This is a genomic window from Planococcus halocryophilus, from assembly GCF_022489025.1.
In the GTDB taxonomy this organism is placed as follows: domain Bacteria; phylum Bacillota; class Bacilli; order Bacillales_A; family Planococcaceae; genus Planococcus; species Planococcus halocryophilus_A.
The window spans coordinates 115,343-346,028 of the sequence record NZ_JAKVTG010000001.1 but is presented as its reverse complement, the minus strand read 5'-3'; the positions used below and the strand labels follow the sequence as shown (position 1 = coordinate 346,028).

The window sequence follows — 230,686 nt, the reverse complement described above, 5'->3', positions numbered from 1 at the left end:
CTGCAACTGCAATACGTTCTTTACGTGGGTCAACTACGAACATTACGTCCGGTAGTGAACTCATGTCACGGATACCGCCTAGGAATTTAACAAGACGTTCGTGTTGTTTTTTCAACTGAACAACTTCTTTTTTCGGTAGAACTTCGAAAGTTCCATCTTCTTCCATGCGTTCGATTTGTTTCAAACGGTTCACACGTTTTTGGATTGTACCGAAGTTAGTAAGTGTTCCACCCAACCAACGTTGGTTGATGTAGTAGTTACCAGAGCGTTCTGCTTCTTCTTTAATAGCGTCTTGAGCTTGTTTTTTCGTACCAACGAAAAGAACTTTTCCGCCTTCTTCGCCAACTTGTTTCATGAAGCTATAAGCTTCTTCCAGTTTGCGAACTGTTTTTTGAAGATCGATGATGTAGATACCGTTACGCTCCACGAAAATATATTTTTTCATTTTCGGGTTCCAACGACGAGTCTGGTGACCGAAGTGTACACCAGCTTCTAACAATTGTTTCATTGAGATTACTGCCATGATATGTTTCCTCCTGATAGGTTATTTTTTCCCTCCGCATTTTTCTTCTCTGAACCGTTACCCGATTGGGCACCTACGACTCAAATCGAAATGCGTGTGTATTTAACACCATTTGAAATTATATCACGCTACCGTTCAAGAACGCAACAAGTTTCTATCATTTAGTCGAGATAGATAAAAAAAAGATGCCGGAAATTTCCCGACATCTTTTCAAAACAAAATTAGTTCATTTTTAATTGTTCAAGTTCTGCAAGGAATTTCGTGTTCAATACTTTAATGTATGTCCCTTTCATTCCTAGAGAACGTGATTCGATAACGCCAGCACTTTCAAGTTTACGAAGTGCATTTACGATTACTGAACGTGTAATACCAACGCGGTCAGCAATTTTAGAAGCAACTAGTAATCCTTCGTTGCCATCTAATTCTTCAAAGATGTGTTCAATTGCTTCAAGTTCACTGTATGAAAGTGAAGAAATCGCCATTTGAACAACAGCTTTGCTACGAGCTTCCTCTTCAATGCGGTCGCCTTTTTCGCGAAGGATTTCCATCCCTACTACTGTTGCGCCGTATTCTCCAAGAATTAAATCATCGTCATGGAATTCTGCTTCTACACGTCCAAGAAGCAATGTTCCAAGACGTTCGCCGCCACCGTTAATTGGGACGATTGTTGTAAGACCGTCTTTAAACAACTCACGTTCTTCAACTGGGAAGATTGTGTGTTCGCTGTTTACGTCTAAGTTTTCAGTTGTTTCTGTGATGTTTGAAAGTTTTTGAGTATACTCAGCTGGGAATTGACGATCTTCAAGCATACCTTTCATACGATCGTTTTCGATTTGTTGGTTGATTGCATAGCCTAACACTTTACCTTTACGGCTTACTACGAACGCGTTACATTCAATAACTTCGCTCAATGTTTCAGCCATATCTTTAAAGTTTACTTTTTTTCCGCCTGCTGCTTCCAGCATAGAGTTAATTCGTCTTGTTTTTCCTAATAAATTCATTTAAATGAACCTCCTACAGTATTCGTACCTTGTTTATTCAATATTCTAAAGGTTTTTACACCCCAATGGAACTATTACGCCTTGTTTTACAGAATAAATTGTGACAAGTCTTTGTTTTTTGCCACATTTTCGAGTTTTTCATTCACATATTGAACGGTAATGTCAATTTGTGCTGGAGAAATCTCGGAAGCTTCAAAAGACAAATCTTCCAAAAGGCGCTCCAGGATGGTATGCAGCCTGCGCGCACCGATGTTATCTGTATCTTGATTTACTTCATATGCAATTTCTGCAAGTCTGATTATTGAGGCATCACTGAAGTGTACCACAATTCCCTCTGTTTCGAGAAGGGCTTTATACTGATTTATTAAAGAATGTTTTGGTTCTGTTAATATTTTTACAAAATCTTCTACTTCTAGCTTCTGCAATTCTACTCGAATTGGAAAGCGCCCTTGTAATTCAGGGATCAAATCAGATGGTTTCGACATATGAAATGCTCCGGCAGCAACGAACAGCATATAATCTGTTTTGACTGCTCCGTATTTAGTCGAAACAGTAGATCCTTCCACAATTGGTAAGATATCGCGCTGTACACCTTCTCGTGACACATCAGCTGAAGACGAATTGCTTTTACTCGCTATTTTGTCCATCTCATCGATAAAGATAATGCCATGCTGCTCAGCTCGTTCAATGGCTTCCATACCTACTTCTTCATCGTCTACTAACTTAGCCGCTTCTTCTGTCGTTAACACACGACGAGCTTCTTTTACTCGTAAACGCCGCTTTTTCTTTTTCTTTGGCATAAGAGAAGAAAATGCATCCTGCATATTAGCTCCCATTTGTTCCATTCCCGAACCTTGTAGAGCGTCAAACATAGAAAGTGAATTTTCAGCCACTTCAACCGTAACCCACTCTTCTTCTAATTTACCTGCTTTTAAGTCAGCAGCGATTTCTCTTCTCTTCACTCGAACCTCAACTTCTGCAGTTGGTTCTTCTTCATCCTGCTCGAGTTTTTGTCCGAAAAACATTTCTAGTGGGTTTTGGTTTGTTTGTTTTTTACGTAGAGAAGGCGCCAATAATTTAACGATTCGTTCATTCGCTGCCGTCTCTGCTTGAAATTTAACCGCTTCGTATTTTTCTTCTTTAACGATCCGCACAGCTGATTCGACTAAATCGCGGACCATCGATTCAACATCACGACCCACATATCCGACTTCTGTGAACTTTGTCGCTTCTACTTTAATGAATGGCGCACCTGTCAATTTAGCAATACGACGAGCGATTTCTGTTTTACCTACTCCAGTCGGACCAATCATTAAAATGTTTTTCGGAATTACTTCTCCGCGCATTTCTTCGTCCAACCGACTTCTACGGTAGCGATTTCGCAAAGCGATAGCAATCGAACGTTTTGCATCTTTTTGTCCGACAATGTAACGATCTAAATGATTAGTAATTTGTCTTGGCGTTAAATCCGTTTGATTTTTCATTAGGATAATTCCTCCACAACAATTTGGTGATTTGTATAAACACAAATATCTGCTGCAGTTTCTAAAGCTGATTTCGCAATCTCTGCGGCTGTAAAATGATCTCCTGCGAATTTCTTTAATGCACGGCCAGCTGCTAACGCATAGTTCCCACCAGATCCAATGGCTAAAATGCCATCATCCGGTTCAATAACTTCGCCAGTTCCCGATACAAGCAATAGTTCATCTTTGTTCATGATAATAAGCATGGCTTCTAATTGGCGGAGCATTTTGTCTCCACGCCATTGCTTAGCCAGTTCCACAGCGGCTCTTTGAAGGTTGCCGTTGTACTCAGTTAACTTTCCTTCGAACATTTCAAACAATGTAAAAGCATCCGCAACTGATCCTGCAAACCCAGTTAACACTTGCCCATTGTATAATTTACGCACTTTTCTTGCTGTATGCTTCATCACTACAGCATTGCCAAATGTGACTTGGCCATCGCCTGACATCGCACATTGACCATTATGTCGAACCGCAAATATTGTGGTTGCATGAAATTCTTGCATTGTAAAATGCCCCCTTCTAAGCTCTTGGATGTGAGTTCAAATACGTATTCCGTAAATGTTCTTTCGTAACGTGCGTATATACCTGAGTAGAACTTAAATGAGAATGTCCCAATAATTCCTGGACAGTCCGAATATCAGCTCCATTATTGATCAGGTGAGTCGCAAAAGTATGACGAATCATATGCGGATAAATAGAAGAATTAACAGAAGCCTTTTTCATGCACTCGCTTAAAATATGACGAACGCCTCGATCGGTAACGGCTTCTCCTCGACTATTTACAAATAAATAATCATGTTCTTGCTTCTTCATCAATTTAGGACGTGCATCTTCGAGGTAATGTTCCAATGCATCTTGTGCAAACTGGCCATAAGGAATATAACGTTCTTTTCTTCCTTTCCCCATCACTTTTACAATTTGCATCGTTTGGTCTAAATCATTCAATCGAATAGAAACACATTCGCTGACTCGCATACCAGTTGCATACAGTAATTCAAGCAATGCTGTATTACGAACCGACAATTTATCTTCCCCTAGTACTGATTTAAACAGCTGTGCTAATTCCTCTTCATAAAAAAATTGAGGTAGCCGCTCTTCTTTTTTAGGATGATACAACGATCTAAACGCAGCTTCGTCCAACCCATACTCCCGATTACCATAACGAAAAAAAGACCGTATTGCAGAAATTTTTCTAGAAACCGTTGTTCTCGATAGTTTAGCATCATATAATTTCGTGACATAATTTCTAGCATGTATATATTCGACTTCTCTAATGTCTGGTACACCTTCAGCATTCAGAAACAGAAAAAAATCCGCCAAATCATGTTCATAATGGTGGACGGTATGTTCAGAATAATTCTTTTCCAATTGGATATAACTCATAAAAGATTCCAGCATCTTTTCTTTTTCCATACGCGCTCCACCTTTCAACAAATAGAAAAGCCTCTAAATTATAACAACATTTAGAGGCTTTTATCAATTAAACAGTTATTGTATTCATATAATTTTGAATTGATTCAAGTGCGCGGTTTGCGTGTCTTTCCGCACGCTCTTGTTTTGAACGGATACGTTCTCCTAGATCAGGGAACAATCCGAAGTTAACGTTCATTGGTTGGAAATTTTTGCTATCTGCTTCGGTAATGTATCGAGCCATACTACCTAATGCTGTTTCAGCTGGGAATATCAATAATTCTTCACCCAATGCTAATTTCGCAGCGTTAATGCCCGCTAATAACCCGCTTCCTGCAGATTCAACATAACCTTCGACCCCTGTCATTTGACCAGCAAAGAAAATGTTTTCATCTGCTTTTAATTGATAAGTCGGTTTCAGTACACGCGGCGAGTTGATAAACGTGTTGCGGTGCATCACACCATAACGCACAATTTCAACATTTTCCAAGCCTGGGATCAATTTCAACACTTCTTTTTGAGGTCCCCATTTAAGATGCGTTTGGAAACCAACGATATTGTAAAGTGTTCCAGCTGCATCATCTTGACGAAGTTGGACAACCGCATACGGACGTTCTCCTGTTTTCGGATCTTCCAATCCAACTGGCTTCATCGGTCCGAATGTTAACGTTTTCTCGCCTCTAGCCGCCATAACTTCAACAGGCATACAACCCTCAAAGTAAATTTCTTTTTCGAATTCTTTCAAAGGTACTACTTCAGCTTCAACAAGCGCTGTATGGAATCGCTTAAACTCTTCTTCTGTCATTGGACAGTTTAAATAAGCAGCTTCCCCTTTGTCGTAACGGGATTTCAAATATACTTTATCCATATCAATGCTGTCTTTTTCAACGATTGGTGCTGCTGCATCATAGAAATACAAATATTCTTCACCCGTCAATTTACGAATTTTCTCAGCAAGTGCTGGAGAAGTTAATGGACCGGTCGCAATAATCGTGATGCCTTCTGGGATTTCAGTTACTTCTTCGTTGATCACTTCTACTAATGGATGGTTTTTCACTTTATCAGTAACTGCCGCCGCAAATTCGTGACGGTCAACTGCTAGTGCACCACCCGCTGGTACTGATGCACCATCTGCTGATTCGATAATGACAGAATCCAATTTGCGCATTTCTTCTTTGATCACACCAACAGCATTGGTTAATGAATTTGCGCGCAAGGAATTACTGCAAACCAGTTCGGCAAATTTATCTGTGTGATGTGCAGCAGTTTGTTGAACTGGGCGCATTTCAAATAAGCGGACATTTACTCCGCGTTTTGCGATTTGCCAAGCCGCTTCACTACCAGCTAATCCTGCTCCAATTACGTTTACATATTTCGTCATTTCTAAACACCTCTATATTATTATTGAACTTCTTCTTTATAATCACAGCTCGTACAACTAATTTGTACGCCTTTTTTCACTTTTTTCTCTACTAATAGCTCGCTACATTTTGGACACGGTCGCTCAATTGGTTTATCCCATGAGACGAATTCGCATTCTGGATAACGTTCGCAACCATAAAATATGCGACGTTTTTTACTTTTTCTTTCAACAATTTCACCTTGCTTACACGTTGGGCATGTAACACCTATATGCTTCACAATCGCTTTCGTATTTCGGCATTCAGGGAAGTTACTGCATGCCATGAATTTTCCGTAGCGACCTAATTTGTAAACCATAGGTGACCCACATAATTCACAATCTTCGCCAGCCGGCTCATCTTTGATCTGCACTTTTTCCATTTCATTTTCTGCTACTTCGACATTTTTTTCGAATTCCCGATAAAATGCGTCGATAATAGAGCGCCATTCGATTTCGCCTTCTTCGACAGTATCCAAATCATGCTCCATTTTAGCTGTAAATTCAATGTTTAAAATATCCGGGAAAAATTCAAGCACTAACTGATGAACAATTTCACCCAACTCTGTTGGGATAAAGCGTTTTGCATCTAGTGTGACATACCCACGTTTTTGAATTGTATCCAATGTTGGTGCGTAGGTTGACGGACGTCCAATTCCAAGCTCTTCAAGAGCTCGTACTAACCGGGCCTCTGTAAAACGTGGAGGTGGCTGCGTAAAATGCTGATTTGGTGTAATATCAACTGCTTTTACTACGTCTCCTTCAGTCATCTCCGGTAAGATATTATCTTTTTCTTCTTTTTGATCATCTGTACCTTCAATATAAAGCTTCATGAAGCCCGGGAATTTAACTTGAGAACCATTTGCACGAAATACTGCTTCACCATTTTGCAATTCGGCCATAACGGTATCCAATACCGCCGAAGACATTTGACTTGCAACAAAACGGTCCCAAATGAGTTTGTACAGACGGTAAAGATCACGCGATAGGATACTCTTCATCGATTCCGGTGTCCGCATAACACTTGTTGGACGCACAGCTTCGTGGGCATCTTGTGATTTTGCCGACTGCTTGGCAGCGACTTTTTGTGTAACGTACTGCTCACCGTAGTTTTCAACGATAAAATCGATTGTATCTTTTTTCGCCGTATCTGAAATCCGCGTTGAATCTGTACGCATATAGGTGATTAATCCTGTGATGCCTTCTTTCCCTACTGCAATACCTTCATACAATTGTTGCGCTAGCATCATTGTCTTTTTAGCTCGGAAGTTTAACTTGCGGGCAGCTTCTTGTTGGAGTGAAGAAGTTGTAAAAGAAGGGGATGGATTTCTTTTTCTCTCTTTTTTTACCACACGATTTACTTTGAAATCTTTTCCTGACATTGAAGACATTACTTCTTTGACATCAGCTTCATTACTCAACTTCATTTTCTCTTTTGTGTTGCCATAAAATTGCGCTTCAAATTTCTTCTTCGATTTTTCGAACTCGCCAGTAATGGACCAGTATTCTTCCGGCTCAAAAACTTTGATTTCGTTTTCACGATCAATGACTAAACGCAAAGCCACTGATTGGACGCGTCCAGCTGACAATCCTTTTTTCACTTTTTTCCAAAGTAATGGACTAATGCTATACCCAACAAGACGATCTAGAATTCGGCGTGCTTGTTGTGCATCAACTAAGTCCATATCAATTTTGCGTGGATGCTTAAATGATTCTTTAATCGCATCTTTCGTAATTTCGTTAAAAACGACACGACAATCTGAAGTTTGATCAATGCCGAGTGCCGTAGCTAAATGCCACGCAATTGCTTCTCCTTCTCTGTCGGGGTCAGCCGCGAGAAAGACTTTCTTTGCTTTTTTCGCTTCTTTTTTAAGATCTTGTAAGATTGGTCCTTTACCTCTGATCGTAATATAACGAGGTTCGTAATTGTTTTCCACGTCTACACCCATTTGACTCCGGGGCAAATCGCGTAAATGTCCAAGTGAAGCACGGACTTTATATTTCTTACCCAAATACCGTTCGATTGTTTTAGCCTTTGCAGGCGACTCCACAATCACTAAAAAATCCGCCATAATTTTTCCTCCTCATAGAGGTTTCTCAAAACTGCTTAAAAGAATTACCTGTTGCAAAATGTATAACAGTTTTTAGCTTAATGCAAGGGTTTTCGTTTTTTTCATTCTTTTCAAACTGGTATATGTTGGTATTCCTCTAGCACTTGCCAACCGTTCCATACCGGTTTTGCGCCTTCTAATATCAATTTATGGGGTCCTTCAGATAACAAAGAGTCTATACTTCCTGGCACGGCGAAAATATCTTTCCCATGATCCAATGCATGTTCAATTGTGCTTAATGTGCCACTTTTCACTTGCGCTTCTGTCACAATAATTCCTTTAGACAATCCACTGATAATGCGATTTCTCATCGGGAAATTCCATTTTTCAGGCTTTACATACGGTGGATATTCGGTTAAAACAAGATGTCTTTCTTCTATTATATGGTTTAAGTTTGCGTTTTCTTTTGGGTAAGGATGCAAAAACCCACTGCCTGTAACAGCTATCGTCCGACCACCTAAATCAATCGTTTTTTGATGAGCCATGGCATCCGCACCTTTTGCTAGGCCACTGACAATCACATAGTCTTTTTCAACAAGTGGGGGAACGATTTTTTGCAGAGCTTTTTGAGAGTAGGATGTAGCTTTACGTGATCCAATTATGGCTATTTTTCGAGAATTAGCTAACAATGTGAGATCTCCTTTGGCATAAAGAACAGCTGGTGGATCAAATAATTCGAGTAAACTTTCGGGATATAGTGGGTGTTGATAAGATATGGGGAGTATCTTATATTTGGCGTAGGTTTCGGCTAAGGGGAATGTCAGTGATTGTCGGTAAGAAGCTTTCAGTTGGACTGCTTGTTCTAATTTAATATTCAGTAGCCACATTAGTTCATTTGGAGATTTTCGTTCGAGCTTTGTCAGGTCTGGATCATCAGCTAATAGCGGTAATAGCTTTTGCAAACTTTTCGGATAAACATAATGCAATGCCAATAAACGTTCAGTAAATTCTTTGTTCATGTTGTTCCTCCTGTTCTTTTTTGAAATCTAATAAGATGGTTCGACTCAGATCCACCTTCACTTCATTTTAATCGTTTTTTCTATTGGCGTAAACGTTCAAAATGCGCCTTTATTCGTCCTTTTTCATCAATTGAATAGGAATGTCTATCACCTCAATTTTCTTTGTTGTTTACTTGCTATCAATGGTAAGCTTAAAGAGTCATGACAATGTTTTTAATGCAACCACTTATACTTTGCTATTTAGTTTCTTACTATTACCAAAGGGGAGTTCTCAAATGAGTGTTAGAAAAACAATTCACTTTACCGCTGTTGTTTTGTGGTTAATCTCCGCCAGTTATTTACTTTATCAATATTCGTTAAATGCTGGCTACTGGGATCTTCCACTTTATATTAGCTTAGTCTTATTCCTTATTATCATTATTAGCCAAAAACCATTTACTAAACTAAACTTATGGATTTTCTTTTTTTATATTGCTTTTGGTATTTGGATTTCAGTCGATATTTTTTTGATGATGACAGATGTTTTTTCAGTAGAATAACGCGTTTATTATTTACATACGAACACAAAAAAAGACTCAAGACCTTGGTCAACCAAGATTTTGAGTCTTTTATTTATTAATGAGTTTTACACTTGTCGTATAAACCTTTTTCTTTAATCACTTTGATCAAAGTTTCTCCGATTACTGATGGAGTGTCTGCAACTTCGATTCCAGCTTCGTTCATAGCTTTGATCTTATCAGCAGCTGTTCCTTTACCGCCAGAAATAATCGCACCGGCATGGCCCATACGTTTTCCTTCAGGTGCAGTTTGTCCACCGATAAATCCTACAACAGGTTTTGTCATGTTCGCTTTAACCCACTCAGCAGCTTCTTCTTCAGCTGTTCCGCCGATTTCACCGATCATTACAACTGCGTAAGTATCTTCATCTTCGTTGAATTCTTTCAACACATCGATAAAGTTTGTACCGTTTACTGGGTCTCCACCGATACCGACAGCTGTCGATTGGCCAATTCCCTCTTCAGACAATTGGTGAGTCGCTTCATACGTCAGTGTACCTGAACGTGAAACAACGCCAACATGTCCTTTTTTGTGAATGTATCCAGGCATGATGCCGATTTTACATTCGTCCGGAGTAATAACGCCCGGGCAGTTAGGTCCAACAAGACGTGTTTTCTTGCCTTCCATGTAACGGTTCACTTTCACCATATCCAAAACTGGAATGTGTTCTGTGATACAAATTGCCATGTCAAGCTCAGCTTCAACAGCTTCAAGAATTGCGTCTGCAGCGAAAGGTGCCGGTACGTAAATTACAGATACGTTAGCTCCTGTAGCTTTTACTGCTTCTTCAACAGTATTGAAGACAGGTACGCCTTCAGCTTCAGTTCCGCCTTTACCTGGTGTTACACCCGCAACGATTTTCGTTCCGTATTCAAGCATTTGCTTTGTATGGAAAAGGGCAGTTGACCCTGTAATTCCTTGTACAAGCACTTTTGTGTCTTTATTAATGTATACACTCATTTTTGTCCCTGCCCTTCTTTAGCCTACAAGTTCTACGATCTGTTTAGCGCCGTCTGCCATTGTTCCAGCAGCTACGATATTAAGACCTGATTCATTAAGCAGTTTTTTACCAAGTTCTACGTTTGTTCCTTCAAGACGGACTACTAATGGCACTTCAAGGCTTACTTCTTTAGCAGCTTGAATAACGCCTTCCGCAATGATGTCACACTTCATAATACCGCCGAAAATGTTAACGAAAATTCCTTTTACATTCTTATCAGAAAGAATGATTTTGAAAGCTTCCGTTACTTTCTCAGCAGTGGCACCGCCCCCAACGTCAAGGAAGTTAGCGGGTGTTCCGCCGTAATAGTTGATCGTGTCCATTGTTGCCATAGCAAGTCCGGCGCCGTTAACCATACAGCCGATGTTCCCATCTAAAGAAATGTAGCTTAAGTCATACTTAGAAGCTTCAATTTCTTTTGGATCTTCTTCGTCGAAATCGCGAAGTTCCACAATGTCTTTGTGGCGGTAAAGAGCGTTTTCATCGAAATCGAACTTCGCATCAAGCGCTAAAATATTGCCGTCGCCAGTTTCAACTAACGGATTAATCTCAACGATAGAAGCATCTTTTTCGATAAATACAGTGTATAGTCCAAGCATAAATTTCGCCGCTTTGTTAACAAGCTTTGGCGGAATGTTCATGTTGAAAGCCATACGGCGTGCCTGGAAACCAGTCAAACCGATTACTGGATCGATTACTTCTTTAAAGATTTTTTCAGGAGTGTTTTCAGAAACTTCTTCGATATCTACTCCGCCCTCCTCAGAGCCCATAAGAGTAACACGAGCAGTTTGGCGGTCAAGCACCAATCCGATGTAGTACTCCTTCTTAATGTCAGATCCTTCTTCGATCAAAAGGCGTTTGATTTCTTTACCTTCTGGACCTGTCTGGTGAGTCACAAGAACTTTACCTAAAAGTTCTTTCGCATATGTACGGACTTCATCCAGATTTTTCGCGATTTTAACACCGCCAGCTTTGCCTCGTCCACCTGCGTGGATTTGTGCTTTTACCACGACAACATCCGTACTCAGTTCTTTAGCTGCCTTAACTGCTTCTTCTGGAGAAAAAGCAACGGTGCCGTATGAAACTGCTACGCCATATTGTCTGAGGAGTTCTTTACCTTGATATTCATGGATATTCATCTGTCATCCTCCAATCAAACATCTCTATCGTAATTTTATTGCCTATACCATTGTATTAAAGTTGTCTTAGAATGTCCACCGTTGTTCGTTATTCTGACAAAACTTCGTGTGCTTAAAACAGTGAATTTTGCGTCAAAAGAGTTTTTACTGGTTCGAAGGTCTTGCGGTGAATTTCACAAGGTCCATATTTTTCAAGTGCTGCAACATGTTCTTTCGTGCCATAACCAGCATGTTTTTCAAACCCATACTGAGGATACTGAACAGCATATTCAGCCATTAATGCGTCTCTGCCTGTTTTCGCTAAAATAGAAGCAGCGGCTATACTTAAGCTTTGAGCATCACCTTTAATAATAGACTCACAAGCCATCGGGAGTTCGAGCATCATCGCATCAGCCAACACAATGGTAGGTGCAGGAGTTAAGGCTAGCGCAGCTTTTGTCATCGAACTTCTTGTCGCTTGATAAATATTCAGTCGATCAATTGCTTCAGGGGATTGAATATGAACAGCGTAACTTACAGCAATTTTTTTTATCGTTTCAGCTAATTCCTCGCGTTTTGCTTTACTTAACTGTTTGGAATCGTCTAAGCCAACCAAACTCGAACAGTCTTCTGGCAAAATAACAGCAGCCGTTACGACAGGACCAGCAAGAGGGCCTCTACCTGCTTCATCAATTCCTGCCACCAAATCGAAGCTTTCTTTTCTGAACATATCATCAAATGCTAATTTGGCATTATGATCCTCTAATAATTTTTTCCGCAGCACTTGTTTCCGCCGCCATGATGTCAATAAAGTCTGAACACTTTTTCGAGAATCGTTCTCGATTTCATCCATCCAGGATTGCCATTCTGTTGTTGTTTTCAGCTTTTCTTTTATCTCAGCGCTAGTTTGCATCAGTTCAACTTCTTTCATTTTTTCTATCAACACGTAAAAAGCTGCCCCTCATAATCGAGGAGCAGCTCTTGTTAAAAAGAGCGAATGCTCACTCTTCTTCTTCAATCATTTCATCTCTATAATCGAACGTTACTTTACCTAAATGCTGATTGCGGATATCTCGCACAATCACTTCAGCTGTCATTTCATAATCGACTTCACCGTGCTGATCTAAACAACGTCGCTTGTTGCCGATATGATCAAATGTATTAACGAGTTCCTCTTCAACGTGATCAATGCCATAACGTTCCTTCATACGATCTGGATAACGCTCTTCTAAGAATTTCAGAGCATAAATAGCCAGTTCTTGCATCTGAATCACTGAATCTTTAATGGCACCTGTAACTGCTAATTTCAAACCTGTTTCTGGATCTTCAAACTTCGGCCATAGAATACCCGGTGTATCCAATAATTCAATTTCTTTGCCTACTTTAATCCATTGTTGCGCTTTCGTGACACCAGGCATATTCCCTGTTTTTGCCAAGCTTTTTTTCGATAAACGGTTGATGAGTGTCGATTTTCCGACGTTCGGGATTCCTACAATCATCGCACGAATGGCGCGAGGTTTTATGCCTTTCGCAATCATTCGATTCCATTTTTCTTCTAGTATTTCTTTTGATGCTTTTGTTACTAGTTGCAACCCTCTACCTTCAAGTGAGTTGATTGCAACAGCACGCGTACCTTGATCCTCGAAATAACGAATCCATTTTTTCGTTTCAACTTCATCAGCCATGTCCATTTTGTTTAAAATAATAAGACGCGGTTTTTGTTGAATCACTTGATCGATCATCGGATTTCGTGAAGATAAAGGTAACCTGGCGTCAACAAGTTCAAAAATAATATCCACTAACTTTAGTTTTTCAGTAACTTGTCTTCGCGCTTTTGCCATATGTCCAGGAAACCATTGTATCGTCATAAAACCACTCCTTATTTTACAATTCCCGCTTCAGCCAATGGCCAAAATACGAAATTTGTGTCGCCTATCACTTCGTCGGTTGATACCAATCCAATGTGTCGGCTGTCCTTGCTCGCTCGACGATTATCGCCCATAACAAAGATAGATCCATCAGGGATTGTACTCTCCCCCGTAACATCTTCCAAATCAAAATCTTCTGTTAGCGTACCTGTAATGCCTTGTTTATAAACATCTAAATAAGGTTCTTCTATTGCTTCTCCATTTATATACAGCTGGTCATCTTCGTAAGCGATATGATCGCCTGGTAACCCGATTATACGTTTAATATAATCCTTCTTTTCTGGGGCATGAAAAACAATGATATCGAAGCGGTCAGGCTCCCCGACTGAATAACCAATCTTGTTGACAATCATGCGATCCCCATGCTCTAGGGTCGGCATCATCGACTCTCCATCTACTACAATCGGCGTGAATAAAAAGAAACGAATAATTGCTGCCAAGCCGAAGGCAATCAATAAAGCTTTGGACCATTCCCACATTTCATTTTTCTTCTTCACTTCAGTCTCCATGCGTGTTCCTCCCCAAACTTACTATTTTAATTGTACAAGGAAATACACTTTTTAGCAAAAAAGAAAGAGGGCGCAAGCGCCCTCTTTCATCCATGCAATCTTATCGAATTTCTTTAATACGAGCTGCTTTACCGCGTAGATCACGCAAGTAGTACAATTTCGCACGACGTACTTTACCACGACGTAGAACTTCAAGCTGTGCGATTTTTGGTGTGTGTACAGGGAATGTACGCTCAACACCAACACCGTAAGAGATTTTGCGAACAGTGAATGATTCACTGATTCCGCCTCCGCGACGGCTAATTACGACTCCTTCGTATACCTGAACACGTTCGCGTGTACCCTCGACAACTTTAACGTGGACACGAACAGTGTCTCCAGGACGGAACTTAGGTAGGTCCGTACGAAGCTGTTCTTTAGTGATTTCTGTAATAATGTTTTGCATTATTTTTCTCTCCTTCTACAGACGCTCTTACACCATATCAACTGTTGCAGCGGAACATCGTGATCCTGTACTTCACATAAAAGTACATTGTCCATGATACCACTGATCATTAACTCGTGCAAGAGCTACTTAAATTCTATTTTTATTTCTTTAGCTTCTCAATTATTTTCTGTTGTTTATCGCTTAACTCGATTTTTTCGAGCAAATCCGGACGTCTTTCGAGCGTCCGTTTTAATGTTTGTTCTTCGCGCCATTGATCGACTTTCCCGTGGTTGCCGGAAGTTAGAACTTCCGGTACTTTCCACCCTCTAAAATCAGCTGGACGCGTGTATTGTGGGTGTTCTAGAAGTCCTGTAGAGAATGAGTCGCGTATTGGCGAGTCAGCGTTACCTAGCACCCCTGGGAGCAGTCTGACGACACTATCAATGACCGTCATGGCGGCTAACTCTCCACCTGTCAGCACAAAATCACCAATCGAGATTTCATCGGTCACCAAATGCTCTCGAATGCGCTCGTCATATCCCTCGTAATGGCCACATATAAATACCAAGTCTTCTTCAGCAGCTAATTCTTCAGCTTTTTGCTGTGTAAAGCGTTCGCCTTGTGGACATAATAAAATGACACGTCGTTTACTGTTAGGCGTAAGACTTCCAACCGCATTAAAAATTGGTTCTGGTTTTAAAACCATTCCGGCCCCTCCACCAAATGGATAGTCATCAACTTGCCTTTTGTTATCAGCAAATTCACGAATATCGACAACGTTCAAACTCACGGCATTTTTATCTTGCGCTTTTCTCATAATCGAATGTTGAAAAACACCTTCAAACATTGGCGGAAACAACGATAGCACATGGATGTTCATCAAGACAACAAACCTTCAATCACTTCGATGATTACTTTCTTTTCATCGATATCAACTTCTTTGACGATTTCTTCGGTATAAGGAATGTAATGTTTTTTGCCTTTTTCTGGCGTTACTTCCCATACATCATTGGCACCAGTCTCTAAAATCTCCGTAATCTTTCCAAGTTCTTGACCTTCAGTTGAATAAACCGCACACCCAAGAATTTCATGATGATAAAATGCATTATCTTCTAGTTCCGTCAAATCATGTTCAGCAATTCTCAAGTACGATTCTTTGAACGGCTCAACATCGTTGATGTTAGGATAGCCTTCAAAAGTTAGCAACTCAAAGTTTTTATGTTGACGATGACTGGCGATTTTCACCGTAATCGGTTTTTTTGCGTCTGGAGTGAAAAGCCCAAGCTTTGTCCCTACTGCAAATCGTTCTTCCGGAAAATCGGTTCGTGATAAAACACGTACTTCTCCACGGATCCCGTGTGTGTTAACAATTTTCCCTACGTTAAACCATTGCACAAGCAAACATCCTTTCTTGGTTATTTTACTGAAAAAAAAAGAAGGAACCGGGGCTCCTTCTTTTTCTTAATCCACAATATCGAGATAAGTTTTTTTCTTATGATAACCACCTGCTGCTGAGTACACAATTGAACGAACAGCTTTCGCTACACGCCCCTGCTTCCCGATGACTTTCCCTGTATCCTCTGGATGCACGGAAAGCTTGTAGACAATACGGCTTGCGTTTTCGTCGATATCGACACGAACTTCTTCCGGATAATCAACTAACGGTTTCACAATGGTCTCAATCAGCTGCTTCATAAGAAACTCTCCCTTACTTGTTTAGTTTTTCGTTATGGAATTTCTCCATAATGCCTTTTTGAGAAAACAAGTTGCGTACTGTGTCAGATGGTTTAGCGCCATCATGAAGCCATTTCAACACTTGCTCTTCGTCGATTTTAACTTCAGCTGGAACTGTCAGTGGGTTGTAAGTACCTACTGTTTGAATTTGACGGCCGTCACGTGGAGCACGTGAGTCAGCTACTACAATACGGTAAAAAGGAGATTTTTTAGCTCCCATACGTTTCAAGCGAATTTTTACTGCCATTTCTTAAAGCACCTCCGAATAGTTTCACACAAGATATTATATTAGCAAGCTTTAAATAGTTTGTAAAGTATTTTTTCTTAACACCTTAAAATTTTACTTAAAAAGTGAGTCTAGACCTGGCATTCCCATTTTTTTTCTACCTTTTTTCGTGTTCATACCAGACATTTGTTTCATCATTTTCTTCATATCTTCAAACTGTTTCAAGAGTCTGTTGACATCTTGAATATTTGTTCCTGAACCTTTAGCAATTCGTTTTTTACGATTGGCATTAATAATTTCAGGGGTTGTTTTTTCTTTTTTCGTCATTGAATAAATAATCGCTTCTACACGATCCATTTGGCCCTCATCCACTTTTGCGTTTTCAAGCCCTTTGATTTTATTTGCGCCTGGGAGCATTTTCAAGATTTCATCCAACGGTCCCATTTGTTTTACTTGTGACATTTGTTCAAGGAAATCATCAAAAGTAAATGTCGAAGTTCTGAATTTCTCTTCTAATTCTTTTGCTTTTACCTCATCGACATTCGACTGTGCTTTTTCAATCAAGGACAACATGTCGCCCATGCCAAGTATTCGTGACGCCATTCGTTCTGGGTGGAACGCCTCTAGCGCATCCATTTTTTCACCCATCCCGACAAATTTAATCGGTTTTTGAGTGACAGCACGAATGGATAATGCCGCACCGCCTCGCGTATCACCATCAAGCTTCGTTAAAACGACTCCAGTGATGCCAATTGCTTCATCAAAATTTTGAGCAACATTGACAGCATCTTGACCTGTCATCGAATCGACAACTAGGAAAATTTCATCCGGCTCTTTAAGCGCACGAATATCCTTCAATTCCTGCATTAACGCTTCATCTACATGTAAACGTCCTGCTGTATCAATGATGACCGTATCTAAATGCTCGGCTTTCGCATGTTCGATCGCTTGACGAGCAATCTCTACAGGAGACATGTCTGTCCCTTTAGAGAAAACTGGAAGAGATAATTGCTTACCAATCGTCTCTAACTGCTGAATTGCAGCTGGACGATACACATCAGCCGCTACTAATAGCGGTTTGCGATTGTGTTTTCTACGCAATAAATTAGCGAGTTTTCCTGTAGTTGTCGTTTTACCGGCACCTTGTAAACCAACCATCATAATAACTGTCGGTTGTTTTGTTGAAAACTCAATTTTCCGTTCTTCGCCGCCCATCAATTCAGTCAGCTCATCTTTAACGATTTTAACGACTTGCTGTCCTGGCGTTAAACTGTCCATGACATCTTGTCCAATCGCTCGTTCACTGATTTTCTTGACGAATTCTTTCACGACTTTTAAATTGACATCCGCTTCGATCAAGGCGAAACGAACTTCACGCATCATTTCCTTAACGTCTGCTTCGTTGACTTTACCTTTGCCTTTAATCTTAGTCATCGTGCCTTGCAGGCGTTCGGATAAACCTTCAAATGCCATTCTTTCCGCCTCCTAATCCCATTCCTTTAGTTCGCCCAAAAACTGCTGGATACGCTCTTCTGTGAATGGCTGTTTTTCAAATGACGAAACCAATTGCTGCCGTTTCTGGAATTTCTCGAAAAGCTGCAATTTGCGTTCATATTCTTCTAGCATTGCTTCCGTCCGGCGAATATTATCGTATACTGCTTGACGGGTAATGTCATATTCTTCGGCAATTTCACCCAGTGAATGGTCATCTAAATAATACAGCATCATATAGCTGCGCTGTTTAGGTGTCAGTAGTTCCTGATAGAAATCAAACAAATAATTCATACGTGTTGTTTTTTCTAGTCCCATCATTGACACTCACCCCACTCATTCTCTTGCTTAGAATACTGAATAACGATAGTGCTGTCAAGTAATTTTACTTGTCTGCTTCTTCATCTTCTAATTGTTGCTCTTTATCCAATCCTTCAGCAAATAAGCCATAAACGTATTTTTGTGCATCAAATGGTTGCAAATCATCCAATTTTTCGCCAAGGCCTACAAATTTAACAGGAATCTTCAACTTATTACGGATTGCTAAAACAATTCCGCCTTTTGCCGTTCCATCAAGTTTTGTTAGAACAATACCTGTTACATCTGTAACTTCTTTAAATGTTTGCGCCTGCAACATGGCATTTTGCCCTGTTGTCGCATCAAGTGCTAATAGCACTTCATGTGGAGCACCTGGAATTTCACGCGAAATGACGCGATGAACTTTTTGAAGTTCATTCATCAAATTGACTTTGTTTTGCAGACGTCCTGCTGTATCACAAATTAACACATCTACTCCACGAGACTTAGCTGAACGTACAGCATCGTACATAACGGCTGCAGGATCTGACCCTTCACTTTGTTTAATGACGTCAACACCGACACGTTTGCCCCAAACATCCAATTGTTCAATTGCTCCTGCACGGAAAGTATCACCAGCAGCAAGCATAACGGTTTTGCCTTCATTTTTAAAGCGGTGAGCAAGTTTACCAATCGTTGTCGTTTTCCCAACGCCGTTGACACCTACCATTAAAATAACGGTTAATCCTTCAACAAAATTAATTTCGTTGATTTCTGCTTCGCCAGCTTCATAAATTTCTACCAGTTTTTCTGAAATAACGGATTGAACATTTGAAGTATCTTTGACATTTTTTCGTTGAACTTCAAAACGCAAATCATCCATTAGTTCAATAACGGTTTCAAATCCAACATCAGCTTGCAGTAAAATTTCTTCTAATTCTTCAAAGAAATCTTCATCAACTTTACGGTATTTCGCTACCAAATCATTGATCTTAGATGTAAAACCAATTCGTGTTTTGGCTAGGCCTTCTTTGTATTTTTCAGTTGATTCTTCTGCTTCGGCATTGCCGGCAAATTTATCTTTTAATTTTTTGAAGAAACTCACAGGTAAACACTCCTTTTTCAGGTTTTTTCTTCGAGCTTGACTGATACTAATTTAGAAATTCCGGATTCTTGCATGGTAATGCCATATAAAACATCGGCACCTTCCATCGTTCCTTTACGGTGTGTAATGACGATGAATTGCGTATCTTCACTGAATTTCTTCAAGTATTGACTGTACCTCACGACATTTGATTCATCAAGCGCCGCTTCGACTTCATCTAGCACACAAAACGGTACAGGGCGTACGTTCAAAATCGCGAACAATAAAGCGATAGCTGTGAGTGCGCGTTCTCCTCCTGATAGCAAGCTCAAATTCTGCAGTTTTTTACCAGGTGGTTGCGCAATAATTTCCACACCTGTCATCAACATATCTTTAGGGTCTGTTAACACTAAATCTGCTGACCCACCGCCGAATAATTCTTTGAAGACGCGCTGGAACTGTATACGAATCGCATGGAAAGTATCATCAAAACGACTTGTCATTTCTCCATCCATTTCGCGAATCAGCGTACGTAACGTTTCTTTTGCTTCGTTTAAATCGTCGCGTTGCTCTGTTAAAAAGGCATGGCGATCCGAAACGTGTTCAAATTCCTCGATCGCGCCTACATGTACAGGACCTAATTCTTCAATAGACTGCTTGAGTAGCTTTACTTTTCTGCGGACCGCTGTTTCTTCGTCCATCATTTCAAACTGTTTTGCTTGTTCAAGTGTCAGTTGGTAATTGGTTTCAAGTTGAGTGATAAAGCTTTGGATTTGAACTTCTAGACGTGTCGATTTGACTTCATAGATTCGAATCGCTTCTACATAGCCTTTATAAATGCGTTGCTGTTCTTTTAACTTTTCTTCTAAATTATTCAAGCTGCTTTGCTCTTTTACGCGTTGTTCTTTTGTTTCATTGACCGTTTCTTGAATTTGAAGTTTTTTCGCAGACCACGTTTTTATTTCGAGCAAAATTTCTTCATCAGAATACACTTTTGCCGCTTCCTCTGATTGAATCCATTCCAACTCTTTCTGGTGATCTTGCAATTTTCGATTGCTTTTTTCGAGTCGTTCAAAAAGCTCCGCTTCGCTAGCAGTCAATTGTGCCACGCGTTCTTTTGTTACAGCATAAAGTGATTTCTGTTCCGCCAACTTCGCTAGAACTTGATCACGTGCCGATTCGTTTTGCTGCTTAAATAAAGTTAATTCGTCGATTTTCACTGTAATGTCGTTAAGTTCTCCGACAATGCTATCAAGACGCGTAGACGCTGTTTCTTTGCGTTTGGTTATCGCTGTTAAATCGTATTCTTTGTTTTTCTGCTCGGCTTCAAAAATATCAAATCGTTCTAGAGTGGTTTTGAATACAGCTTCTATTTCTCGTAAAAGAATAGAACTTTCCGCTTCTAGATCACGATATTTTTCGCCTTCAGTTTGCAAAATCCGAATCGCTTCTTCAGCAGTTTTAACTGTTTCTTGTTCTTTGCGAACTGTTTTTTCAGCAGTTAAGATGATTTCTTCTAATTCTGTTGCCTGAACTAGCAATTGCTCAAGTTCGGCTTTTCGTGTAAAGAAAGAAGCTTGTGTTTTGTTAGCACCCCCGGTCATTGATCCACCTGCATTGACGATATCGCCTTCAAGTGTCACTACACGGAAACGGTTACCCGTTGCTTTGGCAATCGCTGTTGCACCTTTTAGATCCTCAGCAATAATAACGTTACCTAGTAAGTTTTCAATAATCATGCCATATTGCGGATCATAGCTAACCAATTCAAATGCCATATTAATATAAGACGGATGCTTACTAACCATTGCTAAAGTGTGTTCAGGAATCACTCTTGGCTTCATCACTGTCATTGGGAGGAATGTAGAACGGCCGGCTCTTTTCTTTCGAAGGAAATCAATTGCTTCACGAGCGTGTTGTTCATTTTCAGTTACAATGTGCTGGCTCGAAGCGCCTAAAGCCGTTTCAATCGCTTTGGCATAGTTTTTCTCTACTTGTGCGATTTCAGCAACCGCTCCTCTAATCCCTTGCAATTGACCTTTTTCACGAGCTACTAATACTTCTCGTACTCCTTGGAAAAAGCCAGAAAAATCAGCTTCTAATTCTTGAAGTGTTTCGATACGGGCTGCCAATTGCTTTTGCGACTGGTACGCCTGGAATAGCATCGATTGTTTTTGCTCGAAAGCTTGTTTTTGCTGCTGATAAGCTGCTTCACTTTCTTTATATTGCTTACGCTTATTGTCTAATGAGGACCTGACTTCTTGAACATCTTTTTCTGCTCGAACTTTTTCAGCTTTCAGCTTTGAAAGTTCGGCGGTAAAATCGGTTCGCTGCGTGCTAATGCGTCCGGTAGACTCTGTTAATTGTTGTTCTTGTAAGCCAATATTTTTTAATTCATTTTTCACTGTTGCTTGTTCGTTCATCAAGTCAATATAGATTGACTTGCAATTTTCGATTTCATTGTCGATATCCGCTGGTGTTCGATTTAGCTGTTCTTCAAGCTGCTGAATCGCAGTCCGAATTGAGTGTCGCTCAGTTTTACGTTCTTCTAACAAAGCCAGCTGCTCACTATGTTTTTTCTTTAATAGTTCATTTTCTTGTTTTTCTGCCTCTAAATTTTCTTGTAATTGCAATGCCTGACGATCAGCATTGCTCTTTTTCTCAGACATTAATAATTTGCGTCCTTGCCATTTTTCCGTCTCAGCACTAGCCTCGACTAAAGCATTTTGCGCTCCATCTATTTTGCTGTCCATGACAAAGAGCGTCTTCCGTATTTTAGCGACAAGACGCTCTTTGTCATTAATTTCTGTTGATAATTGCTGCTCTTTTTTTGAATGAGATGCAGCTTCATGTGCCAATTGACTTAGCTCTTTTTCAAGGTTTCCTGCGTCATATGCCAGTAAAGCAATATCCGCATCTTTTAGCTGCTCGTTCATATCTAGAAAGTCCCTTGCAGTTGAAGCTTGAATTTGAAGCGGTTCCATTCGGCCGTCTAATTCATGCAAAATATCAAGCACACGATTCAAGTTTTCATCGGTTTCATTTAATTTGATCTCCGCTTTTTTCTTGCGTTGCTTGTATTTTAAAACGCCTGCTGCTTCTTCAAAAATTGATCGGCGCTCTTCTGCTTTTGAATTCAGAATTTCATCTACTCGTCCTTGAGATATTATCGAAAAGGCTTCTTTCCCAAGACCAGAATCCATGAACAAGTCAGTAATATCTTTTAATCGGCAATTTTGCTTATTTAATAAATAAGCACTTTCACCACTACGAAAAACCCTTCTCGTTACGCTCACTTCGCTGTAATCAAGAGGGACTCGACCATCTGTATTATCTAAAATTAATGTTACTTCCGCAAAGTTTAACGGCTTTCTCGAATCACTTCCGGCAAAAATGACATCTTCCATTTTAGCCCCGCGCAGTGATTTTGCTGATTGTTCTCCAAGCACCCAACGGATGGCATCGGTAACGTTACTTTTCCCGCTACCATTTGGACCAACAACCGCTGTTACTCCAGGAACAAAGTCGATGCCAATACGATCAGCAAACGACTTGAACCCCATGATTTCCAATCTTTTCAAAAACATTATTACTCCTCCGCCGCTTCCTGCAATTTACGGATTGCCAGCTGAGCTGCTTGCTGTTCCGCTTCTTTTTTCGATCGGCCATTACCAACGCCAAGTTCTCTATCTGCTAGAGACACACGGGTCACAAATACACGGCTATGCGCCGGTCCGATTTCGTCTATAATTTCATAACTCAATGTGCCTGTATTCTTTTGCTGAACCAATTCTTGCAATTGGCTCTTATAATCCATCACATGCGAAAAAGCACCGATATCTACTTTCGGAAATAACACCATTTCCAAAAATGCAACCACAGGTTCTAACCCTTGGTCTAGATAAAGCGCACCGATATACGATTCGAAAACATCAGCTAGTAGCGCAGGACGCGTTCGGCCACCAGTCAACTCTTCTCCTTTGCCCAAAAGGATGTATTTACCAAATCCGAGCTCATTAGCAAATAAAACCAGTGAAGGTTCACATACGATAGCTGCACGCAACTTCGTCAATTCGCCTTCGCTCATTTCAGGATATTTCATGTATAGGTAATGCGAAACGGATAATTCCAGTACTGCATCTCCTAGAAATTCCAGGCGTTCGTTATCGGTAAATTGTTTTCTTCGATGCTCATTCACATAAGATGAATGGGTGAAAGCTTGATACAGCAATGTAGGCTTATTGAATGTGATATTCAGCTCTTTTTGCAATTGTTCAAATGCTGCTTTAGCGCTTTCTTTTAAGACGCCAGGCTTTTGATGATTTGTTTTTCTATTTATCGCCATTTTTATCTGCCTTCCTTTGTGTACTTCTTTCAATTTTACCTTTTTTTCAACTAATGTGCAAAAAAGAATTGACGCACAATCGCTTAGTATAACAGCAATCGTGCGTCAATAGTTGTTACGTATTATTGTTTCTTTTCGATATACGTTACTGCGTCGCCTACTGTATTCATGTTTTCAGCGTCTTCGTCAGAAATTTCCATATCGAACTCATCTTCAAGTTCCATAACAAGTTCTACTACGTCCAATGAATCTGCACCTAGGTCACCTGTGAAAGAAGCTTCAAGTTTCACTTCGCTTTCTTCTACACCTAGACGATCCACGATTACTTTAGTTACTCTATCTAATACTGTTGACAATGTCGTCACCTCCCCTCAAATCAGTATACAAAAAAATTACCTACATGACCATGCCGCCGTCAAGATGAAGCGTTTGGCCCGTCATATATGATGCATCATCCGAAGCTAAGAATAGCGCAGCTTTTGCAACGTCTTCTGGTGCACCAAAACGACCTAATGGAATTTGTCCCATCATCGCTTTTTGAACGTCTTCACTCAATTTTTCGGTCATATCGGTCGTGATAAAGCCAGGAGCCACAGCATTCGCTGTAATTCCACGACTCGCTAGTTCACGCGCTGTCGTTTTTGTTAAGCCGATAACGCCCGCTTTTGCTGCAACATAGTTTGCTTGTCCAGCATTGCCCATCACGCCTACGATTGATGCGATATTGACAATTCGTCCAGAACGCTGTTTCATCATTTGGCGCGTTACTGCTTTTGTGCAAATAAACACACCTTTTAAGTTGATGTTGATGACATCGTCCCATTCATCATCTTTCATGCGCATCATCAAATTATCCCGCGTGATGCCCGCATTATTCACTAAAATATCAACAGAGCCAAACGTTTTCATCGTTTCATCAACCATTGCTTTAACCGATTCAGCATCTGCTACATTGGCTTTCACTGCAATCGCTGTGCCGCCATTTGCCTCGATATCCGTAACTACTGCTTCTGCTTTTTCTTGACTACCACTATAATTGACAACTACCTTTGCACCGTCTGCCGCAAATTTCCGAGCTATTTCTGCTCCAATTCCACGAGATCCACCAGTAATAATCGCTGTTTTTCCTGCAAGTTTACTCATTTTGCCAACTCCTCTACCGCTTTTTCAAATGACTCCAAGTCATAGACAGGCAAAGTTTTAACTGAACGGTCAATTTTTTTCACTAATCCACTCAATACTTTTCCTGGACCAATTTCAATAAATACTGTAACACCAAGATCGATCATTTCGCGTACTGATTGTTCCCATAGGACCGGCGAATACAATTGACGAACAAGGAGATCTTGAATTTGTGTCGCATTTTTTTCCGCTTTTGCTGTCACATTTGAAATTACTGGCACTTTCGCATCTAACAAGAACGACATGCTAAGTTCTTTTGCTAAATCTTGTGACGCTGAACGCATTAATTCCGAATGGAAGGGCCCACTCACATCAAGTGGAATGGCACGCTTAGCTCCGCGTTCTTTAGCAACGATAGACGCTTGCTCCACTCCGGCTTTCGTACCTGAAATAACAATTTGTCCAGGACAATTTAAATTCGCTAGCTGAACAACACCTGTCGTATCTGTTACTTCATTTGTTACTTTTTCTAGTTCATCACTTTCCATACCAAGAATAGCGGCCATAGTTCCTTCTCCTGCTGGGAATGCCGTATTCATAAATAATCCACGCTTATGTACAATGTTAACCGCTGTTGGAAATTCTAACACATTCGAAGTTACGAGTGCGCTGTATTCGCCAAGACTATGACCTGCTGTATAATCCGGTCTTATCCCTGCACGAATCAACCGTTCTGTAATCATCGAACTAACTGTTAGAAGAGCTGGTTGCGCATGATACGTTAACGTCAACTCTTCTTGTGGGCCTTCTAGCATTAACTTAGATAAATCTAAATCAAGCGCTTGGTTGGCACTTTCAAAGAAATTACGGCTCGTGTCGTCTGTTAAAAAGCTTTCGCCCATACCAACAGTTTGCGAACCTTGACCTGGATAGATAAATGCAATCTTAGTCTTCATGTAATGTCTCCTTTTTCAGCGTACTATAAATTGTGCCTGTTACATCAAATTCAACCATTGTACGCGTTTGGCGTATCGCATTGAATAAGGCATTCGCATTTGACGAGCCGTGTGCTTTTATCACAGGTGCTTTTAAGCCGAATAGTCCAGCGCCGCCATATTCACTGTAATCCAACATTCCTTTTAACCCTTTCAAGTCATCTTTAACAAGAAAAGCTGCAACTTTTGTTTTAGCCGAGCTCATAAAAACATCTTTCATCATCGCAAAGACGTTCATTGCGGTGCCTTCAATGGTTTTTAACACCATATTTCCAGTAAAGCCATCGGTTACAACTACGTCCGCCACGCCATTTAATAAATCGCGTGACTCCACGTTACCAATAAAATTAACTGGGGCTTCTTTTAATAATGGAAAAGCAGCTTTTGTTAAATCATTGCCTTTTTTCTCTTCAGTTCCGATATTCAACAAGCCAACTGTCGGATTCTTAATGCCACGAACTTTTTCAGCATAAATGCTTCCCATGATCGCATATTGCACAAGATGTTCTGGCTTAGCTTCAGCATTGGCACCCATATCAAGCATGACAAACCCTTTGCTATCAATTGTTGGCAATGTCGGAGCTAACGCTGGACGGTCTACACCGTCGATACGACCGACAATAAACAATCCTGCTGACATAAGAGCTCCTGTATTACCTGCAGATACACAACCATCCGCATTCCCGTCTTTTACTGCTTGCGCCATTCGAACCATTGAGGCATCTTTTTTCCGCTTAACCGATCGGACAGGATCATCTTCTGATGTAATCACTTCTTCACAATGGACGATTGTTAGACGATCATGTTCCTTCAGAAATTCTTTCATCTTATCTTCATGACCATATAACTGAATTTCGATATCTGTAAATTCTTCTAACGCTTTATACACACCCGCGATAATTTCTTTTGGGGCATTGTCTCCACCCATTGCATCTACTGCTATTCTCACTTTACGTCACCTTCACTTTGTTCTGTCATACGATACATTTCAAATGTGCCGATAAAAACTGTCTGTTGTTCGACAGAAGAAGTAACTTTTACAAACGCCCTGTTTTTTTCAGGATGACTTTCAATTACTTCCGCTTTTGCCACAATCCGTTGTCCAGCAGTTACCGGTCGCAAAAATTGCAGTTCCGACTTTACCGTCAATGCTAACTCTTCGTTCATTACTGCTACCGCTAACGAGTTAGCTTGAGCAAATAAATGATGGCCTCTGGCAATTTGGTTGCGCTGAAAAACATGCTCTGGTTTAACATCGAAAATTGAAATTGCTTTTTTATCTAATTCAATATCAATAATCTCACCAATCACTTCATCGATTGGCAACGATTTCACTTCGTCTTCAAACGTTTTTACAGCAACATGTTTAATGCGCTCTCTCAATTCCGGAATGGCAAGCTCCATTCGGTCTAGTCGAATTGTTTGCACACTCACGTCAAATGTCACCGATAGTTCTTCATCAGTCACAAAAGGATTTTCTTTAATTGAGTCTTTTAACGCTTGTTGTCGCTGTTTTTTTGGTCTTTTCACTATGTCACCGCCCGCTATTAGCACTTGGTACTAATATGAGTATATAAATAACAAAAAAAGAATGCAAGGAAAATTAATACCTTGCATTCTTAATCGAGTCTTCCGCCTGACAATACACCTGATTGTTCGATTTGCAATCGCAAACAAGCCATGTCTTCTGCGTGCCAGAATTCTTCGCTACTAATTAGTTTCTCAGCATCTTTTCTTGCTGCTTCAAGCGCACGATAATCATGGATTAAATCCGCCATTTTAAATTCGGGTATCCCACTTTGCTTGCGACCGAAAAAGTCACCCGGACCTCTTAACTGCAAATCTTTTTCGGCTAACACAAAACCATCGTTCGTTTCTGTCATGGTCGTCATACGTTCTTTACCAATTTCTGTTTTCGGATCTGCCAGAAGCACACAATAAGACTGCTCACTGCCGCGCCCCACACGTCCACGCAATTGGTGCAGCTGAGACAAACCAAAACGCTCGGCATCATAGATAAGCATAAACGATGCATTTGGTACGTTCACGCCAACTTCTACAACGGTTGTGGATACCAATACATCTACTTGACCTTCTGAAAACTCACGCATCGTTTGTTCTTTTTCATCAGGATGCAAACGACCATGCATCAAGCCAACCGAGAAACGATCTTTGAAATACATTGTTAGTTGCTGAAACAAATCTACCGCGTTTTGATAATCGAGTTTATCTGACTCCTCAATCAGCGGACATATGACATATGCTTGTCGGCCTGCCGCTAACTCTTTTTCCATGCGCCCAACAATTTTTCCAAACATCTCTTTTTTCATCCAATACGTTTCAATTTCTTTTCGCCCAACAGGCATTTCATCGATAATCGAAACGTCCATTTCACCAAAAGCAGAAATCGCTAATGTACGTGGAATTGGCGTTGCCGTCATAAACAAGACATCTGGATTATAGCCTTTGTCTTTTAACACGCGTCGCTGATCTACTCCAAAGCGGTGCTGCTCGTCTGTAATAACAAGCCCTAATTTATCAAATCGTACTTCCGGTTGGATTAAGGCATGGGTCCCAATTAACAAGTCAATTTCGCCTGCCGCTAATTGCTCCAATATTAACTGACGTTTCTTGCCTTTAACCGATCCTGTTAAAAGCGCGATATTCATTGAAAACGGTCGAAACCACTGCTCTAACGTATTGGCATGTTGTTCCGCTAGTATTTCAGTCGGTGCCATTAACGCACCTTGTAATCCAGCAGTGTAAGCAGCATATAAGGCAATTGCCGCTACTACCGTTTTTCCGGATCCTACATCCCCTTGTAAAAGTCGGTTCATTCGGAACGGCTCTTTTATATCTTTGCAAATTTCATTAACCACGCGTTTTTGAGCGGCTGTTAAATCAAACGGCAAAGACTCGATAAACTTCTTAAGCTGCTCTAAGTCATAGTCGATAAAAGAACCGCCTTCTTCTTCACGATTTTTCTTACGCAAGGCTTGCATTTTTAACTGAAATACCAATAATTCTTCATAAACAAAACGTCTCCGTGCTTGTTTCACTTTTTCACCATCTGGTGGAAAATGAACCCATTCTAAGGCATCTTGAATTGGCGCTAATTGATAAGTATCAACTAACGACTTTGGTAAACAATCTTCAATATCTTCTTTCACTAAATCTAACGCTTGGCGCATTAGTTTGCGGAAAGTTTTTTGATGAATGCTGCCTTTTAAGCTATAAACCGGTTCAAAATCCGCACCATTTGTACGCGGTCCGATAGTATGACTAGAGACGGTAATCACTTGTCTTCCACGATCCCATTTACCGGTCACTGTAATGATTTCTCCTAAATGCAATTTAGCTTTTACATACGGCTGATTAAAGAATATCGCTTTTATTAAATGACGTCCTACCAACACACGGACTTGCGTTCGAGATTTGTTCTTACCTAAAAAAAGGACGGAAGGTTCACTTTCGACCCTTCCCTCCACTGTAACGCGCTCATTATGAGGTGTATCTGCCAAATCTTTTAATTGAAAATCTTCATGGCGATACGGAAATGTCATGATTAAATCATGGAGCGTTTCAATTTTCATTTCCTGCAAAGTTTCAGCAGCTTGTTTGCCTACTCCTTTTAATGTGGCGACGGAATCGTTACTGCCCACTACCGACGACTGCTCCTCCGAAAATTTTAGACTCGAGCCATTTTCCAGTAGGAGTTGCGGCAAGTCCACCTTTAGCGGTTTCTCTTAGCGCACTCGGCATTGATTGGCCGATTTCAAACATCGCACCAATTACTTCATCACATGGAATACGGCTCGTTACACCCGCTAATGCCATGTCAGCAGCTACGACTGCATTTGCTGCTCCCATTGCATTGCGTTTTACACAAGGCACTTCTACTAATCCCGCCACTGGATCGCAAACGAGGCCAAGCATATTTTTCATCGTGATTGCGAAAGCTTCCGAACATTGTTGCGGAGTGCCTCCTGCCATTTCAATAATCGCTGCTGAAGCCATACCTGCTGCCGATCCAACTTCTGCTTGGCATCCGCCAGCTGCACCTGAAATCGAAGCATTGTTAGCCACAACAAACCCAAAAGCTCCTGCTGTAAATAAATAACGAATCATTTGCTCACGCGTCGGATTCAACTTGTTTTGCACAGCAAATAACGTACCCGGTACAACTCCTGCAGAGCCAGCTGTTGGCGTTGCACAAATCGTGCCCATTGCTGCGTTAACTTCATTTGTCGCAACAGCTTTACTTACTGCATCAAGCAATAAATCTCCTGAAAGCGTATTCCCTGTTTCGCGGTATTTTTGCAATAATACTGCATCTCCACCCGTTAATCCAGATACGGAATGAACACCTTTTAACCCTTTTTCTACTGCTTCTTCCATGACCGTTAAATTACGGTCCATTTGAATCATTATATCTTCACGTAAACGGTCGGTCATAAGCATTTCCTGCTCAATCATGATTTCTGAAATCAGTTTTTCTTCTTTTTCAGCTCGTTCAACCAATTCTCTCACATTACGGAATAAAGCTTCCATAGGTTATACCCTCCAATTTAATCGGCGATTCTTGTCACTTGCGTGATATTCGGAAGTTTTCGTAAATCTTCCATCACTTCTTTGTCCACATTCTGATCGACTTCAATAACCATCAATGCCATATGTCCTCGTTCTTTTCGAGAAACTTCCATATGACCGATGTTGATATCGTATTTATACAGGCAGTTAGCGACATTTGCGATACACCCTGAACGATCTTCATGGACGACCAGAATCGCCGGATGATTCCCCGACAACCGAAGAGGAAATCCGTTAAGCTCTGTTATTTCAATTTTACCGCCACCAATTGAAATGCCCATCATCGACATTTCAGAATCTTTATCTCCAATGACGATACGTGCGGTATTTGGGTGATCTACATGACCTGTCTCCGGAATAAACTCAAACGTCATTCCTGCATTTTTGGCTTCTTCAAAAGAAGTTTTAATGCGTTCATCAAAGGTATCGTAATCCAATAATCCACCGATAATCGCAACATCTGTACTATGACCTTTATAGGTTTCTGCAAAAGAACCATATAGGTGCACTTTTGCCCAATCCGGCTGTCTACCAAACAAATCCCTCGCTACTCTTCCGATACGGGCTGCTCCCGCAGTATGCGAAGAAGATGGCCCAATCATGACCGGGCCGATTATATCAAAAACAGATTTGAACTTCATGGCTCAAACCCCTCTCTTTCAGTTACGTATACTGTTAGTGTACATGATTTTTACATATTTCACAAAAATAAAAAAGCGCATACATTCGTATGCGCCTTAGCTTTTGACGATATTCTAATAACGAAAAGAAATTTATTCTACTGCTAGTATAAATGGATACAAAGGTTGCTTGCCGTTATGAATTTCAACTTCAACATCGCTATTTAAAGACTCGATGAATTCGCCTAATTTTTGAGCATCGGCTTCTGTCGTGTCTTCTCCGTAAAGGATCGTCACGATTTCCGCTTCACTATCCACTAATTTTTTAGCTAGTTCTTCCGTTACGTATTCAAGTTTGCTGTCAGAAACAATAATCTTCCCTTCAGAAATACCCATGAAATCATCTTTTTTAATCTCAATACCATCGATTGATGTATCACGTACTGCAAATGTGACAGAACCTGATTTTACATGTTTCGAAGCACTTGCCATTGCAGCTTGATTGTCTTCTAATGATGCCTCTGGATTAAAAGCAAGTAATGCTGACATCCCTTGAGGTACATCTGTTGTCGGAACAACAGCCGCTTCAATTTCTAGAAGTTCGGCTGCCTGCTCTGCAGCCATAATGATGTTCTTATTATTAGGTAAAATAAGCACACGTTCTGCACCAATCGACTTAACAGCGTTCACAATATCTTCCGTTGAAGGATTCATTGTTTGTCCGCCTTCAATTACATACGAAGCTCCGATACTGCGCAGCAGTTCAGCAATACCTTCGCCCATCGCAACTGTTACGACTGCATAAGGGTGTGTGGATTGTTGTTTTGGTGCGTTTTTTTGGAAGTCTTCTCCTACAATATCGATATGCTGTTGACGCATATTTTCAATTTTCATGCTGATCAAGCTTCCGTAATCTTGTCCATATGTAAGCACTTTTCCGGGCTCTTCTGAATGGATGTGGATTTTAGCAACTTCATCATCAGCAATGACTAGTAGCGAATCTCCATAACCACTCAAGTCTGAACGGAACATAGCTTCGTTAAACTCTTTTTTTCCGTCTTCAAACTTCACCATGAATTCTGTGCAATAGCCAAATTCGATATCAGCAGTATCCATGAAACCAGCGATATTTTTATGGTGCTCAGCACTCACTAAATCCGTCATTGAATGATGCGCATGCTTTTCTGGAAGTTCTTCGCCTTTTAATGATGCGAGGAATCCTTCATACACATAAACAAGACCTTGTCCGCCACTATCGACTACGCCTACTTCTTTTAATACTGGCAATAGATCAGGCGTCCGTTCTAAAGAAGCTTGTGCTTCAAGTACAACAGCTTCAAAAAAAGCAATAATGTCTTCTTCAGTTTTAGCTACTTCCATGCCTTTAGCAGCCGCATCTTTTGCAACTGTCAAAATTGTACCTTCAACTGGTTTCATAACGGCTTTATAAGCTGTTTCCACACCATGTTGAAGAGCTTCTGCAAATTTAAGGGCAGTCAATTCCGATTCTGAAGCGATGTATTTACCGAAACCTCTAAAAAGCTGCGACAAAATAACGCCTGAGTTTCCGCGCGCGCCCATTAATAGTCCTTTAGATAAAGCACTTGCTGTTTTGCCAATATGAGCGTCTGCTTGAGCAGTTGTTTCTTTCGCTCCAGAAGTCATCGACAAATTCATATTGGTCCCTGTATCGCCATCAGGTACCGGAAAAACATTTAATGCATCTACATAATCTGCATTTTGAAAAAGATGGTGAGATCCCATCTGAACCATTTCTGCGAACTTCTCGCCATTTAATGACTTCATATCCGTTTCTTCCTCCTCCTACGGGTTCGTTACACGAACTCCCTGGACAAAAATATTTACTGCTTTTACTGACATACCCAATGTTTGTGTAATCGTATATTTCACTTTGGACTGGACTTGATAAGCTACTTCAGAAATTTTCGTTCCGTAGCTGATAATGACATACATATCAATAACCAAATTTTCATCTTCCTGACGCACAATAACTCCTTTTGCAAAATTTTCTTTGCGGAGTATATCAGTCAGGCCATCACGTATTTGGTGTTTCGTCGCCATGCCTACAATACCGTAACATTCAATCGCTGCGCCGCCTGCTATTTGAGCAACTACATCATTGGAAATATCGATTTGACCATATTCGTTCTTTAATTCAATCGACATGGAAATTCCTCCTTGAGTCCTATTTCACTCTTACCATTCTACCTTAAAGACTTATAGATGAAAAGCCACCGTTTTAAGGTGTAAAGGTTTTTTTCTTTAAAGACCCTCAAATATAGTTGCAAACCCGATATGTCTGTGGTAAATTATTAAAGTATGTGAAACGAAAAACGAACTGAAATTCTATTATAATTTTCAGCTTCACTTGTGAGGAGGGACTTACATGCCTAAAGTATGTGCAGTTAGTGGACGTAAAGCTCGCGCCGGAAATGCCCGTTCGCACGCTATGAATTCGACAAAACGTACATGGGGAGCAAACCTTCAAAAAGTTCGCATCCTTGTAGACGGTAAACCGAAACGTGTATGGGTTTCTGCAAGAGCCATGAAATCAGGAAAAGTTGAACGCGTATAATCGTTCATGGATAATGCCAGTGCTGATTAAATCAGCACTGGCATTTTTTCGTAGCTTACAAAGATGAGGCTGTAACATAAACGCCTCTATAAAAAGAGCACAGAAAAACAAATTGTTTTTCTGTACTCTTTTTATTTTAAATACTGTTTAAGCCATCTCTATGCATCTGAGCTTTCAACCATTAAACAATAGCCACAATTTATCTCAACACTTCCACGACCTACAAGCTCATTGCTAACAAAGCGCGTCGTGCCAAAAGGAAGGTTCTCATTTGTTACAGGGTATTTAAAACCTGATAACGTTAAACCTTGAACTTCTTCTGCAAAAGGATAAAAAGACACGTACCGGTAACGTGTATCTTTTTCAAGCTCATGAATGCCTGGGCTTAAAAACCGGATTTGGTTCTGGTTGTTTATTATGAGAAAACGGGTTTTAGGAAATTTTTGTTGATAATGATACATGATGTGCAATACGCTCATATAATGATCCAGACGACCACCCGTTACACCCGCAAGTATCACTTGTTCCGGATGATATGTCATCGCTCTTTCAAGTCCTAACTCTGTATCCGATTGATCTTTTTCCGAAGGCGAGCGTGCCAAATCAGGAAAAGCTGATCGAATTTTATCATAATCTTCAGTTGTTACCGAATCGAAATCTCCAACAGCAGCATCCGGTTGAATGCCTTTTTCAAGCAACGCGAGCGTTCCAGAATCGACCCCTATATAAAGAGCGTTTGGAAATAAAGAGAAATCCGGCAGTTCAACTGCCGGACCTCCTGCGATTAAAATGACATTCACGAAATCGCCTCTTCTCCTGCTTTCCTAATTGCTTGAAGAGCTTCTGCACGGTCTTTTTTACTGTAGATAGCTGAACCTGCTACAAAAACTGTTGCACCGGCTTCTGCACACGCCACGATGGTTTCCTCGTTAATGCCGCCATCAATTTCAATCTCGATTGATAACTCTTTTTCTTTAATGATGTCAGACAGTTGTTTTACTTTCGGAACAACCGAATGGATAAATTTCTGTCCTCCAAATCCAGGGTTGACTGTCATGAATAATACGAGATCGATATCTTCAAGAATATGCTGAATCGTCTCGATTGGCGTATGTGGATTCAACACAACTCCTGGTTTAACTCCAAATGAACGAATCAATTGAATTGTGCGGTGCAAGTGAGGACATGCTTCTACGTGTACCGTAATATAGTCAGCCCCCGCTTTTGCAAATTCCTCAATATAAAGATCTGGATTTTCAATCATTAAGTGAACATCCATTGGTAATTTAGTTAAAGGACGAATTGCATTTAACACGACAGCTCCAAATGAAATATTTGGAACAAAATGGCCGTCCATGACATCTACATGAATCCAATCTGCTCCTGCTTTTTCTACTTCTAACACTTCTTCTCCAAGTTTCGCGAAATCTGCTGCTAAAATAGACGGTGCAATTTTAATCATTTGAATACCTCGGCTTTCGACTCATAATTTCTTCTAAAAACTTCAAGTAATGTTTATAACGATATGCTGGAATTTCTTTTGCTTCTACTGCTGCTTTAATGGCACATTTCGGTTCGTTCATGTGCAAACATTCTCGGAATTTGCATGCGTTTGATCGTGCTGCAAATTCAGGGAAACAAGCAGACAACTCTTCTCGTTCCATCGTTTCAAAGTCAAACGAACTAAAGCCAGGCGTATCAGCTAGTAAGCCATTATTAACGGCGATTAACTCCACGTGTCGAGTCGTATGTTTGCCTCGATTTAACGCTTTTGAAATGTCGTCCGTCTTTAATTTTAACGATGGCAAAATGGTGTTGAGCATCGTTGATTTTCCAACTCCCGATTGGCCAGCTAGCACACTTATTTTCCCTTCGAGTACTGGCATTAACCGATCTTTTAACGCAGGGTCATCGATAAATGTCGGAATTACTTCATAGCCAATTTTTTCGTAATCTGCGATATAGTGTTGAATTTTTTCTTTTTCTTCTTCTTTTAACAAATCCATTTTCGTCAAACAAATGATAGGTTGGATTGAATGCGATTCAATCGCTGTTAAAAAGCGGTCTAAAAGCAAAGGGTGAAAATCCGGTTGCTTCGCTGAAAACACCAAAATTGCTTGGTCAACGTTCGCAATTGGCGGACGCACCAATTCGTTTTTTCGTTCGTATACGTGCAAAATTGTGCCTTCGAGTTCATTATCCGCTTTATAGTCGACGTAATCTCCAACTAATGGTGTGATTTGGCGGTTGCGAAAAACACCACGACCACGACATTGCGTATACCGCTCCCCGTCTTCATCTAATACATAATAAAATCCGCTTAATGCTTTTCTGATTTGACCTTTCGGCATCGTTTCACTCCTTTCATCACTTATTCCACACTTGCGTACTCAAAAGTTTCTTCTAGTATAATCGTTGAATCTCGAACAATTCGGTAAGAAGCACTATCACCTTCTGCAATTTGCAATTCAATCTGGTGAGACTTGTTTTCAGTAATTTTAAATTCCTCTACAGGCTCTACCATGGTATTGGTATTGTCTTGGATATACACTTGAATGGTCTGTTCAACTGGATCTTCGCCTTCTTCAGCCGGCTCATCTGGTTCATAAGGGATATTGACTGTATGAATATAAGTTTTCATCGGTTGAGCAGCTACCCCTGAAGACAAGGTTACTTCAATTGTACTCCCTGCTTCTAATTGCTCTCCTGCAGCAGGTGTTTGGGACATTACCTTCCCAGCTTCTACCTCACTTGATGCTTGTTCAGACACAATTCGAATATTAAAGCCTGAAGAACGGGCATAGTCGTTGAGATTTTCCTCAGTAAATCCGGCTAAATCCTCGACATTGCGCAAGTCTTTTCCTTTGCTAACAATAAACTCAACATCGGTTTCACTAATAATTACTTCTGATCCAGCTGCTGGTCGCTGATTTAAAATCGTCCCGGCAGGTTCTTCTGAGAACTCTTCTGTAGATTTAGCAGCCGCAAAGTTTTTGGCTTCTAACTCGCTTGTTGCGTCTTCAAGCATGGTGCCGACAAAATCATTCATTTCAACTTTTTCTTTTCCTTTGCTGACGAAGAGCTGAATCGCTGATTCGCGATCTCTCATTTTTCCTGCTTCTGGAATGGTTCGGATAATGTGATTGTCTGTGATTTCTTCAGAAAACTCTTCTGTTTCTTCACCTACAATAAAACCACTGGCTTGTAGCTCTTCCACCGCTTCTATATGCTCCATTCCAGAAACATCTGGTACAGCTACTTGCCGTGGTTCAAAAAGTCCAGGAAATGCGATTGCTTGCACTAGTCCGGCTATTAATAAGAACGATAACACGCCAATAATCCATGGCCACTTCTTTCGCTTCTTTTTCATAGGAACTTTTTGTTCATTTTCTGTTTCATGTAACGGCAAGGGCCTTGTTTTGGAATCTTCAACATTTGCATAGGCCGCCGAGTCTTTAATAGCCGGCATAGCACGCGTTTCATCTTGATCGACAGGCACCATAAACTTTGGTTCATTTAGTCGTTCTGGTAATAATGCCGTACTAAGATCTTCTTCCATTTCATCAGCCGACTGATAACGATGTTCTAAGTTTTTCGCAGTAGCTTTTAAAACGATATTCTCCAAACTTTGCGGCAGTGAAGGAACTGTATCTCGTAAAGATGGTGTTTCGGTCTGTAGATGCTTTAACGCAATCGAAACAGCCGATTCACCTGAAAATGGCAGCTTTCCTGTGATTAATTCGTACATTACGATACCGAGCGAATAAATATCGGATTTTTTATTGGCTGTCCCGCCTCGAGCCTGCTCAGGAGATAAATAATGAACCGTCCCTAATACGGAATTTGTTTGTGTATAGGACGTCGCACTTAATGCCATGGCAATCCCGAAATCAGATATTTTCACATTGCCGTGGTCATCCATCAAAATATTTTGAGGTTTAATATCTCGGTGGACAATTTGGTTATGATGGGCATGTGCTAAAGCCGATGCTAACTGCTTCATAATCTCAACTGCTCGCTCAGGCGAGACGGGTGAATGTTCGATTATGTAATCTTTCAACGTTTTTCCCGGAACATACTCCATCACTAAATAATGGATAGGACCGTCTTCACCCACATCAAAAATGTTCACGATATTTGGATGCGCCAAACTAGTAGTGGATAATGCTTCTCTTTGGAAACGCCTGCGTAATTCTTCTTCATTTGAAAAATCATATCGCAAAATCTTAATCGCGATGTCTCGATCCAAAATCATATCATGCGCCAAATAGACATTAGACATTCCACCACCACCGATCAAATCCTTGATCTTATAGCGGCCGTTGATGCTTTTTCCTATCAACATTGTTATACCTCCTCATCCATAGAGGATAGAAGAATTAACGAAATATTATCTTCTCCACCAAGGTCGTTAGCCAAACTTACTAACTCCTGACCCTTTTGAGATAAAGGAGCCGCAGAGCGAACAATAGAAGCAAGTTCTTCTTTCGGAATTTTATTGCTTAATCCATCTGAACAAATTAACAAATACGGCACATCTGCAAATGAAAAATCAATCATTTCTCTTTCAATGCGTGATTCAGTTCCAAGTGCACGAACAATCCAATTTTTCTTTGGATGTTCTTCTGCTTCTTCTTGACTGATTTCCCCACTATCAACGAGAACATTTACATAAGAATGGTCACGCGTTAGTTGTTTGATCGACTCACCAATGAGATAAGCTCGGCTATCGCCAATATGACATAAAACCCCTTCGCCATCTTTGATCAACGCTGCAATCAACGTAGTTCCCATGCCTTTGCATTCTGGGTTTGCTGATGCATGATCAAATACTAGGCGGTTTATGGTTTTGACACGTTCAGAAAGCCATTGTCGCCTATTGTCAATTGTTAAAAATGCTGCGTCTTCATCTTCCAGGAAATATTGACTCAATCGTTCTACAGTCATTTTACTTGCAACGTCTCCAGCTTTATGACCACCCATTCCATCTGCTACTATCGCTAACATTAAACCATCTGGTCGTTTAAGTACCGCTACACTATCTTCATTTACTACACGAATTTTACCTGTATCACTTTCTATCACATACTGAAACAAATCACGACACCCCGATTCTCTTTAAGCTGATGCAGTCTTTTGGGACTTTTTAAAAGCAGCGATGAAAAAGCCGTCGCTTCCATAATCTTGCGGAAATACTTGGACAAAACCTGTGTATTTGATGCCCATCGAGGCTGGCAAAGCTACCTGGATTTTTTCCATTTCAGGATGCTCTTTTAAAAATCGTTCTGCGGTCCCTCTATTTTCAACAGCATCTACGGTACAAGTGCTGTAAACGAGTATGCCATCTTCTTTTAATAGGTGAGCTGCCTGGTCCAATAATTCAATTTGAATCTCCTGCAAACGAGCAAAATCTTGTTCTTTTTTCGTGTATTTAATATCTGGCTTGCGTTTAATGACGCCTAAACCACTACAAGGGGCATCTACTAAAATGCGGTCGAATTTTTCTTCACCAAAACGCTCTACACTTTGTTTGCCGTCACCAACAGTAGTTTCGATCACAGTGTGCCCAAGTCGCTCAGCATTTTCATCTATTAGTTTCACTTTGTGTTGGTGTAAATCCAGTGCGTATAATGTTCCACTATTATTCATTTTCTCAGCAATATGAGTGGTTTTCCCACCGGGTGCCGCACACATATCAAGAACCGTCATTCCTGGTTCGACTTGCAATGCATAAGCTGGAAGCATTGAGCTTTCATCTTGAATTGTTATAAAACCTTTTTCGAAAGTTGTTGTACGAGCAGGTTGACCATTTGTGACAACTAAACATTCTGGAATTATTTTACTTGGCACAGCTTCTAATTCTTCAGACTCCAGCATTTCAATAGCTTCTTCAACAGTCGCTCGAACCGTATTTACACGGACCGTTTGCAATGGTGTTTTATTGTTTTCCAACGCCATTTCCCGCGTTTTCTCCAAACCAAATTGCTCTGCCCAACGTCGGATCATCCACTCTGGATGACTCGTCTCGATGGAAATTTTTTCGTATGGATCACTAATCGTATTAAACGAACGCACACCGTTACGTTGTACTGAACGCAACACACCATTAACAACAGAAGCTACGCCTCCGTGTCCACGACGCTTGGCGATTTCAACTGCTTCATGGACGACTGCGTGTGCTGGAATTCGATCTAAATAAACAATTTGATAAAGAGATAGCCTTAACAGGATTTTGACCCATGACTCGATTTTCCCTTTTAAATAAGGTTCTAAATAATAATCCAACGTCATTTGATGTTGCAAAGTACCATACGTAATTTCCGTTAGCAACCCTCTGTTTTTAGCTGCAATCCCATAACTTTCAATAGTTTGGTGAAGTAATAGGTTACTGTAAGCTTGTTTGTTTTCAACAGCCCACAGGATCGAAAATGCTGCATCGCGAACATTGCCTTGTAATTTTTTGTTTTTCATTCGAATAAATCTCCCACCTGGATTTTAGGTCCTTTTAAATAATCTTTCGCTGCCATGCGTTTTTTTCCAGCTGGTTGCAATTCGGTAATTGCTAAAACCCCATCGCCAGTTTGAACTAAAATAGCATCCTCTGTCAGCTCGACAACTTCTCCAGCTTGACCTTTTGCACTAGAGGACGTTTTTTCCGTCCACCAAATTTTCATAGTGGCATCGTTAAAACTTGTATACGCAACTGGCCACGGATGCAATCCACGAACTTGGTTGTAAATCGCTGTCACTGATTGTGACCAATCAATCCGTTCTTGCTCCCGCGAAATATTGCGTGCATACGTCACCAATTGCTCATCTTGTGGAATGCGTTTGTTGGTGCCTTCAATGATTGATGGCAATGTGGATTTTAACAAATCGCGACCTGCAATGCTCAATTTTTCGAACATACTACCGGTGTGGTCCTGTTCTTCGATCGGCACCGTTACTTGTGAGATAATATCGCCTGCATCTAAGCGGTCTACCATATACATAATCGTGACACCTGTTTCATCTTGTCCATCAATAATCGATTGATGGATCGGTGCACCTCCGCGATATGCTGGAAGAAGTGACGCATGAACGTTGATAGCCCCTAGATTCGGTGCTTCTAACAATTCACTTGGTAAAATTTGACCAAATGCTGCAGTTACGATTAAATCCGCACCCATATCAAGTACATGTTGAAGTTCATCTTTGTTTTTTAATTTTTCTGGTTGATAAACAGGCAAACCAAGACGCAATGCTTCTTCTTTAACAGGAGTTGCCGTCATGACTTTTTTACGTCCTACAGGTCGGTCTGGCTGTGTTACGACAGAAATCACTTCATAGCCTTCTTCGACTAACATACGTAAAATTGGTGCGGAAAAGGCAGGTGTGCCCATAAATATAATTTTGGTCAAGCCTGCTCCTCCTCTTCTTCTTCCTGCTCGCGAATCATTTCATCTAATTCTTCCTGCGTTACGTATTTCGTGATTTTACTCGTAAATAACACACCGTCCAAATGGTCCATTTCATGTTGAATCGCACGAGCTTCATAGCCTTCTGCCTCTAACTCGTACCATGAACCGTCACGTTCTTGTGCTTTAATCTTAATGTGATCATAACGTTCTACTTCCCCGAAAATCCCTGGGAAACTTAAGCACCCTTCAATATCCGTTTCTGCACCTTCAAATAACACCAATTCAGGATTAATCATTTCGATTGGCTCTTGACCTTCTCGAAAGTCAACAATAGCTACACGAACCGCTTCTCCTACTTGAGGCGCAGCAATTCCGACACCGTCTGATTCCACCATTGTTTCGTGCATATCATCTAAAAGAACCGATAAATTTTTATCAAAAATCGTTACCGGTTCACAATTTGTTTCTAATACTTTATTGGGATGTTTTACAACTGTTCGAATTGCCATAATTATGTCCTCTTTTCTTTTACATGACCGATGTAGGATTCATATCAATCGACAGAGTTGCCCCTTTTTTCAACCACTCTGTACGATGAATTTTGATCAATTGTTGCATTGTATCGATCAGTTTTGATTCTTTTTTGTATTTTATCAAACATTGATAGCGATATCTATTATTGACCCGAGAAATTAGCGACGCTGAAGGCCCGATAATTAAGGTATTTGATGACAATTGACCTTTTAAATAACGCACGGTTTGATCTGCGTATTCTGCCACTGTCATTAAATCTTCATGTGTAAATTGGATATTGACGACAAAATAATAAGGTGGATAACCACTTGCTCTCCGCATCGCCATTTCTTGATCGTAAAAAGGTTCGTATAATTGGTCTTTGGCGAGCGTAATCGCATAATGTTCTGGTGTATACGATTGAACAAACACTGTGCCAGGTAAGACATCGCGTCCTGCTCGACCACTTACTTGTGTTAGCAATTGATACGTCTTTTCTGCTGCTCGGAAATCCGGTAAGTGAAGTGTCGTATCCGCTGACAACACACCTACCAAGGTGATATTTGGAAAATCCAATCCTTTAGCAATCATTTGTGTTCCAAGCAAAATATCTGCTTTGCCTTCACCAAAAGCAGATAGGATTTTTTCATGTGCTCCTTTGGTACGCGTCGTGTCCACATCCATCCGCAAAACACGAGCTTCTGGTACTACTTTTGCTAGTTCTTCTTCGACTTTTTGAGTGCCCGTTCCGAAAAAACGAATATGTTCACTTTCGCACTCTGGACATGACGTTGGTACTCGCTCGTCATAACCGCAATAATGACATTTCATCATTTCGCTCGAACGATGATAAGTCAAAGAAATATCGCAATTTGGACATTGCATCACTGTTCCGCAATCTCGGCATAGCACAAAAGATGAATATCCGCGTTTATTTAAAAACAATACCGTTTGTTGTTTTTTCTCCAGCCGATCGCGAATCGCATCAGCTAATTGCACTGAAAACATAGAGCGGTTGCCGTTTCGCAGTTCTTCTCGCATATCGACAATATGAACATCTGGCAACGGCTGATTTTTCGCGCGTTTTTCTAGTACTAATAACTCATAAACCCCTTTTTGCGCACGGGCATACGATTCTAGAGAAGGTGTCGCACTCCCTAAAATAACCGGACACTTATGATATTCACTACGCCAAATGGCCATATCACGCGCATGGTAACGAGGAGAATCATCTTGCTTATAACTCGATTCGTGTTCTTCATCGAGAATAATAAGTCCTAAATTTTGGAAAGGTGCAAAAATAGCGGAGCGTGCTCCAACGACCACTTTAACTTCTGCTCGTTGAATTTTACGCCATTCGTCATATTTTTCACCTGCCGATAAGCCACTGTGTAAAACGGCGACTTGATCCCCGAAGCGTTCTTTAAAACGAATTGTCATTTGAGGGGTTAAAGATATTTCGGGTACTAACATGATGGCTTCTTTGCCTTGTTTTAACACTTGATCGATTGTTTGCAGGTAAATCTCCGTTTTTCCACTACCTGTAATGCCGTGCAATAAGAACGTTTTCGGAGTATTTAATGCCGCTTCAATCCGATCGAAAGCAATTTGTTGCGCCCCTGTTAGCTTTAAAAATGCTTTATGCTCAATGTTAGATAATAATTTAGGGTCTCGGTAAGACTCCATATTCGAAATTTGAGCTGCGCCTTTCTCAACTAAGCTATAAATCGTTGGCAATGAAACCCCTGCTAATTTTTGCAGTTGAGACGATTCAATCGATTGTCCGGTATTTTTTAAAAAATACTCCATTAGCTTTAATTGCTGTTTGGCGTTTGCACGGATTTCTAACGCTTCAAGTACTTCTATTGTGTCAGCAATGTGAATCATTCTGACCTTTTTAACAGCTGTTTGTTGCTGAATGTCCGTATCGGCAATAATCGTCCCTTTATCCATCTCTTTTTTCAATAACGCATAGACGTCGACTGCATCTTGCAACCGAATAAAAGAACGATTCTCAAAATAAGGACGCAAAGGCGGCGAGATTTCTTCTAATTCTGCATTTAGCACGAAACGTTTTTCGTATTTCGCACGTAAAGCAGCAGGTACCATCACTTGTAAGGCATCAATTTCAAAGCAAACGGTTTGTTTTTTCATCCACTGTGCCATTTGTAGCAACTCTTTATTTAAAACTGGCGTTACGTCCATCAGTTCATGAATCGGTTTTAAGCGTTTCGGATCAAAATCAGAAGTTTGTTTAATGTTCGTTATAAATCCAAGCACTTTGCGATTGCCAAACGGCACTTTCACACGCATTCCCGGCTCTGCCAAAACTTCCACTTCTTTTGGAATGGCGTAATCAAATGGCCGATCTATTGGATGTGCAGCAACGTCCACAATAACTTCAGCTATCATAGGACTCTTCCTTATCTGTAATTATTTCGAACAATTGACGCGCCAATTGTTGTTTGGGCATCATATCAAAAGCTTGCTCAAAATCGTTTTTACCAAATACCGTCACGCGGTTGGTATCTGATTCAAACCCTGCTTGTGCTTCGCTAACATCATTGGCAATAATATAATCGGCATTTTTGCGCGTTAATTTTTCTTTTGCGTACTTACTCACATCGTTGGTTTCAGCTGCAAAACCAATCAATACTTGATTTTTCTTCTGTTGACCCAATTGTTTAAGAATATCGACAGTCCGCTCCAATTCAATGGTTGAATCGCCTTCTTGTTTCTTCACTTTTTGATCCGCGATTGCTTTTGGTCGATAATCAGCCACTGCCGCTGTTTTAACAACATAATTTGCCGTATCAAAATGCGCTTCGACCGCCTTTAGCATGTCTTCTGCACTTTCTACTTGAATACGAGTGACACCGCTCGGTACCGGTAATGAAACAGGTCCACTAATTAAAATCGTTTCAGCGCCCATTTCAGCCGCCGCACCCGCCATCGCATACCCCATTTTCCCGCTTGAGAAATTGGTTAAAAATCGAACAGGGTCAATCCGTTCACGTGTTGGTCCCGCTGTGACAACTACCTTTTTACCACTTAGTTTAAGTTCGCGCGTAAAATAGTCTTTAACAAGTTCTGTAATTTTTTCCGGTTCCTCTAAACGTCCTTTTCCGACATATCCACAGGCCAGAAACCCTTCAGATGGTTCGATAAAACGGATGCCATCTTCATGAAGTTGTTGAAGGTTACGTTTTACTGCAGGGTGGTCGTACATATGAACATTCATTGCTGGTGCAATCCAAATCGGTGCGGTTGCAGCAAGCAAGGTGGTTGTCACCATATCATCACCAATGCCATTTGCTAGCTTCCCAATAACATTAGCTGTTCCTGGTGCGACAATAATCAGGTCTGCCCAATCCGCAAGGTCAATATGCGCAATGACAGAAGAATCCTTTTCATCAAATGTATCCGTATAGACATCGTTTCTAGACATCACTTGAAACGTCAGCGGTTGCACAAATTGCTGCGCTGATTCAGTCATAATTACCTTTACGGACGCACCGGCTTGTGCCAGTTTGCTTACGAGAGCAACAGCTTTATAGACAGCAATTCCCCCACTGACACATAGTAGAATTTTACGATTCTCCAACAACTCAAACACCCTTTCTAAACAACAAACTCCCAAAGAACAAATTTGCTCTGGGAGTCGTCTGTTGCGATTAATGGTTAAATTTCGTCTTCGTAGATTGCAAATTCATCTTGTTTTTCTGGTACTAATACGCCAGCTGCTACTTCTTCAAGTGCTTTACCGACCGATTTAACAGAAGTGTATGAATCTAATTTTTCATCACCATGTTCATGTAATTGGCGAGCACGTTTTGAAGCAAGTGCCACCAACGAGTATTTTGAATCAATTCGGCTTTTTAGTTTATCAACGGATGGGTATAACATTAGACATTCTCCTTTAGCATATCGAAATATCGTTTTTCAACACGTTCACGCTTGCAATGTTCTGCAATAATGATGGCATTGATTCGGTCACAAGCATTTTCTACTTCATCGTTTTCTACAACGTAATCGTACAAGTTCATCATTTCTAACTCTTGGCGAGCGGCCCGCAATCGGGATGCAATGACATCATCCGACTCAGTACCTCGACCGACAAGTCGTTCTTCTAATTCCGATAAGCTTGGCGGTGCTAAGAAAATGAACAAGCCATCTGGAACTTTCGAACGCACTTGCGCTGCACCTTGTACTTCTATTTCTAGGAACACATCACGACCCGCATCGCGCATTTTGTTGACATACTCAAGCGGCGTACCGTAATAATTTCCTACAAATTCGGCGTATTCAAGCAATTGATCTTGCTCGATCAACGTTTCAAACTCGCTGCGTGTTTTAAAGAAATAGTCGACTTCATCGACTTCTCCTTCTCGTGGTGAACGAGTCGTCATCGATATAGAGTATTCATAATTTGTATTTGGCTGTGAGAACAGCTCTTTTCGTACCGTGCCTTTGCCAACACCCGAAGGCCCTGATAGGACTATCAGCAGTCCACGTTGGTTTCTCATTTTATCCCTCATTTGCCTTATCATCTTTTCTTCTAACCGCAAAAGCGTAACCGCTATAAATACCAAAGAATAAATAGAACTGTTCGCTTTTTTAAAAGCGATCTCATCTATTACTGGTATTACCCAACAGCCTATCGCTGCGAATTTTCTTGATCAGCTTACACACCATATAAAATTCAGTATAACTTCTATAATTCGGCTGACCCAATTATAACGTAGCTACTACCAGGAGAATATACGACATTCTCTACTAAATTTTAAATCGTCATTTGTCGCTAACCATTATTCCTCGTTTTCTAACTAACTGTCTTATTATATCATAATACACCGAGAAAATGATAAGATGGAACAAAACGATTTGAAAGAGGGATATTTAATGGCATTTGATGGATTATTCACAAAATCGATGACGGGCGAATTGCAACAGCTGGTCACCGGTAGGATTTCAAAAGTTCATCAGCCCAACCAGCTTGAACTGCTTTTACACATACGTGCTCAAGGAAAAAACCATAAACTACTTATTTCCATTCATCCATCGTACTCACGAATTCATTTGACAGCTATGGCAAACGTCAACCCTTCTGAGCCACCGATGTTTTGTATGTTACTGCGTAAGCATATTGAAGGCGGGGTCATTACAGAGATCTCCCAGTACGGAATGGACCGCCTTATTATGTTGAAGATCAAAGCAAAAAATGAAATTGGCGATGATATTGAACGTGAATTGCACGTGGAGATGATGGGACGGCATTCGAACGTTATTTTAATCGATGCCGAACGAACTATGATTCTTGACAGCTTGAAGCATTTGCCACCAAGCGTCAATTCTTACCGAACAATTTTACCGGGACAACCTTATATTTTCCCACCTGCACAAGAGAAAAAAGATCCGTACGCATCGATTGAAGAGTTAGCTCAAACAGAGCCAAGCGAAATCGTTAGCCAATTTTCCGGCTTTTCTCCATTAAATGCGCGTGAACTGGCACATCGTTTAGCAACTGCTGAAAGTAAAAAAGAAACGACAAAAGCATTTTTAGCTGACTTTTCAATTGCGGAACCTACAGGCTACTATATAGAGCACGAAGGAAAAAGCTTTTTCTCCGCTTCCTCACTAACACATATTGGCGAAAACAGTTTGCAATTTCCAACGCTCGGTGAATTGCTTGATAGAATGTATTATGCCAAAGCTGAACGAGACCGCGTTAAACAACAAGCGGGTGATTTGGAAAGATGGCTACAAAACGAAATTTCCAAATTAAAACTCAAGTTGAAGAAATTGAAGAAAGAACAAGATCAAGCTGAGAAACGCGATGTTCTCCAATTACATGGTGAATTGATCATGGCAAACCTTCACCGCATGAAAAAAGGCATGAAGGAAATCGAAGTCGACAATTATTACAATGATGAAAAAGTGACCATTACATTGGATCCACGTAAAACGCCGATTGACAATTCGCAGCGTTATTATTCGCGTTACCAAAAAGCAAAAATTGCTGTAGTTAAAACGCAAGAACAAATCAATAAAACTGTCGAGGACATTGACTACTTTGAAACCTTAATGTCTCAAGTTCAACAAGCAGGCATTTCTGACATTGAAGAAATTCGAGAAGAATTAGCTGAACAAGGTTTTATGAAAGCACAGAAATCAAAGAAAAAGAAAAAACCAACAAAGCCTACTGTAGAGTCATATGTTTCATCTAATGGAACGTCAATTTCAGTTGGTAAAAACAATAAGCAAAATGATTATGTGACATTCAAAGTTGCAGCCAAATCTGATACTTGGTTGCATACGAAAGATATTCCTGGATCCCATGTCATTATTCACGATAATGACCCCAATGAAGCGACGATTTTAGAAGCGGCAACGATTGCTGCTTATTTCAGTAAGGCACGGGAGTCATCTTCTGTTCCTGTTGATTATACAGAAACTAGACATGTGAAAAAGCCAAATGGTTCTAAGCCTGGCTTTGTTATTTATTTCGAACAAAAAACCGTGTTTGTGACTCCCGATGAAGAACTGGTTATTAAGTTAAAAAAATAGAGGTGGGCCGAAAAGCTATTGCTTTTCGGCTTTTCTATTGTCGTAAGAAATAAGAGTATTATTTACACAATCACTCCGGACGCTTTCGGCATGGCTCCCAAAACCGCCGTCTTATTGCTTCGCCTAGCCCGCGGACGCGCCGGCGCTAAATAATGTGTAAAAGCGAATATCGCTATTAAATAGTAATAAACTGTTTTAGTTTACATAATTAAAATATTGTTAATAACAGATTTTATGGTAAATAAAGGTCAAAGCATTGCCCTAGTTTAGAGTAAATGCTATGTTCTTAAAGGATTTAATTTTAAGGAGGATTTATAAATGAAAAGCAGCTTTATCAAGAACAAAACACTCGTAACTACTGGTGCGATTTCAGCGTTGTTATTAGCAGGATGCAGTAGTGAAGAAAGTAATAAGGAAGAAACAAAAACGGCATGGGATGAAATACAAGAAGAAGGATCGTTAACAGTTGCTACTTCTGGAACGCTTTTGGCTACTTCTTTCCGTGATGAAGAATCTGATGAATTAACAGGATTTGAAGTAGAAGTAGTTCGTGAACTAGGCGAACGTTTAGAACTTGATATTGAGTTTAAAGAGCTTGGCTTTGATGAAATGCTGACAAGTGTTAATACAGGGCAAATTGATCTTGCCGCGAATGATATTGAAATTACGGAAGATCGCGCTGAAGAGTTTATTTTTTCAACACCGATTAAGTATTCTTATGGTACAGCAGTTGTTCGAAAAGATGATTTATCGGGCATTTCGAGTTTAGAAGATTTACCGGGTAAAAAAGCAGCAGGTGCATGTACTTCCATCTATATGGAAATTGCACGTGAATATGGTGCAGAAGAAGTTACTTATGATAACGCTTCGAACGAAGTGTATTTGCGTGATGTTTCGATTGGGCGGACAGATGTTATTTTAAATGATTATTATTTATCGACGTTTGGTGTTGCCGCATTCCCAGAATTGAATATTACAATTCACCCGGACATTAAATATGCTCCGTCAGAAGTGGGTCTTGTAATGAACAAAGACAATAAAGAACTTGCTGAAAATGTTAACAAAACCTTAGAAGCAATGCTTGAAGATGGCACAATTACTGAAATCTCGGAAGAGTTTTTTGGGGGTGCAGATGTTTCTGTGAAACCGGATATTGAAGAAAACTAAGCAGGAGGTTGGCCCATGAACGACATTGAATGGGGATTATTATTTGACCCGGCCTTAGCGATTAAATCGTTACCTTATGTACTTGAAGGGATTGGCTATACCTTGCTGATTTCAATAGTCAGTATGATTGTAGGGGTAATCATTGGTTTTTTCCTATCGCTTGCTAGAACGTCCCCACTAAAAATTTTACAATTCCCCGCACGCCTTTATATCTCTTTTATGAGAGGTGTGCCAATTCTTGTTATTTTGTTTTTACTTTATTTCGCAATGCCTGTTGTCGGAATTGAATTTACAGCAGTCCAAGCAGCGTTGATTGGTTTCTCGATCAATAGCGCAGCTTATATTGCGGAAGTTTTCCGTTCTTCATTGGCATCGGTAGATAAAGGACAATGGGAGTCATCTAGGGCACTCGGGTTAACGTATTGGCAATCCATGCGTCGGATTATTTTGCCGCAATCCATTCGAATTGCGCTACCACCATTATCAAACGTCTATTTAGATTTAATCAAAGCTTCTTCGTTAGCTGCTATGATTACGGTTCCAGAAATTTTCCAAAAGGCGCGAATTGTTGGTGCACGTGAATATGATTTGTTAACTATGTTAATCTTAGTAGCTCTTATTTACTGGGCGATTTGTTCGATCATGACGATTTTGCAAAATTATCTTGAAAAAAAATACGCTGATTATATTTAAAAAGCATCCGGAAAATCTCCGGATGCTTTTTATTATCCCATTAGTGCTACACTCCTAAATTTTTATTGCCACGTTGATAAAAACCGTCCATTTCTTCTTTTGGAACTAACGCGCCTCCAGTTGCCCAAACAATATGTGTAGCTGTGTTCATAGGAACTTTATTTACTTGTGCATAATCACTTGCTTGAATTTTCAAAGGTCCAAGAAGTCCTGCCGTAGCGGAAGGTTCTACAAAAATACCTTCACTTGAGGCTAACAGTGTTAATAACGAAAACAACTGTTGATCTTCGATGGTATAGATCCCACTCACCGTTTTTTCGCTAATACCTGAAGCAAAACTAGATGGTCGTCCAACTGCTAGCCCATCACCTTCTGTCACATTATCGATGCCAAAGTCTTGAACACATACTTTGTTTTTTTCACCGGTCATTAGCCCAATAAGGACAGCTGGCGAATGTGTAGGTTCCACAAAAAAGCAATGAACTGCATCGCCAAAAACTTGCTTGAGGCCGAACGCAATGCCCCCCGGTGCACCGCCTACTCCACAAGGTAAATAAACAAATAGTGGATGTTCGGCATCAACTTGTACACCCGCATCATTCAATTGTTGCTTGAGTCGAAAAGCAGCCACACTATATCCTAAAAACAATTGCTGTGATTTTTCATCATCGACAAAATAGGCATTTGGCTTGGCCACTGTTTCATTTCGCCCAGCTAAAATGGCTTCACTAAAATCGCCTTCAAATTCGACGACCGTAGCCCCTTTTTCACGCAGCAACTCTTTTTTCCATTGTTTTGCGTCTGCAGACATATAAACAAAAACTTGGAACCCCAGTTTCGCGCTAATAATGCCAATGCTTAGCCCAAGATTCCCTGTAGATCCTACCCCTATGGAATATTGGCTAAAAAAACCCTTGAATTTTTCGGATGAAAACTGCTCGTACGATTGCTCAGTTGAAATGATACCGGCATCTATTGCTAATTTTTCTGCATGATGCAATACTTCGTAAACACCACCACGCGCTTTAATAGACCCCGCAATTGGTAATTCATTATCGCATTTCAAAAACAGCAATCCCTCAATATTATCTGTAAATCGATCGTTTAATTGAGTTTTCATATTAGGGATTTCACGCAAAGGTGATTCGACAATACCATTTGCTTCTGCCGTGTCAGGAAATTCTGCTGCTAAAAATGGAGCAAAGCGTTGCCAAAGCTGCTCTGCTTTTTCCATATCTGCTAAAGAAACTGGCAAGTTGTTCATATCAGCCATTTTTTTAAGTTTCGGGTTTAGCCAAACAACTGGCTTTAAGTTCATGATTGTTTGTAACAAAGGATAGGTTGAAATCCATTCTTTTAATTGCCTTTGTTCTACGTTCATACAAATCCCCTTCCATTCAAATTGTCTATTAATTACAGCACACAGAAGCAAATTACAAGATACACCTTATTACTGGTTTAAAGTTTGTCGACTCAAGCCTTTACTAAGACCTAATAAAGTAAGCCCAATCATAAGGAGTACCCACCACTGTACTTGCACAACGGGGCCAATTCCATCAAAGAAAAAACCAACTCCTAGTACAAAAGCAAATGCGACCATCGCATACAAAGCCGATTGCACATATAGTTTCCATTCTTGATATTTTGGTTTGAAAACAGATGAGCGGATCATGCGGAAAATAAACAAAATACCAAAGACACCAACTACAAGTAAGGTTAACAAAATCAAGGAGACACTTCCTAAAGCGAATTTATTGTCAACCGGTGTGAAAATCGTAATCACCCCATTTAAAATTCCATAGGAAAGTGCAAACCAGCCAACTAAACCAAGAATACCTGTAGAAAAAAGCAATATTATGTTTCGTTTGTTTTCTGTTGGCATATTGGCAATCAGTTCATCAGCGTAAGATTTTAGAGAATCACCAAAAAGATCCTGAGCATCTTTGCCATTTTCTTGCGCTTCGATTAAATGATCAAGCAAATCCATTAATAATTCTTCTGCTGCATGTTCATCAACACGCAAATCCGTTCGAATATACAGCAATACATCTGTGTAAATTTTTTCGTTTTCTACGTTTAACAACTCTCTTTTTTGGTTATTTTCTTTAATTAGTTCTGCTGCGTTTCTCATCTTTTTCACTCCTTTTTAGTAATTGACTAACGGGTTGGGCAATTTGCAACCATTCAGAAGAGATTTGTTCGAGTTCACCTTTTCCTTTATCGGTTAAAAAATAATATTTACGATTGGGACCAGTTGCAGAAGGTCTCATTTCTCCCTGTATAAATCCGTTTTTTTGAAGCCTTAACAACACGGGATAAATTGTGCCGTCGCTAATATCAGGTAATCCTATTTTTTGAAGTTTTTGCGACAGCTCGTAGCCATAGACGGGTTGTTCTTCTACAACAGCCATTACGCATGCATCCAAAACTCCTTTCAATAACTGACTTCTAAGAGCCATTGTGGTTCCTCCTCAAGGTATTCGGTATTACAAGATAGCTATCTAAAAAAATAACTACCTTGCATAACCAACTAGTTAATTTTATTATATTCAGTCATTTTACACTTGTCAACGATTTCTATTCTAAAATTTAAAAAAACCGACCAAATGGCCGGCTCTACAAAGTTCCTGCTTTTAATTTTTCGTGCCAATCTGCAAGCATAGGCATATCCGCTTCGTTGATTGCTTGCGTGCTCAATGCTTGTTCGACAAGTGCTGGGAAATTCGTTAGTGTATGGAACGTATAGCCTGCTCCTGTGATAGCTTCGATTGACTGAGGCAAATCGTAAGTGAAAATAGCTACGATTCCTAGAACTTCAAACCCTGCTGCTTCAAGTGCTTGCGCTGCTTGCAAGACGGATCCACCTTTAGAGATTAAATCTTCAACAACAACCACTTTTTTACCGGTTTCGATTTTACCTTCAATCATATTCGTTTGACCATGTTCTTTTGCTTTCGAACGCACATAAACCATTGGCAATTCCAGCAAATCACTAACCCATGCAGCATGTGGAATACCGGCTGTCGCTGTTCCTGCTACCACTTCACAATCAGGATAATATTCGTTAATTGTCTCTGCTAATCCTTTGGCAATGTCTTTCCGAACCGCCGGGTATGACATTGTTAATCGATTGTCGCAATAAATCGGAGATTTGACACCTGATGCCCATGTAAATGGATCTTGAGGGCGCAATTCAACTGCACCAATCGATAATAAATGATTTGCTATTTCGTACTTCAAGATTTCCCACTCCATTCTGCTTGGATTTGTGCGTAACTTTCTGCTGGATTTTCAGCTTTGGTAATCGCTCGGCCAACTACGATATGAGTCGATCCTTTTGTTCGTGCCTGTGCTGGAGTTGCGACGCGTTTTTGATCATCAGCCGACACCGAAGCCGGACGAATGCCTGGTGTTACACGTAGAAAGTCTTGTCCGCATGCTTCGCCAATAGCCTCTGCCTCAAGCACTGAGCATACAACACCATCTAACCCTGCTTGCATCGCTCGCTTTGCGTAATGTAAGACAGACTCTTCTAAACTGACATAAACCAATTGATCCTCATGCATATCTTCTTCACTTGTCGAAGTTAATTGTGTCACTGCAATCAATTTCGTCTCACTACCTGCCAACCCACGTTTTGCTGCTTGCATCATTTCAAGCCCACCAGCAGCATGGACATTGACTAAATCTACTCCCAATTTGGCCAAGCCTCGCATAGCGGACTCTACTGTATTGGGAATGTCATGCAGTTTTAAATCCAAGAAAATGTCATGACCTTGTGATTTTATAAAACGAACCAATTCAGGTCCTTCTTGAAAATAAAGCTCCATGCCTACTTTAACAAAAAGCGGCTCAGAAAATTGTGCTAAAAATTCTTCTACTTGTTGTTTAGATGCAAAATCTAAAGCGATAATGGGTTTATTCACAGACGGTGGCTCCTTCCGACAAGCTGTTCTACCGAATCAAATCCAAGTTCATGCAATCGTTCAGGAAGTTGTCCGATGATTTCTGGACACACAAATGGATTAACAAAATTTGCTGTTCCGACAGCTACAGCACTTGCTCCGGCTGACAAAAAGTCGATGACATCATCTACATTTGTTATACCACCCATTCCGATGATTGGCAGTTTCGTGTGTTGACTTACTTCATAAACCATACGCAAAGCAACAGGCTTAATAGCAGGTCCAGACAAGCCACCCGTAATATTAGCGATAATCGGTCTCCCTGTTTTCGTATCCATGCGCATGCCGAGTAATGTATTGATCATCGTGATGCCATCAGCACCACCTTCTTCAACAGCTTTTGCGATAGAGACAATGTTCGTCACATTTGGAGACAACTTAATATAAACCGGTACAGCAGACACTTCTTTTACAGCACGCGTTAATTCACGTGCGACATCAGGATCCGTACCGAATGTGATGCCACCTTGTTTAACGTTTGGGCACGAAATATTAATTTCGAGTGCATGAACATTTGGTGCTTGCGAAATCATTTTTGCAACTTCTACATAATCTTCAGTTGTTGTACCGGCAACGTTTGCGATAATCGGTACATCGTATTTTTCCAACCAAGGCAATTCTTGCTCTGTAACTTTTTCAAGTCCTGGGTTTTGTAAGCCGATTGCGTTTAACATCCCAGATGCGGTTTCTGCTACTCGTGGTGTTGGATTGCCAAGGCGTGTTTCTACTGTTGTTGCTTTAATCATAATGGCACCGAGTTGCGATAAATCATATAGTTGCGCATATTCTTTACCAAATCCAAAACATCCTGAAGCAGGAATGATTGGATTTTTTAAGTTGAGTCCTGGTAGTTTTACTGTCAAATCGCTCATGAAATCACCACTCCTGCTGGAAATACCGGACCATCTGAACACACTTTGATGTAATCCGTTTCACTTTTCGTTGTCCGGCATACACAAGCAAAACATGCACCGATACCGCAGCCCATTCGCTGCTCATAAGATAAAAACCCTTTTTTCTGTGGATATGCCCATTGAACCGCTTCAAGCATTGGTGTTGGACCACAGCTATAATACGTATCAAAATCCGTTGGCAATTCATTTAAGATATGCGTGACAAACCCTTGCGTACCATGAGATCCATCCACTGTCGCAATATGCGTTTCGCCAAGTTTACGGAATTTATCTTCATAGAATACGGCTTGTTTGCTTTCAAATCCTAAAATATGGACTGTTTCAATGCCACGTGCGTTTAATTGTTTCGCCAGTTCATACAAAGGCGGTACACCAATTCCTCCGCCAATTAAATACGCTTTTTTCTCGGCTTCTTCGACAGGAAAACCATGCCCAAGTGGACCTAGCACATCTATTGTGTCACCTGGTTTTTTTTCAGCTAATAGTCCAGTACCGCGTCCTTCAGCTCGGTAAATCATCGTAAATTGCGAAGCTTCCAAATCAATGGATGCGACAGATATTGGTCGACGCAACAATGGTTCAAAGCTGTCTGCGACTCGTATGTGAACAAATTGTCCGGGCTCTGCCATTTCATTGGCAAGAGCTCCTTGAACAGTTAGTTCAAAAATACAATGGGCAATTTCTTGTTGGTTAATGACTTGCATGCGCTCTTGTTTGATCATATATTTGCCCCCATTGCTTCAGCTGAAAAGGTCATGGATTCGATAACGCGAAGCATCGCTTCTGCTGTATCAAGTGAAGTTAAGCAAGGAATGCCGTTTTCAACCGATTCACGGCGAATGCGGAATCCGTCACGTTGTGGCTGTTTGCCCTTTGTTAAGGTGTTGATGACAATTTGCGTATCGCCATTTTGAATAACATCTAGTAAAGTTTTGCCTTCTGAACCAATTTTACCGATTGGTGCTACTACTATGCCAGCTTCTTCAAATGCTTTGGCAGTTCCACCTGTAGCCATGATTTGATAACCGATCGCTTTAAAACGTTTTGCTAAACCAACCGCTTCTTCTTTGTCTTTATCTGCGACGGTTAGTAGCACTGTGCCATGATCTTTTACTTCCATGCCAGCTGCTGCTAAACCTTTATACAAAGCTTTTTCGAGTGTTGTGTCTTTGCCCATTACTTCTCCAGTTGATTTCATTTCTGGTCCAAGCGTAATGTCTACGCGGCGTAACTTCGCGAAAGAGAATACCGGTACTTTGACAAAGACCCCTTTTGAAATCGGTGCAAGACCTGGTGTAAAGCCTTGGTCGACTATGCTTTGACCAAGAATTGCTTTTGTGGCAATGTTCGCCATTGGAATCGATGTGATTTTACTCATAAATGGCACTGTTCGACTTGAGCGCGGGTTTACTTCGATAACAAACACTTCGCCTTTTGAGATGACATACTGGATATTGAGCAAGCCGATAATGTTTAATCCTTTTGCTAGTCGCGTCGTATAGTCGACTAAAGTTTCTAGTAACTCATCCGAAATGTTTTGTGTTGGATAAACCGCAATCGAGTCGCCCGAATGGACGCCTGCGCGTTCAATATGCTCCATAATTCCAGGGATCAAGACGTTTTCACCATCTGATATCGCATCAACTTCTATTTCAATTCCCGTCAAGTAACGATCGACTAAGACCGGATGCTCTGGACTCGCTTCTACTGCGTGCTCCATATAATGTTTTAAATCTTCTTCGTTATAAACAATTTCCATCGCGCGCCCACCGAGTACATAAGAAGGACGAACTAGTACCGGATAGCCGATGTCTGTCGCGATGATAATGGCTTCTTCTGTGTTCACCGCTGTTTTGCCCAGTGGCTGTGGAATACCGATTTCGTGTAGCGCAGCTTCGAACTTATTGCGGTTTTCTGCACGGTCTGTATCTTCTAACGATGTGCCGAGAATCTTCACGCCATTTTGCTCGAGTTTTTCAGCTAAGTTGATCGCCGTTTGCCCACCAAATTGAACGACGACACCTTTTGGTTGCTCCAGATCAACGATGTGCATAACATCTTCAATCGTCAGTGGCTCAAAATACAATTTATCCGAGATCGAAAAGTCTGTTGAAACCGTTTCTGGGTTGTTGTTGACGATAATTGCTTCATAGCCTGCTTCTTTAATAGCCCATACTGAATGCACCGTAGCGTAATCAAATTCGACACCTTGACCGATGCGAATCGGACCTGACCCAAGAACAATGACGGATTCTTTATCCGTTTTCACTGATTCATTTTCATCTTCATACGTTCCGTAGAAATAAGGTGTTTCGGATTCAAACTCAGCCGCACATGTATCCACCATTTTGTATACTGGCATTAGCTTTTTTTCTTTACGCCAGTTGTACACTTGCTGCTCTGTTGTATTCCAAAGTTTGGCGATTGTCCGGTCTGCAAAGCCTAAACGTTTTGCACGTTTTGCTACGTCGTAGTCAAACGCTGCGTTTTTCAAATCTTCTTCGTATTTTACGATGTTTTCGAATTTCTTCAAGAAGAATAAATCGATTTGGCTCCATTCGTTAATGGTTTCGATTGTTACACCGCGACGAAGTGCTTCGCCGATAAAGAACAAACGCTCATCTCCCGCTCGACAAATACGTTTTTGAATCCATTCATCACTCATGCTATCCGCATTTTTTAGCTCTAAGTGGAATTGCCCTGTTTCTAATGAACGAACAGCTTTCAGGATAGATTCTTCGAATGTACGTCCCATTGCCATTACTTCGCCGGTTGCTTTCATTTGCGTTCCTAAATTACGTTTTGCTGCTTCGAATTTATCAAAAGGCCAGCGTGGAATTTTCGTTACGACATAGTCTAGTGCTGGCTCGAAAGCAGCATATGTGCGCCCTGTCACTGGATTCATCATTTCATCTAACGTTAAACCGACTGCAATTTTTGCAGCTAGTTTCGCAATAGGATAACCTGTCGCTTTAGATGCTAGTGCAGAAGATCGACTAACCCGCGGATTTACTTCAATGATGTAGTAGTTAAAGCTAAATGGATCTAATGCAAGCTGTACGTTACAGCCTCCTTCAATTTTCAAAGCGCGAATAATTTTCAGCGACACATTTCGTAGCATTTGGTATTCACGGTCTGACAAAGTTTGGCTAGGTGCGACCACAATTGAGTCTCCAGTATGAATGCCGACTGGATCAATGTTTTCCATGTTACAAACTACGATTGCAGTATCGTTCTTATCGCGCATTACTTCGTATTCAATTTCTTTAAAACCTGCGATTGATTTTTCTAGTAAACATTGTGTAACGGGGCTGTATTTTAAGCCACTCGCCACTATTTCTTTTAACTGTTCGTAGTCGTGGCAAATTCCGCCGCCTGTTCCACCTAATGTAAAGGCTGGACGAACAATAACTGGGTAACCCACACGGTCTACAAAGTTTTCAGCTTCGGTCATGTTGTGAATAATATCTGAATCCGGAACCGGTTCGCCTAATTCGTTCATTAAGGTTCTAAACAAATCACGGTCTTCTGCTTTATGAATGGCTTCGAGTTTTGTGCCTAAAATTTCGATATTCAATTCGTCTAAAATTCCCGATTCGTCCAGTTCAATCGCCATATTCAAGCCTGTTTGGCCACCTAATGTCGGTAGAAGTGCATCCGGACGCTCTTTACGCAAAATTCGGCTAACAAATTCAAGTGTGATCGGTTCGATATACACTTTATCAGCGATTTCTGTATCCGTCATGATGGTTGCAGGGTTTGAGTTGATCAAGATTACGCGGTAACCTTCTTCTTTTAATGCAAGACATGCTTGTGTTCCTGCATAGTCAAACTCGGCTGCTTGTCCGATTACGATTGGTCCTGATCCGATTACGAGTATACTTTGAATATCTTGTCTTTTAGGCATGTTGTTGCTCCTTTCGAGTTGCGTTCATTACATCAATAAAGCGATCAAATAAGTAGTTTGAGTCTTCTGGTCCCGGTGATGATTCTGGATGGTATTGAACCGTGAAGGCTGGATAATCCAAATGAGCCAATCCTTCGTTTGTCCCGTCGTTTAATGCGCTATGCGTAACTTTTAAACGCGTCCCTTGTAACGTATCTTCATCTACTGCGTAGCCATGGTTTTGTGATGTGATTTCGATTTTGCCTGTTTCTAAGTCGCGTACTGGATGATTTCCTCCGCGATGACCGAATTTCAATTTGAAGGTGTCAGCTCCGCAAGCTCTTGCGAACAATTGGTGGCCGAGGCAGATACCGAAAATCGGAACTTGTCCAAGCAATTCGCGTACTACTTCTACGCACTCTTCTACATCTTTCGGATCTCCTGGTCCGTTTGATAGCATGACACCATCTGGTCCCCAAGCCAATATTTCTGTTGATGAAGTGTTATAAGGTACAACAATTACATCACAGTCTCGATTATTAAGTTCACGCAAAATGCCGTGTTTCATGCCATAGTCGATTAATACGACACGTTTTCCACGCCCTGGACTCGGGTAAGGGCGACCTGTTGAAACTTGTGCCACTTGGTCGTTAGGCAACACGGTTTCTTGAAGAGTTTTAATAACTTGGTCAACTTGAACTTCTTCTCCCGCTGCTGTTAATACGCCTTTGATGGCACCTTTTGCGCGAATTAAGCGCGTTAATTTACGTGTATCAATTCCTGTAATCCCTGGAATATTTTTAGTTTTAAACAATTCATCTACTGTTGATTTATTTCTAAAGTTTGATGGAAACTCCGCAATTTCACGAACGACCATGCCTTTTACTGCTGGTTCAATCGATTCAAAATCGTCGCTATTAATGCCATAGTTGCCGATTAACGGGTAAGTCATGGTAACAATTTGTCCACAATAAGATGGATCTGATAAAATTTCTTGATAGCCGGTCATGCTGGTATTAAATACGATTTCCCCGACTGAGGCATCATCGCCACCGAATGCTGTTCCTTCAAATACCGTACCGTCTTCTAAGATTAAATAACGTTTCATCAATTTGTCTCCTCCTGCCATACAATTTCGCCACCAAAGATGGTTGTTACTGGCCACCCTGTACAATTCCAACCATTAAATGGTGTGTTTTTACCTTTTGATAAAAATTCTTCTACTTGAATTGGTTGTTCTTTTTCAAGATCTAATAATACGAGATCCGCTGTTTGTCCAATTTCTAAAGTGCCATATGGCAAGTTGAATGTTTGGCTTGGTTTGATGGTTAACCAGTCGATTAATTGTTGTAACGTCCATGTGCCGGTTTTGACAAACTTGCTATAAAGCAGTGGAAACGCCGTTTCAAATCCGACAATCCCGAACATCGAGCCATTCATGCCATTTGTTTTTTCTGCTTCTGTGTGTGGTGCATGGTCTGTCGCGATAAAGTCTAGCGTACCGTCAAGCAATCCTGCGTGTAACGCTTCCCAATCTTCTTTCGCACGAAGCGGTGGGTTCATTTTATAGTTTGCATCGTCTGAAGGAATATCATCTTCCGTCAACAACAAGTGGTGAGGTGTAACTTCAGCTGTTACGCGAACTCCTGCACGTTTTGCGTCTCGAATGACGCGAACCGATTCTTTCGTGCTGACGTGGCATACGTGGTAATGTGCGCCTGCTGCTTCAGCCAGTAAAATGTCACGTGCGATATGCACGGATTCTGCAATCGCCGGGATGCCTTTTAATCCTAGTTCTTTGCTACGCTTGCCTTCGTGCATCACTCCATCGTAAATCAAGCTATTATCTTCACAATGCGCGACAACTGCCATATCAATTTTCGCTGCGTCTTGCATTGTTTCGTACATCATGCCCGCTTCTTGAATGCCTACACCGTCATCAGTGAAAGCAAATGCACCATTTTCTTTTAGTTCTTGCAAATTCGTGCGTTCTTTCCCTGCTTCTCTTATTGTGATCGAAGCATACGGCAAAACTCGGATAAGCGCATTTTTTTCGATCAATCCGTTAACCAGCTGCAGATTTTCTTTCGTATCAGGTACTGGGCGTGTATTCGGCATTGCACATATTGTTGTGTAGCCGCCTTTTGCCGCAGATTTTGTCCCGCTTTCGATCGTTTCTTTCTGTTCGCCACCTGGTTCACGCAAATGAACATGGACATCAACAAATCCTGGTGCAATCATCCGGCCTTTGCCGTCAATTTGGTGTTCGTTATCCGCTACTAACTCTTTACTGATTTCTTCAATTTTTCCTTCTTTGATGCGGATGTTGGTAGGTGTTAGTTCTCCATTTTGCAGCATGTTTACGTTTTTAATGAATAAATTCAAGTCAATCTCTCCCTTTCAATGCGTATTCAAGTACTGCCATTCGGATATAAACTCCGTTAGCCATTTGTTTAAAAATTCTTGAGCGTTCACACTCAACGAGACAATCTGCTATTTCCACACCACGGTTGATTGGAGCTGGGTGCATAATAATTGCTCCGTCTTTCATTTTCTTTTCTCGCTCTACAGTCAATCCGTATTGCTCATGGTAGTTTTCTTTTGAAAAAAGCGCAGAGACAGCATGGCGCTCATGCTGGACGCGGAGCATCATGACCACATCCGTCGTTTCAATAAAGTCATCTAGATGCTCTGAAGATTCATAGTCTCCGCTCCATTCTTCTGGACAAATAAAGCTCACTTTAGCTCCTAATTGCTTGAGCGCCGCTGCGTTTGATTTTGCCACACGGCTATGAGCGATGTCTCCGACGATGGTGACGTGAATGCCTTCGATCCGTCCGAACTCTTGATATATGGTCATTAAGTCTAAAAGAGATTGCGTTGGATGTTGACCTGAGCCATCTCCACCATTTATGACAGCAACGTTGCATCCTTCTAGTTGTTGGTAATACTCTTCTTCTTCATGACGTATAATGACTGCACCTACACCAATTGCTTCCATCGTTTTTACTGTATCGTAAAGTGTTTCACCTTTTAAGATGCTAGAAAAAGCTGTTTCAAAAGGTAGTACAGCGAGTCCCATATGATGCTCTGCCATTTCAAAACTCATTTTTGTTCTTGTGCTTGGTTCGAAAAACAAGTTGACGACCGTGCCATCAATTGGCGCTCTCTCGCCTTGCTGAAATTCTCCAGCACGCTTAAGCAAACTCATAATCGTGTCATTTTCTAAGTTGTTCATAGATAGTAAGTTTGGCAAAATTGACTCATCCTCTCATTCTTCAGACAAAAAAACACCTTCCCAGGGGCAGGAAGGTGTGAGGAAAAAAGGGTAGACTTTACCCATTCTTCAACCCTTTCCATGCCTCTCTGGACATTCATTAAAAGGTAATTATTTAGTTCCGTCGTCTACTTCTTTTTTATTCATTCCGGGAAGCACTAAGTTCAAGATGACACCGACAATCGCAGCAAGTGCCATTCCCTCGATCGAGAAGGATTCGTTAAATTCAAGCTTCGCTCCACCAATCCCGATCACCAAGATAACTGATGAGATGACCAAGTTGCGGTTGTTGCCAAAGTCGATGTTGTTGTCCACTAGCATCCGTAACCCAGAAGAAGCGATTATTCCGAAAAGCAGGATAGAAATTCCGCCAAGAACAGCTGTTGGGATTGTTTCAATAACTGCCATCAATTTACCGAAGAAAGAAAAAGCGATGGCGAACACTGCAGCACCCAGGATGACATACACGGAGAACACTTTTGTTATGGCGAGTACTCCGATATTTTCACCGTATGTGGTCTTTGGTGGACCACCGACTAGCGAAGAAATGAAAGTCCCAATCCCGTCTGCTAAAATCGAGCGGTGTAAACCAGGGTCTTTTATGTAATTTCTATCAACAATTTTCCCTAACACAAGCTGGTGTCCGATGTGTTCAGAAATTGTGACGATAGCGATTGGTACCATGACAAACAATAAGGTTGGCGTAACTTGAAACGAATAATCCACTCCAGGAATCAGAAATTCTGGTACTGCGAACCAACTTGCATCGCCAATTGCCGTAAAGTCGATAATTCCGATGGCTGCCGAGTAGCCATAGCCTACAATAATTCCGATCAAAATCGGCATTAATGAAATGATGTTTTTAAAATAAATGTTACAGATGATTGCAGTTAGTAACGTCACAATCGCAGCTGAGAAATGCAGTAGGCTGTACTCCGATCCGCCTTCAGCTGGAATAGTCATTGCCATATTTACCGCCGTGCCTGATAATGCAAGTCCGATGACGATGATAACAGGTCCTACCACAATCGGTGGTAGTAGTTTCATTAGCCAATGATAACCGGTTTTCCAAATGATCAATGCGACAATGGCATAAACCAGTGATACAAACATGGCACCGATCATCGCTGAGCCAATCCCACCTGTTTCTGTCGCAATTGTAATTGGCACGATAAAGGCGAATGATGAGCCTAAGTAAGCTGGTACTTTAAATTGTGTAATGAGGATAAAAATGATTGTTGCAATTCCACTTGTTAACAATGCGATGGCTGGGCTTAACCCGACCAGTTGCGGTACTAATATCGTTGCACCAAACATAGCAAACATATGCTGTAAGCTTAGCGAGATCCATTGACCTGCTTTTGGTTTGTCTTGTACGTCTAAAATAGCTTCACTCAATTTCCATTCTCCCCTGTCTCTATCTCTCTATTCGTGAATGGCTACTCGATCCACTTGATCGCTTTCGACCATTTGGACGATAATGCGTTCATCGCTTGAAGTCGGAATGTTCTTTCCAACAAAGTCAGCTCGGATGGGCAATTCGCGATGACCTCTGTCAATCAGCACAGCCAGTTGAATTTGTGCTGGCCGTCCAAGGTCCATTACGGCATCCATTGCAGCACGTACTGTTCTTCCTGTGTAAAGCACATCGTCTACAAGAATCACTTTTTTATCGAGTATGCTGTGTTCAATATCAACTTGCTGAACTAATGGTTCTTGATTTTTTGTTTTGACGCTCAAGTCATCTCTGTAAAGCGTGATATCGAGTTCACCTTTTAAAATAGGACGTCCTTCAATTTTTTCGATTTTTTCTGCTAAGCGCTTTGCGATAAAAGCACCACGTGTTTTAATGCCGACTAGTATGCAATCATCTATGCCTTTATTACGTTCGATAATTTCGTGTGCAATGCGAGTAATCGCTCGGCTTATCGCCTGTTCATCCAAAATATCTGCTTTTTCTACCATGAGACCCGCTCCTTTTTTGCAAATAAAAAACCTCTTGCCATAGAGGCAAGAGGATAGATGCGCAGAAAAACTCAGCACGGAAGACAAACTTCCGGCTTGCGTAAATACCTTCTCAGCCTCTCTGGACTGTAGTTAAAGGTGTTATTATTCGATTTGTTTTTTTAAGTATAAAGAAAGAGAAACGGGTTTGTCAATCCTTATCGCGAAGAGATTCTAGAAGTTCTGCAAATTCAGCTGGTGGCTCTGCAGAAAACTCCATGTATTCGTTCGTTCTCGGATGAATAAAACCAATCACTTCAGCGTGAAGAGCTTGACCGCCAACATCCATTGTTTTTTTCGGTCCGTATTTCGGATCCCCTACAAGCGGAAAACCAATGTATTTCATGTGAACACGGATTTGATGCGTTCTTCCTGTTTCTAAACGGCATTCAACAAGCGTAAAGTTTCCGAAACGTTCAAGTACACGGAAATGCGTTACGGCATGCTTTCCTTTATCAACAATCGCCATATTTTGACGTTCTTTAGGATCACGTGCAATTGGTGCTTGGATTGTTCCTTTATCATGAGGAATATGACCGTGAACCAAAGCCACATATTTGCGCGTAACTGTCTTTTTCACTAATTGATCAACAAGTGATGTATGAGCAGCGTCATTTTTCGCTACCATCAACAAGCCCGAAGTATCTTTATCAATGCGATGAACAATTCCAGGACGCACAACACCATTAATACCTGAAAGGTCTGTGCAATGATGCATTAACCCATTCACTAAAGTTCCTTTAGCATGACCAGGAGCCGGGTGAACAACCATGCCTTTAGGTTTGTTAACCACTAAAACATCTTCATCTTCATAAACAATCTCCAAATCTAAATCTTCAGGAACTACATCTAATTCTTCCAACTCAGGTGGAGTGACAATGATAATGTCTTGCAGACGTACTTTGTAATTCGGTTTTACGGTTTCTCCGTTAACTTTTACTGCACCTTCTTTGACCCAATTGCTGATCTGTGAACGCGACCAGTCTCCATCTATCGATGACACAGCTTTATCTACTCGTTCGCCGGCCATTTCTTTTGTGATTTCAATCGTTAAATCTTCCATTAAGACACCTTTTTCTTTTGTTGTTTTTCGTCATAAATAATATAAATAATCATCAACACGACACCAATCGTCAATGCGGCATCTGCCACATTAAATATCGGAAAATCATAACCAATCACAGGAATTAGTACGTCAACAAAATCAACGACTTCTCCGCGAAACATTCGATCGATAAAATTACCAACTGCGCCTCCTAAGAGAACCATTAAACTTAGCTGAAATAAAGGTTGCCCTTGTGCATGTTTATGAAAATAGTAAAGTATTCCGATAATAACCGCTACTGTAATAATAGCGAACAGCCACATCTGTCCTTCTAGCATACCCCAAGCAGCGCCACGATTCCGGTGCGACAACCATCCAAGGTAAGGGTCAATGACCGAAATCCGTTCACCCAATTCCATATTTTTCAGTACTAGCCATTTTGTCCATTGATCTAATGCGATTATGAATATTGCAAGTCCATAATAAATAAACATCTGTATCCTCCGTCAATTCAGCAGTCAATCTATTTTACCACACTGACAGCAAAAAAAGTAAAGGGCCTGGAGCTACCGAATTTCGGCTCTCCAAACCCTTTTTAAATTTGTTTTTATTGATTAAGCAAACTGTGTTTCGATAACACTTGCACAGCGAGGGCATAATGTTGGATGCGCTTCGCTTTGACCGATTTCTTCAGAAATTGTCCAGCAGCGTTCACATTTTTCACCCGTCGCTTTTTCTACAGTGACTGAAACTTCATTTATTTTTACAGCATGTTCTGGTGCTTGATCTTGTGTACCACCATACTCGTATTTCGATACGATGAACAATTGAGCAAGATTTTCATCAGTAGAAGCTAATAATGTAGCAAGTTCTTCGTCGCCAAAGACCGTTACTTTTGCTTCTAGCGATTTACCAATTGTTTTAGCTGCACGCGCTTCTTCTAATGCTTTTAACACATCATCGCGAACATCCATAAATCGGCTCCATTTGTCATTTAATCCTTCAAACGCTGGGTTTGAAACAACTTCCGGGAAATCTGTCAATTGAACACTATCTTCTTCAACAAAGCTCAAGTAAGACCATAATTCATCCGCCGTATGAGGAATGATTGGTGCTGCTAGCTTCAGAATAGCCATTAACGAATCAAACATTACGGTTTGCATCGCACGACGATGTGGGTGATTTACATTTTCAATATAAACAACGTCTTTCGCTACATCCAAGTAGAATGAGCTTAAATCGTTAGCACAATAATTGTTTAATGCATGATAGATTGTTGAAAACTCATACGTTTCATAGCCTTTACGTACAGTTTCTACCATCTTCTGTAATTTCATTGCCATGTATTGATCCATTTCACGCATATCTTCAAATGCGATACGGTGCTCTTTTTCGTTGAAATCAGCTAAGTTCCCGTGAAGGAATTTCAGCGTGTTGCGGATTTTACGGTAAACTTCTGATACTTGTTTAAAGTTTTCATCAGAAACACGAACGTCAGCTGTATAGTCTACAGAAGCAACCCATAGACGAAGGATATCTGCGCCCATTTGGTTCATGACTTTTGAAGGAACAATAACGTTACCAAGTGATTTACTCATTTTACGCCCATTGCCATCAAGAGTAAAGCCATGGCTCAAAATGCCTTTATACGGTGCGTGGCCATTGATTGCAACACTTGTCGTTAGCGACGAGTTGAACCAACCACGGTATTGGTCAGATCCTTCTAAGTAAAGATCTGCTGGGTATTGAAGATCTTCCCGTTCAACAAGAACACCTTGGTGAGATGATCCTGAGTCAAACCAAACATCCATAATATCCATTTCTTTTGTAAATTCACCGTTCGGGCTACTTGGGTGAGTAAATCCTGGCGGTAATAATTCTGCTGTTGAACGCTCAAACCAAACGTTTGAACCGTTTTCGCGGAACAATTTTGCAATGTGTGCAATTGTTTCCTCCGTGATAACCGGATCACCATTTTCAGCATAAAACACAGGAATTGGAACGCCCCAAACGCGCTGACGTGAAATATTCCAATCTCCACGATCACGTAGCATATTAAATAAACGTGTTTCGCCCCAAGCTGGAGTAAACGAAGTTTCTTTAATCGCTTTTAAGATTTGATCACGGAATGCTTCAATCGATACAAACCATTGAGCTGTTGCACGGTAAATTACCGGTTTTTTCGTCCGCCAGTCATGAGGATATGAGTGCGTGATAAATGTTAGCTTTTCAAGTGCACCTACTTTATCTAATGCTTCTGTTATCGATTTATTGGCTTTGTCGTAAAACTCGCCTTCAAATCCAGGTGCTTCAGCTGTCATAACTCCGCGCTCATCTACTGGGCATAAAACGTCCAATCCGTATTTTTTACCGATTAAGAAGTCATCTTCACCATGGCCCGGTGCTGTGTGAACACAACCCGTACCTGAATCTGTTGTGACGTGTTCGCCAAGCATCACTAATGAAGTACGATCATAAAGAGGATGTTTTGTAAGAATATGTTCTAGTTCTTCACCTTTGATAAGACGAACAACTTCTGCATCTGTCCAACCTAATTCTTCAGATACTTCTTTTAATAGCTCTTGTGCAACGATGTAAAGAGAACCATTGACAGAGACTTCTGCATAATCCAATTTAGCATGCACGGAAATTCCTAGGTTCGCCGGAATTGTCCAAGGTGTAGTAGTCCAGATAACAAAATTTGTTCCTTCTACTAAAACGCCTTTGCCATCCGTTACAGGGAAAGAAACGTAAATAGAAGGAGATTTTTTGTCGTGATACTCAATTTCAGCTTCAGCAAGTGATGATTCACTTGATGGCGACCAATAAACAGGTTTCAATCCTTTATAGATATAACCTTTGTTGGCCATTTTACCAAACACTTCAATTTGACGGGCTTCATATGCCGGTTTTAATGTCACATAAGGATTTTCCCAATCGCCACGAACACCAATACGCTTGAATTGAGAGCGTTGATTGTCGATTTGTTGGAAAGCATATTCTTCACAAAGCTTGCGGAATTCCGCTAAAGACATTTCTTTGCGGTTTACGCCTTTGTTTGTTAAAGCTTGTTCAATTGGCAAACCGTGCGTGTCCCAACCTGGAACGTATGGTGCATGGAAGCCCATCATCGAGCGCGAACGAACGATCATATCTTTTAGTACTTTGTTAAGTGCATGGCCCATATGCAAATCACCGTTCGCATATGGAGGTCCATCATGAAGAACGAAAAACGGACGACCCGCAGTACGATCTTGCACTTGTTTGTAAATGTTCATGTCTTCCCATTTTTGTTGCATTTCTGGTTCGCGATTTGGCAAATTTCCACGCATTGGAAAATCGGTTTTTGGCATTAATAACGTATCTTTGTATTCCATTTCTATTCCTCCTGTAGACATAATAAAAAGCCCCCCATCCCTGGTAAAGGGACGAGAAGCTTAAACTCGCGGTACCACCCTTGTTGCAGCTAGATAGCTGCCACTCGATCGCCGTAACGTGGCGTAGACGGAATTGGATACTAGCTATTCACCAATTCTGCTCAAGAGTGATTTTCATCTATATGTCCGCATCAGGCTTCCACTGTCCCTGATTCGCTTTAGCGTTCTACATAAACTACTGTCTCTATCAGCGCGTTTTATTGTATGTCGTAATTATAGATTCAGAAAGTCTCAGAGTCAAGAGTTCGTCTCTTCTTTGTCCTTCTCAATCTTCTCTAAATTTTGTGTGTCGATATCGTATTCTAATAATGTTTCCCAATCATCTGTTTCGATCAAGTCTAATTGAGCTTCAACAAGCATTTTGAAACGATTTTTGAAAATACGAGATTGTTTTTTCAGTTCTTCAATTTCGGTTGCAATACGACGTGCTTTCGTCAATGATTCATTGACAATGCGATCTGCATTTTTCTCTGCTTCTTTAATAATCAATTCTGCTTCTTTTTGTGAGTTACGACGAACTTCTTCTGAAGCTTCTTGAGCCACAAAAATCGATTTTTGTAATGTCGACTCAATTGTATTGAAATGGCCAACTCGTTCGTCGGTTGTACGTAACCGTTCTTCAAGAGCTGCCTTGTCTTTTAGCAAAATTTCATAATCTCTCATAATTTGTTCCAGGAATTCATTTACTTCATCTTCCTGATATCCACGGAATGCACGGCTGAATTCTTTGTTATGTATATCTAACGGGGATAATGGCATTGAGTAAACCTCTCCTTAACTTGTAATCTTATCTTTCTATTATACCGTTCATAACTTTAAATTTCAGTACTATTTCGTAATTTTCCCAAGACGGCTAGTTTTTTGTTTCTAGACGACCGATTTGCAAGCGAACTTTGTCTTTTTTCGTACGCCCTTCGATCATAATCAAACGAACTCGACCAAATCCTCTTGAAGAAATCATGTCCGATTCATGTAGCTCAAATGAAGGTTGCTCTTGCAAAGTCCAGTTAACTTTCACTTTTCCACCATGAATTAAGGCAGAAGCTTTTTGTCTTGATATGTTATAGACAGAACTCATGACCGTATCCAGTCGCATCGAACTAACAGTATAGGGTTCTTCTGTCCACTCTTCACTTGTCTCAATCATTTCTGTTAGGTCTGTAATTTCATTCAATTGAACTTTCACTTTTGCAGCACTCACAAAATTACTTTGCAAATAAGGGCTGATTTCATTCATAACAGCAAGTTGAACACGATCATTATCAATACGAATATCGCCAAATTTACTTCGGTCAAGCCCAAGCGACATGATTGACCCCAATATATCGGGGTGACGTAAATTAACAAACTTCGATGGGTATTTCAATTCGAAAACTGTAATATTAAAGTCTTCTTTTTGTGGCTCGAAATAAGAGGGATACAGCAATACGCGTTGTCTTTCTGCATCTTTAAAAATTCCCGAAGTCATCATTTTTACATCAGTCGACCCCATCACTGCTTCTACGATAAATCGCTGTCGAGGATCAAGAAAGTCCGTTAATTTTGGTGAATAGCGGTCTTCCACTTCACGTAGCCAGCCCGAAACTTGCTCGATAAATTGTTGTTCTTCTTTTCTGAAATGCTGAAATATCTCTTCCATATCAATGCTCCTTCAGACCAGTTTTTCAAGAAAAAAACCTCACATCACGTGAGGTTTTAGATTAAACGAAGAAATTATATAATACAATAATCCCTTGGCTTGCTAAATTCAAAGTGAAAATTGCAACGATCGGTGAGATATCAATCATGCCGATTGGTGGGATAAAGCGTCTGAAAATGTCCAAATAAGGATCTGTGATTTTGGAAATCATTTGTCCAAAACTAGATTCTTTAATGCTCGGTACCCAACTCATGAATACACTAACAATTAGAATATAAAAATAGATGTTAATTGCTGAAAGTATCAAATTTAATATAACTGACATACTTTTTTATGGCACCCCTCTTATTGTTGCTCGTCGTAATAATAATCTGAAATGGCGCCATCCACTTCTACAGTGTCTGGTACGCATAAGAAAATATCCGTTCCAATGCGTTGAATGTCTCCACCAAGAGCATAAACAGTTCCACTTAAAAAGTCGATGATCCGTAGACCTTGATCTTTTTCAATGCGTTGAAGGTTCACAACTACTGCTTGCTTGTTCTTTAGGCTTTCTGCGATATCTTGTGCTTCGGCATAAACTCTTGGTTCTGCCAAGCTAACTTTTGAAGCTTTTGAAGCTCCTTGCATACTGACTAAATTAGACACATTGGTCTCCTCCACTTTCTGGCGCCGTTCTTTCGGTGCTTTTTTCGGCTCTTGCATAACAGCAGGTTTTTCGTACCGCGGAGCTGTTTTTTGTTGTTTAACGGGTTGTTCACGAACTTGTACTTGTTCCTCAAACTCATCTAAGTAAAAGAAATTTTTAAATTTGTCTTTCACGCCCATCATTTTTCCTCACTTTCTGCCCCAACCAATGCTGTGCCAATTCGGACAAAACTAGCTCCTTCTTGAGCAGCAATTAAGTAGTCGTTAGACATGCCCATCGAACATTCCGTGCATGGTGCATGTGCCCAGTTTTTCTCAGACACTTGAAGTTGGAGTGATTTTAACCCTTTAAATGCTTCACGGATTACACTTTCATCGGACGTATTTGGTGCCATTGTCATCAATCCGACCACTTTTATGTTGTCATAAGCTTCGAGTGATTCGATAAAGTTTATTGTATCTTCAGGTTCAATACCACTTTTCGACTCTTCTGCCGACACATTTACTTGAACAAAACAGTTTACAGGCCGAGTAGCACGTTTTTGAATTTCTTTGGCCAAACTTAATCGATCTAATGAATGTAAATAATCGATTTCATTAATAACATCTTTTACTTTTCTCGTTTGTAGATTGCCTATATAGTGCCAAGACACATTTTCGTCAATTGCTTCAAGTTTTTGGGATAATCCTTCTGGACGGTTTTCACCCAGATGATGAACTCCTGCTTGAATCGCTTCTTTCGTGCGTTCTATGCCAACTTGTTTTGTTACAGCAATAATCTGTATCGTGTTATTTACAGCAGATAATTGTTCAGTAATCTCTTCAAATATAGGTTTAATCGGTTTCATTTAGTCACAACTTTTCTTATAGAAGTCCAATATATTGTACCAAGTTTTAATTGATTTATCAATTAAGCTCTTTCTCTATAAAAAAACAGCTGCCCAACCGGCAGCTGTTTGGATTAACGTCTCTTTTGACGATTGCGTAAGAAAGTCGGAATGTCTAGTGCATCGTCGCTATGTTTTTCTTGTCTTTGTGGTTCTTGGTTGTAATAAGGTGGCTGTTCTTCACGGCGTTGCTCGTCGCGACGTTGATCTTCACGGCGTGCATCACGGATTGACGGCGCTGGAGTTTGTTGTTGAATCGACTGGACGCGACTTGAATTCAATCCAGATCCTCTTGGCGTTCTTGGCTGAAGTTGTTCTTCATTAAAGCCAGTCGCGATAACTGTCACGATAATTTCATCTTTCAAGTTATCGTTAATAACAGAACCGAAAATCATGTTAACTTCTTCATCAGAAGCCGATGCTACAATATCAGCTGCTTCTTGAACTTCATAAAGGCTAAGGTTAGATCCGCCTGTAATGTTCATTAAGACACCTTTTGCACCGTCAACTGAAACTTCAAGCAATGGACTTGAAACAGCTTTTTTAGCCGCTTCAGAAGCGCGATTTTCTCCTGAAGATACACCGATTCCCATTAATGCAGAACCTTTGTTAGACATAATAGTTTTAACGTCGGCGAAATCCAAGTTGATCAATCCAGGAACGGCGATCAAGTCAGAGATACCAGATACACCTTGGCGTAAAACATTATCCGCTTCGCGGAAAGCTTCAAGCATTGGTGTGTTTTTATCAACGATTTCAAGTAAACGATCGTTTGGAATAACAATCAATGTGTCAACTGATTCTTTCATCGTTGCAATACCACCGATTGCTTGTGTTGAGCGTTTACGGCCTTCGAAAGTAAATGGACGCGTAACGACACCAACAGTTAATGCGCCAAGTTCTTTAGCGATTCCAGCAATAACTGGTGCTGCACCCGTACCTGTTCCGCCGCCCATTCCTGCAGTTACGAATACCATATCTGCTCCGCGTAAAGCTTCTTCGATTTGTTCTTTGCTTTCTTCTGCTGCTTTTTTACCAACATCAGGGTTCGCACCGGCACCAAGACCGCGTGTTAATTTACCACCAATTTGAAGGCGCACTTCTGCCTTAGATAAGTTTAAAGCTTGTGCATCTGTGTTTACTGCTATAAATTCTACACCTTGTACTCCGTGTTCGATCATACGGTTTACGGCATTGTTACCACCGCCACCTACTCCAATAACTTTAATTACGGCCAGTGCATCAATATTTGTATCAAATTCCAACATTCTTTTTCCTCCTAAGATTGCTTAGCTTTTATAGTTGCAAGCTAGATGCAACATTGATTTTATTCAAAGAATCGATCAAACATCTTTTTGGCTTTCGTTACGACACCTTCAGAGTTTTGTTTTGGCTGCTTTTGCTTTTTAGGTTGTTGCACTTCTTGCTGTTCAACTTTCGCAGCTCCGGCAACAGCTCCACCATTTCCAATACGACCATAAAAGACATCTTCCATGTATGCATATTGTATTAAGCCAACTGCTGTCGTGTACTGTGGTTCTCGAACGCCAATAAATTCTGGTGTGAATAAACGAACGCGAGTTTGCAGGATATTACGTGCAAGTTCTGGCAGTCCATCCAATTTAGCCATGCCGCCTGTTAAAACGACTCCTCCTGGCAAGTCTTGAACGCCCAAGCGATAAAACTCATCTAAAATCAGTTCGAAAAGTTCTTCCAGGCGAACTCCGATTATTTCAGATATGTATTTTTGATTATACTGTTCTGTTGAATCAGATCCAATAACTGGGACTTCAAAAACTTCATCTTCTGAAGCATCTTCGAAAAACGCATGACCATATTCAAGTTTAATTTTTTCAGCTTGATCTGTCGGTGTCTTTAAAATAATGGACAAATCTTTTGTAACGTGGTCTCCTCCAACCGGAATTACGGAAGAAGCAGTCAAGTGGCCTTCTTGGAAGATGGAAATAGAAGTCGATCCTCCACCGATATCGATACACGCTGTGCCATGATTTTTCTCATCTTCAGTTAATGCATAACTTCCTGCTGCAAGCGGTTGGACATAAATATCACGAATTTCAAGTCCTGCTCTTTCTACACAGCGAAGTACGTTGTGTAAAATAGTTTTTGAAGTTGTCACCATTGTACCATCCATTTCAAGGCGGATACCAATCATGCCCCGTGGATCTTTAATTTCACCTAAATGGTCCACAATGTATTGTTCAGGAATGATGTTGACTAACTCCCGTTCTGGGGGAATCGACATAACTTGTGCCGCTTCTAATACACGATCCAAGTCTTCATCGGTAATTTCACGATTTTCACTGTTTACTGCAACAATCCCTTTAACGGGCTGTAATACTGCCTTATTTGCTGGAATTCCTAATACCACTTCGTGAATCGATTTGCCGATCATGCGCTCTGCCTGATCGACAGCTTTTTTAATGGACTGCACCGTTGCATCTATGTCAACAATCGCACCTTTTTTAATCCCATTAGATTTTACATTTCCGACACCGATTACGTTCAATGACTTGTTGGCCATTTCTCCGATTAAAACTTTAACGGATGACGAACCGATATCTAGACTTACATATAATTCTGATTGACTCAATTCGTGGCACCTCCTTATTAAACTGCTGTACTTATATTCTATTGCATATCGTGCACCTTGTCTAAGAAAATCGCAAAACTTAAATAAATTTCCTCTAATTATTCAAATTGTTTCTCTAACTTCTTTTTTTTCAGCCCATTTTGCTAAAATAATGCGTCGAATGACTGCAATATTTTGAAATAGCCGAACACCAAATGCGAAAATTGCAGCTAAATACAAATCGACTCCTAAGTGAACACCGAGAAAAGCAAGACCTGCTGCTAATGCAATGTTGAAAAAGAACCCAGAAACAAATACTTTATCATCATACACTTGCTGTAAATGAGCACGTATTCCGCCAAATAGTGTATCAAGAGACGCTAATACGGCTATGGATAAATAATTGGCATATTCTGGAGGTATTTGCATATCCGTCAGAAGACCAAGCGAAATACCGAGTAATAAACCTAAAATGGATAGCCACATCGCTATTCCCCCTCTATTGCCTGTAAATATTTGGTGTCTATAGTACCATCATATGCTTCGATCACCATATCGCTTTGTGGTACTGAAACTGTTAGTGACATATTATCGATATAAAAATCATCTAGAATACGTGATGCCAATAAATGATTATACAGCTTTTCTGAGTCATCTATCGACTGAGAAATAATTTTTATTGAAAACGGGGGTGTTTCAACCGGTTTTGCATTTACTGATGTCTGACCGTTTATGTCTCGTATCGAAGTCGTGTTAATGATTCGTTTTCCATCTATCGATACGTAGAGAGCATCATACCGATTGATTTCATTAACGAGTCGAATTAGTAAGTCTGGTGAAATTCCTTCTATTTCCAATCCTAACGCAACCGCTTCCATCGATGGCTCAACTAAAACCTCAAAGCCAGGTCCAGTCGTTTCTGTTAAACCAACAGCATTTCTTAATTCACCAGCGGTTTCACGTAATGCTTGTTCAGGGCTTTCATCTGCTGCTGTATTGTATTTGTCTAATGTTTCATCAAGAGTACCTATTTCTGAAAGCAGTTGCGAATGCAACTTTTTTTCTCTCGATAACTCTTGCCTTACTTCCCATACATCTCGCGTATCGCGTCTGTCAGGTTCATTGATTGTATTATATTGTATGGCAGTCATTAAGCCGATTAAAAACAGTATCGCCGTAAATCTAGTGAAAATCTTTTTCTTCACAAAACTTCCTCCTTACTCATGATTCCGTAAGTAAAGCAGGCATTTTAATGATTAATCCCTCATCCAATGTAACGACAATATTATCATTTACTAATTGATCCATAATTCCTCCGGTTAATTTTATCGAAGAAGACAATACTTTAGGTTCGCCGATTGCTTCTATCACAAAAGGAGCCGGGTATTGAACGCCGTCTACCGTAATAACCGGTCCGGTACATACAATATAGGAATTGCTATGAATACGCTGACCGTTAATTGAAATCGCTTCTGCACCCGAAATATACAATTCATTAATCACCTGAAAAACATGACTTTCATGAACAATATAATCATTAGGATTCACTGAGTTAGGGTTGTAATCACCGTCTTGCAACGTTACTTTTAAGCCGCTTCCTTGAATCGGCACTAGACCAAGATATCTTCGGAGTTCTTCTGCTTCTTTCGCATATTCCGTATAGCGGTTTTCTCCATCCGCAAAAGATTTTTCAAACTCCTGAACTTCGCTTTGCTTTTCTTGCAATTCATCTCGTAAGGCTTTATTGCGCTCTTGCTGATTGATTAGCTCTTTACGATACCGTTCTTCTTGTTCAAAAAAGGCCCCACCCGTATAGCCTTCCGTCTCTTTGTTAGCATTGGAAAGACTATAGGAATAGGCCATGATAAATCCAAGAACTAAGAATACCAATGAAAAAACAATTGATTTGCTAAAGTTTTTGCGGTTATTCCTCTTCGGCGTCTTCATCTTCTGGATCCTCCTCTGCAAAACCATAAGCATCTGCATAAGAGCGGAAATATATTCCGACTTCCATATCAATTACGCCTTTTTGATCTTCTTCTAATTGCGAGATGACAGATGGGTAATAATTTATCTTCTCAGCCAATGTACTTAATATCCCATGAATTTCGTTTCCGTCATTCATATACAAAGTAACAAAATCTGCATCTTTTTCTTTCGAATCTAAAATGATTTGAGAAATCAATTGTAGTACTTCCGGATTGATCTCCGCTAATTGGTCAATCAATTTCCCTCTTTTTTTCTCGTCATCAAAATTCGAATAAATTGGACCATCAATATTCGTTACTGGTTGTTTGAGTGCTAGATTGTTTGATAAAACAATCTGGTAACTATTGCCACGGTCTAAATAGCCCATTTGAACATACTCTTTCAGATCAATTTCAACACCGGTCAACCAATTTTTATTAACCGAAGCTTTTTCCACCCATTCCAACTTTTCTAGTTGTTGCGCAACAGCTCGCGTATCGAATGACCACATTGAATCTCCGATTGCTAATCCACTTGCTGCCTGATAGCTTTTCTGATTAAAAAGAACAGCGCCTTCTATAGTGATGGTCTGGATTTCACTGTACTTCGACTGGCTGTATAAAAGTACGGCAAGCAAAGTGAGAAAAATGAGCAACAGCGCCACGAACTTGCGATTGGTTCTTTTTTTCCGTCGATCGCGGAGCGATGGGATGCGTTCTTCGATGTCAATCACTTTGTCCATAATTGCTGCCCCTTATCTTTTATTCGTTCGCTTCCGTCATTTGATGGACTGCGGAAATGAAAGCATCTCCTCGAATTTCAAAACTATCGTACTGATCCCAGCTAGCACACGCGGGTGACAATAAGATGGTATCACCATCTGCTGACGCTTGGATAGCTTTTTTGACTGCATCATCCATTTTACCTGCTTGAATAATGGTCTGGACACCGCTTTCTTCTGCAAATGTAGTAAATCGTTGTGCTGTCTCTCCAAAAGTCACCAATGCCTTGACGCGGTCCATAAATGGACGAATTTCGTCCAACGAATGGTTACGCTCTAAGCCACCAGCCAATAAAATGATATTCTCTGGAAAAGCTTCTAATGCACTTTTTGTTGCCAAAGCATTGGTGGCTTTTGAATCGTTGTAAAATTTACGACCTTGCCATTCTTTAATAAACTGCGATCGATGTTTTACGCCTGTAAATGACGTAAGAACACGTATGATTGTTTCTTTTGTTCCACCTTGAATCAAGGTTGCTGCTGTCGCCGCTAAAATATTTTCTAAATTATGCTGGCCCGCTAACATGATTTTCGAACGTTCAATCAGCTCTTCACCTTGCCAATATACATAGTTATCATCTGCACTGACACTTTCTTCGGTTCGTCCTTTAAGTGTAAAAGGCACCAATTTCGCTTTGCAGTTTTTTGCATGCTCTACTAGCAGCGGTTGGTCGGCGTTGTAAATAAAATAATCATCCGCTGTCTGATTTGATGTAAGTTTCATTTTAGAAGCCCGGTAATCTTCGATTGATCCGTGGTAATCCAAATGCGCTTCATAAATATTCGTAACAATTGCGATTGTCGGGCGGAAAGCTACCGTTCCTTTTAACTGGAAAGAAGACAATTCCGTCACAATGACATTTTCTGCTTTTGCTTTTTCTGCAACGCCACTTGCTACTGTTCCGATATTCCCAGCAATTAATGGATTTTTATTGTCTTGGTTTAACATATGGAACAATAACGTAGTTGTCGTTGTTTTCCCGTTCGATCCTGTAATCCCAATAAATGGTGCTTCACTAATCAAATAAGCCAATTCAATTTCCGTCCATACTGGAATTTTCTTTTGCATAGCGGATTGAATTAAAATATTTGTATACGGAATACCTGGGTTTTTAACAACCAATTCAAAACCTTCTTCTAGAAGATCTTCTGGGTGTCTCCCGCAAATAACGGTAACGCCCATATTTAATAATTCTTGCGCTTCCGGATTCTCTTCAAAAGGCTTGGAATCATTAACAGTTACAAATGCACCTAACTTATTTAAAATTCGGGCTGCTGTAAATCCGCTTTTCGCTAATCCTAGAACCAGAACTTTCTTTTGATATAATTGTGGAGCTTCTTTCATTTACATTACCTCCAAAAAGACGGCAATTGCCGCACTGATAAGACCGACTGACCAGAATACAATAACTACTTTCCATTCCGACCATCCGCTCAATTCAAAATGATGATGAATAGGACTCATTTTAAAAATACGTTTTTGACGCAATTTAAAACTACCAACTTGTAAAATAACCGAAGCTGTTTCTACAACAAATACAAGTCCGATTAATAGCAATAACAATTCTTGTTTTAGCAAGATTGATACCATTGCTAATGCGCCACCTAGCGCTAATGAGCCTGTATCTCCCATGAAAACTTTTGCTGGGTATTTATTGAAGATCAAGAAACCTAGCAAGCCTCCTGTTACGGAAAAAGTGAAAATTGCGATAGCCATTTCATCTTGATAAATTGCTAATACACCAAATGCTGCAAAAGCAATTGAAGCAGTTCCTGCTACTAAACCATCAAGTCCATCAGTTAAGTTAACTGCATTGGAAAATCCAACTAACCAAAAGATGATAAAGAACACATATAGCCATGATAACTCAATGGAAATGTTTGTAAAGGGGATATTGACCCCTGTCTCAAAGTCACTACCACTTAACACAAAGAATGAAATAACAGCGATAATGATTTGTGCGATTAGTTTTTGTAAAGACGTTAAGCCAAGATTTCTTTTTAATACTACTTTGATAAAGTCATCCAAAAAGCCGATTAATCCATAACCGAAAAGTACCAAAAGTAAAATCCATACTTTAGCGGTTAATAATCCAGCCATAAAAGTAACGACTAACACAGTAATAATAATAGCGATTAAGAAAACAAGTCCTCCCATAGTGGGAGTGCCTGTTTTCTTCATATGTGATTCGGGTCCTTCTTCTCGGATGCTTTGTCCAAATTTCATTCTTTTTAATAGCGGGATAAATACCGGCATTAGGATAACCGTTAGTAACAAAGTGATTCCGAGGCTCATTAGTGTAAAAGTACTCATTTGTATAACTCCTTTAAACACAAGACTACTCAGTAGATTCGTCTGTTTGTGATTCTATATTTGCTTGTGCTTCTGTATTTGGTTGTGTTTCTATTTCTGTTTGTATATCAACTTCCGTTTCTTCTACTATGGTTTCGGAACCGGTGTCCTCTAAAACTTCTTGTTCAGACTGAATTTGATTTTCTTCCTGTGCTTTTGCTTGTGCAGGATAAAAAATCTCAGGTGGATAAAGTTCAATAATTACAGGGGCATTCCCTATTACAAGCTGCCCTGATTCAACGCTTTGTGTCATTGCATAACCTTGTCCAGCAATTTCTAGCGCCAAACCACTTAAAGATTGATAAGCAAGCAATTCTCTCTTAGACCATCCAGTAAAATCAGGTAGCGTTGTGTCTCCAGCTGTTTTTAGAATCACTCGGCCACCCTTTAAAACAGCATTTTTGGCTTCTGGATACTGAGAGATAATCTCTTCTGTATTTCCTATCACTTCAACTTCAATACCCAATTCTTGCAAAGCTTCAGTCGCTTGTGTCACTGTTTTACCTGTATATTCTTCCATAGGAACCGTCGCTGCTTCAGCCATATTTTCTGGTTCAATATTTAAATACTTTAGACTATTCTCCATTACGGAAGTAAAGATTTTCGCTACTGGCACAGAACCATACTCGTTAGCTGGCACGTTAGGTTGTTGAACACCTATATAGATAAGCAATTCCGGATCATCTGCAGGAGCCATACCTAAGAAGGAGAACAAGTAATTATTTCTACCCGTTAGATAACCGCCGCCTTCTTTTGGTACTTGTGCTGTCCCAGTTTTTCCAGCGACTGTATAATCTTTTAATGCAAAACCTCGCGCTGAACCTACATCAGAAGTGACAGTTGATGCTAATACTTCTTTTACTTTATTTGCAGTTCCAGCAGAAATCGGTTGCCCTGCTTCTTGGGGTTCGCTTTTAACTGTAACTTTCCCTGTATCGGAATTTTTGATTTGATCGATCACATACGGTTTCATCATGACACCGTCATTGGCAATGGCAGACGCTGCTTGAATCATTTGAATGGGCGTAACGGTTGACCCTTGTCCGTATGCGGTCGTTAATTTGTTTATTGGCCATTGGTTAAGGATTTTACCTGATGCTTCTTTTGGCAAGTCAATGCCTGTTTGTTCTCCGAAACCAAAAGCATCAACGTAATTCATGAAGGTGTCTGCACCAAGGCGTTCTAGCAAATAAGCCATCGAAACGTTAGAAGAGCGTTGGAAACCTTCCAAAAATGAAATCGTCCCCCAACCTCGACCACTGTTATGATCTCCGATTTTACTATCTAGTAAAGTGTAAGTACCCGATTTATAAGTAGCATTTGGATCCCATTTACCTTCTTCAATAGCTGCGGCTAATGTGAACATCTTCATCGGTGAACCGGGTTCAATAGTTAGTTCGATACTTTCATTTAGCCAGTTATCTGATAATCCTTCTCGCGTATTCGGATCAAATGTTGGGCGTTGAGACATCGCCAAAATTTCACCTGTTTTAGGATCAGCAATTACTGCAATCATTCGTGTAGGATCGTACTCTTCTTGAACGCCCGTCATGGCATCCTCTAAGAAATTTTGCAAAGTTTTGTCCAATGTGAGCTGAACGTCCGCCCCGTTTACTGCAGGAGTGATCGCAGATTCATTATTTGGCAGTAAAAAGCCCCATTTATCGGTATCAAACTCCATTTTGCCATTTTTTCCTGTTAACACATCATTATGAATCGATTCAAGACCCATTCTGCCCGTAGTTTTTGTTTCTCCATTTTCTAGCTCTTCTTTCATCGCATAGCCAATCAAATGAGAAGCAAAAACGCCGTTAGGATATAATCTTTTTAAATCTCGAACAAATAATAAGCCTGGAATGTCTTCTTCTTTCATTTCGAGCATCTGCGTGTGACTAATTTCACGACCAGCGGAACCAAATTCTACTTGATACCGGTCTTTTTCAACACCGCTCTTTAATATTTCTAGAATTTTTTCTTCAGAAGCATTCAAATATCCCGCTAATTTCTTAGCGGTTTCTTCAACATCTACCACATGTTGCGGATCACTAGCTTTCTGCGTAACCGATTCATCAAGTACTGCGACTAGTTTATAAGTCAGTGTATCTTCAGCTATCACTTCACCATTGCGATCGATAATGCGACCACGTTCAGCAGTCAACACTTCTTCTTGACTGTATTTCGCTGCAGCTTTAGCAGCCAGTTCTTGTCCTTCCACTTTCCCCGTGGCTTGTATCGTTACAATTCTCGCCAATAAAAGGAAAAAGAGCCCTGCGAATAACAAAAATAGCAGAAAGGCTCCTCCTTGAAACCGAAACTTTTTTTTCATTGTCCAGGCACTACCTTTACATTTTGCTCATTTAATTTAAGGCCAAGTTCTTTTGCTTTAGACCAAATGCGCGAATATGAAGACAGTTCACTTACCTGTACGGACAAATCTGTATTTTGCTTCGTTGTTTCATTGACTGATTGTTCAATTTTTTGAATTTCCTGAGTTGATGCTTGAATCGTTGCCTGATTCTGCAAAACCAGCAATGCACACATAATACAGACTGCTACAAAAGTTGTATACAGAATTTTTTCGCCTTTCGTGATTAAGCCTTTTTTTCTAATCGATTGTTGCTGGCTCGGTTTTCGAGGTACGGCCGGCTGTTGGATGTAATCTTCTGTTCTTGCATTCAGTGCCATCTGAACACGTCCTTACTCGTTTATTTTTTCTGCAATCCGCAGCTTAGCGGACCTTGATCGATTATTATGTTCTAACTCTTCTTCAGAAGGTAATATTGGTTTTCTCGTAATTAGTTTTAAGATTGGTTCCATTCCATCAGGAATTACCGGTAAATTAGGTGGCAATTCAGGTAGTGAAGAGGCTTCTTTGAAAATCGCTTTACAAAGTCGATCTTCTAACGAATGGAAAGTAATAACGCTAATTCTTCCGCCAATTGCTAATAGGCTAACTGCGTCTTGCAAAGATGTTTCGGCAGCACCTAATTCATCATTTACTGCGATGCGAATGGCTTGGAATACTCTTTTAGCAGGATGACCACCTTTTCGACGGGCGAAAGCAGGAATTCCATCTTTAATGCATTCGACCAACTGGCCAGTGGTTTCAATCGGCTGTTTTTCTCTTGCCGCTTCGATTTTACGTGCAATTTGCTTAGAAAATTTCTCTTCGCCGTAACGATGAAAAATTCTTACTAAATCTTCAAAAGACCATTCATTTACTACATGATAAGCGCTAAGCTCTGCACTTTGGTCCATTCGCATATCTAAAGGTGCATCGTTGTGGTAACTAAACCCTCGTTCCGGTGTATCCAATTGTGGAGAAGAAACACCTAAGTCATAAAGTATGCCATCAACTTTTTCTACTCCATACATTTCCAATTCTTCTTTTAAAAATTTAAAGTTGGCATGGATAAATGTAATTCTATGTAAGTGCTCTTGTAGTTTTTCTTTTGCATGAGCTATCGCCGTTGCGTCTTGATCGAAACAATATAAATGACCTTGGTCAGATAATTGCTGAACCAAATATTCGCTGTGTCCTGCTCCGCCCAGCGTACAATCAACATATATGCCATCAGGACGAACGTTCAGACCATCGACAGTTTCATGCAGTAAAACCGTGGTGTGATTGAACAATCCATTCCCCCCGTTCACTTTTAAAAGTCAAAATCAGTTAAATTTTCCGCGATTTCACTAAAGGAATCCTCGGATGCTGCAAAATAGCTTTCCCATGAATCTTTTGCCCATATTTCAAAACGGTTGGACACACCTAAGATAATGCATTCTTTTTCAAGTTTCGCGTAAGAAATTAATGTCGTCGGTATATTGACGCGCCCCTGCTTATCAAGTTCCACTTCTGAGGCACCTGAGAAAAAAAAGCGTGTAAAAGCACGTGCGTCTTTTTTAGTGACCGGCAGTTCTTTAAGCTTTTCTTCAATTTTCTGCCATTCGTCCATAGTGTAGCCAAATAAGCACTGATCCAGACCTCGAGTGATCACAAAATGATCTCCCAAGAGTTCACGGAATTTAGCCGGTATGATTAACCGTCCTTTTGCATCAACGCTATGTTGATATTCGCCCATGAACATATCCTTCACCCCACTTATTGTAATAAATGTACCACAATCCCCCACTTGTCACCACTTGTTTTTGAAATATTTCATGTTTGTTACAGCAAAATATCTCAACAAGTTATTTTGACATAAAAAAAGCCTGCATATGCAGGCTTTTCAGCTTAAAAATAAATAACTTTATGATTTTTGTCATAACAGAGTGGAAGTGCTAAAAGATCTTTTACAAGCTCTATTCCATACTGATTCATATAAGTAAACGGACTATAAATTCTTTCTTGGTAACCGCCATTGGGTAATAGTTCATTTTCAATGGCAGCGTAATGTTCCAACTCTATGCTGTTTTGAAGTACCACTTCATCTTGCAGTTTATTTTTCAAGAACTTTAGTTGTTGTTTATGCAATTGTAAATTTTTCTCAACAATGGGTGTTAACCCTTTACTGATAGAGGAAAGTTGTTGATTAATTTGCTCATAGGATTTTTCTAATTCAAGTTCTAAATTCGTAAGTAAGGTTTCCGCTTCTTTCTCGCGAATCGTCTCCATCAATTGATTTCTCATCACCGATACTTGACGGTCGTTGACAACAGAAGAAAAATCCAATTCGTATTTATTCAGCAAACGCTGCGTTCGGCGGTTTACCAATGTCAAGCTTAGACGAGGCATAACGACCGGTAATTCCATATCGAATAACTCAAAAGCTCCTTTTAAAGCTGCCCAATAAGCAATTTCACCAGGACCTCCAACAAAAGCTAGTACAGGAAAAACCATTTCCTGCATTAATGGACGCGTCACTACATTATTACTCAATAACTCCGGTGTTTCTTCTGCAATAGTTAGAAGTTGCTGTTTTGTAAAGCGAATTGAGCCGTTGTTCGCTACAAACTCTTGACCTTCACGTTCTAGTAATAGCCGTTCACCTTTTACCGTAATAAATAGATTTGCAGCAGTTTCTTCTGCTCCAATTACCGCGCTATAACCATCTTCTACAAGGGAATTCTCAGTAGCAGCGACTGTTTTTGCTATGTTAGCCGAACGTTCAATCATTTCTACAAAGTAAGGTGATTCATACTTTCGAAACGCTTCGTCAGCAGCATCCATATACAGAAGTCCTTCTTCCTGAAAGAAATAATGGATAAGTGCTGCGAAAAAGTCTGTGAACGATTGAGACTTTTCCAACAAACCAAATGCCAGTTCTTGAATTTCTTTAGAGTGTTCCGTTTCTGGAAGACTGCGGAAGTATTCTTCTAAAAAAGAAGCTGTTTTTGGTTTATTGAGATTTGCAGTAGAAGCTGAGTTTTTGCCGTATTCAGCGTAAGGGATATTCAATTTGTCCATCCGTCCATTTATTTCTCGGTACAGGTGGCTAACTTCAGCTAAATCATGATCTTCTCCGGCAATCCAAAAAACTGGCACCACGGGTGTCTGCAGTTGCTCAGAAGCTTGTCTCGCAAGGATGATGACAGATATTGCTTTATGTACCGTATATAATGGCCCTGTTAAAATACCCGCTTGTTGACCTGTGACAACCACCGGTGCACCCGCTTCAAAATCAGCTAAATTCTGCTGTGCCGCTTCGGACAATTTTTCAGGTTTCATATAATCACGAACAATCCCTGCTAGCCTTGACCGATCAACAGGATGATTTTGAAGACTTTTCAACCGCTTTTCAAATGACTCTAGTTGCGGATCATATGAAAAATACTGGCGGAGTACCGGTTTGCCATTTATATAATCACTCATCAATTTACTGGCTGGTTCTACGTACTGTTCCTCTACTTTCATAAAAAAAGTCCCCTTTTCCGTTTACATTCAAAATCTACTATAGCAAACGCATCTCTCAAAGAAAAAAAATACGCCTACTGAATTGATTTAACAATGATGGAAACAAGACCAACTATCCATACAAGAGCGTAAAGAGAAGCCAATAGTAAAAAGTAAGTTCTCCATAACTTTCGGAAAAACGGAATGATTTCGAGTTCTTTTGTGTTTCTCCATTCAATGACTAACAAGATAATCGCCAACACAAGCGCGACGAAGTAAATATACGCTGAAATGGAAAGACCCCATAAAAATTCCACACTAGCCGGGACAGAAAAGAATAACAAAAATGTCGTAACATCTGACGCTAAAACCAATGCTTTTTGTTTTTTTCTTTTTAGTGAAAACAGATAAACAATAACAAAGAGAAGAAAAGGAATATACAGGAATACTGTTGCAATTGTATACAATATTGTCATTTCGCTACCTCAATCGTTTTCAAAAGATGATAAAATGCCTTGAACAAAGGCAACTCCAACTTAGATTGATTTAATACGTATACCATAAGACCATCAACCTCCATTGGATCATTAGCTAAACGGTCAGCAAACATCCTCGATACTCTTTCGGGTTCTGCGGCACACATTGTCGCCACATTTTCAATCGGTTGCAGCCATTCAATTTCTGGAAATGCCAAATACAGTTCACTATATAGATTTCGGAACAATTCATAAGCATGGGGGTTCGTAATTAGCTCGCCATTACGTATTTTCATCATTGCAGTTAAAGGATCGATTAAACTGCTAAGCAATACGTTTTCAAAAAGCGCTTTTTCAATATCCTCTACCCATTCACTTTGCCACGCAGCGGTGTTAAGAAGTGGTTGAAATTCTACCGCCTGCCCTTTGACCAATCCGAATATAAGTTGAGGGGTTTTGCTAAAGCTAATTTCCGTATCTCTCAACTTGATGCAATCTGTATCTAATATACCTGCAGCAATATGGCGATGGGATAATGCATTGGCTTTTTCTAAAAAAAGCATCCCCTGCTGCAAAAAAATGATTTTATTGCTTGGGCGACGAATTTTCAACAACCTTAATATAGGTTGCAGTTCTTTTTGGTTCACCGTCACAATAACAAAAGCATCTGAATCGATTTGTTCAAAGTCTGTATAGGCATCTACTTGTTGACGATTTTCACCATTTATAATTCCTTGCTTGTTAATCAACGCGGCTTGCTCTTCATGCTGTGTAATTACTTGCACTTCATGGCCCGCTTTTTTCAGTAGATAAGCTGGTAACAATCCACTGACTCCAGCTCCGATAATTGCATATTTCACGGAATCACTCCTTACAGTGCCACAATTTTTTCTTAAAAAAGAAGCCTGCCCATATTAGGCAGACTTCTAATAATAATCTATTATACAGGATAAATCGGATGTTTTCGATATGGCAATGGTAAATCTTTTGTTTCATAAAATGATAAGCGCTGAGACAGTACTGAACGCAATTGATGTGGTGCTACAATTTCGTCAACAATTAGTTCAGATGCCAAGCGATAAATATCGATTTCTTCTTTATACTCTTGATGTTTTTGTTGCACATATTGAAGACGCTCTTTCGGATCTTCAATCGCTTCAATCTTATTAGAGTAAACAGCATTTACAGCCGCCTCAGGGCCCATTACCGCAATTTGTGCTGTAGGCAATGCAATACAGACATCCGGCTCAAATGCAGGGCCTGCCATCGCGTATAATCCAGCACCATACGCTTTACGAACTATCACCGAAATTTTCGGCACAGTCGCAGAACTCATCGCAGCGATAAACTTAGCTCCGTGACGAATAATTCCAGCACGTTCAACTTTCGTTCCAATCATAAATCCTGGAACATCTGCAAGGAATAGCAACGGAATTGAGAACGCGTCACAAAGATTGATGAATTTCGCACCTTTATCAGCCGAGTCGCCAAACAATACGCCGCCTTTAACTTTTGGCTGATTCGCAAGAATACCAACAACTTGACCATCAATGCGCGCAATTCCAGTGATTAATTCACCAGCAAATAGTTTTTTAATATCAAAAAAGCTTCCTTCGTCAACCAATTGATCGATCAACTCATACATATCAAAAGGTGCATTTTGGTTTTCTGGAATGATGGCTTCAAGTGAACGCCCCGCCTTTGCCGCTTTTGCCTCAATCTTTTCAGGCTTCATCGCAAAGTTAGCAGGGAAGTTCGTTAAGTATCGACGAGCTTCTGAAATGGCTTCCTCTTCTGTAGCTACTAACACGTCACCGACACCACTCACAGTACAATGCATGCGAGCTCCACCCATTTCTTCTAATGTCACTTTCTCGCCAATAACTTTTTCAGCCATACGTGGGGAACCAAGGTACATCGAAGCATTGCCATCTACCATGATGACGATGTCACAGAAAGCAGGGATATACGCACCACCTGCAGCAGATGGACCGAATAGCAGACAGACTTGTGGTACCATTCCAGACATTCTTACTTGATTGTGGAATATTTTACCTGCGCCCCGTCGATTCGGGAACATATCTAATTGATCTGTAATGCGCGCCCCCGCAGAATCTACTAAGTACAACATGGGTACTTGCATTTTTTCTGCAGTTTCTTGAATACGAATGATTTTTTCGACTGTACGCGAGCCCCACGAACCTGCTTTTACAGTAGAATCGTTCGCCATCACACAAACCGTTTCACCATTCACTTTACCGATAGCTGTAACAACACCATCTGCTGGAAGGTCATCTGCTTCTACATTGGCAAAACGTCCGTCTTCTGCGTAGTTTTCATCATCAAATAATAATTTCAAACGATCACGAACAAATAATTTATTGCTTTCCTTCATTTTATCGTGGTATTTTTGCTGCCCCCCAGCAAAAATCTTTGCAAGCTTTTGTTCTAAACGGTCATTATACCCTGTTGTTTCAGTCGTTTTTGTCATTTCACTGTCCCCTTTGCTTAAAACGATTACTCGCCTACTGTGATTAACAAATCGCCTTCGTTAACGAAACCGCCAATTTCAACGTGAATTTTCTCTACAGTTCCGCCAAATTCAGCTTCTACTGGAATTTCCATTTTCATTGATTCGATTGTTAAAACAGCTTGCCCTGGAGTGATTGCTTGTCCTTCAGCTGCTAATACGTTTAATACCGTTCCTGCCATTGACGCTTTTAGTTCTTTCATAATGTATGTTCCTCCTTAGTTTTTTCCATCCATTGCGGCAATACCGCTGTAGCATAGTCGCCCGAAACAAATTGTTCCGACCCAACAAATTCTTTAAATAAAGAAATATTGGTTTTTACACCATTAATTGTAACATTATTGAAAAACGCTTGTGACTTCGATAAGGCTTCGTCACGATCCGCTCCGTGAATAATAACTTTGGAAATCATCGGATCATAAAAAGGTGTGACTAAATTGCCTTCTTCATAACCCGTTTCAATACGCGCCCCTTCACCCCATTGAAGCTTTTCAAGCTTGCCTGGTGACGGGAAAAAGGTTTTAGGATCTTCCGCATACACGCGGTACTCTATCGCATGGCCATGAGTTTGTATCGTGTCTTGAGCTGGGAGTTCTCCTCCGTCAGCAACATTAAATTGCCATTCAACCAAATCGAGCCCTGTTACTTCTTCTGTAACTGGATGTTCAACTTGCAAACGTGTATTCATTTCTAAAAAATAAAATTCGTTATTCGAATCGACGATAAACTCGACAGTCCCTGCATTTGTATAATTCACTGCTTTTCCGGCCTGTAATGCTGCTTCACAAAGTCGCTCACGCACTTCTTGTGGCAAATTCGGTGAAGGTGATTCTTCAATCACTTTCTGATTACGACGCTGAACAGAACAATTTCGTTCATATAGATGAACAAGGTTGCCATGGTGATCTCCAAAAATTTGTACTTCGATATGACGTGCATCAGCAATAAATTTTTCAAGATAAACGACATCATCACCAAAATAAGCTTTGGCACGGTTTTTAACTGATTCAAATTGTTGAGTGAGCGCTTGCTCACTTTCACAACGAACCATACCGATTCCACCGCCACCTGCACTTGCTTTTAACATGAGTGGATAACCGATTACCTCAGCTTCTTGCAAAGCTTCTTCAAGCGACTTTACGCCTTCTTCTGTACCTGGAACTACCGGTACTCCCGCTTGAATCATTGTTCTACGTGACTCAATTTTATCACCCATTTTTTCAATAATATCGCTTGAAGGTCCGATAAAAGTCATACCGGCTGCTGCGACTTTACGAGCAAAATCGGCGTTTTCGGACAACAAACCATATCCAGGGTGAATTCCATCGACCCCACGTTTTTTTGCTTCTTCAATGATTTTTTCAACTTGTAAATAAGACTGTACGACCGGGTTTGGACCGATCAGTACAGCTTCAGTTGCTTCACTAACGTAAGGCAGATCCCCATCAGCCTCAGAGTGAATAGCAACTGTTTCGATTCCAAGGCGATTACATGTACGAATAATTCGACGTGCAATCTCTCCTCGGTTCGCGATTAGGATTTTTTTCATATTTGAAATACCCCCTATGTTTTCTCCCTTCTATAGCATATACGAATTTTGTAAGCGATTTCAACTATTCGCTGAAATATTTCTTTTATTTTGTAATTTAATTGGTTTTAATTTATAAATTGACCAGGCAAACTGGAGAAATTCTCCTTACTTTCGTAAAAAAAGAAACCTTCTATAAAGAAAGGTTTCATTTTTTCGTTTTATTCAAGAAACGATCAACAGCTTCATGATGAGGGTCTTTTTCCCATAGAATGGCGCATCTCTGAACTTCTTGTTCAACTCGTTCTTGTAAATCTGTTTTTTGCCATTTACGAATAGCCATTTCTTTATAAGCTCGGTGAACATCCGGATGAATTTTTTTCATCCGTTCAAAAAACACTTGAATGTCCTGATCTTCTTGAATAATGGTCGTTGCCCAACCAAGTTCTTTTAGTTCGTCTGCCGTGTATACTTTAGCTTCACTGAGCATTTTTAATGCTTTGTCATGCTGCAAAGTTTCTAAAAGATAAGTTCCGCCGCCCCAGCCACTCGTGATAGCGAGCGTCCCTTGGATAAAACCGCATTTCGCGTGATCCCATACAAGCCTATAATCGCACGCTGTAGCGATTTCGCATCCTCCACCAACCGCAGCACCATTAACAATGGCAACTACCGGTACAGGTAGCGTTTTGACCGAATACAGCACATCGCTCACTCGTTTGAGCATACTATATGCTTGTTGTTCTGTACGGAGAGCATGAAAAACGGAAAGATCTCCGCCTGAACAAAAAGCCTGTTTACCTGAAGCGGTAATGATGACCATTCGTACAGAAGGATGTTTTGCTTTTTCTACCAATTTTTCAAGACCTTCAGTTACTTCAGTATTAATGGCGTTGCGAATTTCAGGACGGTCAATAGTAAATGTCATAATGCCGTCCATTAGGTTTATCGTATAAGACAATAAAATCCCTCTCTCTCCTGCCAGTTTCCTTACAAATATACTTACTTATGTATAGAGAAAAAGGCTATCGAGAGCCATGGCCTCTCAATAGCCTTTCAGCAGCAAATACTGTTTTATTTGCTTGCTACTACTTCTTTCCCTTTGTATGATCCACATGCTTTGCAGACGTGGTGAGCCAATTTACTTTCGCCACAGCTTGGGCAAATTACCATGCCCGGCACTGACAATTTAAAATGTGTACGGCGCTTTCTTTTAGCGGTTTTGGACGTTCTTCTAGCTGGTACAGCCATTGGTGACACCTCCTTACACTAATTCTATTCATCTGACTGATCAAAATACTTTGCTAAATCAGCAAGTCTTGGATCCGGTTTTGGTGGTGCCTCTTCTTTCTCTGCTTCGTACTCTTCGTCTGTTGAATACGACCAATCATTGCCGCCTTTTATAACGTCTTGATCAGCGTTTTCCTTAAACACTTGAATCGGAATCTCTAGCAAAACGAGTTCTTCTAGTATTGGCTGAAGGTTTATAACTTCAGTTTCTACAAAATGAACATCACTCAGCTTGTCTTCTTGACCTTTTCCAGACCAATCGAAGACTTCAACCGTATCAACATTTATCGGAAACTCAACATCCTCCCAAGTTCGAGCACAAGGTAGCGTGAGCATACCTTCGAGATGGAGTTGGCACGTTAATTGTTGCGAACCAATTGTGCAATGTCCTGTAACATGTACAGGTGAAACTTCCCGAATATCGCTATTCCGTGATTTCACTGCATCCAAATGAACCATTTGGTCAATTGGCAGTCCGTCTTTGCGATGCTTTTGTAGCTGTTGAATCGCTATTTTCATAAGTAATCACCTCAAGACAACAAAGTTGATTATATAATGCACAGAAAAAGATGTCAAGAAAAAATCTTGTCACTCTATTTCAAACATCGGTATACTAAAGTTAATTCTACCAAAGAGGTGAGCAGATTGAAAGCTGTAGGAATTATTGTTGAATACAACCCTTTACATAACGGGCACCTTCATCACGCACAACAAGCACGTGCTGAGTCTGGCGCTGATCTTGTCGTTGCTGTTATGAGCGGGCAGTTTCTTCAGCGCGGAGAACCGGCATTTGTCGATAAATGGACACGTACTCAAATGGCACTTGATGCTGGTATCGACTTGGTCATTGAACTTCCTTATATTTATGCAACCGCTCAAGCTTCTGATTTCGCTAAAGGCGGTGTCGCATTACTTGACGCAATTGGCTGTGAATTTTTTTGTTTCGGGAGCGAACAAGGTCAAATAGCTCCTTTCCTGAATTCACTGCAGCTATTAACGGAGCATGCCGCTGAATACCAAGCGTTTATCCACGAAGCTGTCCAAACCGGTATTAGCTATCCAAAATCCTTGAACAATGCCTATCTTGCGCTGACAGGTGGACAGCCTGGCTTTGCCGATTTGACACAACCTAATAATATTTTAGGGTTTCATTACCTTGAAGCTGCTCAACGTCTAGGTTCTTCTATCAAGCCACTAACTATTCAACGGATTGGCGCTAATTTTCATGACCCGATTACAGTTGGACTGCCGATTGCTAGTGCTACTGGCATTCGCGAAGCTTTCTTTAAAGGAAATTCAGTAGAAGAACTGTCCACGTATATGCCGGAAAGTTCAATTTCCTCTTTAAAAAAAGCAGAAAAAGAATATGGCAAATTTGGCAGCTGGGAGCAATTTTACCCGTTACTTCGCTTTACGATTCTACGTGAAGGTCCTGAAAACTTGAAACTTTATGCCGAAGTAACTGAAGGTATTGAAAACTTAATCTACCAATCAGCAAAAACAGCAGACAGCTTTGAAACTTTCATGTCTCTTGTCAAATCAAAGCGTTATACCCGTACACGAATACAGCGGATGCTAACGCATATCTATACAGGCTTCACGTGGCAAACCTTGCATTCTTTTCAGTTACCTAGCTATATCCGCCTTCTTGGCATGTCGGAAATCGGAAAAAGCTATTTAAATCACAAAAAAAAGAACATCTCGCTTCCCCTTATTAGTCGCGCAGCTGATCTGAGCGACTCAATGGGAAAACTAGATATTCACGCTACTACAATGTATTTACAAGGAATGGAATCTGTCCATTTGAAGAAAGAATTTACGACTCCTCCGATTTATCGAGGCTGAAGCTCTTTCAAAAATCCTATGGCATCTTCAATTGTGTCTACAGGAATAATTTTCATGTCTGTGCCGATTTTCTCTGCAGTTTCAACAGCTATTGTATAATTGCTATCGCCGCCACCTTCTACCGGTTCGTTTGGTGCAAAGAAAATATCGATATCTGCAGAATCGGCTGCCATGATTTTTTGGTCAATGCCTCCGATTCTTCCGACAGATCCGTCACTTTCCATTGTTCCAGTGCCTGCAATGTCATAACCTTTTGTAATGTCCTCATCTACCAACTGATTGAGAATTTCGAGTGTGAACATTAAGCCAGCTGACGGACCTCCAATTTTCTCCGAATCAATTTCAACTTCAGGAGTCGTTTGGATGCTCTTATCTTCTACAAACGAAATCCCTAAGCCAATACGTTCCGGATCAGTTGGCAATGGTGCCAATTTGATGTCCGTGCTAATTTCTCGCTGCTCTCTTTCGTAAAGAACTTTTACTGTTTCTCCATTTTCCTTAACACTTAAGTAATCAATTAGCTGTTGCATCTCTGTGTATTTAGTGCCGTCAATTTCAAGCACTCGATCACCCGGTGCTAAAACTTCATCCGCTGCCCCACCTTTTAGGACATTTAAAACAAAAACTCCATTATTGCTAATTTCATAAGGTAATTCTGCTTGTTCAAAGGCTACTTGCAATGCATTTACTTGTGAGTCAGACATCAGCTTCAATTGACGTACGTTGTATTCTTCATCGCTTTCGTGTGGACTACGTACCTGCTCAGGTTGCAATACTTTATAACCCTCACGGATTTTCGCCCAGACGTATAAAGCAGGGGTTGCTGTCAACATTGATACCGTCATTAAACTGAGCGTTCCTTCGTCGTCTTCATCTCCACCTACTACTTCTACTAATGGTGATAGCTCATAAGATCCACCTGGTCTCGTAACATAAGCATCTAGCTGATAAGAGGATAAGTAAACGACAAGCGCCATCACGATGACAAAAATGAGTAATCGTTTGTTTTTCATATTGTTTCTCCCTTCAGCGATTCATCCATTTACTTATTTTTTGAAATAAGAAAAAGCCACGAAATTCGTGACTCACTGAAATTTTAAATGAAGAGCTTTTTCGACAGCTTCTGGCACTAAGCCCGTAATATTGCCTTGGTATTTCGCTACTTCTTTTACGATACTCGAACTAAGGAACGAATATTGGTTGTTCGAAATCATGAACAATGTTTCAATATTTTCATTTAAAAATCGGTTCATGGACGTAATTTGCATTTCGTATTCAAAATCACTGACTGCGCGCAATCCACGAATAATCGCATTTGCTTTCACTTCAACCGAATAATCGATTAGCAGACCTGAAAAAGAATCTACTTTGACGTTTGGAATCGATTGTGTCACTTCCGCAATTAAATCCATTCGCTCATTCACGTCGAATAACGGATTTTTTGAAGAATTGTTCATTACGACCACTTTTACTTCATCGAAAATCGTTGACGCTCTTTTAATAATGTCCAGGTGCCCCATTGTAATTGGATCAAAGCTTCCTGGAACTACAGCGATTTTAGTCAATACGTTCTCCCTCTTCCCCTTGGTAACGGTAAATTGAAATAATTGTACTCCCGTAGAGCTCTTTCTTATACCGTTCAAAATACTTCGTACGATCCGGCAACTCTACATCTCGGTCGTGTTCACAAACAACAATCGCATCTTTTGTTACGATGTCCAATTCTCCCGCTTTGTCCATCAATTCGTAAGATTTTTTCATATGGTAAGGGGGATCTAAAAACAACAATCTTGCCTGAACACCATTCTTTTTGATCGCTTTCACCGCACGCTCTGCGTCTGCCCGGTGGACTTCCGCACGGTCTGTCAAACGAACCTTTTCTAGATTAGCTTGTATTGTTTCTACAGCACGTTTATCTTTGTCGGTGAAAATAACATGGTCAATCCCTCGGCTAAGCGCTTCAATACCGAGTCCACCACTTCCAGCAAATAAATCTATTGCGTATCCACCGTCAAAAAAAGGACCAATCATATTGAAAATAGACTCTTTTACTTTGTCAGTTGTCGGTCTGGTCGAATTGCCAGGTACCGCTTTCAATGGTATTCCTTTTACAGAGCCTGCTACAACTCGCATACTATCGCCTCTAACTTTATTGATTTTCTTGATGCATTTTAATCGCCTAATGGTAAAATGAAAAATGGAAAGGACGTGTAATGATGATTCAACGTTTTATTGAACTAGGAGAAGGGTACGGAGATATCTATGAACTCCGTGAACTCATCACAAGTAATCAACAACGCTTTATGCATGGATTTATATTTGTTTCAACCAATCCACAAGGTCAAGATGTATTGTCAATTGCTGCGGCATTCAAACCCGCATCAGAAGGAAACTTCATGCCAATCTACCTTTGTCGCGAAGGAATTCCAATGGATTCAAAACGTTTAGCAATCTTTGAACAAACCGTTTCCAGTTTGGGGCATACACCCATCAAAATGGAAGTAAAGCACTCATCCGTGTATGCAGATAAAAAATTCTATCATAGCCATTTAATTTCAGTTTTAAGATTAAATCATTATATTCCGCCGATGCAATAATTAAAGACCGATTTTGTAATCGTATTCTTTTGCTTTATCAGGCTTGGCGTTTTCATATTCGGTTTTTAGGAATGGGCGATAGGATTCTAAAACTTGTTTGACATAAGGCAATTTATTTAGTTTTGTTTTAGTCGCTTCGATAACATCTTGGTCCATGTAAAGAACCACGTATTTTAATTTTCGGGAGATAAAATGAACATGCCCGAACTTTCTTAACGATTTAGCTTGTTTCAAATGATGCACATAGACAATGAGGCCTTGGCGATCATGCATAACTATCCCTCTTTTCTTAGCTTCTAGAATACCATATGAAAGAAAAAAGCCGCAACCGAATAAACTGACAGTATAGCCTTCTATTCGCTATACTGATTTTATGATAGAAATCCAGGGAGGGAATCTACAGTATGGGAAAAAAGACAAAAATCGGTTTAGCAGCTGCAGCAGTTGGAGCCGCAGCTTGGGCTGGCTCTAAAGTTTTGGCTAATCCTAATCAACGTCCCGCAAAAGAAGTTTTAAATTACGAACGTCCAATTGTTCTTGCGCATCGCGGTGGCTCTAAACTAGCACCCGAAAACACACTCGCTGCATTTAACCGTTCAGCCGAGCTCGGTGTTAATGGCTTTGAAGTTGATATTCGTATGACAAATGACGAAGAAATCCTCGTTTTCCACGATGAATACATCGACCGAACAACTGATGGTGCAGGACGAGTCGCTGATTTGTCTCTCGAACAATTAAGAGCTTTTGATCTGGGGTATCATTTTATAGACCTAGAAGGGCAACATTCCTTCCGTGGAAAAAACGAAAAAGTTGTATTGTTGCGTGAGCTGTTTGAAAAATTTCCGCAGATGTACATTAATATTGATATTAAAGATGCTCCTGAAACCTACGAAGGTAGTTTAGTACCTTCCAAATTGTGGCGCTTGATTGAATCACTCGGTGTACACGACCGAGTAGTTGTGACTTCTTTTTATGATGAACAAATCGATCGTTTTAATTTGTATGCTCAAAATCGGATAGCTGTCGGTGCAGGTGAAAATGAAATTAGAAAAGCCTATACTGCATTTACTAGCCAGTTTGGACATCTTTATCAGCCACGTGCAGATGTGTTCCAAATTCCTACGAAGTCTTCGGTATTCCGATTAGACTCCGCTCGATTTATTGCGTTTCTGGAGAACTTGAATATTCCAGTACATTATTGGATTATTGATGAGCCGGATGTGATGAGAGCGTTAATCGCTTCGGGAGCGAAAGGCATCATTACCGATCGACCTGACTTAGCTTTATCACTTATTTCAGAACTAGAAGTTTAATTGGGTTAAAAAAAGTGCAACGCAAGCGTTGCACTTTTTTTATGAAACTATTTGTTATTAAGCGGAACAAGAACAACCGCCGCCAGTACCACAGCTCCCACCACATGAAGAATCAGATGAGAAAAATGGATTTGTGGACGGTATTTTGACTGCCTCGGAAACAGATCTACCTATAATGAAACTTACTTGATCGATTAAATCTTGTAATTCGTTTTCCATCAAACGTAGATTGGCCACTTTTTCGTTTAAATCTAAGCGACGTTTATCCACACGGATTTGTTTCATTACCCGAGAATATTCAGGGTGGTATTTTCCAAAGCGCTGAACTTCTTCGTATTGGTCTTTTAATCTGGCGAAAGCAAGAATTTCATTCGCCAGATTTTTATCGTTATAGACAGAGGCATGAGCTTCTCGATAAAGGTCAGCTTGCTCTGATTGTAGGATCATTTGGCTTAACTCGTCTGCAAAGTCAGTAATTTCAGCCCATTCGTAAGTCATAATCATAGCATTTCCTCCTTTACATTTTAATCATAGCAGATATTTTTGCTTTTCACTACAGACTTGAAAGGATTGTCAACATGAGTGAACTAATCGAGCAATTTGCTCACATAATCGAACAAAGCAGTGAAGAAGACATGACGATTTTGTCCGACTACTTAAGAAATTTCGAAAAAAAGCAGCAAGGTGAATTTTCTACCTATTTAAGCGCAAGCTTGAACATGACGCGCACATTAGATGACCAGTCCTCAGTTGTTTCAATCCCGAACACTCCTTTTATCCATAATACGATGGCTATACCACACGGCGGCATTCTTGCCGTGTTAATTGATACCGCAATGGGTACTTTAGCAAATAACAAGTGTTCAGAGGGCTTTAGCGCTGTGACAACCAATCTAGCCATTCATTACTTAGCCGTGGCAGATGAAGCCTCTATAAGTGCACATGCACGTATTATACGCAGTGGCAGACATACAATGGTCATCGAAGGAAATATTTTGCAAGAAGATGGCAAACATATTGCCACTGCAACTGGTTCGTTTTTTATAATTCCCAAAAAATAGCCTGTTATTGCTCAGAAGCAATTACAGGCTTTTCTTCAAGAAAAATTTGAGTGTAGTACTTGCCAAACACTCCAACTCCAGTCTGGTCGTATTGATCACTGAGCAAAGTCTTGCGATGAGCTTCAGAATTGATCCATCCATGAACAGTTTCAGCTGGATCGTAATACCGGGCGGCAATATTAACAGCCGCTTGTTTAAAAGTAATATCGCTTTCTTGCAAACGAGCATGTAAATCTTTGAACTCTGTCTCTTCCGATGTGAAATTTTGCTTTGCCATATCTTCACTATGTGCCCTTGCGACCACACTTACTTGGGGGTTAAAAGTTAACGGCTTAGCTTGATGCTGAAGGCGATATATATTTACTAAATCCATAACTTGTCTGGCATTTGCTTCATCTATCGATTGTTGTTTTGTTGATGAAGGCGTTTCGATCGGTAACAATTCACCTGAGAACATCATGTCGTATGGCAGATGGCGTATCAAAGTTTCTGCATCCATAAAACGAACTGCCTCTAACACACGGTCGACGGAGTCAATGTATAATTGTGCGTAAACACCATCAAATTTCACTAAAATACGTTTGTCCATATCCTCAGCAGTCACATTGAATGTATATATGCTTGTTTCATATTTAACCGTCACTTCGTTTTCTAAAATAGTAAAACGATATAGTTCATCCAGGCTTTGCCCTATTTTATACGGCGTTGCATCTATAGCAGCACCTGTTGTATAAACTTGAACTACCCTATCGTCTTTTATCCCAACCATAGTAAAATGGGCATAACTTGCATTATAGACCCACCAGTCATATCCATAAGCTGAGGGTTCTATCCGATTGGGTTGACCATACTGTTCGATCCATTTGTCGCTTAATTTGCCTATATAACTTGAAATCCCTTTTCCAGGACGATCAACATCTAAAGATTCATCAGTAATTTGGTCGCTCGGCAATGGGTCTGCTGTGCGCGGAGCTTCAAGAACATCATTTTCATTTATTGATGGATCTAAGTAAAACAAACCGATAAGAACTATCGATAGAAATATCATAATCCGTAACAAGTCTTTCAACCGAGCAACTCCTTTACTATTGTATCTTGTCCATTATACCAGTCGCCTCTACACTGACACAATCTAGCCATTGCAACAACTTAAATTATGATCTATTATTAGAGGAGTATGTAGTCTTTTTTGTTATAGAGGAGGAGAGATCCTATGTATTTTGAAAATACAGGACTTGAAAACATTCACGTAGATATCGCTTTACTAGAAAGCATCATGAACAACCACGCCTTAACTAAAGAAGGCCAATGGGATTATGAGCGTGTTACTTATGATCGCAAGTTCATCATACGCGAAGGCACTTATTATTTACGTGTATTTGCTTATGCTACTGATGGAGATGTTGATTCAAATGATGCGACAATGCGCGTTATGAAACCAGTACTTGGCAAGCACTATTATCCACATGGTATTGAGTATGGTGAAGACGAACATTTCCCAGAACACTTGGTTAAAACTTGTATCGGAATTTTGGATTCTATTAAAAAAGAAGTCAAAGCTTTCGAAATCAGCGTATAAAAAGCCCGCAGTTCAGCAATTGAACTGCGGTTTTTTTAAACAATCTATCATTATTTCAACTTCATAAGGAGGATTTCATTAAGTGAAGTGGTTAACGAAAAAAACAGTAACGATTGCTATTATCATAGCGGTCCTAATCTTAATATCAGTATACATATTACCCGTTTCGATTCCCTTAATTGTGGCATTGATTACTGCTATATTTCTAGAACCTTTTGTAAATTTCATACATAAGAGATTCAAGTGGCATAGAAAATCTGCTGTTATATCCGTATTTATTTTGTTTTTATTAGTTGTATCGGCTCTACTTTACTGGATTGTCACACAATTAATAGGAAGAATTATACAATTTACGAAAATGGTACCGGAATATACAAACTCATTATCTATCATGTGGGACGAATTTCAACGTTTTTTCTTTCGTTCGACACAAGATATGCCTGTTGAAGTCGTTTCGTCCTTTGAAACAGAGCTAGTAAGTTTCATGGAAGGAATCCGTAATTGGGTATTGTCTATTATTAATTACGATACTGTCTCTAATTTATTGACGGGCATTCCATCATTTCTCGTTAGCTTTATCGTATTTTTAATTGCATTATTTTTATTCATGCTCGACTTGCCTGATTTAAAAACTTTGCTTTTTAAACGGCTAAAAGATTCAACTGCAGAAAAAGTCCGTTTTATGTTTGCTCGCTTGAACAAAGTGATTTTTGGTTTTTTAAAAGCTCAATTTCTTGTCAGTTGCATCATTTTTATCGTTTCTTTAATAACGTTAGCGTTTATCGTACCAGAGTATGCACTTGTTATGTCGCTCGTTATCTGGATTATTGATTTCATTCCTATTTTAGGTTCAATCATCGTTTTAACGCCTTGGTTTGCTTATGAATTTATCACGGGTGATGTTGTATTCGGAACACAATTAGCTGTCTTAGCACTCGTACTGTTAGTTATTAGACGAACGGTGGAACCAAAAGTGATGGGTACGCAAATTGGACTGTCTCCTCTGGCAACTTTGATCGCTATGTTTATTGGACTTCAGCTTCTTGGATTCCTTGGATTCTTTATTGGACCGTTAATTGTAATTCTCTTTACTTCAGCACGCGAAGCAGGAATGATAAAAATAGATTTTAAAGTATAAAAAAAGAACCCCTTTGGTAGTGACCCCTTAAAGTTAGATTTGAACTCTAACTTTTGGGGTGCACTACCTTGAGGGTTCTTTTTTTTATCCACCTAAAATGGCTTTAAATACTGAAGTAGTATGGCCACCTTCGTAAAATACATAAAGTAGTAAATAGACCATAACACCTGTTATAGCTGTTGAGAACCACACGATACTTGTAATGGGTCCAATTTTACGGTGTTTAGCCAATTGGTTTTTCCATCCCCAGTAAATCGTGATCAAGCCCATAATACCGCCTGTTGTTGCCAATGTAATGTGGAATATTAAGAATACCGTATAAAACAACTTCAACTCATCAGGTCCACCAAAGGCAGTATTTCCGATGAATATTGTTCGAGACATGTATATGATAAAGAACGTTAATGCAGCAGCGCCTGCTGCCACCATGACTTTCTTATGAGCTTCAATTTTGCGACGACGAACTAAATTCCATCCAATCGCTACTAAAATTGCGCTTAATACAATAAAAAATGTACTAATCGTTGGCAATAGCGGCAAATTCATTATATGTTATTCTCCTTTATGGTTCGTTATGCGTTATGTCTATGAAAATCCATATCTTTGCGGTCTTGCAATGTTTTTGCAGTAATTTCATCTGCATTATTAGTCTCATTTCTTAGCCACTCATGGAAAACCATCCAAATGAAAGCAGTGAAAATTAGTTCTTGAATAATTTTCATTGCAATTCCACCAGTACGTTGATCTTCAAGCGTTGACATATTTGAAAATAATTCTGGACCTGACAAATTCAGCTGTGATAATGTACCTGCAGGCACACATAATGCCATAGCTTGCAACCAAGCCTCTCCATCTGTATAAGTAGCGTATAAAGGAGTTCCACTAAAGATAATCATTGCGCATGCTGGAGTTACTAATACACTGATTCCGAACAAATAACCAAGCTTTTTCAAACCGTGGAATTTGTGCTCTCCTTCAACATTATTGACCACTGGCCACCAATAAAAGAAAGCCGACATAAACAATACAATATTGACCGCGCCATGGAGCCACATATCTTTTTTAACAAAATCAAAAACCATTGGAATATGGTAAAACGAAAAAACCATTCCAAATAATATTAAAGCTAACATCGGGTTTGAAAAGAAATTGAACAATGGTTTAATAATCGGAAGTACGATAAAAGTTTTCCAAATATAAGTTGGAATGCCCATGATTAATAACGGAGCTGCTAAAAGTAACAATAACGCCATCTGAACCATATGCATGGTAAATAGGATGTGTCCATATAAATCGACTGGTGAACCTTTTATGATATAAAGCAAAACCATTCCGGAAACAAAAAAAGTAGCTTCTTTAGCAGTAAGCGGTTGATTTCCTTTAAACTTACCACGCCACTTTACAGTGACTAAGAAATATAAAATCGTTACCAAAACGAGGACTGCTAAGTACACGGGACTCCACAAAGCTTGAAACCCGAAGATACTAATCGGCATGTTATGGTACCTCCTTTTCCTCAAGTACCCTCATTATATAGCTGCTAGCAAACTATATCAATGAACGAACTATGAACAATTAAATTCATGAAATTTTGAACGACACCTATTATTTTTCTTTAGCTTGCCTTTAAAATCATTTGAACACCTATCTCAACGGCTGCGACTATATTGACGCAAAAACCCCTTACCTTTTTAAGGTAAGGGGTTTAAACAAAAGCCTACCACCAAATGATTGTAACAAATGTTAGAACCGTGATGAAAGCTACAAACATGCCAGAGAACATAAAGAACGCCACCATACCGTGTCCTTTACCACTCATATGCATAAAGTAGTAAAGTTGAAGAACAACTTGAATAGCTGCCAACAATAATATGATAGGTACGATTAAGTAAACTGAGAACCCAGCAGCAACTGTTGTAAAAGCAATTAATGTCAAGAAGATCATAATTGCGAACGTTGCCAAATTGCCTCTCATTTCATCTGCTCTTTTTTTCTTAACATATTCGAATTCTGCCTGCGATCTTACATGTACGTGTGCATCGTGTGCCATTATCCGATCACTCCCATCAAATAGACGACAGTAAAGATAAATACCCAAACTACGTCAATGAAATGCCAGTATAAAGAAGCAAGATAGAATTTCGGTGCATTATACATATTCAGTCCGCGTTTTGCGTTACGAAGCATTAATGCAATAAACCAGCTAAGACCAAACAATACGTGAGCACCATGTGTTCCAACAAGTGTAAAGAATGCTGAACTGAATGCACTATTTGTGAAACCAAATCCTATGTGGACATAGTGATTAAATTCATAAATCTCTAAGCCTAAGAAAGTTAAACCAAGCATAACGGTAATCGCTAGCCAAGCTTGCATGGCTTTAAAATTATAGTTTTTCATATGGTACATTGCGTAAACACTTGTCAATGAAGAAGTTAAAAGAATCATCGTCATTGCAAAAACTAACGGTAGTTCAAAAAGTCCAGCGGCAGAAAATTCCATGCCGCTTGGTCCTTTATCTTTTAATGCAAGATATGTTGCAAAAAGTGAAGCAAAAGTTACTGTCTCTGCAGCTAGAAGCAACCAGAAACCAATAAACTTATTTTTCCCTTCCAACGTAGCCGTTTCAGGATGATCTGGCCAAGATTGAGGAGTATATTTTTGATTAATGTCCATCTGTGTTGCCTCCTTTCGCATCTTCTAGTAATTCTTCTTTTGTTATGTGGAAGCCTAAGTCATCTTTTAACGAACGTAGTAGCATTGAACCGAACATTAATGCTAGTCCGCCAATCAATACTGCTAATGCCCAAGGCTTGCCGTCTAAGAAGTATAATGCTCCGAATGAAGCAATAAACATTCCAAGTGAAATCACAAATGGAATGATCGAACCATTTGGCATGTGGATATCGCCAAGAGGTTCAGCGAAGATCATACCTTTTTTATTGCCATCCATTTTTTCGATCCAGTACGTATCAAGTCCACGAACTAATGGAGTTTGTGCAAAGTTATAAAATGGCGGTGGAGATGGAATTGCCCATTCTAATGTACGGCCATCGCCCCATGGATCATTGCCGATACGCTCGTTTTTAACGATTGTCATCACAACGTTTACAAGAAGAATAATGACACCAGTTGCCATCAATACTGCACCAGACGAACTGATTGCATTAAATAGATCCCAACCTTGGTCAGCTCCGAACGTATAAACGCGACGTGGCATACCCATTAAGCCCAAGAAATGCTGAATAAAGAATGTTAAATGGAATCCAAGGAAGAAGAACCAGAATGTCCATTTTCCTAATTTTTCACTAAGCATCGTTCCAAACATTTTTGGCCAGTATAAATGTGTACCTGCTAAAATCGCCAATACAACACCACCAACAATAACGTAATGGAAATGAGCTACGATAAAGTAAGAATCATGCAATTGATAATCCAAAGGTGCGATTGCTTGCATAACCCCTGTTACTCCACCCGCTACAAACGTAGGAATGAAAGCTACAGCATAAATCATTGGTACTGAAAACGAGATGTTTCCGCCCCAAATAGTTAATAACCAGTTAAAGATCTTAATACCTGTTGGAACAGCAATGATCATTGTCGCTAAAGCAAATACTGCGTTTGCTGTTGGCCCTAAGCCGACTGTGAACATATGGTGAGCCCAAACCATGAATCCGTAAAACCCGATTAGGATTGTAGCGAAAACAAGTGCAGTGTATCCGAAAAGACGTTTACGAGAGAAGATTGCAAAGATTTCAGAAAAAATACCGAAAGCTGGCAAAATCAAAATGTAAACTTCAGGGTGACCGAAGATCCAGAATAAATGTTCCCAAATAATCGTATTACCGCCCATTTCAACTGCAAAGAAACTTGCACCAAACAAACGATCAAAGATCATGAAGAAAAGTCCCACTGTAAGTGGTGGGAATGCCAATAAGATCAAAGCGGAAGCAACAAAAGTTGTCCATGTGAACAATGGCATTCTCATGTAAGTCATACCTGGCGCACGCATATTAATAATCGTTACAAGAAAGTTAATCCCTGCGATCAATGTACCAAAACCAGATATCGTTAATCCTAGTGCATAAAAATCAATACCATGACCTTCTGATGCCAGTGCTAGCGAAGCGTAGTTCGTCCAACCTGCATCTGGTGCGCCACCCATAAACCAAGAAAGGTTTAAGAAAATTCCACCAAAGAAGAATAACCAAAATCCAAGTGAGTTTAAGAATGGAAAAGCTACATCACGCGCGCCAATTTGCAATGGCATAACGGCGTTCATGAAAGCTAATAATATCGGCATTGATGCCAAGAAAATCATAGTCGTACCGTGCATTGTTATAACTTCGTTAAATGTTCCAGCACTTAGGAAATCATTTCCTGCTTTGACTAACTGGATACGGATCAACATTGCCTCAATACCACCGACTAGGAAGAAGAAACCTCCTGACATGAGATAAAGAATCGCAATTTTCTTATGGTCGACCGTTGTCATGAAGTCCCATATCGTAGCGCCGAAGCCCTTTTTTTGAGCAATAGAACTCACACTGTTAACCTCCCTTTTTTAACTTTTCTTCTACTCTTCTACTGATAAGCCCATTAAATAAGCTGCAAGAGCATTAAGTTCTTGATCTGATAACTTTTCACCATTATTTAATGTAGCTACATCAGGCATTAAGTTACCAGGTTTGTATTCTTGTGGATCCGAAATCCATTTTTTAACATTTTCTTCATTATGCTCTAAGTATCCTGCAACACGGTTACGGTCACCAAATGTTGCTAAGTTTGGTCCGGCCATAAGATTACCTTCACCTAAACCAGAAGTTGCGTGACAAGAAATACAGCTTAATCCATCTTGACCAAACAATTCTTCGCCTTGTTGAGCAAGTGCTCCTTCTACTACAGCTGGCTCTTCTGCCTGCATTGCTGTTACCCATTGGTCAAACTCTTCACGATCAACTGACTTCACTTTGAAATCCATCAATGCGTGAGAAGGTCCACAAAGCTCAGCACATTTACCGTAGAATACGCCATCTTCAAGTTCTGATGATTCTTGGTCAAATTCTAAGTAAAAGGTGTTGACGTTTTCAGGGTTTACATCCAATTTACCACCGACAGATGGAATCCAGAATGAATGTTTAATATCCGCAGAAATCAAGTTAAAGTATACGCGTTCATTCGTCGGTACAACCAACTCTTGAGCCGTTACAATGCCTTGTTCAGGATATTCAAATTCCCACCAGTAAAGGTTACCAGTTACGTTAACTGTTAAGTGAGAAGAATTACCATCTTTCGCCTCAACGTCCATTGTTGAAACGTCAGCCAAGTCAAATGTTGAATAAACTGTTGGAACTGCAAGGATTAATAGAAGGACGATTGGAATTGCCGTCCAGATAAATTCTAATTTCGCACTTCCTTCAACTTGTTCAGGAATCATGTCTTCTCCCACTTTTGAACGGCGGAATTTAACAATAGCTAAAATAAATATAATCAATACAACAACGATAACAAACGTCATTATAACTGATGATAAGATCAACAAGTTAAATTGATCTTGAGCTACTCTACCTGCTGGTATTAATGTCGAAATCTCTTCGCGTCCACATCCTGCAAGAAATACTAATAACATGGACATCAATGCGAAAAGTCGCCATTTTTTAATTCCTTTCATCATAGCTTGTCATACCCCTCTCATTTAAATAGTTTCTTTTTAGAAATGGTTTTTAGATGAAAACAGCAAAAATAATCATCGAAACAAATAGAATGGTCATGTAGTTCAATGAATAGATAAACATTGTCTTCGCCCATTTCAAATCATCTGTTGCTTTAAATCCTCGAATAGCTAATACTAACCACCCAATATTTAAAAGTGTAGCTAAGATGATGAAGCCTGTCCCAAGTTCCATTAATAAGAATGGTAGAGGGAAAAGCATTACAACCCATGCAAGCATCGATTTCTTTGTTCTGTGAAAACCTTTTATTACCGGTAGCATAGGAATATTTGCTGCACGATACTCTTCTGTTCGTTTCATAGCCAATGCATAAAAATGCGGCGGCTGCCAAATGAACATAATTAAGAATAATGCCCAAGCACCCACTCCAAGTGTCGGTTCCACTGCAGCCCATCCGATTAGTGGTGGTATTGCACCAGAGATGCTTCCAACAATCGTATTACTGACATAACGTCTTTTTGACCACATGGAATATAAAACGACATAAGCTAAAACTCCGGCAATCCCTAAAACACCAGCCGATACAGAAGCGGAGAACAAAAATATTTCGCCTATAACGATGAAAGAAATAGCTAGTGCAAAGACAGCTGATGGCTTGAATCTTCCTGTTACTGTAGGACGCCCTTTCTTACTTTCCATTAAAGGATCTATATCCGTATCAATATAGTTATTCATCGCTGCAGATCCTGCAATAATCAGCGCTGAACCGAAAATGGTGTAGACAAGGATATCCAGCTCATTAAGAAAATGTCTGTCAGAAAACTGAAATGCGAGCCACAAACCTGTAAAGACTGTAATTAAATTAGAATTGACAATTCCAATTTTGATAAGTGCCAAAAAGTCTTTAAGAAATGTTGACGCTTCCGGTTTTTCGTGTGCATCTGCAGACATTGCCCGGCCATTTGACATATAAGTCCCTCCTTTCAAAGTTGTAAGCATATTCCGCTAACCATAACTATATCTAAATTCCAGTTGTTTTTCTACATATAACTGAAATTTCCTGATAAAAGAGATGATTTTCACGTAATTGGTCTCACTCTATGCATCTCCTATCATACCCTAACACTTACACTATTTTAAGATAGAAAAAAAATAGTTTTTGAACAGTTTGTGAAGCTCCAGTTATTATGTCCAAATCTTGAAAGTTTCTACTATTGTTGATTTCTCGTTGTATTATGAGGAAATATTCGCTATTATCGAGTATGCAGGTATATGAACGTTGAAAAGTTTTCTATAGAAAAAGTAGGTGGTACTTTGCAGCAAAATAGATATATAAAATGGTTTGCCGTTGCGGCTACCATAGGCATGTTGTTAATACTTCTCGGTGGCGCCCTTGTCACTAAGACTGACAGCGGTATGGGGTGTGGACGAAATTGGCCAGATTGTAATGGCAAATTAATTCCAGATAATATTACAACGGAAGTGTTAATCGAATTTTCTCATCGTCTGGTCACTGGAGTCGTTGGTCTATTAATCGTTATTCTCGCTGTATGGGCTTGGAGAAAGTTCGGACATGTTCGAGAAACAAAATTCCTTGCTGTAATGGCTGTTTTCTTTTTAGTCTTACAAGCATTAATTGGGGCAGCACAGGTGCTATGGGGACAAGGTGATTTTATCCTCGCCCTTCACTTTGGAATCTCCTTACTATCATTTGCCTCTATCTTATTATTGACACTTCTGATTTTTGAAGTAGACCGGAAGTTTGATGCAGATCGTGTGCAAATCGGTAAAAAATTACGTTTCCATACAATTGGTGTCGCTTTATATTCTTACATTGTGGTTTATACAGGCGCATTAGTTCGGCATACAGATTCGAGTCTGATTTGTTCCGATTGGCCATTATGTCGAAATGATGATTTTACATTACCTAGCAATATGTACGAATGGGTGCAAATGGGTCACCGTGCAGCAGCCGGTTTGATCGTCATTTGGCTAGGCTATATTGCTTGGCACGCTATTAAGCATTATAAAGATCAACGTGTTATTTACTGGGGTTGGACAATAGCTTTCATCATTGTTCTTCTTCAAGCAACAACAGGTATGTTAGTGGTACTGACAAAACTCAATTTAGTTGTCGCACTTCTCCATTCGCTGTTAATTTCAATGCTGTTTGGCTTGTTATGCTATATGGTATTGTTGGTATCGCGAAGTCGAATAAAAAAAAATTCTAAATAAAAACAAGGTAGGCGCATAATGCGCCTACCTTGTTTTTATTTTTTCTCCATTTCGATCAACAGATCACCTGTTGAAATGCCATCACTGGCAACTACATGGATATCTTGAATCGTTCCATCAAATGGTGCTTGAACGGTCGTTTCCATTTTCATCGCTTCTGTCACGAGTAAATGATCGCCACGTTTTACTTTGGCTCCTTTTTCTGTAAGCACTTTTAATACAGTACCCGGCATAGTTGCCGCAATATGACTTTCGTTTGTCGGATTTGCTTTCGGTTTAGCCGTACTATCCGCTTCTACTGTCATATCTTGAATGCTTACTTCACGAGGTTGACCGTTTAACTCGAAATAGATGATGCGCGTTCCGTCTTTTTGCGGTTCGCCTATAGAAACCATCTTAACCATCAAAGTTTTGCCCTTTTCAATTTCCACTTCGATTTCTTCGCCTAATCTCATTCCGTATAAGAATGTCAATGTATCTAGAACGGAAACATTACCAAACTGAATATTGGTAGCTGTATATTCATCGAATACTTTCGGATATAGCGCGTAAGCTAAAATTTCATGGCTTGTTAAAGGACGTTCTAGTTTATCGTATAAAGTCTTTTTGATTTCATCGAAATCTGCTGGTTCTAAAAGTTCACCTGGACGAACCGTAATTGGCTTACGCTCTTTCAAGATGACTTTCTGCAAATCTTCTGGGAATCCACCATGTGGCTGGCCGATATACCCTTCAAAGAATTCGATAACTGATTCTGGGAAGTCAATTGTTTTCCCACGAGAAATTACCGTTTCTTCATCTAGCTCATTTTGCACCATGAACAGTGCCATGTCTCCAACTACTTTTGATGAAGGTGTCACTTTCACAACATCTCCGAATAACATGTTAACGCGTGAATACATCGATTTAACTTCTTCCCAGCGCAATCCTAACCCTACAGCTTTTGCTTGTTGTTGAAGATTGCTGTACTGTCCACCTGGCATTTCATGTTCATAAATCTCTGAATGCGGGCTATTCATGCCGCTTTCAAAATCAACGTAATATTTACGAACATCTTCCCAATAATGAGACAGTTTTTCGAGGTTTTTCACGTTTGATCGAATTTCACGGTTTCCACCACTCATCGCGTAATGAAGGGAACTTGCACTTGGTTGTGATGTAAGACCTGCCATCGACCCAAGAGCTGTATCAACGATATCCACTCCAGCTTCAATCGCTTTCGAGTACATATAAATTCCGTTACCACTTGTATCATGTGTATGAAGGTGAATTGGCAATGACACGGTATCTTTAAGTTCAGATACTAAACGATATGCCGCTTCTGGTTTTAACAGACCTGCCATATCTTTAATCGCTAAAATATGTGCGCCTGCTGCTTCTAATTCTTTAGCCATATCTTTATAATATTGAACGGTATATTTGTCTCGACTCGGATCTAAAATATCTCCCGTGTAGCAAATCGCCGCTTCTGCAATTTTGCCAGATTGACGAACTTCATCAATTGCTACTTCCATACCTTTGATCCAGTTTAAGCTGTCAAATATGCGGAATACATCGATTCCTGCATCGCCAGATTTACGGACAAATTCACGAATTACATTATCTGGATAATTTTTGTAACCTACAGCATTTGCACCACGGAACAACATTTGGAACAACACATTCGGTATATCTTTACGAAGCTTGATCAAACGCTCCCACGGATCTTCTTTCAAAAATCTGTAAGACACGTCAAAAGTGGCGCCTCCCCACATTTCTAATGAAAACAAATCATTTTGCAAACGTGCAGTTTCTTTCGCAATTTCAAACAAATCATGTGACCGAACGCGCGTAGCCAATAATGATTGATGAGCATCGCGGAATGTTGTGTCCGTGATTAATACATCTTTTTGCTCGTGAATCCATTTTGTTAATCCTTCTGCTCCTTGTGAATCGAAAATCTGCTTCGTGCCGTTTGGTGCCGGAGCCAATAAATCTATTTCAGGTTTACGTGGAGCAGTATGGATTGGTTTATTTTTCTTCTCAATTCCCGGGAAACCATTGACCGTTACGTTGCCAATATAGCTCAATAACTTAGTTCCACGATCTTGTCTTACTGGGAATATAAATAATTCTGGCGTTGTATCGATAAAGCTTGTATCAAAATCACCTTTGATAAAGTTTTTATGTTTTACCACATTTTCTAAGAATGGAATATTTGTTTTAATTCCACGGATTCGGAATTCTTGTAAGTTACGGTCCATTTTAGCTGCCGCTTCTTTAAACGTTACGGCCCAAGTCGAAACTTTTACTAATAGCGAATCATAATAAGGTGAGATTACCGCTCCTTGGAAGCCATTTCCTGCATCCAAACGTACGCCAAATCCACCACCTGAACGGTAAACCATCAATTTCCCAGCATCTGGCATGAAATCATTTAAAGGATCTTCAGTAGTTACACGAGACTGAATCGCAAATCCAAATAATGGAATTTCACTTTGTTGTGGGATACCTACTTCTTCACTGTGAATCATATGTCCTCTAGCAATATGGATTTGTGCGTGGACAATATCAATTCCGGTAATCATTTCTGTAATCGTGTGTTCGACTTGAATACGTGGATTTACTTCAATAAAGTAATATTCGTTATTGGCTACAAGAAATTCGACAGTGCCGGCATTTATGTAGTCGATATTTTTCATTAATTTAACTGCGGCATCACAAATTTCATTGCGCAATTCGTTACTAATTGAGTTTGACGGGGCTATTTCTACAACTTTTTGATGACGGCGTTGAATTGAACAATCTCTTTCATACAAGTGGATGACGTTTCCTTCTGAATCCCCTAAAATTTGAACTTCAATATGCTTAGGTTTTTCGACGAATTTTTCGACATACATTTCATCTGAACCAAAAGCTGCTTTAGCTTCAGATTTCGCACGTTCGTAAGAGGATGCTAATTCTTCATGAGATCTGACAATACGCATTCCGCGGCCACCGCCGCCAAGAGATGCTTTAATCATTAATGGAAAACCTGCTGTTTTACTGAATTCTTCAACTTCTTCTAAAGACTCAACTGGGCCGTCTGTACCTGGAATAACCGGAATACCAGCCGCAATTGCTTGAGTACGCGCTTTTACTTTGTCACCAAACATGTCCAAATGCTGCGAAGTCGGACCGATAAAAACAATCTCTTCTTCTTCACAACGTCTTGCAAAATGGACGTTTTCCGATAAAAAGCCATAGCCAGGGTGAATTGCATCTACATTCGAATCTTTTGCAATACGGATAATATCTTCAATATCCAAATATGCATCGATCGGCTTTTTACCCTTACCTACTAAATAGGACTCATCAGCTTTATAGCGGTGAAATGAACCACTATCTTCTTGAGAATAAATTGCAACTGTTTGAATTTTCAGTTCTGTACAAGCGCGGAAAATCCGAATAGCGATTTCTCCGCGGTTGGCCACCAAGATTTTGTCAATCTTCTTCACACCGCAGCACACCCTTTACTTTTTCGATTTTTCGTATTTGTTGAACATGGAAACATTCATTAATACTCCCATAGATAAAGATAACAAAATTACGGAAGTTCCGCCATAGCTGATAAATGGAAGTGTTACTCCAGTTAATGGAATAATCCCGGTTAAGCCCCCTAAATTAACAAAAGATTGGATCCCAATCATGCTCGCAACACCCGCTGCTAACATTCTAGCTAACGGATCATGAGTCGTCATAGCTATCCAAAGACCTCGTAAAACTACGAACCCTAATCCACCTAAAACAAAGACTACTCCTAATACTCCTAGCTCTTCAGCTATGACTGACATGATAAAGTCAGTATGAGGTTCTGGTAGGTATCCTAGTTTCTGAATCGATTGTCCCAGCCCTAAGCCACTTAGGCCACCGGAACCGATTGCTAAATAGCCGTTAACGATTTGGAAGCCAAACCCTAGCTCATCAGAAAATGGATTAAAGAAAGCATCTAAACGACCTAGACGTTTTTCGGTAAAAATACGATCTCCTGCAAAAATCATAAAAGGAATAATAATAAGGGAGGCTGCTGCTACAAAGACTGTAGAAAGTCGAATAAACGGTTTTAAACGAACACCACTTGCGGACATTACTGATAAACCAACCGCTCCAATAATCAACATAGATCCAAGATCGGGTTCAAGAAATACAGAAAATAACACAAGTGTTAAGATGATAACTGGAGGTATGATGGACTCATTTAATTTATTAATGGTGCCATTTTTATATTTGTTCGCAAATACTCCAGATAAATAAAGAATGATTCCAACCTTTGCAACTTCCGACGGTTGGATATTCGCAAATCCTAAACTAATCCAACTCCGCGCTCCACCCGCTGCAAAACCGATAAAGTGAACAGCGATCAATCCGGTAAAGACAACGATTAAGATGGTTTTCATCATCCAGCGCTTTTTAAAATGCTTATACGGAAAAACCGCTGCCACCGCAAAGACCGGAAACGCAATTGCTAAGTTTATTAATTGTTGTATGTAAAATCGATCGGGCTCAGAGCCATAGTAATTGACAGACCAAGCCATACTAGAGCTGTAAATCATAATCAGTCCAAATATCGTTAAAGCCAAATAAGTAAAAAATAAAGGATAGTCAAAGTATTTTGCGTACTTCTTGATGTAAGATTTCATTTTTATACCTCTTTTAATTTAATAGAATAACAAGAAAAGCGTAGGCTGTCGTGTAGATTCGACGGGCATAAGATGCTCTGGCGAAGCGGCGTTCTTTGCCGTACAGCTAGAGTGACTTATGACCCTAGAATCTGGCAGCCAGAGCTAGACAACAAGAAAAGCGCAGGCTGTCGTGTAGATTTGTTTTAAGTAGATCAGTAAGTTTAAATATTCCCTTAAATTTTAAAAAACTCAAACAGCATTCGTTTGAGTTTTAGATCATTTATTTGTATACGCATCGTGAAGAATCGATAGTTTCTTTTCTAGCGTATCCATTAAATTTTTTCCAGCCTCACGTTCGATTAGACCCAGCTTTACCGCAAAATCAATTTCGCGTGATAGACCGAACATTTGGGTGTCCAGCACCTCTTCATATAAAGGACAAGATGGTAAAGTTAAGTGATCCATTTGCACCTTGATTAATTGCTCGATTTTCTCTGCATCCGCTTTGAGGAGTTCTAAGGCCTTCAAATGGTATGTTTGTTCTTCTGTATGTTCCATGAGGACTCCCCCCATTTTCATGAGTTTTCTTCTCTATTTTCCTGTTTAAAGTGTATCTTTTACACAAGGAAAATGCAAGCCTCTTAGACGAAAGAGATGAATCCCTTTAGGAACTTGACATGAAAAGGTATACTATAAAAAGAGTAACTATCTAAATGGAGGGTTTACCCATGGAATTTATCGTACCTTTTAAAGGTGAAGTGAAATTTAAATTGATTCTTGATCCAACTGTATGGATTTTTGATGACCGCAAATTGAATTTAGAGACATATTTTCAAGAAGAGCGAATCGAGAAAGATGAGCTTGAAGATTACAAACGTGGAATGGGCGAACATTGGTCTCGTGAAATTATGGAAGGCAGCACCGTACCCCCAACCTTGAATTCAGAAAAAACGTATAAGAGCAAAGAAAAAAAAGAAATGCTAACAGGAACTTTCGGTATTTTGTTTAAACCATTTCTTTTAAACGCAGAACCTTTTGAACATGCAAAACGTGTCGTTTTTGAAACATTGCACGGCGAGTTTGAGTTCCCAATTGATCACGCCCAAGAACTAATATTTAAGTTTAGTGATCACGGAAAACCATTAAAAGAAGATGGCCCTGTCCATGTGCTTCTTCCGGATGGATCTAATCAAGAAAATCCGATTACTGATATCCAAGCCATCCGAGTCGAATAGGAGTGATAAAGCATGCGAGTAAAATGCGTAATCTGCGATAAAATTGAAGAATTAGTCGATGATACACTCCAGGCCAAACGCCTGCGTAACAGACCTATTCATACCCATATGTGTGACGAATGCCACGATCGTATAACAGAGCGAACGAAAGAACGCTTAGCAACTGGATCATTCCGCTTTTATCGAAGTTCCCGTAGTATTGAGGACGACTTCTGATGAAGCTCTTAAAGGGTCTCTGGATTGGATTTTGGAGTGGGTTGATTTTAGGAGTTTTACTAAAATGGGTTCAATCAGTTACCGGAGAACAAGTATATACGCTCTTGTTAAATGTTGATTTTATTCCGGTAATCGGTGATGTACAGTGGTCAGAAGTCACAGAATTTATTTTTCACATGAGTATTTCTTTAGTTATCGGCATTGTTTTTGTATTTTTAGCGAAACGACGGAAATACACATTCGGTCAATTGGTGATTCTTAGTTTATTTATGTCTATCCCTTTTCCGTTCCTTTACTTTTTACTTGCTGACATGGCGATCAATGCGGATGTGCCAGCAGTTAATGACTGGAGTGCATTTCTGTACTGGGTATTTGGCCATTTAACCTATTCATTATTATTACCAATACTATACAAAACATTTGAACGCAAAAACGCTGTATCTCAATGAGATACAGCGTTTTCGCGTTTTTCACGCCATAAGCGAACTTTATAAAGAATCAGTATAAGCGCTGCAATAACAAGCCCTTCAACAACCGGTAAGAAAAAGGCTAGAAACGTAAGCCCTAAACCACCAATTGCTAAAAATAGACCAATTGCTACATTTTTTCCAAGTGATAACTTTTTAGCAAACCCTAACTTATAAACAAAAGCCGAAAGCAGGAAAATTACCGCAAATAATGCGTATCCTGCCATTTCAAAACTCGGCAAATTTTGATATAAAATTCGAGCTACCGGATACATACTGTCATAGACAAAAGCTTGTTCGTCCACGTATTATACATCCTTCCTATACACTTATTCTTCGATGGCAACTTTCTTTTTCTTAGCCATACGTTCACGTTCGTTTTTATCAAGAATTTTTTTACGTAAACGAATCGTTTGTGGTGTGATTTCACAGTACTCATCATCATTCAAGTATTCAAGTGCTTCTTCAAGACTCATCAAACGCGCTTTTTTCATCGTCGTTGTTTGGTCTTTGTTAGCTGAACGGATGTTTGTTGCAGCTTTGATTTTTACGATGTTTACTGTAAGATCGCTATCGCGATTATGCTGTCCAACGATCATGCCTTCGTAAATTTCAGCGCCTACTTCAACAAACGAAGTCCCGCGGTCTTCGATGCCCATTAAGCCGTAAGTCGAAACTTTTCCGCGCTCCATAGATACCAATACACCTTCGCGACGTCCGCCAACACGGCCAGAAGCAACTGGTTGGTAGCTATCAAATGTGTGGTTGATGATTCCGTATCCACGAGTTTGTGTCAAGAATTCAGTTGTGTAACCGATCAATCCACGAGCTGGTACGTTAAACACCATACGGACTTGTCCACTACCGTTGTTTACCATATCCAGCATTTCGCCTTTACGTTCACCTAATGATTCGATGATATTCCCTGTATATTCTTCAGGTACATCTACTTGAACGCGTTCTACTGGTTCGCAGCGAACACCGTCAACCATACGAACAATAACTTCAGGTTTTGAAACTTGAATTTCAAATCCTTCACGGCGCATGTTCTCGATTAAAATCGACAAATGCAATTCTCCGCGTCCAGAAACTACCCAAGCATCTGGTGAATCTGTATTATCTACGCGCAATGATACGTCTGTTTGCAATTGGGCATCTAAACGTTCTTGAATTTTTCTAGAAGTAATCCATTTACCTTCTTTACCTGCAAATGGGCTGTTGTTAACTAAGAAAGTCATTTGTAGAGTTGGTTCATCGATGCGTAGAATCGGTAATGCTTCGCGATGTTCTGCAGGACAAACCGTTTCTCCTACGTTGATGTCTTCCATACCAGAGATAGCAATTAAATCGCCAGCTTCTGCTTTTTGGATTTCCACTCGTTTAAGTCCCATGAAACCATGAATTTTCGTAACACGGAAGTTTTTGTACGAACCATCAAGCTTCATCAATGAAACTGATTGTCCAACTTCAATTGTTCCGCGGAATACGCGGCCAATACCGATACGTCCAACATAGTCACTGTAATCAAGAAGAGCTACCTGGAATTGAAGTGGCTCATCTCTGTTATCGATTGGCGCTGGAACGTGTTCCATGATTGCATCATAAATAACTTGCATGTTTTCTTCCTGATCAGATGGATCTGAAGAAAGACTTGCTGTACCATTCATACCTGATGCAAAGATAACCGGGAATTCCAATTGCTCGTCGTTAGCTTCAAGCTCGATAAACAATTCGATGACTTCGTCAACCACTTCTTCAGGGCGTGCAAAGTCACGGTCAATTTTGTTAACAACAACGATTGGTTTTAAATTTTGCTCAAGAGCTTTTTTCAAAACAAAACGTGTTTGTGGCATACAGCCTTCATAAGCATCAACTACCAATAGAACTCCATCAACCATTTTCATGATACGTTCAACTTCTCCACCGAAATCGGCGTGTCCAGGAGTATCTAAAATGTTGATTTTAGCGTCTTTGTACTGAATAGCAGTGTTTTTCGCAAGAATCGTAATTCCACGTTCTCTCTCTATATCATTAGAATCCATAGCGCGTTCTTCAACGTGTTCGTTTGAACGGAAAATTCCGGATTGTTGTAGAAGTTGATCCACTAAAGTTGTTTTACCATGGTCAACGTGGGCAATAATTGCAATGTTTCTTAGGTCGTTACGTAAGTTAGTCATATTTTCACTCCAATATTCTTTTTTCATGCCTATAACTGTGCTAGTATAGCACATATAGGTGTAAAACCCTAAGATTTTATTTCAGGCGGTAAGCTACAGGAGGAAAATCCAGTGATAAATCTAATAAAAAACATAAAATGGATATTTGTTTTGTATTCCTTGGCAGCAATCGTAGCGATGGTCTTAATCGGCTTGGCTATTGGCTTACGCAGTGTGTTAGGCATATTTGCAGCGATTCTAATGCTCGTTTTTGTCATGGGTATGGGCTTCAAAAAGAAAAAGGAAATGCGGGAAGCCGGATTACTATAATTATAAAAAAAGATGCGGGATTCCGCATCTTTTTTTACTTGAATTTTATATATTTTTCTAACAGCTCTTGGTGAATCGCTGGATTAGCCGCAATAAAAGTGTCTTGTTTTAAAAGGTTTGCTGGGTCACCTTTGAAGTTCGTTGTTATTGCGCCTACTTCTTGGGCAATGACCATACCACCAGCAATATCCCACGGTGATAACCTCATTGAAATATACGCGTCGAAACGTCCGCATGCGACATAAGCAAGCTCGAGTGCAGCTGAGCCAAAAGAGCGTGTACCACGTACATCGCGAATTAAATTGATAATAGCTTCATGATTTAAATAACGATTTGGGATTGCCCATGTCGCATTCATCGCCACAATGGATTCGGATATCTCCGTTTTCATAAGCGGTCTTAGCTTTTCATTGTTGTAATACGCTCCTCCATCTTTTACTCCATGATACAAATCATCATTTACAACATCGTAAATATAGCCAAGTTTGCCGACTCCATCTTCATATATTCCAAGAGAGATAGCAAAGTTGCGTTTTTGATGCACAAAATTCATGGTGCCATCAATTGGATCGAGCAACCAAATGATTCCCTTTGTATTTTGAATATCGTCACCAAAGCCCTCTTCTCCGAAAATTCGATTCCCTGGGAAATCTCTGCGAATCCGCTCAATAAAAAATTGTTCAATTTCTTTATCCATATTCGTTACCAAATCATTGGCATTAGATTTTGATTCAATCGTGATATCCGTTAAAAAGGAATTGCGAATTCGATGTCCTGCTTCTTTAATGAGTGATTTTATGTATCTATCCATAGCGTGTAAATCCATTTATAAACGCCTCCCTATTAGTATTAGTATAACGAAAAAGGCATCTGCTGTCTTACTCTAGCAGATGCCTTCAGTGTATAGATGGATTAGAGCGCATGGAGGGCCTCCAGTTCAACGTGTATTTCATGGAGCCGCTGCTTGCTTTTTGACATTTGATGTTCATCTTTTTGCTGCATTGCATCAAACAGTGAAGCAAGTTCATAGTCTAGTTCCAATTTTAGCACATGAATATATTCCTTCTCTACATCCGCTTTTCGGATTATCTGAACCATCTGTTTCATAATGAGCACCCCTTTCTTACCAAACTCCGAAAATTCTGACTATTTTTGTTACATCTTAATAATACCACTTTTTTCTTACAAAATCCATAAGTAGAAACGTATTTATATTCTTTTTTCCCAAACTTCGTTAAAATGAAACCTGATTACTTAAATAAAGGGAGGATTTTTTTTGAAGCCTTATTGGACTGAACAAGATTTTGATGTTTTCAACACTCCAGGATTAGAGGAACGGATGGCTGCATTAACTGAACTTATCCGCCCAAAATTTGCGGAACTTGGCACTGAATTTTCATCATTTTTTTCTGGAAAAACGGGAGATGAATTCTTCCCGCATGTTGCTAAACATATGCGCAGAACTGTAAATCCGCCAAATGATAGCTGGGTAGCTTTTGCTCCGTATAAAAGAGGATATAAAGCTGTTCCTCATTTCCAAATTGGTATGTGGGAAAGTCACGTATTCGTTATATTAGCTGTTATTTACGAAGCCCCAAATAAAACAGCCATGGCCGAAAATTTATTACATTCAGAAGTTCTTGAAAGTTTGTCTGGTGAATTCGTTGTTTCCGGAGATCATATGAAACCACAATCCAACGCTTTAAACGAGTTAGGTGACCAAGGTCTTGAAAAATTGCTTATCCGTTTGCGCGATGTGAAAAAAGGTGAATTTGTCATCGGACGCCATTTAACTCGAGAACAAGCTGCATTTTTTACTAAAGAACAATTTTATCAGTTTGCTGAAGAAACGTTCGAGGAGTTGCTCCCCGTTTACAATACGTTGCTTCAAGCTACAAAAGAACCTGTCAGCCGTTAAGGCTGCAGGTTCTTTTGTACTCTCACTTCTTGTTCAATTTGATTTTTTGGTCATCTGTTCCAGTTTTCATTTCTTTAATAACCGGAAAACTAGCATAGCCACTTTCTTCTTCAAATTCACGAAAATACGTCTTTTCTTCTGATATAGCAGGAACTACCTGCTTGAATTTACGATAACGCGTTAGTAAATCTTGTCTGTTGATGCCTTTTTCATAGGCCATTTCAATTGCTTCAAAAAAACTGACAACATCAATAATTTCTTCTGTTGACCATTCAATTGAAAATGGATAAGAATAATCCATTTTTCATCCCTCTTTTCATCTAGTGATTGACCATTTTTCACGGATTTCTCCAGCTTGTTTGACCATACCTTCAATCAATTCCTGAACTGTAGGCACATTCTTGATCAATCCAGTGACTTGTCCAGCCCAGCCAAAACCTTGGTCTTTATCTCCATTATAGATGAAACGTTTGTTGGCTTCACCACTAATATATTCTTTTAAGGCCTCGTAGGTCGGTGTTTGACTTTCAATCTCCAAAATTTTGTCCGTCCAGCTATTTTGTAAAGTACGCGCTGGAGCCCCTATGCTGCGCTTAATAATAACCGTATCATTCTCGGAGCTATCGATTAATTGTTGTTTATACGCACTAGATGCATGAACACATTCTTTTGTGGCGATAAAACGCGTTCCCATTTCAATGCCTTCTGCACCTAAGGCATGGGCTGCCATCCAACCTCGTCCATCACCAATCCCACCTGAGGCAATAACAGGTATCTTCACAGCATCTACTACTTGAGGAATCAGCACCATCGTACCAATATCATCACGCCCTAGATGCCCACCCCCTTCTTGCCCAACGACCATTACAGCATCCGCACCTAGACTTTCTGCTTTTTCAGCTTGTCTTCTGGCAGCAACGAGCACTAATTTTTTTATATCGGTTCCTTTTAACTGTTCAAATATTGGCGTTGGGTTCCCCCCCGTCATGGAAACGACTGGTACTTTTTCTTCGATTGCCACATTAAGCATATGAGAAAATGCACGGCCATGATCACCAATGGCAAAATTAACGCCAAAAGGCTTGTCTGTCAACTTTCTAACTTTTTGAATTTCAGCTCTTAATTCTTCTGGCGTAGAAAGACTCATCGCTGTAATTTGACCTAGACCGCCAGCATTTGAAACAGCTGCTGCTAATTCTGCATAAGCTAAATAAGCTAAGCCCCCCTGTATTATCGGGTAGCGGATTCCAAGTAGCTCAGTTACCTTTGTTTTGAACTCCATTAACTCACTCCTTTTCTCTCTATACCAAATGTATTCGCTTCCATATTGGAAAATCCTTTTATTTATACTATAGTAGGGTACATCATGCTATAATTCTTTTTGTTTTCATTTTATTTAGTGAGGTGGGCTTATCATTGTCTCAATTAGAAACTCCGTTATTTGATGCACTTTTAAAGCATCGAAATCGGCACCCGATCCAATTCCATATTCCTGGTCATAAAAAAGGACAAGGCGTCGATCCCGCATTCCGGGAATTTGTCGGCGATAATATTCTTTCCATTGATTTGATCAATATTGCACCTTTGGACGATTTACATTCTCCAAAAGGAGCTATTAAAGAAGCTCAAGAACTAGCTGCCAAAGCTTTTGGAGCAGATCATACATTCTTTTCTGTACAAGGTACAAGTGGCGCAATTATGACTATGATTTTAAGTGTTGTTGGACCAAATGATAAAATTTTGGTTCCAAGAAACGTTCATAAATCGATTATGTCTGCTATCGTTTTTGCCGGAGCTATTCCGATTTTTATTCATCCAGAAGTGGATACTGTGCTTGGAATTTCTCACGGTATTTCAGCAGAAGCTGTAGAAAAAGCATTGATTGAATATCCGGACGCTAAAGCCGTATTGGTTATCAATCCTACTTATTTCGGTGTAGCTGCTGATTTAAAACGAATTGTGGATATTGCCCACGAGCGCAATGTTCCAGTTTTAGTTGATGAAGCACACGGCGTTCACATTCATTTCCATAAATCACTACCGGTTTCTGCAATGGCGGCAGGTGCAGATATGGCGGCAACTTCTGTCCATAAACTAGGTGGTTCTATGACGCAAAGTTCCGTATTGAATGTACGCGAAGGTCTTGTATCACCAAAACGCGTACAATCTACATTATCAATGTTAACTACGACATCAACTTCTTATCCAATTTTAGCTTCTCTTGACACAGCACGTCGTCAATTAGCGGTTCACGGCTACGATTTGATTGACCGGACTATTCGATTAGCTCAAGATGCGCGCAAACGTATTAATAAAATCCCTCATTTGTATTGTGTTGGGAAAGAAGTATTAAATTCGTCAGCCACTTTTGATTTGGATCCGACAAAATTATTGATTAGCGTTAAAAATTTAGGCATCACCGGTCATCAAGCCGAGGAATGGCTAAGAGAAAACGCTAATATCGAAATCGAACTTTCCGATTTATACAATATTCTTTGTCTCGTTACACTTGGTGATAGCCGCAAAGAAGTGAATCTATTGATCAATGCTCTTCAACGTATGAGCGAAACATTAGATAGCGACGCTGCTATCGTGGAACCTGTAGTGATGATTCCAGATATCCCACGACTTGCCATGACACCACGAGACGCTTTCTATGCAACGACAGAAGTTATTTCGATTAATGACGCTGTTGGACGCATTTCTGCGGAATTTATCATGGTTTATCCACCAGGTATCCCTATTTTCATTCCAGGTGAAATTATTACGGAAGAAAACATCAACTATATTCACATGAACGTCGCTGCCGGGTTGCCAGTACAAGGACCAGAAGACGACACACTGCAAATGCTACGCGTAATAAAAGAACAACAAGCTATTAGGTAAATAGAAAAGCGTAAGCAGCCATGTAGATTCGACAGGCATAAGACGCACTGGCGAAGTGGCGTGTTTTCAGCCACACAGCCAGAGTGGCTTATGTCCCGAGAATCTGGCTGCTGGAGTCTAGACAACGAAAAGTGAAAGTGCCTGGTTAGCTCCGACTTCTACAACTTCATAAAACCTAAAAACGATCCACAGAAAAAAATTCTGTGGATCGTTTTTACATTTCTTCAATTTCTTCCGGATCAACAAAGCCATAACCCTTATCTTCTAACCCTTGAATAATCCCAGGCAACGCTTCGACTGTCCAATCACGATCGTGCATTAACAAGTTAGCTCCATTATTCAAATACTCGGTATTAACCATGATATCTGTTAATGTTTGAGCATCTTGATATTGTTTTTCCCAATCATAGCCGTATGTCCAGTTCATCAATACCATTTTTTCGTCTGCGACCAACTGCTTGCTAAAATCTGTATTAGAACCAAATGGAGCGCGGAAAAACTTAGGTTTTTCACCCGTGATTTCTTCTACCATTTCGCTGACTTTCAAAATTTCCTCTTGCTGTTGTTGCTCAGTTAATCCTTTTAAATCTTGATGACTATATGCGTGATTCCCAATCATAAAACCCATTTCATGAATTTTCTTTAGTTGTTGTTTTTTTTCATCTGTCTCTAAAAAATGACCATTTACAAAGAAAATAGCTGGAATGTCTTGGCTTTTCAACGTTTCAGCCATTTCCAATGAATGCTTGTCCGGTGCATCATCTATTGTCACGAGTACCACTTTTTCATCTGCATCCAAAATCGGCTGCACAGCCCAATTGGCTGGATTAACTTTGTATTGAGGTTCCTCGACCTGTTCTACGACTTCTTCGACTTCTTCGATTTCTTCTACTTCTTCTTTTTCTACATTTTCTTCTTGTTTTTCTGTTTCAGTATTTCCCTCCACGTTTTTTGTTTCTTTTTCTTCAGTCGTAGAGGTGTTTGTATCATCTCCACATGCTGTTAGTAAAAAAGACACCGCTGCGATAGCTATCCATTTTTTATGTATCATTTAAAAACACCCTTTCAATAAACAAATCTTACCATGAGAACCTACTTTATTCCAAAAAAAAGAAGCCGCAAAAGCGGCTTCTCTATTGTTTATTTAATGATATGAATTGGTGTTCCAAGAGCTACTTCCGCAGCTTCCATTGTAATTTCAGCAAGTGTTGGGTGAGCGTGAATTGTCATTGCGATATCTTCCACAGTCATGCCTGCTTCAATTGCAAGTCCGATCTCAGCGATCATATCTGATGCGCCAGCTCCAACAATTTGTCCACCTAATAGCAAGCCGTCAGATTTACGTGAAACAAGTTTCACAAATCCTTCAGAAGCGTTTAGTGAAAGTGCACGGCCGTTAGCTCCGAATGGGAACTTAGCAGCTGTTACTTCAAATCCTTCAGTTTTTGCTTGCTCTTCAGTTAAACCTACGCTTGCAAGTTCAGGATCTGTAAAGCAAACTGCAGGAATTGCTAAGTAATCAACCTCTGATTTTTCGCCAGCGATTGCTTCAGCAGCAATTTTGCCTTCATATGAAGCTTTATGAGCCAACTGCAAACCTGCTACAACATCACCGATTGCATAGATATTCGGGATATTTGTACGGCATTGCTTGTCGACTTCGATCAAGCCACGGTCAGACATTTTTAAGTTCAATTCTTCAAGACCCATTTCGTCTGTATTTGGACGACGGCCAACTGTTACAAGAACATAGTCAGCTTCAAGCGTTTTTTCTTCTCCGCCTGCTTCGTATGTTACTGTAACGCCAGAATCAGTTTCTTCTACACCTTTAGCAGATGCTTTTGTGATAACTTCAACGCCTTTTTTCTTCAATCCTTTTTTAACGATTGCTGTCATTTGTTTTTCAAATCCAGCAAGGATATCAGGTGCGCCTTCAAGGATTGTTACTTCAGAGCCAAGGTTAGCATACGCAGTTCCAAGCTCAGTACCGATATAGCCACCACCAATAACAACCAGCTTGCCTGGAATTTCTTTAAGAGCTAATGCTCCCGTAGAATTAATGACACGATCCGTGAATTTGAAAGTTGGGATTTCAACAGGACGAGATCCTGTAGCAATAATTACGTTTTTAAATTTATACGTTTGTGCTGAATCTTCATCCATAATACGAACTGTGTTTTCGTCTACGAAATAAGCTTCGCCGCGTAAAATTTCAACTTTGTTACCTTTAAGAAGAGACTCAACGCCGCCCGTTAACTTCTTAACAACGCCATCTTTGAATGCTTGCGCTTTTTCAAAGTTAATTGAAACTTCTTTAGCCACAATACCCATATCATCTGAGTGTTGAGCTTCTTCAAAACGGTGTCCAACAGAAATCATTGCTTTAGAAGGGATACAGCCAACGTTCAAACAAACGCCACCAATATATTCTTTTTCAACGATTGTTACTTTTTGACCAGTTTGTGCTGCACGAATAGCTGCAACATAACCGCCAGGGCCAGAGCCGATTACGAGTGTGTCTGTTTCGATTGGAAAATCTCCTACTACCATAAGTTTTACGCCTCCATTAATAGTAATTCAGGTTCACTTAATAAACGTTTAATGTGATTTAAAGCGTGCTGCGCTGTTGCGCCATCGATCATTCTGTGATCAAAGCTCAATGATAATGCTAACACAGGTGCTGCTACAATTTCACCATTTTTAATTACTGGTTTTTCTGCAATGCGGCCAATTCCAAGAATTGCCACTTCAGGGTGATTAATAACCGGTGTAAACCATTGTCCACCGGCAGAACCGATATTCGTGATTGAACAAGATGCACCCTTCATTTCAGCAGCTGATAATTTACCATCACGCGCTTTTGTAGCTAAGCCATTAATTTCATCAGAGATTGCGAATACTGATTTACGGTCTGCATTTTTAATAACAGGAACCATCAAGCCTTTTTCTGTATCTGCAGCAATACCGATATTGAAATAATGCTTTTGAATAACTTCGCTTGTTTCATCATCAAATGATGTGTTTAAAGCTGGGAATTCACGCAATGTGCTGACTAACGCTTTTACTACATATGGTAAATACGTTAACTTGATTTCTTTTTCTGCTGCAATGTCTTTGAACTTTTTGCGATGCGCTACTAGTTCCGTAACATCCACTTCGTCCATTAACGTTACATGAGGAGCTGTTTGTTTCGAATGAACCATTGCTTTCGCAATTGCTTTACGAATACCAGACATTTTCTCACGCGTTTCAGGGAACTCACCTTCAGGAGTTGCTGCCGCTTTCGGAGCCGCTGCTTTTTCAGTGCTTTCTTCTGTTGTTTCTTGTGACGCTTCAGAAGTTTCAGTTGCTGGTGCTTTTTGATCACCGTTCATGAAGGCTTCTACGTCTTCTTTTAAAATGCGACCGTTATTGCCTGATCCAGTCACTTCTTTAATATCAACATCGTTGTCGCGCGCAAACTTGCGAACAGACGGCATTGAAATCACGCGTGCACTCGGATCAGATTCTTTTGTTTCTTGAGACTGTGACTGTTCTCCCGCACCTGTCTCTTCTTTCACTGCTTCTTCTTTGGCAGGAGCTTTATCAACATCTTCACCTGATTCAGCTGTACCTGATTGCACTTGCTCTTCAGTTTCTTCTTTTACTTCAGGTTCAGCTTCTTTCTTATCGCTATGCCCACCTTTAAAGCTCATTTCTTCTGCGTCTGGCGCATCGATGCGAACTAACACATCGCCTACTACCGCAACAGTTCCTTCTTCTACCAATACTTCTTCAACTGTTCCTGAAACTGGTGAAGGAATCTCGACTACCGCTTTGTCATTTTGTACTTCGACAAGGATATCGTCTTCTTCAATTGTGTCTCCTGCTTTTACGAACCATTTTACGATTTCACCTTCATGGATACCTTCTCCGATATCCGGCAAACGAAATTCAAAAGCCATGTATATCACCCTTTCGGTTCTGTCTAATTAAAAAGTAAGTACTTTCTTCGCTGTTTCTAGTATATCCTTCGCATTTGGTAACCAAACTTCTTCTGCTTGTGAGAATGGGAAGATTGAGTCTGGCGCAGTAACGCGAAGTACAGGTGCTTCTAGGCTAAGAATTGCACGATCTGTGATTTCTGCTACAACACTCGCTGCAATTCCAGCTTGTTTTTGAGCTTCTTGAACGACCATTGCACGTCCAGTTTTTTCAACTGAAGCAATAATTGTTTCAATATCAAGCGGTTGGATTGTACGAAGATCGACCACTTCAACTGAATAGTTTTCTTTTTCAAGCTGCTCCGCTGCTTTGATACTTTCTTGTACCATTGCACCATAAGCAATAATTGTTAAGTCTTTACCTTCACGTTTCACATCAGCTTTACCTAAAGGAATTGTATATTCTTCTTCAGGAACTTCTTGACGGAATGAACGGTATAGTTTCATGTGCTCTAAGAAAATAACTGGATCGTTATCGCGAATTGATGAAATCAACAAGCCCTTAGCATCGTATGGTGTAGAAGGAATAACTACTTTTAAACCTGGCTGAGCTGCCATTAATCCTTCTAAAGAATCCGCGTGCATTTCAGGTGTATGAACCCCGCCACCAAATGGCGAACGGATTGTTACAGGAGAAGTTAAACTTCCACCACTACGGAAACGCATACGCGCCATTTGTCCGCTAATAGAATCCATTACTTCAAAAACAAATCCAAAAAACTGAATTTCTGGAACTGGACGATATCCTTGCAAAGCCAAACCGATAGCCAAACCGCCAATACCTGATTCAGCTAAAGGTGTATCAAAAACACGGTCTTCGCCGAATTCTTTTTGTAGACCTTCAGTTGCGCGGAATACACCGCCGTTATTTCCTACATCTTCACCGAAAACAAGAACGTTTTCATCGTTCTTCATCTCTGTTTTCAGAGCGTCGGTAATTGCTTGGATCATTGTTAATTGTGCCATGGCTTACTTCGACTCCTTTGCTTTATAAATATCCAACTGTTCCTGAACATTAAACGGCACTTCTTCGTACATAAGCTCTAATAGATCTGATACTTTTTGTTTCGGAGCGCCGTCAGCTTTTTTAATTGCTGCTTTGATTTCTTCTTTAGCTTTATCGATTACTTCATTTTCTTTTGCTTCATCCCAAATGCCTTTTGCTTCTAGGTATTTACGGAAACGAACAAGCGGATCTTTCTTTTCCCATTCGCTGTCGATATCTGAAGTACGGTAGCGAGTTGGATCATCACCAGCCATTGTATGTGGTCCGTAACGGTAGCAAAGTGTTTCGATTAATGTTGGACCATCGCCTTTAACTGCGCGTTCACGTGCTTCGCGCGTTACAGCGTATACTGCTAATGGATCCATTCCATCTACAAGTACGCCTGGAATTCCAGCTGCCACTGCTTTTTGAGCAATTGTCTTCGCTGAAGTTTGAAGTTCACGAGGCGTTGAAATCGCGTACTGGTTATTTTGCACAATGAAAATAGCCGGTGCACGGAATGCGCCTGCAAAGTTAAGTCCTTCATAGAAATCGCCTTGTGATGAACCACCATCACCTGTATAAGTAACTGCAACAGCTTCTTTTTTACGTTTTTGCATACCAAGCGCAACACCCGCTGCTTGAACAATCTGAGCTCCAATAATGATTTGCGGCGGCAAAATATTCAATCCTTCAGGCATTTGGTTCCCCATGAAATGTCCACGTGAGAATAAGAATGCTTGGTGAAGTGGCCATCCGTGCCAAATCAATTGTGGAACGTCACGGTAACCTGGCAAAATGAAATCTTCTTTTGACAATGCAAAATGAGATGCCAATTGAGAAGCTTCTTGCCCCGCTGTAGGAGCATAGAAACCAAGACGTCCTTGACGGTTTAATGAAATTGAACGTTGATCGAGAATACGTGTGTAAACCATGCGATTCATCAATTCTGTAAGTTCTTCATCTGAAAGTTTCGGATCTGCCTCTTTGTTAACGATTTCGCCTTCTTCGTTCAAAATTTGAACCATTTCAAACTTTTCTTCGATTGCATTAAGCGTTTCTACTGCATCGAACTGCTGTGATTTTTTCGCAGCCATAAAAGCAACTCTCCTTTTTTATCTGTATTAAAATAATTTCATACAATTTATGATACAATTTCGCATTCCTTCTTAGTATACGTTACGATAATAACTCGGTCAATCATAGAGGACCTGACATTTTCGTACAATATTAACACAAAGAAAATTCTGTCTTTAGCAACTGTATCAGTCTAATTTAACCTCTGTATTATAATACAGTTGTATACTTACGCATCTTTTATAGCACAGAAAAAGCAGCCGTCAAGGCTGCTTTTCACTAGCTTTCAGTTAATTTTTTTAATGTGTTATCTTTTAATTCATTAACCTGTTGCGTTAACTCATTAAAGTCTGTAACAGCTTGTTGCACCAAGTTATTTTGTTCATTCACTTCTGTAGCTTTTTCTTGAAGCATCTGCAATTTACTATCTTCGTCTTTTAACATTTCATATAATTCTTTCTGAAGTCCTATCAGCTTTTCATAAGCTGTCACAAAATCAGCATGAGCTGTAAAGCGTTCTTGCATTTTTGCTTTCAATGTTTGTACATCTGACTTCACTGATTCTTCTTCGGCATCTTCAATCACTTGATCAATTTCCGCTAATTTTTTTTCAGCCGCCTGCATTGATTCTTTTTCAGTCTTTAAAAACGCTAGACGTTCATCTGCCGAATCAAGCGCTTCTTGAGCTTGTTCTGCTACTTTCTCATGTTGCTCTTGAGTTAAAGACATAATGTCTGCAAACAACTTCTGTTCTGCTTTTTCTCGTTTTTCCAAATCGTCCTGCACTTCGCGATATTCTTCTTCCGCTTCGAAAGTGTCATTAAGCACTTGATCTAAATCTCCGCGAATTCCTGAATCGGTGCACGCCCCTAATAAGAGCAGTACAGAAAAGCTAAGCGCCATACGTGTTTTTTTCATCTAATTCACCCCTTATTTCCCATGAATTAACTATAGTCTGTGACCATATAAAAGACAACACTATCTATCGGCTTTTTCCTTTTTCAAAACAGCTGATTTACGTTATACTAGTATATAGAGCAAGCCATTTGAAAGGATGAAACCACTTGATACGAATGAAAGACATTATACGTGAAGGTCATCCGACACTCAGAGAACGTGCAGAAGAAGTGGAATTTCCACTTTCTGATGAAGACCGTAAACTGGGTGAAGACCTTTTAGAATATGTAGTAAATAGTCAGGATGATGAATTGGCTGAAAAGTACGATTTACGTCCAGGTGTTGGAATTGCAGCTCCTCAAGTAAATCAGGCAAAGCGCATTTTTGCTTTGCATTTTGATGACAGTACGGGTGAAAACCTTAGTCTTGTTGTGTTCAACCCTAAGATTGTTAGCCATTCTGTTGAAAAAACTTATTTAGCAGCTGGTGAAGGTTGTCTGTCTGTGGACCGTGCAGTTTCTGGGTATGTGCCAAGATATGCCCGTATCACCATTAAAGCCCTTAATTTTGAAGGCGAAGAAATTAAAATGCGTTTAAAAGGTCTTCCTGCCATCGCATTTCAACATGAATTAGATCACTTGAATGGCGTAATGTTCTTTGATCACATTGATTCTAAAAACCCATTCGCTGAAATTGAGAACGCAATTCCAATCGAAAGAGACTCAGCTGAATAAGCTGAGTCTCTTTTTTTCTTATATTAACTTCAAGTGTTTGAATGCTTTCGCTAACCCGTCATTATCTACGTGATCTGTTACATATGATGCACGTTTTTTTGTTTCTTCGTGTCCATTTTCCATTGCGACGCTAAATCCGGCCACGTCCATCATTAAAAGATCATTCAAGCCATCACCAAATGCAATCGTGTCTTCAATGGCATGGCCAGTTGCTTTGATCAAGTGCTTAATCCCACTTGCCTTTGACCCACCTTTAGGTGTGATGTCACAAGATACTCGGTGCCAACGTACAAAGTCGACTTCTTTGAACGTGTCGTGGTATTGCTGTTCTTCATCTTTTTCACAAAAAACGAGGGCTTGATAAATTTCATTATCAAGATGAAAATCTTTCTCCATTTCAGGATGGGGTATTTTTAATGTCTTAATGCTTTCATCAATATCAGGATGGTAATCAATAGAAGAAATCATTTTTTCTTCATTCATGAAAACAATAGGATGATTTTGTTGTTCAGCGTAAGCATATATTTCTTTTAGCATTTCTGTATCGATCGCTTCTTTATGAACCGTTTTACCTTTGTGCGAAATATATTGACCATTAAACGTAATGTATGTATCAATCTCGAGTTCCTCCAAAATTTTGTTAATCATGAACGGTCCTCTACCTGTGGCTATTGCCAAATCATGCCCATTTAAACGGGCTTGTTGTAATGCTTTTTTTGCAGAATCCGGAAGTTTCTTATGTGAGTCTAATAGCGTTCCATCAATATCTAGCAATAATAATTTAGGCATTATTAAGTCTCCATTCTCATATATTTAGTAGTAACTTTATAGCTCTTGATTATTTGCAATTATCAGAAAAAGAGTTATAATTGCTTTGAGGAGTGATTAGCCATGCTGAAACGTTTGAAGAGAAAACTTCTCAGACAACTCAATGGCATCATGAATAAAAAGAAAATAGCATAAACGTTTTAGCCCTTCTTTATAAATAAGGAGGGCTATTCTTTATTTTAGTCTAATGTCATGATAATATAAAGGAAGTGCATTTATTTGAGCGTGGAAAAAGGAGAGCAAACTATGATTTTTAAAGTATACTACCAAGAAAACCGATTCGAAGTACCTGTTCGAGAGAACACACAAAGCCTTTATGTGGAAGCAGCATCCGAGCGCGAAGTCCGACACCACCTAAAAGATCGCAATTACAATATTGAACTTGTTCAATTACTTGAAGGAAACCATCTAGAGTATGAACAGTCGAGCCAAAATTATGAAGTTGAGAGCATCGAATAACAATGAAATTTGTTAAAAATGATCAAACAGCTGTATTTGCACTCGGCGGACTGGGTGAAATCGGCAAAAATACGTATGGTGTTCAATTTCAGGATGAAATTATCCTTATTGATGCCGGCATTAAATTTCCGGAAGACGATTTGCTCGGAATCGATTACGTTATTCCGGATTACACATACTTAGTAAAAAACGTCGATAAGATCAAAGGCCTTTTTATTACACATGGTCATGAAGATCACATCGGCGGTATTCCATACTTACTTAAAAAAATTAACATTCCCGTCTATGGCGGAAAATTAGCGCTAGGTTTATTGCGTAAAAAATTAGAAGAGCATGGCTTATTGCGTCAAACGAAAATGACTGAAATCGGCGAAGACGATATCATCAAATTCCGCAAAACTGCCGTTAGTTTTTTCAGTACAACTCATAGTATCCCTGATGCTTTCGGTGTTGTTGTCAAAACACCCCCCGGCAACATTGTTCATACAGGCGATTTTAAATTTGATTTCACACCAGTTGGAGAGCCTGCCAATTTATTGAAAATGGCTCAAATCGGCAGTGAAGGTGTTTTATGTCTTTTATCTGACAGCACAAATGCAGAAGTCCCTGATTTTACAATGTCAGAACGTAAAGTCGGCGAGTCCATTAAAGAAATTATGAGAAAAGTCGATGGTCGCTTAATCTTTGCTACTTTCGCTTCAAATATTTACCGTCTTCAACAAGTAACTGACGAAGCAGTTGCACAAGGTCGTAAAATTGCCGTTTTCGGTCGTAGTATGGATAATGCCATGACAATTGGTCGCGAGTTAGGCTATATTAACGCTCCGGAAGATGCATTTGTGGATACGCAAACTTTGAACCGTTTACCTGCAAATGAAGTATTAATTCTTTGTACAGGTTCTCAAGGTGAGCCAATGGCAGCTCTTTCACGAATTGCTAGCGGTACACACCGTCAAATTCAAATTCAGCCAAATGATACGGTTGTCTTTTCGTCTTCTCCAATTCCGGGTAACACGAGCAGCGTTAACCGTACAATCAATTTATTATTCCGCGCTGGAGCAGATGTTATTCACGGATCGCTTAACAACATCCATACATCTGGGCACGGGTCAGAACCTGAAAATAAATTGATGTTGCGTTTGATCAAACCTAAATACTTTATGCCAATCCACGGTGAATTCCGCATGTTAAAAACGCATGCAGGATTAGCTGTAGAATGTGATGTTCCTATGGAAAACACATTTATCATGGAAAATGGTGAAGTTCTTGCTTTAGGTCAAGATGAAGCTTCTATTGCAGGTCGCATTCCTTCTGGCGATGTTTACATCGACGGTAGCGGAATCGGCGATATTGGTAATATCGTTCTACGTGATCGCCGCGTTCTTTCTGAAGAAGGCTTAGTCATTGTGGTTGTAAGTGTTGATATGGAAAAGAACAAAATGGTTTCAGGCCCTGACATCATTTCACGCGGATTTGTTTATATGCGTGAGTCAGGTACGATGATTTATGAAGCACAGCAAATGCTGAATCGCCATTTAAACAAAAAAATCCATAGCAAAAATACCGATTGGGCAGAATTGAAAAATGATATCTCAGACGTGCTTGGACCGTATTTATACGAGAAGACAAAACGTCGTCCGATGATATTGCCAGTCATCATGGAAGTTTAATTAAAGACATTTAAAAGGTGTATGGGAGCAAATTCCCATACACCTTTTCTTATAAAAAACCTGTAGTGGAAGAATATCCACTACAGGTTTTTTACTAGTTCATCATCTTCTTCTCGAAACGATTGATATCTGCATCTGAACCAATAATGATTAAAATGTCTTCTTGTTCAATTTCCATATCAGCTTGCGGGGAAACAATAATATCATCTCCCCTTTTGATGGCCACAATGTTAATCCCGTAGCGCGCTCGAATATCGAGGCCTATCAAAGTATACCCAGCTAATTTCTGATTTGCTTTAATCTCCATAATCGAGTGCTCATCTGATAGCTCTAAATAATCCAGTACGTTATTCGACAGAATGTTATGGGCGATTCGTATACCCATATCACGTTCAGGGTGAACAACTTTATCTGCGCCAATTTTACTCAACACTTTAGCGTGGTAGTCATTTTGCGCTTTTACTGTAATTTTTTTTACACCTATTTCTTTTAACATCAAAGTTGTTAAAATACTTGCTTGAATATTTTCACCAATCGCCACAATAACATGTTCAAAGTTACGAATTCCTAACGACTTTAATACTGACTCGTCAGTTGTATCTGCCACTACAGCTTGAGTCGCAATAGAAGAAAATTCATCCACTCGTTCAGAATCTTTATCAATTGCCATAACATCAGCATCTTGTTCAATCAATTCACGTACAATACTACCGCCAAACCGGCCAAGTCCAATGACTACAAATTCCTTTTTCATATCCATCCTCCAAATGTTCTAGTCGCTTTATTTTACCATATATCATCCATACTAAATCTTCGCTAGTCATTTTTTTGAAATCTTATCCAAAATGAGTTGCTCTAAAGTTATAAAACTAACAAAAAACCCCGCTTATCGGCGGGGATCTAATGGGCGTTTCGGACGATTTTCACAATATTCGCAGCTAATATCCGTGCAAGGTTCTTCTCGCCATTCGTTGCAACTTGCGCAATAACTTGCGTCAAACTCATCATCAAATATTAATGCGTCTAAGCAAGTATGACAATACGTATGAACATCCATCCAGTTGATGAATCGTTTGTTAGCCACAAGGTATAACCCTTGTTGATCTTGCTTGTAATTCATAATCGAGGGTTTTTGAATAACTCGGTTTTTAGGGTCAAGAAAGAAATTCATTTTTCCGTTCACATTTATCACTCCTAGAGTTTTGGTCAAGCTGTTTCAATCATTTATATGCATTCACTATGTGAGTTGAGCTGCAGAAATCGTTCTTAATTTGCATGTTATCAGCATCCTTTAAAAGATACAGATACATCTTAATTGTAAGAGCTATTTTGCTAAATGCCAAAAGTAAAATCATGCTAATAAAATCTACTAGTTAACTTATAGCTATCTTATCACTTTTTTCGTTTCATTGTAATTTCACACTTTCTCTATGATAGTAAAAACTTCCGGTAAATTGCAATAGATAACAATCCCTTATTGCAAATAATTTTCAAACTGATATTGATCACGCCGTCCATTGAATGAATATAAGCTGTTAATAACCTAAAACAAAACTCGAACTAACTTGTTTGAGATTTCTTACGAGTCAGATTCAAAGAAATTTCTGAGGAATATGAAAAATTGATAGCCAAAGCATTTATCTGTTTTTTTTTTAGAAATTAAGGTATAGTATGTAGATTCTAAAGGCTAAAATTTAGCAAGGCGAAATAATAATGAAAGAAGGTCTTTTTATGGCCGTAAGATCAAATAAATTTGCACTTTATGTCCTCATGTTTAATATGTTCATTGCGATGAGCGGTATTGGGTTAATCATCCCAATTATGCCTGCCTACTTGGATACATTCGGAGTAGCTGGTCAGGCTCTCGGTACATTGATTGCCACTTTTGCCTTAGCCCAATTCTTATTCTCTCCTATTTCTGGACAGCTTTCAGACAAATATGGACGAAAAAAATTGATCATCTTCGGATTGATCGTCTTCGGATTATCACAGTTGGCTTTCGGCATGGCCACTCATTTATGGATGCTTTACCTTGCCCGCTTTTTTAGTGGTCTAGGAGCAGCTTTCTTGATCCCTCCGATGATGGCCTTTGTTGCCGACATCACCACATTTGAAGAACGCGGTAAAGGCATGGGTCTTCTTGGGGCTTCGATGTCTCTTGGCTTTATGATTGGTCCTGGTATCGGTGGATTTTTAGCGGAAGTTAGTATTCAGTTTCCGTTTTATATCGCTACCGCCGTTGCCCTGATTGCAGCATTTGTTTCTTTTGCAGTGTTGCCAAACGTTGCACCTACCATCCAATCCATTGATACAAAATCGGAAAATCTACTGCAACAAATGAAGCGATCCACCTATACGCCATACTTTGTTATGTTATTGGTGATGTTCATTTTCGCTTTTGGTTTATCTAACTTTCAATCGACCATTGCTTTATACGCAGATAAGAAATTTGGCTTTACCCCTAAAGAAATTGCCGTTCTGATCACAGTCGGTGGATTTGTCGGAGTGGTTGTTCAAACCTTTGTCATCGATAAACTCTTTAAACGTTTTGGTGAGATGAAAATTATTCTTGTTAATCTTTTAATCTCTGCAGGTGGGATGATTGGTATTCTTTTTGTTAGCTCTTTCTGGGCAATCCTGCTAGTATCAGCAGTATTTTTCACTGCAGCCTCCTTGTTGCGTCCAGCTATCAATACATTGATTTCCAAATTAGCTGGAGATGAACAAGGCTTTGCAGCTGGGATGAATAATGCTTATATGAGTCTTGGGAACATGATAGGGCCAGCACTTGCAGGTATTCTTTTTGATATCGATATGAGTTATCCCTATATATTAGGAACTGCGATTTTGATCACTTGTTTCTTTATCGCCAACGCGTGGTCAATGAGAAAACAACAGCTTTTGGCAACAAGCCGAAGTTAAGAATCAGACAAAAAAGTAGCTCAGACCTTATTGGTCTGAGCTACTTTTTTAGTTGAAATAAAACGACAGCAAATAAAGAACTTTATTTATTCTTTTTCGCTTTTATTAATTGATCAATTGCTCCTGGTGAAGCAACTTCTTCTTTTGTAGTTTTTGCTTTTGATGTAGGTGTTGGCAAGCCGAAACGTCTGAGTGAGATGTCGATAAAAAATAGGAGCATTGCAACAAATAGGAGCACCAACTGAATCGAACGAATCGAGCCACTTGTGTAGGACATATCGCGGAAAGACTCATCAAGTGTCTCTAAGAGCTCTCCACCTGCACGCTCAGTCAACGTATTCATCAACGTCATGTTTGCCTTTGTAGTTTTGTATTCATCGCCATAAGGGATGGTCAGAGCTGTTTTATAAGCTGCACCCGTTTCGTTGCTAATGCTAAAAAAGACCAATCCTGGTGGTGCATCCATTTTCACATCTACTTGTCCCGGAGCTACAGGTTCTGTTTGCAGCGGAATCTCGTTACCTTGTTCATCAACTGCAGTAACCGTCAAAATTGCTGAGCTATTTGTAGGGTCTTCAATCGAATAAACGCCTTGTTCTTTGCGAACTACTGAAAAAGGAATTTCTTCAAATGACGGCAATAATTCAGCAGCGCTCTGGTTCCAAAAATCGGACCAGTTTGACCAACTTTGAAAATCTCCACTCCATGCTCCGCTTCCTGATGTGTAGGCAATTGTTTTGCCGAGTCCGTAGTTCCAGCTCGCAAGTATTGGATCTTCTTCTTCACTTTCAAGTGCAACGGATGCTGTGCTTTTTGCGGTTGTTGCAATATACGTATTTAATTGGGGTACACCAGCTGTAAATAAATTATTCCATTGGCTATCATAAACAATAGGATAAAAAGGTTCGTCGACGATATAAGTTCGTGACATCATAATAGTCTCTCTTGATAAAATTGCCGGAATTGTCGTGGCATCTGTTACATCGTAAAATCGACCGCTACCAGTACCTGCTAATTGTTCGAGTAAGTTTCGATCTGCATCTTGACCAATAGAAACGGTCGATAATGTAATGTTATGGTCTTTTCCATTTTCGATTAACGCATCATAATCATTAGACGTTGACGATTGACCATCTGTTAACAGGATAATATGTTTTCGTTGCAATTCTAAATCCTCAAGTTCGGTATAGGCTTGTTCCAACGACCGATAAATTTCAGTACCCCCACCTGGCGTAATACTTAAAATTTTATCTGCAGCTTTTTTCGGATCGTCTACTTTTCCAGTCGGTAAAACTTCCCACGGTTGATCATCAAAAGCAATGACCCCTAACGTATCATCAGGACGTAAAAGCTCAACAGACCTAGCAGCTGCTTCTTTGGCTAGCTCCATCTTCAGCCCCATCATGCTTCCTGACCGATCCATGACAATCATTAAACCAAGCGAAGGCAATTCGTGCTTTCCTTTCACTTCCATTTCTACTGGCAATAACCGTTCGATTGGTGTTTTAAAATAACCACCAAGACCAAAACTTTGATCCCCACCAACCATCATAAAGCCCACACCAAATTGCCTTACTGCTTGTTCAATAATTGCCATTTGCTGCTCCCCAATAGCTGTTCCTGATACATTATCAAAAATAATTGAGTCATAGCGGAGCATAGTAGAAAGACTACTCGGCAATTGCGTTGAAGTAAGTTCTGTTACACGTAAATTTTCTGTATCTAATAACGTCGGTATTGGACTCGGTTCGCCACCGTTCACTACTAAAACTTCTGGATTTCCAGCAACTTCTGTAATACTAAACAATGTATTGTTTTCAAGATATGAGTCTTTTTCCGTCTCTAAACGCACTTCGTATTTTTGAAGGCCTTCGACGTTCGCAGGATACGAATAACTATAAACATTCTGACCTTCGAGCACGTTGATTTCTTGAACATCTAAATCTACATCATTAGCGGAAAAAATTAATTTTGCCTCGGCTTCTTTATCTGAATCCACAGCAATTGTAAAAGATTGAGCTTCTCCTAAAAATGCACGAGACGGTGTTTCAAAACGACTGATCGCCATATCATTTTTGGTAATTTGTTCAATCGGCCATATATCTACTTGAAGTCGATCAGACTGCAAGCGATTTAAACTTTCGATTGCAGATGACTGGGTTTCATTGCCATCCGTTAAAATGACTAATCGTGTCGCCAAGTCGGTATCTCCACTATTGGAAGCGAGCTCCAAGGCACGTGCAATATTGGTGTTGCTATTTTCACTAACGCTTATTTCTGCAGGCAAAGTTTGCGGATTTTTTGTCATTGGTAAAAGACTTTGGAAATCTTCTGCAAACGTATAAACCGCAACTGATTGATGTTCTTTTTTTGCGCTTAATGCGTCTTCTACTGCTGCTGCCATCTCAGTTTCAAGTCCTTCAAGAGAAGCCGATCGATCCAATAAGAAAATAACTTGCTCTTCTTTTACCGGACTAAATAGCGATGGTGTGGCTAAAGCAAAGATCAGTAAAACGACTGCCGCAGTTCTAAGGAAAAAAATAATTTTTACTAATTTAGAGCTAGTAGAAAAATTTCTGAGGGCAAACCAGCCAAAATAGATGATGGCCGGGATGAGTAATAATAGCCAAATTGGATTACCGAGTTGTAATTCCACGGCGGTACACCTCCCATTCCACAACAACTAACAGCAAAATCAGTCCGATTAGAAATGGCACAAAAGAAAAACGAACCATATCTTGCACAGCTTCTACTTGTCCCATTTGATAAGTCGAACCAGCAGAAAGCGTCTTTTCTTGGGAATTTAGCTGTACAATCATCGTCATCTCTTTTTCATCACCCACTACTTGATAAATGCCAGGCTCAGCTGGTGCGATAAATGGGCCACTTCCTTCTATGTAAGAATGATTGTATACGCCCTCCCGAAAGATTTCCCATTCTCCTGTTTTTGAAGCTAACGAGACAGACCGGTGTTCATTAGGATGGAAATATCCGAGAAATTCTGAATCTCCGGATAAACTTTCCATTGCACTCCATAAAAACAAAGGAAATGACGGAGATAATGGCCAGTCTGTCAACTGGACATCTGTCAGCACGACTATATCACCTTTGTGAGAAACTTGAATAAACGGGTGGTCATCAATCGTCGCGATCGTTTCATAGCTTTCAAAAGGAGGATATAGTTGTGATACATAAATCTCATCTAAAGAAGCATAAGTAAAAAGCGGATGTGCCTTTGTTTCGATTTGCCCTGCTACTTCAAATGGATTTTCATCATTACGTCCAAACAATAAAATCGGTGTTGGCCCCTCGAGTAAATCACGTTGATTTGTCACGAGTGGTACTCCTGAATCGGGTTTTAATTGGCTCGACTCTAACAACGTAACATCTAGAGATAGTGAACGAAAACCACTTGCGATTAACTCATGTAACGCCGAATCAATCGCGACTGCTCGTACAGGTGGGGCTAAATAAGTCGCCATCGTGTTGTCAGCGGAATAGTCATCTGCCACTTCTACGGTCGCTTGCCATAGCATATCATCTGGTAAATCTTCAAATGGCACAAGCCGCTCTTCAGAAGCTGCCAGCTCTACATCGACCTCTTTTTCCACACTACCACTTGATAGACGTACGATCGCAGGTAAAGCTTCTTCACTATTATTTACTACCTGAACAATTCCACGTGTTCCATCATCCATTTTTGAAAGACCAAATTGACGGATTGACACATTTCGCAAGGTTTCCGTAAAACCATGTATATGATAGCTTTGACCGGTTTTATTGGCTAGCACAGAGCGGTCTAAGCTATCTGTAAATATATGAATAATCGTGGAATCATTAACCGCCAATGTATCCGCAAATAAAATCGTCTGCTCGATTTCAGCTTTTTCAAAGCTTACCGCTAATTGATCGATGACTTTTTCGACTTTTTGTAAATCTTGCTCATTACGAATGACCACTTTTGGACTGATGCCAGTTGTAACGATTGTCACCGGTTTTCCGCCAGCTTGTGCAGCTAAATTTTTCATACTTTGTTGCTGTTGCTCAAAATGAGAGGGCGATCCTGCAAGCATCGTTGCTGACGTATCTACTACAAAAATGAAATCATTGCCCGCTAAAGTTTCTGATTCACTAAAAGGTTCGATTAACGCCAACACGCAAAAGAGCAGCGCCGCCAATTGTAAATAAAACAATAGATGATGCTGTAATTTTTTTAAATAAGGAGAAGCTTGCAGTTCTCTCATACGTTCTTGCCAGAATAACGTTGAAGACACATGCTGGTCTTTGTATTTTTTTCTAAAAAAATAATAGAGAATAACGGCTAGCGGCATAACTGCTGTCCAGATCATTCCCCAATTTGATGCTCCCATGCCGCTTCACCTCATCCGATCCAATTTTTCCGTATCATTTGATGGAACAATACTTGCTCAATACCATCTTCTACACGTAAAGGCATATATGCAATTCCGTATGTTCGACAAAGTGATTCTAAGCCTTTGCTATGAAGCTCGCTTTGTTTTTGATAGGCACGAAGCGCTTCTGCTGTAACCGTCACACTCGTCACTTGTTGCGTCTCTTCATCAATAAAACGAAGATCTCCTTTATAAGAAGGCAACTGTTCTTCTTCAGTATTTATATGGATAAACCGAATGTCGTGCGCATAGGCAGGAGCTTGTCTGAAAAATAAGTTCCAGTCTTCTAGCGGTTCCAAACCATCTGAGACAATAAATAAAACTGTAGAATCTTTTGCTGCATGAAAACTTGCTTGCTTTGCAAACGACAAACTTTGCGGTTCTGGCATCGTTGAGATAAAATGCTCTAACAACTTTTTAGCTGACTTTCCTTTTTTCCTAAAAGGGACAACTTCTTTTAGCCCAGCAGAAACCGTTAATCGGTCATCACTTCCTAAAACCATTAATCCAAGCGAGAACACCAATTGCTTAGCAAACAACCATTTATTGTTCATCGATTTTGAGCTATCGAGCAAAATGTGAATGCGCATTTCTTGTTCGTCCAAAAAGCGTTTAATGTATACTCTTTCGGTCCTTGCGTAAACGTTCCAATCAATGTGGCGGACATCATCTCCGGGATGGTATTCACGAAAGTCAGAGAAATCTAGCGAACTACCAAAGCGCATGGAGCGATGAGACCCTTTATGATGGCCCCTAATTTTCGCTTTTGTTCCTATAGAGTAGCGGCTGAGACGTGAACCCCAATCAGCTGGTAGGTTTAATAAAGTCATTTCAAAACGCCTTTACCTGCTGTGCTTAGCACTTTGTCGATTAATTCGTCTGCTTGTTTGCCAATGGCTTCTGCTTCATAATTTAATAACAAACGATGGCGCAATACCGGTTTTGCCACATGCTTTAAATCACCAATAGATACATGATAACGTCCTTCCATTAAAGCACGAGCTTTAGCCAAACGAATCAAACTTTGCAACCCACGAGGACCGCTACCATATTGAACAAATTGTTGAATTTCTTGATGTTCTGAATGCTCCGGGTGCGTATTTTGAATGATGTCGACAGCGACCATTAAAATATCTTCTGCCATCAATACTTCTTTCACCATCTGCTGCGCCTCGATCAAACTAGAGGTATTCATTTTTTTACTGAGGTTAATGGATTGTGCTCCTGTTGTTCGTCGACTAATTTCAGCAAGTTCATTGCGACTTGGATAAGAAACAAGAATTTTACATAAAAAACGGTCCATTTGGGCTTCAGGCAATGGATAAGTTCCTTCCATCTCAATGGGGTTTTGAGTAGCCAAAACAAAAAACGGTCGTGCCATTTCTTTCGTGTCTCCTAGAATCGTCACCGTCTTTTCTCCCATTGCCTCAAGCAACGCACTTTGAGTTTTAGGAGTTGCACGGTTAATTTCATCTGCTAATACCATTTGATGAAAAATCGGTCCTTCTCTAAACGTAAATTGCTGGCGTCCTTGCGCGTCTCGTTCGATCAGGCTGGTTCCGGTAATATCCGAAGGCATTAAATCAGGTGTAAACTGAATTCTTGAAAACGACAAATCAAGCACATCCGAAATAGTTCGTATTAACATTGTTTTACCAAGACCCGGAAGCCCTTCGAGTAAGGCATGTCCATCTGCTAAAATGGCGTATAAAGAAAACTCAACTGCTCTTTCTTGTCCGACGATAAAACGCCCGATTTCCGTTTTTACTTCTTGAAGCAACTGACTCATCTCTGTAAATTGATCGGTTGTGTATGTCATGAAAACCCTCTTTTCTAATTGTCGGTTTCAATATCTGTAAAGTATTGTTCTACAATGGTTTGCAAATCAGGTGGCAATTGCAGACGATCGGCACTTGAAAAATACGATGCTGAATAATCTCCTACTACATCTGCATAAGGCCGAACAGTTCCTTTTGTTGCGGAAACAATTCCAGTTTGTTCACCAGCTGCTTCGCCTTCTCCAACTTCTCCACCGTCGACTGTCGTTTGACCTTGGCCACCGATTCGAGTAGGTACCGTCAATAAATCGCGGCTGCCTTTGCCTGTACCAGCTCCACTGCCACCTTGGCCCTGTCCTTGTCCCTGGCCTTGACCCTGGCCTTGGCCTTGGCCTTGTCCTTGTCCTTGTCCTTGAGCTTGTCCTTGACCTTGGCCTTGTCCTTGAGCTTGTCCTTGACCTTGGCCTTGTCCTTGAGCTTGTCCTTGCCCCTGACTTTCTCCTTGAGACTCGCTATTTTCTGAACCTTCTTGATCAGTTGATTCGTCTTCTTCTGTTTCTGATGCTTGTCCACTCGTACCAGATTCACCGGTAGTTTCAGATGATTCGCCTTCACTAGAACCGTCTTGTTTACTTTCGTTCGATTGTTCACGGTTGGCAATTGTTTGCTGCAACGGAAATGCGACGGGTTTACCCATATTGCTCAAAGTCGTTTGCGTCTTACCCGCTTGTTCAGCTAATTGATCCGCTGCTTTTTCTAAGTCCTCACTCGTCTTTTTAGCATCAGCATTTTTGTCTCCCGCTAATTGTCGTTTTTTCAAATCCAATTCTTTTTGTTTTTTCACAATTTCTTTTAAAATCTCTTCTGGGTTTTCTTTTTCTTCTATCGTTGCATTTAATGCTTCTAATTCTTTTTTTACCATTTCTGATTCTGATTGCTTTTTGATATCATCAATTTCTTTTTTAAGCTCTTCAACTAATTCAAGTTCTTTTTCCACATCATTTGCTTGATTTTGCAAATTACTTGGGAAAACTAAAAGCAAAAGCATCAAAGCGGCACTGATTACAGCACCTATTAACCATTTAGGACGTAACCACACTTTGCGTTCTTTCCGAAATAATTGATAGCTGTATGGAATAGTTTGTGCTGTCTTAGAAGTCAATTCTTCTGCCAGTTTATTGTGCTCTGTCAGCTTCCACACCGTCAATAACTGATTATACGGTGTGAAGCGATCTAATTCTTGTACTGCTTGTTGCACAGTTGGAAGTCCTTTTAAAGACAATAATAGCCAACCAATTAATACGGTTGTTCCTGCTGCATATGCATAAAATTCATAATAAGGAAGCACGAACAATCGTGATATAAAAAGCAATGCTACCGCTAACAATAGCCCTGTAAACAAAGCAAACTGAAAACTACGTCCGATATGAAGCATTTTCAAAATGCGCTCTACTTTCTTGACATAGTTGCGAATATCACGATTGTTCATGAGAATCCCTCCTTATTTGTATTTATTCATATTCACGCGTAATTTTTTCACAGCTAACAATAGACTACCAGCTGTTAGTAAAATATAAAAAATAGTGTAACCGATCCATAATGGAATAGGTACCATCGTCACCGTTTGCAATTGTTCTTCCATCGGTGGCTGTAATAAGGTCAGCAAAACTGCCGGTGGATTAATCGTTGCCCAAAAATGAGCCATTGGCGACATGGTGGTCGCAGGTGAAGTCATGCCCATTTGAGAAACTTGAACTGAGATTAATAGAAAGAATGCGGTGACACCCGCAAGAAAAATCATTGCTCCATAAGTTGCGATGATGGCAACAATAGTTTTTCGGATCAATGTCGAAAACATAACCCCAATGCTCGCAATTGCGAGTAATGTCAGCATATAAAACAGGAAAATATATAACAACTGACTTGGAGAAACGCCTCCGTATAAGAAAACTAAACTGTAAATAGGTAAACCAGACACAATCATCAGCAATAAAAATGCGATAGATGATGTCATTTTTCCAAATATGATTTGGAAAGACGTTTGCGATGTCGTTAGTAAAATATTCAAGGTTTGTTTTTCACGTTCTGTACTAATCGTACCTGCTGTTAAAGCAGGCGTAATGAATAAAATCAATCCTAATTGAATATACGTCATCATACTAAATAACATAAAACTTTCATCTGGACGGAAAAATCCATTTCCAGTTAAAGATGTGGCTAGAAAGATAAAACCAAAAACAAATACGCTCATCGCGATTAAGTAAAACAAAATACCCGTAAAACTTTTCAAGTTGCGAAAACGCAATTTAAGCTCTTTAACTAGTACTGGATTGGTAAAAAGGGTTTTCATCCAATTTCCACTCCTTTAGTAATCGCCATAAAGACATCTTCTAAATCAGTTTCTTCTTCAGAAAATGATAGAATCGGCAATTTTTGTTGAATTGCGCGTTGCAACAATTGCAGTTGATCTTCTTCACTACCGCGATAGAAAAACTGAAGTGTGTTTTTACCTTGCAGTTCCACAATTTGAGAAACAAATGGATCCATTTCAAAAAACGAAACAACTGCTTGCATATCTCCAATAATTTTAACACGAAGCACTTTCTCACTTTGTAATTGCGCTTGAATGTCAGCAACGGAGCCTTGCGCAATCAATTTGCCATTATCAATTACTCCAATACTGTCACACATTTCCGCAAGTTCTGGAAGTATATGAGACGAGATTAAAATGGTTTTCCCCATTGTTTTTAGCTCTCTTAAAATATCCCTCATTTCCACACGCGCACGTGGATCTAGTCCTGATGCTGGTTCATCTAAAATCAATATTTTCGGATCGTGAATTAACGCACGTGCTAGACAGAGCCGTTGTTTCATTCCTCGAGATAACAAATCGACATATTCATATCGTTTGTTCTCTAAGTTGACCAACTCTAAAAGCTTTGGAATTAATACAGCACGCTCTTTTGGTTTAATACCATAACTCGCACCGTAAAAATCTAAATATTCATCTGTTTTTAGTTGATCGTAAACACCAAAAAAATCGGGCACATAGCCAATTTGTTTACGTACTTCTTGAGGGTTTTTAGTAACACTCATCCCATTGATAAAAGCATCTCCTGCTGTAGGTTGAAGAAGTGTTGCCAAAATCGAAAAAGTCGTTGATTTTCCTGCTCCGTTTGCACCAACAAAACCAAAAACTGTGCTATCTTCTACTACAAGATTCAAATCCTGAAGTGCGTAAAAAGAACCGTATTTTTTTGTTAATCCGATTGTTTCAATCACGGAGCAATCACTCCTTTCAATTTAACTTTTGGCACAACCACTTCAGGAATTCCAGAATTATTTTCAGTCATGTTTAACTTTATTTTAATAGCGCCTTCTGCATTCAAATAATCTTTTGCATTGTCGGTGAATTTTTGATTAGACTCGGTAATTTCATCATATTCTTCACTTTCATAATTGAATATACTAACAGTCAAATTTGTCGCAGACTTGGTCACTGATAATTCATCCCAAGCAGCTTTTTTTAGCTCCACATCTTCTGGCAATGTATATGTCAGTTCGTACTCCCCTGGCTCTAGGTAATACAAGTAAGGATCGTTTGGTATATTTTCGAAATAGCTATTGTTATTCGCCGATGCAAGGTTCATCGAGAAAACATCTGTATTTAAAGTAATCGCACCACTCAAGCTTAGTTTTGGTGTAAAGCTTTGCGCAATAAGATGAACTGATTCGACAGATGCCCGTTGGTTTTCAAGCGTAATTGGAACGATTGCATCTTGTGTGTATCCGATTATATACGGCGTTTTTCCATTTTGTGACAATTGCTCATAAGACGTTGAAAGTAATGTTTGACGACGTGCTTTTTCTAACTCTTTTAAATCCGCGATTGGCTGATAACTATAAGACTGACCAATTGGCGCAGCTGGTGACAAAATAGCGGATTGAACTGTTTCATCTACAACTAACTCTTCCCCTGGATTTAACTTGCCAATGTCTATAAGACGTGTGCCAGTCCAAATTGAAACACTTTCGACTGCAAACGGAAAATTGTTTTGAATGGTTCCGGTAATTTTTTCATTTGCGACTTCCAAATCGATGCCGAAGTTCCCACTATCTTCAATATACGATTGGCCCATAATCGAACCAACAGACCAATAGCGCATATCACGTAACGTCATTTGGTTACTTGCAGCTCCTTTTTCCAACATTGCCGATAAATATGGCTGTGTAGATGAAAATTCACTAGCTAAGCGATGAGTCATTGTAGTGGATGATGGGGCTGTAAATTCATAATCTCCGCCACGGTTCGATAATAAAGAATTGACGTAATAACCTTTTAATCCACTATCAGCATCCACTTCAAAAAATCCAGTTTGTTGAATTTGCGGATTTCCGATACGATCTTTTGCTCCAAAAGCGAATAATCCAATTGAAGTCAATAATGCGATAGTTGGAATGATAAACCACGCATATTCACGTTTGTCCTTTTTCTTAAGTACGATATATAAAATAGGGACAATTAATAAAATATATAGCACGATAATCGTAATGATGAAGGGTTTTGACACTTCAAAGCTATCAAATAGTTCGTTAACACTCCCGACTTCATACGTCATATAATCGAGAATCGATTGCCCACCCATCGCATTATAGTTTGCAGATGATGGGAAAAAATTCGATATCATTTGACTATAACCTTTTTGACCGGAAACGGTTTCATCTCCAATTGAAAAACTCAGTTGCGTTAAACTACCAGATCCAACAGACTGTGATGCCGCTAGAACTTGGCCATCTTTTTGCAGCTTGACTACTGCTCCTTCTTTAGCAGTTGCCTCAAACACAGGAACCGGTTTTTCAAGTCCTGGAATTGTCATTTCTTTGGAATCTGCTAAATTTAAAGGCAAGTACTCGCTTAAATTTCCGAGCTCCGCTTCTAAATTACTTGATGAACCTGTAATCACATGTCCGCCTTGCTGAAGCCATAGCAAAATAGCTTGTTGAGTAGGTGCTGGTAAGTCACTATAGGAAAATTCATCAATAACTAGAAAATCAATCATGTCCCAAGCTTGTGCTTCGGTCGGTAATGTGAAATTCTTTAATTGATTTAAGTGGAATACCTCGACACCTTCAGTAGATGGTATCGAAAGCTGCTTTAAAGGCAATAGACGATCTTGATTGTCTGTTAACGTTGCGACAAATACTGACATAGGTGAATAATTAGAGGGTTGAATCTTTTTACTTCCTTTAAAAGCAATAGATTTTCCGTCTTCCCATCCTCCCTCAAACAAGAAAATGTTTTGGTCGCCGGTACCTCCTGAATAATACGTATCCGTTAATCCGGATGCCGCGATTTGCACCGTTTTTGTCTCTCCTTCAGCAAGCTCAATTGGCATTGCTATTCCGGCTCCGAGATTATAAGTCTCTGAAAAACTAAGTACTAAGTCACCAGAAAAAGCCGACCCGTCATTGGTTATCGTAAACTGCAACGGCAACCCTTTTTCGTATTTCACTTTGTTTTGAAAACCGGCACTCGAATCTATTGTGATTTGCGGCGCCGCTAAAGATGGTTGTGGCACGATAAAAAAACTAATTAGCAATGCAAAAGCAAAAAATGCCAGCAAGCGTCTATGCATGTTGATCCCCCTTTTACTCGTCTCTTTATTAGTACGCTACCAATTGAAAATAGTTCCATATTTTCACAACAAAACTTGGTTTAATTTTCTTACTTCATAAAAAAAGAACAGACAGTCTAAGCTGTCTGTTCTCATAGTTCCAAAAAGAAGCCATGTAGAAAATCTGGCATGAATTTTAGTATTTGTTCATCTGGATTTAACTTTGCGTGATGCAATCCATAAGAGGATGCAACACCTGCCCAGAACATTACACCTGGAAGTTGCTCAGTAAAATAGCCAAAATCCTCACCAGTCATTGCTGCTTCACTGCGTATGACCTGAATGTCTGGTACTTGGCTCGCATAATCCAAGAACTTTTCAGCCATCACATGATCGTTATTGACTTCGAGATAACTCGACCCGTAATCGATGCTAACTCGACAATTGTACGCTTCTTCTACGGCACGACAAATTGCTTCAATTCGCTTTTTCATCTGGCTCATCGATTCACTGTTCAGTGTACGGATGGTTCCTTCAAGACGCGCATGTTCAGCGATAATGTTTTGTACTGTTCCAGCACTAAGCTTACCAATTGTCAGTACAGCTGAGTCCATGGGATTTACATTTCGGCTAACAATGGTCTGCAATTGCATAAGCAATGAAGCAGCAGCAACCGCCATGTCTTCTGTTAAATGAGGAAAAGCTGCATGCCCCCCTTTGCCATGAAGGTCTATAAACAACTCAGACGTATTCGCAAACAATAGTCCTGGTCGTGTACCCACCGTGCCGACAGGCAGTTCTGGTGCAATATGCAAAGCAGAAATCATATCCGGAAGAAAATCAGGTTTTTCATTTTTTAGCCATTCTCGAAAAGGCAAGGCGCCGCCTGGACCTTCTTCAGCTGGCTGAAATAAAATAACAACATCGTCCTTAATTGGTTTTTCAATTAGCTTTTGCAACAAACCAATGGCTATTGTCATGTGCACATCGTGACCGCAAGCATGCATAAATCCTGGATGAGTCGATTGAAACTCTAAGCCTGTTTCTTCTGTGATTGGCAAAGCATCTATGTCTGTTCTCCAGCCAATTAGCTTTGTTGGGTTTTCCCCCAATACTTTAACTGCTATCCCAGTACGCCATTTCACTATTTCTAAACGCTCTTGCGAGAACTGAGAAATAATATCCATCAAATATGCTTGCGTTTTTACTTCTTGAAAACCAATTTCCGGAATTTGATGCAAAGCTCTTCTAATTTTCACTAATTCCATTGGATTCACCGCTTATAGCTGTCTTAGTTCATGTTTGATTTCTGTTTTTGAGCGTGTTTTAGCATCCATCAATTTCAAGACACGCGCTGGAGTTCCACCCACTACTGAGTTTTCTGGAACATCTTCAATGACAATTGCGCCCGCTGCAACAACTGCACCTTTACCAATGCGAACACCTTCAAGAACGACTGCATTAGCACCGATCATAACATCGTCTTCAACAATAACAGGAGTAGCTGATGCCGGCTCGATTACGCCTGCTAGTACAGCACCTGCTCCGATATGACAATTTTTCCCAACAGTTGCACGACCACCCATAATAACGCCCATATCAATCATCGTACCATCTCCGATAACTGAACCAATGTTGATCACAGCACCCATCATGATGATACAGTTATTGCCGATTTCAACGTTTTCACGGATAAATGCACCTGGTTCAATACGGCTGTTGATGTTTTTCATATCTAACATTGGAATCGCTGAATTTCTGCGGTCATTTTCCACAACAGAATCTTCGATGACAGAAGCATTTGCTTCTAATGCTGCTTGAATATCTGTCCATTCACCAAATACAGTAACTGAGTTGCCTTCTCCAAAAACTTTAGAGTCTGTACCATAATCTAAATCTGCAACGCCTTGTCCTTTTATGTAAACTTTTACGGGAGTCGCTTTTTTTGCATTTTGTATGTACGAAATAATTTCATTGGCATCCATTTGTTTCATCAATAAAACCTCTTTCTGTTATGTGATGTTGTTATTATATCTGATTTAGTATAAAAATTCATCCACTTCACCTTAATAAAGTGGCATGTTTTTTGACAATATCGACAAATGCTTCAACTTGTCGTAGCTGGAATGCTGATTCGTAGCCAATTAACCATGTATCACGCGTCAATTCTAATTCTTCTTCATTGTTTGTTAATGGCATCATATGCACATCTTCGGTACCAGTCAACGTAATCGATGGCAATATGGCATAGCCAATTCCATTTACAGCCATTTGTTTACACGTTTCGATTTGATCAACTGTTATTTGGCGCTTCGGATTGGAAGCGAAATGCTTTTGCCACCATTGCTGAATTTCTTCATAATAAGTCGAATCACTTTTAAATTGAATAAATGGTCGCTCTGTTTGAAGAAGTTCTTCAAGTGAACGAATTTCTTTGTCCACTAAATACAAAGTATCTTTAAACAAATGCAATTTTGGTCCTTTCCAATCTGTATGACCACGAACAATTCCAATATGCGCTTCCCCGTCGTAAAGTGCACGGACAATTTCCGAACTCCACCCTGTGATCAATTGGATTTTTGCTTCTGGATAAAGCGTGACAAAATCCTTCAAAACTTTCGGCAGCCAATTTTGCCCGATAATGGTAGCACAAGCAATTTTTAATGTGCCATGCACTTTTGATGTTAACGTATGGAGCACTTCAAAAACTTCTTCTTTTCGCAGGATTGTCTCATTGGCATATTGAATAACCAATTCTCCAGCAGGTGTTGGTGAAAGTCCTTTTTGAGATCGAATGAACAATTGTTGACCCCAGTCTTTTTCGATGGTTTGAAGACGCTGTGACAAAGCTGGTTGCGACAAAAATAATCGCTCTGCCGCTTTTCTCATATTGCCTTCTTCTGCCAACACTTTAATGATTAATTCTTCATTTGACATTGCTCTTCACCCCTCTTTGGCCGCGAAGCCCTAAAATCAAAACAAGGCTAAGCATAGCGAAAAATGCAGTCACTAAATATACGATTTGAAGAGAATCGGCTAATGCTTGCTGAAGAAAGCTTAATGCCTCGACTGGCAATTCGATACGCGTTTTTTTACTCAACAAATCATTGATTGAGCTCAACGAATAACTTTGACCATTTTCAGCAAAATAACGCAATAAAGAACTGTTCAAAATACTGCCGAGTAGCGCAACTCCAATCGTACTACCTAAGTTTCGCATAAACATATTTGAAGCTGTAGCCGCTCCTCGCTGTTTATAGGAAACGGCAGCTTGAATCGATACGATAAAAGCCGTGCTGGTTAACCCCATTCCAATGCCAATAGCAAAACTCGACATCGCTGCCCATAAAGGACCAAAACTAGGTTCCATCAAAACAAATAATAAAGATCCAATTACAAGGAATACTCCACCAGCTAATGAGGTTTTAAAATATCCAATTTTAAGCAAAAGTCTTCCAGAGAAAAATGCGGCTAGTGGCCAACCTATAGACATTGCCGTTAATGTGAAACCAGCAATTGCCGCCGGTTGCTCCATAACCCCGGTTACATAAGTCGGCAAATAACTCGATATCCCGATTAAAATAACTCCCGTCGCTAAAGAAACAAGATTTGCAAAAAGAATGGTTTTATTTCGCCAAATTTCAAAAGGCATAATCGGATCTACAGCTTTGCGCTCTACTAGTATGAATAAGATGATAAGAAAACTGCTAACTACTATTAAAATAAACGACTGTATTGATAACCAATCAAATGATACGCCGCCTTCTACAAGTAAATACAATAAACTTGATAATGCGACCATTAAAAGTGCTGCCCCTTTAAAATCGATTACTGGCGTGTTGTTATTGATCGGTTCTTTTAAAAACAATAAAACACCTAGTAAAGATAAAATACCAAGAGGTAAATTTATCCAGAAAACATATTCCCAGCCGATAGTTACGACAAGCACACCACCGATAGCTGGACCTGTAACAGCTGAAATTCCCCACACACTTGACAAATAACCTTGAATTTTCGCACGTTCTTCTCTTGTGTATATATCTCCGACAATCGTAGTGGCAATGGGCATAACCGCACCTGCTCCAAGGCCTTGAACAAAGCGGAAAATAATCAGCTCATCCATCGATGTGGCCAACCCACATAACAAAGAACCGATTAAAAATAAAAGCATTCCTACAGTAAAAATCCGTTTACGCCCAAAGATGTCTGATAGCTTGCCATAGAGTAAGACGGTTACAGTACTCATTAATAAATATGCCGAGAACACCCAGCTATATTGTGAAAAACCGCCTAACTCAGCAGCAATACTCGGCATAGCCGTTGAGACAATTGTAGCTTCGACAGCACTGACAAACATCGCCAACATGACAGAAGCCAAAACTAACGGCCTTTTTGTTTTTTCCATTAAACAAACCTCTTTTCAACTCGGTATAAGAAAAACAAAAGCGCCTTTATAGATTTTATGAGCAGAAGCCAAGTTGACTTATACTTCTAGAATCTAAGCGCCAGAGTTTGAACATTTATAAGTAGTAAGATCTATCTTCTTTTAAGCATAAAAAAGGCCTCTAAGACGAGACCTTCTCTACATTTATTTTTTCAATTGATAAAGTTGTTTTTTTAATTGCTTTAATACGACACGCCGCGTCAAGATTCCCATAAACATTTCTTCATCATCCACAATGCAAAGAAAATTTTGGTTAATGACCATATCTAGCGCTTTTTGAAACCGTTCATTAATGTGGATCAAAGGAAGATCTTTTTCCATGATTTCTTCCACGCGGATATCAGAAAGCCGTTCGTATTCTATATGGTCTAAACCAAGAATTGCGTCAGTTATTCGTTGTGCATTAATCAGACCGCGAAAGCGATATTTTGAATCTAGAACCGGTATAGCCGAGTAACCAGTCTTTGTCAAAACAAGTAATGCATGTTCTGCACTATTACCGACTTGAACATGTGCAACTTTCTCGGAAGAGATGATATAGTCTTCAATCGGTGTATCAAGAAAATCTTTGCTTGGTAATGAAATCATGTACTCTACTCCTTTTACAACGCCTGTACTAAATGCCACCGTTTAGGTTCATCATAACACATCGGCATGTTTGAAACTATTTAATTCCCTTTACAAATTACTTAAAAAGGAAATTTATTTAACCATTGTCCACCGTCCAAAGTGACGATTTCGCCATTCATATACGAGGCTTTTTCAGACATGATAAATGCGGCAAGTTCAGCCACTTCTTCAGGCTTTCCGAGTCTCCCTAATGGAATCGATTCCAATGTCCGTTTCGCTGCTTTTTCAGATTCCCACAGCTTTTCAGCTCCACCCGTCCGTTCGATTGGACCAGGAGCAATCCCGTTTACCCGAATACCAAACTGTGTTCCCCATTCAACAGCAAGTGTTCGAGTTAAAGACATAACGCCTGCTTTAGCCGCTGCCGAGTGAGCAACTCCAGCACCAGCATTCCAAGCATATGTGGCAAGCATATTGATGATATTGCCTTTTGTGCCGTTCTCAATCCAATAATTTCCGACCGCATGAGAACAGAAAAATGTACCGTTCAAAACGATATCAATTACCGATTTCCAGCCATTCGGTGAAAGTTTTTCTGCATGAACGATAAAGTTCCCAGCTGCATTATTAACTAATCCATCCACTCTTCCGAATTTATCGTGAGCGAACTTGACCATTGCTTTCGCATGTTCAGGCTCTCGCACATCCATTTGAAATACTTCTACCGAACCACGTTCTCCTGAAATCGCTTTCACAGCTTCGTTCAATTTTTCCATATCCCGTCCAGTTATAACTACATTTGCTCCTTCTGAAGCAAATTTTTTAGCCATATGAAGTCCCATACCACTTGATCCGCCAGTAACAATAATCGTTTGATCTGTAAACATACAAACATCCCCTTTTGTTAGAATCTATAGTTAGACCAATGATTTTCATCTGCCAGTATTCAGGTCAGACGTTCTCACCTTAACTAATAGAGTTCTACAAAGCTATGGATTTTCCCTTTTATTAGATATGCTCCTTCGGTATACAGTGTCTGGAAATTTTGATATGATGATAGCGAACTACCACTAATTTGGATGAAGGGAATGAGTCCATGCCAACTGCTAAATCAGATTCAGATATCGCGCAAGCCATTTTCACAGTTAACCGGCACGCAAAAACCGCTCCTGATAATCAATATTTATATGCTCTTAAAAAAGAAGCATTAAATTTGATGATTGAAAAACAGCGTGCATTAAAAATTGGTTTACACTTCAGTAAAAACCCTCAGAAAAGTCAACAACAATCTTCCGTCCTCGTTAAATGCGGCAATTATTATTTTCACATGCTCCCGAAAAAAGAAGATTTCGCCTCACTTGAACATTTAGGTCACTTGGACGATACTTACCGCAATCCGCCAAGTCGCATGAATTTAAAAGTGGCCAAAGAGATTTTACGAGCATTGACCGGATTGGAACCGCAAAAAAAAGAGTCGACAACTTCCAATTTCTCTAAAGCCTACCAGCCAAGACAAATTGATCGTTTTTATTCTCCAAAAAAATCTTATTTTGATTAAGTTCAAAAACAGCCGAAAACCTTTAAAGGTTTTCGGCTGTTTTTATGATTTGTAATGCTCGATTAAAGCTTGTGTTCCATTTTCTTCATTACCTTGTGCTGCAATTTTTTCATACATACTTAATGACATACGCAGTCCTGGTAAATCTAATCCCCAGTTCTCTGCTTCTTGTGCTGCAATTTTCATATCTTTAATGAAATGTTTTATGTAAAAACCTGGTCGGAAATCTTCGTTGATCATTTTTGGCGCTAAGTTAGATAATGACCATGAACCTGCAGCACCTGAAGAGATCGATCGCAATACACGTTCAGGATCCAATCCTGCTTTTTTTGCATAAATAATCGACTCGCAAACGCCAATCATATTACTAGCAATGTTAATTTGGTTACACATTTTGGTATGCTGACCTGAACCTGCTGGGCCTTGGAATACAATATTTTCTCCAAACAAATTAAGGATAGGCAAAATTTTCTTGTAAACTTCTTTTTCTCCACCAATCATAATGGATAGGACACCATTTTTAGCACCGATATCTCCTCCGGATACAGGAGCATCTAATGCATAAAGCTCTTTTTCAGTAGCCGCTTCAAAAATACGTTGAGCTAGTTGTGGCTGCGAAGTAGTCATATCAACAAGAATCGTTCCTTTTTTTGCATTTTCTAATAATCCTTGTTCACCAAAATAAACTTGTTCTACATCGGAAGGATAACCAACCATTGTAAAAATCACTTCACTAGTTTCAGCGACTTTCTGAGGGGAATCAACAAGAACTGCACCGGCTTCTATTAAATTCTTTGCTTTTTGAGCGGTACGTGTATAGATAGAAACTTCATGCTGATCATCGAGTAAATGCTTTACTAAGCTATTCCCCATAACACCAGTTCCGATAAAACCAAGCTTCATATGTATGTCCTCCTTTTAGTTTCAATTACAGTCTAGCAAAATTCTACAAGATATACACTTATAAGAACGTAAAATGACAGTAAAGAGACGGTCAAAAATGGACATCAAAGAAAAAATGCAAAAAAAAAAGAAGCCGATCCGTAAACGGACCGACCACAAAAGGGGGAAATGAGAATGTTGCTGTGTTCAAGTATATTATCCCCCTCTTGAAAAGACTTTAAACATTTTCTTTTAAATAATCATTTTTTATTTTTTGGATGTCCATAATAAATTCTGCAACTTGTAACTCAGGTAACTGTTTATCACCATATCGGACCCGGTCGTATGTGTGGTAAAAAGAATCGGAGACGTCCCACTTCATCCGAGCTATCCATTCCCGTATTGTTTCGTACTTTTCTCTTCCAAGATTTTGCTCTTTAGCTGTTTTTTCAAGTTCACGAAAAACTTCTCTAATTTGATGCAAATCCATTCGATTTTCTAAAGGTTTTGTGGCAACCGAAACAACTGGTTTTGTTGATTGATGATTATATCTCTTTGTGCTATTACTATTTTCTTGTACTGGCTCTTGTAACTCTGGCTTTGTTTTTCTCAGCCACAAGATGAGTACAATTATGCAACTCAAGATGACAAGCCCTAACAACATTTCTACCGGATAATCTGTCGCCACCGCTTCATATATGGGCTGATCGTTTTGCACCATTTTTTCATCTGGGCCTAGCTTACTTATCGTTTCTTGCATTTCTTCTTCTGTCGATAAGCCTGCTAAAAACTCTGTGACTTGCTCCATCAAAAGAGCGAGCGGCCAAAATAGGAGACGAATGGCTCCGCCAACAACCCAGCCTAGTCCGCGGCGTACTTCATCAGCGATATAAAAAGTAACAATCGCTGCAACACTAGCCATACTAAAAAGAGCAATCAATGCATTAGCTAGTTGAGAAAATCGCGCACCCTCAGATTTAGAAAAACCGTATAGATACATCACATGAGAGACTGTATAAAATAGGACTGCCACAGGAACAATGGTAAAAAGCGACTGAGTTGACTGCGCTTCAGGATTTAACAAAAGAATAACCCAGCAAACGCTGAAAACCACAATAAATTTTATCAAGAAATGATGATCGTCACTAAATCCATTATAGAATACTGCAAACCTTCCATGGAGCATGTAAATAATGAGTATACCTAAAAGCAGCGCTAGCCATAACGGGATTCCCACAAACCACATCACTAGTGTTGCCATTAAAGAGATCCCAATTCCTACTATTAAACGATAAGCATATGTTGAAAACAATAAATAAGCACTGCTTGAAACGAGCAAAGCTATTGCTATCCAACGCCATGCAATTGGTTGATCGATAAAGACAAGCACTAAGGAAATGATAAAAGCATCCAACATAAAATAACGAAACGAGATAAAGCGGGATGTCATGCCAAATCACGTTCCTTTCTACCTGGTAAAACAGTCAACTGAGTTTGCCTGCTCCATTTCTTAATAAAACGAAGAGCTTCTTCTGGTTTATCGGTTAAAAGGTATGTGGTATAAGGTAATTCTTTATGGATATCCAAATGCCCTAACATGGTGCTAAAAGCCAGTGTTGCATTATTTTTAGAAATGACCGATAGCAACTCTAATGCTTGTTGACGCTGTTTTTGTCCTTGTCCTGTAGACAAGTATAAATACGGCATCTTGCCAGCTGAACGAATATTGATTGCTATCGCATAAGGCACACCTGTATTAAAACAATTCTCGATATACGAAGCGAGTTCTTCGATTCGGTCTTCTAAATCGTGAATCGTGCCATAATACGCAGAAATATTCAATGCAAAAAGCATCGTTTCATTTGCAACTTGAGAAAAGATTTTGGTTTGATAATTTTGCATTCTCACACTGGCTTTCCAGTGAATTTGATTGAATTGATCTGTAGAAACATAATCACGTGTACCAATGGGTTGAAAGGCGTCATCAAATAAAGAATGCTTCAAATTGAATTCGCCTGGTTTTTGTGGAGACGGCATATAACCAAAAGGGTACTTCTGAAGTTTTGGAAACACGAGTTGCTCCTGCAAGATTCTAGGCTGGTACTCCAGTGTCACACTGCCTTCGCCAAATGGCTGTGGTATGAGCACTTCCATTTTAGTAAGGCGGGATATTCCTCTTTTCTTTCCTGTGACTGGTACATTTAGTTCAATTGTTTCGTTATGACCAATTGTGAAAGGGAGTTCAAGCTCTACTAAATCTCCAGTACTTATCCGTTGCTCCTCTATTGGTTCCACTGCATGATGAAACCAAATTTTTAATTGACCACCCCAGATAGGTAAGCCATCATTTTTAAAAACCAGCTGCCAAGATGACTCACCATCATAAAGCACACGTTTGCGCATGCGATTGTTTTGAAAAACTAATTTTGTACCGGCTTGCTTCAAATAAAACAATTGCAAACCTACTACTGTACCAACAAAAACAATGACCGCTGCCGCAGTAAATTGTAAAAACACCATAGCTATAAAGAACAACACAAGTAAAAAGCCCAATACCCATTTCATGTTTTTTAAGTCATCATCATGGCGCATCCACACCATCTAAAATGCCTCTACCGGAGAAGAAACCGAATTTACAATTTCACGTAAAATCGCAACCGGTTCCTGAACGAGCATTCCTTCAGCTGTCAGCATTAAACGGTGAACAGCTACCGGTTCGAGTATGTATTTGACGTCATCTGGCGTCACAAAATTTCGTCCTTCTATAAATGCTTTACCTTGCGCTGCATGAACAAGTGCCAAAGCTGCTCTTGAACTTAAGCCAAGTTCAATTGCCGGATGTTCGCGAGTCGCGCGGACTAGCGACAAAATATACGTTTCGATGTCTTCATGTACAGATACTTGACCTGCATCTAAATGCCATTGCTGTACATCTGTAACGGAAGCGACTGGTAAAATTTCTTTTTTATGAGATACGTTATCACGAAAGTTCCGGATAATCGAAAGTTCTTCTTCATATGTTGGATAACCAATTTCTAATCGGAATAAAAAACGATCTAGTTGCGCTGCAGGAAGTGGAAAAGTTCCTTGTTGCGATTCGACAGGATTTTGAGTTGCGATGACGATAAATGGATTTGGTAATTGAAGCGTATCTCCATCGATTGTCGCTTGTTTTTCTTCCATCGATTCTAACAGACTTGACTGCGTCCTCGGAGTTGCGCGATTGATTTCATCAGCTAATAATAAATTGGTTTGCACTGGACCTGCTCGTAGTTCAAACTCTTGTGTTTTTGGATTAAAAAAGCGAATGCCTGTCACGTCTGACGGCAAAACATCTGGCGTAAACTGAATTCGTTGAAACTGACCTGCAAATGATCCTGCAAATGCTTTGGCCATCCACGTCTTGCCTGAACCCGGTACACTTTCAAGCAAGACGTGCCCCCCTTGAATTAAAGCAATTAGCATAAAGTCTATTTCTTTTTCCCTGCCTACGACCAATCGATTTAATTGCGCTTTCACTTGTGTTAAATTCTCCACATATTCTCCCCGCTTCCTGTTTTAACCTTATTTTGACGGCTCTATCGTGTATGTGTAAACAGTTGTGCCATGATGATAGGCTGTGCCACGAAAATGCTTAAAATCCTCACGTCCAATCAAAACTGTCCGAAATTCTAAAAAGTCTTCTTTTTCGATTGTGATTGATTCGACAATGCCATTTTTTAAATCTTCTAGTTGCTGGTTGTAATCAGTCATGAATTATTCTCCTTTTGCCTTAGTTTTGCTAAGCTATTCTGTTATAATACTAAACGGATGATAAATATTGACTTTAAACAGTGTACGAAACGGCTTTAAACAGTCTATGAAAACCTGTTCTAGAAAATAGTATACAGCAAGAAAACAACTTAGACATCTTTGTCAAAAAAGTCTCCATGGCTTTAAATTTAGGAGGATTACATGATTAACTTTTTAAAACGGCATCCTTTAATCTTGATGCTGCCACTGGCTTTCTTTTTGTATAATTTAGCCTTTGAAAATACTGCGATCTTTTGGTATATGTACACATTTGCGACGCTGATTCTTATGTCTCTCGCTATCATATTCGTTAAAATCTTCGATGAACTCGCTACTTGGAAATCATTGGTTTACGGTATAATTTTCGGCGCACTTTTATACGGTATCTTTATCGCTGGTTACCAATTATTGCTCTTGACTCCACTTAACGTCGCTAACTCGATTGAAAGGTTTCTTTCTAGATTCTCACCTGTCTCGATTTGGCATTACTTGTTGCTAATGTTTATCATCGTACCAGGCGAAGAAATTTTTTGGAGAGGCTTAGTACAACAAAAGCTAAAACAATATGCCTCTACCCCTATCGCGATTCTAGCTAGCTCAATTTTATTTGGATTAGCGCTAGCATTGGGTGGATTTTGGTTTGGTGCTTTAGCTGGTATTGTTGTCAGCTTAATTCTAGGATTTCTTTATGAATGGAAAAAAAGCTTACCGGTCATTATCGTTGCTCACTTGGTCATGATTGTCTTACTGTTTCTGATTATGCCATTATCTATTTAAGTGAAACATTCCTCCTACTTGGACGTCTAATAGACAAACCAGCTAAGGAGGAATTTTTTTATGAAGAAGAACTTATTTTTATTGTCATCCGTTATGGTGGTTAGCTTGTTGCTCACAGCTTGTTTATCTCGTGATGAAGAAACAGTCGCTGAGCCTGTAGAATCTACTGAACAAACGCCTACAGAAGAGCAGTCAACGCCTGATGAAGGTGAATCAACAGAACCAACTGAACCATCTGGGACACTGACACAAAGTGATGGACAAAATTATGAACTTTATGTTCAAGATGGGTATGAACTCACTGCAGAAGAACCAAATAAAGATGTTCTATATGTAGCAGATAACACAGCTGTATTTATGCGGGTTGAAACATTCCCACTTGACGAAGCTGACTATGATTTTGTAGCAGATACGATGAAACAAACTTTGGCAGCTGTAAACCCTGACCAAGAGCCTGTTGAAGTCACTGATTTTGATCATGATGCTACTACGCAGTCAACAGTATTTAATGTGCCAAGTTCTGAAGGCACTGTCACAGGAATTGTCTATGAACTAGAAAACCTGATCGTACGCTTAACCATTTTTGACGATAGCACAGTTAATGCTACTGATGACTTTATGGCTATGGGTAAAACCATTAAAGCAATTCAGTAGTCACAGCAAATTCAGGCAAAAAGCAAAAAACCTTCTGGAATCCCAGAAGGTTTTTTTGATCAGTATGATAAATCTTTAATCGACAAGCCGAGCTTTTTCATTAATTCGATGGCTTGATCTTTTTCTTCACTTGATAAAGCTTCTGTCAATTCATGTAACTTTTTTTCATGCTCCGGAAAAATTTCCGCCATGAACTCCTTGCCTGACTCCGATATTTCAGCATAAGTAATTCGACGATCACTTGGGCTGTTTACGCGTGTAATATACCCTCTTTTTTCAAGCTTATCAATCACATACGTAATAGATCCACTTGCTAAAAGAATTTTTCCACCAATTTTTTGAAGCGGTTGTTTCCCTTTATGGTACAACAGCTCTAAGACAGCAAATTCAGTAGGATTTACTCCGCTTGCTTGAAAAAATTGATTAGTTTGTTCAGTGATCGCTTTATGTGCGCGTGATAGCACGATAAATAACTTTAACGATTGTTTAATATCTTCGTCCATTCGGCTCACTCTTTCTACTGCTTAAATTGTATTACACTAATTATAGTTCTTTTTTCACAAAAATAACAGCTTTTAAAGTTATCCAATGATTACGCGCTCTTTTGGATAATGGAATTTAGTTGGATCTGTTTTACCACCAATCGTGAAGAGGAATGAGATTAATCCCACACGTCCTACAAACATTAATGCCATTATGATGAACTTCCCAATATCCGATAAGTCACTCGTGATTCCTAAAGACATGCCACATGTTCCAAAAGCAGAAGTGATTTCAAATATAATTTCGACAATCGTAGCTGCAGGCTCAGTGATAAGCAACACTAAGGTAGCTGTAAAGACGATGAAAAACGCCAAAAAGATAACAGCGAACGAACGAAAAACGTCAATTAACTCAATTTCGCGATTAAATATTTGAATCGTGTTTTTCCCTCGCGCAAAATTGATCAGAAATAAAATCGCAATCGCAAAAGTTGTTGTTCGGATTCCTCCCCCTGCTGAACTTGGAGAAGCACCAACAAACATTAATGCACTCACAAAAGCATTTGTGGCATCACTAAATTGCGTAATATCGATGGTCACTAAACCACCTGAACGCGACGAAACCGAATGAAAAAGCGAGGCAAATAGTGATTCATGCCACGTCATTCCTTTAAACGCTTTTACCGATTCTAACAGAAAGATACCGATAGCTCCAACTGCTAGTAAAATCGCAAAGATACTCGTTGTGATTTTCGTAAACAATGAAAAACGAAAGTATTTTTGCTTATTGGAGATAAACTCTTTTACTTCGATTAAAACTGGAAATCCAATAGCACCTAGAATGATAAGGATCATATTTATAATTTGAACAAAATAGTCATTAAAATATGGCACCAATGATTCACCAGTAATGTCAAATCCTCCATTGGTCGTAGCTGTTATTGAGCCGAAGACACCATGAAGCAATGCTTCTTGGAACGTTGGGAAATACTGAGTAAAGTAAATTGTCAGCACAAGTGCACCAACTGCTTCTATCAACAACATGATTTTCACAATTTCTCGTATTAATTTAACGACACCTGACATGCTCGACTGGTTATGATCGACCATGATTAACTGACGTTCACGCAACCCGATACGCTTACCAAAGAGAAGCCAGATAAATGTACCGATCGACATTATTCCAATACCGCCTAGCTGCAATACAGTCATTAGTACAAGGATACCAAAGACCGTATACGTATCAACAACATTAATAACCGTCAGTCCCGTTACACTTACAGCACTTACTGCAGTAAACAAACTGTCGATTAAAGGAATGGTCATCCCTGGTTTATGGACATTCGGTAGCCTTAGTAATAAGAAGGAAACTGCAATTGCCACAAAATAATACGAAACAATCGCCTGTGCAGGTGTTAGATTTCGCACTTTTTGAAATGATTTATTCATAAGACATGGATTCCCTTCAACGTTATACTCTATCCTCATTCTATGAAAAGAATAGACAAAAAGAAAGAGAAATCGAAAATCTAAGTTAAATAGATTTTCGATTTCTCTTTTTCTTGCTTAACTAGAGCCGTTTTATTGATTAATCTCAACGTAAATCCAGCGCTTTGTTATAAGCTTTCGGTGTTGTCGAAACATTTCTGTTTACGTCATTAGCACCTACTTTCCCTCACTTTTATTGTTAGTATTTTTTTCATCCTTTTTACTTTTATTGTGCTCTTTCTCTTTGTTAGTTGAGGGACTGTTCACAGCAGAATCGTTCTCTAGCTTTTCTTTTTTAAAATCTTTACTGTCTTTTTCTATCTTTTTATCTATCTTTTTATCTATCTTTTTTTCTGTCTTTTTTTCTGTCTTTTTTTCTTTTTCCTCTATTTTCCCTTCTTTTTTCTCTATCTCTTTTTCTTGTTTCTCAATCTTTTTTTCTTCTTTCTTATTGAGCTTATCTTTAGGCTCTGCCTTTGTTGGTTCTGTTTTTTTCTGTGTTTTCACTGATGGTGTATTTTTAGTGTCGATTGATGACTCTTTGTTGTTACTTTTTTGCTTTGGTTCTTTTTGTTGCTGTTTTTCTTTTAGTGATTTATCTTCATTTTTCTCTACAGGAAGATTGGATGTTTCTTTTGGTTTTGGTTTTGTCTCTTTTTCTTCTTTCACGCTGTTATGTTCTTTTAAAATATTTTTTTCCTTAACTTGCAGAGTAGGCACTGGCAACTTTTCTTGTTCTAATAATTGTTCTTGTGGTTCTACTTGATTTTTCACCGTTTCAACTTTTTCAATCATTTGTCCGACTGGAACTTGATCTTTCTTCGAAAGACGCCATTGTTCTTTTGTGGCTTCTTTCATTTGAATCGCAAGTTGGTCATTTTCGACTTCTAGAGAAAGTGCCAACACGACTTTTTTAATAGATTGTTCAGCTTGACTATTATCTTCTTCGACTGCAGTGATAGTAACGCCCCTCGTTTGATCAGTTACCGCTAACTCAAGCACTCGATTTAAAACTGTAAGTAAAGAATCGTTCTTCCAGTCTCCCAGCTGATGAATCAATTCATGACCATCACTATTCAATTCGCGAACGGACACTACTTTGTATTCCTCGTCTATTCCGATTTCAATCCCTGGATTGACTTGTACTTGAACATAACCATAGGCTTCTTCAGTAGGGAAAAAGAATGCCGACATAAACAAGACAATTGTGGCAATAGCAGCTGTTATTGGAGCCATTGTTGGTAATATACGAATAGTCGGCTTTTTTTCAAGCGGATAAAAAAGAGCTTCTTCTCCTTTTAAAGGATTGCCCACAGGTGTTCCTTTTACAAATTGCCCATCTGCCTTTAAAAATATTGAGCGATCTTTTTTTGATTTAATGCAAATTCCGGATTGTTTTCGCATCATTTTAACCGCCCTTTCAAATAGTCTTTTAAGAAGTACAAATCACTCATCTGCAATAAAGCCATAGCAATTATATATTTTCGATTGCGCTCAATTGTTTTACGGGATACCTTTACAAGCTTTTCAATTTCTTTAATCGGCAATTTTTTCTTGTCTAATAAATATTGTTTATACTCATCTGTTTCCGCCACTAACTGAGCGATTTGAATCGCTGTGATACGCGCATCCGAATGTGCTGGAGAAACTTTCACTAGTATTTGAAACGATAAATCAAATTCCTTTAAAATTTCTTCGTATCGTGTTATTTCTTCGCTTCTTTTTTGATTTTCTTGCTCGCTACTATAAGCACTAGTCGCTGCATGGTCTGCGATGCCGTTGTGCTCTTCTGTCTCTGATGCTGGCATAAAATCATGGCTAAATTCATCACGCCTGCTTTCTTTACGGATAAAATCGATAACGCGTCTTCGAATCACCATATGTGCAAATGTTAAAAACGATGCATTGTTTTGTTGGTCGAATTTATGGATTGCTTCATTGAACGCAGATAAGGCAACGCTATATTCATCGTCATGATCATCGATAAACCGCTTGCATACTTGCGATGCTGTCTTTTTCATAAAAGGTGAGTAATGGGAAAGTAAATCGTGTAATACCTGCTCGTCGCCGGCTTGTACCTGTAATACCATTGTTTCAGCATCAGATTTCTCGATACGCCCAAATTTCCAGCCTAATGAAGCTAAAAGCACACCATTCACCCCTTCTCAAAGTCATTATCTATATGATTGTAACTTTGCATCACCAGATTTAAAAGAGGGATGTTTTGCTTTCCCTACCATTATTCGCTTTAAATATGATTCTTTTGTCCGTATCCCCTTATTTACCTTTTTTTCATAGAAAAAAGGTGCATTGAATTAGATTCAATGCACCTTTAGTTCATTAGTACTTTTCAAACAATTATTTATTTAGCTTCGTGTTCTTTAGCTTGTTCTTTATTTTGCTTAACTCCAAGAACTCCACCTACAACGATAATTCCAAGCAATACAGACCAGAAGACCAATGTCCACGGTGTCGAGTGCGGGAAGTCATGAGGTAAGATGCCAACATTTTCGTGAGATAAAGTCATAACCAATAACTTCACTCCGACCCATCCAACGATAACAAATGCTGCTGTTTCAAGTTGCGGATATTTTTCAAGCAATTGCACAAATTTATGTGCTGCAAATCGCATAATAATAACACCGATCAAACCACCAGCAAGCATGACCATAAACTGCCCTGAGTTAATCCCACCAATATCATTCATACCAAACACATTTAAATGCGGCAATGTAACAGCTAAAGCTACAGCTGCAAGCATTGAGTCGATTGCAAAAGCAATATCTGCTAATTCAACTTTCAATACGGTCATCCAGAAGCCAGAACCTTTTTTCTTTGGTTTTTCATCCATACCTTCTAGAACTTCATCTGTATCACCTTTGCGCTGATCATATATACTCTTAATCGATATAAACAAGAGATATGCCGCACCAAGCGCTTGAATTTGCCAAATGTTAACGAGTAGCGTGATCATAAACAACGCTGCAAAACGGAAAACAAAGGCTCCTACTAATCCATAAAATAACGCTTTTTTCTGTTGTGCTTTTGGTAAATGTTTAACCATTACCGCCATTACTACTGCATTATCTGCAGCCAGTAACCCTTCAAGTCCTACTAAAACGAGTAAGACCCAAGCATATTCCAATAATACTGCTTCCATTCTGCTCTCTCCTCCTGTTTTTTGCCAACAAAAAAGACCCTTGCCTAAATAAAGGCAAAGGTCTCGCTAAGCAAATTTCGTTTGCTATCACAACCGATGGCTACTAACCATGTATTGACGACTGTGAAATAGGTTTCCCTATAGCTACTCCCCCTTGACTGAAAGTCAAAGTGTATTGAGTTGTAATGTTAGTATAGCATCTTTTCAATTCATGTCATAGTTTAACGAATGGGGATTTGAAAGTTTTTGTCATTTTTATGTACATGATAAAACTCTACCATTACAGGCATAGTCTCTATGAAATCTGCACATCGAATGTTGCTTTCTGCTAGTAGCCGCTCTGCATTTTTTGTATCGAAATCTGCCGTCCATGTCAAATAATCCAAGGTTTCTTTTTCAACGCCTAATGCTTTTCTGACTGGACCAATAGATAAAGAAACTTGAGCTAACCGATGTGGCAAACGACCTTTCGGATTTTTCCCTGTAATTAACTGGACCATGTTTCGGTATACTTCTTCTATAGGATGCGGATTAGGATCTGTTAAATGGACGGTTTGTCCAGTTGCAGCAGCGGATTTACTAAGGTACATAGAAGCTTCTAAAATATAATCAATAGGCACAACATTTATATAAGATGTTGATCGTCCAACAAACGGAATGAACGGCAAAAACTTGACTCGATCAATCAAATTCAGGAAGAAATAAGGTCCGTCAAATTTGACGGTTTCACCTGTAACCGAATGTCCACGAACAATTCCTGGTCGGATAATGGTAATCGGTAATGATTTCTTTCGTTCATCTACAAGTAGTTCTGCTTCAAATTTGGTTTCTTCATAGAAGTTTTTGAAAGCTTCGGGTCGCTCTAATTCATTTTCGTAAATAATCCCTTCTCTATTTCCTGCTACATAAGCCGTACTAAAATATACGTAACGTTTTACATTTGGTATTTTTGAAATAAATTCATTAACGTGCCGTGTTCCTTCCACATTTACTTGCCATGCGAGATCTCTTGGAACTGCCAAATCGTACATGGCTGCTAGATGCCAGAAGACCACTGTTTTTTCTTTGAGATATTCTTTGTCTTTACTATTAATCGCTAGTCCTGCTTGCGTAATATCGCCTTCAATCAATTTGATCGCACGACAATTGGTTTCTTTTTCAATCCTTCTAGCTTCTTTTTCTGCCTTTTCTCGCTGCGATGGTAAAATAATAGCTGAAATCATTTCATGTTGCTGAGCATGCTTATACATTAATTGACTAGCGATAAAGCCCGGAAATCCGGTAAATACGATTTCTTCCATAACTTCAGCCCCTTTTTATTTATCATACTAAATTTTCTGATAATATACAGCAAAAGAAAAAAAGTAAACCCGAGGGCTTACTTTTTATTCATTCTTCTTGTTTGTCGGTCAAATAGACTGTAAACAATCGGGACAACATAAAGTGACAACAAAGTCGCACTAATTAATCCGCCAATCACTGTAATTCCCATTGGCTGATTGATTTCAGTGCCTTCTCCTATGCCAATTGCCAAAGGCAATAACCCGAGAATAGTTGTTAATGCTGTCATTAAAATTGGGCGGCGGCGATCATGAACAGAAGTGATAATAGCATCATATGAACCCATGCCAGCCTCTTTTCGCTGATTGATATAATCCACCAAGACAATCCCATTGTTGACGACTATTCCTACTAGAACAAGTAAGCCAATAACAGCGGTAATACTGACTGGAGTTTGAGTGATAAACAGCGCAATTGCTACACCAATCGCCATCAACGGGACAGTGAACATAATAACAAGTGGATATTTAAAGGACTCGAATTGTGCAGCCATAGCGATATAGACAAGCACAATAGCTAGTAAGACCGCCATAGACATATCATTAATCGAGTTATCGAGTAGTTCACGGTCTCCACCAAACGAAATTAATGTATTGTCGTCCAAATTCAAAGCCTCAAGTTCTGCATCTACTTGATCAGACATATCACCAAGCGTAATACTCGATTGATGCTGTAAAGTAAAGGACACACTATCTGCCTGATCTACTCTTCGAATACTAACAGGTCCTTGTGCGACTTCAATATCAGCCAATTCCTGAAGCTCGACAAATTCCCCAGCAGGTGTTCTGAGAGATAAAGTACGAAGCTTTTCAAGACTGTTTCGTTCTCCTTCCTCATACGCCACATAGACACTGAGAACTTCATCGTCTTCTGTCAATACTTGACTAGCTAAAACGCCTCGTGTGATGCTATTGACTGCTTGTGCTATCTGAACCGGTGGCAGACCATATTCAGTTGCCGCTTCGCGGTTAATCGTCATCTGAATTTCATCAATGGTTTCTTGACGGTCATTCGTTAGCTCTGTTACTTCTGGAAGTTTTGTTAAAGCAGCTTCAATGTCAACAACTGCCTTGTCTAACCGCGAACGATTTGTATCTGTGACAGTAAAAGATAAATTGTTCGGTGAAGAGCCCGCAGCTGTTTGCAAGTTAAAGCTTACTAATGCACGGTCTCCAACAGTTTCCCGAATTCGCGGCTGTACATCATCTACAAAATCGAAAATGGAACGATCGCGGTCTGCCAAGTCAACTAATTTCACATAAATTTCTGCGACGTTCGCTTGTGCAGAGCCTTGTGCTTGTCCTTGTTGCGTTGAACCAATCAAACTAACGTACACATCAACTTCATCTTCTAGTTTTAATTCATCTTCTATTAAGTCGACTACTTCGTTAGTGGCTGTTCTAGAAGAACCATTTTCAAGTTCGACCGAAACACTAACAAATCCTTCATCTGTAGCTGGTATAAACTCTGTTCCCACTTGCATAACACCAAAAGCACCAACGACTAACAATACTAGTGCTGTAAGCAATACAATGATTCGGTTTCGTAAAGCCCAAACTACAGATCCTTCAAAAACTTTAACGCTTCTTGAAGTGTCTTTTTGAACTCTTGGCTTACTCCCTGGTTTTCCTAGCATTCTAGATGCCATCATTGGAATAACGGTTAATGCAACAGCTAGAGAAGCAAAAAGACTAAACGATATCGTCAAAGCAAATTCAAAGAAAATCTCTCCGATTAACCCTGATATGAAAATAACCGGGATAAAAACTGCGACAGTCGTAAGAGTAGATGCAATAATTGCACCTGAAACTTCTTTTGCGCCTTCAGAAGCCGCTTTTTTAGCATTCTTGCCCATTGCCAAATGTCGCTCGATATTTTCGATAACCACAATAGCATTATCTACGAGCATCCCGATTCCTAAAGCTAATGCCCCTAACGTTAAAATATTCAATGCGAAATCTGCAAAAAACATAAGAACAAACGTCACAATTACTGAATACGGAATCGCAACTCCAATAATGATTGGACTTTTAATACCTCGTAAGAAATAGAAAAGAACAAGCATCGCAAAAATCCCACCAAGAACTAATGTCTGACCAATATTGCCAATGGCCTGTTTAACATAATCACCTTGGTCAAATAGAATATTTGCTTTTACTCCTTCAAAACGCTCTTCACTTAAAAGCTCATCAAGTCGTTTCTGAAAAGCATCTGAAACATCTGCTGTATTTGCTTGAGACTCTTGAAGAGCAGATAACAATACAGCAGGTTCTTCGTTCGTTCTTGTTTCACTACTACTTTGACGCTCACTAATCTCTACTGTCGCAACATCATCAATTGTAATGTTATCGCCTTCTAGTGGATCAATCGTCAAAACTAAATTCCGGATTTCTTCTACACTTGTTAACGTACTGATGATGCGTGTTGTTAAGTTCCGACCATCTTCTGTTTCAATGGGTTCTCCTGGAAGTGAAATATTGTTTGCCTGGATGAGCTGCACAACATCTGATTGCTGCAAGCCACGTTCTTCAAGTGCCGCTTGATCTAATTCGATTTGAATTTCTTCTATTAAAGAACCTGAAATATTAACGCTTGCAACTCCTTCTGTTTGACGGAGCTCTGTTTCTAATTCTTCTGCAATAACCCGTACGTCTGCGTCTGGATCACTTGAACGCAAAGACAATTGCAAAATTGGAAACTGTGCTGGATCGAACTTTAAAAAGCGTGGATCATTCGAATCATCAGGTAATGGTGTTTGATCGATTCTTTGTGCAATATCGGATTGGACATCATCGATATCTGTAGACCAATCAAATTCTAAAAGAATAAAATTCGATCCTTCTTGGCTATTCGATTGAATCGACTTGATGCCTGGTAAAGTTGCTAAATTTGCCTCTAATGGCTTTGTAATTTTTTCGCTTACTTCTGTAGGACTAGCTCCTGGATAATTTGTTACCACTACACCTATTGGTGGATTTAGTTCTGGAATTAACGTAATCGGAATTCGTGTAAATGACACGATACCTAGAATAATAACCAAAAACATGATGACGATGGTAAAGACAGGCCGTTTTATGGAAAAATCACTTATTTTCATTTTTTTCAAACCCTCTCTTTACTGTGTTCTTTAATCATAAGAAAAATTTCTTACAACCGCAAATTTAATAGAGCGTGTTCACACTTCTGCCAATTTTTAAAAACCAAAAAAACCTGCCGAAGCAGGTTTTCATTTTTTATAAGAGACTATATAAACGGATGCCTGGATTTTTATCTTGGAACCAGCGTGTCGCAAACTCATTCTCGAATAAGAATACATAATTATCGAAACGATCGCGTACTAGCATCGAACGTCCGCTTGACATCGATTCTTTCACATCTTCTTCATTTTCAATCCAACGTGCAATTTTGTTGCCAACTGGCTCCATACGTACATCTACATTGTATTCGTTTTTCATACGGTGTTCGAACACTTCAAATTGAAGTTGACCGACTGCACCAAGAATCACTTCTTCTAAATGCAATGTTTTGTAATATTGGATTGCGCCTTCTTGTACTAATTGAAGAATCCCTTTGTGGAAATGCTTTTGTTTCATGACGTTTTTAGCCGTTACTTTCACAAATAACTCTGGCGTAAACTGTGGCAAGCTTTCGAATTGGAATTTCTTACCACTCGTAATTGTATCTCCAATTTGGTAATTCCCTACGTCATGTAAACCAATTATATCGCCTGCTACTGCTTCATTAACCATTTCACGATCATCCGCTAAAAATTGTGTGGTCTGTGATAGTTTAATGTTTTTCCCTGTACGCGCCAAAGTTACGTTCATCCCTCGCTCAAATTTCCCCGATACGATACGGACAAAAGCAATACGATCGCGATGAGCTGGATTCATATTGGCTTGGATTTTAAAGATAAATCCTGAAAACGGCATTTCAGTTGGATCAATGATTTCTTCCTCTTGTGTAATACGCGGTTGCGGTGGTGGTGCAAACTGCAAATACGTTTCAAGGAACGTTTCTACACCAAAGTTTGCTAACGCACTCCCGAAAAATACAGGTGTCAATTCACCTTTTTTTACACGGTCAATTGAAAATTCGTTGCCAGCTTCGTCTAATAAATCAATATCATCCATTGCTTGTGTATAATAAGACGTTTTTTTCATTTCGTGGTCTTCGATCAATCGACCGTTTTCATCTAGTTCAAGGAAACGTTCTCCTTCTGAACGGTAAGGCTCGACACGTTTGTTAAAACGATCATAAATTCCAAGGAATTCTTTCCCCATACCGATTGGCCAGTTCATAGCGTAAGATTGAATGCCAAGTACTTCCTCAAGTTCTTCCATTAATTCTAATGGTTCTTTACCTTGACGGTCCATTTTGTTGATAAACGTAAAAATGGGTATACCGCGCATTTTACATACTTTAAATAGTTTAACGGTTTGTGCTTCAATCCCTTTAGCAACATCAATAATCATTACTGCACTGTCTACTGCCATTAAGGTACGGTACGTATCTTCACTGAAATCTTGGTGTCCTGGTGTATCTAAAATATTGACACGATGTCCATCATAGTCAAATTGCATGACGGAAGAAGTTACAGAAATACCCCGTTGTTTTTCAATTTCCATCCAGTCGGAAGTTGCGAACTTGCCGCTTTTTTTCCCTTTTACTGTCCCGGCATCACGAATAGCTCCACCAAATAACAATAGTTTTTCTGTTAATGTCGTTTTACCAGCATCCGGGTGGGAGATGATGGCGAAGGTTCTTCTATTTTGAATTTCACTCTTTAATTGGTCTGACATGTTTATACGCTCCTTTAATCTACTCTCTTCATATTAGAGAAGGGGACTGAAAAAAACAAGGAATTTTAACGTCTACAGAAAAAAGAAGCCAGTAGAGGCTCCTTTTACTGAAACTTTTTCAATGCTTGTTGTATCGCTATTTCTTTATCACTATGTGGATATTTCGTATTCCCAATAATTTGGTAATCTTCATGCCCTTTTCCGGCAAGAATGATGATATCGCCAGCTTCCGCTTGCTCTACGGCATGTTCGACTGCTTTTGCACGATCACCAATGCAAGCAAAATTACTGTGGGTCATACCAACTTCCAAGTCACTTAAAATACTGTCATACGCTTCATCACGTGGATCGTCTGTCGTCAAAACGACGTAATCAGCAATTGATGCCTTTTCAGCCATGATTGGACGCTTTGTTTTGTCACGGTTGCCACCTGTTCCCACTAGGAAAATAATCCGGTTCTTTTTAAAATCTTGAACTGCGTCAATTGCTTTTTCGATAGCATCAGGTGTATGAGCATAATCGATAAAAATCGATATAGGTGCTTCGACTTCTACTTTTTGCATACGCCCTTCAACTGGCGCAATAACCGCAAGTGCCTTCAAAATTTCATCAAGCTTATATCCTTCTGCATATAAAGCGGCAATCGATGCTAACGCATTCGAAACATTAAATTCACCAAGAAGTTTCATCGTTACAGGAAATTCACCTTCTACACACTTCAACGTGAAGCTTGTACCTGTGTGCATCAATTGAATGTCTTTTGCTTGAAACTGGGCGTCATTTTGAATGCCGTAAGTGTATACAGGGTGAGGGGTCATTTTCGCTAGTTCATTTGACCACGAGTCATCAGCATTTAAAATTGCTTGCTTTTGATTGGCAAGATCTTGACCAAGTTGTGAAAATAACAATGCTTTGGCATGTCCATACTCTTCCATTGTTCCATGAAAATCTAAATGGTCGTGTGTCAAATTAGTAAAAATAGCGGTATCGAATTCCACTCCAGCTAGACGGCCCAGAACTAAACCGTGCGATGAAACCTCCATTGTCATATGTGAACAATCTTCATCTCGTGCACGTGCAATCATTTGTTGTGTTGTTAACACATCATTTGTTGTGTTTGCTGAAGGATGAAGTTGACCATTTAAATTAAAGCCAATCGTTCCTGTCAATGCTGATTTTTCTCCGAGTTCCATTAACATAGAATGCAGAATACCTGCTACGCTCGTTTTGCCATTAGTGCCGGTAACTCCAATCATATGCAAAAGCTTAGATGGATAATCATAAAATTTAGCAGCTAACAGACCTACTGTTCGAGAGGTGCTTTCAACTTCCACTACTGTTGCATTGTCAATCGTCATTGGTTTTTCAGTGATGATTAACGTGGCCCCTTGATTTGCTGCTTGTTGCGCAAAATCATGACCATCTACCGTATACCCCGTGATACAAATAAATGCTGAATTTGCTTTTATATCACGAGAATCGATTGTCAGGTGCTCAATATGTTCTGGCAATGGTCCTTTAATTTGTTTATAAGGAATTGACGCAAGTAATTCTTTGCTGTTCATGAAAATCCTCTCCTAACTCTTATGAAACCAATGGAGACAATACATATGCATGAAGCAATGCTGCCGCCGCTTTTAAGGAATCGATATGTGTACGTTCATACGAATGGGAAGCTTCAATTCCAGGACCGAACAAGGCGTGCTTAATATCATGTCCTGCACTAATCGCAGCTGATGCATCCGAACCGTAATATGGATAAATGTCGACTTTGTAGTCGATCGAATTCGTTTGTGCTAAAGCAATCAAGTGACGGGTCAAGCCGTAATGATATGGCCCACTTGAATCTTTTGCGCAAATGGAAACTGTATATTCGTCTGATTCTTGTCCGTCTCCAATCGCGCCCATGTCAACTGCAATGTATTCCTGTGTTTCTAGTGGGATACTCGCGTTTCCACCGTAACCAATTTCTTCATTATTGGAGATATAAAAATGAGTTGTGTATGGCAATTGCTCTTTTGTTTCACTCAAGTGTTTTACTAATTGAAGGACTAAAGCAGTACTTGCTTTATCGTCTAAATGTCGAGACTTAACATATCCAGACGCAGTCGCTTCGAACCTTGGCTGAAATGAAACAAAATCTCCTACTTCTATACCTAAGCCTCGTACTTCATCTTTAGAAAAGGCTTTCTCATCTAAACGTACTTCCATATTATCTGCACTGCGCTCTGCTGTACCGGCATCTTTATAAACATGAACAGTTGTTTGATGCAACAAAATCGTTCCTGAGACTGTCGAGCCGTCTGCTTTATGTATAAGGCAGTTTTCACCTTCGATAGCATTAAATTTAAAACCACCCACTAAAGACAATTTTAAACGACCGCTTGGTTTAATTTCTTTTACCATTGCGCCAAGTGTATCGACATGCGCAGTTAATAAACGATGTTGCTTTTGGTTTTCCCCAGGGATCGTCGCAATTACAGCACCTTTGTGAGTTGTTTTATATTCAACATTCCACTGTGTCAATAATGCACTGATTTTTGACATCACGTCCATTGTATATCCTGACGGGCTTGGAATTTCCACTAGTTCTTTTAATAACTCAATCGTTTCACTTTGATTCCATTGATAAGTCATCATTTTCACTCCTCGATCTTATAATCATATCAAAATCATAGATGTTCGCACAGTCCTGACTTATAGTATTATAGTATAAGTTGAACTCAAAATTATATTTCTATGTGTTTTGAAACTATCTTTTAACAAAAAAACAGGCGTTTATTACGAAACGTAACTTACTCGTTTAAATTACATTGTTAAAAATACCGAGGTGTCTAATGGAAAGCAAGCTTATCAATCGCAAAAGAAGTCAATTATTTATCCATATATATGGAGCTTTAAGCATTTTTCACTTTCTACTCAATCAAATTACCGATATAAACACCGCTGTTGTTTCTCCATTTTTCGGAATTTCTACTTATTTGTTATTACTGGTATTTATCACAAAAATGAATGAGCGCGCGTTGCAATATGCCATGCTTTTTGCTATGAATTTTTACATATTTATTTTAAATTTTGAATCTTCCGCTCCGATTACGCTTATTTATTTCGTCGTTCCTATTATTATTTGCGCATTGTATAACGAAACGAAACCGATTCTAGTTCTTGGACTCTTAACAGCTATTGAATTTGCACTTTTTCTTACTGTATATGATCGCTTTGTGCCAGGAGCTTCACTTTCTTATAATCAATTATCTATTGTCGTTTTTACATTAAGCATTTTTTTCCTTACCTTGCTTCATAGTCTTTACTTTAGTCGCTATTGGAAACAATTAGAGGCTAAAAACGCCTCAATGGAAAAGGCATTACTGTCAAAAGAGGGTTATTTGCAGTTGTTTTTTGAAACTGCGAAAGATGCAATTGCCGTTTTCGATTCGCAAGAAAAAATTATCGCAGTTAATCCGGCTTTCGAAGAGTTATACGGTTGGACTTCGGAAGAATGCATCGGACAAATCTTACCCGTCTATCCATTAGAAAATACACTAGCAATTAAAATGCGCACACGACAAGTTCAACAAGGAAAAAGCTACTCCTTATTAGAAACCGAAGATGTTCGAAAAGACGGCAGTCGTTTTCACGCACAAATCACATTATCCCCCATTTTCGATAATTCCGAAAAAATAGTGGCGACTTCTATGATTTCACGTGACATTAGCTACCAAAAAGAATCAGAAAAACTGATTGTCCAAACTGAAAAATTAAAGCTTGCTGGAGAAATTGCTGCTGGGGTAGCCCATGAAATTAGAAACCCGATGACCGTTATCTCCGGGTTTATCCAAATGATGCATCATGATCCAAAACACTGTTTTCCAGAGTATACCGAATTGATTCAGTCAGAGTTAGAACGCATCAACTTAATCATTAGTGAATTTTTAGTCTTGGCCAAACCTCAAGCCGCAACGTTAAAGGACTTTAGTGTCCAGAAAGCATTGGACGATATTCTTCTATTATTTAGTTCAGAACTAAACATGAATAGTATTACATTGATAAAAGACTGGGAACAAGATTTTCTGCTTAATGGAGAAGAACATCATTTAAAACAAGTTTTCATCAATTTATTAAAAAATGCAGTAGAGTCAATGGATGAGCCAGGCGAAGTTCGTGTTTCTTTAAAAGAGGAAGAAAATGATATGTTTTCTATCTCTTTCGAAGACACCGGAAAAGGAATTTCTGAAAAAGACTTGAATGAGATTTTCGAACCTTTTTATACCACTAAAGTAAGTGGTACAGGACTAGGGTTAATCGTTTCTCAAAAAATTATTCAAGAACATAAAGGAAAACTCTCTATATCAAGCTCTGAAGGGATTGGCACAGTTGCTAAAATTCTTTTTAAAGCACAATAATTAATATAGAAAAAGCGAGCAACTGAGTAGTTGCTCGCTTTTTCTATATATCCATTTTACATACTCGAAACAAATTTACCTTAAACTAAAAACAACCCGAAGACCGCCTATTTTAATACGGTTTTAATCCATTTCGCTTTGTTTTTATAAGGCGGAAACAACAGATTCGTCGATAATTTAGTGGATTTTTTCAAAATCGATTTAGCATGTGTAAAGGTTTCAAAACTAGATTTCCCGTGATAAGAGTTGATCCCTGACGAACCGATTCCCCCAAATGGCAAGTAGGCACTGCCCACATGTGAGACTGTATCGTTGATGCAACCCCCGCCAAATGGTAATTGCTCTAAGAAAAATTGCGTTGCGCGTTCATTTTCAGAGAAGATATACGCTGACAACGGTTTAGGTAGTTTTCGAATCTGGCGCAGTAAGAGCGGTAAATCCGTATAGCTAATAATTGGTAAAATCGGTCCGAAAATTTCATCTTCCATCGAAGGACTATCCCATCCTACTCGGTCTAATAAAACCGGTTCGATATATAAGTCATCACGGTCCATTTTACCGCCATAAACAACATGATTCGCTTCTTTTTGAACAATTTCTGCTAAACGGTCAAAATGCTGGGTGTTGACAATGCGCCCGTAATCCGGACTTTTTTGTGCATCTTTGCCGTAAAAATTTTGAATCGTTTTTGTTAATTTTTTTATAAATTCATCTTTAACCGATTCGTGTACACAAACATAATCCGGTGCCACACAAGTTTGCCCCGTATTCATCAATTTACCCCAAGCAATTCGTTTTACAGCTAAATCGAGATCAGCCGTTTGGTCGACAATTGCTGGACTTTTTCCGCCAAGCTCTAAAGTCACCGGTGTTAAGCGCTCTGATGCTGCTTTCATAATAACTTTTCCAACATTGACGCTACCTGTGAAGAAAATATAATCAAATGGTGCGTGGATCAACGCTGTCACTTCTTCTCGTTCACCTTCAACTACACGAATATAATAAGAAGGAAAGGCTTCTTCAATGATTGTTCTGATTACTTTTGCTACGTGCGGCGTCGCTTCAGACGGCTTAACCACTGCGCAGTTCCCACCTATAATCGCTCCAATTAACGGCTCCATTACTAACTGAAATGGATAATTAAAGGGACCTATGATCAATACAGAGCCATACGGTTCGTGGATGACAAAGCTTTTTGCTGGTTGCAAGTGAAGTGGAGTCTTAACTTGCTCAGGCTTCATCCAATCTTCTACGTTCTTTGCCATCGTACTGATGCTGTCGAGCACAAAGCCGACTTCTGTTGCATAGGCTTCAAATTCACTTTTGCCTAAGTCTTTTTTCAAGGCATCAATTATATCGGTTTCATGAGATTGGATAACGCTTTTTAAGCGATATAATTGTTCAATTCGAAAAGCTGTTGGTTTCGTGTCACCTGTATAAAAATAAGCTTGTTGTTCTTCTATCATGCGTTCTACATCAGTTGCTGTGAAATTCATTGTCCAACCTCCTCTAAGTTTCTTTATTATACCCATCAAGATAACCTATACGCTAAACTAATGACTTCGACTAGTTTAGCTACTAGTCTGCCAATAAATGATCGATATAACGTTGGACAACTAATCCCTCTTCGAAATTAACTAACAACGTCGATTGTTCATTCATTTCTTCAAAAAGTGAAGGCACATCTTCAAAGTCACTGATCAATTGACGATCTTCTCCTTTTACCGACTCGTAAAGAGTTGTCCAATTCTCTAACGTTAGCACACCATGTTCTCCGTACACTTTAAACTGCAATAACTCTTTTTGACCGATATTACTAATTCCCGTCAATAGGAAAGGAATTTGTTCTTCGGTGAGTCCATGAGCAATCATCCCTGTTTCACATTTGTCTGCCTGTTCAGGATAAGTAATGTGATGGGAAGTAAATGATAGTTCACCAAAAAGCCGATTCATCAATTGAAAATAATGTGGGAAGACTTCACGGACGAATCCCCCTTGACTTCTTGAGCCAATCCACGGATTTTGCTGCCACAACCTTGGCCAATCCGGGAAAAAGGTTTGAAGTTCGATACGGACAATTTTCCCAATATGACCCGTTTTAATACGTTTAGACATTTCGCGGATTACCGGTTTATACATTAAAGGAAAATGCATAGCCGTTTTCACACGGTTATTTTGCACAGAGTCTACCATCGATTCGCCAGCCTCCACATTATGGGCTAACGGTTTTTCGCACAAAATATTAATCCCTGCACTTGCTGCAAGTTCAGCAATCTCTGCATGGAACGCAGGTGGTGTTGCAATATAAACCCAGTTTATATCTGAGTGAAGGACATCTTCGACTGATTTTGCCATCGGGATGCCATAGGTTTGGCTAATTTCTGTAAGTCGTTCAGCTTGTTCATCGTAAACAATTTTTATTTCTATGCGGTTCTCTTCTTGTTGCAGTTGTTTAATAATACGTTCCCCTATAATTCCCGCTCCAATGATACCAATTGAAATCATCAACTATCTCTCCTTTAAACTTGTTCAGCTTTTTCACGATGTTTGTTTATTAGTGTAACCTCTAAGGGTATAGAATAGTCAAACAATACCATTACAATTTCGAGGAGGAACTTTTATGAATGAGCAGACACAGTGGTGGGAACCTATATTCACAGGTGAATTAGAAGTTGGCGTCAATAAAGAAAAGTTAGAAAACGTAACGGAAGAATCTCTTTTGTATTACACAGAAGCTCAATTGCCTTCGGAGTCTGCACTTTAATTGATCGTGCTAATCCAAATACATCCCTCTCGTACATAGCGACGCCTTTTCAATCATTGGTTGAAAGAGGCGTTTTATTATGCAATAGACTCGATTGCCAGGCTAGTTAATTGTTCGTATAATGTAAGAACGAAAGTAGGGATTGCCATGAAACTAAAAGTTATGTTATTAGCCTTATTTTTTCTATCTGGCTGCGGAATGGTCGAATCTATTGATACGCCCAACACAACCGATCAGATAGATGTGGAAGTGACGCAAGTCATTGACGGCGATACCATTAAAATTATGTACGAAGGTCAAGAAGTAACCGTTCGTTATTTATTGATGGATACGCCGGAAACCAATCATCCGAGCTTAGGCGAACAACCACTTGGCAAAGATGCTACTGAAGAAAACAAACGGATTATTGAATCTGGTGATGTTTCTATCGAATTTGATGTCGGCGACCGTTTTGATGATTATGACCGATTGCTTGCTTATATTTACGTTGATGGCGAAAGTGTGCAAGAACAAATGATTAGAGCTGGACTGGCCAGAGTCGCTTATGTGTTCCCGCCAAACACGCGTTACCTTGATCAATTTGAACAAGCAGAACAAATCGCTAAAGAAAATAGAGTAGGCATTTGGCAATATGAAAACTATTCAACCAACCGCGGATTCAATGCAGAAGCTTACGGACAAAAACCAGCTGCCAATACGTCCCCTACTTCTGGACAACCAACAGACGCATGCGATATTAAAGGCAATATTAACCGCAACGGCAATAAAATCTATCATTTGCCAAGTGATTCTTCCTACGAACAAACCAATCCAGAAGAATGGTTTTGCTCTGAACAAGATGCGCGGGATGCAGGCTTTAGAGGCGTTGGCCAGTAGGTTACCTTTTCTATTTTTACTAGTATTGACTTTTTCTACGGACGAGCTATAATTAAATTTGTCCTGGAAATTGAGATTCCTTAGCTCAGCTGGGAGAGCGCTACCTTGACAGGGTAGAGGTCGCTGGTTCGAGCCCAGTAGGAATCATATGAAAGTAACCGCGTAGCCTTTAGGTTGCGCGGTTTTTTTACGCGAATTTAATCAATCATCACTATCCCCACTACTTTATCTATCGACAATCGATGTCTCTGCTCTCCCTCTTTACACACAATCATGCGATTCCTTGCCTCGATGCCTTCAATCGTCCCTCTATGCTCATAAACCACCCCTTCTTTCCAACTTTGAATCACCACTTCACATTGACGTTTTAACGCGATGTCCATTTCTTCTTGTAGCAGCTGCAAATCGTCTTCTGTCAATTCAGGCTTTGCTACTAGCTCGTCTTTGGCGTACCATTCTCGAATCATTTCGACATGCTCTGGCAACATTAACGCTGTCCATTTAATACGTCCGCGATCTTTAATGTCTCCTACAACTTTTAAATATTTATTGTGTTTCATCCAATCCATCCCCTTTATTCTTTATTGTGTCCACCGATTAATTTTGTTCGTGCGATGGCAGTACCTGCTTGCGTAGCAGATATGCCGCGGTAAATTGCTGAATAGCCATATCGTTTCCGAATCGTGTCCATCGCTTCTCCGAGCTGTCTGTTTTCAAATTTCTTTTCATCAAAGAGACTCAGCTGCATAGATGACTCTTCTTCTAAATTGCTGATGGCTAGTGAAATTTGTCGTACCGGTTTGTGTTGGAAATGTTCACGGAAAAGACTTTGGCAAACACGATACATTTCCATGGTGTCATTTGTCGCTTCGTCAATAGACCGGGAACGAGAAAACCCGCCCCCAAAAGCGGTCTTGCTATAAGCGATACTCAAATGGATGGTTCGCCCTGCACGCCGAGCTTGACGTGTACGCATCGCGATATCTTCACACATCTCTAAAATAATAGTCATGATATCTTGTTCTTCTATGTAATCCCTGTACAAAATCTGTCCTTTGCCATAGCTAATCTGTCCTTCGACTAAGGGGGACCCCATATCCGAAAGATCAATGCCATTAGCATGTTGATGCAGCTGATTGCCCATAATCCCAAATTTCTTTTCCAAAACAGAAACATCGGCACACGCCAAGTCTCCTACAGAAAAAATCCCCATACTGTTTAAAGTTTTCTCTGTTCGAGATCCAATGCCCCACATTCGACTTAATGGCTGTACTGGCCACAATTTCTTCGGTACATCGCTATAGTTCCAATAAGCAAACCCCGTCTTTTTTCCTTCTAAATCTAATGACAATTTGGCCAGCAACATATTAGGACCTCCCCCAACTGAAGATGGCAGTTTGAAAGAATCCAATAATTCTTGTTGAATGCGCTGCATAGTAAATTCTGGTGGTCCCCATAATTTCTCGGTACCCGTCAGTTCAATAAAACTTTCATCAACACTATAAATATGAATCGATTCTTTCGGCGCGTAACTTGCCAATAATTCAGTGATTGCCATAGATTTTTGTAAGTACAATTTCATTTTCGGCTCTACTAATAAAATATCTCGATGATTTGGAATTTCAAAAAGTCGTGTACCTGTCCTGACGCCAAAACGCTTTTTCATCATTGGCGATGCAGCTAATACGACACTACCTTTTCGCTCCTGATTTCCGACAACTGCAAGACAAACTTCTAGAGGGTTTAGTCCAAGCTCAACCGCCGAAACACTCGCGTAAAAGCCGCACATATCGATGCAGAAGATAGAAGCTTCTGGTAGTTCCTGCTCCTTCATCATACTCACCTCTCAAAAGGGAACGTTTGTTCTTATTTTATACCACGATTTACCCAGCGGCAATCCTTTTTGAAAAATAAAAAATCTACAGCATACTCAAACATTGATTTCTTTCTCCATTCGCCAAAATTTCTAACAACTTTACATTTCCTAATGAACAAGATATGATGAATCTAGTAACAAGTTCGACATCCATCGTTCTTATGAGATTTCAACAATCAGTAGGAATTATTGGGTGCCAAACCCACTGCAAGCTTTAGGAACAAAGTTTGCTTTGAAAAAGTCATCACCTTCGGGTGATGGCTTTTTTCGTTTTCCAGTAAAAAAATATCGAACGCAAAAAAACCGGTCAGGCATCAGCCTGACCGGTTTTCTTTCTTTTATGCTTGTGCTGTTTTACTAGGTTTTTTATCGCGTGCCATCCATTGGATACCAAACAAGATAACAAATAACACAGCTCCAATAATATCTGTCATGCCTTCTGGATAAATTAACGCAAGTCCAGTTGCAAATGTGATAATACGCTCGAACCAGTTAAGCTTACGATACCAATAACCGATTAATCCTGCACCAATTGCAACCATACCGGATAATGCTGTAATCAATACCCAGATTAATTCTGGCCAAGTCGTATCAATCATTAATAACGATGGAGATAGAACGAACATATATGGAATGATAAAGGCTGCTGCCGCTAATTTGGCTGCAGTAAAACCGGTCCGTATGGGCTCGCCGCCTGAAATACCTGATGCGGCAAATGCTGCAAGTGCAACAGGTGGTGTGATGTCGGCAATAATACCAAAATAGAAAACAAATAAATGGGCAGATAATGCGACCACAAGTGGCACTGCTGCGCCAACTGGCTCATCTAACATCAACAGTGTAATAATAGCAGGTGCTGCGATTGTAGACGTAATAACGTAGTTGGCAGTTGTTGGCGATCCCATACCTAGGACAATCGCTGCTAACATCGTGAAGAATAAGGTTAACAAGACATTTCCGCCTGATGCGGAAACCAATCCGTTCGCCAAACTCAAACCAAGTCCAGTCTTCACGACCACGCCTACAATAATCCCAGCTGCTGCAGTTGCTGCTGCAACTGCTAACGCCGTTCTTGCACCATCAACTAAAGCTAAAATCATATCTTTAAAGTTCAAGCGCGTTTCTTTATTAAAAGCACTTACAAATATCGTGAGTAAAATACCGTAAAGTGCTGCTTGCATTGTTGGCACACCGATCAATAAAAAGACGATGATCGCAAGAATTGGCGTTAGTAAGTAGATTTTTTTCAATACTTCTTTACGATCTGGCATTTCTTCTGGCGAGAGCCCTTTCAAGCCAATGCGCTTCGCTTCGAAATGAGTCATAATCCAAACACCTGTAAAATACAAAAGTGCTGGTATTGTTGCCGCTTTGGCAATTTCCCAGTAAGTCACGCCTCCGATAAATTCTACCATCAAGAAGGCTGCTGCTCCCATGATTGGTGGCATTAATTGTCCACCTGTAGAGGCTGCTGCTTCTACCCCTCCGGCAAACTCTTTCTTGTAACCTAACTTTTTCATCATCGGAATTGTATAAGAACCTGAAGTTACAACGTTAGCAACCGAACTCCCAGAAATCGTCCCTTGCAAAGCACTAGAGAAAATTGCTACTTTTGCTGGTCCACCAACTAAATTTCCGGCTAATGATACGGCCAAATCATTGAAATACTGTCCTACTCCTGTTTTGACTAAAAACGATCCAAACAACAAGAAGGTGAATATAAAGGTAGCCGATACGCCAATTGGTGTTCCGAGTACGCCATCCGTTGTGTAGAACATCAATTGAACAAGTGATTCTAAATCCTGTCCTCTGTGACGCAAGAACCCTGGGAAGTAAGGTCCGAAAAAGGCATAAGTTAAAAATAAACTTGCAATAATGGTAATCGGCATACCAACTGCTCGCCTAGTCGCTTCTAATGTTAGAAGGACCGCTAAAATCCCGACAATCAAATCTAATTCAGTAACACGTCCAAGACGGAATACTAAATCGTCATACATGATTGGCCAATAAGAAGCTACACCAACTGATAATAGCGCCAAGATATAATCATACCAAGCAACCTTATGACGAGCTCCTTTACGCTTTCTAGCTGGGAATAATAGAAAAATTAAGGATAAGGCAAATCCTAAGTGAATCGACCGCTGAATATAAGCGGTATACTGTCCAAAGATGGCAGTATAGAGCTGGAACAAGGAAAAAGCTAATAATCCAAAAAAGACCACATGTTTAATCATTCCGCTTAAATCCCGCGTATTGGATTCAGGATCGTATTTCTGTAAAATTTCCTTTTGTTTTTCTTCTGAGATGTAAGACTCGTCCTCTGGCGGAAGCTTTTGCTGCGCATGCTCTTCTGGAGGCAACTTATCGCTCATCAATTTTCACTCCTTTTCTTAGTTGAAACAGGGATACATGTTCTACTCGAAACGTATACGACTTTCCTCTTTCAAGCGTCTTTTTTAAATCCATCCGGTGTCCTTTGGTTTTGAATGATAAGTTCGCATCCACATCCCCAACAAATAAACGGAACTCCGGGATTTTTCTTGTCATATTCTTGATAAAGTATTTACCATCTTTTTCGACAAAGGTCTCGCCTTCTCCTGCATTTGAAGGCATCCCGATATTAAAATCTTCGTATTCAAGCTCTGTCATCATCAACTGATCGTTTCCTACTATTTTGTAGCTTTCAATAACTTCTGATAAGTGAATCGAATGGGTATATATTATTTGGAAAAACTGGCTTTCTACCGGAATATATGCCGCAATGTCTTCAGTCTCATTATCGATAAACACATAATATTTTTTGGAAGGGGTGAATGCGATTAAGGAGCTGATTAAGATGAGGGCAATCATTAAAAGAAGGATTTTTTGTATCCGGGTAAACCGCATAATCTATTCTCCTCCATCTAAAAAAATAAATAACTGACGAAAAGCTCGCGCTTTGTCGTCAGTTACTCGCTCATTCAATTAATTTACTTCGTCAAAATATTTTTGCGCTCCAGGATGAATGTCAATACCGATTCCATCAAGAGCAGTTTCTGATTTGATGAAATCTGCTTTTGCATGCTGGATTTGATCTGTGTTTTCATAGATTGCTTTTGTAATGTTGTAAACAAGATCTTCTGAAAGATCGTTTTGTACAACTAACATTGCTAAAACTGAAACAGTCGGAACTTCTTCAGTTAATCCGTAAATACCAGATGGTACAGTATCATGTGCATAGTAAGGATATTTTTCGATTAATTCATCAGCTTTATCCTTTTCTACAGGTACAATCACTACATCTGAAGTAGCTCCAAGACTTTCAACTGCGCCTGTTGGAGTACCAGCAGTGATGAATGCTGCGTCAATTTGACCTGACTGCAAGCTTTCTTGTGATTCACCGAAGTCAAGGTTTTGTGCATCGATATCATCCATCGCCATACCATGGATTTCTAGTAGTTGTTCAGCGTTAATATAAGTTCCTGATCCAGGTGCACCAACTGAGATTTTCTTACCTGCTAAATCATCAAATGAAGCAATTCCTGAACTTGAAGTTGTTACTAATTGAATTGTTTCCGGATAAAGTGCACCGATAGCAGAAACTGTATCGATTACTTCGCCTTCAAACATATTCGATCCTTCAGATGCATAAAATGCCGTATCTGTTTGAACAAATGCAATTTGCGCATCTCCATCAGCAAGTGCTGTCATGTTCGCAGCAGATGCCTGTGAAACTTCAGCTGTCGTATCCAAACCAGTTTCTGTTTCAATGATGTTAGCCATCGCGCCACCTAGTGGATAATACGTACCTGTTGTTCCGCCAGTTAGAATGCTAAGGAATTCTGGATCTGATGAACCTCCGCCTTCGCCTTCTGTAGCTGCGTCATCTCCGCATCCTGCTAAAAATACAGATCCTGCAAGAGTTACTGCAGCAAATAAACCAAATTTCTTGTTTAACATAAAGTGACCTCCCTTTTCTCAAATAACTTTCTATGTTTCATTTTTAATAATACCATTCCTTTCTGGCTAGTTTCAATGCAATTCGCAATTACAACCGCTTACAGAAAGAACATTTAGAAAACTTCTTTACGTCTCTGCACCCTCTACATGTGTTTCAGGTGTCGTATCTTCCGGAGCCAGATCTTCAAACGTCTTACCTTGCTCTTCAAGATCACGGGTCCGATGGGCAATACGCGCCGACGCACATGCAGCGATACTAGCTACCAAATCATCCAAGAAAGTGTGAACATGACCACCAACTTTTGTATCTAGTTCATGAATAATGCCAGTTTTATTTTTATCCAAATGACCGAATGTCGTGACTGCGATACTTCCATAAGTTAGCACTGCACCTAATCCAATCATTTCATCAACGCCGAACAACCCTTCATCCGACCCGATAATTTGCTGAAGCGGACGGGATAACTTTCCCTGTTCTGCTAGTTCATCGAGTTCAATCCCTACTAGCAAAGCGTGCTGCATTTCGCGTTTGCGTAAAACGCTTTCAACTGATTCCAGACAATGTTCGATTTTAAGTCCTTCATTGTAAGGGAGTTGCATATCCAAAACTATTTTGGCTATGTCTTCATTCGTTACGCCTCTTCGTTTTAATGCTTCATGTGTTGCTTTTCTAACGTCGTCTGAATGAACTTGGAACTTTGCACCATCCATGTCAAAAACCCCTTCCCTCTAATTATTGGTGTTCTCTTTCCATTATACCTTGAACATTCATTATGGTACAATTTTCTTATAAAACACTAGAGGAGGCATATAAATGACTACTGGAAAGGTAGAAGACTTATCCATCTACAGCAAGGAACTTCAAGAAGACATGCAATTGCTCGTCTATCTTCCTGCCAATTTTTCGCCCTTATATAAATATACGCTGGTCATCGCTTCTGATGGAAAAGATTATTTTCAACTAGGACGAATTCCTCGAGTCGTCGATGAGTTATTGGAGAATCGGGAAATCGAAAATATTATTGTGGTCGGCGTTCCATACAAGAGTGTAGAAGACCGAAATAAAAAATACGAGCCCACCGGTGAACAGCATAGCGCTTACCTACGTTTTCTAGCACATGAACTGGTGCCTTTCCTAGATGAAAAGTATCCAACCTATCAAGTAGGTATGGGGCGTGCTTTAATCGGAGATTCTCTAGCGGCGACAGCATCCTTGATGGCAGCTTTAAAATACCCGAATATTTTTGGCCGTGTCATCCTTCAATCACCGAAAGTTGGCGAAGAAATGCTGACTGCAGTGGAAGCTTTTAAATCGGCTAACTCTTTTACGGTTTATCACGTTATCGGAAAAGAAGAAACAGCTGTAAAACTAGGATCTGGTAGAACTGCGGATTTTCTCGAACCAAACCGCAAATTAAATAATTTAATGAAAAATAAAGGGTTTTCGATCTTTTATGAAGAATTTGAAGGAGACCACACTTGGAAGCATTGGCAGCCCGATTTAAGGCGTGCACTTATTCAGAACTTCGGCATGTAGAAGCTTATAATGCTCCAAGGCATTAAAAAAGATGGTTATTACAGACAAGGAGGTCGTTTAGATGAAATATGGAGTAGCAGCATTCCCTTCAAAAAAATTACAAGACATCGCTAACTCGTACCGTAAACGTTATGACCCGCACTATGAATTGATCACTCCTCACATGACATTAAAAGAACCATTTGAGGTAGATGCAGCAGATGTTAAGGCAATGGCGACAGAAATGCAAAACATTGCAAAGCGCCATAAACCTTTTAAATTACATGCAACACGTGTCAGCACATTTTCTCCGGTTAACACTACCTTGTACTTTAAAGTAGAACCAAACGAAGAAATTACGGTTTTACACGAAGATTTGCATTCTGACTTTTTCGGAGGAATGCCAAAACATTCTTTCGTACCACATATCACTATCGGACAAAAATTGTCTGATACCGAACACGCTGATGTGTTTGGTCAATTGAAAATGGTCGGTATCGATCATGAAGAAATTATTGACCGGATGCATTTACTTTATCAATTGGAAGATGGTTCATGGACAGTATACGAGACATTCCGTTTAACGGGAGATGATCAGTAAGTGTTTAAAGTGAAAATAGCTGAAAATCAATTGGAAAAAGAACAAGCTTTTGATGTTCGCAGAAAAGTGTTCGTAGATGAGCAAAGTGTCCCGCTTCATATTGAAATGGATGAACACGATGACGACGCGACTCATTTTGTCGCTTATCAACTTGAACAGCCAATTGCTGCCGGCCGTATTCGCGAAGTAGAAGTCGGTCTTGGAAAAGTTGAACGTGTTTGCGTTCTTCCTGAATATCGTGGACAGCATATTGGCGTCATGATGATGAACGGAATGGAGGAGTATGCTCAGTCTAACGGCATTTTCAGACTTAAATTAAATGCACAGACCCATGCTCTTGCCTTTTATGAACACCTCGGCTACGAAGTTACATCAGATGAATTTATGGATGCAGGTATCCCCCATAAATCGATGGAAAAAACCGTAACAGTAGAGTAAAACAAAAACAGATTAACCGATAAATCGGTTAATCTGTTTTTTCGTATTTTATAAAATATGGAATCCGCTATCAACGTGGATAGTTTCACCTGTAATTCCACGAGACATATCACTGAAAAGAAATGCAGCTGTATCGCCAACTTCTTCCGGTGTTGTATTGCGGCGCAATGGTGCTTTTTCTTCAATCTCATGCAAAATTGAATTGAAATCACTGACACCTTTTGAAGATAATGTACGAATTGGACCTGAAGAAATCGCGTTAACACGAATATTATGTTTACCAAGGTCTGCTGCTAAATAACGTACTGACATTTCAAGAGAAGCTTTTGCAACACCCATGACATTGTAATTTGGCATAACGCGTTCGCCGCCAATATACGTCAAGGCAACAATGCTACCGCCTTCTGCCATCAATGGTTTTGCATTTTTCGCGATATTGGTTAACGAGTACGCACTAATATTATGCGCTAATAAAAAGCCGTCTCGTGACGTATCTGAAAAATCGCCTGCTAATTCTTCGCCTTTTGCAAAAGCGATACAATGTGCCAGTCCGTGGATTGTTCCTACTTCTTCTTTAATCGTTGTAAAGCATGTAGCTACTGCTTCATCGTTTGTAACGTCACAAGGCAAGATCAATTCATGATTGCCATCTAATGTCGCAACTAAATCCCGCACAGACTTTTCAAAACGCTCTCCTGCGTATGTAAAAATTAAATTTGCTCCAGATTGATCTAACGAACGTGCGATTCCCCAAGCGATGCTCCGTTTGTTTGCTACTCCCATAATGACAAAAGTCTTTCCTTTTAATGATATTGACATGTCCATTCCTCCTGCGTCTGTTGTTATTACCTGGTACTAATAATACCTCATAAAAAAGAAAAGTGCAATTTGCACTTTTCTAAAGACGACTTAAAAATGTCGTAGCTAAACCTAAGTAAATTAAAATAGAAATAATATCGTTTAATGTTGTGATAAAAGGTCCAGATGCGACTGCTGGGTCAATTTTCATTCGGTGAATTACTAACGGAATAAACGAACCCGCTAATGTTGCGACAAAAATGGAACTCATAACAGCTGTCCCAACAAGCATCCCAATGAGTAATTCGCCTTTCCAAAAGTAAACCAAGCCTACGACAACGACTCCACAAACAACACCGGTAATAAGACCGGTCCCCGCTTCACGAAACAATAGTTTCATTTTACTTTCTTCTTCAATGTCCCCTGTCGCAATTCCTCGAACCGCTACTGCCAAAGCCTGTGTACCACTATTACCAGCCATACCAGCAATGAGCGGGATAAAAACAGCCAGGAGTGCAACTTGATCTAAAGTTGCTTCAAACATGCCCATTAAATTTGCTGTCAACATCCCTAAAAACGTCAGCAAAATCAACCATGGCAACCGTTTTTTTGCAGCAGTTAACGAACTTTTATCAAATGTATCCATATCGGATACGGCTGCGAGTTTGGAGTAATCATCGGAAGCTTCTTCTTCTAATACATCGATAATATCATCGACTGTGATAATCCCTAGCAAATGCTGTTGAAAATCAACAACGGGTAAAGCTAGAAAGTCATAATCTTTAATCATACGTGCAACTTCTTCTTGGTCTTCACTCACCGAAACACTAACCACTCGTTCGTTCATGATGGCACTAATCAATGTGTCTTCTTCTGCAAGAATTAAATCTCTCAATGTGACAATACCTGAAAGTTTCTTTTCATCATCCACAACAAATACGTAGTAAATGGTTTCCGCATTTGGTGCAGCATTTCGAAGAATATTCATTGCCGAACGAACCGTTGAATTTTTTGGAATTGCCACAAATTCTGTCGTCATAATCGATCCGGCCGTATATTCCTCGTAATGGAGCAAGTCTTTAATTTGACGTGCTGATTCTTTGTCCATAATGGTCAAATAACTCGCAACTTGCTCTTTATTTAATTCGTTTAACACGTCAACTGCGTCATCTGTATACATATAAGACAGTAGGTCCGCAGCATAACGAGCATCCATTTCTCGGAACAAATCTTCGTAGTCATCATCATCTAATTCAATCGCTTCAAACAGATCCGCCATCTCTTTAGGAGAGAGATACTGATACAGCAATTGCCTTGTTTCGGAATCAGCCTTTTCATAAAAACTTGCTTGGTCGTATGGATGGTGCGATAGGAACTCTTCACGAAAATCTTTGACGTCTCCGCGTATAAGCATTTCAGCGAACAAAGCTTCGTTTAAATCTTCATCACGTATTACTTTTTCGTCCATCATGTATACTCCCTCCTTTCGAAGATCTTCTATGCTTGCTATAGTAGTCTATACGTTACACCATTGTTATGTATAGTAAATTTTTAAACAAAGAGGTGTGTAGGATGAAATTTGATATTATTGGGGATATTCACGGTTGTTATCAGGAGTTGCTGCTGCTTATAGAACAATTAGGTTACCAACAACAAGGCTCGATTTTCGTTCACCCCGACAACAGAAAACTTGCTTTTGTCGGCGATGCAATGGACCGCGGACCTGAATCATTAAATGTGTTGCGCTTATTATTTGCATTACAAGACGAAAACACCCTTTATTATTCACCAGGAAATCACTGCAATAAACTTTACCGCTTTTTCAAAGGACACCCTGTTCAATTAGCTCACGGGCTAGAAATGACCGTAGCTGAATGGGAACAGCTGCCTCCTTTAGAAAAACAGCAATTCAAAAAACGCTATATCCAGTTTTACGAACAACTCCCGCATTACCAACAGTTTGACAATGATTTAATCATTGCTCATGCTGGCTTAAAAGCCGAGATGGTTGGCAAGCCCTTAAGCAAAGGCATTGCAGTATTTGTGCTGTACGGCGATATAACAGGGAAATTCCATTCTGATGGTCGGCCTGTTCGGCGCAACTGGGCTAAGTCTTATAAAGGACATAAATGGGTGGTATATGGCCATACGCCTACTCCAGAGCCTTATTTCATCAACAACACAGTCAACATCGATACGGGTTGCGTTTTTGGCGGCGCACTCAGCGCATTTCGTTTCCCCGAAAAAAAAGTCGTTTCCGTGCCTTCTTTACAACCGTATCAACCTGATCGCTTTTACATGTACGATTAAAGCAAAGATTGCATATCGTCATTTAATGTTGAATGAAAAAACAGTGGCTTTCCTGAAACCGGATGAATCAACTCGAGCTCAGTACAATGCAGCGCTTGACGATTCACTAAGTCTCGTTTGCCACCATATAAGTCGTCACCAACTAAAGGGTGGCCCGTATAGGCTAGATGAACACGAATCTGATGTGTTCTCCCCGTATTCAATTGTAAGCTAACATGTGAATAGCCTTGCAAATTTTCGAGAACACGAACTTCGGTTTCAGCAAATTGGCCGTCTTCACGTACTTCCCGCTCGATAATGCTGGTACTTTTTCGTCCAATTGGAGCCGTTATTGTAAATTCAGTTTTATCGATTTGCCCATGAACTAGCGCCTCATACCGTCGCTTCATCTTTTTCTCTTGTTGTTGCTGAGAAATCATATGATGAATGTGGCGGTTTTTTGCAATGCAAACAAGTCCTGAAGTATCGCGATCAAGTCGAGTTGCGATATGCAAAGTAGACGGAATTCCATGGTCATTAAAATGTTTCGCTACAATATTCGCTAAGCTGCCAAAAGGATGCTCACGAGACGGGATGGTATTTTGCAAAGGCGGCTTTTCCACGATGAGCAATACTTCGTCTTCGTAAACAATGTTTAAGTCACCATCTTCTGCAAGTAACCCTTTGCCATGTTCTTCATTCGGAAAAATAACGGTTACAGCATCGCCTTTTTCTAGGACATGCCTAACCGTCACTTCTTGATCATTAACTAAAATCTGACCACCACCATATTTAACAGAAGCTAACGTTCGTTTAGAGATGCCCCATGCGCCTAGCGCCTCACGAAGCAAGCCTCGGTCTTCAGCAGTATATGTTAATTGAAAAGGTTTCATCGCATTCACTCCGAAAGCTCGCTGTCGATAAAGGAATCATGAACACGTTGCCAGAAGGGAAAAGCACGGAAACGGGCAAATCGAACTTTTTCGTCAGCCACTCTGTACTCGATTGATTTAACATCTTTATGAAGCAATTGCAGGTGATCAACAGTTACCATAAAGTCAGGAGCTTTAACTGGTCGCAATGCACATCTATGATGAGCAGGCAAAACCAGTGGTGAGCCAACTGTTCGGAAAACCCGGTTGTTGATAGATGCCATCTCCGTTAATTGCATAGCTTGCAATGAAGGGTGAATAATCGCTCCGCCTAACGCTTTGTTATAAGCAGTACTACCCGAAGGAGTCGACATACACAGACCATCTCCTCTAAAACGTTCGAAATGACTTTCGTTTAAAAAGACATCCATTACCAATGTAACGTCAGGCGATTTGACAGTAGACTCATTTAAAGCTAAGTAAACCGCAGGATCGTCTAAGTTTTGATAGTGAATACTCACTTCTAGCAAAGGATATTCGATGACTTCATACTCTTTTTTAGCGATAGACAAGACTAATTTTTCAATTTCAATTGGTTTCCAATCGGCATAAAACCCAAGATGGCCTGTATGTATTCCAACAAAGGCTACATCCGCTAGTTTCTCACTGTATTTATGGAATGCGTGAAGCAAGGTTCCGTCTCCACCAATCGACAGCACAACGTCTGGAGATTCCTCATTCCATTCCATGCCAAAATCCTCTAGATAATCCTTAGCAGTAGCCATCAATTCATTGGATAATTTGTCTGTTCTCGATATGATATGAAATTTCATCGTTCTGCTCGACCTCCCTCTCTATCGTTTCGAAAATGTGTTCCAGGTGAGTCTTTAAACTCCGTGAAATAAGCTTGCGCTTCTTGTATTTCGTCCCGTATTTGCGACATTTCTTCATCTAATTGGAATGCCGCTTCTGCTGCACGTTGCAGCCGGTTTTTTATCTCTTCTGGAAAAACACCTTTGTATTTGTAATTCAAGGAATGCTCAATTGAAGCCCAAAAATTCATGGCCAATGTGCGTATTTGGATTTCAGCTAAAATCAATTGCTCACCATTAATTGTTTGAACCGGATATTCCACAATCACATGATACGAGCGATAGCCACTTTGTTTTTCATGCGAAATATAATCTTTCTCTTCAATAATCCGTAAATCTTTTCGTTGCCTCAACAAGCCAACTACGGTCTCAATATCTCCGACAAACTGACACATCATTCGTATCCCCGCGATATCTTGCAATTGATGTGCTAGTTTTTCAGAAGGTTCGAATGGAATGCCTTTTTCTAAAGTTTTATCATAAATACTAGCCAATGGTTTAACGCGTCCAGTCACAAATTCGATTGGTGAATTTGTATTGTCATTTTCAAATTGGCTACGCATTCCCTTAAATTTGATTTTCAATTCATCTACTGCCTGTTTATACGGCGCTAAAAACCGATTCCATTGACCCATCCCAAGTCCCCCTCACTTCTATTAAGATCGTGAAGCAAGTGCTTCATGAAATGTTTGTTCTACAGCAGTACGGAACTCTTCCCCGTAATTGTCATTGCCTTCTATGTTATCCACAAGCATCAATAGTTCTTCATGAAACTCTGATAGTGGCATAATTTGTTTGCCCCATTTCAAAAGTGGAACGTTTTTCACTTCAAGCGCCTTGGTCATCGCTGGCCATGTATGTATAGCAAACTGAACATAAATATAATCCGTCCCCGTGTCTAATAAATAAACAAACGCTTGGTTATCAGAATCTGTAAGCATTTGCCCAGATGCCTCAAGCGCTTCTGTTGGCTCAGTTTCTTCGATAGTAAATTCAATTTCATTCCCCGTAATTTCAGTTTTTTTTATTGCCACAAATTTATGCAAATCGAACCTTCCTTTCTAGCTTGTTAATAATGATATTTTACCACAGCTCTGTCATTCGTTGCAGTTTGCACTAAACTATCCGATAATGAAATTACTAGAGAGGTGCTTCCAATGACAAAAGAACTCGAAATTGAATTTAAAAACATGCTGACCCTAAAAGAATATAGCCGTTTACTAGAAGATTTTGCCGATTTTCATAATGGTCCTGTAACCCAACACAATCATTATTTTGATACAGCTGATTTCCAATTGAAAAAGCAGCTAAGCGCTCTTCGTATTCGCAATAAAAACGAGCGATTTGAATGCACATTGAAAATCCCCGCCCCTGTTGGTCATTATGAAATCACTGATCAATTGACTGGAGAACAGGCGCAACGCATGCTTGCATTAACAAGATTTGATGCACCTGAAGTGAAAGACGCTCTTCAGACACTAGATGTCTCCCCTGCACAGTTGAATCATATCGGGACATTAACAACTCATCGCGTTGAATTTGATTTTCTTGGTGGCTTATTGGTAATCGATCATTCTGAATACAATGGACAAGAAGATTATGAATTGGAATTTGAAGTTTCGAATGAGGAAGTTGGGAGTCACAAATTTTCAAATTTCTTGAAAGAGCAGGAAATTCCGGAACGTCTAGCAAATAAAAAAATAGCACGTTTTATGCATTCTGCTCTGAAATCTACTAAAGACCAATAATTTCTTACCCTATTCTTCCCATGTCATCAATCGATTTGTTTGAGATATTCGGGATCCGTTGGTAGAATGAATTTACAGCTAAAGCAAAGGAGACACGATGATGACTGGAAAACCGATTATTCCGTACGATGAGATTGGTGCGGAAACATTATCACAGTTAGTCGACGCATTTTATGCTCGCGTAGCGGCACATCCAAAGCTGCAGCCTATTTTTCCAAATGACCTTTCAGAAACCGCCCGTAAACAAAAACAATTTTTAACGCAATATCTAGGTGGACCGAATATTTATTCAGAAGAACATGGTCATCCGAGACTAAGAGCGAGACATAACCCATTCGCCATCACACCTGCTAGAGCCCAAGCTTGGTTAGAGTGTATGAGTGAAGCAATGGATGAAGTGGGACTAAGCGGGAAATTCCGTGAAACCTTATACAACCGACTCGTTTTAACTGCCCATCACATGGTCAATGAGTCTGATAGTGAGGAGGAATTGGAGTGAACAACTTAGATTTGGTAGAAGAAGTTCACGAACCTGTGAATACTTTTAAACCAATGGAACTATATGTCTTTGTAGATCCCTTAAACCCAGAATGTTGGGAGCTACAGGGAGTCATTCGGAAATTGCAAATCGAATACGGTCATTATTTTTCGATGCGCATTGTATTGAGCACACAATTATTCAATTTAAATAAAAACATCTTATCTGCAAATATTGATACTGAAAACTTGACTCATCCCGTGTTGCCTTCTGTTGCTATAAAAGCGGCCGAACTTCAAGGAAAACGTTCTGGAAACCGTTTCTTGCACAAATTACAAGAGCATTTATTCCTTCAATCGAAAGACGTTTCTTCTTACAGCGTTTTGTTGGAAATTGCTAAAGAAGCAGAACTTGATCAAGAAGAATTTAAATCGGACTTCCATTCTGTACATACCGCAAAAGCTTTCCAATGCGATTTACAGATTACCCGTGAAATGGAGATTAACGAAGTGCCGAGCATTGTCTTCTTCAATGAATGCATTGAAGACGAAGGTGTAAAAATATCCGGACTTTATTCATACGATGTGTACCAAACCATTTTACAGGAGATGATGGGAGAAGAAAGCTTGAATCGTCAAACCCCGCCTCCTTTAGATGATCTTTTCACTAAATATACGACGATGGCCACAAGAGAAATTGCTTCTATATATAATATTTCTGAACAAACAGCAGAGTGCGAACTAAAAAAACAAGTGTTACAACAAAAACTAGAACGCATCTCGATGCCAAAAGAAACTTTATGGAAAGTAAAATAACCTGCCTCCCAATTTTGGGAGACAGGTTATTTTTTTATTGCTTCTATATGTGTACAAATTGGTTTTCGCCAGTATTTCTCGAATTTAGACAGTATTCTGAATGAATTGGACAGTATTTTCTCAATTTGGACAGTATTCAGACTCAAACGGACAGTATATCCAATAACTAGAAAAACCAACACCATCTATTTCAGAAAAAGTGAAAGGCGCCTTCCACGTCCGGAAGGCGCCTTTCTATATTACACAAAGGGGATGGGAGAAATGTTCACGCTCAAACAAAGGGGTGTATGTTTGTATGTGATTTATTTCACAACATAATCTTATCACGGAATAATAGTTAAATCAATAATTCACAAGTTGTTTCACAAATTTGTCATAATTACCATTCCCCCTTCTCTATGCTAACGACAAGTTGTTATTCTTATATAACAAAAAGAAACAACCTTATTAAGGCTGTTTCTTTTCTCAACACTTTATTTATTTAATAAAAGCTTTTCAAGTTCGTTTAGCTTTTCCTCAAACACCATGCACGCTTCTTCAATTGCTTTAGACCGCGTCATGTCAACACCCGCTTTTTTCAATACTTCAATCGGGTAATCCGAGCTTCCTGCTTTTAAGAATTCGTTAATGTACCGATCGACTGCAGGTTGTCCTTCTTCAAGGATTCCTTTGCTAAGTGCTGTCGCGGCACTAAATCCTGTAGCGTATTGGAAGACATAATAATTATAGTAGAAGTGTGGAATGCGCGCCCATTCCATACCAATTTCCTTGTCGGACACAACATCTGGTCCGTAATATTTTTGATTTAGTTCATAATATACTTCTGTTAAACGGTCTGCTGTTAATGCTTCGCCTTCTTGGTCCATTTTATGGATCAAGTGTTCAAACTCTGCAAACATCGTTTGACGGAACACTGTTCCACGGAAACCATCTAGCCAGTGGTTTAATAAGTAAATACGCTCTTGGTCGTCGTCAGTAGACTTTACCATATACTCATTTAATAATGCTTCGTTTGTTGTAGAAGCTACTTCTGCAACAAAGATCGAGTAATCGCCATACACGTATGGTTGATTTTTGCGTGTGTAATAGCTGTGTACACTGTGACCGAATTCATGCGCTAATGTATACAAATTGTCTACGTTGTCTTGCCAGTTCATCAAAATATACGGGTTGGTACCATAGGCCCCTGAAGAATAGGCTCCACTCCGCTTGCCTTTGTTTTCTTTGACATCTACCCAACGATTGTCGATGCCTTCTTTAACAATCCCTACATATTCCTCACCCAAAGCTTCAAGGCCTTTAAGCATGACTCCTGTCGCTTTTTCGTATGGCATTTCCATTTTTACTTCTTTAACTAATGGCGTGTGCAAATCCCACATATGAACTTTATCAAGTCCTAGCACTTCTTTACGCAAAGCTGAATAGCGATGCAATAAGTGAAGATTATTATTTACCGTTTCCACCAAATTGTCATAAACTGCTTCTGGGATATGATCATCCGCTAAAGCTGCCTGACGTGCTGATTCAAATTTACGAATCCGTGCACTGACATTATCTTTTTTGATGTTACCTGACAATGTGGAGGCAAAGGTATTGCGGAATTTGCCGTATGTTGCATAAACAGCTTTGAACGCATCTTCACGCACACGGCGGTCTTTGCCTTCTAGGAAACGAATATAATTGCCGTGTGTAATTTGTACTTTTTCACCAGACTCATCCTCAATTTCGGGAAATTCAAGATCCGCATTATTTAACATACCGAAAGTTTCTGAAGATGCACGGCTAACTTCGGACATTTGAGCTAGCAAAGATTCTTGCTCTGCTGGCAAAACATGCGGACGCATCAAATTCAACTCTTCAAGCGCTTGTTTATATAACCCTAAGCCTTCATGACTTTCTACGTATTTATTTAGTACAGATTCTTCAATCGCTAAAATTTCTGGTGTCATAAATGACAGCCCAGCCGATACTTTAGCGAATAATGATTTAATCCGGCTATCTAGTGCCTGATATTTAGAGTTAGTCGTATCTTGGTCATAACGCATATGCGAATACGTATAAAGACGTCTCAACCGATCTGTCAATTCATCTCGATAAACCATTACTCCGTATAGCGCTTCAGCACTTTCATGTAATTTTCCTTGGAATGACTCTGCTTTGTTGCTAAGAGCAGACACTTCTGCGAACTCTTTTTCCCAAAGTTCATCGGATTCAAATATATCCTCTAATTTCCATGTCAATTCAGTTGGAACTTCTTCTCTTGTTAATACTTTCTCAGCCATTTAACTTCCTCCTCTATCCCGTTCTTTCGGGAAACGAACTACATCTTATTTTCTCAATTTTCTCACGTTTTTGCAATAGTTATCATAGACAATATCCAAAATATTGGAATTATCTACTGTTTTGTCTTTGTACTTCAAATAAAGTGCAATATAGTTCGCAGATAACTCTATTGCTTGCTGTTGTTTTTCCGGATTGCTTAAAGTTAACTTTCCTGTTTGAATCAATCGATCAATGCCAATTCCTTTTTCGTGAGCCTCCACTACTTGTAATTGCCACAAAATAGCAGGCTGCTTAAAACATTCAGCACCTAGTAAAGGAATACCGAATAGACCGGGCACGTTAGTAACATCTAAACGTAATTCATAACACAACCGACAATATAGATTGCCAACTCGTTTGCCTGCATACAATTGACTACGAATATATTGTTTTTTGGCGTGATAAAAAATACCCAATACATTATTGAACTCATCTTTTGATAAAGGCTTTGGCAATGCAAAAGGAAATACTTGTTTTGTTGCCGGAAGTGATTTGGTTTTGCATACCCAACGACTTGCACTGACATAAAACAAATTCGAATAATAATAAAACTGATTGGCAGGTGGATAAAATAATAAAATGTATGAAAGTTGCCCAACCTTCTGCATCATTGCAACTTCATGGGACTTCAAATGTAATAGCCCTACTCCTTCACGACAAGGCTCTTTTAAGCCCTTTAACCAAATCGGATACATACTAAGTTGTTGATAGCCTTCGGAACGTTGTATAAGCTGTGAAACAGGTATTGTGCTACATTGAAATTCAATGGCATACTTTTTATCAACTACTAAATCAGCTCGTTGACGAATTTCTGATAAATACTTTTCTAATTCAGCTTTGAAGTTTAATTGGTTGAAGAATTGATAAAGAAGAAGTTTTCCTTGTAGATGTAAAGAGGATTCTGGTTCACTGAAATGTTGACAGTTTGAAAGAGTTTTATGTGCAAAATGAGGAATATTGATTTCTCCGATTTTCAAATGCACCGGAGCCTCACAGACCGGACAGAAAAATTGTTCATGCAAACGAATTTCTAACAATTCCTGTCGTGTGTACTTTCCTGTTAAATAAAACAACTGTTGTTGTGTCGTTGTTGCAACTAATATACAAATCACTCTCCTTTTTACCAGTCTATGAAATCCAGAGAATTTTGGCAACAAAAAAAGATCTCCTGTAAAGGAGACCTTAGCCGAAATAATGAAGGATATTTGCGAGTGCATCTTCTTTGAAAACAGGTTTTCCATATTCTTCAAGTCGATGAATCGTCACTGGAGATGAACGCAAGTATTCAGAGATGATGCTGACATTATTTTTAATGTCTTCTTCTGAATGAAGGACTTCATCAAAACTAGTGTGCAAGTAGTATTTATTTTCAAAATGGTACACTGAAGATTCGATTGGCACATAAATTAAGCGACGTGCAATCGGTAGCAATTCTTCCACTTCTGAAAAAACAAATGTGTATTCAAGTTTTTTAACTTCAGGTTCATCGAAGACCGGTTCGAATTCATCAAATTCCGGTGTCTCCGTATCTTCACTTGCAAACATTTTACGACGTTCTTCTATATCATCAGGCAAGTCGAGCTTTTGCCCATCTTTTGTTAGTTGAGCGCGTGTCACAGTAACCTCAAGCCCTTTTTCCATTGCCTGGACTTGGATCCAAAGTGGACCTTCCATTACGAAATCGGCTTCTTCGTTGACTTCATCCATCATTTCCCAAAAAAGCTCTTCACTTTTATCTCTGTTAAACCAGATTTCGTCACGGCTAAACCCTCGCTCTTCAACGTCGAGATAGGAAATGTAAAATTTAACTGTGTTATCGTTTATGCGTTCTATTTCCATTTTACACCTCTCCTTTACGGTTTGGACTAAGAGAACATTACTCAGAGCCGTGCTATGTTACTTCTAACTAGTATAACTTTATTTATAGCTAAAGAAAAAGTTTATGCCTATTATCCAAATCGATTGCAAGTACATAGAGTTTAATGTACTTAACTGATAAATGCAACTAATTTAATATAAAGAAAAGCTGCCCGAGATCTCTTATGAAATACCATAAAGACCGGACAGCTAGTGTAATTAATATTAGTTTACCATTCGCTGAGCTTCTAGCAACTGATAAGCTCTAACTTTACGCGGTAAGAATCGACGAATCTCATCCTCATTGTACCCGACCTGTAGACGTTTTTCGTCCATAATAATCGGACGGCGTAGCAATCCAGGGTGTTCTTGGATTAGCTCATATAAACGCTGAAGTGGTAAACTTTCAACATCTACATTCAATTTTTGGAATATTTTAGAACGAGTAGAGATAATTTCATCTGTACCGTCTTCAGTCATACGTAAAATTTCTTTGATTTCACTAATTGTAAGTGGCTCAGAGAAAATATTGCGTTCTGTATATGGAATGTCGTGTTCCTCAAGCCAAGCTTTTGCTTTTCTGCAAGATGTGCAGCTCGGAGAAGTAAATAATGTAACCATCATAATGGAGCACTTCCTTTCGGATTCATGAAAATTTAATGTAATTCATTTTCCAATTTAGAATCATTATAGTTTAGAGGCTCTACATTCATTATACAATGGATGTAGTAGATTTAATAGTGTATCTTGATAAAAAATTTAATTTACAAGCTTTTTGTCACATTTTGACTATATATTCATTATATTTTTACTGCTACATAATAAATTTACCCCATTTAAAGTTGTCGCAAACTTCCAAACTATACTTTTTTATTCTCATTTACAAATTCTTTTTGAAAATATGTTCTATACTTATATACTACGTTTAAAAACGATAAAAGTTTCATCATAGCGTACTATTTATAAAAAACTATTTATCATGCTATATTGTGGATCAAGGCGTATAGTCTACGCCTTTCGAATAAGAGTTACCTGCATTCCAAAGAAGAAATTCTTTTATCCCTTGCTCATTTAAAGCTTTAATCTGTGCTTCTACTTCTGCTTTACCATACCGTTTATAATTGCCTGCACCTAAATAACTTGCTGTAAAATCTTGAAGCCAAGGTCTTGAAATAGGTGGATTTTCTAATGCTCCTAAAACTTTATTCTCTACTTTCGCATATTCACTTACTAATTGATAAGGTTCTAAGTCCGGTTTAGCGATTCCGAAATAAGATGTCCAATGGCTAGGATAAATCATAGATGAAATAACATCTACATTTTCCGAGATTTTTGAGAAGTTCTGACCAATACCAGGCGCTTCTGGTAATGTTGCAGCATACCCAAATATGTCAACTGAGACTTCTACCCCGTAAGGCTCTAATTGCTCTTTCGCGTACGCAACAAAGTCTGTGACTGCTTCTACTCTTCTTTGTACAGGGTCAGCTTCAGAGTTTTCATATTCACCAAATGAGTAACTTAAATCATCTGCTCGACTTTCAAACCCTTCTGGAAAACGGACATAATCAAATTGAATTTCTTTAAACCCGAGTTTCGCAGCTTCAATGGCAATTTGAACATTATAATCCCATACTTCTTTAAGAAAGGGATTCACAAATGATTCGCCGCGGTTATTCTTCCAAACTTGATCCCCGTCCACAAAGGTCAAGTCATGTCGACTTTCCGCTAACACGGTATCTTTAAATACAACGACGCGTGCGATCGGATAGATCTCTTTTTCTTCTAATTTTTCTAGCATTGCTCTTGGATCTTTTATTAACCTTTGACCAATCTCCAGATCTGCTAACGAAGAACCTTCTTCAGGTATGTATGTTAAATGACCTAAATCTTCTTTTATATCAATGACCATTGCGTTTAAGTCTGTTGTCTCTACAAGATTGATAAGAGAATTAAATCGTTCTCCTCCAGCAGAATGAGCCGTAACGAAAATTCCTCGAACAGCATCTGGATAAGTGAACTCAAGTCCTGAATCAAACTTAAATAAACCAGATGATGCTAGTACTTGTGAGTCGAGTTGAACAGTATGGTAAGCTCGTGGTGTAAAGTCAGGCGTTTTATCTTTTTCAGCTGCATGTACGTTTCCTACACTTGCCAATCCGATACTTGCTGCACAAATCGCTAGCCATTTCCAGGTTGTTGTCATTTTCTGCACCCCTTTTCTACTTTAACAATTGAATTTATTATCAATCAGTTATGGATGAAAAATCCAGTTGATTCATGTTATCCATTGTTCTTCCATTCTATCATTTTTCTGACTACTTAAAGTAAATTATTTGTTAAAACTGAATATGTTATAAACGCAAAAAAAAACGATGCCCGAAAGGACATCGTTTTTTATTAATTTACTGCTGCTGCTTTGATTGACTCAAGTTCACGCTCTGAACATTGAACAAAATGGCCAGGACTGATTTCTCTCATTCGAACATCATCAGCTTTTGTATATTCGTGAACGGCAGGATCGTATGATTTACGAACCCGGTTGCGTTCATAATTTGGATCTGGAAGTGGAATCGCAGACAACAATGATTGCGTATACGGATGCAATGGATTCTTGTATAACTCTTCTGCAGGAGCTAGCTCTACTAATTTACCAAAATACATAACTCCAATACGATCAGAGATGTACTTAACCATCGATAAATCATGCGCGATGAATAAGAATGTTAATCCTTTTTCAACTTGAAGTTCTTTTAATAAGTTTACAACTTGTGCTTGAATCGAAACATCCAAAGCCGAAATTGGTTCATCAGCAATGATGAAATCAGGATCTACTGCCAAAGCACGAGCAATTCCAAGACGCTGACGCTGCCCACCTGAGAATTCATGCGGGTAACGGTTCGCGTGCTCTTTATTTAATCCAACTGTTTCTAATAAATCATAAACCATCTTTTTGCGTTCAGTTTGATTTTTTGCTAAGCCGTGGATATCGATGCCTTCAGCAATAATATCCATTACTTTCATGCGCTGATTTAAAGAAGCATAAGGATCTTGGAAAATCATTTGCATTTTGCGGTTGAATTTTTTCAAATCTTGTTTCGATTTTTTCCCATGAACATTTTCACCTTCATAGAATACATCACCGTCAGTAGCATCGTATAAACGGATAATTGAACGACCTGTTGTAGATTTTCCACAACCAGATTCGCCGACTAACCCTAATGTTTCTCCTCTGTAAATATCGAAGCTAATATCATCTACTGCGCGGACTTCATTTGCTTTACCGATATTGAAATACTGTTTCAGGTTTTTAATTTCGAGTAATTTCTCAGCCATTACACCGCGCCCCCTTCATAATATCTGCTTCCTGGGAATTTCTTCATGCGTTCAATAACAGTCAACGGCGGTTCTACTTGCGGTGCGTCTGGATGCAATAACCATGTTGCAGCCGAATGCGTCTCACTCACTTTAAAGAATGGAGGGTTTTGCTCCATATCGATTTTCAGTGCATACTCACTTCGAAGTGCAAAAGCATCTCCTTTTGGTGGATCCAATAAATCAGGAGGCGTTCCAGGAATTGCATACAATTTAGCATCTTCCGTATCCAATGAAGGCATTGAACTCAATAAGCCCCATGTATAAGGATGTTGCGGATTGTAAAACACATCATCCACGGTTCCGATTTCAACAATTTTACCACCATACATAACCGCTACACGATCCGCTACGTTCGCCACTACACCAAGGTCATGTGTGATGAAAATAATTGATGTATCGATTTTTTTCTGTAAGTCTTTCATCAATTCAAGAATTTGCGCTTGAATCGTAACATCAAGTGCAGTTGTAGGCTCATCTGCGATCAAGATTTTCGGATTACAGGCCAATGAAATGGCAATTACAATACGTTGACGCTGTCCACCTGAGAATTGGTGTGGGTATTGCTTCATACGCAATTCTGGTTTTGGCATACCAACTAAACGCAACAAATCAATCGCTACTTTTTTCGCTTCAGTTTTGCTGATTTTTTGGTGCTTTAATAACGGCTCTGTTAATTGTCGGCCAATCGGCATAGTGGGGTTCAAAGACGTCATCGGATCTTGGAAAATCATCGAAATTTCTTTTCCGCGAATTTTTTGCATTTCTTTGTCGCTCAACTTTGTCAAATCACGACCACCAAATAAAATTTCACCATTTTTAAATTCTGCTGATTGTTCTGGTAGCAAACGCATAATGGATTTCGTCGTAACAGACTTACCTGATCCCGATTCTCCAACGATTGCCAAAGTTTCACCTTTATTTAAATCAAAGTTAACCCCGCGTATCGCTTTAACTTCCCCAGCTTGGGTGTTAAAGGAAAGCTCAAGATTTTTTACTTGTAAAATTTTCTCCATTTCAACTTTCCTCCTTAATCTTTCATCTTCGGATCGAGGGCATCACGAAGTCCATCACCAATTAAGTTGAATGCAATCATGATTAAGCTCAACAAGATGGCCGGGAATGCTAAAATATGTGGCGCAAATTGAATTAATGCATACCCATCGTTGATCAATGTTCCAAGTGATGCATCTGGTGCTTGAAGCCCCAGCCCGATAAAGCTTAAGAAAGCTTCAAAGAAGATAGCGCTTGGAATCGTGAACATTGTATTGATAATGATTACACCTAAAACGTTTGGCATTAAATGCTTCCATATAATACGGCTATCGCTAGCACCTAATGTACGAGCTGCCAATACAAATTCTTGGCTCTTATACTTAAGTACTTGTCCACGAACAACTCGGGACATACCCGTCCATCCAGTGATGGTTAAGGCAATGATGATGGCCAATATCCCTGGATCCATGATTAAGATAAAGAGAATTACGACAACTAAGTTTGGAATACCCGTTAAAATTTCAACGATACGCTGCATGAAATCATCCACACGTCCGCCAAAGTAACCCGAAACGCCTCCATAAATTACCCCGATCAGCATATCGATAGCGGCTGCTACAAAGGCAATAAATAAGGACACTTGAGTTCCTTTCCAAACACGAGAGAACATATCACGTCCAAGTCCATCAGTTCCAAACCAATAATTGACTTCAACATTTTTCAATTCATATAAGTCAACTTTTTCTCCACCCAATGTACCGACTCCATTAAGAATTCCTAAATTTTCAATACCTGGAACTTTTGGTGGTAAGTTTGCATGAGTAATAGTTTGTGCATTTGGCTCATAAGGACTAATAACTGGTCCTAAAAATGACATGATTACGATTAATCCAAATAGGATTAAACTAAATAAAGCACCTTTATTTTTACGAATACGATACCAAGCATCCTGCCAAAAGCTGACGCTCGGCTTCGTAATACGTTCCGCTTGCTTAGCGTCCAAAGTAATTCGCTCAAAAGAACCTTTTGGCAATTCTGGAATTTCATCAAATTTCTGAGTCATTAATTTTTACCTCCTGAAAGACGGATACGGGGATCAATGACACCATACAAAATATCTACTAGTAAGATAATCACAATTAGGAATACCGAGAAGAAAATAGTAGTTCCCATGATAATGGCAAAATCATTTACCATAATCGATTTAACAAATTGTTCCCCTATACCAGGTATTGCGAAAATCTGTTCGACAACTAGTGATCCTGTAAGAATTGCTACAGCCATTGGGCCTAATACCGTGATTAATGGAATCAATGCATTACGGAAAGCATGTTTGAATGCAATTTCAGATCCACTCGCACCTTTAGCTTTTGCTAACGTAATATAATCTGACCCAAGAACTTCAATCATTTCAGTTCGGATAAAACGGGCTGCCGTAGCAAGCGGGAACATTGCTAATGCGACAGATGGTAGAACACTAGACATAAATCCATCATTCCACAAAGCCACAGGGAACAAGTCCCATTTTAAACCGAACCAATACTGTAGTAATGATGCGAAAACGAAAGAAGGAATCGATATTCCGACGATCGCAACAAATGTACTTGTATAGTCGACCCAAGTATTTTGCCTTAAAGCAGCAATCATTCCTAAAAGAATTCCTAAAACAGTACCTAGCACCATTCCTTGGAAACCTATTTGAGCTGAAGGACCCATTCGGCTTAAAATGACATCTGTAACGTCCGCACCTTTAAATTGGTTAATGGAAATTCCTAAATCACCTTGTACTAAACCAAACATATAGTCGAAATACTGAACCGGAAGTGGTTTATCCAATCCGTATCTTGCTTCAACGACTGCCCTTTGTTCTGGAGATAATTTATCTGCGGAAGCGACGGGGGAACCTGGTAAAATTTTCATTAAGAAAAAAGTAAATGTAGCAATCAATGCTAAAGTGATCACCATATAAATTAAACGCTTGCCTATATACTTCGCCATAGTGCACCTCCAAAAATAATTCTATTTAACAAGTCTTGCCTATTAAACTGCGGACTTGCAACATTCATGAGTTAGCAGAAAATGGTCAATTTTCGGTTAATTCCTTGGCATTAGAAAAGAGAGTATATCAATCTAAAAATGCGATATACTCTCTCTCTATTTTGTTTTTACAGTAGCGGGATTAAGTTATTATTTACCCGAAATGTATGCCCATTTGTAAGAGAAATCTCCACCGAATGGGTGTTTGATAATGTCGTTAACATATGGTTGTTGAAGAGCCATAGCTCCACGCTGATAGATTGGTGCGATTGCAGCGTCGTCAGCTAAAAGAATTTTCTCAGCTTTCGCCATTGCTTCCCAACGTCCAGCAGCATCTGTTGCCAATTCGCCTTTAGCTGATTCAACTAAAGCATCATATTCTGAGTTTGAGTAACCCATTTTGTTTTGAGGAGATCCAGTAACAAACAAATCGATGAATGTCATAGGATCCTGGTAATCTGGTCCCCATCCAGCAGTTTGGATGTCATAGTCCTGAGCTTCGTCAAGTTCTAAACGAACACCGAAAGGAACCGCTTTAAGATCAATAGTTAAACCTTCAAGGTTTTCTTCAAGTTGTGCTTTCAAGTATGCATCCATGTTTTTAGCAGTTTCAGTGTCGCCACCCAAGATTTCAAGTGTAACTTCTTCTACTCCTAGTTCTTCAAGACCAGTAGCCCAAAGCTTTCCAGCTTCTTCAGCATTAAATTCAATTAGGTCTCCGTTAACATCACGGAAATCAGCTTTGTTTTCATCAAAAGAAAACTCAGTTGGTACTAAGAAGTTAGCTGGTAAAGAACCGTTAGCTAATACTACGTCAACTAGATCTTGCTTGTTGAAACCTTGCGCAATTGCTTTACGGATGTTTACGTTAGCAAGTGCATTTTTCTCGCCATCGCGTTCTTGGTTAAGTTTGAAGTAGAAAACAGTTGGTTCTAAGTCAGTTACTAAGTTTTCGTCATTTGCATATTGTCTTGCAAATTCACCAGCTAAGCCAGCGCGATCTTTTTCACCAGAGTTGTAAAGGTTAACTGCAGTAGCAGGTTCTTTTACAACGTCTACGTTGATTGTATCAAGTTTAACTGTTTCAGCATCCCAATATTCAGTGTTTTTCTGCATTTTCCAAGTTAAACCAGTTCCGTCCCAATCAGTTAATGTGAATGGTCCGTTAAAGATTAAGTTTTCAGAATTTGAAGCGTAAGCATCGCCTTTTTCAGAAATGAAAGCTTCGTTCTGTGGGTAGAAAGTTGGGAAAGACATTAGAGACATGAAATAAGGTACTGGACGCTCTAATTGAACTTCTAGAGTGTTGTCGTCTACAGCCGTAACTGCCAATTCAGTCGGTTCCATTTCTCCTGCAGCAATTTCAGTAGCATTTACAATCGAACCAGCCATCATGTAAGCTCCGTATGGAGAACCTGTAGCAGGATCAATTGAACGTTGCCAAGAGTATACAAAGTCTTTAGCAGTAACTGGAGTACCATCTGACCAGTTTGAATCACGTAGTTTGAAAGTATAAGTTAAGCCATCTTCGCTGACAGTAGGTTCACCATCTGCAAGTGCTGGTTCAGCAACATTTTCTTTGTTTAAACGGAATAGACCTTCGTTAACATTATTGAAAATGTTAAACGCAACTGCATCTTCAGCTAATGAAATATCCATTGTTGGAATTTCAGCGCTTTCCATTAAGTTAAGAACTTGTTCTGCGTCTGGTTCCCCAGCCGTATCTTTTCCGTCTGTTTTGTCAGTTCCAGTTTCTTTTTCATCGTCGCCACCACATGCAGCTAGAAAAGCACTTAGAACTAGTACTAGGCTTAATAGCCAAAAAATCTTACTGTTCTTCACTAAATTGACCCCCTCGAATTTTCTGAAAAATTGGTACACAGCTAATTATACATAATTTTTTTTTCTTGTACAGAACTTTTTTGCTAATATTTACACTCTTGTAACAATTGCGTTACATTAACATTACAAGAAGTCGCTAGAATGTTGGATTTGTAAGCGTTTTCGGCGTCTACGATAAATAAATATTTTTTTGATTTTTTTTCGAATTTCTTCTACAATTGATAAGAATTGAGGTGCACACGTTGAAAAAAATGATTTTTTCATTACTAATTATTCAAATGCTAATCTTCCTTACCACGATTTTGCGAACAGATGAACTCACCTTATTATCATACATAAACAACTCGTTTGTTTACGGTGGGATTTTACTATTTTTAGGTTTGTGGGTTTTTGTCATCCGTACTGGCGTGTTTGACATATTTACGATCAGTATGAGAAAAGCTTTTAAAATGAAGTCTACTATAGAAGATGATGAAATGCGACCTCCTTCTGAAGCATTGGGTTTCTCTAGTTCATATTTACTTATTATCGGTACAATTACATTACTGATTATGCTGATTTGTTTAGTGATTTATAGCATCTAATATTGCTTAAAAAATCGTTTATGTATTATAATAATACTATATAAAACGGGCAATGATAAAGAGGAGTAAATGCAGTTCCTTCTATAATAGAGAGTCTGTGGTTGGTGGAAACAGATGGAGTGCTGCATTGAATGGACTTTTGAGCTGAATTGGCGAACGTACAGTAGCCGATTCCGTGTTCTTCACGTTATGAAGAAGAGTGGCCGGAGACGGCAACTAGGGTGGTACCGCGGAAAACACATCATTCGTCCCTTTTTTTAGGGATGTGTGCTGTGTTTTTTAATTTGAGGAGGAATAAGGATGAAGAAGAAAATTTTTTCAGGCGTTCAGCCTACCGGTACGGTAACACTCGGAAATTACATAGGTGCTTTCAAGCAATTCACTGAATTACAAGATGAATATGATTGCATCTTTTGCATTGTTGATCAACACGCCATCACAATGCCTCAAGATCGATTGGAGCTACGTAAAAATATTAAGGCACTGGCCGCACTTTATCTTGCTGTCGGAATCGATCCAGAAAAAGTAACTTTATTTATTCAGTCGGAAGTTCCAGCGCACGCACAGGCCGGCTGGATGCTGCAATGCGTTTCAACCATCGGCGAACTTGAACGCATGACGCAATACAAAGATAAATCCGCTAAAAACGCCTCAGTTTTAGCAGGGCTCTTAACATATCCACCTTTAATGGCAGGCGATATTCTATTGTATCAAACTGATATCGTGCCAGTTGGCGACGACCAAAAGCAACATATCGAGCTTACACGTGATTTAGCAGAGCGCTTTAACCGAAAATACAATGACATCTTTACGATTCCCGACATTCGTATTCCTAAAAATGGTGCGCGTATTATGTCATTACAAGACCCTACAAAAAAAATGAGTAAATCTGATCCGAACAAAAAGGCAATTATTACGTTGCTAGATGACTTGAAAACCATCGAAAAGAAAATAAAGAGCGCGGTAACTGATTCTGAAGGAATCGTTAGATATGACCCGATTAATAAGCCTGGAGTAGCCAATCTATTGACGATTGAAGCTGCATTGACTGGTGAAAGTATTGAGAGATTAGTTTCGAAATATGAAGGTTCTGGCTATGGTGATTTTAAGTCTTCCGTGGCACAAGCTGTTACCCACCATTTAGCGCCTATTCAAGAGCGGTATAAGGCATTACTAGATTCTGATGAATTAGATACCATTTTAGATGCAGGAGCTGAAAAAGCGAATTTCCTAGCGAATAAAACACTCAAGAAAATGGAAAATGCAATGGGTCTTGGTCGTAAAAGAAAATAAAGTAAAAAGGAGCTGCGAAAATCGCAGCTCCTTTTTACTTTATTTTATTATTCTGCAGTAACCGGTGAATCTTGGCTTACAGCAAGGTCAGACAAGTAAATTTCAGTTCCATCACCAATCGCGTAATTTAATACACGGTCGTTAACAGGACTCAATACTGCACGGTATAAAGTTGGGAATACCGGCACTTCGTCAACCATCAATTGTTGCCATTCGTCGTAAACGTCTTGACGGAATGTTAGGTCAAATGCTTCTTCTGAACGACCTTCTTTTAGCAAGCGTTCATTTTCTTCATTTTCCCAACGTGGGAAGTTGTATAGAGCATCTGCTCCGTAAAGCCCTGAAGGATCTACGTCAATTCCAACGCCCCAAGCTGCTTGGTAAACATCCACGTCTGGGTTATCTTCTCCACCGTTACCAACACGGTCATAGAATGTGTTGAATTCAAGCATTTCCAAATTCACTTTCAAGCCAACTGCTTCCCAAGACTGAACATAGTATTGCGCTAATGGTTCAGCTGTGTCGCCACCAGTCATAGAAATAAAGTTAATTTCTAATGGGTTGCCTTCCGGATCTTCTCGGATTCCATCACCATCTGTATCTGCATAGCCAGCGTCATCCAATAGTGTTTTCGCTACTTCTGGGTCATACGCTCTTCCTTCATTTGAATCATCATGGAATTCAGGGTGTGACGGCGGAATCAATGTTGTTGCATTCCAGCGTAATCCATTATAGAAGCGTTCGCCAACCGCTGTATTATCTACAGCATGCCACATTGCTTTACGAAGTTCTACATCCCCCATTTTCGCTTCTGGGTTGAAATTAACACGATTTTTTTCTGCATCCCATGTCCCAAGTTTAAAGCCGATATACGTGTAGGCACGATCAACTGCACCTAAAAATTCCACGTTCGACATATCTGCGTTATCAGGGAATTGATCCACTGGGAATTCACTGATCAAGTCTACTCCACCTGTTTCTAGCTCTTGAACTACTGTAGAGCTGCTGATGACTTTAATTGTTACGCCATCCAGATTAGGTGCTCCGCGCCAGTAATCTTCGTTTTTAGTTAATGTTACAGATTCTCCTGGAATAATGCTTTCTACTTTAAATGGTCCAAAACCAATAGGATTTTCACGTACCTCTGGAGAAGAAGAAATATCAGCTACTGCCATATCTCCAAAAATATGCTTAGCAAGTGGATATGACCACACGCTTCCTGTTAAAAGTGATGGTGTTGATTCGATGTACGTAATTTTCAACGTTTTTTCATCAACAACTTCGATACCTGAAATAGTATCTGCTTTTCCGCTATTGTATTCTTCCATACCTTCAATGTTTGTGAAATCTGAATTGTAACGAGGACCGTCATATTCAGGGTTCCCAATCACTTCATGAGCAAATAACCAATCTTCTGCAGTAACGGGTTCACCGTCATGCCAATTGACATTGTCGCCAATTTTAAATGTGAATGTGCGTCCATCTTCCGAAACTTCGTATGTTGCAGCTCCATCATTTGTGTACACATAGTTTTCATCCCAAGTTAACAAGCCTTCATCAAACCAGTTTAAAATTTCTGCATCTGGTGCTCCAGAGTAGAAGTTCCAGTTTAATGTTCCTTCAAACACTGTATCCGATACTAAACCAAATGTAATCTTACCACCATCGATGGCTTCGCCTTCATTTGTCTTTACATTGCTAAAGTCATCAATTGAATACAGTCCGTCATCTTTTTGTTCTTGTTTACCGTCAGCATCTTTTTTACTACTGCTGTCTTTCGTGGTTTCATCATCACCACTACACGCTGCTAATAGCAATGCTAAAGACAAGATCAATACTTTAGACTTGTTACTCTTCCCCATTTTCTGTTTCCCCCTCTAGTGTTGAATATAATAATTGCTGTTTGCATGTTTCAAAATAATATTTCGCATCTTCAATCAGACTTTGCTCCCCCTTCTTCCCCTATATTGTTACCCTCTTCGCTGCCGGGCATCGGTAGCGCGTTTTAAAGCTTGCCCGACGTTATTTATACTAAGCATCAATACTAATATGAGAATTGATGCAGGTAACCAAATCCACCATCTCAACTCCAAAGTTTGAGGGTTTCTTGCATAACTAATTAAGGTCCCTAAACTTGGTGTTGATTCGGGAAAACCAAATCCTAAAAAGGACAGGCCAGATTCAATGCCAATGTTAGCTGCCAAATTTAATGTCATCGTTACGATGATGATTGAACTTAAATTTGGAAGAACTTGAAAAAACATGATTTTAAAATTGGATGTCCCCAATGTTTTGGATGCTTTTACATAATCCAATTCTTTTTCCTGCAATGCTTTAGAGCGTATGAGACGGGCGATTCCCATCCATAAGAACGCTGTCATAATTAAGGAAAATGAAACAATGCTATAACCAGGTACGGCCGTAACAAACGCAATAACAATCATTAAAGTCGGCAATACCATGAAAAAATCAACAAAACGCATAAAGATATTATCGACAGTGCCTCCGTAATATCCAGAAACAAGTCCAATCAATATACCGATAACCCCTGTCAGCAAAGTAATTAAAATGCCGATAGCTAAAGAGTTACGTGTTCCAATAATCAATTGTCCAAAAATATCACGCCCGCCGTAATCAGTACCTAACCAATACATGGAAGATGGCGCTTCATAAAGTGCAAATAAATCAACTTTGATGATTTCATCTTGGTCGAGAATAATTGATGTACCAAACACACCAACAATGATGAGAAATAAGAACAATAATGATACAAATGCAACTTTGTCTCGTATTAATTCTCTTAGTAATATACTAAATCCAGATGGGCTTTTACCGAGATCCACATCAGGGATTTGTGTTCCACTGTCTTTATCAAGTCTCATATTTACACCTCAAAATTATCATTTATTATTTAATTCGAATGCGTGGATCTACTAAACTCAAGATGATATCGGATAATAACGCTCCTATGATTGCTGCAAGTCCAAATAGTAGAACAAGTGCGGTCATTACACTGTAATCGCGCAAGCTGATTGAAGATAGGAACAATTCGCCCATACCTGGATAGCCAAAAATATTCTCAATGAATATTGTCCCGCCGATCAATCCTGTTATTTCGTAACCAAAAAAAGCGGCAATTGGGAGTAAGGAGTTCCGCAAAACATGACGATTATAAACTCGTGATTCGGATGCGCCTTTTGCTCGAGCTGTTACGATAAAATCTTTTTGTTTTGTATCAATAATCTCACTTCTCAAATACTGGACTGTCGAAACAGTCGTGATCAGTGCCATCGATAAGGCTGGTAATAATAAATGATTTACTTTGCTGATAAAATATTCTAACGTCCCAGGCGTTGTTCCTGGTGTGACACTGCCGCTTGTTGGGAACCAACCTAGCTGGAAGCCGAAAATAAACAACATCACTAAAGCAAAAATAAACAATGGCGCCGCAAAACCAATATACGTATATCCCGTAATCACGCGGTCTAACCAAGTATCGTTAAAACGCCCGCTAATAATTCCCAAAGGAATGGCAATTAAATAAGTTAATATCAATGTCGCTAAAGATAGCCATAACGTATTAATCATTCGCGCTCCGATTAAGTCAGAGACCGGCATTTTGAAACGGAATGATTGACCAAAGTCGCCTTGCATGACCCCTTTTATCCAGTCAATATACTGAACATACCAAGGATTATTCAATCCAAGACGTTCTCTCATAGCTTCGATTGTGGCTGGGTCGATACTCGGGTCAATTAATCCAGTTAATGCATCCCCCGGCATTGCTTGAGCTAAAATAAATACTAAAAGGCTTAACACAATAATTTGTGGGATGGTAATAAGTGTTCTGCGTACTATTAGTTTCCACATACCATTCAACCTCTCTCTCCCAATGCTACTTGATGGGTAGCTGATATTGCTTTTAAGGAGAAAGGCAAACCTTCTTCATCAAAAAAGTCTTTTTCCAGTCTATCGTATTCAGCCTTAACCAATTTACGATTAGCGTAGTGCTTTTCCCGGTTGCGCGGATCGCTGTCTGGAATTGCTGCGATTAAACGTTTCGTGTAAATATGCTGTGGATTCGTAAAAATTTCCTCAGCTGTACCATGCTCAACATAGCGACCTTTATACATAATGCCGATATGATCGCACATATGACGAATGATACCTAAATCATGGCTAATGAATAAATACGTTAAATTTAGTTCTTTTTGAATTTCACGCATAAAATTCAAAACTTGGGCTTGAACAGATACATCTAAAGCTGAGACTGGTTCATCAGCAATGATCAATTTTGGTTTTAATGCAATTGCCCGGGCAATACCAATACGTTGACGCTGCCCTCCAGAAAATTCATGTGGATATTTATAAATTGCCTCTGGACTAAGACCTACTAGTTCCATCAGCTCTTGAACACGAATGCGTTCTTCTTTTGCAGAAAGATTTTCATAATTACGGAGCGGTTCAGCTACAATATCCCCAACTCTTTTTTTAGGATTCAATGATGAAAATGGATCTTGAAAAATCATCTGTATATCTTTTCGTACATCGATATACTCTTTTCTACTCACAGTGGCCAAATCTCTGCCCTCGAACATTACTTTTCCTGAAGTGATGTCATTTAAGCCGATAATGGCACGTCCTGTTGTTGTTTTACCAGATCCGGATTCCCCCACTAATCCGTACGTTTGACCTTGTTCTATCGAAAACGAGACGCCATCCACTGCCCGAACATGATCTTTCACGGTTTGAAAAACACCGCCACGGATAGGAAAGTGAACCTTCAAATTTTCAACTTCAATTAGCGACATAATTGCGCTCCTCCTCGGATTTTTCTGGGAAGTAAAAGTCTTTATAGCATGTGCAACGCACAAAATGGCCATGACTAATTTCATGAAGTTCCGGAGAAGCTTCGTGAGCTGAGTCTTTAATCCATGGAATACGACTTGCAAAACGACATCCTGTTCTCGGCAAATTTTGAAGTGATGGCACAACACCTTGAATAACATGCAGATCTGATTTTACTTCTGCCAATGTTGGAATTGAATTTAATAGCGAGCGTGTATAAGGGTGTTGTGGGTTTTCCATCAATGTATAAATATCTGCAATCTCCACAATTTGTCCCGCGTACATAACGGCTACCCGGTCAGCCATCTCGGCGACTACTCCTAAATCATGCGTAATTAGGATAATCCCAGCATGAATTGTATCTTTCAACTCTTTGATCAAGTCTAAAATTTGGGACTGAATCGTTACATCTAGTGCCGTAGTCGGTTCGTCAGCAATTAATAGTTCAGGTTGATTTGAAATCGCCATTGCAATAACAATACGCTGACGCATGCCACCTGATAATTCATGTGGATATTGATAATAAGTTTTTTCAGGTCGCGGAATGCCGACTTGGTTCAGTAAGTTAATCACTTGTTTTTTTCGTAAACTCTTAGAGATTTTCGGATTGTGAAGGAAAATTGCTTCATCGATTTGTGCACCTACAACCATAAGCGGATTAAGTGCAGAAAGCGCATCTTGAAAAATCATTCCCATTTCACTACCACGCAACTGTTTCATATAATTCGCATTTGCATTAACTAGATTATTTCCTTTGTAATTGATTTCCCCCTCAATTTTAGCTCTTGTATGAAGCCCCATTATGGAAAATGCAAATGCACTTTTTCCAGAACCTGATTCGCCAACGATTGCCAACACTTCATTTTTCCTGACATTCAACGATACATCATCAACCGCAGCATAATAATCATCTTTAATTCTAAAGGACGTTTTCAGATTTTTAATTTCAAGCAAAACATCATTCACAATGATCCCCCTTAAAATAAAACACTTTGTTTTAACTTAAATGCCTTTACTCTTTCATCCTAATAAGTCGAATCTTCAGTTATACTAGGATAAAAACACCTTTCTAATCGACTCCAAAGCTTTTTAGTGCTATTGTACATATAGCAATATTTCATTATATTTAGAATAGCACAACAATTTATAGAATAGACAGTTTTTTTCAATTTTCTATAAAATTTTGGTTATTTTACCTATTGATTTATTTATTCAAATAAAAAATGGCGTTGTGCAATAGTTATTGCACAACGCCATTTTTGTTGAGGTTATTAAATTTTCTTGAATACGAGTGAAGCGTTATGTCCACCAAACCCAAGGGAGTTACTCATTGCAAAATCAAAGTCTGCTTTACGTGCTTCATTTGGAACATAATCCAAATCGCATTGTTCGTCAGGTGTTTCATAATTTGTCGTTGGAGGCATGATGCCTTCTTTTAATGCTAAAGCTGTGAAAATCGCTTCAACTCCACCAGCAGCGCCAAGCAAATGACCTGTCATGGATTTCGTCGAGCTCATTCCTAGTTTATAAGCATGTTCGCCAAACACTGTTTTTACGGCCATTGTTTCATATAAATCATTATAAGCTGTACTTGTTCCATGCGCATTAATATAACCAATATCCGTTGTTTCCACTCCAGCATCTTCTAAAGCTTGTGCCATTGCACGCGCTGCGCCTTCTCCACCTTCAGCAGGTGCAGTAATATGATACGCATCTCCAGTAGAACCGTAACCGATAATTTCTGCATAAATTTTAGCACCACGTGCTTTTGCAAATTCGTATTCTTCAAGAATAACGATTCCAGCGCCTTCTGCAATGACAAAACCATCACGGTTTTTATCAAAAGGACGTGAGGCTGTTGCTGCATCTTTGTTTGTCGACAATGCTGTGTTTGCCGTAAATCCGGCTACAGACAATTGCGTAATAGGGGCTTCTGCTCCACCAGAAATCATTGCATCTGCATCGCCACGCTGAATCACTTTAAATGCATCGCCAATTGAGTTTGTACCTGAAGCACAAGCTGTAACCGAACATGAATTGATGGCTTTGGCACCAAAGTAAATTGATACTTGGCCAGACGCCATATCTGGAATAATCATCGGGATTAAGAAAGGACTAATACGACGTGGACCTCTTGTATTCAATACATCCATTTGTTTTTCAATCGTTTCCATTCCACCAATACCGGATCCAATCCAGACACCGGTACGTAAAGCTGTTTTTTCATCTAATTCGAGATTGGCATCTTTCATAGCCATAATCGAAGCAGCGAGTGCATAATGCGTAAAACGATCCATTTTGCGTGCTTCTTTCTTTTCAATATATTCTTCTATCGAAAAGTCTTTTACTTCAGCCGCAACTTTTGCTGAATACAAGTCTGCGTCTACTCTTGTTAACGGACCAACTCCGGATTTACCGTTTTTGATTGCTTCCCATGTTGTTTCAATGTTATTACCTAATGGCGTAACTGCGCCAATCCCTGTAATGACTACACGGCGATTTTCCATTCTATCTTCTTCCTTTCGCATAGCTAATTATTTACCCCACTTCATTGCAATCGCGCCCCATGTCAAACCGCCGCCAAATCCGACCATAACGATAACGTCATCGTCTTTAATGCGATTTTCCTCTAAGTCTTCAACAAGAGAAATTGGGATAGATGCCGCTGAAGTGTTGCCATATTTATGAATCGTTTTCGACATTTTTTCAATTGGTAGACCTAGACGTTCTCTAGATGCTTCCATTATACGAATATTTGCTTGATGCGGAATAAGAAAATCGACGTCTTCTTTTTGCAATCCAGCTTTTTCGATAACATTTATGGCTGACTCACCCATTTGACGGACCGCAAATTTAAAAACTTCACGACCATTCATAACGAGATGCTCATCTTGATAAAGGTGCTTGCCACCTCTTCCATCCGCTCCAAGTTCGAACGATAAAATGCCGCGTCCTTCTGATACTTTACCAATTATTGCAGCTCCTGCACCGTCTCCGAAAAGAACGGCTGTGTTGCGGTCTTCCCAATTGGTGATTTTTGATAATTTCTCCACACCAACGACAAGAACATATTTATAAACATCAGATTCGATAAACTGTTTTGCTGTGATAACTCCGTACATGAACCCTGCACATGCTGCTGAAACATCCATAGCCGCTGCATTAACTGCTCCAATTTCTTGTTGAATGACACAAGCTACTGATGGAAAAGGCTGGTCAGGAGTAACTGTCGCTACTAGGATTAAACCAATATCAGCTGGATCGATACCCGCGTCTTCAATCGCTTTTTTTGCCGCTTCACGTGCCATGTCAGAAGTATCTTGTTCATCTTTTGCAATCCGTCGTTCTTCTATGCCTGTCATTGTACGGATCCATTCGTCGTTCGTATCCATGCGCTGTTCTAATTGAAAATTTGTTAATTTATCTTCTGGTAAACATCTGCCCAAACCGATTATTCCAGCATTCATTATATATCCCTCATTTCAATTATCATCATCTATTAGTACCTGGTGTTAATAATACGCCATCTATTATTCAATTTCAACTAACTGACATATTTACGACAAAATATCTTCATTCTTTATAATCTTTCTTTCTGTCTGTTAAGGCTTGTGCTATGATTAAGCTAGATATTCTATGTAGAGGTGAAACTAGATGCAATATATTGGAACGTTTTTATGGTCATTCTTATTAATTTCATTGGTCAACTATGTGGTAAGTGCTGTTCAGAATGTACATTTTGACTTTATGATGGGCGTTTACATTTCAATCGGAGTTTCAATTTTGATCTTCGTAATCGCAGCAGTTATTCCGAACGAACCAACTCCAGAAAAGCATTAATTCAAAAAAGAAGCGTAAGTCGGAAATCCGACTTACGCTTCTTTTTTATTGATAATAATTTGATTATTGTCACCCATTGTTAACGCTAGTTCTGTGTTAGCAACAATATCGCCTTTGATTAATTCGCGTGCAATATCGGTTTCAATTCTTCGTTGAATAAATCGTTTTAACGGACGTGCGCCGAATATTGGATCGGTTCCAGCTTCAACAATGTAGTTGATAACCGAATCATCAACAGACAATTTGATGTGCTGTTGACTCATGCGCGCTGCTAGTTCCCCAATCATCTTCTTAGCAATACCATAAAAATGGTCGTTATTTAATGCATGGAAGATGACAATATCGTCAATACGGTTTAACAGCTCTGGTTTAAAGTGTTTGCGCAATTCGCCCATGACAATGTCTTCTACATCATGTTCACTGCTCGTCTCGTTAATATGAGCTGAGCCAATATTAGAAGTCATGATGACAACTGTATTTGAGAAGTTAATGAGACGACCTTGACTGTCCGTAATACGTCCATCATCTAAAATTTGCAATAGAATATTGGCAACGTCTGGATGTGCTTTTTCGATTTCATCGAGTAAGACAACAGAGTATGGGTTGCGACGTACCGCTTCTGTTAATTGTCCGCCTTCCTCGTAGCCAATGTATCCTGGAGGTGCTCCGACTAGACGTGATACACTATGCTTCTCCATATACTCGGACATGTCGATTCGGATAAAATGATCTTCCGAGTCAAACAAATTCGCCGCCAGCGATTTCGCCAATTCTGTTTTCCCGACACCCGTTGGACCAAGGAAAATGAAAGAACCAATTGGCTTTTTCTCATCTTTAATCCCCGCTCGCGCTCTCCATACAGCTTCAGTTACAAGTTCTACTGCTTTGTCTTGACCAATGACACGCTCTTTCAATGTCTCGCCTAGACGCAATAGTTTTTCACGTTCGCCTTCTACTAATTTTGTTACAGGTATCCCTGTCCACCGTGCGACAATTCCTGCAATTTCTTCTTCTGTTACTTCTTCACGCAGCAATCTTTCAGCACCTTCATTTTCCAAGCTTGCTTCTAACGCATTCAACTCTTTTTCAAGCGCTGGAATTTTGCCATGCTGTAACACAGCAGCTGCGTTCAAGTCGTACTTGTTTTCCGCATCTTCTAATTGTCTACGGAACTGATCTAATTGCTCACGTTTTTGTTGAATTTTTTTCAATGACTCTTTTTCTTCTAACCATTGATTTTTCATACCCGCTGAAGAATCACGCAGTTCTGTTATTTCCTTCCGCAATGTCTCTAATCGGACTTTGCTCGCTTCGTCTTTTTCTTTCATCAAAGCTTGTTCTTCGATTTCCAATTGCAATAAACGACGTGTTACTTCATCAAGCTCTTGCGGCATCGAATCAATTTCGGTACGAATCATCGCACACGCTTCATCTATTAAATCAATTGCTTTATCTGGCAAAAAGCGCTCGGTGATGTAGCGATCTGACATAGCTGCTGCCGCGACAATCGCCCGGTCATGAATACGAACTGCATGGTGCAACTCAAAACGTTCTTTTAATCCACGTAAAATGGAAACGGTATCTTCTACTGAAGGCTCTCTAACCATAACTTGTTGGAAACGACGTTCTAAAGCCGGATCCTTTTCAATATGCATACGGTACTCATCTAAAGTCGTCGCACCAATACAATACAACTCTCCACGAGCAAGCATTGGCTTCAGCATATTTCCTGCATCCATTGCCCCTTCTGTTTTACCTGCTCCAACAATGGTGTGAATTTCATCGATAAATAAGATGATTTGGCCTTCACTATCTTTTACTTGTTTTAACACTGCTTTTAATCGTTCTTCAAATTCACCACGGTATTTAGCTCCAGCAATTAACGCACTCATGTCGAGTTCGTATATTGTCCGGTTTTTCAAACCTTCCGGAACGTCATTACGAACAATACGTTGCGCTAGCCCTTCGACAATTGCTGTTTTACCAACACCTGGTTCACCGATTAATACCGGATTATTTTTTGTTTTTCGTGACAAAATTCGAATAACGTTTCGAATTTCTTGATCTCGACCAATAACAGGATCCATTTTCCCTGATTGTGCTTGTTCGACCATATTGCGACCAAACTGCTCTAAAGGGGATTTTTGTTCTGTATTACCTGGGGATTGAACCATAACAACCTCTCCTTTTATAAAAGTTTGACTATCTTTGACTAATTAAATTATAGTCAATTTTTTAAGATTAAGCAATTATTAAGACTCTCCATTTTTTTCTAATTTATGCTACCTGCAACTAGCTGATTATATAGAAAAAACCTCACTGGAATAAATTCCAGTGAGGTTTTTCGTGTATTACTTATCTAACTCCAAGTGCCATTTTTGCGTAGCGTGACATATGTTCTTTGCCCCATACTGGCTGCCAAACGATTTTTACATCGACTTCTTCCACTTCTGGTAGCTCATATAACGCGGTTTTCACCATTTGTACAATTTGTGGTCCCATTGGGCAGCCCATTGACGTTAATGTCATGGTAACTACTGCAAATCCGTCTTCTGACAACACTACATCATAAATAAGCCCTAAATTGACGATGTCAATTCCTAATTCGGGATCGATTACAGTTTCTAAAGCACCCATCATGCTATCTTTCATATCTTGATCCATTCAAAATCCCTCCCTTTACTATTACAACCATCTTAACAAATTTCATCTGAAAATGGAATTGACACGATTATTCGGCTAAATGTTTAGCAAACCAATGTGTTGCTTCAAGCATACCAGCTCGACTTACTGCGTGCCCTGCTTCTCGTTCACGACGAAAAACAATGTTTTCGGGCACTGCCTCGTATTGTATTTTAAGTTTCTTGAATAAACGGTATGTTGGTTCAAAAGGTACGGTGACATCTTGTTCTCCATGCCAAAAATAAATGGGACGGTTATTGAATTTTGATTGATGCTTAACACTATCAAACATCGCTAATGTCGCAAACATCTTTTCTCTTTCTTGTTCACTGATTGGCAATTGGAATCCTCGCGATTCGTATTGCGTCATTTGCGCTTGAGCCAATTCCACGTAATTTCCTGCCCCCATCATAACTGCAGCTGCTTGAATCCAAGGATAAATTGTCATAGCTCCCATCGTGGTAATGCCACCCATAGAAGTGCCACCTACTCCTACCTCTCCTTTAACCAAGTTCTGCTTATGTAACTCCTCATGTAGAAATGTCAATTCTTCGATTGAAGTCAACACGATTTCCCAAAATCGCAAACTAATTTGAACATCATCTAATCCTTCACTTCGTTCTCCGTGAAGATGAGCATCTGGCAATATCACCCGGAGTCCCTTTTCAGCTAATTGATAGGCGTAATGCAAGTTATGTTCTTTTGCACTCATGTGTCCATGAAAAAATACTACCGTTGGTAACTCAGATTGCTCGTCTTGGTCTGGTGTTATATGAAGTAACGGGATATGCCCCCAAATTTGTCGTTGTACTATCAATTTGACTCACTTCCTTCTCTTATCTAATCGTACCAATCTTCCAGTTATCCAGCAAACCCCAATTCTTAACCATAATAAAACTTGAACTCACCAATTTTTTTGACGTACCCCTTGTTCTATCGCTACACTAGTAAGAGATAGAAAGGAGACGGCTATTTATATGAAGAAACATTTAATTGTTCTGGATTTAGATGGAACGTTATTAACAGATGAAAAAGTTATTTCACCTAAAACAAAACTGACCTTAAATAAAGCAATGGAGGCGGGACATGAAGTCATGATTGCTACTGGCCGACCATACCGCTCAAGTGAAACTTACTATAACGAATTGGGATTAACAACGCCAATCGTCAACTTTAACGGTGCGTTTGTCCATCATCCTACCAATGAACACTGGGGTATGCATCACACACCAATCGATTTGGGTGTTGTCCATGAAGTGGTTGAATCTATGTACAATTATAACTTCCACAACATTGTTGCCGAAGTTTTAGATGATGTGTACGTCCATCAACATGATGAACAACTTATGGACATCTTTAGGTTTGGAGATCCAACCATTACAACGGGCGATTTACGCAACTACTTGAAAACTGATCCAACCTCTATTTTAATCCACGCGCCGTATGAACGCGTACAGGAAATTCATGATCACTTGTCTTCGGTTCATGCTGAAGTTATCGACCACCGTCGCTGGGGAGCTCCTTGGCATGTTATCGAGATCGTAAAAAGTGGTATGAGTAAAGCCGTCGGGTTAGACCGTGTTTCAAAATCTCTTGGCATTAGCAGAGAAAACATTATCGCTTTTGGTGATGAAGATAATGATTTAGAAATGATTGACTTTGCAGGAGTTGGTGTCGCTATGGGGAATGCCATCTCGCCTTTGAAAAATATTGCTAACGAAATCACATTAACTAATAATGAAGATGGCATTGCTGAATTATTAATCGACCGGTTGAAGCTTTAACTATAAAGAGGAGGATTGGTTATGAGGTTATTCGCTGATAGCGCATCTGATTTACCTAAAGATTTTTTTGAAAACGAAGACGTAGTTTTATTCCCCTTACGCGTACATATCGGAGATCAAGATTATGAAGATATTCGCGGCATTCAATCTATTAAAGTATTTGATGCAATTCGCGCTGGCAATCAACCAAAAACGTCGCAAGTGTCACCTGAAGAAATGCTAAAGGCTTTTGAACAACTAGCCATCGCAAATGAAGAAGGTTTTTATCTCGCATTTTCTTCTGAATTGTCAGGTACTTATAGCACAGCGGTAATGGTAGCAGATCAAGTACGTGAGGATTATCCAGACTTAAAATTGACCATAATAGATTCTAAAGCTGCTTCGCTAGGATACGGATTGTTAGTAAAAGAAGCTGTAAAACTTCGCTCTGATGGTCACTCTCTTAAAACGATTCTTGAGAAAGTTCGTTTTATGGCAGACCATTTAGAAAGCCTCTTTACTGTAGAAGACTTGGATTACATGGCTAAAGGTGGTCGAATCTCTAAAGGCAGCGCATTTGTTGGTGGATTATTAAACATCAAACCATTACTTCATGTAGAAGATGGAAAGTTAGTGCCAATTGAAAAACTACGAGGACGTAAAAAAATTGTTAAGCGCATGATTGAATTAATGAAAGAACGTGGTAGCCAATTAGATCAACAAACAATCGCCATTAGTCATGGCGATGACGAAGAGTTTGCTACAATCTTAAAACAGGAAATTGAGCAACATTTTAACCCTAAAGAAGTTGAAGTTCATATGATTGGTTCTGTTATTGCTGCACATACTGGACCGGGAACCTTGGCATTATTTTTCCTTAATAAGATCGAATAGGAGCTGAATAGACGTTGAAAAAAATAGTCATTGTAGGGGCTGTCGGCGGAGGCGCCACAGCTGCGGGTCAACTTCGATTTTATAATCCGGATGTCCAAATAGTTGTTTTTGACCGGGATTCCACGATGTCTTATGCAGCATGTGGAACTCCATATGTCATTGGAGATGTAATCGAAGACGAACAGTCAATCGTTTTAACAAATCCAGAGAAATTTAAGAAAAAACGCGATATTGATGTAAAGCTCGGACACGAAGTAAAAGAAATTGACAGAGCCACTAAGAAAGTTCTTGTGCAAAACTTGGAAACCGGCGACCAATTTGAAGAGACTTATGATGCCTTAATCTTGGCACCCGGTGGTTCTGCGATAGTTCCGAAAATTGATGGGCTCGATTCTTCTCAGGTTTTCACTTTGCGTAATTTTGAAGACATGCAACGGATTGATCGCTTTATCAAAAACAAAAAACCTGAAAGTTGCATAGTTTCGGGTGGTGGATTTATCGGTCTTGAAATGGCAGAAAATCTAAAAAATCTTGGATTGGACGTATCACTCGTTCATCGGTCGCCCGCTATTATGTCTATTTTAGATACAGACATCTCGTTGATGATCGAAAAAGAATTGGCCGTTCAAGGCGTCAAACTTCTAACTGGTACAGAGATGGTAAAAACTGATGGCAAAACCATTAAACTATCGAATGGCATTGAGTTACACGCTGACTTTATCATTATGAGTGTAGGGTTAAGACCCAATACGGGACTTGCTGTAAAAGCTGGATTAAAAATTGGTGAAACTGGCGGCATTCAAACAAATGAATTCATGCAAACAGATGATCCTTCGATTTATGCAATTGGCGATGCTTCTGAAAATTTTGATATGGTGACAGGAGCTCCAAAAAGAGTACCACTCGCCTCTCCTGCCCATCGACAAGCATTTATCGCAGCACGCCATATCTTAGGAGATAAAATAGCGAAAAAAGGATTACTTGGAACTTCTGTCTTAAAGATTTTTTCATTAACTGCTGCTATGACTGGGTTGAATGAAAAAACCATCAAAGATAAGAATTTAGAATATGCTACAGTGACTCATAACGGAATTTCAAATGCTGGCTATTACCCTGATCATTCTAAAATCACTTTAAAAGTTCATTACAATCCACAAACGAGAAAGATTTTAGGCGCGCAATGCATTGGTGGAAAAGGCGTCGATAAACGCATCGACGTCATTGTCACTGCTATTTATGCAGGCTTAACTATTGATGATTTGCAGGCGTTAGAGCTGTGCTATGCACCTCCTTATTCATCGCCAAAAGATCCAATCAATATGGTTGGTTATAAAGCCATTAATGACAACTAAAAAAATCAAAAACAGGAAGAAAAAGCGAATCGCTTTTTCTTCCTGTTTTATTTCCGTTCAGTTGTTTTTTGTTTTGCAGCATCTGCTTTACGTTGTTTGCCTTTTCTCCATACAAACCATAGGAATAGCATAAACACGATATACATAATAGCTAGTGTTGCGATGTAAGCCGTATTTAGTTTTGTTTCTTCTGTAACATGGAAAACTTCCGCAATTTCACGGTCTTGCGTCACACGATAATCTCCACCGTCTTCTTGGCGGACAATATCACTTTCAAACAAGCCTCGCAATTCTTGATTTTCCCCAATCACATCAGCTGACAAATTAAGAGTTTTGGTCGATGAGGAATTGTTAATAGCGATAACCCAAGCTTCGTCGTCATTTGAACGCTTATAAACGAGCCAGCCATCTTCATCATGCAAAACTTCTACTTTTCCCGTCCGTAATGCTTCTGATGAATTGCGCAATGAGGTCAAATTCGTAATATGGTCAACTAATTCTTTATCTACTGCCATATCCAAAATTTGATGAGATTCAGATGGCGTTACGCCGTTCATTGCTGATTCTGACCCGTATTGAATCACTGGAATTCCCGGCATTGTTAGCAATTGCGTTAATAACAATTTCCAACGTGTTGGTGGAAACCCTTTTTCATCTACAATGTCTGACGTAAATCGAGAACCTAATAATGAATCTACTTGGATTAGCTGATTTTCACTTTGCTTCATAATGCTCTTAATACCAGTCAAATCTTGATCGAAATTCTTATAAGCTGCACGTAAAGCTTCTTCAACACCCGGAATAACGACTGCGTCAAATCCAGCTGTTTCTTCCATTTCACGATCACTTAAAATATAACTCGGACGAATGTCTTTCATTGCTTTAGAAAAATCACGCACAAACTGTGGATTTACTTTATCTGCATCTTGCAGTCGGAAACCATCCACTTGATAAGTTTCATTAAATTCTGTAAAGGTAGTGATGAATGCTTTTTGAACTTCTGAGTTTGCAGTATCTAGAGCTAAACTGCCATCTTCATTTTCTGTAAACCATTGAGGGTTTTCAACTGTCCAAATGTGATTAGCACTCACTTGTTGAGTTGGGATATCTACAATTACTTTCATATCCTGTTCATGAATTTCTTCTACCAATGTTTGAAATTCTTCTTTTGTCCCAAAATGGCGCTCAAACTGTGTATAGTCTAACACTTTTTTTCCATCGTAAGTTTCTGTTGAAAATACAGATCCTATTGAAAGAGCCGTAAAGCCCATGTCTTTCACAAATAAAAGTTCACTGGACATTCCATCAAAATCGCCCCCGTTAAAAGTTGTAGGGTCTAATGCATTTACTTCATAATCATTATCGATTTTTTTGTTAAAATAACGGTCGACTAATACATCATAAATAAGTTCATCTTTTAATTCATACTCTTTTTCAGCGTATGCTGGTTGAACGATTGTCAACAGCAATACTGCCGTGATCATGCTCGAAATCCATTTTGCTTTCAATCTGATATCCTCCTTCAATGAGGTCGTCATTGCGTTCTACCCGGTTCATTTTATCAAACTCCGGCTTTTACTGCCATGTAAAGTTAGCTTTTCGCTAGTAACTTGCTTGAGTTTCGTCTAAACTGTGAAATTTGCCAAAGAAAAAGACAGGTGCGCGGTGCACCTGTCTACTTGCTTAAAAGAAATCCATACCAACCGGCAACATGAATCCGATAAACATTGTTGCAAATAAGAAGACTGCAAACAATGCCCAGAACATCGTAACCGATTTTTGTTTTTTCGAACGAACTAATACCATTTCCATCATACCAATCGTCAATACGCCCAATAGGAATTTGATGCCATAAAGCATAGGGTCAGCAGAAGACCATTCGATAAATAACGTTAAGCCTGTAATGATGATTAAGACATAGAACAATCTTAATACCATGTGCATAATCTTGCGTCCTTTGCTATCGCGTTGCATAAATGCTGCAACTAAGAACAAAATGACAGCAACAACCCATGTCGTAATGTGTAAATGTGTAGTGTCTGTTAAAATACCCAAAATCTCACCTCTTCTAATAATGTCCTCTTTAGTTTAGCACAACTAGGACAGGGGCAAGAGCTATAATCCTATGACAAATGTGTGACGAGCGTGCCAATTGATTCGATGGATACTTTAACCGTATCGCCTGCTTTTAAAAACTTCGGTGGAGTAAAACCTTTGCCGACTCCAGCAGGTGTACCTGTAAGCAAAATGTCACCTGGCTCTAAAGCCACATATTTTGATACTTCGGCAATTAGTTCATCCACACGACGAATCATGTTTTCAGTATTGCCGTTTTGACGAATCTCGTCATTTACTTTTGTTACAATCGATAAATTTTGTGATTGAGGTATTTCATCTTTTGTTACGATATATGGCCCAATTGGACATGAACCTGGCAAGCTTTTCCCAAGGAAATATTGTTGGTGTTTAGCTTGTATATCGCGCGCTGTTAAATCGTTTGCGATGGTATAACCAAAAACGTAATCATAAGCCATTTGTTTTGGTATTTTATGACCCGCTTTTCCGATAACAACAGCCAATTCACCTTCATAGTCATACGAATCGGTTACGTCGCTATGAACTGAAACGGTTTCACCGGCCGCTGAAATACTAGTAGACGCCTTAGTGAAAACTACCAAATCAGTAGGTGCTTCTCCGCCCATTTCTTTAGCATGATCTGCGTAATTTTTGCCAATCGCAATAATATTTTTTGGTGTTTTTGAAATCGGAGCTAGCCATTCAATTTCTGCATATGAGTGTTTGAATTCTTCAGAGCGGTCAGATTGGACAGCGGCTTCCGTCAATTTACGAATTTGTTCGACAAACTCCATTCCTTGTGGAATTCCTTCTATCAATTGTGCAGGGAATGCAGGCAAGACCTCTAATTGCTGTTGAATCGCAACTAAATCCCATACAGCATCTTCCTTTTTAACTTTTGGTCCGAATCCTTCTTTTCCTTCGTAGCGAAATGATAACAGCTTCATTCGTCAAACACTCCTTTTCTGTAGTTGAATTCATTATACACATTCAGCGTTTTGAATTGTTAGTTTTTTCGAAATTATTTCCGTAAGTCCATTTTCTCCAAATCATTTCAAGTGGACCACGTGAAAATTTTTCAAACCAAAGTTCTGCAAAAATTAACTGAACGACAAAAATACCGAAGGCAATCAATGTTCCAGTTAGCAAGTCAACTTTTCCATACAAACCTAACCCGTATGAATAAAAAATCAATGTAGCTAAAATCGATTGTGTAATATAAGTGGTTATTGACATCCGCCCTACTTTAGCTATTGGTGAAAATAACTTTTGTAAGCTTCTTTTTTGAGCCATTAATGCAATCAAAGCCGCATAGCCAACCGCTACAAGGGGTCCCCCAAATAAATCTTGTAAATAGACAAAAGCGTAATTTTTGTCAAACAAAAAAGGTGTACTTTTTAAAACTAAGCCCATCAACAGCGGAATAACCGCTAAAAATATCCAAATTTTGCGCTTTTCTTGCGTCCGTTCAATTAACTGCCACTTAGCTGCAGCTGCTCCAAACATAAGAAAAGGCAAGATGGTAAACGCTAAAAACACAAAGCCTATCATATTATTACTGTAAGTCCAGTCAGCCAATCGTTGGCTGAAAATCTCTGCAAAATTACCCGATTGGTACGATTGAATCGAATTTTCAATTTCCATATAGCCCACATAAGTATTCGGATCTGCAGCTGCCGCGATAAACATAATCGCGAGCATTAACAAGTGAGGCACCACATAAATAACTGCACCCAAACTCATTAGCCATCTAGAAGGAAGTCGAATCAAGCCAAGTAATAAAAAGCCCATAATGGCATAAGTGATTAAAATATCCCCATACCAGATAAGAAAGGCATGAATAATGCCAAATAGTAAGAGTACCATTAGTCGCTTAACTGCAAGCGGCATAAAGGGACGTCCTATAGCCTCTGCACGCATGTATTGCATAGCTAAGCCATAGCCAAATAACATAGCGAACAATGGATAAAAACTAGCTTGGATAAAAATATCAATCACTAAATAGATTCCTTCATTCACACTCCCATTAAACCATTTGTAAGTGTCTATATAGGAAAGCGGTGAATGGAAAGCTAGCATATTAATAAGTAAAATACCTAAAAGCGAAAATCCTCTCATCAAGTCAATCGCTTTTATTCGTTCATTGGTAGAAACCGGCTGTAAGTTCAAAATAATCCTCCTAAATATTCACTTCTTGATTAGCTGCAAACAAGTATAGCAATCGTTCCTTAACCGGTATTTTTAAAATCGACTCAACCGCTTCTTGATAGACAGTTAACTGAACACCATATCGTTCAGCCATTTCGTATTTCACGTCAGTAATCTGTGTCACGCGATCGGTCTTATAATCTAACAATACCCAACCGTCCTGTTCTTCGAACAAACAATCGACAATCCCTTGGATAATTTGGTGATCACCGTCTGCATCTTTTTTTGCGTAAGTAAAAGGTACTTCTCTTTTTATATTTGTTGCAGCTCTAAGTCGCGCGGCCGTATTACTCGCATAAAAACGTTCAAGTTCTTCTACCTTAACCGCTTTGCCCTCATCTGGTGATAGAATTTCCATCCCAACTAAAGTTTCGATAAACTCTTTTATTTCATCGCTATTCAAGGTACGATCCAACGGAATATGTTGCATAATTGCATGAACAGCTGTCCCAATATCTGCTCCGGATAAACGTTTGTCCATCATGAAATTCGGACGGTGTAACAACATTTTCCTTTCTGGTTTTACTGTCTGAATAAAGGACTCGGGTTCATCGAGGCGTTGTAACATCTGCAATCGCTTCATTTCAGTTACAGATTGCTTAGATCGTTTATCAACCGCTAGCTGGTGTGGGTATTGAAAATTAAAGCGTTCAGTAACCTGCTGTTGATAATCCTCTGAAAAGTCATCGCCTTCCATCAACTCTTCTATGTTTACAACTGCTGGAAGCAACGATTGAGATTCGATAATATCAATGTGAAAACGAGACGAATGATTAAGAAAATGCCCAGTAACATTCAGTTGTTCTTCCGCGTCAGGATGTCTTGCTACAGCTGGACCTATCCAGTCCAAATACCCTTTAGCGCGAGACCGCATAAA

The 230,686-nt window shown here is 39.6% G+C and carries 227 protein-coding genes, 1 tRNA gene and 2 other annotated features (2 of these 230 cut by a window edge); of the genes, 42 read left to right on the top strand and 186 right to left on the bottom strand.

The genetic code is table 11. The features are described 5' to 3' along the window. The 8 genes from rpsB to dprA all read right to left on the bottom strand — a co-directional run. On the bottom strand, window positions 1–523 hold the 5' portion of the coding sequence (gene rpsB / locus MLE13_RS01680; RefSeq protein ID WP_008430856.1) for a 30S ribosomal protein S2. Its footprint begins 194 nt before the window's first position; 523 of the gene's 717 nt are visible here — the first part of the coding sequence; the start codon lies at window positions 521–523; its stop codon lies beyond the left edge, outside the window. Window positions 524–744: 221 nt separating this feature from the next. After that, window positions 745–1,524 carry a GTP-sensing pleiotropic transcriptional regulator CodY gene (codY, locus tag MLE13_RS01675; protein ID WP_065528092.1) on the bottom strand — a complete coding sequence of 260 codons (780 nt, stop codon included), beginning with the start codon at window positions 1,522–1,524 and terminating at the stop codon, window positions 745–747. Window positions 1,525–1,610: 86 nt separating this feature from the next. After that, complete coding sequence (gene hslU, locus MLE13_RS01670) at window positions 1,611–3,008, bottom strand: HslU--HslV peptidase ATPase subunit (protein WP_240747728.1); 1,398 nt, start codon at window positions 3,006–3,008, stop codon at window positions 1,611–1,613. Further along, window positions 3,008–3,553 (bottom strand): ATP-dependent protease subunit HslV, encoded by a 546-nt coding sequence (gene hslV / locus MLE13_RS01665; protein ID WP_008497953.1) that lies wholly within the window; start codon window positions 3,551–3,553, stop codon window positions 3,008–3,010. Before hslV ends, hslU begins: the two co-directional genes overlap by 1 nt. 16 nt (window positions 3,554–3,569) lie before the next feature. Next, window positions 3,570–4,463, bottom strand: a complete 894-nt coding sequence (gene xerC / locus MLE13_RS01660; protein WP_240747727.1) for a tyrosine recombinase XerC — start codon at window positions 4,461–4,463, stop codon at window positions 3,570–3,572. A 67-nt stretch (window positions 4,464–4,530) separates the two neighbouring features. Then, entirely contained in the window at window positions 4,531–5,841 is a 1,311-nt protein-coding gene (gene trmFO, locus MLE13_RS01655; protein ID WP_008497954.1) for an FADH(2)-oxidizing methylenetetrahydrofolate--tRNA-(uracil(54)-C(5))-methyltransferase TrmFO, read from the bottom strand. Window positions 5,842–5,861: 20 nt separating this feature from the next. Continuing rightward, complete coding sequence (gene topA, locus MLE13_RS01650) at window positions 5,862–7,931, bottom strand: type I DNA topoisomerase (RefSeq protein ID WP_240747726.1); 2,070 nt, start codon at window positions 7,929–7,931, stop codon at window positions 5,862–5,864. Window positions 7,932–8,041: 110 nt separating this feature from the next. After that, window positions 8,042–8,929 carry a DNA-processing protein DprA gene (gene dprA / locus MLE13_RS01645; protein ID WP_240747725.1) on the bottom strand — a complete coding sequence of 296 codons (888 nt, stop codon included), beginning with the start codon at window positions 8,927–8,929 and terminating at the stop codon, window positions 8,042–8,044. Window positions 8,930–9,204: 275 nt separating this feature from the next. Here dprA and MLE13_RS01640 point away from each other — a divergent pair, with 275 nt between their 5' ends. Then, window positions 9,205–9,468 carry a hypothetical protein gene (locus MLE13_RS01640; RefSeq protein WP_240747724.1) on the top strand — a complete coding sequence of 88 codons (264 nt, stop codon included), beginning with the start codon at window positions 9,205–9,207 and terminating at the stop codon, window positions 9,466–9,468. Between the two features lie 76 nt (window positions 9,469–9,544). Here the strand turns inward: MLE13_RS01640 and sucD are convergent, their stop codons facing one another. The 25 genes from sucD to MLE13_RS01515 all read right to left on the bottom strand — a co-directional run bounded on the left by sucD (window position 9,545) and on the right by MLE13_RS01515 (window position 33,160). Beyond that, window positions 9,545–10,447, bottom strand: a complete 903-nt coding sequence (gene sucD / locus MLE13_RS01635) for a succinate--CoA ligase subunit alpha (RefSeq protein WP_008430844.1) — start codon at window positions 10,445–10,447, stop codon at window positions 9,545–9,547. Window positions 10,448–10,465: 18 nt separating this feature from the next. After that, window positions 10,466–11,626 (bottom strand): ADP-forming succinate--CoA ligase subunit beta, encoded by a 1,161-nt coding sequence (gene sucC, locus MLE13_RS01630; RefSeq protein ID WP_008430842.1) that lies wholly within the window; start codon window positions 11,624–11,626, stop codon window positions 10,466–10,468. A gap of 112 nt (window positions 11,627–11,738) precedes the next feature. Then, window positions 11,739–12,518: a ribonuclease HII gene (locus tag MLE13_RS01625; protein ID WP_240747949.1), complete on the bottom strand. Its 780-nt coding sequence runs from the start codon at window positions 12,516–12,518 to the stop codon at window positions 11,739–11,741. Window positions 12,519–12,606: 88 nt separating this feature from the next. Beyond that, on the bottom strand, window positions 12,607–13,473 hold the full coding sequence (gene ylqF, locus MLE13_RS01620) for a ribosome biogenesis GTPase YlqF (RefSeq protein ID WP_240747723.1): 867 nt from the start codon (window positions 13,471–13,473) through the stop codon (window positions 12,607–12,609). A gap of 11 nt (window positions 13,474–13,484) precedes the next feature. Continuing rightward, window positions 13,485–14,042 (bottom strand): signal peptidase I, encoded by a 558-nt coding sequence (lepB, locus tag MLE13_RS01615; protein WP_240747722.1) that lies wholly within the window; start codon window positions 14,040–14,042, stop codon window positions 13,485–13,487. A 100-nt stretch (window positions 14,043–14,142) separates the two neighbouring features. Then, a complete protein-coding gene (rplS, locus tag MLE13_RS01610; protein WP_008497958.1) occupies window positions 14,143–14,487 on the bottom strand; it encodes a 50S ribosomal protein L19 in 345 nt (114 codons plus the stop codon). Window positions 14,488–14,629: 142 nt separating this feature from the next. Beyond that, window positions 14,630–15,349 carry a tRNA (guanosine(37)-N1)-methyltransferase TrmD gene (gene trmD, locus MLE13_RS01605; RefSeq protein WP_240747948.1) on the bottom strand — a complete coding sequence of 240 codons (720 nt, stop codon included), beginning with the start codon at window positions 15,347–15,349 and terminating at the stop codon, window positions 14,630–14,632. Beyond that, window positions 15,349–15,864 carry a ribosome maturation factor RimM gene (gene rimM / locus MLE13_RS01600; protein WP_240747721.1) on the bottom strand — a complete coding sequence of 172 codons (516 nt, stop codon included), beginning with the start codon at window positions 15,862–15,864 and terminating at the stop codon, window positions 15,349–15,351. Before rimM ends, trmD begins: the two co-directional genes overlap by 1 nt. Before the next feature lie 66 nt (window positions 15,865–15,930). Continuing rightward, window positions 15,931–16,164 carry a KH domain-containing protein gene (locus MLE13_RS01595; protein WP_065528097.1) on the bottom strand — a complete coding sequence of 78 codons (234 nt, stop codon included), beginning with the start codon at window positions 16,162–16,164 and terminating at the stop codon, window positions 15,931–15,933. Window positions 16,165–16,177: 13 nt separating this feature from the next. Next, entirely contained in the window at window positions 16,178–16,450 is a 273-nt protein-coding gene (rpsP, locus tag MLE13_RS01590; RefSeq protein ID WP_008497962.1) for a 30S ribosomal protein S16, read from the bottom strand. 93 nt (window positions 16,451–16,543) lie between these two features. Further along, entirely contained in the window at window positions 16,544–17,902 is a 1,359-nt protein-coding gene (gene ffh, locus MLE13_RS01585; protein ID WP_240747720.1) for a signal recognition particle protein, read from the bottom strand. A 12-nt stretch (window positions 17,903–17,914) separates the two neighbouring features. Further along, a complete protein-coding gene (locus tag MLE13_RS01580) occupies window positions 17,915–18,238 on the bottom strand; it encodes a putative DNA-binding protein (RefSeq protein ID WP_240747947.1) in 324 nt (107 codons plus the stop codon). Window positions 18,239–18,305: 67 nt separating this feature from the next. Continuing rightward, window positions 18,306–19,322: a signal recognition particle-docking protein FtsY gene (gene ftsY / locus MLE13_RS01575; protein ID WP_240747719.1), complete on the bottom strand. Its 1,017-nt coding sequence runs from the start codon at window positions 19,320–19,322 to the stop codon at window positions 18,306–18,308. Window positions 19,323–19,339: 17 nt separating this feature from the next. Continuing rightward, window positions 19,340–22,888 carry a chromosome segregation protein SMC gene (gene smc / locus MLE13_RS01570; protein WP_240747718.1) on the bottom strand — a complete coding sequence of 1,183 codons (3,549 nt, stop codon included), beginning with the start codon at window positions 22,886–22,888 and terminating at the stop codon, window positions 19,340–19,342. A 2-nt stretch (window positions 22,889–22,890) separates the two neighbouring features. Then, complete coding sequence (rnc, locus tag MLE13_RS01565) at window positions 22,891–23,646, bottom strand: ribonuclease III (protein ID WP_240747717.1); 756 nt, start codon at window positions 23,644–23,646, stop codon at window positions 22,891–22,893. A gap of 122 nt (window positions 23,647–23,768) precedes the next feature. Then, window positions 23,769–24,002, bottom strand: coding sequence for an acyl carrier protein (locus MLE13_RS01560; protein WP_049693297.1), 234 nt, complete (start codon window positions 24,000–24,002; stop codon window positions 23,769–23,771). Between the two features lie 40 nt (window positions 24,003–24,042). Further along, a complete protein-coding gene (gene fabG / locus MLE13_RS01555; protein WP_240747716.1) occupies window positions 24,043–24,789 on the bottom strand; it encodes a 3-oxoacyl-[acyl-carrier-protein] reductase in 747 nt (248 codons plus the stop codon). Then, window positions 24,786–25,724 (bottom strand): ACP S-malonyltransferase, encoded by a 939-nt coding sequence (gene fabD, locus MLE13_RS01550; protein ID WP_240747715.1) that lies wholly within the window; start codon window positions 25,722–25,724, stop codon window positions 24,786–24,788. The genes fabG and fabD overlap by 4 nt, the downstream gene beginning before the upstream one ends. Beyond that, window positions 25,714–26,712, bottom strand: coding sequence for a phosphate acyltransferase PlsX (plsX, locus tag MLE13_RS01545; protein ID WP_240747714.1), 999 nt, complete (start codon window positions 26,710–26,712; stop codon window positions 25,714–25,716). The genes fabD and plsX overlap by 11 nt, the downstream gene beginning before the upstream one ends. Continuing rightward, window positions 26,709–27,293, bottom strand: coding sequence for a transcription factor FapR (gene fapR, locus MLE13_RS01540; RefSeq protein WP_240747713.1), 585 nt, complete (start codon window positions 27,291–27,293; stop codon window positions 26,709–26,711). Before fapR ends, plsX begins: the two co-directional genes overlap by 4 nt. Before the next feature lie 89 nt (window positions 27,294–27,382). Next, the gene (gene recG / locus MLE13_RS01535) at window positions 27,383–29,425 is read right to left on the bottom strand and encodes an ATP-dependent DNA helicase RecG (protein WP_240747712.1); all 2,043 of its coding nucleotides are present in this window, start codon (window positions 29,423–29,425) and stop codon (window positions 27,383–27,385) included. Beyond that, a complete protein-coding gene (gene sdaAA / locus MLE13_RS01530) occupies window positions 29,415–30,314 on the bottom strand; it encodes an L-serine ammonia-lyase, iron-sulfur-dependent, subunit alpha (protein ID WP_240747711.1) in 900 nt (299 codons plus the stop codon). The genes recG and sdaAA overlap by 11 nt, the downstream gene beginning before the upstream one ends. Before the next feature lie 17 nt (window positions 30,315–30,331). Then, window positions 30,332–30,994 (bottom strand): L-serine ammonia-lyase, iron-sulfur-dependent subunit beta, encoded by a 663-nt coding sequence (gene sdaAB, locus MLE13_RS01525; protein ID WP_008497972.1) that lies wholly within the window; start codon window positions 30,992–30,994, stop codon window positions 30,332–30,334. 132 nt (window positions 30,995–31,126) lie between these two features. Then, on the bottom strand, window positions 31,127–32,779 hold the full coding sequence (locus tag MLE13_RS01520; RefSeq protein ID WP_240747710.1) for a DAK2 domain-containing protein: 1,653 nt from the start codon (window positions 32,777–32,779) through the stop codon (window positions 31,127–31,129). A gap of 18 nt (window positions 32,780–32,797) precedes the next feature. Further along, window positions 32,798–33,160 carry an Asp23/Gls24 family envelope stress response protein gene (locus MLE13_RS01515; RefSeq protein ID WP_008430809.1) on the bottom strand — a complete coding sequence of 121 codons (363 nt, stop codon included), beginning with the start codon at window positions 33,158–33,160 and terminating at the stop codon, window positions 32,798–32,800. Window positions 33,161–33,380: 220 nt separating this feature from the next. On the opposite strand from MLE13_RS01515, the gene rpmB reads away from it, so the two are divergent. Further along, window positions 33,381–33,569 carry a 50S ribosomal protein L28 gene (gene rpmB, locus MLE13_RS01510; RefSeq protein ID WP_006828787.1) on the top strand — a complete coding sequence of 63 codons (189 nt, stop codon included), beginning with the start codon at window positions 33,381–33,383 and terminating at the stop codon, window positions 33,567–33,569. Between the two features lie 158 nt (window positions 33,570–33,727). On the opposite strand, the gene MLE13_RS01505 is transcribed toward rpmB, so the two are convergent. From MLE13_RS01505 to gmk, 12 genes are all read right to left on the bottom strand, one after another. Next, window positions 33,728–34,369, bottom strand: a complete 642-nt coding sequence (locus MLE13_RS01505; RefSeq protein WP_240747709.1) for a thiamine diphosphokinase — start codon at window positions 34,367–34,369, stop codon at window positions 33,728–33,730. Continuing rightward, window positions 34,366–35,031, bottom strand: coding sequence for a ribulose-phosphate 3-epimerase (rpe, locus tag MLE13_RS01500; protein ID WP_240747708.1), 666 nt, complete (start codon window positions 35,029–35,031; stop codon window positions 34,366–34,368). The genes MLE13_RS01505 and rpe overlap by 4 nt, the downstream gene beginning before the upstream one ends. Further along, window positions 35,024–35,920 carry a ribosome small subunit-dependent GTPase A gene (gene rsgA / locus MLE13_RS01495; protein WP_240747707.1) on the bottom strand — a complete coding sequence of 299 codons (897 nt, stop codon included), beginning with the start codon at window positions 35,918–35,920 and terminating at the stop codon, window positions 35,024–35,026. Before rsgA ends, rpe begins: the two co-directional genes overlap by 8 nt. A 20-nt stretch (window positions 35,921–35,940) precedes the next feature. Then, window positions 35,941–37,914: a Stk1 family PASTA domain-containing Ser/Thr kinase gene (gene pknB / locus MLE13_RS01490; protein WP_240747706.1), complete on the bottom strand. Its 1,974-nt coding sequence runs from the start codon at window positions 37,912–37,914 to the stop codon at window positions 35,941–35,943. A 2-nt stretch (window positions 37,915–37,916) separates the two neighbouring features. Continuing rightward, window positions 37,917–38,666, bottom strand: a complete 750-nt coding sequence (locus tag MLE13_RS01485) for a Stp1/IreP family PP2C-type Ser/Thr phosphatase (RefSeq protein WP_240747705.1) — start codon at window positions 38,664–38,666, stop codon at window positions 37,917–37,919. A gap of 21 nt (window positions 38,667–38,687) precedes the next feature. Further along, a complete protein-coding gene (rsmB, locus tag MLE13_RS01480; protein ID WP_240747704.1) occupies window positions 38,688–40,040 on the bottom strand; it encodes a 16S rRNA (cytosine(967)-C(5))-methyltransferase RsmB in 1,353 nt (450 codons plus the stop codon). Then, window positions 40,037–40,969 carry a methionyl-tRNA formyltransferase gene (gene fmt, locus MLE13_RS01475; protein ID WP_240747703.1) on the bottom strand — a complete coding sequence of 311 codons (933 nt, stop codon included), beginning with the start codon at window positions 40,967–40,969 and terminating at the stop codon, window positions 40,037–40,039. Before fmt ends, rsmB begins: the two co-directional genes overlap by 4 nt. Continuing rightward, the gene (gene def, locus MLE13_RS01470) at window positions 40,966–41,478 is read right to left on the bottom strand and encodes a peptide deformylase (RefSeq protein ID WP_240747702.1); all 513 of its coding nucleotides are present in this window, start codon (window positions 41,476–41,478) and stop codon (window positions 40,966–40,968) included. The genes fmt and def (MLE13_RS01470) overlap by 4 nt, the downstream gene beginning before the upstream one ends. Window positions 41,479–41,497: 19 nt before the next feature. Next, on the bottom strand, window positions 41,498–43,894 hold the full coding sequence (priA, locus tag MLE13_RS01465) for a primosomal protein N' (protein WP_240747701.1): 2,397 nt from the start codon (window positions 43,892–43,894) through the stop codon (window positions 41,498–41,500). Next, on the bottom strand, window positions 43,884–45,089 hold the full coding sequence (gene coaBC, locus MLE13_RS01460; protein WP_240747700.1) for a bifunctional phosphopantothenoylcysteine decarboxylase/phosphopantothenate--cysteine ligase CoaBC: 1,206 nt from the start codon (window positions 45,087–45,089) through the stop codon (window positions 43,884–43,886). The genes priA and coaBC overlap by 11 nt, the downstream gene beginning before the upstream one ends. Before the next feature lie 74 nt (window positions 45,090–45,163). After that, window positions 45,164–45,388, bottom strand: a complete 225-nt coding sequence (rpoZ, locus tag MLE13_RS01455; protein ID WP_008430790.1) for a DNA-directed RNA polymerase subunit omega — start codon at window positions 45,386–45,388, stop codon at window positions 45,164–45,166. Continuing rightward, complete coding sequence (gmk, locus tag MLE13_RS01450; protein WP_008430789.1) at window positions 45,388–46,008, bottom strand: guanylate kinase; 621 nt, start codon at window positions 46,006–46,008, stop codon at window positions 45,388–45,390. The genes rpoZ and gmk overlap by 1 nt, the downstream gene beginning before the upstream one ends. 376 nt (window positions 46,009–46,384) lie before the next feature. On the opposite strand from gmk, the gene MLE13_RS01445 reads away from it, so the two are divergent. The 3 genes from MLE13_RS01445 (at window position 46,385) to MLE13_RS01435 (ending at window position 49,909) form a co-directional block, all read left to right on the top strand. Then, window positions 46,385–48,049 (top strand): Rqc2 family fibronectin-binding protein, encoded by a 1,665-nt coding sequence (locus tag MLE13_RS01445; RefSeq protein ID WP_240747699.1) that lies wholly within the window; start codon window positions 46,385–46,387, stop codon window positions 48,047–48,049. 318 nt (window positions 48,050–48,367) lie between these two features. Next, complete coding sequence (locus MLE13_RS01440) at window positions 48,368–49,216, top strand: transporter substrate-binding domain-containing protein (RefSeq protein ID WP_240747698.1); 849 nt, start codon at window positions 48,368–48,370, stop codon at window positions 49,214–49,216. 15 nt (window positions 49,217–49,231) lie between these two features. After that, entirely contained in the window at window positions 49,232–49,909 is a 678-nt protein-coding gene (locus MLE13_RS01435) for an amino acid ABC transporter permease (protein WP_240747697.1), read from the top strand. Between the two features lie 46 nt (window positions 49,910–49,955). Here MLE13_RS01435 and MLE13_RS01430 read toward each other — a convergent pair whose 3' ends face one another. From MLE13_RS01430 to MLE13_RS01225, 42 genes are all read right to left on the bottom strand, one after another. Next, complete coding sequence (locus tag MLE13_RS01430) at window positions 49,956–51,290, bottom strand: D-serine ammonia-lyase (protein ID WP_240747696.1); 1,335 nt, start codon at window positions 51,288–51,290, stop codon at window positions 49,956–49,958. A 69-nt stretch (window positions 51,291–51,359) separates the two neighbouring features. Next, window positions 51,360–52,040: a DUF1129 family protein gene (locus MLE13_RS01425; protein WP_240747695.1), complete on the bottom strand. Its 681-nt coding sequence runs from the start codon at window positions 52,038–52,040 to the stop codon at window positions 51,360–51,362. After that, window positions 52,015–52,368: a PadR family transcriptional regulator gene (locus MLE13_RS01420; RefSeq protein ID WP_240747694.1), complete on the bottom strand. Its 354-nt coding sequence runs from the start codon at window positions 52,366–52,368 to the stop codon at window positions 52,015–52,017. The genes MLE13_RS01425 and MLE13_RS01420 overlap by 26 nt, the downstream gene beginning before the upstream one ends. Window positions 52,369–52,525: 157 nt before the next feature. Next, window positions 52,526–53,149 carry an orotate phosphoribosyltransferase gene (gene pyrE / locus MLE13_RS01415; RefSeq protein WP_240747693.1) on the bottom strand — a complete coding sequence of 208 codons (624 nt, stop codon included), beginning with the start codon at window positions 53,147–53,149 and terminating at the stop codon, window positions 52,526–52,528. After that, a complete protein-coding gene (gene pyrF / locus MLE13_RS01410) occupies window positions 53,146–53,835 on the bottom strand; it encodes an orotidine-5'-phosphate decarboxylase (RefSeq protein WP_240747692.1) in 690 nt (229 codons plus the stop codon). The genes pyrE and pyrF overlap by 4 nt, the downstream gene beginning before the upstream one ends. Then, window positions 53,832–54,746: a dihydroorotate dehydrogenase gene (locus MLE13_RS01405; protein ID WP_240747691.1), complete on the bottom strand. Its 915-nt coding sequence runs from the start codon at window positions 54,744–54,746 to the stop codon at window positions 53,832–53,834. The genes pyrF and MLE13_RS01405 overlap by 4 nt, the downstream gene beginning before the upstream one ends. Beyond that, complete coding sequence (locus tag MLE13_RS01400) at window positions 54,743–55,510, bottom strand: dihydroorotate dehydrogenase electron transfer subunit (protein WP_240747690.1); 768 nt, start codon at window positions 55,508–55,510, stop codon at window positions 54,743–54,745. Before MLE13_RS01400 ends, MLE13_RS01405 begins: the two co-directional genes overlap by 4 nt. Beyond that, a complete protein-coding gene (gene carB / locus MLE13_RS01395) occupies window positions 55,507–58,695 on the bottom strand; it encodes a carbamoyl-phosphate synthase large subunit (RefSeq protein ID WP_240747689.1) in 3,189 nt (1,062 codons plus the stop codon). The genes MLE13_RS01400 and carB overlap by 4 nt, the downstream gene beginning before the upstream one ends. Continuing rightward, the gene (locus MLE13_RS01390) at window positions 58,688–59,785 is read right to left on the bottom strand and encodes a carbamoyl phosphate synthase small subunit (protein ID WP_240747688.1); all 1,098 of its coding nucleotides are present in this window, start codon (window positions 59,783–59,785) and stop codon (window positions 58,688–58,690) included. The genes carB and MLE13_RS01390 overlap by 8 nt, the downstream gene beginning before the upstream one ends. After that, complete coding sequence (locus MLE13_RS01385) at window positions 59,782–61,059, bottom strand: dihydroorotase (RefSeq protein ID WP_276323765.1); 1,278 nt, start codon at window positions 61,057–61,059, stop codon at window positions 59,782–59,784. The genes MLE13_RS01390 and MLE13_RS01385 overlap by 4 nt, the downstream gene beginning before the upstream one ends. A 1-nt stretch (window position 61,060) precedes the next feature. Then, the gene (locus MLE13_RS01380) at window positions 61,061–61,930 is read right to left on the bottom strand and encodes an aspartate carbamoyltransferase catalytic subunit (RefSeq protein ID WP_276323764.1); all 870 of its coding nucleotides are present in this window, start codon (window positions 61,928–61,930) and stop codon (window positions 61,061–61,063) included. 132 nt (window positions 61,931–62,062) lie between these two features. Beyond that, a complete protein-coding gene (locus MLE13_RS01375; RefSeq protein ID WP_240747687.1) occupies window positions 62,063–63,349 on the bottom strand; it encodes a solute carrier family 23 protein in 1,287 nt (428 codons plus the stop codon). A gap of 27 nt (window positions 63,350–63,376) precedes the next feature. Next, the gene (pyrR, locus tag MLE13_RS01370) at window positions 63,377–63,916 is read right to left on the bottom strand and encodes a bifunctional pyr operon transcriptional regulator/uracil phosphoribosyltransferase PyrR (protein WP_008498005.1); all 540 of its coding nucleotides are present in this window, start codon (window positions 63,914–63,916) and stop codon (window positions 63,377–63,379) included. Between the two features lie 190 nt (window positions 63,917–64,106). Next, window positions 64,107–65,018 (bottom strand): RluA family pseudouridine synthase, encoded by a 912-nt coding sequence (locus tag MLE13_RS01365; RefSeq protein WP_240747686.1) that lies wholly within the window; start codon window positions 65,016–65,018, stop codon window positions 64,107–64,109. Then, window positions 65,018–65,494, bottom strand: a complete 477-nt coding sequence (gene lspA, locus MLE13_RS01360; RefSeq protein ID WP_240747685.1) for a signal peptidase II — start codon at window positions 65,492–65,494, stop codon at window positions 65,018–65,020. Before lspA ends, MLE13_RS01365 begins: the two co-directional genes overlap by 1 nt. Window positions 65,495–65,614: 120 nt before the next feature. Next, entirely contained in the window at window positions 65,615–68,377 is a 2,763-nt protein-coding gene (ileS, locus tag MLE13_RS01355; protein WP_240747684.1) for an isoleucine--tRNA ligase, read from the bottom strand. Window positions 68,378–68,421: 44 nt separating this feature from the next. Beyond that, window positions 68,422–68,637: a binding site (T-box leader), on the bottom strand. 37 nt (window positions 68,638–68,674) lie between these two features. Beyond that, complete coding sequence (locus tag MLE13_RS01350; RefSeq protein ID WP_008430754.1) at window positions 68,675–69,196, bottom strand: DivIVA domain-containing protein; 522 nt, start codon at window positions 69,194–69,196, stop codon at window positions 68,675–68,677. A 94-nt stretch (window positions 69,197–69,290) separates the two neighbouring features. After that, a complete protein-coding gene (locus tag MLE13_RS01345) occupies window positions 69,291–70,076 on the bottom strand; it encodes an RNA-binding protein (protein WP_240747683.1) in 786 nt (261 codons plus the stop codon). Between the two features lie 61 nt (window positions 70,077–70,137). Next, on the bottom strand, window positions 70,138–70,401 hold the full coding sequence (locus tag MLE13_RS01340; protein WP_008430752.1) for a YggT family protein: 264 nt from the start codon (window positions 70,399–70,401) through the stop codon (window positions 70,138–70,140). A gap of 20 nt (window positions 70,402–70,421) precedes the next feature. After that, on the bottom strand, window positions 70,422–70,904 hold the full coding sequence (locus tag MLE13_RS01335; protein WP_240747682.1) for a cell division protein SepF: 483 nt from the start codon (window positions 70,902–70,904) through the stop codon (window positions 70,422–70,424). Continuing rightward, entirely contained in the window at window positions 70,904–71,572 is a 669-nt protein-coding gene (locus MLE13_RS01330; RefSeq protein ID WP_240747681.1) for a YggS family pyridoxal phosphate-dependent enzyme, read from the bottom strand. Before MLE13_RS01330 ends, MLE13_RS01335 begins: the two co-directional genes overlap by 1 nt. A gap of 113 nt (window positions 71,573–71,685) precedes the next feature. Continuing rightward, a complete protein-coding gene (gene ftsZ / locus MLE13_RS01325; protein WP_008430749.1) occupies window positions 71,686–72,879 on the bottom strand; it encodes a cell division protein FtsZ in 1,194 nt (397 codons plus the stop codon). Window positions 72,880–72,938: 59 nt separating this feature from the next. Further along, entirely contained in the window at window positions 72,939–74,222 is a 1,284-nt protein-coding gene (ftsA, locus tag MLE13_RS01320) for a cell division protein FtsA (RefSeq protein ID WP_240747680.1), read from the bottom strand. Between the two features lie 102 nt (window positions 74,223–74,324). Then, complete coding sequence (locus MLE13_RS01315) at window positions 74,325–74,687, bottom strand: small basic family protein (protein ID WP_008430746.1); 363 nt, start codon at window positions 74,685–74,687, stop codon at window positions 74,325–74,327. 2 nt (window positions 74,688–74,689) lie between these two features. Continuing rightward, entirely contained in the window at window positions 74,690–75,406 is a 717-nt protein-coding gene (locus MLE13_RS01310) for a DUF881 domain-containing protein (protein WP_240747679.1), read from the bottom strand. Between the two features lie 16 nt (window positions 75,407–75,422). Continuing rightward, window positions 75,423–76,148, bottom strand: coding sequence for a DUF881 domain-containing protein (locus MLE13_RS01305; protein WP_240747678.1), 726 nt, complete (start codon window positions 76,146–76,148; stop codon window positions 75,423–75,425). Further along, on the bottom strand, window positions 76,126–76,911 hold the full coding sequence (locus MLE13_RS01300; protein ID WP_240747677.1) for a cell division protein FtsQ/DivIB: 786 nt from the start codon (window positions 76,909–76,911) through the stop codon (window positions 76,126–76,128). Before MLE13_RS01300 ends, MLE13_RS01305 begins: the two co-directional genes overlap by 23 nt. A 19-nt stretch (window positions 76,912–76,930) precedes the next feature. Then, on the bottom strand, window positions 76,931–78,295 hold the full coding sequence (gene murD / locus MLE13_RS01295; protein WP_240747676.1) for a UDP-N-acetylmuramoyl-L-alanine--D-glutamate ligase: 1,365 nt from the start codon (window positions 78,293–78,295) through the stop codon (window positions 76,931–76,933). Then, window positions 78,296–79,264, bottom strand: coding sequence for a phospho-N-acetylmuramoyl-pentapeptide-transferase (gene mraY, locus MLE13_RS01290; RefSeq protein WP_240747675.1), 969 nt, complete (start codon window positions 79,262–79,264; stop codon window positions 78,296–78,298). A gap of 25 nt (window positions 79,265–79,289) precedes the next feature. Beyond that, entirely contained in the window at window positions 79,290–81,629 is a 2,340-nt protein-coding gene (locus MLE13_RS01285; RefSeq protein ID WP_240747674.1) for a penicillin-binding protein, read from the bottom strand. After that, window positions 81,626–81,988, bottom strand: a complete 363-nt coding sequence (ftsL, locus tag MLE13_RS01280) for a cell division protein FtsL (protein ID WP_240747673.1) — start codon at window positions 81,986–81,988, stop codon at window positions 81,626–81,628. The genes MLE13_RS01285 and ftsL overlap by 4 nt, the downstream gene beginning before the upstream one ends. A 12-nt stretch (window positions 81,989–82,000) precedes the next feature. Further along, the gene (gene rsmH, locus MLE13_RS01275) at window positions 82,001–82,939 is read right to left on the bottom strand and encodes a 16S rRNA (cytosine(1402)-N(4))-methyltransferase RsmH (RefSeq protein ID WP_240747672.1); all 939 of its coding nucleotides are present in this window, start codon (window positions 82,937–82,939) and stop codon (window positions 82,001–82,003) included. Window positions 82,940–82,959: 20 nt separating this feature from the next. Then, entirely contained in the window at window positions 82,960–83,391 is a 432-nt protein-coding gene (gene mraZ, locus MLE13_RS01270) for a division/cell wall cluster transcriptional repressor MraZ (RefSeq protein ID WP_240747671.1), read from the bottom strand. A gap of 146 nt (window positions 83,392–83,537) precedes the next feature. Further along, on the bottom strand, window positions 83,538–85,157 hold the full coding sequence (bshC, locus tag MLE13_RS01265) for a bacillithiol biosynthesis cysteine-adding enzyme BshC (RefSeq protein WP_240747670.1): 1,620 nt from the start codon (window positions 85,155–85,157) through the stop codon (window positions 83,538–83,540). A 74-nt stretch (window positions 85,158–85,231) separates the two neighbouring features. Beyond that, window positions 85,232–85,612, bottom strand: coding sequence for a DUF3397 domain-containing protein (locus MLE13_RS01260; protein ID WP_240747669.1), 381 nt, complete (start codon window positions 85,610–85,612; stop codon window positions 85,232–85,234). After that, on the bottom strand, window positions 85,609–86,472 hold the full coding sequence (locus MLE13_RS18015; protein ID WP_240747668.1) for a ketopantoate reductase family protein: 864 nt from the start codon (window positions 86,470–86,472) through the stop codon (window positions 85,609–85,611). Before MLE13_RS18015 ends, MLE13_RS01260 begins: the two co-directional genes overlap by 4 nt. An 80-nt stretch (window positions 86,473–86,552) precedes the next feature. Then, window positions 86,553–88,103, bottom strand: coding sequence for an acyl-CoA carboxylase subunit beta (locus MLE13_RS01250; protein ID WP_240747667.1), 1,551 nt, complete (start codon window positions 88,101–88,103; stop codon window positions 86,553–86,555). Between the two features lie 26 nt (window positions 88,104–88,129). Further along, window positions 88,130–88,345 carry an acetyl-CoA carboxylase biotin carboxyl carrier protein subunit gene (locus MLE13_RS01245; RefSeq protein ID WP_240747666.1) on the bottom strand — a complete coding sequence of 72 codons (216 nt, stop codon included), beginning with the start codon at window positions 88,343–88,345 and terminating at the stop codon, window positions 88,130–88,132. Next, window positions 88,342–89,691 carry an acetyl-CoA carboxylase biotin carboxylase subunit gene (locus tag MLE13_RS01240; RefSeq protein WP_240747665.1) on the bottom strand — a complete coding sequence of 450 codons (1,350 nt, stop codon included), beginning with the start codon at window positions 89,689–89,691 and terminating at the stop codon, window positions 88,342–88,344. Before MLE13_RS01240 ends, MLE13_RS01245 begins: the two co-directional genes overlap by 4 nt. Window positions 89,692–89,878: 187 nt before the next feature. Beyond that, a complete protein-coding gene (locus tag MLE13_RS01235; protein ID WP_240747664.1) occupies window positions 89,879–90,631 on the bottom strand; it encodes an enoyl-CoA hydratase/isomerase family protein in 753 nt (250 codons plus the stop codon). Between the two features lie 113 nt (window positions 90,632–90,744). Next, window positions 90,745–90,921 (bottom strand): 50S ribosomal protein L32, encoded by a 177-nt coding sequence (gene rpmF, locus MLE13_RS01230; protein ID WP_006828847.1) that lies wholly within the window; start codon window positions 90,919–90,921, stop codon window positions 90,745–90,747. Window positions 90,922–90,945: 24 nt separating this feature from the next. Continuing rightward, window positions 90,946–91,479: a YceD family protein gene (locus MLE13_RS01225; RefSeq protein ID WP_240747663.1), complete on the bottom strand. Its 534-nt coding sequence runs from the start codon at window positions 91,477–91,479 to the stop codon at window positions 90,946–90,948. Window positions 91,480–91,605: 126 nt separating this feature from the next. On the opposite strand from MLE13_RS01225, the gene MLE13_RS01220 reads away from it, so the two are divergent. Further along, on the top strand, window positions 91,606–92,805 hold the full coding sequence (locus MLE13_RS01220; protein ID WP_240747662.1) for a nucleotidyltransferase: 1,200 nt from the start codon (window positions 91,606–91,608) through the stop codon (window positions 92,803–92,805). Here MLE13_RS01220 and MLE13_RS01215 read toward each other — a convergent pair. The 3 genes from MLE13_RS01215 to rsmD all read right to left on the bottom strand — a co-directional run bounded on the left by MLE13_RS01215 (window position 92,793) and on the right by rsmD (window position 94,938). Then, entirely contained in the window at window positions 92,793–93,818 is a 1,026-nt protein-coding gene (locus MLE13_RS01215) for a SepM family pheromone-processing serine protease (RefSeq protein ID WP_240747661.1), read from the bottom strand. The genes MLE13_RS01220 and MLE13_RS01215 overlap by 13 nt on opposite strands. 72 nt (window positions 93,819–93,890) lie before the next feature. After that, entirely contained in the window at window positions 93,891–94,370 is a 480-nt protein-coding gene (gene coaD / locus MLE13_RS01210) for a pantetheine-phosphate adenylyltransferase (RefSeq protein WP_240747660.1), read from the bottom strand. After that, window positions 94,363–94,938 (bottom strand): 16S rRNA (guanine(966)-N(2))-methyltransferase RsmD, encoded by a 576-nt coding sequence (gene rsmD, locus MLE13_RS01205; protein WP_240747659.1) that lies wholly within the window; start codon window positions 94,936–94,938, stop codon window positions 94,363–94,365. The genes coaD and rsmD overlap by 8 nt, the downstream gene beginning before the upstream one ends. A gap of 83 nt (window positions 94,939–95,021) precedes the next feature. Here rsmD and MLE13_RS01200 point away from each other — a divergent pair, with 83 nt between their 5' ends. Then, window positions 95,022–95,402, top strand: coding sequence for a DUF7147 family protein (locus MLE13_RS01200; protein WP_240747658.1), 381 nt, complete (start codon window positions 95,022–95,024; stop codon window positions 95,400–95,402). Here MLE13_RS01200 and MLE13_RS01195 read toward each other — a convergent pair whose 3' ends face one another. After that, window positions 95,403–95,675, bottom strand: a complete 273-nt coding sequence (locus tag MLE13_RS01195; RefSeq protein ID WP_008430713.1) for a YlbG family protein — start codon at window positions 95,673–95,675, stop codon at window positions 95,403–95,405. Window positions 95,676–95,806: 131 nt separating this feature from the next. On the opposite strand from MLE13_RS01195, the gene MLE13_RS01190 reads away from it, so the two are divergent. After that, on the top strand, window positions 95,807–96,715 hold the full coding sequence (locus MLE13_RS01190; RefSeq protein WP_240747657.1) for a glycerophosphodiester phosphodiesterase: 909 nt from the start codon (window positions 95,807–95,809) through the stop codon (window positions 96,713–96,715). 57 nt (window positions 96,716–96,772) lie between these two features. On the opposite strand, the gene MLE13_RS01185 is transcribed toward MLE13_RS01190, so the two are convergent. Continuing rightward, entirely contained in the window at window positions 96,773–97,219 is a 447-nt protein-coding gene (locus tag MLE13_RS01185) for a YlbF family regulator (RefSeq protein ID WP_008430709.1), read from the bottom strand. A 74-nt stretch (window positions 97,220–97,293) separates the two neighbouring features. Here MLE13_RS01185 and MLE13_RS01180 point away from each other — a divergent pair, with 74 nt between their 5' ends. Continuing rightward, window positions 97,294–97,776 carry a PaaI family thioesterase gene (locus tag MLE13_RS01180; RefSeq protein ID WP_240747656.1) on the top strand — a complete coding sequence of 161 codons (483 nt, stop codon included), beginning with the start codon at window positions 97,294–97,296 and terminating at the stop codon, window positions 97,774–97,776. Between the two features lie 4 nt (window positions 97,777–97,780). On the opposite strand, the gene MLE13_RS01175 is transcribed toward MLE13_RS01180, so the two are convergent. Next, a complete protein-coding gene (locus MLE13_RS01175; RefSeq protein WP_240747655.1) occupies window positions 97,781–98,845 on the bottom strand; it encodes a CAP domain-containing protein in 1,065 nt (354 codons plus the stop codon). Between the two features lie 144 nt (window positions 98,846–98,989). On the opposite strand from MLE13_RS01175, the gene MLE13_RS01170 reads away from it, so the two are divergent. Both MLE13_RS01170 and ytvI read left to right on the top strand, forming a co-directional pair. Further along, window positions 98,990–99,355: a YugN family protein gene (locus MLE13_RS01170; protein WP_240747654.1), complete on the top strand. Its 366-nt coding sequence runs from the start codon at window positions 98,990–98,992 to the stop codon at window positions 99,353–99,355. 82 nt (window positions 99,356–99,437) lie between these two features. After that, window positions 99,438–100,493, top strand: coding sequence for a sporulation integral membrane protein YtvI (gene ytvI / locus MLE13_RS01165; protein ID WP_240747653.1), 1,056 nt, complete (start codon window positions 99,438–99,440; stop codon window positions 100,491–100,493). A gap of 84 nt (window positions 100,494–100,577) precedes the next feature. Here ytvI and MLE13_RS01160 read toward each other — a convergent pair whose 3' ends face one another. From MLE13_RS01160 to cyoE, 7 genes are all read right to left on the bottom strand, one after another. Then, window positions 100,578–101,039 carry a DUF420 domain-containing protein gene (locus tag MLE13_RS01160; RefSeq protein WP_240747652.1) on the bottom strand — a complete coding sequence of 154 codons (462 nt, stop codon included), beginning with the start codon at window positions 101,037–101,039 and terminating at the stop codon, window positions 100,578–100,580. 26 nt (window positions 101,040–101,065) lie between these two features. Beyond that, a complete protein-coding gene (gene ctaG / locus MLE13_RS01155; protein WP_240747651.1) occupies window positions 101,066–101,989 on the bottom strand; it encodes a cytochrome c oxidase assembly factor CtaG in 924 nt (307 codons plus the stop codon). Between the two features lie 221 nt (window positions 101,990–102,210). Further along, the gene (ctaF, locus tag MLE13_RS01150) at window positions 102,211–102,543 is read right to left on the bottom strand and encodes a cytochrome c oxidase subunit IVB (RefSeq protein WP_240747650.1); all 333 of its coding nucleotides are present in this window, start codon (window positions 102,541–102,543) and stop codon (window positions 102,211–102,213) included. Then, complete coding sequence (locus MLE13_RS01145; RefSeq protein WP_240747649.1) at window positions 102,543–103,169, bottom strand: cytochrome (ubi)quinol oxidase subunit III; 627 nt, start codon at window positions 103,167–103,169, stop codon at window positions 102,543–102,545. The genes ctaF and MLE13_RS01145 overlap by 1 nt, the downstream gene beginning before the upstream one ends. After that, window positions 103,159–105,039, bottom strand: a complete 1,881-nt coding sequence (locus MLE13_RS01140) for a cytochrome c oxidase subunit I (protein WP_240747648.1) — start codon at window positions 105,037–105,039, stop codon at window positions 103,159–103,161. The genes MLE13_RS01145 and MLE13_RS01140 overlap by 11 nt, the downstream gene beginning before the upstream one ends. A 30-nt stretch (window positions 105,040–105,069) precedes the next feature. After that, the gene (gene coxB, locus MLE13_RS01135; protein WP_240747647.1) at window positions 105,070–106,167 is read right to left on the bottom strand and encodes a cytochrome c oxidase subunit II; all 1,098 of its coding nucleotides are present in this window, start codon (window positions 106,165–106,167) and stop codon (window positions 105,070–105,072) included. Window positions 106,168–106,216: 49 nt separating this feature from the next. Next, a complete protein-coding gene (gene cyoE, locus MLE13_RS01130; protein ID WP_240747646.1) occupies window positions 106,217–107,134 on the bottom strand; it encodes a heme o synthase in 918 nt (305 codons plus the stop codon). Window positions 107,135–107,437: 303 nt separating this feature from the next. On the opposite strand from cyoE, the gene MLE13_RS01125 reads away from it, so the two are divergent. Further along, entirely contained in the window at window positions 107,438–108,400 is a 963-nt protein-coding gene (locus tag MLE13_RS01125) for a COX15/CtaA family protein (protein WP_276323763.1), read from the top strand. A gap of 35 nt (window positions 108,401–108,435) precedes the next feature. Here MLE13_RS01125 and pyc read toward each other — a convergent pair whose 3' ends face one another. From pyc to MLE13_RS01110, 3 genes are all read right to left on the bottom strand, one after another. After that, the gene (gene pyc / locus MLE13_RS01120; protein WP_240747645.1) at window positions 108,436–111,876 is read right to left on the bottom strand and encodes a pyruvate carboxylase; all 3,441 of its coding nucleotides are present in this window, start codon (window positions 111,874–111,876) and stop codon (window positions 108,436–108,438) included. Window positions 111,877–111,891: 15 nt separating this feature from the next. Then, window positions 111,892–113,058 carry an FtsW/RodA/SpoVE family cell cycle protein gene (locus tag MLE13_RS01115; protein WP_240747644.1) on the bottom strand — a complete coding sequence of 389 codons (1,167 nt, stop codon included), beginning with the start codon at window positions 113,056–113,058 and terminating at the stop codon, window positions 111,892–111,894. Window positions 113,059–113,316: 258 nt separating this feature from the next. Further along, window positions 113,317–113,598: a YlaN family protein gene (locus tag MLE13_RS01110; protein WP_008429175.1), complete on the bottom strand. Its 282-nt coding sequence runs from the start codon at window positions 113,596–113,598 to the stop codon at window positions 113,317–113,319. A 170-nt stretch (window positions 113,599–113,768) separates the two neighbouring features. On the opposite strand from MLE13_RS01110, the gene MLE13_RS01105 reads away from it, so the two are divergent. The 3 genes from MLE13_RS01105 to MLE13_RS01095 are packed head-to-tail and all read left to right on the top strand — an operon-like array spanning window position 113,769 to window position 114,940. Continuing rightward, complete coding sequence (locus tag MLE13_RS01105; RefSeq protein ID WP_240747643.1) at window positions 113,769–114,275, top strand: peptidyl-prolyl cis-trans isomerase; 507 nt, start codon at window positions 113,769–113,771, stop codon at window positions 114,273–114,275. Window positions 114,276–114,287: 12 nt separating this feature from the next. Continuing rightward, window positions 114,288–114,491, top strand: coding sequence for a YlaI family protein (locus MLE13_RS01100; protein ID WP_008429170.1), 204 nt, complete (start codon window positions 114,288–114,290; stop codon window positions 114,489–114,491). Continuing rightward, window positions 114,491–114,940, top strand: a complete 450-nt coding sequence (locus MLE13_RS01095) for a hypothetical protein (RefSeq protein WP_240747642.1) — start codon at window positions 114,491–114,493, stop codon at window positions 114,938–114,940. Before MLE13_RS01100 ends, MLE13_RS01095 begins: the two co-directional genes overlap by 1 nt. On the opposite strand, the gene MLE13_RS01090 is transcribed toward MLE13_RS01095, so the two are convergent. Continuing rightward, on the bottom strand, window positions 114,934–115,263 hold the full coding sequence (locus tag MLE13_RS01090) for a YlaH-like family protein (RefSeq protein ID WP_240747641.1): 330 nt from the start codon (window positions 115,261–115,263) through the stop codon (window positions 114,934–114,936). The two genes, MLE13_RS01095 and MLE13_RS01090, sit on opposite strands and share 7 nt — an antisense overlap. Before the next feature lie 24 nt (window positions 115,264–115,287). Beyond that, entirely contained in the window at window positions 115,288–117,135 is a 1,848-nt protein-coding gene (gene typA / locus MLE13_RS01085; RefSeq protein WP_240747640.1) for a translational GTPase TypA, read from the bottom strand. A 111-nt stretch (window positions 117,136–117,246) separates the two neighbouring features. Here typA and MLE13_RS01080 point away from each other — a divergent pair, with 111 nt between their 5' ends. Continuing rightward, entirely contained in the window at window positions 117,247–117,444 is a 198-nt protein-coding gene (locus MLE13_RS01080; RefSeq protein ID WP_418312499.1) for a YlaF family protein, read from the top strand. Window positions 117,445–117,478: 34 nt separating this feature from the next. Here MLE13_RS01080 and MLE13_RS01075 read toward each other — a convergent pair whose 3' ends face one another. Next, window positions 117,479–118,270 (bottom strand): inositol monophosphatase family protein, encoded by a 792-nt coding sequence (locus MLE13_RS01075; protein ID WP_240747639.1) that lies wholly within the window; start codon window positions 118,268–118,270, stop codon window positions 117,479–117,481. Between the two features lie 86 nt (window positions 118,271–118,356). Continuing rightward, window positions 118,357–118,551, bottom strand: a complete 195-nt coding sequence (locus tag MLE13_RS01070; protein WP_040850911.1) for a hypothetical protein — start codon at window positions 118,549–118,551, stop codon at window positions 118,357–118,359. Window positions 118,552–118,720: 169 nt separating this feature from the next. Here MLE13_RS01070 and MLE13_RS01065 point away from each other — a divergent pair, with 169 nt between their 5' ends. Further along, complete coding sequence (locus MLE13_RS01065) at window positions 118,721–119,362, top strand: YktB family protein (RefSeq protein WP_240747638.1); 642 nt, start codon at window positions 118,721–118,723, stop codon at window positions 119,360–119,362. A 22-nt stretch (window positions 119,363–119,384) separates the two neighbouring features. Here MLE13_RS01065 and MLE13_RS01060 read toward each other — a convergent pair whose 3' ends face one another. Together MLE13_RS01060 and MLE13_RS01055 are read right to left on the bottom strand one after the other, a co-directional pair. Continuing rightward, complete coding sequence (locus tag MLE13_RS01060; protein ID WP_240747637.1) at window positions 119,385–119,663, bottom strand: UPF0223 family protein; 279 nt, start codon at window positions 119,661–119,663, stop codon at window positions 119,385–119,387. A gap of 15 nt (window positions 119,664–119,678) precedes the next feature. Further along, complete coding sequence (locus MLE13_RS01055) at window positions 119,679–120,644, bottom strand: NAD(P)H-dependent flavin oxidoreductase (protein WP_240747636.1); 966 nt, start codon at window positions 120,642–120,644, stop codon at window positions 119,679–119,681. Window positions 120,645–120,778: 134 nt separating this feature from the next. Here MLE13_RS01055 and MLE13_RS01050 point away from each other — a divergent pair, with 134 nt between their 5' ends. Further along, a complete protein-coding gene (locus MLE13_RS01050; RefSeq protein WP_240747635.1) occupies window positions 120,779–122,248 on the top strand; it encodes an aminotransferase class I/II-fold pyridoxal phosphate-dependent enzyme in 1,470 nt (489 codons plus the stop codon). Between the two features lie 214 nt (window positions 122,249–122,462). Here MLE13_RS01050 and MLE13_RS01045 read toward each other — a convergent pair whose 3' ends face one another. From MLE13_RS01045 to MLE13_RS01020, 6 genes are all read right to left on the bottom strand, one after another. Then, complete coding sequence (locus MLE13_RS01045; RefSeq protein ID WP_240747634.1) at window positions 122,463–123,299, bottom strand: polysaccharide deacetylase family protein; 837 nt, start codon at window positions 123,297–123,299, stop codon at window positions 122,463–122,465. A gap of 89 nt (window positions 123,300–123,388) precedes the next feature. Next, window positions 123,389–124,798 carry a dihydrolipoyl dehydrogenase gene (gene lpdA / locus MLE13_RS01040; protein ID WP_240747633.1) on the bottom strand — a complete coding sequence of 470 codons (1,410 nt, stop codon included), beginning with the start codon at window positions 124,796–124,798 and terminating at the stop codon, window positions 123,389–123,391. Window positions 124,799–124,803: 5 nt separating this feature from the next. After that, a complete protein-coding gene (locus MLE13_RS01035; protein ID WP_240747632.1) occupies window positions 124,804–126,192 on the bottom strand; it encodes a dihydrolipoamide acetyltransferase family protein in 1,389 nt (462 codons plus the stop codon). A 27-nt stretch (window positions 126,193–126,219) separates the two neighbouring features. Continuing rightward, on the bottom strand, window positions 126,220–127,197 hold the full coding sequence (locus tag MLE13_RS01030; protein WP_240747631.1) for an alpha-ketoacid dehydrogenase subunit beta: 978 nt from the start codon (window positions 127,195–127,197) through the stop codon (window positions 126,220–126,222). 3 nt (window positions 127,198–127,200) lie between these two features. Further along, complete coding sequence (gene pdhA, locus MLE13_RS01025; RefSeq protein WP_008498064.1) at window positions 127,201–128,313, bottom strand: pyruvate dehydrogenase (acetyl-transferring) E1 component subunit alpha; 1,113 nt, start codon at window positions 128,311–128,313, stop codon at window positions 127,201–127,203. A gap of 259 nt (window positions 128,314–128,572) precedes the next feature. Continuing rightward, the gene (locus MLE13_RS01020) at window positions 128,573–129,211 is read right to left on the bottom strand and encodes a YkyA family protein (protein ID WP_240747630.1); all 639 of its coding nucleotides are present in this window, start codon (window positions 129,209–129,211) and stop codon (window positions 128,573–128,575) included. A 146-nt stretch (window positions 129,212–129,357) separates the two neighbouring features. Here MLE13_RS01020 and def (MLE13_RS01015) point away from each other — a divergent pair, with 146 nt between their 5' ends. Continuing rightward, on the top strand, window positions 129,358–129,924 hold the full coding sequence (gene def, locus MLE13_RS01015) for a peptide deformylase (RefSeq protein WP_240747629.1): 567 nt from the start codon (window positions 129,358–129,360) through the stop codon (window positions 129,922–129,924). A gap of 18 nt (window positions 129,925–129,942) precedes the next feature. Here def (MLE13_RS01015) and MLE13_RS01010 read toward each other — a convergent pair whose 3' ends face one another. After that, complete coding sequence (locus tag MLE13_RS01010; RefSeq protein WP_240747628.1) at window positions 129,943–130,713, bottom strand: Cof-type HAD-IIB family hydrolase; 771 nt, start codon at window positions 130,711–130,713, stop codon at window positions 129,943–129,945. 285 nt (window positions 130,714–130,998) lie between these two features. Here MLE13_RS01010 and MLE13_RS01005 point away from each other — a divergent pair, with 285 nt between their 5' ends. Next, on the top strand, window positions 130,999–131,211 hold the full coding sequence (locus tag MLE13_RS01005) for a DNA-dependent RNA polymerase subunit epsilon (RefSeq protein WP_008429852.1): 213 nt from the start codon (window positions 130,999–131,001) through the stop codon (window positions 131,209–131,211). A gap of 2 nt (window positions 131,212–131,213) precedes the next feature. After that, window positions 131,214–132,881 (top strand): ribonuclease J1, encoded by a 1,668-nt coding sequence (gene rnjA, locus MLE13_RS01000; RefSeq protein ID WP_065528125.1) that lies wholly within the window; start codon window positions 131,214–131,216, stop codon window positions 132,879–132,881. A gap of 94 nt (window positions 132,882–132,975) precedes the next feature. On the opposite strand, the gene MLE13_RS00995 is transcribed toward rnjA, so the two are convergent. Both MLE13_RS00995 and MLE13_RS00990 read right to left on the bottom strand, forming a co-directional pair. Further along, complete coding sequence (locus tag MLE13_RS00995) at window positions 132,976–133,635, bottom strand: potassium channel family protein (protein ID WP_008429848.1); 660 nt, start codon at window positions 133,633–133,635, stop codon at window positions 132,976–132,978. A 132-nt stretch (window positions 133,636–133,767) separates the two neighbouring features. Continuing rightward, window positions 133,768–134,064 carry a hypothetical protein gene (locus MLE13_RS00990; protein WP_240747627.1) on the bottom strand — a complete coding sequence of 99 codons (297 nt, stop codon included), beginning with the start codon at window positions 134,062–134,064 and terminating at the stop codon, window positions 133,768–133,770. A gap of 548 nt (window positions 134,065–134,612) precedes the next feature. On the opposite strand from MLE13_RS00990, the gene MLE13_RS00985 reads away from it, so the two are divergent. Next, entirely contained in the window at window positions 134,613–135,803 is a 1,191-nt protein-coding gene (locus tag MLE13_RS00985; protein ID WP_240747626.1) for an MFS transporter, read from the top strand. 82 nt (window positions 135,804–135,885) lie between these two features. Here the strand turns inward: MLE13_RS00985 and MLE13_RS00980 are convergent, their stop codons facing one another. The 14 genes from MLE13_RS00980 to fadH form a co-directional block, all read right to left on the bottom strand. Next, window positions 135,886–138,459 carry a VWA domain-containing protein gene (locus MLE13_RS00980; protein WP_240747625.1) on the bottom strand — a complete coding sequence of 858 codons (2,574 nt, stop codon included), beginning with the start codon at window positions 138,457–138,459 and terminating at the stop codon, window positions 135,886–135,888. Further along, window positions 138,440–140,173 carry a vWA domain-containing protein gene (locus MLE13_RS00975; protein WP_240747624.1) on the bottom strand — a complete coding sequence of 578 codons (1,734 nt, stop codon included), beginning with the start codon at window positions 140,171–140,173 and terminating at the stop codon, window positions 138,440–138,442. Before MLE13_RS00975 ends, MLE13_RS00980 begins: the two co-directional genes overlap by 20 nt. Before the next feature lie 11 nt (window positions 140,174–140,184). Continuing rightward, the gene (locus MLE13_RS00970) at window positions 140,185–141,045 is read right to left on the bottom strand and encodes a DUF58 domain-containing protein (protein ID WP_240747623.1); all 861 of its coding nucleotides are present in this window, start codon (window positions 141,043–141,045) and stop codon (window positions 140,185–140,187) included. Further along, window positions 141,042–142,034 carry an AAA family ATPase gene (locus tag MLE13_RS00965; RefSeq protein WP_240747622.1) on the bottom strand — a complete coding sequence of 331 codons (993 nt, stop codon included), beginning with the start codon at window positions 142,032–142,034 and terminating at the stop codon, window positions 141,042–141,044. Before MLE13_RS00965 ends, MLE13_RS00970 begins: the two co-directional genes overlap by 4 nt. Before the next feature lie 14 nt (window positions 142,035–142,048). After that, on the bottom strand, window positions 142,049–143,482 hold the full coding sequence (locus MLE13_RS00960; RefSeq protein ID WP_240747621.1) for a hypothetical protein: 1,434 nt from the start codon (window positions 143,480–143,482) through the stop codon (window positions 142,049–142,051). A gap of 12 nt (window positions 143,483–143,494) precedes the next feature. Continuing rightward, a complete protein-coding gene (locus MLE13_RS00955) occupies window positions 143,495–144,343 on the bottom strand; it encodes an ABC transporter permease (protein ID WP_240747620.1) in 849 nt (282 codons plus the stop codon). Beyond that, window positions 144,340–145,275 carry an ABC transporter ATP-binding protein gene (locus tag MLE13_RS00950; protein ID WP_240747619.1) on the bottom strand — a complete coding sequence of 312 codons (936 nt, stop codon included), beginning with the start codon at window positions 145,273–145,275 and terminating at the stop codon, window positions 144,340–144,342. Before MLE13_RS00950 ends, MLE13_RS00955 begins: the two co-directional genes overlap by 4 nt. Then, complete coding sequence (locus tag MLE13_RS00945; RefSeq protein WP_240747618.1) at window positions 145,272–147,629, bottom strand: hypothetical protein; 2,358 nt, start codon at window positions 147,627–147,629, stop codon at window positions 145,272–145,274. Before MLE13_RS00945 ends, MLE13_RS00950 begins: the two co-directional genes overlap by 4 nt. Before the next feature lie 131 nt (window positions 147,630–147,760). Beyond that, complete coding sequence (locus tag MLE13_RS00940; protein WP_240747617.1) at window positions 147,761–148,876, bottom strand: N-acetyldiaminopimelate deacetylase; 1,116 nt, start codon at window positions 148,874–148,876, stop codon at window positions 147,761–147,763. A 12-nt stretch (window positions 148,877–148,888) separates the two neighbouring features. After that, window positions 148,889–149,602: a 2,3,4,5-tetrahydropyridine-2,6-dicarboxylate N-acetyltransferase gene (gene dapD / locus MLE13_RS00935; protein ID WP_240747616.1), complete on the bottom strand. Its 714-nt coding sequence runs from the start codon at window positions 149,600–149,602 to the stop codon at window positions 148,889–148,891. A gap of 67 nt (window positions 149,603–149,669) precedes the next feature. After that, window positions 149,670–150,545 carry a LysR family transcriptional regulator gene (locus MLE13_RS00930; protein ID WP_240747615.1) on the bottom strand — a complete coding sequence of 292 codons (876 nt, stop codon included), beginning with the start codon at window positions 150,543–150,545 and terminating at the stop codon, window positions 149,670–149,672. Continuing rightward, a complete protein-coding gene (locus MLE13_RS00925; RefSeq protein ID WP_240747614.1) occupies window positions 150,535–152,013 on the bottom strand; it encodes an MDR family MFS transporter in 1,479 nt (492 codons plus the stop codon). Before MLE13_RS00925 ends, MLE13_RS00930 begins: the two co-directional genes overlap by 11 nt. Before the next feature lie 183 nt (window positions 152,014–152,196). Then, window positions 152,197–152,640, bottom strand: a complete 444-nt coding sequence (gene cbpB, locus MLE13_RS00920) for a cyclic-di-AMP-binding protein CbpB (protein ID WP_065528134.1) — start codon at window positions 152,638–152,640, stop codon at window positions 152,197–152,199. Between the two features lie 101 nt (window positions 152,641–152,741). Continuing rightward, a complete protein-coding gene (fadH, locus tag MLE13_RS00915; RefSeq protein ID WP_008498087.1) occupies window positions 152,742–153,509 on the bottom strand; it encodes a 2,4-dienoyl-CoA reductase in 768 nt (255 codons plus the stop codon). Window positions 153,510–153,718: 209 nt separating this feature from the next. On the opposite strand from fadH, the gene MLE13_RS00910 reads away from it, so the two are divergent. Further along, entirely contained in the window at window positions 153,719–154,180 is a 462-nt protein-coding gene (locus MLE13_RS00910) for a YkyB family protein (RefSeq protein ID WP_240747613.1), read from the top strand. Window positions 154,181–154,222: 42 nt separating this feature from the next. Here MLE13_RS00910 and MLE13_RS00905 read toward each other — a convergent pair whose 3' ends face one another. The 5 genes from MLE13_RS00905 to MLE13_RS00885 form a co-directional block, all read right to left on the bottom strand. Continuing rightward, the gene (locus tag MLE13_RS00905; protein ID WP_240747612.1) at window positions 154,223–155,083 is read right to left on the bottom strand and encodes an NAD(P)-dependent oxidoreductase; all 861 of its coding nucleotides are present in this window, start codon (window positions 155,081–155,083) and stop codon (window positions 154,223–154,225) included. Window positions 155,084–155,300: 217 nt separating this feature from the next. Next, window positions 155,301–156,512, bottom strand: a complete 1,212-nt coding sequence (locus MLE13_RS00900) for a hypothetical protein (RefSeq protein WP_240747611.1) — start codon at window positions 156,510–156,512, stop codon at window positions 155,301–155,303. Continuing rightward, complete coding sequence (locus MLE13_RS00895) at window positions 156,509–157,663, bottom strand: DUF58 domain-containing protein (protein ID WP_240747610.1); 1,155 nt, start codon at window positions 157,661–157,663, stop codon at window positions 156,509–156,511. Before MLE13_RS00895 ends, MLE13_RS00900 begins: the two co-directional genes overlap by 4 nt. Continuing rightward, on the bottom strand, window positions 157,664–158,599 hold the full coding sequence (locus MLE13_RS00890) for an AAA family ATPase (protein WP_240747609.1): 936 nt from the start codon (window positions 158,597–158,599) through the stop codon (window positions 157,664–157,666). It lies immediately after the preceding gene. 27 nt (window positions 158,600–158,626) lie between these two features. Further along, window positions 158,627–158,815: a hypothetical protein gene (locus tag MLE13_RS00885; RefSeq protein ID WP_240747608.1), complete on the bottom strand. Its 189-nt coding sequence runs from the start codon at window positions 158,813–158,815 to the stop codon at window positions 158,627–158,629. A 201-nt stretch (window positions 158,816–159,016) separates the two neighbouring features. Here MLE13_RS00885 and MLE13_RS00880 point away from each other — a divergent pair, with 201 nt between their 5' ends. Continuing rightward, window positions 159,017–159,631 carry a CPBP family intramembrane glutamic endopeptidase gene (locus tag MLE13_RS00880; RefSeq protein WP_240747607.1) on the top strand — a complete coding sequence of 205 codons (615 nt, stop codon included), beginning with the start codon at window positions 159,017–159,019 and terminating at the stop codon, window positions 159,629–159,631. A gap of 60 nt (window positions 159,632–159,691) precedes the next feature. Beyond that, window positions 159,692–160,285, top strand: a complete 594-nt coding sequence (locus MLE13_RS00875; RefSeq protein WP_240747606.1) for a hypothetical protein — start codon at window positions 159,692–159,694, stop codon at window positions 160,283–160,285. A gap of 59 nt (window positions 160,286–160,344) precedes the next feature. Here MLE13_RS00875 and MLE13_RS00870 read toward each other — a convergent pair whose 3' ends face one another. The 10 genes from MLE13_RS00870 to MLE13_RS00825 form a co-directional block, all read right to left on the bottom strand. Then, on the bottom strand, window positions 160,345–160,788 hold the full coding sequence (locus tag MLE13_RS00870; RefSeq protein WP_008429804.1) for a MarR family winged helix-turn-helix transcriptional regulator: 444 nt from the start codon (window positions 160,786–160,788) through the stop codon (window positions 160,345–160,347). A gap of 78 nt (window positions 160,789–160,866) precedes the next feature. Further along, complete coding sequence (locus MLE13_RS00865; RefSeq protein WP_240747605.1) at window positions 160,867–162,216, bottom strand: TrkH family potassium uptake protein; 1,350 nt, start codon at window positions 162,214–162,216, stop codon at window positions 160,867–160,869. Window positions 162,217–162,432: 216 nt separating this feature from the next. Beyond that, window positions 162,433–163,662, bottom strand: coding sequence for an anti-sigma-I factor RsgI family protein (locus MLE13_RS00860; RefSeq protein ID WP_240747604.1), 1,230 nt, complete (start codon window positions 163,660–163,662; stop codon window positions 162,433–162,435). After that, window positions 163,659–164,405: an RNA polymerase sigma-I factor gene (gene sigI, locus MLE13_RS00855; RefSeq protein WP_240747603.1), complete on the bottom strand. Its 747-nt coding sequence runs from the start codon at window positions 164,403–164,405 to the stop codon at window positions 163,659–163,661. The genes MLE13_RS00860 and sigI overlap by 4 nt, the downstream gene beginning before the upstream one ends. A gap of 212 nt (window positions 164,406–164,617) precedes the next feature. Next, the gene (locus MLE13_RS00850) at window positions 164,618–165,415 is read right to left on the bottom strand and encodes a TerC family protein (RefSeq protein ID WP_240747602.1); all 798 of its coding nucleotides are present in this window, start codon (window positions 165,413–165,415) and stop codon (window positions 164,618–164,620) included. Between the two features lie 221 nt (window positions 165,416–165,636). After that, window positions 165,637–166,716 carry an SDR family oxidoreductase gene (locus MLE13_RS00845; RefSeq protein ID WP_240747601.1) on the bottom strand — a complete coding sequence of 360 codons (1,080 nt, stop codon included), beginning with the start codon at window positions 166,714–166,716 and terminating at the stop codon, window positions 165,637–165,639. 77 nt (window positions 166,717–166,793) lie between these two features. Beyond that, window positions 166,794–169,853 (bottom strand): efflux RND transporter permease subunit, encoded by a 3,060-nt coding sequence (locus MLE13_RS00840; protein WP_240747600.1) that lies wholly within the window; start codon window positions 169,851–169,853, stop codon window positions 166,794–166,796. Window positions 169,854–169,989: 136 nt separating this feature from the next. Next, window positions 169,990–171,558, bottom strand: a complete 1,569-nt coding sequence (locus MLE13_RS00835) for a peptide chain release factor 3 (protein WP_240747599.1) — start codon at window positions 171,556–171,558, stop codon at window positions 169,990–169,992. Between the two features lie 104 nt (window positions 171,559–171,662). Further along, a complete protein-coding gene (locus MLE13_RS00830) occupies window positions 171,663–173,123 on the bottom strand; it encodes a UDP-N-acetylmuramoyl-L-alanyl-D-glutamate--2,6-diaminopimelate ligase (RefSeq protein WP_240747598.1) in 1,461 nt (486 codons plus the stop codon). A gap of 19 nt (window positions 173,124–173,142) precedes the next feature. Beyond that, window positions 173,143–174,195, bottom strand: a complete 1,053-nt coding sequence (locus tag MLE13_RS00825; RefSeq protein ID WP_240747597.1) for a M42 family metallopeptidase — start codon at window positions 174,193–174,195, stop codon at window positions 173,143–173,145. A 200-nt stretch (window positions 174,196–174,395) separates the two neighbouring features. On the opposite strand from MLE13_RS00825, the gene MLE13_RS00820 reads away from it, so the two are divergent. Further along, window positions 174,396–175,961: an ATP-binding protein gene (locus MLE13_RS00820; protein WP_240747596.1), complete on the top strand. Its 1,566-nt coding sequence runs from the start codon at window positions 174,396–174,398 to the stop codon at window positions 175,959–175,961. 107 nt (window positions 175,962–176,068) lie between these two features. Here the strand turns inward: MLE13_RS00820 and MLE13_RS00815 are convergent, their stop codons facing one another. Both MLE13_RS00815 and MLE13_RS00810 read right to left on the bottom strand, forming a co-directional pair. Then, the gene (locus tag MLE13_RS00815) at window positions 176,069–177,457 is read right to left on the bottom strand and encodes an aldehyde dehydrogenase (RefSeq protein WP_240747594.1); all 1,389 of its coding nucleotides are present in this window, start codon (window positions 177,455–177,457) and stop codon (window positions 176,069–176,071) included. A gap of 82 nt (window positions 177,458–177,539) precedes the next feature. Further along, window positions 177,540–178,466 carry a Gfo/Idh/MocA family protein gene (locus MLE13_RS00810; protein ID WP_240747593.1) on the bottom strand — a complete coding sequence of 309 codons (927 nt, stop codon included), beginning with the start codon at window positions 178,464–178,466 and terminating at the stop codon, window positions 177,540–177,542. A gap of 115 nt (window positions 178,467–178,581) precedes the next feature. Between MLE13_RS00810 and MLE13_RS00805 the strand changes: the two genes are divergently transcribed. The 3 genes from MLE13_RS00805 to MLE13_RS00795 all read left to right on the top strand — a co-directional run bounded on the left by MLE13_RS00805 (window position 178,582) and on the right by MLE13_RS00795 (window position 179,748). Beyond that, on the top strand, window positions 178,582–178,725 hold the full coding sequence (locus MLE13_RS00805) for a hypothetical protein (RefSeq protein WP_240747592.1): 144 nt from the start codon (window positions 178,582–178,584) through the stop codon (window positions 178,723–178,725). A gap of 147 nt (window positions 178,726–178,872) precedes the next feature. Beyond that, complete coding sequence (locus tag MLE13_RS00800) at window positions 178,873–179,601, top strand: thermonuclease family protein (RefSeq protein ID WP_240747591.1); 729 nt, start codon at window positions 178,873–178,875, stop codon at window positions 179,599–179,601. Between the two features lie 74 nt (window positions 179,602–179,675). Further along, a tRNA-Val gene (locus tag MLE13_RS00795) sits at window positions 179,676–179,748 on the top strand. A 50-nt stretch (window positions 179,749–179,798) separates the two neighbouring features. Here MLE13_RS00795 and MLE13_RS00790 read toward each other — a convergent pair. The 6 genes from MLE13_RS00790 to MLE13_RS00765 all read right to left on the bottom strand — a co-directional run bounded on the left by MLE13_RS00790 (window position 179,799) and on the right by MLE13_RS00765 (window position 186,127). Then, window positions 179,799–180,161 carry a YolD-like family protein gene (locus MLE13_RS00790; RefSeq protein WP_240747590.1) on the bottom strand — a complete coding sequence of 121 codons (363 nt, stop codon included), beginning with the start codon at window positions 180,159–180,161 and terminating at the stop codon, window positions 179,799–179,801. 14 nt (window positions 180,162–180,175) lie between these two features. Then, window positions 180,176–181,435 (bottom strand): DNA polymerase thumb domain-containing protein, encoded by a 1,260-nt coding sequence (locus MLE13_RS00785; RefSeq protein WP_240747589.1) that lies wholly within the window; start codon window positions 181,433–181,435, stop codon window positions 180,176–180,178. Between the two features lie 380 nt (window positions 181,436–181,815). After that, window positions 181,816–183,849: a TRAP transporter permease gene (locus tag MLE13_RS00780; protein WP_240747585.1), complete on the bottom strand. Its 2,034-nt coding sequence runs from the start codon at window positions 183,847–183,849 to the stop codon at window positions 181,816–181,818. Next, window positions 183,839–184,363 carry a DUF1850 domain-containing protein gene (locus MLE13_RS00775; protein WP_240747584.1) on the bottom strand — a complete coding sequence of 175 codons (525 nt, stop codon included), beginning with the start codon at window positions 184,361–184,363 and terminating at the stop codon, window positions 183,839–183,841. Before MLE13_RS00775 ends, MLE13_RS00780 begins: the two co-directional genes overlap by 11 nt. A 78-nt stretch (window positions 184,364–184,441) precedes the next feature. Further along, the gene (locus MLE13_RS00770; RefSeq protein ID WP_008498116.1) at window positions 184,442–185,416 is read right to left on the bottom strand and encodes a TAXI family TRAP transporter solute-binding subunit; all 975 of its coding nucleotides are present in this window, start codon (window positions 185,414–185,416) and stop codon (window positions 184,442–184,444) included. Window positions 185,417–185,542: 126 nt separating this feature from the next. Beyond that, entirely contained in the window at window positions 185,543–186,127 is a 585-nt protein-coding gene (locus MLE13_RS00765; RefSeq protein ID WP_240747583.1) for a phosphatidylglycerophosphatase A family protein, read from the bottom strand. Between the two features lie 103 nt (window positions 186,128–186,230). Here MLE13_RS00765 and MLE13_RS00760 point away from each other — a divergent pair, with 103 nt between their 5' ends. The 3 genes from MLE13_RS00760 (at window position 186,231) to MLE13_RS00750 (ending at window position 187,971) form a co-directional block, all read left to right on the top strand. Further along, window positions 186,231–186,953 (top strand): alpha/beta hydrolase, encoded by a 723-nt coding sequence (locus MLE13_RS00760; protein ID WP_240747582.1) that lies wholly within the window; start codon window positions 186,231–186,233, stop codon window positions 186,951–186,953. 61 nt (window positions 186,954–187,014) lie between these two features. Next, window positions 187,015–187,533: a YjcG family protein gene (locus tag MLE13_RS00755; RefSeq protein WP_240747581.1), complete on the top strand. Its 519-nt coding sequence runs from the start codon at window positions 187,015–187,017 to the stop codon at window positions 187,531–187,533. After that, on the top strand, window positions 187,534–187,971 hold the full coding sequence (locus MLE13_RS00750) for a GNAT family N-acetyltransferase (RefSeq protein WP_240747579.1): 438 nt from the start codon (window positions 187,534–187,536) through the stop codon (window positions 187,969–187,971). Between the two features lie 48 nt (window positions 187,972–188,019). Here the strand turns inward: MLE13_RS00750 and fabI are convergent, their stop codons facing one another. Both fabI and mgtE read right to left on the bottom strand, forming a co-directional pair. After that, complete coding sequence (gene fabI, locus MLE13_RS00745) at window positions 188,020–188,790, bottom strand: enoyl-ACP reductase FabI (RefSeq protein ID WP_008429766.1); 771 nt, start codon at window positions 188,788–188,790, stop codon at window positions 188,020–188,022. A 79-nt stretch (window positions 188,791–188,869) separates the two neighbouring features. Further along, window positions 188,870–190,240 carry a magnesium transporter gene (gene mgtE / locus MLE13_RS00740; RefSeq protein ID WP_240747578.1) on the bottom strand — a complete coding sequence of 457 codons (1,371 nt, stop codon included), beginning with the start codon at window positions 190,238–190,240 and terminating at the stop codon, window positions 188,870–188,872. Window positions 190,241–190,341: 101 nt separating this feature from the next. Here mgtE and prpE point away from each other — a divergent pair, with 101 nt between their 5' ends. After that, complete coding sequence (gene prpE, locus MLE13_RS00735; protein WP_240747577.1) at window positions 190,342–191,079, top strand: bis(5'-nucleosyl)-tetraphosphatase PrpE; 738 nt, start codon at window positions 190,342–190,344, stop codon at window positions 191,077–191,079. On the opposite strand, the gene MLE13_RS00730 is transcribed toward prpE, so the two are convergent. From MLE13_RS00730 to MLE13_RS00715, 4 genes are read right to left on the bottom strand one after another with little or no spacing between them, the layout of a single operon-like run. After that, the gene (locus MLE13_RS00730; protein ID WP_240747575.1) at window positions 191,076–191,951 is read right to left on the bottom strand and encodes an RluA family pseudouridine synthase; all 876 of its coding nucleotides are present in this window, start codon (window positions 191,949–191,951) and stop codon (window positions 191,076–191,078) included. The genes prpE and MLE13_RS00730 overlap by 4 nt on opposite strands. 5 nt (window positions 191,952–191,956) lie before the next feature. After that, a complete protein-coding gene (locus MLE13_RS00725; RefSeq protein WP_240747574.1) occupies window positions 191,957–192,763 on the bottom strand; it encodes an NAD kinase in 807 nt (268 codons plus the stop codon). Then, window positions 192,760–193,437 (bottom strand): GTP pyrophosphokinase, encoded by a 678-nt coding sequence (locus MLE13_RS00720; protein WP_240747572.1) that lies wholly within the window; start codon window positions 193,435–193,437, stop codon window positions 192,760–192,762. The genes MLE13_RS00725 and MLE13_RS00720 overlap by 4 nt, the downstream gene beginning before the upstream one ends. A gap of 21 nt (window positions 193,438–193,458) precedes the next feature. After that, on the bottom strand, window positions 193,459–193,848 hold the full coding sequence (locus MLE13_RS00715; protein ID WP_240747571.1) for a hypothetical protein: 390 nt from the start codon (window positions 193,846–193,848) through the stop codon (window positions 193,459–193,461). A 111-nt stretch (window positions 193,849–193,959) separates the two neighbouring features. Between MLE13_RS00715 and MLE13_RS00710 the strand changes: the two genes are divergently transcribed. From MLE13_RS00710 to MLE13_RS00700, 3 genes are all read left to right on the top strand, one after another. Further along, entirely contained in the window at window positions 193,960–194,550 is a 591-nt protein-coding gene (locus MLE13_RS00710; protein ID WP_240747570.1) for a CYTH domain-containing protein, read from the top strand. 100 nt (window positions 194,551–194,650) lie between these two features. Further along, a complete protein-coding gene (locus MLE13_RS00705; RefSeq protein WP_008429750.1) occupies window positions 194,651–195,049 on the top strand; it encodes a hemoglobin-like protein in 399 nt (132 codons plus the stop codon). Next, window positions 195,046–195,843: a ClpXP adapter SpxH family protein gene (locus MLE13_RS00700; RefSeq protein ID WP_240747569.1), complete on the top strand. Its 798-nt coding sequence runs from the start codon at window positions 195,046–195,048 to the stop codon at window positions 195,841–195,843. Before MLE13_RS00705 ends, MLE13_RS00700 begins: the two co-directional genes overlap by 4 nt. Window positions 195,844–196,316: 473 nt before the next feature. Here MLE13_RS00700 and pepF read toward each other — a convergent pair whose 3' ends face one another. From pepF to MLE13_RS00650, 10 genes are all read right to left on the bottom strand, one after another. Beyond that, the gene (pepF, locus tag MLE13_RS00695; RefSeq protein WP_240747567.1) at window positions 196,317–198,125 is read right to left on the bottom strand and encodes an oligoendopeptidase F; all 1,809 of its coding nucleotides are present in this window, start codon (window positions 198,123–198,125) and stop codon (window positions 196,317–196,319) included. 45 nt (window positions 198,126–198,170) lie between these two features. Further along, complete coding sequence (locus MLE13_RS00690; RefSeq protein WP_240747566.1) at window positions 198,171–199,277, bottom strand: competence protein CoiA; 1,107 nt, start codon at window positions 199,275–199,277, stop codon at window positions 198,171–198,173. 70 nt (window positions 199,278–199,347) lie between these two features. After that, entirely contained in the window at window positions 199,348–200,004 is a 657-nt protein-coding gene (gene mecA / locus MLE13_RS00685) for an adaptor protein MecA (protein WP_240747565.1), read from the bottom strand. Between the two features lie 243 nt (window positions 200,005–200,247). Continuing rightward, a complete protein-coding gene (gene spxA / locus MLE13_RS00680) occupies window positions 200,248–200,643 on the bottom strand; it encodes a transcriptional regulator SpxA (protein ID WP_008429739.1) in 396 nt (131 codons plus the stop codon). A 373-nt stretch (window positions 200,644–201,016) separates the two neighbouring features. Next, window positions 201,017–202,225: a putative glycoside hydrolase gene (locus MLE13_RS00675; protein ID WP_240747563.1), complete on the bottom strand. Its 1,209-nt coding sequence runs from the start codon at window positions 202,223–202,225 to the stop codon at window positions 201,017–201,019. 194 nt (window positions 202,226–202,419) lie between these two features. Beyond that, window positions 202,420–203,355 (bottom strand): ABC transporter ATP-binding protein, encoded by a 936-nt coding sequence (locus tag MLE13_RS00670; RefSeq protein ID WP_240747562.1) that lies wholly within the window; start codon window positions 203,353–203,355, stop codon window positions 202,420–202,422. Continuing rightward, window positions 203,355–204,410 (bottom strand): ABC transporter ATP-binding protein, encoded by a 1,056-nt coding sequence (locus tag MLE13_RS00665; RefSeq protein ID WP_240747560.1) that lies wholly within the window; start codon window positions 204,408–204,410, stop codon window positions 203,355–203,357. The genes MLE13_RS00670 and MLE13_RS00665 overlap by 1 nt, the downstream gene beginning before the upstream one ends. 14 nt (window positions 204,411–204,424) lie before the next feature. After that, window positions 204,425–205,453 carry an oligopeptide ABC transporter permease gene (opp3C, locus tag MLE13_RS00660; protein WP_240747558.1) on the bottom strand — a complete coding sequence of 343 codons (1,029 nt, stop codon included), beginning with the start codon at window positions 205,451–205,453 and terminating at the stop codon, window positions 204,425–204,427. Then, window positions 205,453–206,388, bottom strand: coding sequence for an oligopeptide ABC transporter permease (gene opp3b, locus MLE13_RS00655; RefSeq protein ID WP_065528145.1), 936 nt, complete (start codon window positions 206,386–206,388; stop codon window positions 205,453–205,455). Before opp3b ends, opp3C begins: the two co-directional genes overlap by 1 nt. 189 nt (window positions 206,389–206,577) lie before the next feature. Beyond that, the gene (locus MLE13_RS00650; RefSeq protein WP_240747557.1) at window positions 206,578–208,269 is read right to left on the bottom strand and encodes a peptide ABC transporter substrate-binding protein; all 1,692 of its coding nucleotides are present in this window, start codon (window positions 208,267–208,269) and stop codon (window positions 206,578–206,580) included. A 251-nt stretch (window positions 208,270–208,520) separates the two neighbouring features. Here MLE13_RS00650 and MLE13_RS00645 point away from each other — a divergent pair, with 251 nt between their 5' ends. Together MLE13_RS00645 and trpS are read left to right on the top strand one after the other, a co-directional pair. Then, a complete protein-coding gene (locus tag MLE13_RS00645; RefSeq protein ID WP_240747555.1) occupies window positions 208,521–208,853 on the top strand; it encodes a DUF3899 domain-containing protein in 333 nt (110 codons plus the stop codon). A gap of 43 nt (window positions 208,854–208,896) precedes the next feature. After that, window positions 208,897–209,109: a binding site (T-box leader), on the top strand. Between the two features lie 44 nt (window positions 209,110–209,153). Then, window positions 209,154–210,146, top strand: coding sequence for a tryptophan--tRNA ligase (gene trpS / locus MLE13_RS00640; protein WP_240747552.1), 993 nt, complete (start codon window positions 209,154–209,156; stop codon window positions 210,144–210,146). Window positions 210,147–210,193: 47 nt separating this feature from the next. Here trpS and opp4A read toward each other — a convergent pair whose 3' ends face one another. The 7 genes from opp4A to MLE13_RS00605 all read right to left on the bottom strand — a co-directional run bounded on the left by opp4A (window position 210,194) and on the right by MLE13_RS00605 (window position 218,461). Then, the gene (gene opp4A, locus MLE13_RS00635; protein ID WP_240747551.1) at window positions 210,194–212,008 is read right to left on the bottom strand and encodes an oligopeptide ABC transporter substrate-binding protein; all 1,815 of its coding nucleotides are present in this window, start codon (window positions 212,006–212,008) and stop codon (window positions 210,194–210,196) included. 108 nt (window positions 212,009–212,116) lie between these two features. Then, window positions 212,117–213,028: an ABC transporter permease gene (locus tag MLE13_RS00630; protein ID WP_240747549.1), complete on the bottom strand. Its 912-nt coding sequence runs from the start codon at window positions 213,026–213,028 to the stop codon at window positions 212,117–212,119. 25 nt (window positions 213,029–213,053) lie between these two features. Next, window positions 213,054–214,016 carry an oligopeptide ABC transporter permease gene (gene opp4B, locus MLE13_RS00625; RefSeq protein WP_240747548.1) on the bottom strand — a complete coding sequence of 321 codons (963 nt, stop codon included), beginning with the start codon at window positions 214,014–214,016 and terminating at the stop codon, window positions 213,054–213,056. A gap of 5 nt (window positions 214,017–214,021) precedes the next feature. Beyond that, window positions 214,022–214,957, bottom strand: coding sequence for an ABC transporter ATP-binding protein (locus MLE13_RS00620; RefSeq protein ID WP_276323760.1), 936 nt, complete (start codon window positions 214,955–214,957; stop codon window positions 214,022–214,024). Next, complete coding sequence (locus MLE13_RS00615; RefSeq protein WP_346429143.1) at window positions 214,944–215,960, bottom strand: ABC transporter ATP-binding protein; 1,017 nt, start codon at window positions 215,958–215,960, stop codon at window positions 214,944–214,946. Before MLE13_RS00615 ends, MLE13_RS00620 begins: the two co-directional genes overlap by 14 nt. Before the next feature lie 305 nt (window positions 215,961–216,265). Beyond that, entirely contained in the window at window positions 216,266–217,501 is a 1,236-nt protein-coding gene (gene fabF, locus MLE13_RS00610) for a beta-ketoacyl-ACP synthase II (protein WP_240747547.1), read from the bottom strand. Window positions 217,502–217,528: 27 nt separating this feature from the next. Further along, window positions 217,529–218,461 carry a beta-ketoacyl-ACP synthase III gene (locus MLE13_RS00605; protein ID WP_240747545.1) on the bottom strand — a complete coding sequence of 311 codons (933 nt, stop codon included), beginning with the start codon at window positions 218,459–218,461 and terminating at the stop codon, window positions 217,529–217,531. 187 nt (window positions 218,462–218,648) lie between these two features. Here MLE13_RS00605 and MLE13_RS00600 point away from each other — a divergent pair, with 187 nt between their 5' ends. Continuing rightward, the gene (locus MLE13_RS00600; protein ID WP_008429711.1) at window positions 218,649–218,834 is read left to right on the top strand and encodes a YjzD family protein; all 186 of its coding nucleotides are present in this window, start codon (window positions 218,649–218,651) and stop codon (window positions 218,832–218,834) included. 32 nt (window positions 218,835–218,866) lie between these two features. Here MLE13_RS00600 and MLE13_RS00595 read toward each other — a convergent pair whose 3' ends face one another. The 3 genes from MLE13_RS00595 to MLE13_RS00585 form a co-directional block, all read right to left on the bottom strand. Further along, window positions 218,867–221,008, bottom strand: a complete 2,142-nt coding sequence (locus MLE13_RS00595; RefSeq protein WP_240747544.1) for an ATP-dependent Clp protease ATP-binding subunit — start codon at window positions 221,006–221,008, stop codon at window positions 218,867–218,869. 181 nt (window positions 221,009–221,189) lie between these two features. After that, complete coding sequence (locus MLE13_RS00590) at window positions 221,190–221,498, bottom strand: metal-sulfur cluster assembly factor (RefSeq protein WP_240747542.1); 309 nt, start codon at window positions 221,496–221,498, stop codon at window positions 221,190–221,192. 67 nt (window positions 221,499–221,565) lie between these two features. After that, complete coding sequence (locus MLE13_RS00585; protein WP_240747540.1) at window positions 221,566–222,333, bottom strand: prolyl oligopeptidase family serine peptidase; 768 nt, start codon at window positions 222,331–222,333, stop codon at window positions 221,566–221,568. Between the two features lie 160 nt (window positions 222,334–222,493). Here MLE13_RS00585 and MLE13_RS00580 point away from each other — a divergent pair, with 160 nt between their 5' ends. Genes MLE13_RS00580 through MLE13_RS00570 form a run of 3 tightly spaced genes read left to right on the top strand, consistent with a single transcriptional unit; the run spans window position 222,494 to window position 225,525 of the window. Then, entirely contained in the window at window positions 222,494–223,300 is an 807-nt protein-coding gene (locus tag MLE13_RS00580) for a Cof-type HAD-IIB family hydrolase (RefSeq protein ID WP_276323759.1), read from the top strand. Between the two features lie 21 nt (window positions 223,301–223,321). Next, window positions 223,322–224,173 (top strand): DegV family protein, encoded by an 852-nt coding sequence (locus MLE13_RS00575; RefSeq protein ID WP_240747538.1) that lies wholly within the window; start codon window positions 223,322–223,324, stop codon window positions 224,171–224,173. A 14-nt stretch (window positions 224,174–224,187) separates the two neighbouring features. After that, complete coding sequence (locus MLE13_RS00570; RefSeq protein ID WP_240747536.1) at window positions 224,188–225,525, top strand: CoA-disulfide reductase; 1,338 nt, start codon at window positions 224,188–224,190, stop codon at window positions 225,523–225,525. 47 nt (window positions 225,526–225,572) lie between these two features. Here the strand turns inward: MLE13_RS00570 and MLE13_RS00565 are convergent, their stop codons facing one another. From MLE13_RS00565 to addA, 5 genes are all read right to left on the bottom strand, one after another. Beyond that, window positions 225,573–227,033, bottom strand: a complete 1,461-nt coding sequence (locus tag MLE13_RS00565) for an alpha-amylase family glycosyl hydrolase (protein ID WP_240747535.1) — start codon at window positions 227,031–227,033, stop codon at window positions 225,573–225,575. A 175-nt stretch (window positions 227,034–227,208) separates the two neighbouring features. Beyond that, window positions 227,209–227,580, bottom strand: coding sequence for a YisL family protein (locus tag MLE13_RS00560; protein ID WP_240747534.1), 372 nt, complete (start codon window positions 227,578–227,580; stop codon window positions 227,209–227,211). A gap of 68 nt (window positions 227,581–227,648) precedes the next feature. Further along, window positions 227,649–228,548 (bottom strand): fumarylacetoacetate hydrolase family protein, encoded by a 900-nt coding sequence (locus tag MLE13_RS00555; protein WP_240747533.1) that lies wholly within the window; start codon window positions 228,546–228,548, stop codon window positions 227,649–227,651. A gap of 43 nt (window positions 228,549–228,591) precedes the next feature. Continuing rightward, a complete protein-coding gene (locus MLE13_RS00550) occupies window positions 228,592–229,770 on the bottom strand; it encodes a DUF418 domain-containing protein (RefSeq protein ID WP_240747532.1) in 1,179 nt (392 codons plus the stop codon). A 10-nt stretch (window positions 229,771–229,780) separates the two neighbouring features. Next, window positions 229,781–230,686, bottom strand: partial view of a helicase-exonuclease AddAB subunit AddA gene (gene addA / locus MLE13_RS00545; RefSeq protein ID WP_240747531.1) — the 3' portion only. It continues 2,703 nt past the right edge of the window; 906 of the gene's 3,609 nt are visible here — the last part of the coding sequence; its start codon lies off the right edge, out of view — the gene reads right to left on this strand; the stop codon is at window positions 229,781–229,783.

What these genes read in the sequence shown, in the direction of transcription:
- MLE13_RS00825 (WP_240747597.1), bottom strand. Translation starts at nt 174,195, where the DNA reads ATGACTTATCAATGGAATCAAAGTGAAACGATTGAGTTATTAAAAGAA.
- fabI (WP_008429766.1), bottom strand. Translation starts at nt 188,790, where the DNA reads ATGTCAATATCATTAAAAGGAAAGACTTTTGTCATTATGGGAGTAGCA.
- MLE13_RS00955 (WP_240747620.1), bottom strand. Translation starts at nt 144,343, where the DNA reads ATGAAAACCCTTTTTACCAATCCAGTACTAGTTAAAGAGCTTAAATTG.
- MLE13_RS01170 (WP_240747654.1), top strand. Translation starts at nt 98,990, where the DNA reads ATGTATTTTGAAAATACAGGACTTGAAAACATTCACGTAGATATCGCT.
- lspA (WP_240747685.1), bottom strand. Translation starts at nt 65,494, where the DNA reads ATGTTTATTTATTATGGACTTGCAATATTCATAATCGCATTAGATCAA.
- sucD (WP_008430844.1), bottom strand. Translation starts at nt 10,447, where the DNA reads ATGAGTGTATACATTAATAAAGACACAAAAGTGCTTGTACAAGGAATT.
- MLE13_RS00850 (WP_240747602.1), bottom strand. Translation starts at nt 165,415, where the DNA reads ATGGAAGCAGTATTATTGGAATATGCTTGGGTCTTACTCGTTTTAGTA.
- MLE13_RS00730 (WP_240747575.1), bottom strand. Translation starts at nt 191,951, where the DNA reads ATGAAACCTTTTCAATTAACATATACTGCTGAAGACCGAGGCTTGCTT.
- MLE13_RS01405 (WP_240747691.1), bottom strand. Translation starts at nt 54,746, where the DNA reads ATGAGCGATTTGACAGTAAAACTACCAGGACTCAACTTAAAAAATCCA.
- MLE13_RS00630 (WP_240747549.1), bottom strand. Translation starts at nt 213,028, where the DNA reads ATGAGACTTGATAAAGACAGTGGAACACAAATCCCTGATGTGGATCTC.
- MLE13_RS00970 (WP_240747623.1), bottom strand. Translation starts at nt 141,045, where the DNA reads ATGACTTTATTAAACCTACCAGCTGATTGGGGTTCACGTCTCAGCCGC.
- MLE13_RS00645 (WP_240747555.1), top strand. Translation starts at nt 208,521, where the DNA reads ATGATTTTTTCATTACTAATTATTCAAATGCTAATCTTCCTTACCACG.
- MLE13_RS00555 (WP_240747533.1), bottom strand. Translation starts at nt 228,548, where the DNA reads ATGAAGCTGTTATCATTTCGCTACGAAGGAAAAGAAGGATTCGGACCA.
- MLE13_RS01400 (WP_240747690.1), bottom strand. Translation starts at nt 55,510, where the DNA reads ATGATCAAACAAGAGCGCATGCAAGTCATTAACCAACAAGAAATTGCC.
- MLE13_RS01055 (WP_240747636.1), bottom strand. Translation starts at nt 120,644, where the DNA reads ATGGAGTTCAAAACAAAGGTAACTGAGCTACTTGGAATCCGCTACCCG.
- MLE13_RS00790 (WP_240747590.1), bottom strand. Translation starts at nt 180,161, where the DNA reads ATGAAACACAATAAATATTTAAAAGTTGTAGGAGACATTAAAGATCGC.
- mecA (WP_240747565.1), bottom strand. Translation starts at nt 200,004, where the DNA reads ATGGAAATAGAACGCATAAACGATAACACAGTTAAATTTTACATTTCC.
- murD (WP_240747676.1), bottom strand. Translation starts at nt 78,295, where the DNA reads ATGAAAGAAGCTCCACAATTATATCAAAAGAAAGTTCTGGTTCTAGGA.
- MLE13_RS01520 (WP_240747710.1), bottom strand. Translation starts at nt 32,779, where the DNA reads ATGAAGTCATTAAATGGCGAGAAGTTCGCAGAAATGGTTCAGATGGGA.
- ctaF (WP_240747650.1), bottom strand. Translation starts at nt 102,543, where the DNA reads ATGGCACACGATGCACACGTACATGTAAGATCGCAGGCAGAATTCGAA.
- priA (WP_240747701.1), bottom strand. Translation starts at nt 43,894, where the DNA reads ATGATAGCTGAAGTTATTGTGGACGTTGCTGCACATCCAATAGATCGG.
- hslU (WP_240747728.1), bottom strand. Translation starts at nt 3,008, where the DNA reads ATGAAAAATCAAACGGATTTAACGCCAAGACAAATTACTAATCATTTA.
- MLE13_RS01185 (WP_008430709.1), bottom strand. Translation starts at nt 97,219, where the DNA reads ATGATTATGACTTACGAATGGGCTGAAATTACTGACTTTGCAGACGAG.
- gmk (WP_008430789.1), bottom strand. Translation starts at nt 46,008, where the DNA reads ATGAGAAACCAACGTGGACTGCTGATAGTCCTATCAGGGCCTTCGGGT.
- topA (WP_240747726.1), bottom strand. Translation starts at nt 7,931, where the DNA reads ATGGCGGATTTTTTAGTGATTGTGGAGTCGCCTGCAAAGGCTAAAACA.
- MLE13_RS01035 (WP_240747632.1), bottom strand. Translation starts at nt 126,192, where the DNA reads ATGGCTTTTGAATTTCGTTTGCCGGATATCGGAGAAGGTATCCATGAA.
- MLE13_RS01445 (WP_240747699.1), top strand. Translation starts at nt 46,385, where the DNA reads ATGGCATTTGATGGATTATTCACAAAATCGATGACGGGCGAATTGCAA.
- MLE13_RS00720 (WP_240747572.1), bottom strand. Translation starts at nt 193,437, where the DNA reads ATGGGTCAATGGAATCGGTTTTTAGCGCCGTATAAACAGGCAGTAGAT.
- MLE13_RS00815 (WP_240747594.1), bottom strand. Translation starts at nt 177,457, where the DNA reads ATGAATTTCACAGCAACTGATGTAGAACGCATGATAGAAGAACAACAA.
- MLE13_RS01315 (WP_008430746.1), bottom strand. Translation starts at nt 74,687, where the DNA reads ATGTGGCTATCCATTTTAGGTTTATTACTCGGTATTTCGCTTGGTCTT.
- MLE13_RS01100 (WP_008429170.1), top strand. Translation starts at nt 114,288, where the DNA reads ATGCGAGTAAAATGCGTAATCTGCGATAAAATTGAAGAATTAGTCGAT.
- MLE13_RS00775 (WP_240747584.1), bottom strand. Translation starts at nt 184,363, where the DNA reads ATGCGGTTTACCCGGATACAAAAAATCCTTCTTTTAATGATTGCCCTC.
- MLE13_RS01075 (WP_240747639.1), bottom strand. Translation starts at nt 118,270, where the DNA reads ATGGATTTACACGCTATGGATAGATACATAAAATCACTCATTAAAGAA.
- MLE13_RS00590 (WP_240747542.1), bottom strand. Translation starts at nt 221,498, where the DNA reads ATGGATCAAGATATGAAAGATAGCATGATGGGTGCTTTAGAAACTGTA.
- MLE13_RS00725 (WP_240747574.1), bottom strand. Translation starts at nt 192,763, where the DNA reads ATGAAATTTCATATCATATCGAGAACAGACAAATTATCCAATGAATTG.
- pdhA (WP_008498064.1), bottom strand. Translation starts at nt 128,313, where the DNA reads ATGGCTGCGAAAAAATCACAGCAGTTCGATGCAGTAGAAACGCTTAAT.
- MLE13_RS01110 (WP_008429175.1), bottom strand. Translation starts at nt 113,598, where the DNA reads ATGGAACATACAGAAGAACAAACATACCATTTGAAGGCCTTAGAACTC.
- fabF (WP_240747547.1), bottom strand. Translation starts at nt 217,501, where the DNA reads ATGGAAAATCGCCGTGTAGTCATTACAGGGATTGGCGCAGTTACGCCA.
- MLE13_RS01425 (WP_240747695.1), bottom strand. Translation starts at nt 52,040, where the DNA reads ATGAGAAACGCAGCAGAACTAATTAAAGAAAATAACCAAAAAAGAGAG.
- cyoE (WP_240747646.1), bottom strand. Translation starts at nt 107,134, where the DNA reads ATGTCAAATGGCCGGGCAATGTCTGCAGATGCACACGAAAAACCGGAA.
- ftsL (WP_240747673.1), bottom strand. Translation starts at nt 81,988, where the DNA reads ATGGCACTGAATGCAAGAACAGAAGATTACATCCAACAGCCGGCCGTA.
- MLE13_RS01300 (WP_240747677.1), bottom strand. Translation starts at nt 76,911, where the DNA reads ATGGACAAAGTGATTGACATCGAAGAACGCATCCCATCGCTCCGCGAT.
- MLE13_RS01240 (WP_240747665.1), bottom strand. Translation starts at nt 89,691, where the DNA reads ATGAAAAAAATCCTAATCGCGAACCGAGGAGAGATTGCACGTCGAATT.
- MLE13_RS00765 (WP_240747583.1), bottom strand. Translation starts at nt 186,127, where the DNA reads ATGGATGGTGCAAAGTTCCAAGTTCATTCAGACGACGTTAGAAAAGCA.
- MLE13_RS01045 (WP_240747634.1), bottom strand. Translation starts at nt 123,299, where the DNA reads ATGATACATAAAAAATGGATAGCTATCGCAGCGGTGTCTTTTTTACTA.
- rpoZ (WP_008430790.1), bottom strand. Translation starts at nt 45,388, where the DNA reads ATGTTATACCCATCCGTTGATAAACTAAAAAGCCGAATTGATTCAAAA.
- MLE13_RS01095 (WP_240747642.1), top strand. Translation starts at nt 114,491, where the DNA reads ATGAAGCTCTTAAAGGGTCTCTGGATTGGATTTTGGAGTGGGTTGATT.
- opp4A (WP_240747551.1), bottom strand. Translation starts at nt 212,008, where the DNA reads ATGGGGAAGAGTAACAAGTCTAAAGTATTGATCTTGTCTTTAGCATTG.
- MLE13_RS00900 (WP_240747611.1), bottom strand. Translation starts at nt 156,512, where the DNA reads ATGACATCCCGCTTTATCTCGTTTCGTTATTTTATGTTGGATGCTTTT.
- spxA (WP_008429739.1), bottom strand. Translation starts at nt 200,643, where the DNA reads ATGGTTACATTATTTACTTCTCCGAGCTGCACATCTTGCAGAAAAGCA.
- ileS (WP_240747684.1), bottom strand. Translation starts at nt 68,377, where the DNA reads ATGGAATACAAAGATACGTTATTAATGCCAAAAACCGATTTTCCAATG.
- lepB (WP_240747722.1), bottom strand. Translation starts at nt 14,042, where the DNA reads ATGGAGACTGAAGTGAAGAAGAAAAATGAAATGTGGGAATGGTCCAAA.
- MLE13_RS00895 (WP_240747610.1), bottom strand. Translation starts at nt 157,663, where the DNA reads ATGGTGTGGATGCGCCATGATGATGACTTAAAAAACATGAAATGGGTA.
- MLE13_RS01340 (WP_008430752.1), bottom strand. Translation starts at nt 70,401, where the DNA reads ATGTCAGTTATATTAAATTTGATACTTTCAGCAATTAACATCTATTTT.
- MLE13_RS01250 (WP_240747667.1), bottom strand. Translation starts at nt 88,103, where the DNA reads ATGACAAAAACGACTGAAACAACAGGGTATAATGACCGTTTAGAACAA.
- MLE13_RS00780 (WP_240747585.1), bottom strand. Translation starts at nt 183,849, where the DNA reads ATGAGCGATAAGTTGCCTCCAGAAGAGCATGCGCAGCAAAAGCTTCCG.
- codY (WP_065528092.1), bottom strand. Translation starts at nt 1,524, where the DNA reads ATGAATTTATTAGGAAAAACAAGACGAATTAACTCTATGCTGGAAGCA.
- MLE13_RS01365 (WP_240747686.1), bottom strand. Translation starts at nt 65,018, where the DNA reads ATGGAAGATTTAACGATTGAAATCACAAAAGAAATGGCCGGCGAACGA.
- MLE13_RS01225 (WP_240747663.1), bottom strand. Translation starts at nt 91,479, where the DNA reads ATGAAAATAGCGATTCAACAGCTACAAAAGCATCGCAAAGACGGACTG.
- MLE13_RS00600 (WP_008429711.1), top strand. Translation starts at nt 218,649, where the DNA reads ATGCAATATATTGGAACGTTTTTATGGTCATTCTTATTAATTTCATTG.
- pknB (WP_240747706.1), bottom strand. Translation starts at nt 37,914, where the DNA reads ATGTTGATAGGAAAAAGCATCAACGGCCGCTATAAGATCAAGGATTTG.
- ylqF (WP_240747723.1), bottom strand. Translation starts at nt 13,473, where the DNA reads ATGACGATACAATGGTTTCCTGGACATATGGCAAAAGCGCGAAGACAA.
- fadH (WP_008498087.1), bottom strand. Translation starts at nt 153,509, where the DNA reads ATGTTTACAGATCAAACGATTATTGTTACTGGCGGATCAAGTGGTATG.
- mraZ (WP_240747671.1), bottom strand. Translation starts at nt 83,391, where the DNA reads ATGTTCATGGGCGAATATCAACATAGCGTTGATGCAAAAGGACGGTTA.
- MLE13_RS01030 (WP_240747631.1), bottom strand. Translation starts at nt 127,197, where the DNA reads ATGGCACAATTAACAATGATCCAAGCAATTACCGACGCTCTGAAAACA.
- fabD (WP_240747715.1), bottom strand. Translation starts at nt 25,724, where the DNA reads ATGAAGACTAAGATTGCATTTATCTATCCAGGTCAAGGTTCGCAAACT.
- MLE13_RS01195 (WP_008430713.1), bottom strand. Translation starts at nt 95,675, where the DNA reads ATGCATGATCGCCAAGGCCTCATTGTCTATGTGCATCATTTGAAACAA.
- MLE13_RS01285 (WP_240747674.1), bottom strand. Translation starts at nt 81,629, where the DNA reads ATGAAAAAAAAGTTTCGGTTTCAAGGAGGAGCCTTTCTGCTATTTTTG.
- MLE13_RS01020 (WP_240747630.1), bottom strand. Translation starts at nt 129,211, where the DNA reads ATGAAAAAAACACGTATGGCGCTTAGCTTTTCTGTACTGCTCTTATTA.
- MLE13_RS00810 (WP_240747593.1), bottom strand. Translation starts at nt 178,466, where the DNA reads ATGATTTCAATTGGTATCATTGGAGCGGGAATTATAGGGGAACGTATT.
- MLE13_RS01180 (WP_240747656.1), top strand. Translation starts at nt 97,294, where the DNA reads ATGAGTGAACTAATCGAGCAATTTGCTCACATAATCGAACAAAGCAGT.
- rpe (WP_240747708.1), bottom strand. Translation starts at nt 35,031, where the DNA reads ATGATTAAAATTGCACCGTCTATTTTAGCAGCAGATTTCGCGAAACTT.
- dapD (WP_240747616.1), bottom strand. Translation starts at nt 149,602, where the DNA reads ATGAAACAAATGGATGCCAATGAAATTATTTCGTACATACAAAATGCA.
- MLE13_RS01430 (WP_240747696.1), bottom strand. Translation starts at nt 51,290, where the DNA reads ATGAACGTAGAACAAAGGCAATTAAAAGAATGGATTTCAACCTATCCT.
- MLE13_RS00705 (WP_008429750.1), top strand. Translation starts at nt 194,651, where the DNA reads ATGACTGGAAAACCGATTATTCCGTACGATGAGATTGGTGCGGAAACA.
- MLE13_RS00785 (WP_240747589.1), bottom strand. Translation starts at nt 181,435, where the DNA reads ATGAAGGAGCAGGAACTACCAGAAGCTTCTATCTTCTGCATCGATATG.
- sucC (WP_008430842.1), bottom strand. Translation starts at nt 11,626, where the DNA reads ATGAATATCCATGAATATCAAGGTAAAGAACTCCTCAGACAATATGGC.
- MLE13_RS01580 (WP_240747947.1), bottom strand. Translation starts at nt 18,238, where the DNA reads ATGGGACTAGAAAAAACAACACGTATGAATTATTTGTTTGATTTCTAT.
- MLE13_RS00885 (WP_240747608.1), bottom strand. Translation starts at nt 158,815, where the DNA reads ATGACTGATTACAACCAGCAACTAGAAGATTTAAAAAATGGCATTGTC.
- MLE13_RS01420 (WP_240747694.1), bottom strand. Translation starts at nt 52,368, where the DNA reads ATGGCTCTTAGAAGTCAGTTATTGAAAGGAGTTTTGGATGCATGCGTA.
- opp4B (WP_240747548.1), bottom strand. Translation starts at nt 214,016, where the DNA reads ATGTGGAAACTAATAGTACGCAGAACACTTATTACCATCCCACAAATT.
- MLE13_RS00770 (WP_008498116.1), bottom strand. Translation starts at nt 185,416, where the DNA reads ATGTTAAACAAGAAATTTGGTTTATTTGCTGCAGTAACTCTTGCAGGA.
- MLE13_RS00595 (WP_240747544.1), bottom strand. Translation starts at nt 221,008, where the DNA reads ATGGTTCAATCCCCAGGTAATACAGAACAAAAATCCCCTTTAGAGCAG.
- MLE13_RS00960 (WP_240747621.1), bottom strand. Translation starts at nt 143,482, where the DNA reads ATGAACAATCGTGATATTCGCAACTATGTCAAGAAAGTAGAGCGCATT.
- MLE13_RS00945 (WP_240747618.1), bottom strand. Translation starts at nt 147,629, where the DNA reads ATGCATAGACGCTTGCTGGCATTTTTTGCTTTTGCATTGCTAATTAGT.
- rnjA (WP_065528125.1), top strand. Translation starts at nt 131,214, where the DNA reads ATGAAATTTGTTAAAAATGATCAAACAGCTGTATTTGCACTCGGCGGA.
- mraY (WP_240747675.1), bottom strand. Translation starts at nt 79,264, where the DNA reads ATGAGTACTTTTACACTAATGAGCCTCGGAATCACTTTGTTACTAACG.
- prpE (WP_240747577.1), top strand. Translation starts at nt 190,342, where the DNA reads ATGAAATTTGATATTATTGGGGATATTCACGGTTGTTATCAGGAGTTG.
- MLE13_RS00755 (WP_240747581.1), top strand. Translation starts at nt 187,015, where the DNA reads ATGAAATATGGAGTAGCAGCATTCCCTTCAAAAAAATTACAAGACATC.
- pepF (WP_240747567.1), bottom strand. Translation starts at nt 198,125, where the DNA reads ATGGCTGAGAAAGTATTAACAAGAGAAGAAGTTCCAACTGAATTGACA.
- MLE13_RS00605 (WP_240747545.1), bottom strand. Translation starts at nt 218,461, where the DNA reads ATGAATGCTGGAATAATCGGTTTGGGCAGATGTTTACCAGAAGATAAA.
- MLE13_RS00870 (WP_008429804.1), bottom strand. Translation starts at nt 160,788, where the DNA reads ATGGACGAAGATATTAAACAATCGTTAAAGTTATTTATCGTGCTATCA.
- MLE13_RS01515 (WP_008430809.1), bottom strand. Translation starts at nt 33,160, where the DNA reads ATGTCGATTGAATTAAAGAACGAATATGGTCAAATCGATATTTCCAAT.
- MLE13_RS01070 (WP_040850911.1), bottom strand. Translation starts at nt 118,551, where the DNA reads ATGAAACAGATGGTTCAGATAATCCGAAAAGCGGATGTAGAGAAGGAA.
- MLE13_RS01245 (WP_240747666.1), bottom strand. Translation starts at nt 88,345, where the DNA reads ATGAAAGAACTAAAAGCGTCAATGGCAGGAACGGTATTAAACGTATTA.
- typA (WP_240747640.1), bottom strand. Translation starts at nt 117,135, where the DNA reads ATGACTAACTTACGTAACGACCTAAGAAACATTGCAATTATTGCCCAC.
- coxB (WP_240747647.1), bottom strand. Translation starts at nt 106,167, where the DNA reads ATGATGAAAGGAATTAAAAAATGGCGACTTTTCGCATTGATGTCCATG.
- smc (WP_240747718.1), bottom strand. Translation starts at nt 22,888, where the DNA reads ATGTTTTTGAAAAGATTGGAAATCATGGGGTTCAAGTCGTTTGCTGAT.
- MLE13_RS00805 (WP_240747592.1), top strand. Translation starts at nt 178,582, where the DNA reads ATGAATGAGCAGACACAGTGGTGGGAACCTATATTCACAGGTGAATTA.
- lpdA (WP_240747633.1), bottom strand. Translation starts at nt 124,798, where the DNA reads ATGGTAGTAGGAGATTTTCCAATCGAAACAGACACACTCGTAATCGGC.
- MLE13_RS00995 (WP_008429848.1), bottom strand. Translation starts at nt 133,635, where the DNA reads ATGAAAAAGGAATTTGTAGTCATTGGACTTGGCCGGTTTGGCGGTAGT.
- MLE13_RS01350 (WP_008430754.1), bottom strand. Translation starts at nt 69,196, where the DNA reads ATGCCATTATCCCCGTTAGATATACATAACAAAGAATTCAGCCGTGCA.
- rplS (WP_008497958.1), bottom strand. Translation starts at nt 14,487, where the DNA reads ATGCAAAACATTATTACAGAAATCACTAAAGAACAGCTTCGTACGGAC.
- MLE13_RS01010 (WP_240747628.1), bottom strand. Translation starts at nt 130,713, where the DNA reads ATGCCTAAATTATTATTGCTAGATATTGATGGAACGCTATTAGACTCA.
- MLE13_RS00830 (WP_240747598.1), bottom strand. Translation starts at nt 173,123, where the DNA reads ATGAACAGCAAAGAATTACTTGCGTCAATTCCTTATAAACAAATTAAA.
- rnc (WP_240747717.1), bottom strand. Translation starts at nt 23,646, where the DNA reads ATGGCGATAAATAGAAAAACAAATCATCAAAAGCCTGGCGTCTTAAAA.
- MLE13_RS00575 (WP_240747538.1), top strand. Translation starts at nt 223,322, where the DNA reads ATGAGGTTATTCGCTGATAGCGCATCTGATTTACCTAAAGATTTTTTT.
- MLE13_RS00880 (WP_240747607.1), top strand. Translation starts at nt 159,017, where the DNA reads ATGATTAACTTTTTAAAACGGCATCCTTTAATCTTGATGCTGCCACTG.
- MLE13_RS01305 (WP_240747678.1), bottom strand. Translation starts at nt 76,148, where the DNA reads ATGAAGACGCCGAAGAGGAATAACCGCAAAAACTTTAGCAAATCAATT.
- MLE13_RS00760 (WP_240747582.1), top strand. Translation starts at nt 186,231, where the DNA reads ATGACTACTGGAAAGGTAGAAGACTTATCCATCTACAGCAAGGAACTT.
- MLE13_RS01330 (WP_240747681.1), bottom strand. Translation starts at nt 71,572, where the DNA reads ATGAAACCGATTAAACCTATATTTGAAGAGATTACTGAACAATTATCT.
- MLE13_RS00800 (WP_240747591.1), top strand. Translation starts at nt 178,873, where the DNA reads ATGAAACTAAAAGTTATGTTATTAGCCTTATTTTTTCTATCTGGCTGC.
- MLE13_RS00665 (WP_240747560.1), bottom strand. Translation starts at nt 204,410, where the DNA reads ATGGAGAAAATTTTACAAGTAAAAAATCTTGAGCTTTCCTTTAACACC.
- MLE13_RS00620 (WP_276323760.1), bottom strand. Translation starts at nt 214,957, where the DNA reads ATGTCGCTAATTGAAGTTGAAAATTTGAAGGTTCACTTTCCTATCCGT.
- rsmD (WP_240747659.1), bottom strand. Translation starts at nt 94,938, where the DNA reads ATGCGAGTTGTAGCAGGCTCTGTAAAAGGAATACCATTGAAAGCGGTA.
- rpsP (WP_008497962.1), bottom strand. Translation starts at nt 16,450, where the DNA reads ATGGCAGTAAAAATTCGCTTGAAACGTATGGGAGCTAAAAAATCTCCT.
- def (WP_240747702.1), bottom strand. Translation starts at nt 41,478, where the DNA reads ATGGCAATTCGAACAGTTGTAAAACATCCCAATAAAGTATTAGAAACA.
- MLE13_RS01060 (WP_240747637.1), bottom strand. Translation starts at nt 119,663, where the DNA reads ATGGATTATTCTTATCCATTTTCAATTGAATGGTCAACAGAAGAAATT.
- MLE13_RS00820 (WP_240747596.1), top strand. Translation starts at nt 174,396, where the DNA reads ATGGAAAGCAAGCTTATCAATCGCAAAAGAAGTCAATTATTTATCCAT.
- MLE13_RS01005 (WP_008429852.1), top strand. Translation starts at nt 130,999, where the DNA reads ATGATTTTTAAAGTATACTACCAAGAAAACCGATTCGAAGTACCTGTT.
- trmFO (WP_008497954.1), bottom strand. Translation starts at nt 5,841, where the DNA reads ATGACGAAATATGTAAACGTAATTGGAGCAGGATTAGCTGGTAGTGAA.
- ctaG (WP_240747651.1), bottom strand. Translation starts at nt 101,989, where the DNA reads ATGCCGATTAGTATCTTCGGGTTTCAAGCTTTGTGGAGTCCCGTGTAC.
- MLE13_RS00840 (WP_240747600.1), bottom strand. Translation starts at nt 169,853, where the DNA reads ATGAAAATAAGTGATTTTTCCATAAAACGGCCTGTCTTTACCATCGTC.
- MLE13_RS01435 (WP_240747697.1), top strand. Translation starts at nt 49,232, where the DNA reads ATGAACGACATTGAATGGGGATTATTATTTGACCCGGCCTTAGCGATT.
- MLE13_RS00875 (WP_240747606.1), top strand. Translation starts at nt 159,692, where the DNA reads ATGAAGAAGAACTTATTTTTATTGTCATCCGTTATGGTGGTTAGCTTG.
- MLE13_RS01125 (WP_276323763.1), top strand. Translation starts at nt 107,438, where the DNA reads ATGAACGTTGAAAAGTTTTCTATAGAAAAAGTAGGTGGTACTTTGCAG.
- opp3b (WP_065528145.1), bottom strand. Translation starts at nt 206,388, where the DNA reads ATGGCGAAGTATATAGGCAAGCGTTTAATTTATATGGTGATCACTTTA.
- pyrR (WP_008498005.1), bottom strand. Translation starts at nt 63,916, where the DNA reads ATGGTAGAAAAAGCAGATATTTTGGATGAACAGGCGATAAGCCGAGCG.
- MLE13_RS01335 (WP_240747682.1), bottom strand. Translation starts at nt 70,904, where the DNA reads ATGGGCGTGAAAGACAAATTTAAAAATTTCTTTTACTTAGATGAGTTT.
- rsgA (WP_240747707.1), bottom strand. Translation starts at nt 35,920, where the DNA reads ATGCCGAAAGGTCAAATCAGAAAAGCATTAAGCGGATTTTATTATGTA.
- MLE13_RS00975 (WP_240747624.1), bottom strand. Translation starts at nt 140,173, where the DNA reads ATGGGAGCATCAAATTGGGGAATGATCTGGACAGCAGTTATGCCGCTA.
- MLE13_RS00860 (WP_240747604.1), bottom strand. Translation starts at nt 163,662, where the DNA reads ATGATGCGAAAACAATCCGGAATTTGCATTAAATCAAAAAAAGATCGC.
- MLE13_RS00910 (WP_240747613.1), top strand. Translation starts at nt 153,719, where the DNA reads ATGCCAACTGCTAAATCAGATTCAGATATCGCGCAAGCCATTTTCACA.
- cbpB (WP_065528134.1), bottom strand. Translation starts at nt 152,640, where the DNA reads ATGATTTCATTACCAAGCAAAGATTTTCTTGATACACCGATTGAAGAC.
- rsmB (WP_240747704.1), bottom strand. Translation starts at nt 40,040, where the DNA reads ATGAAAAACAAAAAATTACAAGGCAATGTTCGCGATGCAGCATTTTCG.
- MLE13_RS01640 (WP_240747724.1), top strand. Translation starts at nt 9,205, where the DNA reads ATGAGTGTTAGAAAAACAATTCACTTTACCGCTGTTGTTTTGTGGTTA.
- MLE13_RS00905 (WP_240747612.1), bottom strand. Translation starts at nt 155,083, where the DNA reads ATGAAGCTTGGTTTTATCGGAACTGGTGTTATGGGGAATAGCTTAGTA.
- MLE13_RS00965 (WP_240747622.1), bottom strand. Translation starts at nt 142,034, where the DNA reads ATGACATACACAACCGATCAATTTACAGAGATGAGTCAGTTGCTTCAA.
- opp3C (WP_240747558.1), bottom strand. Translation starts at nt 205,453, where the DNA reads ATGACTCAGAAATTTGATGAAATTCCAGAATTGCCAAAAGGTTCTTTT.
- MLE13_RS00930 (WP_240747615.1), bottom strand. Translation starts at nt 150,545, where the DNA reads ATGTCAAATGAAGAATTAATCATTAAAGTGTTGGCAGAAGAAGGCAAT.
- MLE13_RS00985 (WP_240747626.1), top strand. Translation starts at nt 134,613, where the DNA reads ATGGCCGTAAGATCAAATAAATTTGCACTTTATGTCCTCATGTTTAAT.
- MLE13_RS00710 (WP_240747570.1), top strand. Translation starts at nt 193,960, where the DNA reads ATGACAAAAGAACTCGAAATTGAATTTAAAAACATGCTGACCCTAAAA.
- dprA (WP_240747725.1), bottom strand. Translation starts at nt 8,929, where the DNA reads ATGAACAAAGAATTTACTGAACGTTTATTGGCATTGCATTATGTTTAT.
- hslV (WP_008497953.1), bottom strand. Translation starts at nt 3,553, where the DNA reads ATGCAAGAATTTCATGCAACCACAATATTTGCGGTTCGACATAATGGT.
- MLE13_RS01260 (WP_240747669.1), bottom strand. Translation starts at nt 85,612, where the DNA reads ATGACAATATTGTATACAATTGCAACAGTATTCCTGTATATTCCTTTT.
- MLE13_RS01145 (WP_240747649.1), bottom strand. Translation starts at nt 103,169, where the DNA reads ATGGACATTAATCAAAAATATACTCCTCAATCTTGGCCAGATCATCCT.
- MLE13_RS00845 (WP_240747601.1), bottom strand. Translation starts at nt 166,716, where the DNA reads ATGGAAGAAATCGTATTTACCGGATTTCCGGGCTTTATCGCTAGTCAA.
- MLE13_RS01345 (WP_240747683.1), bottom strand. Translation starts at nt 70,076, where the DNA reads ATGGAAGAGATATTTCAGCATTTCAGAAAAGAAGAACAACAATTTATC.
- sdaAA (WP_240747711.1), bottom strand. Translation starts at nt 30,314, where the DNA reads ATGGAAGCTTTATTCCGTAATGTGAGAGAATTGGTTGAACGAGCTGAA.
- MLE13_RS00580 (WP_276323759.1), top strand. Translation starts at nt 222,494, where the DNA reads ATGAAGAAACATTTAATTGTTCTGGATTTAGATGGAACGTTATTAACA.
- trpS (WP_240747552.1), top strand. Translation starts at nt 209,154, where the DNA reads ATGAAGAAGAAAATTTTTTCAGGCGTTCAGCCTACCGGTACGGTAACA.
- sdaAB (WP_008497972.1), bottom strand. Translation starts at nt 30,994, where the DNA reads ATGAAGTTCAAATCTGTTTTTGATATAATCGGCCCGGTCATGATTGGG.
- MLE13_RS00670 (WP_240747562.1), bottom strand. Translation starts at nt 203,355, where the DNA reads ATGGCTGAGAAATTACTCGAAATTAAAAACCTGAAACAGTATTTCAAT.
- ftsZ (WP_008430749.1), bottom strand. Translation starts at nt 72,879, where the DNA reads ATGTTGGAATTTGATACAAATATTGATGCACTGGCCGTAATTAAAGTT.
- MLE13_RS01215 (WP_240747661.1), bottom strand. Translation starts at nt 93,818, where the DNA reads ATGAAAAACAAACGATTACTCATTTTTGTCATCGTGATGGCGCTTGTC.
- MLE13_RS00925 (WP_240747614.1), bottom strand. Translation starts at nt 152,013, where the DNA reads ATGGAAAAAACAAAAAGGCCGTTAGTTTTGGCTTCTGTCATGTTGGCG.
- rpmB (WP_006828787.1), top strand. Translation starts at nt 33,381, where the DNA reads ATGCCTAAAGTATGTGCAGTTAGTGGACGTAAAGCTCGCGCCGGAAAT.
- MLE13_RS01200 (WP_240747658.1), top strand. Translation starts at nt 95,022, where the DNA reads ATGATTCAACGTTTTATTGAACTAGGAGAAGGGTACGGAGATATCTAT.
- xerC (WP_240747727.1), bottom strand. Translation starts at nt 4,463, where the DNA reads ATGGAAAAAGAAAAGATGCTGGAATCTTTTATGAGTTATATCCAATTG.
- MLE13_RS01160 (WP_240747652.1), bottom strand. Translation starts at nt 101,039, where the DNA reads ATGAATTTGCCGCTATTGCCAACGATTAGTACATTTTTTATTGTATTA.
- MLE13_RS01115 (WP_240747644.1), bottom strand. Translation starts at nt 113,058, where the DNA reads ATGAAATCTTACATCAAGAAGTACGCAAAATACTTTGACTATCCTTTA.
- ffh (WP_240747720.1), bottom strand. Translation starts at nt 17,902, where the DNA reads ATGGCATTTGAAGGTTTATCCGAACGCCTGCAAGGCACGATGACTAAG.
- bshC (WP_240747670.1), bottom strand. Translation starts at nt 85,157, where the DNA reads ATGAAAGTAGAGGAACAGTACGTAGAACCAGCCAGTAAATTGATGAGT.
- MLE13_RS00675 (WP_240747563.1), bottom strand. Translation starts at nt 202,225, where the DNA reads ATGACAACAACCTGGAAATGGCTAGCGATTTGTGCAGCAAGTATCGGA.
- MLE13_RS00865 (WP_240747605.1), bottom strand. Translation starts at nt 162,216, where the DNA reads ATGAATAAATCATTTCAAAAAGTGCGAAATCTAACACCTGCACAGGCG.
- mgtE (WP_240747578.1), bottom strand. Translation starts at nt 190,240, where the DNA reads ATGATGGACGAAAAAGTAATACGTGATGAAGATTTAAACGAAGCTTTG.
- MLE13_RS01625 (WP_240747949.1), bottom strand. Translation starts at nt 12,518, where the DNA reads ATGCAAACTAGCGCTGAGATAAAAGAAAAGCTGAAAACAACAACAGAA.
- MLE13_RS00835 (WP_240747599.1), bottom strand. Translation starts at nt 171,558, where the DNA reads ATGTCAGACCAATTAAAGAGTGAAATTCAAAATAGAAGAACCTTCGCC.
- fabG (WP_240747716.1), bottom strand. Translation starts at nt 24,789, where the DNA reads ATGAGTAAACTTGCAGGAAAAACAGCGATTATTACTGGTGGATCTCGT.
- MLE13_RS01595 (WP_065528097.1), bottom strand. Translation starts at nt 16,164, where the DNA reads ATGAAGCAGCTGATTGAGACCATTGTGAAACCGTTAGTTGATTATCCG.
- trmD (WP_240747948.1), bottom strand. Translation starts at nt 15,349, where the DNA reads ATGAACATCCATGTGCTATCGTTGTTTCCGCCAATGTTTGAAGGTGTT.
- rpmF (WP_006828847.1), bottom strand. Translation starts at nt 90,921, where the DNA reads ATGGCTGTACCAGCTAGAAGAACGTCCAAAACCGCTAAAAGAAAGCGC.
- carB (WP_240747689.1), bottom strand. Translation starts at nt 58,695, where the DNA reads ATGCCTAAAAGACAAGATATTCAAAGTATACTCGTAATCGGATCAGGA.
- MLE13_RS01105 (WP_240747643.1), top strand. Translation starts at nt 113,769, where the DNA reads ATGGAATTTATCGTACCTTTTAAAGGTGAAGTGAAATTTAAATTGATT.
- MLE13_RS01440 (WP_240747698.1), top strand. Translation starts at nt 48,368, where the DNA reads ATGAAAAGCAGCTTTATCAAGAACAAAACACTCGTAACTACTGGTGCG.
- MLE13_RS01190 (WP_240747657.1), top strand. Translation starts at nt 95,807, where the DNA reads ATGGGAAAAAAGACAAAAATCGGTTTAGCAGCTGCAGCAGTTGGAGCC.
- MLE13_RS00940 (WP_240747617.1), bottom strand. Translation starts at nt 148,876, where the DNA reads ATGGAATTAGTGAAAATTAGAAGAGCTTTGCATCAAATTCCGGAAATT.